General features: G+C 36.1%; 140 protein-coding genes, 1 tRNA gene, 1 other RNA gene and 1 pseudogene (1 of these 143 only partly in view). 57 read left to right on the top strand and 86 right to left on the bottom strand.

From position 1 onward, the window contains the following. The 6 genes from I5M32_RS01620 to I5M32_RS01645 all read right to left on the bottom strand — a co-directional run. Positions 1-329 carry the 5' end (the start) of a type I phosphomannose isomerase catalytic subunit gene (locus I5M32_RS01620; RefSeq protein WP_200584392.1) on the bottom strand. Its footprint begins 646 nt before the window's first position, so 329 of the gene's 975 nt are visible here — the first part of the coding sequence; the start codon lies at positions 327-329; its stop codon lies beyond the left edge, outside the window. Between the two features lie 46 nt (positions 330-375). Further along, positions 376-1,764, bottom strand: a complete 1,389-nt coding sequence (locus tag I5M32_RS01625) for an undecaprenyl-phosphate glucose phosphotransferase (protein WP_200584393.1) — start codon at positions 1,762-1,764, stop codon at positions 376-378. Between the two features lie 274 nt (positions 1,765-2,038). Next, complete coding sequence (locus I5M32_RS01630) at positions 2,039-2,518, bottom strand: glycosyltransferase (RefSeq protein WP_200584394.1); 480 nt, start codon at positions 2,516-2,518, stop codon at positions 2,039-2,041. Beyond that, positions 2,518-3,003, bottom strand: a complete 486-nt coding sequence (gene pssD, locus I5M32_RS01635) for a PssD/Cps14F family polysaccharide biosynthesis glycosyltransferase (protein ID WP_200584395.1) — start codon at positions 3,001-3,003, stop codon at positions 2,518-2,520. The genes I5M32_RS01630 and pssD overlap by 1 nt, the downstream gene beginning before the upstream one ends. 13 nt (positions 3,004-3,016) lie before the next feature. Next, positions 3,017-4,873 carry an asparagine synthase (glutamine-hydrolyzing) gene (gene asnB, locus I5M32_RS01640; protein ID WP_200584396.1) on the bottom strand — a complete coding sequence of 619 codons (1,857 nt, stop codon included), beginning with the start codon at positions 4,871-4,873 and terminating at the stop codon, positions 3,017-3,019. Between the two features lie 132 nt (positions 4,874-5,005). Then, entirely contained in the window at positions 5,006-5,974 is a 969-nt protein-coding gene (locus I5M32_RS01645; protein WP_200584397.1) for a glycosyltransferase family 4 protein, read from the bottom strand. 491 nt (positions 5,975-6,465) lie between these two features. Here I5M32_RS01645 and I5M32_RS01650 point away from each other — a divergent pair, with 491 nt between their 5' ends. Next, positions 6,466-8,226, top strand: coding sequence for a right-handed parallel beta-helix repeat-containing protein (locus I5M32_RS01650; protein WP_200584398.1), 1,761 nt, complete (start codon positions 6,466-6,468; stop codon positions 8,224-8,226). A 32-nt stretch (positions 8,227-8,258) separates the two neighbouring features. On the opposite strand, the gene I5M32_RS01655 is transcribed toward I5M32_RS01650, so the two are convergent. The 9 genes from I5M32_RS01655 to ung form a co-directional block, all read right to left on the bottom strand. After that, a complete protein-coding gene (locus I5M32_RS01655) occupies positions 8,259-9,152 on the bottom strand; it encodes a polysaccharide deacetylase family protein (RefSeq protein ID WP_200584399.1) in 894 nt (297 codons plus the stop codon). Continuing rightward, on the bottom strand, positions 9,152-10,204 hold the full coding sequence (locus I5M32_RS01660; RefSeq protein ID WP_200584400.1) for a glycosyltransferase: 1,053 nt from the start codon (positions 10,202-10,204) through the stop codon (positions 9,152-9,154). Before I5M32_RS01660 ends, I5M32_RS01655 begins: the two co-directional genes overlap by 1 nt. Further along, positions 10,185-11,420 carry a VpsF family polysaccharide biosynthesis protein gene (locus I5M32_RS01665; RefSeq protein ID WP_200584401.1) on the bottom strand — a complete coding sequence of 412 codons (1,236 nt, stop codon included), beginning with the start codon at positions 11,418-11,420 and terminating at the stop codon, positions 10,185-10,187. Before I5M32_RS01665 ends, I5M32_RS01660 begins: the two co-directional genes overlap by 20 nt. Continuing rightward, positions 11,421-12,776 (bottom strand): oligosaccharide flippase family protein, encoded by a 1,356-nt coding sequence (locus I5M32_RS01670; protein ID WP_200584403.1) that lies wholly within the window; start codon positions 12,774-12,776, stop codon positions 11,421-11,423. 232 nt (positions 12,777-13,008) lie between these two features. Continuing rightward, positions 13,009-15,384 (bottom strand): GumC family protein, encoded by a 2,376-nt coding sequence (locus I5M32_RS01675; protein ID WP_200584405.1) that lies wholly within the window; start codon positions 15,382-15,384, stop codon positions 13,009-13,011. A 9-nt stretch (positions 15,385-15,393) separates the two neighbouring features. Next, positions 15,394-16,173 (bottom strand): polysaccharide biosynthesis/export family protein, encoded by a 780-nt coding sequence (locus I5M32_RS01680; RefSeq protein WP_200584407.1) that lies wholly within the window; start codon positions 16,171-16,173, stop codon positions 15,394-15,396. Positions 16,174-16,400: 227 nt separating this feature from the next. After that, entirely contained in the window at positions 16,401-17,309 is a 909-nt protein-coding gene (locus tag I5M32_RS01685) for a cation diffusion facilitator family transporter (RefSeq protein WP_200584409.1), read from the bottom strand. A gap of 2 nt (positions 17,310-17,311) precedes the next feature. Further along, positions 17,312-17,767, bottom strand: coding sequence for an META domain-containing protein (locus I5M32_RS01690; protein WP_200584411.1), 456 nt, complete (start codon positions 17,765-17,767; stop codon positions 17,312-17,314). A 28-nt stretch (positions 17,768-17,795) separates the two neighbouring features. Further along, on the bottom strand, positions 17,796-18,473 hold the full coding sequence (gene ung / locus I5M32_RS01695; protein ID WP_200584413.1) for a uracil-DNA glycosylase: 678 nt from the start codon (positions 18,471-18,473) through the stop codon (positions 17,796-17,798). A gap of 82 nt (positions 18,474-18,555) precedes the next feature. Between ung and I5M32_RS01700 the strand changes: the two genes are divergently transcribed. Continuing rightward, positions 18,556-19,119: a tetratricopeptide repeat protein gene (locus tag I5M32_RS01700; protein WP_200584415.1), complete on the top strand. Its 564-nt coding sequence runs from the start codon at positions 18,556-18,558 to the stop codon at positions 19,117-19,119. Between the two features lie 196 nt (positions 19,120-19,315). Here the strand turns inward: I5M32_RS01700 and bcp are convergent, their stop codons facing one another. From bcp to I5M32_RS01720, 4 genes are all read right to left on the bottom strand, one after another. Further along, positions 19,316-19,777, bottom strand: a complete 462-nt coding sequence (bcp, locus tag I5M32_RS01705; protein WP_200584417.1) for a thioredoxin-dependent thiol peroxidase — start codon at positions 19,775-19,777, stop codon at positions 19,316-19,318. A 3-nt stretch (positions 19,778-19,780) separates the two neighbouring features. Continuing rightward, entirely contained in the window at positions 19,781-21,496 is a 1,716-nt protein-coding gene (locus I5M32_RS01710) for a M23 family metallopeptidase (RefSeq protein WP_200584419.1), read from the bottom strand. A gap of 14 nt (positions 21,497-21,510) precedes the next feature. Beyond that, positions 21,511-22,122: a fumarylacetoacetate hydrolase family protein gene (locus I5M32_RS01715; RefSeq protein WP_200584421.1), complete on the bottom strand. Its 612-nt coding sequence runs from the start codon at positions 22,120-22,122 to the stop codon at positions 21,511-21,513. 82 nt (positions 22,123-22,204) lie between these two features. Further along, positions 22,205-22,768, bottom strand: a complete 564-nt coding sequence (locus I5M32_RS01720; protein WP_200584422.1) for a T9SS type A sorting domain-containing protein — start codon at positions 22,766-22,768, stop codon at positions 22,205-22,207. A 183-nt stretch (positions 22,769-22,951) separates the two neighbouring features. On the opposite strand from I5M32_RS01720, the gene I5M32_RS01725 reads away from it, so the two are divergent. Both I5M32_RS01725 and I5M32_RS01730 read left to right on the top strand, forming a co-directional pair. Further along, positions 22,952-24,904: a KUP/HAK/KT family potassium transporter gene (locus I5M32_RS01725; RefSeq protein WP_200584424.1), complete on the top strand. Its 1,953-nt coding sequence runs from the start codon at positions 22,952-22,954 to the stop codon at positions 24,902-24,904. A gap of 143 nt (positions 24,905-25,047) precedes the next feature. After that, a complete protein-coding gene (locus tag I5M32_RS01730) occupies positions 25,048-25,632 on the top strand; it encodes a pentapeptide repeat-containing protein (RefSeq protein ID WP_200584426.1) in 585 nt (194 codons plus the stop codon). Between the two features lie 166 nt (positions 25,633-25,798). Here I5M32_RS01730 and I5M32_RS01735 read toward each other — a convergent pair whose 3' ends face one another. The 8 genes from I5M32_RS01735 to I5M32_RS01770 form a co-directional block, all read right to left on the bottom strand. Further along, on the bottom strand, positions 25,799-26,257 hold the full coding sequence (locus I5M32_RS01735) for an SRPBCC family protein (protein ID WP_200584428.1): 459 nt from the start codon (positions 26,255-26,257) through the stop codon (positions 25,799-25,801). 1 nt (position 26,258) lies between these two features. Then, entirely contained in the window at positions 26,259-26,618 is a 360-nt protein-coding gene (locus I5M32_RS01740) for a DUF1304 domain-containing protein (protein ID WP_200584430.1), read from the bottom strand. Positions 26,619-26,624: 6 nt separating this feature from the next. Beyond that, entirely contained in the window at positions 26,625-27,548 is a 924-nt protein-coding gene (locus I5M32_RS01745; protein ID WP_200584432.1) for an alpha/beta hydrolase, read from the bottom strand. Positions 27,549-27,625: 77 nt separating this feature from the next. After that, positions 27,626-28,333: a type 1 glutamine amidotransferase domain-containing protein gene (locus tag I5M32_RS01750; protein WP_200584434.1), complete on the bottom strand. Its 708-nt coding sequence runs from the start codon at positions 28,331-28,333 to the stop codon at positions 27,626-27,628. Positions 28,334-28,421: 88 nt separating this feature from the next. Further along, entirely contained in the window at positions 28,422-28,868 is a 447-nt protein-coding gene (locus I5M32_RS01755) for a luciferase domain-containing protein (RefSeq protein WP_200584436.1), read from the bottom strand. Between the two features lie 76 nt (positions 28,869-28,944). Next, positions 28,945-29,802, bottom strand: coding sequence for an AraC family transcriptional regulator (locus tag I5M32_RS01760; protein WP_200584438.1), 858 nt, complete (start codon positions 29,800-29,802; stop codon positions 28,945-28,947). Positions 29,803-29,944: 142 nt separating this feature from the next. Then, entirely contained in the window at positions 29,945-32,401 is a 2,457-nt protein-coding gene (locus I5M32_RS01765) for a helix-turn-helix domain-containing protein (RefSeq protein WP_200584440.1), read from the bottom strand. A gap of 137 nt (positions 32,402-32,538) precedes the next feature. After that, positions 32,539-33,207, bottom strand: a complete 669-nt coding sequence (locus I5M32_RS01770; RefSeq protein ID WP_200584442.1) for a ferredoxin reductase domain-containing protein — start codon at positions 33,205-33,207, stop codon at positions 32,539-32,541. A gap of 191 nt (positions 33,208-33,398) precedes the next feature. On the opposite strand from I5M32_RS01770, the gene I5M32_RS01775 reads away from it, so the two are divergent. From I5M32_RS01775 to I5M32_RS01785, 3 genes are all read left to right on the top strand, one after another. Then, positions 33,399-34,220: an SDR family oxidoreductase gene (locus I5M32_RS01775; RefSeq protein ID WP_200584444.1), complete on the top strand. Its 822-nt coding sequence runs from the start codon at positions 33,399-33,401 to the stop codon at positions 34,218-34,220. A gap of 12 nt (positions 34,221-34,232) precedes the next feature. Then, complete coding sequence (uxuA, locus tag I5M32_RS01780; RefSeq protein ID WP_200584446.1) at positions 34,233-35,405, top strand: mannonate dehydratase; 1,173 nt, start codon at positions 34,233-34,235, stop codon at positions 35,403-35,405. Positions 35,406-35,680: 275 nt separating this feature from the next. After that, a complete protein-coding gene (locus I5M32_RS01785) occupies positions 35,681-37,378 on the top strand; it encodes a sodium/sugar symporter (protein WP_200584448.1) in 1,698 nt (565 codons plus the stop codon). A 99-nt stretch (positions 37,379-37,477) separates the two neighbouring features. On the opposite strand, the gene I5M32_RS01790 is transcribed toward I5M32_RS01785, so the two are convergent. From I5M32_RS01790 to tgt, 7 genes are all read right to left on the bottom strand, one after another. Further along, the gene (locus I5M32_RS01790) at positions 37,478-38,557 is read right to left on the bottom strand and encodes an MBL fold metallo-hydrolase (RefSeq protein WP_200584449.1); all 1,080 of its coding nucleotides are present in this window, start codon (positions 38,555-38,557) and stop codon (positions 37,478-37,480) included. 2 nt (positions 38,558-38,559) lie between these two features. Continuing rightward, complete coding sequence (locus tag I5M32_RS01795) at positions 38,560-39,444, bottom strand: NAD(P)-dependent oxidoreductase (RefSeq protein WP_200584451.1); 885 nt, start codon at positions 39,442-39,444, stop codon at positions 38,560-38,562. 15 nt (positions 39,445-39,459) lie between these two features. After that, the gene (locus tag I5M32_RS01800; protein ID WP_200584453.1) at positions 39,460-39,771 is read right to left on the bottom strand and encodes a hypothetical protein; all 312 of its coding nucleotides are present in this window, start codon (positions 39,769-39,771) and stop codon (positions 39,460-39,462) included. 4 nt (positions 39,772-39,775) lie between these two features. Next, on the bottom strand, positions 39,776-42,625 hold the full coding sequence (locus tag I5M32_RS01805; RefSeq protein ID WP_200584455.1) for a TolB-like translocation protein: 2,850 nt from the start codon (positions 42,623-42,625) through the stop codon (positions 39,776-39,778). A gap of 563 nt (positions 42,626-43,188) precedes the next feature. After that, the gene (locus I5M32_RS01810; RefSeq protein WP_200584457.1) at positions 43,189-44,094 is read right to left on the bottom strand and encodes a DMT family transporter; all 906 of its coding nucleotides are present in this window, start codon (positions 44,092-44,094) and stop codon (positions 43,189-43,191) included. Position 44,095: 1 nt separating this feature from the next. Further along, positions 44,096-45,190 carry an LptF/LptG family permease gene (locus tag I5M32_RS01815; protein ID WP_200584459.1) on the bottom strand — a complete coding sequence of 365 codons (1,095 nt, stop codon included), beginning with the start codon at positions 45,188-45,190 and terminating at the stop codon, positions 44,096-44,098. A gap of 22 nt (positions 45,191-45,212) precedes the next feature. After that, the gene (gene tgt, locus I5M32_RS01820; protein ID WP_200584460.1) at positions 45,213-46,343 is read right to left on the bottom strand and encodes a tRNA guanosine(34) transglycosylase Tgt; all 1,131 of its coding nucleotides are present in this window, start codon (positions 46,341-46,343) and stop codon (positions 45,213-45,215) included. A gap of 387 nt (positions 46,344-46,730) precedes the next feature. Between tgt and ahcY the strand changes: the two genes are divergently transcribed. From ahcY to I5M32_RS01835, 3 genes are all read left to right on the top strand, one after another. Then, the gene (gene ahcY, locus I5M32_RS01825; RefSeq protein ID WP_200584462.1) at positions 46,731-48,047 is read left to right on the top strand and encodes an adenosylhomocysteinase; all 1,317 of its coding nucleotides are present in this window, start codon (positions 46,731-46,733) and stop codon (positions 48,045-48,047) included. A gap of 319 nt (positions 48,048-48,366) precedes the next feature. Next, entirely contained in the window at positions 48,367-49,560 is a 1,194-nt protein-coding gene (locus I5M32_RS01830; RefSeq protein WP_200584464.1) for an ATP-binding protein, read from the top strand. A gap of 101 nt (positions 49,561-49,661) precedes the next feature. Further along, on the top strand, positions 49,662-50,108 hold the full coding sequence (locus tag I5M32_RS01835) for a KTSC domain-containing protein (protein ID WP_200584466.1): 447 nt from the start codon (positions 49,662-49,664) through the stop codon (positions 50,106-50,108). 136 nt (positions 50,109-50,244) lie between these two features. On the opposite strand, the gene I5M32_RS01840 is transcribed toward I5M32_RS01835, so the two are convergent. Next, positions 50,245-51,057, bottom strand: coding sequence for an SDR family NAD(P)-dependent oxidoreductase (locus I5M32_RS01840; RefSeq protein WP_200584468.1), 813 nt, complete (start codon positions 51,055-51,057; stop codon positions 50,245-50,247). Positions 51,058-51,157: 100 nt separating this feature from the next. Here I5M32_RS01840 and I5M32_RS01845 point away from each other — a divergent pair, with 100 nt between their 5' ends. From I5M32_RS01845 to selD, 4 genes are all read left to right on the top strand, one after another. Continuing rightward, positions 51,158-51,880 (top strand): pyridoxine 5'-phosphate synthase, encoded by a 723-nt coding sequence (locus tag I5M32_RS01845; protein ID WP_200584470.1) that lies wholly within the window; start codon positions 51,158-51,160, stop codon positions 51,878-51,880. 244 nt (positions 51,881-52,124) lie between these two features. Next, entirely contained in the window at positions 52,125-53,165 is a 1,041-nt protein-coding gene (mnmH, locus tag I5M32_RS01850; RefSeq protein ID WP_200584471.1) for a tRNA 2-selenouridine(34) synthase MnmH, read from the top strand. After that, positions 53,149-54,015, top strand: a complete 867-nt coding sequence (locus I5M32_RS01855) for a hypothetical protein (RefSeq protein ID WP_200584473.1) — start codon at positions 53,149-53,151, stop codon at positions 54,013-54,015. Before mnmH ends, I5M32_RS01855 begins: the two co-directional genes overlap by 17 nt. Before the next feature lies 1 nt (position 54,016). Then, positions 54,017-55,060 carry a selenide, water dikinase SelD gene (selD, locus tag I5M32_RS01860; RefSeq protein WP_200584475.1) on the top strand — a complete coding sequence of 348 codons (1,044 nt, stop codon included), beginning with the start codon at positions 54,017-54,019 and terminating at the stop codon, positions 55,058-55,060. 105 nt (positions 55,061-55,165) lie between these two features. Here selD and I5M32_RS01865 read toward each other — a convergent pair whose 3' ends face one another. Then, on the bottom strand, positions 55,166-57,337 hold the full coding sequence (locus I5M32_RS01865; RefSeq protein WP_200584476.1) for a glutamine synthetase III family protein: 2,172 nt from the start codon (positions 57,335-57,337) through the stop codon (positions 55,166-55,168). Positions 57,338-57,977: 640 nt separating this feature from the next. On the opposite strand from I5M32_RS01865, the gene I5M32_RS01870 reads away from it, so the two are divergent. Continuing rightward, positions 57,978-59,003: an outer membrane beta-barrel protein gene (locus I5M32_RS01870; RefSeq protein ID WP_200584477.1), complete on the top strand. Its 1,026-nt coding sequence runs from the start codon at positions 57,978-57,980 to the stop codon at positions 59,001-59,003. A gap of 149 nt (positions 59,004-59,152) precedes the next feature. Here the strand turns inward: I5M32_RS01870 and I5M32_RS01875 are convergent, their stop codons facing one another. From I5M32_RS01875 to I5M32_RS01910, 8 genes are all read right to left on the bottom strand, one after another. Continuing rightward, complete coding sequence (locus I5M32_RS01875; protein ID WP_200584478.1) at positions 59,153-60,013, bottom strand: sigma-70 family RNA polymerase sigma factor; 861 nt, start codon at positions 60,011-60,013, stop codon at positions 59,153-59,155. A 190-nt stretch (positions 60,014-60,203) separates the two neighbouring features. Beyond that, positions 60,204-61,454 (bottom strand): nucleoside permease, encoded by a 1,251-nt coding sequence (locus I5M32_RS01880; RefSeq protein ID WP_200584479.1) that lies wholly within the window; start codon positions 61,452-61,454, stop codon positions 60,204-60,206. Positions 61,455-61,589: 135 nt separating this feature from the next. Beyond that, the gene (locus tag I5M32_RS01885; protein ID WP_200584480.1) at positions 61,590-63,041 is read right to left on the bottom strand and encodes a S41 family peptidase; all 1,452 of its coding nucleotides are present in this window, start codon (positions 63,039-63,041) and stop codon (positions 61,590-61,592) included. Positions 63,042-63,107: 66 nt separating this feature from the next. Continuing rightward, entirely contained in the window at positions 63,108-64,787 is a 1,680-nt protein-coding gene (ettA, locus tag I5M32_RS01890) for an energy-dependent translational throttle protein EttA (RefSeq protein WP_200584481.1), read from the bottom strand. Between the two features lie 77 nt (positions 64,788-64,864). Then, complete coding sequence (locus tag I5M32_RS01895) at positions 64,865-65,719, bottom strand: ChaN family lipoprotein (protein ID WP_200584482.1); 855 nt, start codon at positions 65,717-65,719, stop codon at positions 64,865-64,867. Then, positions 65,720-66,190 (bottom strand): YehS family protein, encoded by a 471-nt coding sequence (locus tag I5M32_RS01900; protein WP_200584483.1) that lies wholly within the window; start codon positions 66,188-66,190, stop codon positions 65,720-65,722. A 127-nt stretch (positions 66,191-66,317) separates the two neighbouring features. Continuing rightward, positions 66,318-67,223: a hypothetical protein gene (locus tag I5M32_RS01905; RefSeq protein WP_200584484.1), complete on the bottom strand. Its 906-nt coding sequence runs from the start codon at positions 67,221-67,223 to the stop codon at positions 66,318-66,320. Positions 67,224-67,231: 8 nt separating this feature from the next. Next, positions 67,232-68,410 carry an acetyl-CoA C-acyltransferase gene (locus tag I5M32_RS01910; RefSeq protein ID WP_200584485.1) on the bottom strand — a complete coding sequence of 393 codons (1,179 nt, stop codon included), beginning with the start codon at positions 68,408-68,410 and terminating at the stop codon, positions 67,232-67,234. A gap of 362 nt (positions 68,411-68,772) precedes the next feature. Here I5M32_RS01910 and I5M32_RS01915 point away from each other — a divergent pair, with 362 nt between their 5' ends. Together I5M32_RS01915 and I5M32_RS01920 are read left to right on the top strand one after the other, a co-directional pair. Then, positions 68,773-70,779, top strand: a complete 2,007-nt coding sequence (locus I5M32_RS01915; RefSeq protein ID WP_200584563.1) for an HD family phosphohydrolase — start codon at positions 68,773-68,775, stop codon at positions 70,777-70,779. A gap of 84 nt (positions 70,780-70,863) precedes the next feature. Beyond that, a tRNA-Ser gene (locus I5M32_RS01920) sits at positions 70,864-70,950 on the top strand. Between the two features lie 276 nt (positions 70,951-71,226). On the opposite strand, the gene I5M32_RS01925 is transcribed toward I5M32_RS01920, so the two are convergent. After that, complete coding sequence (locus tag I5M32_RS01925) at positions 71,227-72,207, bottom strand: helix-turn-helix domain-containing protein (protein WP_200584486.1); 981 nt, start codon at positions 72,205-72,207, stop codon at positions 71,227-71,229. Between the two features lie 138 nt (positions 72,208-72,345). Between I5M32_RS01925 and I5M32_RS01930 the strand changes: the two genes are divergently transcribed. Then, positions 72,346-75,390: a choice-of-anchor Q domain-containing protein gene (locus I5M32_RS01930; RefSeq protein WP_200584487.1), complete on the top strand. Its 3,045-nt coding sequence runs from the start codon at positions 72,346-72,348 to the stop codon at positions 75,388-75,390. A gap of 105 nt (positions 75,391-75,495) precedes the next feature. Here the strand turns inward: I5M32_RS01930 and I5M32_RS01935 are convergent, their stop codons facing one another. The 3 genes from I5M32_RS01935 to guaA form a co-directional block, all read right to left on the bottom strand. Continuing rightward, entirely contained in the window at positions 75,496-76,659 is a 1,164-nt protein-coding gene (locus I5M32_RS01935; protein WP_200584488.1) for an RsmB/NOP family class I SAM-dependent RNA methyltransferase, read from the bottom strand. Between the two features lie 2 nt (positions 76,660-76,661). Beyond that, a complete protein-coding gene (locus I5M32_RS01940) occupies positions 76,662-77,909 on the bottom strand; it encodes an ABC transporter substrate-binding protein (RefSeq protein WP_200584489.1) in 1,248 nt (415 codons plus the stop codon). Positions 77,910-78,099: 190 nt separating this feature from the next. Continuing rightward, positions 78,100-79,632 carry a glutamine-hydrolyzing GMP synthase gene (guaA, locus tag I5M32_RS01945; RefSeq protein ID WP_200584490.1) on the bottom strand — a complete coding sequence of 511 codons (1,533 nt, stop codon included), beginning with the start codon at positions 79,630-79,632 and terminating at the stop codon, positions 78,100-78,102. A gap of 548 nt (positions 79,633-80,180) precedes the next feature. Here guaA and I5M32_RS01950 point away from each other — a divergent pair. The 6 genes from I5M32_RS01950 (at position 80,181) to I5M32_RS01975 (ending at position 88,161) form a co-directional block, all read left to right on the top strand. Further along, a complete protein-coding gene (locus tag I5M32_RS01950; RefSeq protein WP_200584491.1) occupies positions 80,181-80,852 on the top strand; it encodes a C40 family peptidase in 672 nt (223 codons plus the stop codon). A 62-nt stretch (positions 80,853-80,914) separates the two neighbouring features. Then, positions 80,915-82,948, top strand: a complete 2,034-nt coding sequence (locus I5M32_RS01955; RefSeq protein WP_200584492.1) for a S9 family peptidase — start codon at positions 80,915-80,917, stop codon at positions 82,946-82,948. A 148-nt stretch (positions 82,949-83,096) separates the two neighbouring features. Beyond that, complete coding sequence (gene ileS, locus I5M32_RS01960; protein ID WP_200584493.1) at positions 83,097-86,534, top strand: isoleucine--tRNA ligase; 3,438 nt, start codon at positions 83,097-83,099, stop codon at positions 86,532-86,534. 2 nt (positions 86,535-86,536) lie between these two features. Next, positions 86,537-86,923 carry a TraR/DksA family transcriptional regulator gene (locus tag I5M32_RS01965; protein WP_200584494.1) on the top strand — a complete coding sequence of 129 codons (387 nt, stop codon included), beginning with the start codon at positions 86,537-86,539 and terminating at the stop codon, positions 86,921-86,923. Beyond that, positions 86,924-87,526, top strand: a complete 603-nt coding sequence (locus I5M32_RS01970; protein ID WP_200584495.1) for a lipoprotein signal peptidase — start codon at positions 86,924-86,926, stop codon at positions 87,524-87,526. It begins immediately after the preceding gene. 203 nt (positions 87,527-87,729) lie between these two features. Continuing rightward, positions 87,730-88,161: a DUF2147 domain-containing protein gene (locus I5M32_RS01975; protein ID WP_200584496.1), complete on the top strand. Its 432-nt coding sequence runs from the start codon at positions 87,730-87,732 to the stop codon at positions 88,159-88,161. A 69-nt stretch (positions 88,162-88,230) separates the two neighbouring features. On the opposite strand, the gene I5M32_RS01980 is transcribed toward I5M32_RS01975, so the two are convergent. The 3 genes from I5M32_RS01980 to I5M32_RS01990 are packed head-to-tail and all read right to left on the bottom strand — an operon-like array spanning position 88,231 to position 91,791. Beyond that, complete coding sequence (locus I5M32_RS01980; RefSeq protein WP_200584497.1) at positions 88,231-89,673, bottom strand: M20/M25/M40 family metallo-hydrolase; 1,443 nt, start codon at positions 89,671-89,673, stop codon at positions 88,231-88,233. A 35-nt stretch (positions 89,674-89,708) separates the two neighbouring features. Then, positions 89,709-90,878, bottom strand: a complete 1,170-nt coding sequence (locus I5M32_RS01985; protein WP_200584498.1) for a glycosyltransferase family 2 protein — start codon at positions 90,876-90,878, stop codon at positions 89,709-89,711. 1 nt (position 90,879) lies between these two features. After that, positions 90,880-91,791: a glycosyltransferase family 2 protein gene (locus I5M32_RS01990; RefSeq protein WP_200584499.1), complete on the bottom strand. Its 912-nt coding sequence runs from the start codon at positions 91,789-91,791 to the stop codon at positions 90,880-90,882. A gap of 60 nt (positions 91,792-91,851) precedes the next feature. Between I5M32_RS01990 and I5M32_RS01995 the strand changes: the two genes are divergently transcribed. From I5M32_RS01995 to I5M32_RS02040, 10 genes are all read left to right on the top strand, one after another. Beyond that, positions 91,852-92,361 carry a hypothetical protein gene (locus I5M32_RS01995; RefSeq protein WP_200584500.1) on the top strand — a complete coding sequence of 170 codons (510 nt, stop codon included), beginning with the start codon at positions 91,852-91,854 and terminating at the stop codon, positions 92,359-92,361. Positions 92,362-92,364: 3 nt separating this feature from the next. Beyond that, positions 92,365-93,489, top strand: coding sequence for a SpoIIE family protein phosphatase (locus I5M32_RS02000; protein WP_200584501.1), 1,125 nt, complete (start codon positions 92,365-92,367; stop codon positions 93,487-93,489). A 2-nt stretch (positions 93,490-93,491) separates the two neighbouring features. Then, entirely contained in the window at positions 93,492-93,830 is a 339-nt protein-coding gene (locus I5M32_RS02005; RefSeq protein WP_200584502.1) for an STAS domain-containing protein, read from the top strand. After that, entirely contained in the window at positions 93,830-94,378 is a 549-nt protein-coding gene (locus tag I5M32_RS02010; RefSeq protein WP_200584503.1) for a hypothetical protein, read from the top strand. Before I5M32_RS02005 ends, I5M32_RS02010 begins: the two co-directional genes overlap by 1 nt. Before the next feature lie 68 nt (positions 94,379-94,446). Next, positions 94,447-95,343 (top strand): glycosyltransferase family 8 protein, encoded by an 897-nt coding sequence (locus tag I5M32_RS02015; RefSeq protein WP_200584504.1) that lies wholly within the window; start codon positions 94,447-94,449, stop codon positions 95,341-95,343. A 41-nt stretch (positions 95,344-95,384) separates the two neighbouring features. Continuing rightward, the gene (locus tag I5M32_RS02020) at positions 95,385-96,164 is read left to right on the top strand and encodes a glycosyltransferase (protein ID WP_200584505.1); all 780 of its coding nucleotides are present in this window, start codon (positions 95,385-95,387) and stop codon (positions 96,162-96,164) included. A gap of 4 nt (positions 96,165-96,168) precedes the next feature. Next, entirely contained in the window at positions 96,169-97,056 is an 888-nt protein-coding gene (locus I5M32_RS02025) for a glycosyltransferase family 2 protein (protein WP_200584506.1), read from the top strand. Beyond that, a complete protein-coding gene (locus tag I5M32_RS02030) occupies positions 97,053-98,024 on the top strand; it encodes a hypothetical protein (protein WP_234461829.1) in 972 nt (323 codons plus the stop codon). The genes I5M32_RS02025 and I5M32_RS02030 overlap by 4 nt, the downstream gene beginning before the upstream one ends. Then, the gene (locus I5M32_RS02035; protein WP_200584507.1) at positions 98,024-99,379 is read left to right on the top strand and encodes a flippase; all 1,356 of its coding nucleotides are present in this window, start codon (positions 98,024-98,026) and stop codon (positions 99,377-99,379) included. Before I5M32_RS02030 ends, I5M32_RS02035 begins: the two co-directional genes overlap by 1 nt. Continuing rightward, a complete protein-coding gene (locus tag I5M32_RS02040) occupies positions 99,376-100,197 on the top strand; it encodes an alpha-1,2-fucosyltransferase (protein ID WP_200584508.1) in 822 nt (273 codons plus the stop codon). The genes I5M32_RS02035 and I5M32_RS02040 overlap by 4 nt, the downstream gene beginning before the upstream one ends. Here the strand turns inward: I5M32_RS02040 and I5M32_RS02045 are convergent. Further along, a complete protein-coding gene (locus tag I5M32_RS02045; protein WP_200584509.1) occupies positions 100,187-100,711 on the bottom strand; it encodes an iron-containing alcohol dehydrogenase in 525 nt (174 codons plus the stop codon). The genes I5M32_RS02040 and I5M32_RS02045 overlap by 11 nt on opposite strands. 326 nt (positions 100,712-101,037) lie before the next feature. Between I5M32_RS02045 and I5M32_RS02050 the strand changes: the two genes are divergently transcribed. The 5 genes from I5M32_RS02050 (at position 101,038) to I5M32_RS02070 (ending at position 106,045) form a co-directional block, all read left to right on the top strand. Further along, positions 101,038-101,643 carry a fasciclin domain-containing protein gene (locus I5M32_RS02050; protein WP_200584510.1) on the top strand — a complete coding sequence of 202 codons (606 nt, stop codon included), beginning with the start codon at positions 101,038-101,040 and terminating at the stop codon, positions 101,641-101,643. A 98-nt stretch (positions 101,644-101,741) separates the two neighbouring features. After that, positions 101,742-102,965 carry an MFS transporter gene (locus I5M32_RS02055; RefSeq protein ID WP_200584511.1) on the top strand — a complete coding sequence of 408 codons (1,224 nt, stop codon included), beginning with the start codon at positions 101,742-101,744 and terminating at the stop codon, positions 102,963-102,965. Continuing rightward, positions 102,955-104,751: a chloride channel protein gene (locus I5M32_RS02060; RefSeq protein WP_234461830.1), complete on the top strand. Its 1,797-nt coding sequence runs from the start codon at positions 102,955-102,957 to the stop codon at positions 104,749-104,751. Before I5M32_RS02055 ends, I5M32_RS02060 begins: the two co-directional genes overlap by 11 nt. Next, positions 104,751-105,656 (top strand): oxygen-dependent coproporphyrinogen oxidase, encoded by a 906-nt coding sequence (gene hemF / locus I5M32_RS02065; RefSeq protein WP_200584512.1) that lies wholly within the window; start codon positions 104,751-104,753, stop codon positions 105,654-105,656. The genes I5M32_RS02060 and hemF overlap by 1 nt, the downstream gene beginning before the upstream one ends. 53 nt (positions 105,657-105,709) lie before the next feature. Beyond that, entirely contained in the window at positions 105,710-106,045 is a 336-nt protein-coding gene (locus I5M32_RS02070) for an MmcQ/YjbR family DNA-binding protein (protein WP_200584513.1), read from the top strand. A gap of 34 nt (positions 106,046-106,079) precedes the next feature. Here the strand turns inward: I5M32_RS02070 and I5M32_RS02075 are convergent, their stop codons facing one another. The 9 genes from I5M32_RS02075 to I5M32_RS02115 form a co-directional block, all read right to left on the bottom strand. Beyond that, positions 106,080-107,195, bottom strand: a complete 1,116-nt coding sequence (locus I5M32_RS02075; protein WP_200584514.1) for an AI-2E family transporter — start codon at positions 107,193-107,195, stop codon at positions 106,080-106,082. Between the two features lie 75 nt (positions 107,196-107,270). After that, on the bottom strand, positions 107,271-107,624 hold the full coding sequence (locus tag I5M32_RS02080) for a tRNA-binding protein (protein WP_200584515.1): 354 nt from the start codon (positions 107,622-107,624) through the stop codon (positions 107,271-107,273). 163 nt (positions 107,625-107,787) lie between these two features. Next, positions 107,788-109,179 carry a sigma-54-dependent transcriptional regulator gene (locus tag I5M32_RS02085; RefSeq protein ID WP_200584516.1) on the bottom strand — a complete coding sequence of 464 codons (1,392 nt, stop codon included), beginning with the start codon at positions 109,177-109,179 and terminating at the stop codon, positions 107,788-107,790. Positions 109,180-109,269: 90 nt separating this feature from the next. Further along, an RNA gene (gene rnpB / locus I5M32_RS02090) (RNase P RNA component class A) lies at positions 109,270-109,666 on the bottom strand. Positions 109,667-109,919: 253 nt separating this feature from the next. Then, complete coding sequence (locus I5M32_RS02095; RefSeq protein WP_200584517.1) at positions 109,920-110,645, bottom strand: LytR/AlgR family response regulator transcription factor; 726 nt, start codon at positions 110,643-110,645, stop codon at positions 109,920-109,922. A 45-nt stretch (positions 110,646-110,690) separates the two neighbouring features. Continuing rightward, complete coding sequence (locus I5M32_RS02100) at positions 110,691-112,742, bottom strand: fibronectin type III domain-containing protein (protein ID WP_200584518.1); 2,052 nt, start codon at positions 112,740-112,742, stop codon at positions 110,691-110,693. A 4-nt stretch (positions 112,743-112,746) separates the two neighbouring features. Continuing rightward, positions 112,747-118,905 carry a hypothetical protein gene (locus I5M32_RS02105; protein ID WP_200584519.1) on the bottom strand — a complete coding sequence of 2,053 codons (6,159 nt, stop codon included), beginning with the start codon at positions 118,903-118,905 and terminating at the stop codon, positions 112,747-112,749. 2 nt (positions 118,906-118,907) lie between these two features. Further along, on the bottom strand, positions 118,908-120,692 hold the full coding sequence (locus I5M32_RS02110) for a TonB-dependent receptor (protein ID WP_200584520.1): 1,785 nt from the start codon (positions 120,690-120,692) through the stop codon (positions 118,908-118,910). Further along, positions 120,693-121,049: a hypothetical protein gene (locus I5M32_RS02115; protein ID WP_200584521.1), complete on the bottom strand. Its 357-nt coding sequence runs from the start codon at positions 121,047-121,049 to the stop codon at positions 120,693-120,695. It lies immediately after the preceding gene. 341 nt (positions 121,050-121,390) lie between these two features. Between I5M32_RS02115 and I5M32_RS02120 the strand changes: the two genes are divergently transcribed. After that, entirely contained in the window at positions 121,391-123,415 is a 2,025-nt protein-coding gene (locus tag I5M32_RS02120) for a tetratricopeptide repeat-containing sensor histidine kinase (protein ID WP_200584522.1), read from the top strand. Positions 123,416-123,509: 94 nt separating this feature from the next. Here the strand turns inward: I5M32_RS02120 and I5M32_RS02125 are convergent, their stop codons facing one another. The 4 genes from I5M32_RS02125 to I5M32_RS02140 form a co-directional block, all read right to left on the bottom strand. Next, entirely contained in the window at positions 123,510-125,945 is a 2,436-nt protein-coding gene (locus tag I5M32_RS02125) for a beta-propeller fold lactonase family protein (RefSeq protein ID WP_200584523.1), read from the bottom strand. A gap of 89 nt (positions 125,946-126,034) precedes the next feature. Continuing rightward, positions 126,035-127,018 carry a 23S rRNA (adenine(1618)-N(6))-methyltransferase RlmF gene (gene rlmF / locus I5M32_RS02130; protein ID WP_200584524.1) on the bottom strand — a complete coding sequence of 328 codons (984 nt, stop codon included), beginning with the start codon at positions 127,016-127,018 and terminating at the stop codon, positions 126,035-126,037. A gap of 195 nt (positions 127,019-127,213) precedes the next feature. Continuing rightward, a complete protein-coding gene (locus I5M32_RS02135; RefSeq protein WP_200584525.1) occupies positions 127,214-128,158 on the bottom strand; it encodes an MlaD family protein in 945 nt (314 codons plus the stop codon). Between the two features lie 31 nt (positions 128,159-128,189). Continuing rightward, complete coding sequence (locus I5M32_RS02140; protein ID WP_200584526.1) at positions 128,190-129,050, bottom strand: N-acetylmuramoyl-L-alanine amidase family protein; 861 nt, start codon at positions 129,048-129,050, stop codon at positions 128,190-128,192. A 57-nt stretch (positions 129,051-129,107) separates the two neighbouring features. On the opposite strand from I5M32_RS02140, the gene I5M32_RS02145 reads away from it, so the two are divergent. From I5M32_RS02145 to I5M32_RS02160, 4 genes are all read left to right on the top strand, one after another. Further along, positions 129,108-131,759 carry a putative LPS assembly protein LptD gene (locus tag I5M32_RS02145; protein WP_234461831.1) on the top strand — a complete coding sequence of 884 codons (2,652 nt, stop codon included), beginning with the start codon at positions 129,108-129,110 and terminating at the stop codon, positions 131,757-131,759. A 1-nt stretch (position 131,760) separates the two neighbouring features. After that, positions 131,761-133,011 carry a competence/damage-inducible protein A gene (locus tag I5M32_RS02150; protein WP_200584527.1) on the top strand — a complete coding sequence of 417 codons (1,251 nt, stop codon included), beginning with the start codon at positions 131,761-131,763 and terminating at the stop codon, positions 133,009-133,011. A gap of 277 nt (positions 133,012-133,288) precedes the next feature. Then, a complete protein-coding gene (locus tag I5M32_RS02155; RefSeq protein ID WP_200584528.1) occupies positions 133,289-134,647 on the top strand; it encodes a dihydrolipoamide acetyltransferase family protein in 1,359 nt (452 codons plus the stop codon). Between the two features lie 51 nt (positions 134,648-134,698). Then, complete coding sequence (locus I5M32_RS02160; protein WP_200584529.1) at positions 134,699-134,920, top strand: DUF4287 domain-containing protein; 222 nt, start codon at positions 134,699-134,701, stop codon at positions 134,918-134,920. Between the two features lie 71 nt (positions 134,921-134,991). On the opposite strand, the gene I5M32_RS02165 is transcribed toward I5M32_RS02160, so the two are convergent. From I5M32_RS02165 to I5M32_RS02180, 4 genes are all read right to left on the bottom strand, one after another. Further along, positions 134,992-140,586: an alpha-2-macroglobulin family protein gene (locus I5M32_RS02165; RefSeq protein WP_200584530.1), complete on the bottom strand. Its 5,595-nt coding sequence runs from the start codon at positions 140,584-140,586 to the stop codon at positions 134,992-134,994. A gap of 129 nt (positions 140,587-140,715) precedes the next feature. Then, positions 140,716-141,039, bottom strand: a complete 324-nt coding sequence (locus I5M32_RS02170) for a type II toxin-antitoxin system PemK/MazF family toxin (RefSeq protein ID WP_200584531.1) — start codon at positions 141,037-141,039, stop codon at positions 140,716-140,718. Next, the gene (locus I5M32_RS02175; protein WP_200584532.1) at positions 141,030-141,275 is read right to left on the bottom strand and encodes an AbrB/MazE/SpoVT family DNA-binding domain-containing protein; all 246 of its coding nucleotides are present in this window, start codon (positions 141,273-141,275) and stop codon (positions 141,030-141,032) included. The genes I5M32_RS02170 and I5M32_RS02175 overlap by 10 nt, the downstream gene beginning before the upstream one ends. Before the next feature lie 61 nt (positions 141,276-141,336). Continuing rightward, on the bottom strand, positions 141,337-141,888 hold the full coding sequence (locus I5M32_RS02180) for a C40 family peptidase (RefSeq protein WP_200584533.1): 552 nt from the start codon (positions 141,886-141,888) through the stop codon (positions 141,337-141,339). A 118-nt stretch (positions 141,889-142,006) separates the two neighbouring features. Between I5M32_RS02180 and I5M32_RS16630 the strand changes: the two genes are divergently transcribed. Beyond that, a complete protein-coding gene (locus I5M32_RS16630; protein WP_317193088.1) occupies positions 142,007-142,276 on the top strand; it encodes a DUF6364 family protein in 270 nt (89 codons plus the stop codon). Positions 142,277-142,342: 66 nt separating this feature from the next. Next, positions 142,343-143,071 carry a (Fe-S)-binding protein gene (locus I5M32_RS02185; protein WP_200584534.1) on the top strand — a complete coding sequence of 243 codons (729 nt, stop codon included), beginning with the start codon at positions 142,343-142,345 and terminating at the stop codon, positions 143,069-143,071. A gap of 65 nt (positions 143,072-143,136) precedes the next feature. Here I5M32_RS02185 and I5M32_RS02190 read toward each other — a convergent pair whose 3' ends face one another. The 3 genes from I5M32_RS02190 to I5M32_RS02200 all read right to left on the bottom strand — a co-directional run bounded on the left by I5M32_RS02190 (position 143,137) and on the right by I5M32_RS02200 (position 149,123). Further along, complete coding sequence (locus tag I5M32_RS02190; protein WP_200584535.1) at positions 143,137-145,797, bottom strand: CHAT domain-containing protein; 2,661 nt, start codon at positions 145,795-145,797, stop codon at positions 143,137-143,139. A 243-nt stretch (positions 145,798-146,040) separates the two neighbouring features. Continuing rightward, on the bottom strand, positions 146,041-148,029 hold the full coding sequence (locus tag I5M32_RS02195; RefSeq protein ID WP_200584536.1) for a PKD domain-containing protein: 1,989 nt from the start codon (positions 148,027-148,029) through the stop codon (positions 146,041-146,043). Positions 148,030-148,163: 134 nt separating this feature from the next. Continuing rightward, positions 148,164-149,123 carry a hypothetical protein gene (locus I5M32_RS02200; RefSeq protein WP_200584537.1) on the bottom strand — a complete coding sequence of 320 codons (960 nt, stop codon included), beginning with the start codon at positions 149,121-149,123 and terminating at the stop codon, positions 148,164-148,166. 873 nt (positions 149,124-149,996) lie between these two features. On the opposite strand from I5M32_RS02200, the gene pnp reads away from it, so the two are divergent. Then, positions 149,997-152,144, top strand: coding sequence for a polyribonucleotide nucleotidyltransferase (pnp, locus tag I5M32_RS02205; RefSeq protein ID WP_200584538.1), 2,148 nt, complete (start codon positions 149,997-149,999; stop codon positions 152,142-152,144). 139 nt (positions 152,145-152,283) lie between these two features. On the opposite strand, the gene I5M32_RS02210 is transcribed toward pnp, so the two are convergent. The 13 genes and pseudogenes from I5M32_RS02210 to I5M32_RS02270 form a co-directional block, all read right to left on the bottom strand. Next, positions 152,284-152,808 (bottom strand): DinB family protein, encoded by a 525-nt coding sequence (locus tag I5M32_RS02210; protein WP_200584567.1) that lies wholly within the window; start codon positions 152,806-152,808, stop codon positions 152,284-152,286. A gap of 96 nt (positions 152,809-152,904) precedes the next feature. After that, positions 152,905-153,378 (bottom strand): annotated as a pseudogene (locus I5M32_RS02215) (DUF1572 family protein); the annotation flags it as partial. Positions 153,379-153,406: 28 nt separating this feature from the next. Next, positions 153,407-153,688, bottom strand: coding sequence for an antibiotic biosynthesis monooxygenase (locus tag I5M32_RS02220; RefSeq protein ID WP_200584539.1), 282 nt, complete (start codon positions 153,686-153,688; stop codon positions 153,407-153,409). 66 nt (positions 153,689-153,754) lie between these two features. Then, positions 153,755-154,345: a TetR/AcrR family transcriptional regulator gene (locus I5M32_RS02225; protein ID WP_200584540.1), complete on the bottom strand. Its 591-nt coding sequence runs from the start codon at positions 154,343-154,345 to the stop codon at positions 153,755-153,757. Between the two features lie 84 nt (positions 154,346-154,429). Next, the gene (locus I5M32_RS02230) at positions 154,430-155,488 is read right to left on the bottom strand and encodes a nucleoid-associated protein (protein ID WP_200584541.1); all 1,059 of its coding nucleotides are present in this window, start codon (positions 155,486-155,488) and stop codon (positions 154,430-154,432) included. Positions 155,489-155,491: 3 nt separating this feature from the next. Further along, complete coding sequence (locus tag I5M32_RS02235; protein WP_200584542.1) at positions 155,492-156,394, bottom strand: histone deacetylase family protein; 903 nt, start codon at positions 156,392-156,394, stop codon at positions 155,492-155,494. Continuing rightward, positions 156,387-157,202 (bottom strand): hypothetical protein, encoded by an 816-nt coding sequence (locus I5M32_RS02240; RefSeq protein WP_200584543.1) that lies wholly within the window; start codon positions 157,200-157,202, stop codon positions 156,387-156,389. The genes I5M32_RS02235 and I5M32_RS02240 overlap by 8 nt, the downstream gene beginning before the upstream one ends. A 102-nt stretch (positions 157,203-157,304) precedes the next feature. Then, complete coding sequence (kynU, locus tag I5M32_RS02245) at positions 157,305-158,564, bottom strand: kynureninase (protein WP_200584544.1); 1,260 nt, start codon at positions 158,562-158,564, stop codon at positions 157,305-157,307. A gap of 296 nt (positions 158,565-158,860) precedes the next feature. After that, a complete protein-coding gene (locus tag I5M32_RS02250; protein ID WP_200584545.1) occupies positions 158,861-159,349 on the bottom strand; it encodes a pyridoxamine 5'-phosphate oxidase family protein in 489 nt (162 codons plus the stop codon). Between the two features lie 33 nt (positions 159,350-159,382). Next, the gene (locus I5M32_RS02255) at positions 159,383-159,889 is read right to left on the bottom strand and encodes a pyridoxamine 5'-phosphate oxidase family protein (protein WP_234461832.1); all 507 of its coding nucleotides are present in this window, start codon (positions 159,887-159,889) and stop codon (positions 159,383-159,385) included. A 230-nt stretch (positions 159,890-160,119) separates the two neighbouring features. Further along, positions 160,120-160,839 carry a ZIP family metal transporter gene (locus I5M32_RS02260; RefSeq protein ID WP_200584546.1) on the bottom strand — a complete coding sequence of 240 codons (720 nt, stop codon included), beginning with the start codon at positions 160,837-160,839 and terminating at the stop codon, positions 160,120-160,122. Continuing rightward, positions 160,840-161,412: a phosphatase PAP2 family protein gene (locus I5M32_RS02265; RefSeq protein WP_200584547.1), complete on the bottom strand. Its 573-nt coding sequence runs from the start codon at positions 161,410-161,412 to the stop codon at positions 160,840-160,842. Then, positions 161,412-162,143, bottom strand: a complete 732-nt coding sequence (locus I5M32_RS02270; RefSeq protein WP_200584548.1) for an SAM-dependent methyltransferase — start codon at positions 162,141-162,143, stop codon at positions 161,412-161,414. Before I5M32_RS02270 ends, I5M32_RS02265 begins: the two co-directional genes overlap by 1 nt. A gap of 112 nt (positions 162,144-162,255) precedes the next feature. Between I5M32_RS02270 and glmM the strand changes: the two genes are divergently transcribed. From glmM to I5M32_RS02295, 5 genes are all read left to right on the top strand, one after another. Beyond that, positions 162,256-163,638: a phosphoglucosamine mutase gene (gene glmM / locus I5M32_RS02275; RefSeq protein WP_200584569.1), complete on the top strand. Its 1,383-nt coding sequence runs from the start codon at positions 162,256-162,258 to the stop codon at positions 163,636-163,638. A 346-nt stretch (positions 163,639-163,984) separates the two neighbouring features. Then, on the top strand, positions 163,985-165,118 hold the full coding sequence (locus tag I5M32_RS02280; protein WP_200584549.1) for a cysteine desulfurase family protein: 1,134 nt from the start codon (positions 163,985-163,987) through the stop codon (positions 165,116-165,118). Between the two features lie 240 nt (positions 165,119-165,358). Then, complete coding sequence (locus I5M32_RS02285) at positions 165,359-165,568, top strand: hypothetical protein (RefSeq protein WP_200584550.1); 210 nt, start codon at positions 165,359-165,361, stop codon at positions 165,566-165,568. A 94-nt stretch (positions 165,569-165,662) separates the two neighbouring features. Then, on the top strand, positions 165,663-166,571 hold the full coding sequence (locus I5M32_RS02290; protein WP_200584551.1) for an MBL fold metallo-hydrolase: 909 nt from the start codon (positions 165,663-165,665) through the stop codon (positions 166,569-166,571). A gap of 35 nt (positions 166,572-166,606) precedes the next feature. Then, positions 166,607-167,035, top strand: a complete 429-nt coding sequence (locus tag I5M32_RS02295; RefSeq protein WP_200584552.1) for a GNAT family N-acetyltransferase — start codon at positions 166,607-166,609, stop codon at positions 167,033-167,035. A 50-nt stretch (positions 167,036-167,085) separates the two neighbouring features. Here the strand turns inward: I5M32_RS02295 and clpB are convergent, their stop codons facing one another. Then, on the bottom strand, positions 167,086-169,683 hold the full coding sequence (clpB, locus tag I5M32_RS02300; protein WP_200584553.1) for an ATP-dependent chaperone ClpB: 2,598 nt from the start codon (positions 169,681-169,683) through the stop codon (positions 167,086-167,088). Positions 169,684-169,944: 261 nt separating this feature from the next. Here clpB and I5M32_RS02305 point away from each other — a divergent pair, with 261 nt between their 5' ends. The 5 genes from I5M32_RS02305 (at position 169,945) to I5M32_RS02325 (ending at position 179,523) form a co-directional block, all read left to right on the top strand. Further along, positions 169,945-170,961, top strand: a complete 1,017-nt coding sequence (locus I5M32_RS02305; RefSeq protein WP_200584554.1) for a LacI family DNA-binding transcriptional regulator — start codon at positions 169,945-169,947, stop codon at positions 170,959-170,961. A 387-nt stretch (positions 170,962-171,348) separates the two neighbouring features. Beyond that, positions 171,349-174,330: a SusC/RagA family TonB-linked outer membrane protein gene (locus I5M32_RS02310; RefSeq protein WP_200584555.1), complete on the top strand. Its 2,982-nt coding sequence runs from the start codon at positions 171,349-171,351 to the stop codon at positions 174,328-174,330. Positions 174,331-174,372: 42 nt separating this feature from the next. Further along, positions 174,373-175,962: a RagB/SusD family nutrient uptake outer membrane protein gene (locus tag I5M32_RS02315; RefSeq protein ID WP_200584556.1), complete on the top strand. Its 1,590-nt coding sequence runs from the start codon at positions 174,373-174,375 to the stop codon at positions 175,960-175,962. A gap of 18 nt (positions 175,963-175,980) precedes the next feature. Then, the gene (locus I5M32_RS02320) at positions 175,981-177,006 is read left to right on the top strand and encodes a SusE domain-containing protein (RefSeq protein WP_200584557.1); all 1,026 of its coding nucleotides are present in this window, start codon (positions 175,981-175,983) and stop codon (positions 177,004-177,006) included. A gap of 72 nt (positions 177,007-177,078) precedes the next feature. After that, the gene (locus I5M32_RS02325) at positions 177,079-179,523 is read left to right on the top strand and encodes a glycoside hydrolase family 31 protein (RefSeq protein ID WP_200584558.1); all 2,445 of its coding nucleotides are present in this window, start codon (positions 177,079-177,081) and stop codon (positions 179,521-179,523) included. The last annotated feature ends 649 nt before the right edge of the window (positions 179,524-180,172 follow it).

The following is a 180,172-nucleotide window of genomic DNA, read 5'->3' on the forward strand; positions in this document are numbered from 1 at the left end:
TCTGCCAATTCATCATCTGGGTGTACTTGAATGGATAAATCGTCATTAGCATCAATAAACTTGATAAGGAGTGGAAACTCGTTCCCAAAACGTTCGTAATTTTTTTTCCCGATAAGTTTTCCTTTTTCTTTTGATAACAGATCGGCTAAAGAAACGCCTGCTAAAATGCCGTTCGCAACAACAGATACATCAGATTTTACACCAGAGATCTCCCAGGTTTCTCCACAATTTGGTAATGGGGAAAAGTCTTTATTTAAGATGGTCTTGATTTTTTGACCGCCCCAAATTTTATCTTTAAATATTGTTTTGAATTTTAATGGATATAACATTGGAGTAAAAGTTAAATGTGTGGATTTTAAGTATTGGCTAATCTAATTAAAAAGCGTTTTCATCGCCTTTAATGGTTACCACTATGGTTTTGATGATAATATTTAAGTCGAGCCAGATGCTCCAGTTTTCTATATACCAAACATCGTACTCAATTCTTTTGATCAATTGTTCTTCCTGTTTTATTTCTCCCCTAAAACCGTTCACTTGGGCGTAACCGGTAACGCCGGGTTTTTGGTAGTGGCGTATCATATATTTCATGATGATGTTAGAGTACTCTTCGGTATGCTTTAGCATGTGCGGCCTGGGGCCAACAACAGACATATCTCCTTTTAAAACATTGAAGAATTGTGGCAGCTCATCAATAGAAGATTTTCTTAAGAATTTGCCCAATTTTGTTATCCTATTATCGCCTTTGGTAACTTGTTTGGTATCTGATTCTTTATTGATCTTCAAACTTCTAAACTTGATACATTTAAAGGGTTGGTTGTTTTTGCCTGATCGCTCTTGCAAAAAGAACACCGGGCCTTTAGAATCTAGCTTGATCAATATGGCAATTATAGGCACTAGCCAACTCAATAAGAATATGGTAACTAAAATGCTAAAAACAATATCGAAAAGCCTTTTTTTTGCTTGTACCGCAAAATCTTCTAACGGTTCTGATCTTAAAGATAAAACCGGTATCTCGCCCACATGATCAAAGTAAACGCTCTTGTTCACAAATTCCCTAAAATCTGGCACAAACCTAAAACGCATACAAAGGTTTTCTGCAGATTGGGCAATTTCATATATCTCTGAGTAGATCTCTGGCGATAACGTTGAGTAAATTTCTGTAACATGGTTAGAAATGGCATATTTGATGCAATCTTCTACCTTCCCCAAATATTCAAAATCAAGCTTATTGATTTCTTCTCTTTTTTGCTCGGCAAAGCAGCCTAAAATATCTATTGTTTTATTTGTTTTTCTAAGTTTTACAACTAGATCATAGGCAAAGGTATTGTTGCCCAGTATAATTACTTTGTTTAATGCTCTTTTTTTCTTGCCGATGTAGGTCGCTATCTTTAAAAAGATTAACCTACTGATGATCAGATAAAATGCAAATATTGCGAAACTGATATACAGGTATTCTCTATTAAACCTAAACCTCGAAAAATAAAGGTAAATAAGCAAGAATATAACAAAAATAAAAAAGGCCCTAATGGTTCTACGGGCAAATTTTTTAAAGTTTAAGATCCTATCGTTAATGTAAACTTCTGTAAAGTAAGAGCTGATAAGCCAAAAAATAATAGTCATTATAAAATAGACTACATGGCTAATATTTGCGGAGTTGGTATCAAAATTATAATTTAAAAGCAAGATCAAATGCAACAAACAAAGAAAACCCAAGTCTGTGAATGCAAAAAATATCCTGAAAAAATTATCGAATCTACTATTCATATCATTTAACGGTATGAGCGTTTTATTATTTATTGTTTTTAATAATCTGTTTTATAATACGTTACCATAAAATTGGTACTATCATTCATTTAGCCTATAAATTTGCTCAAATTGTTGTAATCAATTCTCTATTATTAGTTCAAAGTTAATCCAATTTTTTAAGGTATTACCACATAGCTTTAAATATGAAGTTACCTCTAAACTTATACATCATCAATCCATACTTTTTTAATTGTTGCCCATTTTTTAGTTCTTAAACAATTGATCCCACGGTTTATAAACTATCAATATATTCGCTTAGATAATTCATGATAACAGGTTTGTTAGAAACAAACGGGATCGGGTTAAAATCTTTGATCATATTTAAGATATTTTCCAGCTCATCCTCTTCACGCCATGGCATAATGTAGCCCAACTCAACAAATTTCTCTAAAATTTCTATTTGATGATCATCCACATGTTCGCCAAATTTGAGTAATCGAGCTACGCCAATTATTTTTTTTTGGAACCCAACAGCTTTTATCAAAGAGCCTGTACCTGCATGGGTAATGATAAGCCGGGCATTTTTGTGCAGTTCGTCAAGTTCTTTTGGTGAAATAAATGGTTTTAAAACCAAATGATCGGTTTCTATAGCCGTGTGGCCGTTTTGTACAATTACTTCTTCGGTAATTATTCCTTTTTTGCAAAGGCTATCTAGCGCTAGCAAAGGTCTTTTAAACTCGGTAACAAAGGTTCCTAATAAAACAAGAATCATCAATATATCCCTCCTAAATAAATGCCTTTACTATAATTAAGCTTTTCATCGGGCCATTGTACAATAAATTTATCTGCAATTTTATACATTAGATCGGCAGATTTAGCCCTTGATGTAACCCTTGCATACGATAAAATAAAGACCACTTTAATGCCCAACACCTTTGCTAAAAAGCACATTGGTATTGCCGTATGGCTTCCGGTTGAGATAACGGCTTTTGGAAAATGGGTTAAAAGTATCTTAAAAGATAAAAATGCGTTGTAAAGTGCCACCAAATAAAAGGAAATCCCACGGCCTTGCCCCTTAGATCTAGCTGCGAGAAAAAAAGTGTGGTAATTTTCTTTCAGAGGTGCTGTGGCTGGCGTTTTTTCTGTAACCAATAGGTAGTTGTACTTTAAGAACATCTCTTTTAAATGTAAGGTTTGGGCTAAATGGCCTCCGTCAGAACAAATTAGTATGATCTTTTTTCTCTTATCTTTTCCCATTTTTGATTGAATACTAAAACTTTAAATAAAAATTCTGGTACCACAACTCTAATGAATAAATGGTGTAAATCTGTTTCCTATAATCTCTTTTGCCTTGTTTGTGGGTATTGATCATATTCATTAAAGCATCTTTATTAAAATACTGATCTGAAAGGCTGCTTTTTTGGCTGACCAGCGAAACCAGCTCATCATACAAACTGGTCTTAAACCAATCGCCCACCGGGGTTTCAAAGGCTCTTTTCTTCCTGTTCATCACTTCGCTCGGTAAGAAATTTTCGGCCGCCTTTCTTTCTACGTATTTATGTATTTTACCGTTCAACTTAAATTCTGAAGGCAGGGTTTCTACAAAGGCCACCAAATCCTTATCCAAAAAAGGCACTCTGTTCTCGATAGAATGCGCCATGGTTGTTTTATCGTTAAATAAAAGCAAATTATCTGGCAACATCGTTTTTGTATCAATATATAAAAGCCTGTTTAACGAGTCGGATTTGCCACGCACTTCTTCATAAAACTTGCTAAAAAATTTATCTTTTCTAATGGCGATGGTAGAAAGCAGATCGTTTTTATAGATCTTAGATTTTAGCTCGTCAGAAAACAGGGTATAAATTGCCATAAAGCGATCTTCCTCTTTTTTAAACTGGGCAGAATAAACACCTCGCTGAAAAGTTTCATTGGCTTTAAAAAACTGTTTAAGGATTTTATAGGGCATCAAATTTAAAATACCTGCATATTTAGACATTATCGCCTCCCCATAATAACGTTTGTAACCTGCCATCGGCTCATCGGCTCCTTGGCCGCTTAAAACCACTTTTACAGATTTTGAAGCCATTTTTGAAAGATGATAAAGTGCCGGAATGGTTGGCTCTGCAATGGGTTCTTCGGTATGGTAAAAAGATTGTCTAAAATAATCCAAGTACTGGTCTTGGCCCAAAAAATCGGCAGTATGATCGGAGCCCAACAAAGTTGCCGTTGTCTGTGCATCTTCCAGTTCGTTAAAATTCCCTTTTCCGGTAAAGCCAACAGTAAATGTTTTAATTGGATAACCGAGATTTTGGCTCATTACCTTACCGATAAAAGCCGAATCGAGGCCGCCGCTTAAAAACAAACCAACGGGTACATCGGCCAAAAGCTGTCTTTTTACCGCATTCTCAAACAACTTTGAATATTCTTCTACTGCTTCATCAAGCGAGATATTGTTATTAACAGCATAAGAATCGTTTCTATAATTCTCTATTTTGTGCTGATGATTTTTTAAATCATACTTTATGTAAGAAGCTGCGCTTAACTTGTAGATGTCTTTGAAAATTGTGGTGGGCGAGGGGTTGTATCTTAATGTTAAGATTGAATCTAACGATGACAGATCAATTTCCTTTTTTACCCCAGATTTCAATAAAACTTTCAGTTCTGATGAAAAAACCATCGTTTTACCATTGAAATTGTAATAAACAGGTTTTACGCCAAAATGGTCTCTCACTAAATAAAACTGCTCATTTTTTATATCGAGGAAAGCGAATGCAAAAATACCGTTAAAATCATCAACACTTTTTATCCCAAACTCTCTGATATAGTAAAGTATGGTTTCGGTATCAGAATGGCCTCTGAACGAAATATTAGCAAGTTTTTTTCTAAGTTCGAGATGGTTGTATATCTCACCGTTGAAAACAATCGCATAGTTTCCGCAATCTGTGATCATGGGTTGGCTACCTGCTTCCGTAAGATCAAGGATGGATAGCCTGGTGTGTCCTAAATATACCTTGTTATCGCCAACTTGTTTTTCGATTAAACCCTGAGAGTCTGGGCCACGATGTTTGATGTAATTAAGCACATCTATATTAAGAGCTACGTTGATGGATCCTGCTATTCCGCACATATAATGGTTAAGGTTGTTTGGTAAAACTAAGTTTTTGAAGCGATAATTGATGGCCCTGCCCGTTAAACCGATGATTTTTTAGGCTTATCAATAGCAATGGTCTCAATTTATTTGTCTTCAAATCAATGGATATTAGGTTGTTAAATAATTCTCAAATATTCTTTTACATACCGCTTTATTTTCATACCGCCCTTTTTTTAAAAAAGTTTCTCTGATAGGGGCACCTCTGTTCTCTAAAGCCTTGATGGTTAAGGCTGCAAGTTGGTTTGCATCATAACTATCGCTGATAAAACAGTTAGGTATATCTTGTATCACAATGCCAACATCGCCAACCGGCACAGATACCACAGGCAAATTACAGGCTAATGCTTCTTTAATTACCTGAGGAGACCCCTCGCTTATAGAAGTCATCAATAGGCAATCCGATTGGTTTAAGACTGCTCTAACTTCAGCCCTGCTCATGTTATGGATGCAATTGAAATTGATGTTGAACTGGCTTTTTGCTTTTAATATTTGTATAACTTCTTTAAAGAGGGGGTAATTTTTCACACTCCTTTCTGGATCGCCGGTAAACAAAACCAAACGCAAATTTTCTTCTTTTTTTTGGATACCTGGGTCAATATCGAAGAAATCTGCATTTACCCCGCATGGTAAAACCTCATAATTAACGTTTAATTTTTTCATGATTTCTTCCATCTCATCATTTAAGATAAAAACCTTATCTACTTTTTTTGCTATATATTTAGAGATGATGACTTGGATGTAACGCCCTTGTTTTTTTAATATATCAGACCCGTGGAAAGTAACGAATATCTTTTTCTTGGGCCTAAAAAACAGAAGAAACAATGCCGATAAGCCATAATGGATATGTATAATATCTATTTCTTCGTCTTTTTTCAAAATACGAAAAATCTTAAAAACAGATTTTAAATACACTAAATTTCCTTCTTCTTGTGCGTTTATGAAGTAAGTTTTAGCAATTATGCCAAAATTATCAACCAAGCAATCTATTTGTTCTTTAACAAATACCCCAAAATTTATTGATTTTGGGTAAGGGAACATATTGGTTATGAACAAGACTTTTGGTTTTTGAGAATCCATTAATTTATTGGTTGTATCAGCTTTTTTAATTTTATGATAAAGTGTATCGTTCAAATAAGCAATTACTTACGCTTTAAAATCCGCTTTTTAGAATATCCATTTTGCTTGTAAAACCTCGTTCTAAGATAATATTTTTTTCAATATTGGATTTTGTGCTGCTAAGACCAAATTTTAAAAGCAAGTATTTTTTGTTAATTGGCAAATTTTACGTTTTAGCTGTTGTAATGTTTCTTTTTATTCATATTAGTTGATTTGTGAGGTAAACAATAATCTAAGCAACCCTAAAAGAGGCTCTAAAGTATTTCTGCTTTTTAATAAAAAAAAGAGCAAAGAAAAAATCAACCTTCAAACTGATCATATTTATTGGGGAAATTTAAGGTAACCTTGCCCCAATTTTCTACGTAGAACAAGCATCGCCTCAAATAAGTCATCGTTAAAAATAACCTTAAAACAACATTTTGTTTGTTTTAGAAAAAATCATATCTGTGATCATGTTAAATAGTATTTTTGAAAGAAAACAACAAAAGATGACTTTTTCTGTGCTTCTATTAACTCTGTGTACATCTTTTTTAGGATGCAAAAAGGAAGAGGTTATTATTGATAAAAAGATATTATCAACTGCCGCTATTAGTCAATCAATGTTATTAAACAGCCCATATAAAGCGGGTTCTGATATTACCTCCCTTTTGCAAAGCGATGTAAACCAAGAAAATGAAATTCTGATCCCCGAAGGAACTTATTATATATCCAAACCGATCACAAAAACCAATGGCACAATAAACATTAAAAGCGATGGTGCAATTTTACAGATGGTTCCTTCGTTTCCATCGGGAAAGAAAAATTTGAGTGCGGGGTTTATTTTAACAGGTCTTAGCAATATATCTATCGATGGTTTAACGATAGATGGAAATAGGGATAATTTGTTAAATGCCGGTAAAAACTGGACCAATTATATAATGGGGATACAGATTTTGGCATCTTCTAATATTAGCATAAAAAATTGCGATATAATCAATGCGCCATCAATATCATTTAATATCCTGAACTCAAGTAATATAGAACTTGTTAACTGTTCTTCTGTTAATGGGATGTTTCATGGTATTGTATTCCAAAATTGTACAAACGCAATTGCAAGCAGATCAAAGGTAATAGGCATAGGCAACCAAGGTAATGATGTTAGAAAGGGCGGTATAGGTATGCTAGGGATCGGTGGGGACCATTTATCTTTTACGGATAATGATATAGAAAATACTTCGGATACCGGTACAAAAACCGAGGGTAGCAACTTTGTAACCTGGAGTGGCAACACCCTTAAAAACTGTGGGAAAGATGGTATTAAGTTTCAAAATTTGATAGCAGGTGAGAACCCCGGTGTAGAAGCAAACCTAGATTTTGTTACCGATGCCAAAATTATGAACAACACCATCGATCAAATTTACAATGGTAGAAACGATGGGAGTTCACTTATACAGGTTTGGAATGCGCACAACGTAGAAGTAACCGGGAACCTAATAACCGGCGGATCAAAAACCGGACAAGAGGATGGCATCTGTATATGGTCTGATACGGATATTAACGCCAAGTACATTACCGTTTCTGGCAATACGATCAAAAACACCAACAGGTTTATTTACCTAAGTAAGGTTAGTAACGCAACAATCACCGAAAATAATTGTGAGAATTTAGTTGCGCCTAAAACCAAGTATGATGGTTTTACTGCCGAGTATTCTGATAAAATATCAGTTACTAATAACCTATTTAGAAGGAGCGCCACAGGGGCGATAGATGGTTTTGCGGCCAAAATGTACGAGAGCGCAAACTTTGAGCTACAGAACAATAAGCTAGAAAATGCTTATAATGCTTTAGAGTTGAGTTTTGTATCGTCAGATTCATCTTCGGTTAGCAACAACCAAATGGACAATTTTTCTAGCTATGCTATTTCTGTTTATTCAACAACCACAGGTACGGTACTAAATTCGCTAAAACTGATGGGCAACACTCTTTCTAGAGCGGGCATGGCAACTGGTTATAGTGCTGTAATAAGGGTTGATCCAACTAATTTAAGTATAGATGATTTAGATCTTTCTAATACAAAAATTATTGGCAACGCAAGGTTTGGCGATGTTGGGCTTGAGGTTAAATCTGATTTAAAAAAGGTAAACACACTTAATTTAACAGGGTTTAGCGTTACCGGAAACGTGTTTTACCCTGCATCTGTAGATTTAACTGCTTGCAAAACCATACTAAAATAAGAAATTAGGATTTGTTTAAAATATTGGTAAAATTAAGATTTAAAAAACCTTTGCCATACACCAACCATTCTACAAATTGCCTCTAAGTTAGATACGTTTTCAAATACCCCAAACCTAGGAAGCTCATAAATTTGCGATAATGCCTCTTTTGTTAACGGTAACGGTTTTGTAGTATAAGCTATTTTATAATCTAGTTTTTTTAGGTATTCTATTTCCCTTGTACCATAATCTCCATTGGGGTAAGCAAAACTATTTATGCTATGCCCGATCCATTCTTCAATAATAATTTTAGAGGCCTTTAATTCTTCAAAAGATTGCTCATCATCACAATTGGGCAGTATTGGATGGGTAAGGGTATGCCCGCCAATGGTCAAAAATTCTGATTTGGAGATTGATTTTACCTGTTCGATGGTCATGGCTTCCCTTGGTAAAGAAACTGATTCTTTGATTTTTTTTAGTGCCAATTCTCGGGTTTTGTTAGGCACTGTTTTAAGGTGCTGAACAGTAAAATCCCCGATATTGTTTTTCTCGGCAAAATCTACATAAGGCCACCAATAATTACCATTTTGAACAGGTTCTGTAGTTATAAAAATAGTTACGGGCAATTTATATTTATTAGCAATTGCCACAATGTTTTCTTCATTGCTTTGCCACCCGTCATCAACGGTAATGATCACCCCGCCTTTTGGGAATTCTTTCTGATTTGTTGAGATGGCCAATAAATCTTGTTGCGTTAAAAAGCTGAAATTGTTTTTTAACAACCAGGTTACACAAAATTCAAAAAGCTTTTTGCTAGGGTTATGAAAGTAAATTGAGAGAATGTATTCGCCGTTTTGGGCCTTCTTTCTAGATCTTTTGATAAAGCCTAAAACGATAAAAGCTAAACTGATCAACCACGCTAAATAATTTCTGACCTTGTTTTTCATTATATGAGCTGTTTGTAGGCTTTTAAATAATTAATGGCGGTATCTTTTACCTTAAACTTACCTTCTGTAACCTTTAAACCCTGTAAACATTTTTTTTCTATTTCATTATCCTGATAATCAGAAACAACTTGCCTAATATCAGAAACTAAATCATTCACATTATTTATATCAAAAATATAAGCAGAATCTACATTTTGCAGCACCTCTAACGGCCCTTCAATATTAGATGAAATTACTGGTATGCCTGTGGCAATGGCTTCAATTACAGTTATGCCGAAACCTTCAAACCTAGAGGGTTGCACCAAAGCGTGGTAATTTATCAAAGATTCATAGATCCATGAACGGTCTTTAGGGCCTAAAAACGAGACCTGATCTTGAAGTTTTAGCTCTTCGCAGAGGTTTTTAAGATAACTTTCAGATGGGCCATCGCCAATAATATCTAAATGGATGTTTTTAATGCCAAGCTTATGCACTATGGTAAACATAGCTTCCAGTAATATATCTTGTCCCTTTTGTTCATGCAGAAGGCGGCTTATTTGTACAAGCTTAAATTGTTCATCAGGTTTAACCTTGTAATTTTTTTTGGTTTTAAAAAGAGTGAAATCTATCCCGTTATAGATCATTTCAGAAGTTAATCCTCCTCTATCCATTAAATCATGCTCAACTGCTTTAGATATAGAGAACAGTTTTTTGTAATTATGAAGATTTTCTGTAGCTACGCCTGTTGTATGTGCCGTATAAATACATCTCGATTTAAAAGGAAAGAGAATATCGATAATATTGGGCGTATGGCAATGTATTACCGAAGGATTTATACGATATAGCGTTAGCCAGAGCTTACTTAGATAATAAGGGTTTTTACTGCCTTCTGGCCTATTGATCAAGATGATCTTTACCTTATTTGAAATTCTATTTAAGATCTTTTTGTCGTAATGATCATTGATGACTATCAATGTAGTATCGATATGTTTTGATTGTTCTTCCAAGATATCAACCAGCATATTCTCTATACCACCTATCAAAAAAGAAAAACTAATATGGCAAACTTTCATATAAAATATTATCTGTTGGTACTTTCTTAACCTCTAAAACCTTAAAATCCAAAAATACATAATAAGCCATCACCAATATGGTAATCACATAAGTACTGGTTGCTAAAGAATTGTTTGAGGAAGAAACTGCAATAAGGGTAAATAGGATAGGGAGCTTAATATCTGCCCCAATGTTGTGCATCATACAGTAAAGAAACCTGATTAAACTCACTATGAGTATAACGGTAACGGCCAAACCAAAATTCAATAACCACTCGATATAAAAATTCTCGATAATTTCTACCCCTGATAGATACTGCAGCATATCAATTTTACTCAAACTAATACCGGTCCAAAATAAATCGTGTAAATCTACATATTGCAAAATATTAAGGGATCCAACTCTTGCTTCGGCACTTTCATCTACATGGGCCAACCCTGCAATACGATCACCTAAGCTTGTGAAACTTATTACTACTATCAGTATCAATGCAAAAGAAGCCAGGTACATTAAACCGCTCTTGATATTTCTGCTCGGTTCTTTGGTAAACCCCAATGCGTTTAATATGATATTTAACAGAATTGCCCCAAACACGCCCAATAAAGCACCCCTTGCCCCAAAACAAAAGATAGATAGCATACCGGCAAGTAATACGCCCATTTTTAAATAGGTTTCTTTTGTTGCCAAAAAAAGAATAATGGTTAAAACAGACATGATCAATGCGTTGTTTAACGGATGCCCAAACAGGGCGGTTGACCTAAAATAATCAAAATACCATGGCGATTCTTTCAAGAACAATAATCTGCTAGATACTTTTTCTATTACCGCTATACCGGCGTTAAGGAAAAAAAAGCAGTACATCCACTTTTTAAAATCGTTCAATATCTTTTTGTCGGTTATCCTCAAAAAAATCAAGATGATACACGGTATTACCAGCGAATCTAAAAACCACGACATAGGGTTAGAATTTTTTGTGAGCTGCCCGTATATTACGATACCGAAACAAATAGATAGATAGGTAAGTTCGTTTTTCATCCTAAATAACAGATCGGCCACTGTTATTTTACCTATGATAAAATAATAAACAAGCAGGCCTATTACGATATAAAAAAGGGGATAAACTCTATAGATAAATAAAGATGTAAAGTCGCGGTGGTGCCAACCAACAATCTCCAGTATATTGTCTCCAAGTATAAAAATGATGAATGAGATAACATAGAGCGTGATACGTTTCATCTAATTATTTTCCTTGTGCTGTTTATCTGTTTTTTTTAGCTTATCCCTAATCTTGTCTTTTACCATTAGCAGGTTAGCGCTAAGTACTTCAAAAGTAAAATATTCTGATTTAAATAAATGGATGTTACTTTTTGTTAAAATGGTAAACATGGCTACCGCACAATAGGTTTCTGTTAAAAACCAAGAAATGGCTGCTCCTGGCGATCCTAAATATTTAATCAAGCCTAAATTTAATATTATATTGATCAAAGCTGCCGATAAAGTAATCAAAAAGAATTTTTTATCCATTTTTAAATTAACCATAGCTTGTATGCCAAATAGCATGTTTAATGCTAACATCATGGGCATAAAAGCCAAAATCTTAAATATCAGTATGCTTTCTAAAAACTTATCCCCGTAAAAAATGCGCACCGTAAAGCCTCCTAAAATTAGGATGCCAAATGCAATAGCTAAGGTAGAAAAGATGATGATCGGGATCATCTTTTGAATTATGGCAATGCCATCTGCTTTGCTATTACCAAATGCTTGGCCAATAATTGGGAATAAAACCACGCCCAATGGAGAGATCAAAAGGGCTTGGATAAGGATGATCAATTTCCAACCGGCGGTATAAAACCCAACCTCTGCCAATGTGCTAAAATAGCCTAAAAATATAATGTTGATGGTGGTATAAACCGTATGTGCAAAAGAATGGAAGAAAAGTATCTTATCTTCCCAGATCATACGATAGATCGCTTTTAAGCCGGGGAATATAATTTTGAGGGTGTATAATCTTATTGCCCAATAAAAAGAACCAACCCCTACCACAATTTGTGAAATGCTGATGAGAAGGGGCTGTAAAATATAATCGTTTTTTTGCCTTATGAAATAAAGGAAAGATAAGTTTAATACCACTTTAGCGATTAGATTAAACAATGCAACTTGCTTAAGATCTTGTTTAGCGGTATAAAAATAATTGCAATCAAAAATAGAGGCAACGCAAACTAAATAAGTATAGATGGATAATAGCAGATCGTTTTTTAAATTCTCGGAATAAAATATCAACCCTGTAAAAATGATGGTTGATACGATAAATAAAAATATCTTGGTAAATAATACCTTGCTAAAGATGCGGTTTAATTTAGCTTGATTGCCCAGATTCATAGCTATGGACCTTGAAGCAGATAATTCAAAACTATAACCTATAAATAACACAAAATAGGCTACAATGGAGCTGATGTAATTTATCGATCCAAAATTAGACGGACCAATGATCCTGACTATAATGGGAATAGTAACTATGGGCAATAAATAATTTAATATTTGCACAATAACCAATGCGCCCATATTAGTTATTGCTTTTTTCTGTGTGCTCAACTGTTTTATTGTTTATTGTTTAGCTTTTACGTTGGTTTTGATAACAAGGTTGTTATAATAAATTAGCGTAATTTGGTTCTTGGTTTGTAATTAAGCCAATATTCATAATCCTTTAAATTTGTAGGCTAAAAAATCGGATGAAGACCCACCATTAAGAATATAGCTGAGAAATATTTACAATTAAACAAAGGATATTAACCGTCTGCATCAGATTTCAATCTTAGGCATCTAGCTAAAATCTTTTCCAAAAATCGCTAAAGATGTTTCTGCCTTCTTTTAATTTAGAATAGCTATTACCGTAATTATAACCATATCCATATTTGGTCCTTTGCACACCATTAAACACTATTTGAATATTATTGAGGTGTTTTTTGTTGTTTATCTCCCTTAAAAATTCTAATTCTTTGGTTTCTGTAAATCCTTGTTTAATGATGTATAAAGTAATATCCGTTAACCTAGAAAGAATGGTTGCATCAGGGAAAAGGTGTACAGGTGCGCTGTTAATGATAATATCATCAAAATTATTTTTGAGGGCATCTATCAAATATTTTAATTGGGGCTTTTCTAACAATTCGGCAGGGTTGTTCACTATCGCACCGCTTGCTATAAAGTACAAGTTCGGGTTAAGCTCTGTTTGATGGATGATATCTTCTAGTTTAGCCTTATCGTTTAAAAAATCAGTAATGCCGGGTTCTCTATCTTTTAGTTTAAAAGTTTCTTCTAGCTTAGGTTGCCGTAAGTTCATCTCTAGGATAATGGTTTTTCTAGAAACTTGTGCTAAGGTAATCCCTAAGTTACTACTTATAAAAGTTTTCCCTTCTTCGGGTAAACTTGATGTTACCAAAGTAACCCGCCCATTGGTTTTATCGCCATAAAGATAGTACAGGTTGGTGCGAAGGGTTCTTAGCTGTTCTCTAATGGTACTGGTGCCCGTGGTTTCAAAAGAGATCAAACTCTTATTTTTTTGGAACGCTACCTCCCCAATAATTGGGATCTCTAAAACATTCTCTATATCGCTTGCGTTTATTACGCTTTCATTAAGGTTGTTTCTTAAGTAAATGATGCCAATGGGTAACGAAAACCCTAAAATAAGTGCCAAAGCCAAAGCAATTTCTTTTTTGGATGCCATTGCTTTACTGATATAAGCTTGGTCAACTATCCTTACCGTTGATACTAGGGTAGCGTAATTGGCAGCTATTTCTTCTCTTTTTTGCAATAAGTAGGTATATAACCCTTCTTTTACTGCTTGCTGTCTTTTAATGCTTACCAGCTGACGTTCTTCTGTCGGGATTTTTTTTATTGAAGACTCTAATGCCGTATTAAACGATTGCAATTTTTCTTGTGTACTCAACAAAGATGATTTTATGCTTGCTATGTTTTCTCTGATTGCGGCCCTTGTAGTGGCAATCTGCCTGTTCAGAGGTTCAAAATCGGGGTTGGTTTCAGGCGATACTGCCAATAAACTGGATTTTTGCAACAACAACCTCGATAAGCTTTCTATCAGTGAATTTAGCGCAGGATCATTTATTTCTAAAGTGGCTGGTGGGCGTGTGGTTAGCGGGGAGTTCACATAATTTTCAATTTCGTTAATAACGCTTAGTTTTACTTTTACATTGTTTAAGAGCCTATCGTTATCCTGCAAATTCTCTAAATTTATTTTGGCTTCCGTACTAATATCGGTAAGGCCACGGCTACTTTTAAATCCTTCAATATCTAATTCAACAATATTAAGTTCAGAGGTTAAAGAATCTAAGCGATTGTCTAAGAAAGCTAGGGTTGCTTTTGCGTTAAGTTCGTTCTCTTGTTTGCCGTAGTCTTTATAATCAGAAATGAGGGTGTTTAAAATATCCTTTCCCCGCTGTGCAATTTCATCATCTAAGGTTAAAGAAACCGAGGTTGATAATTTGTTGGTTAAGGAAACATCTATGGCTTTTTGGTAGTCTAAAGCCAATTTTTCGCTATCTAAAAATGTTATCTGTATGGTTGCGCCTTTATATTCTGACAACAAATTTGTGGGCTCTAGCCTCCAAGTACCCCACGTATTGCTTAACAAGGTATTAAAATTACATTCTTTTAGCTGGTTGTCTGGCGCTTTTAAGAAAAAACTCTTTTTATCTTTTATAACAATGTAAACAACCTGCTTTTTATCAGAATTGGCGTTTTTTCTTTGATTTGGCAATACCGGGTTAAACTGGATTAATCTTACCGGAGACGATTTATATAGATTGCTAAAAATCAATCCTTCCTTTTTGCGAAAAACCGTTGCCAATTGTAGCTCTTTTATAACTTGGCTGATCAGCCTGTTAGATTTGATGATCTCCATCTCATTCTCAATCTGCTTAGAAGAGCTTAGTAGATCTATCTGGCTAAGTGCCGATTGTTGATCGGGTGATTTCTTGTTCTCATTAATGATTAAGGTGGCGGTTATCTGGTAAGAAGGCTTGGCAAAATGTATGTAAACTACAGCTGCCGATAAGGCAAGCAATAATATCAAAACAAATAAAGGCCAATGGTAAAGGTATTTAACAAGGATGCTCTTTATACTGAAAGGTTTTTTATTTTCTTCAGGAATAATAAGCGTTGTTATTTGAGGTCTTTGCTTGGCCATAAATTATATTTACAACTTAAAAGTTGTTAATGTGATAGCAACAATAGATAATGCCGATAATACTAGGGTTAGGGTGCGATAACCTATATCTACCGGGGCATATTTGGTGCGGCTAGGTTCTACATATATCTCGTCGTTGTTTTTAAGATAATAATAAGGAGATTCGAATATTTTTTTTGATGTTAAATCAATAGGTATGTATTTTCTAACGCCATCAATTTCCCTAACTAAAATCACATTTTTTCTTTTTGCCGTTATATTAAGATCGCCAGCCATGGCAAGTGCTTGGGTTACGGTGGCTCTTTCGTTCCTCAACGTAAAAACGTTTGGATTTTGTACGTCTCCGTAAACATAAATTTTGAAGTTTATTAGCCTTACATTTACGGTAGCATCCTTATAATAATTGAGTAAAAGCGGCCTCAATTTTTCTCTTACCTGTAAAGTAGTAAGGTCAGAAACTTTTAATATCCCAATTAAGGGCAGTTCAATCTCTCCTTTTTCATTAACCAAATAACCCGTTACGGGGTTTTCAGATGAGTAATCGAAATTGTTCCCGTTTACCCGGTTTAGATTATAATTAAATATAGCTGAAGATTCTGGATTTCTGCTGTTTACATTAACACCTAAAATATCTCCGGGCTGTATGGTTAGTGGCGAGTAGTTAGAAACTTGTTCTTCGGTAGCTTTATTGTGGTTAAGATCTTGGAAATAAGGGATATTTTTATAAGAACTGCATGAACTGATTAAGGTAGCGAACAGCAGTAAGAGAAAAATATATGTTTTATTCATATAATCGATGGAATTATCTTTTGGGGTTAAATATAATGAATTATGTGTAATAGGGAAAAATAAAACAGGTAATAGATTTTTCTAACTCCATAAAGTCAAAAAAAAATTAAAAGAGCATGGAAAGGTAATTTAGATTTGGGGTTTTTAGATGTGAAATTTTAAACCTCGTTAAATTTCTTTTTTATTTCTTAAAAGTATTTCATTTATAAATATTTAGACGTTAAATCTTAAGCTTTAAACACTTTAGCCTCAATAAAAATTTGTTTGATCATGGGTATCTGTGTTTTAATTTCTTTTTCTAAGCTGCAAATAATTTCTGCCAATTCTGTCCCTCGCAAATGATCTTTAAACTCTATATCTAAAGCTAACAGAACTTCGTTAGGGCTTAATTGCATGGTTAAGGGCGAAAGTAATTTGTGCACATTTTTATTTGCCTTAACTATGCGTGTTATTATTTGTATCTGCTCTTTATTGGCACTTTCACCAATCAATAAATTTCTACTTTCAACTACCAACAAAACGGCAACAATGGCCAATAAAACGCCAATAGAAATAGAGGCTGCCCCATCAATAATCGGGTTGTTTAAGTAATGACTTAAGAATACGCCAATGGCTGCTATCAATAAGCCTAGTAAAGCCGCACCATCTTCAAAAATCACAATAAACAAAGATGGATCTTTACTCCCCCTCAATTTTTTAAAAAATTTACCATTTCCTTCTAATTTTAAAAAGCCTTTAACGGCAATAACAAATGAGGTGCCTTCAAATGCAAAGGCTGTGGCCAAAACAATATAATTCCAAAAAGGATCTGTTAATTCTTCTGGGTTTTTAATGTGTAATATCCCTTCATAAACAGACATCCCGCCACCTAAGCCAAAAATTAAGACCGCTACTATCAAAGACCAAAAGTAAATTTCTTGTCCATGCCCAAACGGATGGTTTTCATCTGCCGGTTTTTTGCTTCTTTTGATTCCGATCAACAACAAAATTTGATTGCCAGAGTCAACTGCGCTATGTATGCCTTCAGAAAGCATGGAAGAACTTCCGGTAAAAGCGGCAGCAATAAATTTAATAATGGCTATGCCGATATTTGCCGCAAGGGCTGCATAGATGGAAACTTTAGAACTTGAGGTCATGGTTAAAAATATATCGCTTTAAAAACCGCTAAAGGAGCTTTCTTGTTGATGTTTAAAGCAAGGGTATCGTTTTTTATGGTATAATTATCTGCCAGTTTAAAAACTTCTAAAAATTCTTTCTCATTAAAAGTAACACCTTGGCAGGCTTTAAAGGTTGATATCATTTGAGAAAACGCAATTCTATTGCCATTTTGTAATTTGAATTTACCGCCAAAAGAATTGCAACCGGCAAACCCTTTTAATAGGCTGTCTTTAGATTTTAACATAAAATAAACCTCTCTTTCTTGCAATGCAGACATGCTTACTTTTTGTCCCTCAAAAGTTATCAGCTTCCAATATTTATCTGTGATCATATTATTTTCTATATGATCCGGCGCAGCGTTCTTCAGCTTATTACTACAGCCAAAAAAAACAATTGTACCCATTATCATCAATAATTTTAAGGATTGTGTTTTCATATTTCTTTTAGCTTTTGTTATTCTGCCTTTAAGATAATTTCCAATCAATTTCTGTTTTACCCATATCTTTTAATATTTGGTTGGTTTTACTAAACGGTTTAGAACCAAAAAAACCACTATATGCAGAAAACGGAGATGGGTGTGGAGATTTAATGATATGATGTTTTGTAACATCGATCAACTCTTCTTTGGCCTGGGCAAACTTGCCCCATAGAATAAAAACGATATTTGTTTTATTGTCTGATAAGGCCTTAATCACTTCATCTGTAAAAATCTCCCATCCTTGATCTTGGTGCGAGCCTGCCAAACCTGCACTAACCGTTAAGCTAGAGTTTAACAATAATACACCTTGTGTTGCCCAAGAGCTTAAATCCCCGTTTAGGGGAGCCTCAAAACCATTAATATCATCTTCTAACTCTTTAAAAATATTTTTTAGTGATGGTGGAAGCTTAATCCCTTTCTGCACAGAAAAGGATAGGCCGTGTGCTTGGTTGGCACCATGATAAGGGTCTTGGCCCAATATCACTACTTTTACATCATCAAAAGGAGTAAGGGCAAAGGCCTTAAAAATATCATCTCCTTTAGGATAAACTATTTTTCCGGCTTTTTTTTCGTCCGTTAGAAATTGTTTTAGAGATTTCATATAATCTTTCTCAAATTCTTGATCTAATACCTTTAACCAAGAAGATTCTAATTTAACCGACATATTTATTTGTATTTTATTGATTAAAAGCGCAAATAAATGGATATTTGCGATCAATAAAAATAACACAATAATTAAGCTAGATATGCCAAATTTTATAAGAATTATAGTTGCCGCTGTGATATTGGGGGCTGCCATTGCTTTGATCATCTTCTCTTCCTTTTGGGGATGGGGCATTTTATTGATATTTATGGCCCTATTGGTTTTTATTACCTATATATTTAATGAGCGTATGCTTTTGGCACAATGGTATCTAAGAAAAGAAAAAATGGACAAAGCTGAGGCCACCTTGTATGGAATAAAAGATTATCATAAAGAGTTATACAAAGGCCAGTATGGTTACTACCAATTGTTGATCGGCTTAATAGAATCGAGGAAATCACCTATGAAATCTGAAAAATACTTTAAGAAAGCTTTAAGTTATGGCCTAACAATGGATCATAACATTGCGTTAGCAAATTTAAGTTTAGCTGGCGTAGAAATGGGCAAACGTAACAAAAGGGAAGCCCAACGTTTATTAAAAGAAGCAGAAAAAGCCGATAAAAACAAACTGATGGCAGAACAAATTAAGATGATGAAAGGGCAAATGAACCTGTTGGATAAAACCCAACAAGTTCGTGGTGGAAAGGGTACTTATAGGCAGTATTAACAATAATATTGATTTTTGATGGAAATTTTAAAACCATTAATTTTAAGAGAATACGTAGTTGATAGGGATAATAGGATACATATCTCTATAAGATTAAAAAAACCAAGTTGTAAAAAAGAAGGATTTACAACATAGTAACATAAAAGCGAACTCTTAAAAGGCTAAAAAAGAACCGAGAAATGCCCTATTTCTAATCTTAAGCTAAAGCATCTAACACTTGCTGAGAAGAGTTTTTGGTGTCCACCTTTTCTATTACGGTAATGATTTTACCTTCTTCATCTATCAAAAAGGTTTTGCGGGCGGTACCCATGTATTTTTTGCCGTACATATTTTTTTCTACCCAAACGCCGTATTTTTCTACTATTTCTTTATCGGTATCGGCAATTAGCGTAAACGGAAGCTCAAACTTAGTTTCAAATTTTTTATGCGATTTCTCATCGTCTGTGCTTACGCCTACTACTTCAAATCCTTTACCCGTTAAAAATTGATAGTTATCCCTAAAATTACAAGCCTCTGCATTGCAACCGGGCGTATTATCTTTCGGATAGAAATACAAGACCACTTTTTTGCCCTTAAAATCGCTTAGAGAAACGTTATCTCCATTTTGGTTTTTTGCGGTAAAATTTGGGGCTACATCCCCTTTGCTAAACTCTAACATTTTTTATTTATTAAATTGAACGGAATATATGTTTTTATTGTCTTTGTTATCGCTAACAATCAATCCGAAGGTATGTTTACCGGGCTTTAAATTTTTATCAAATTCATGCCATAATCTACCTGTTTTGTAATCGTATTCCATTAAAACCCACTCGCCATCAATATATCCGTTAAAACTTTTAATGCCAGATAAATTATCGCTTATGCGTAAAACAACTTTGTTTTGTTGGCTAAGGTACGCACCTTGTTTAATGTTTAGTGGGATGATGGAAGGAGGGATGCTGTCATAACGTAAATAAAAATCGCCAAAAACTTTTGGGTTTGCAATAATGTAACCGTCTTTAAGTTCTCCGCCTTGATAGCCGTAAACGGTATTAAAAACAACCAATTTATCTAATTTTTTTAATGTGCTATCTGGCTTTATGGCCAACTCATAAAAATCGTGAACTGGGGTATATTTATCGGCGATCTTATAAATTTTAGAGACCGAATAGCTAGGTTTCGCAGCTTCGCTATAATTAAAGTTTAAATCGTTATAAAGAATACCTTTTGGTAAATTTAGTTTAATGTCTTCGTTATTATAATTATTTTCTTGGTTACATAGCATTTTAATTCCCGTATCTTTTGGTAAGGGTTTTAAAGCTAAATTAGGATCGTTCTTAACCTTAAGGGATAAGGTACTGGTATTACCGGCAATATCTTTTAAGATATATTCTAAAGTATGTAAATCATTATCATAAAATGAGATAAAACCATCGTTTACCAATTTGTTGTAAAATTTGATTTTTGGGTTTTGTGAGGCGAAACCTTTTTGGACCGTAATACCTGTTTTTAATTTATAAGCATAATCTATATAGGCATTTACCGCCCTGGTATTATCGAAAGAAAATTTGTTGATAACGGTTTGATAAATGATGTTCCCATCCAGTTTAATAGTAGTAGAAAACAAACCGTTCTTGTTGGCAGACCCGTCTTGCTGGTCATAAGCCATAATTCCCAATCCAAATTGCCCATTAACGGCGATCTCTTTGTTTTTACCCAAGTTGTAATTTCCATTGCTGCCATAAACTTGGTACGATTGTTTGGGTGTGAACTGATCAAACGGCCTTTCATTAATTTGATATAGGTAGAAACCACCGATAGTTGGTGGGATATGATCGGCAATTTCAATCCCTAAAGAAAGTGGATTGATGGTTTCCTCTGTTTGGGTGTTGCGCAGCTCGAAGTGTAAATGTGGCCCAGCAGCGCCTCCCGTACTTCCAGACCAAGCTATCACATCTCCTTTTTTCACGGGGATTTCTATGGGTGTAAGCATGAGGTCTTGCGTAAAAGAATGCTCCCTGTATTGATTGTTTTTTGCTACCTGCGCTATCAGTGGGTTAAACTTTTCAAGATGCCCGTAAACACTTGTAATCCCGTTTGGATGATTGATATAAAGTGCATTACCAAAACCTCCAATTTGTATCCTCAACCTAGAAATATAACCATCGGCAACAGCATAAACCGGGTAACCATCTCTTTGGTTGGTTTTTATATCTATGCCAGAGTGGAAATGATTTGGTCTTATTTCCCCAAAACTCCCTGCCAAGTACATTTTTATATCTAAAGGATTGATGAAATAATCTTTAGAAATAGCAGGTACAGAATTGATTTGCGCACTTAAATTTAGATGGAAAAATAAGATTGAAATAAGTATGAACGTTTTTTTAAGGTAGTGCATTTTTTTTTTTGATACTATTTAATTTCGAAGTTTAACAACTCGTGTTGATCTAAATTACCGATGAGTTTATCACCAATGTTTACTTTCCCAACCCCGGCAGGTGTGCCAGTAAAAATAATATCTCCTTTTTTCAGGGTAAAGAACCGTGAGGCATAGGCAATCAATAGATCAAAGCTGTTGAGCATTTCTGCGGTGTTTCCTTTCTGTTTTTCGATACCGTTCACGCTTAGGTTAAATTCTATGGAATTGGTGTCCCCAAAATCTGATTTTGGCAAAAACTCGCTTATTACGGCAGAGTTATCAAATGCTTTTGCAATTTCCCAAGGTAATCCCTTTGTTTTTTGTAACGATTGTAGATCGCGGGCGGTAAAATCTATCCCTAAACCAATTTCTTCATAGTATTTATGGGCAAACTTTTCGGCAATGTTTTTCCCTTCTTTACAGATTTTCAACAATACTTCTACCTCAAAATGAATATCCTCAGAAAAAGAAGGATGATAAAATGGTTTGTTATTTTTTAAAACTGCAGTATCAGGCTTTAAGAACAACACGGGCTTATCTGGTATTTGGTTGCCCAATTCTTTGGCATGTTCGCTGTAATTTCTCCCTACGGCTATTATTTTCATTTCAATTTTCTGTTTAAAGCCCTAAAATATAAAAGCCCCGATGATTTTTTTCATCAGGGCCGTAATATTTTTATAATATTATTTAAAGTACAGAAATTCTTTTGATGATAGAATCTGATCCTGCAACTATCCTTAAAAAGTAAAAACCACTATTAAGTTTAGATTCTATAAAAAATTTATTGCTTTGGTTGCCCGCTTCTACCTTTTGCGACATTAATACGGCCACTTCGTTTCCCAATACATCCATTATTTTAACGGTAACCACGCTGGGCTTATTTAAGCTGTAAGATAAATTTAATTGGTTAGAAACAGGGTTTGGGTATATCTTCACATTATCTATTGGTTTGGTTAATTCTAAACCTACGCTAGATACATTTTTGCTCTCTTGTTTCTGTTTGCTTTGCGCCTCGGTATTTTTTGATCCAATTTTTAATGAAGTCATTTGAAACATGAAGCTTTCAAAGTCTGAAGGGATATTTGTTTTAAAAACAGGGCGGTTTGGTCTGTTATCCTTAATCTTTACCGAGTTATTGATAATGGTATCTACCACCGGGTTAATACCTTTAGAAAGCGCAGGAAACACCATCGCAAAATTTGCGAAGATGAAAACAGTGGCTAACGTTATTTTAAGGTATTTATTTTTCATGTTAATTATAAATCAAAAGTATAATAAAAAATTCAAAATTTTTATTATTCTATTTTAAATTTTGCGGTTTAACAAATTTTAACACAAATCTTAATCCAGTTTTATCATATACGAAATTGTGTAGTAATAGGTTGTGATTTTTAATAATTGATTTACTTTTGTGGTCTCAAATAAAAAAAAATCGTGTCTAAACACAATAATTTAAACAAATTATCAGCTGCGGGCCTTTTAATAAGCCTAGGGATAATTTACGGCGATATTGGTACTTCTCCACTATATGTATTTAAGGCAATAATAGGAGAGCATATTATCAGTAAAGATTTAATACTGGGCGGCCTAAGTTGCGTTTTTTGGACCCTTACCCTGCAAACTACCATTAAGTATGTTTTGATAACCTTAAATGCCGATAATAAGGGTGAAGGAGGAATCTTTTCTTTATTTTCTTTGGTTAAAAGAAAGGCCAAATGGTTGGTTTTCCCCGCTATTGTTGGCGGTTGTGCTCTTTTGGCAGATGGGATTATCACGCCACCTATTACCATATCGGCAGCAATCGAAGGATTAGAGATCTTTAACCCAGGTTTACATACCATCCCCATAGTGATCATCATTATCACGGTTTTGTTTGTTATCCAACAGTTTGGTACTTCTTTGGTTGGTAAGGCTTTTGGGCCAATCATGTTTGTTTGGTTTAGCATGATGGGGGTTTTGGGCGTTAGTTATATCGTTAAATACCCGTTTATTTTAAAAGCTATAAACCCTTATTACGCTTTTGATCTTTTGGTAAATAAACCCGGTGCTTTAGCCATTTTAGGAGCGGTGTTTTTATGTACAACAGGGGCAGAGGCATTATACTCTGATCTTGGGCATTGCGGCAAGAAAAACATTAGGGTAAGTTGGGTTTATGTTAAAACCTGTTTGCTATTAAACTATTTTGGGCAAGGCGTTTACTTATGGCAAATACAAAATGAGCTTTTAGACGGTAGAAATCCTTTTTACAGGATGATGCCCGATTGGTTCTTGATCATCGGCATTTCAATAGCTACGGCTGCCGCAATAATTGCTAGCCAAGCTTTAATTTCTGGTTCTTTTACCTTAATTGCAGAAGCGGTAAGGTTAAATATTTGGCCAAAGGTTAAGATCAATTACCCATCAGAAGAAAAAGGGCAGCTATATGTGCCCAGTATGAACTGGTTGCTTTGGGCGGGTTGTTTGGTAGTGGTTTATTATTTTGAACGTTCAGAAAACATGGAGGCTGCTTACGGCTTATCCATTACTATTGCCATGCTGATGACTACCATCTTGGTGGCTGTTTTCTTAAAAAAGAAGAAATACCCAAATTACCTCATCGGGATATTTTTGTTGATATATTGCTCTATAGAATTGATTTTCCTTTCTGGCAACATCCTTAAGTTTTTACATGGTGGCTGGTTTACCGTTCTAATAGGTTTTATTCTGTTTAGCGTGATGTGGGCTTGGTACAATGCCAGAAAAATCAAAAACAGGTACATGAAATTTGTTGATATTGAGCAATATTATGAAATTATAAAAGCTTTAAGTATTGATGAAACAGTACCTAAATATGCCTCTCAGTTGGTTTATTTAACCAGTGCAAATTTCGCATCAGAAATAGAGTCGAAAATTATTTATTCTATTTTACAGAAAAAGCCAAAAAGGGCAGATGTTTATTGGTTGGTACATGTTGATGTAGTGGACGAGCCTTACCGTTGTGATTATAAAGTAGATCATTTGATAGATGGTAAGTTAATACGTATCGATTTTAAACTAGGCTTTAGGATAGAACAAAAAATAAGTGTTTTGTTTAGAAAAGTGGTAGAAGATTTAGTGGCCAATAATGAAGTTGATATCACCAGCCGCTTTGAGTCTTTGAACAAGCACAACGTAGTTGGCGATTTTAGATTTGTGGTTTTAGAAAAAGTGGTCTCAAGGTCTAATAAACTGTCTTTTTGGGAAAAACTGACCTTGGATTATTACTTTCTGTTAAAGCATTTAAGCCTATCAGAAGAAAAAGGTTTTGGTTTGGACCTGAGCTTTGTAACCTTAGAAAAAGTGCCTTTAATGGTTACCCAAAATGATAATTTTGAATTGCATAGGATGGATAATCCTAAGCCGATTTAGTCGAGTTTTAGTTTATTAGAGATTTGTTAATTAGTTCATTAGGCATTGGTTCATTAGTCATTAGGTTATTAGTAGATTTGCAATAACATAAGTTATTTGCTCTTTAGAAATTATTTTCAGTTTATAAAATCAGTATGTTTTAAATGGCAGCATTACAAAAAAGTTATTTTGAGGAGTTGCTTTTTGAGAAAAGGGATTTTGCCCAAGATCCTTTAGATAAAGGTGAGTATGAGCTGTGCGAATTTAAGGATTGTAACTTTGGCAATGCCGATTTATTTGAGATAGTTTTTACCGATAGCAAATTTATTGGTTGTAATTTTACCTTGGCAAACATCGCCCAAACTGCATTTAGAAAAGTGAAATTTAAAGATTGCAAGCTTTTAGGCCTTCATTTTGATCATTGTAACCCGTTTTTGTTAGAGGTTGGATTTGAAAATTGTAACCTTAATCTTTGTTCTTTCTATCAGTTAAAATTAAAATCTACCATTTTTATCAATTGCACTTTACATGAAGCCGATTTTTCTAATGCAGATTTAACTTCCGCAAAATTTGATGAATGTGATTTGCTTTATACCAAATTTGACCAAACTACCTTAGAAAAAGCCGATTTTTCTACCGCTTTTAATTATCAAATAAACCCTGAGGGCAATAGAATCAAAAAAGCCAAATTCAGTTTACATGGTTTGCCAGGCTTGTTGGCCAATTACGATATTTTAGTTGATGGATAAAACCCTGTTTTGCGATGCTTAAAGACATTATTATTGATCAGTTTTTCTTTTATTTTGATGCTCTGTTTTTAAGTATTAAAAAAAGCTAGATGGGTAAACAATTAAATAGGGATGCCTTTGCAAAGCATTTTAAAACACCGTTTTTCTTAATTTTAGAAATGGTTAATTAATCCCCATTCACATATTTCTCAAACTCATCAAAACTTTCTGGGAGCCTTTTCTCAAAACTTTTCACAATTGTATTTTTTAAAACTCTCCCAAAGCCCTTCGGTTCAAAAGAAACGATTTGGGTAAACGCTGTTTGCCCGTTTTTGCCCACCACTTTATAGGTATGATGAAACTCGCCAAGCTTAATAAAACCAAACATTTTCATTTTAGAATAATGTGTAAACTCTTGATTAGGTTTTACATTCTGGAATTCTACAATCGCTTTACCAGATCCTTTAAAGATGCCACTCATTATTGTTCCGTTTCTGATCTTACCTTTTGGTTGGGTGGTTGCTTCTAAATAGAGGCTGTTCCATTTTACTTGCTCGGTTGGCGTTATCAATTTTTGATAGGCTTCCTCTACCGATGTATTGATGATTCTGCTGCCCGAAATGGTAATTACTTTGCTGCTATCCATCTTATCTTGAGAAAAATATTAATATTATTGCGATAGCAGACGGTAACGCTTGAACAAAATAAATCTTCTTTGATATGGTTAAACCTCCATACAAGCCAGCTATAAGCACACAAATAAGAAAAAATAAGGCAATATTATAAGCCCATACCTTATCTTGGATAACAAGAGACCAAATAAGGCCTGCTGATAAAAACCCGTTGTAAAGCCCTTGGTTGGCCGCAATACTTTTTGTTGGTTTAAATAAATTTTCGGGCAAGGTGTTAAAGGTTCTTTTACCAATGGTTTCCCATTTGAACATTTCAAAATATAGTATGTAAAAGTGTTCTAATGCAATTAGCGCAATAAAAATTTTCGATATCATTTCTTATTAGTTTATTGAATGTAAAAAACTTGAAACCTCATCCACAGATCTTCCGATAATTATAGGATCATCATAAAATTGAAAATGGACAGTTTTGTTTATCCAGACCGATTTTTTGTTTTCTGCGGGTATTGAATTGAAAACCTGTTTGGCAAATTCATAACCCCCATCGCTCATCTCACCGTGAATAACCAAGGTAGGTTTGGTTATTTTTTTAGCAACAGCCAAAGCATCAAAAGTCAATGTCTCTGCCTCGCTCATTGCCGTAACTTTGTTTTGCCAACCACCCCGGTAGCCAAAATACGGAGCTTTGTTTTCCCAGGGATGATACCAGTCATAAATGGGCAAGGGCGGTAAAAGTTGTGAAGAGCCAATGCTATCTACAATTTTTATGTAATCAACCTTGCCTGTTTTTTCAAACCTTTCTTTTGCCAAATTTGCGTTATCCAAATGTTTTTTCCAAATGGTTTCATTACCCAACAAATGCACCATATTCTCTTTAATTAAATAATTTCCAGAAATTAAGGCCGTTGCTTTTACCCGATCATCTTCAATAGAAACCTGCATCATTTCGTTTGTGCCGTTGCAAATGCCAATAAGAGAAATTTTGTTTGTATCCACGTCTTTTCTTGAGATTAAATAATCAATTGCTGCTTTTACGTCTTGTTCTTTGTTTTTCAAGCTTTCAAATTGCCTTGGTTGTCCTTCACTTTCTCCATAACCTCTTGCGTCAAAACATAAGGCTACAAAACCTTTTTCGGCTAATCTTGTGGCGTATTGAACTGGCGATTGCTCTTTTACAGAACAAATCGGACCTAAAACAACTACTGCTGGTTTCTTCTCTTTCGTTTCATTATTGCATAAAAGTCCAACTACATTTTGGTTGTTACTCTTAAAATTTATTTTTTTGGTAGTGAAATTATTTGTCATTTTATTATTTTGATGATTACACGAAAAAATGGTTGTGGCGATAGCCACAACCATTGAATAGTTAAATAATATTTTCATTATTGTTTAGTTAAGAATTTAACTACCAATTCGGCTGTTTCTTTTCCGCTACTTCCTTGTTGCCCGCTTATTAAATTTGCGTCTGCTACGGCAAAAGATTTATAGGGTGATGTGCCTGTAACATATTTTGTATTCAGTTTTTTGGCTTCGTCTTCTATCCTAAACGGTTGCATTTTTTTACCTGCTCCTTTATCTACAATATCTTCTTCTGCGTTACAAAAGCCCGTCCATTTTTTACCTTCGGCTAATAATTTCCCATTGCTCAATTTTGTTTTTAATAAAATACAAGAACCGTGGCAAATGGTGGCCGATGCTTTTCCTGCTTCATAAAACTGTGCAAAGAGTTTTTGTAAATTTTCGTTATTATAAAAAGTTTGCATCGGTCCCAAACCACCTACAACAAATATCCCATCAAAATTTTGCGATTTAATTTCGTCCAATTTTATCGTGTTCTCCATTAAAGCAATGGTTTTAGGATGGTGCTTAAACCCTGTGCTTACCAAATCTAACTCTCTTGCGTTCATACTTTCAGGATCGCTCCATCCATCAAAAACAATTTTACCACCATTGGGCGAGGCAATTGTGATGTCATAACCTGCTTCTGTAAAAACTTGGTAAGGTTGTGCCAATTCTGATAGCCAAAAACCTATCGGGTAACCTGTTGTTTCTGATTTTACTTGATTGGATACTACAAATACGATTTTCATTGTTTTAGATTTTTTTGTTTGAGCATTTGTGAAATTGAACATTCCAAAAAATGCAAATGCTGTGATTAAAACCGATTTTTTCATTTTTTTAAATATTTATTAATCCTATCGTTGTTTTTTTTAAGTTGTTTATTTTAGAAATCAAGGTTTCTTTAGAAACGCCCATCAGTCTTTCATAATTTAATTGAAAAAGCCAAATAGCTTGCTTCGCATCGCTTTCGGTTGCAATTTTAAATAGCACCCAACCATCATACGCCCCGCCATAAAGAAATTTTTGTGAAAGGTTATTTTCAATCAATGGTATGCGCAATTCGTTTGTGGTAGCCAAATGCACCGAACCGTCTAAATGAATATGCCCCAATTCATTTTCGCCCACATAAAAATCTACGCCATCAACTCTAGTGTTATCGTACAAATCCCAATGCGTTGCAGAAATCACATTTTCCCATTGCTGAATGGCATTGCTTACCATTTGTGGGTAAGCCGTCATTAATGGTGGTGGGGTTATTGGTCCCTTTTCCTCAAGTGTCATCATTTCTTTGTTTAATGACGCAAAGATGAGGGCTTTGTAAAAGAAGGTGTTAGGACAATTCGTAAGATTGTGGGTACTTTTAGGGATTCTTTCTAAAATCTTGGGGCGAAAGCCCAACTTGCTTTTTGAAATAACGGGCAAAATAGCTGCTGTCTTCAAAACCCAATTGATCGGCTATTTGGCTTACCGTTAGTTCTGAAAAATGCAGCAATTGTTGGGCTTCTAAAATAATTCGTTCTTTAATAATTTCGGTAGTTGTTTTTGCGCTTGTGGCTTTTACAAAAGTATTTAATTGATGGGTCGAAATATTCAATCGCGAAGCATAATCAGAAACAGGAAGGTTTTTAGCGAAATTTAATTCTACTATTTTTTTAAATTGTTTAAAAACTATAATTTGATGTTTGCTGCTATGTTTTTGGTTTTGAAGTGTAAATAATTTTTGGACGTTCTTTAATAAAACAAATAACAAGGCCTGTATGCTTTCGGTATTATATTCGGTTTGCTTACATTCTTGGTAAAGCAAATCTATAATGGGTTGTATGTTTTTTTTGTCTCCAATTTTAAGCTTTAAAAAGGGGTTTTCGTACAAATTATCTAAATAGGAAAGCTCAAAAAGAATATTTTTATTTTGAAATATCTGTAGAAAAAACTGTTCTGTAAATAAAATCACAAAGCCCTCAATACCTTGCCATTCTTCAAATAAATGCAGTTGCCCTGGCGAGATAAAAAACAAGGTGTTTTCTGCAATTGAATAGTTCTTATAATCTATACTTTGTTTGCTTTTGCCTTTTTTTATCCATAAAATCTCATAGAAATTATGCTTGTGCGGGAACTCAATATTAACTGGCTCTACCATATCTTCAAATCTGTCCACCAAAAAATCAACCTGTTTGTTAGGTTGGTTTACAAGGTTAGCAATGGTTATGGTTTTGAACATTTCTAAAGCTTAATAAAGTCAAATATTTTTCTTTGGTATCATTTGTTACTTTCCGCATTAAAAAGGATGTAAAGTATTTTCTTTTAACACATTAAATTTTTTGGATAGCGTTTTTTTAAATCTTTAATTCATCTTCAACAATTTATTCTTTAATCTTCAAATAATTCATTACCGCTCTAATTTCATTATAAGAAATATCATCGGGCAAAGCAACCTTAACATCATTGGTGCCTTTTGGGTTGTTTTCTTCTATAAACTTGGCAATTAGATCAACTTTATCTGCATCCATAAAATCTTTTGGCACCAAATCTTGGGTTGTTATAAAATGCCCTAAATGCCCTTCAATAGTGCCAACTGTTAATGCCCTTATTTCTGCAATTTCTTTAATGCTTTTACCCTCTATAAATAAATTATAAGTTATGGTTTTGGTATCTGTTTTATCTTTTTTAACATCAATTAATTTTTGAAAAGGCGTTCTCGAAAGTTCCTTTTTATCGCAATAATCGCTAACCATAGTTAATATTTCATTACCATATTGTTTTATCTTTACCTTCCCGATCCCTTTAATGCTTTCCAATTCCTCAAAATTAGCGGGTATTTGGTTCACTATATCCGTTAAGGTTTTTTGTGGTAAGATCTGATAAACGGGCAATCCTGTTTCTGCGGCTAAATCGTCTCTCCAATTTTTAATGGTTTGATAAAGTTCGGGATGTAGAACGCCTCTTGGAGCGTTTACTTTGGTAGGCTTAGCTGCTTTTTGTTCTTTTTGGCTTTGTAGGAAATCAATTTCGGCATTGGCTTTATTCTTAAGATAGCTTAAAACTTTAAAGCCATTTTTACATAGATCCAATGATGATTTTTTAATAAAAATCTCTTTTTTCAATTGTTCTTGTGCCTCTGTTATCAACTTTTTTATCGATTTATTATCCGCATCAAAAGAAATTTCTTCCAACTGTTTTTCTAGTACCGATAAGTTATCGTTAAAATAAATACAACCTTTTTTAACCCGATCTTGCAAATCGGTATTTTCTTCTGGCAAACTTTGTTCTTGCAGTTGCGTGTTCATTTGCCTTTTAAACTTATCGGCAACAGCATAAATGCTATTTTCTGATTGTTCCCTAGCGGTATTGAGGTTATCTATAAACCCAAAGCTTATGGTATGATGGTTTTCTTCGGCCAATTTTTTTACATGGAATAAATCAGTTTTGATAGGATTAAAATCAAACAAATCGAACAGTAAACTTTGTTGGTAAGCAATTTTAGAAGCTGTTAAATGTTGCTCTGTCGGTTCGTTTTCTTTTGCCGATTTGGTATAAGTAGCAACCGTTCCGTCTGTTTTAACGCTCCCAAAAGAAATGGGGGAACTCAATACCATGCCCTCAAAACTTTTGCATCGGCTTAAAGCCACATAAACCTGCCCATGTGCAAAAGCCGCATTGGCATCAATAATGGCTTTCTCAAAAGTTAAACCTTGGCTTTTATGTATGGTTATTGCCCATGCTAATTTTAATGGATATTGCATAAAAGTACCTTGAATAATTTCTTCAATCGCTTTTGTATCAGTGTTCAATTCTGGTTTTATATTTTCCCAAACGGCTTTGCCCACGGCTATCTCTTGTAAATCATCTGGGCATTTTACAAAAATCAATTCATCTTTGATCCGAGTGATTTTCCCGATTTTCCCATTGTAAAACAATTTTTCCCTATTGCTATCGTTTTTCACAAACATCACTTGTGCGCCAACTTTTAAAATTAGCTCAAAAGCGTTTGGATAAGAATATTCTGGGAAATCGCCAGAGACCTCGGCTGTAAAAGTGTATTCTTTGGTAGATATTTCCTTTAATTTCCTTTCATTAATGGCATTTGCAGAATGGTTATGCGAACTCAGGGTAATGTAACCTTCATCTTCTGAAGGGTTAAAATTTGGAATATAACGCTGATTAAGTTTTTCTAGGGTTTCTTTATCAATGGTGTTTTCCCTAACTGCGTTCAAAATATCTATAAAATAGGTGTCTGATTGACGGTATATATGTTTTAGCTCGATGCCAACAGGGTTGCTTTCTTGTAAGGCTTTGCTATTAAAAAAATATAGGTTTGGATAATAATCTTTTAAAATTGCCCAATCATCATCTTTTACCACAGGAGAAAGCTGGTGCAAATCGCCGATCATCAATAATTGAACGCCACCGAAAGGTTTTGTGCGGTCTTTATATCTTCGTAAAACCTCGTCGATCCCGTCTAAAGTATCGGCCCTTACCATACTAATTTCATCTATAACCAAAAGATCTAAACCTTTGATCAGGTTCACTTTATCACGGTTCATTTTCCTTACGGGATTGTTTTTTGCAACTTCTTTGTTTACCGAAGCTGCTACATAAGGGCCAAATGGCATGTGGAAAAAAGAATGGATGGTACTTCCTTTTGCATTAATTGCCGCTACACCGGTTGGTGCAACAACTACTATTCTTTTTGGGCAATCTGTGCGTAAATGATGTAAAAAAGTGGTTTTTCCGGTACCTGCTTTACCCGTCAAAAAAATATTTCTATTGGTGTTTTGTACAAACTGATGTGCAAGCTGAAGTTGAGGATTGGTTTCCATAAAATGATAAATGCAAAGGATTGTGCTAAATCATAAAATTAGAAATATTTTTTGGGTTTAGGATTTGATCTAAAATTGAGGACAAAAAAAAGATGGAGAAATAAAATCCCTCCATCTAAAACTGATCAGTTTAAAAGTTATTTTTCAAACACTAAACCATCAGGCTTTGCGCCTAATTCTTTCAAAGCATTCAAAATATCTTTTGTAAATGGTTTTGGGCCACAAACGTAAAAATGTTGATCAAAATTAGAAATATGTTTTTTGAGATAGTCCTTGTCTATTCTTCCTTGCGGCAATTCTCCACCTTTTTGCTCTGTTATCACATTAGAGAATTTACCACCTAAAAGGCTTTTCAACTCTTCAAAGCAGATAATTTCATCTTCAAAATTATTAGAAAATATCAGTTTGTTGTTTCCTAATTGTCCTTTTTGGTTTAAATCTCTTAAAATCGACATAAATGGGGTAATCCCAGCCCCACCAGCAATAAAAGTGCCTTCTCCTTTGTACTCAATCGCTCCCCAAGCATCACCAATCTCAAACTCATCGCCCACGCCCACCGTCGCAATTCTTTTGGTAACGCCCTCATGTTCTGGATAGGTTTTGATGATAAATTCTAAATAATCATCTTTCGGGAGCGATGTAAAAGTAAACGGACGATCTTGATCTGCCCATTCTTCATATTGTAATTTTAGATCTGTAGCTTGGCCAGGTGTAAATTTATAATTCGCTGGTTTGTTTGTCTTAATTTTAAAGACCTTATTTACAATAGGACTGATCGCTGTTATTGTTAATTTGTAGTTTGCCATAGTATTTTTAGCTTAAAACGATACAAAAACCTTACCGCAGTTATTAACTAAACATAATCTTTTAGAGAAAAAAGGGCTAACTACTTTTTCTCTTGGGAAGGATTGCGTAATTATTTATGCCTATAAATTATAGGTTTATCTGTTTTTTATTCAATTTAACATCTCCAATTATATGTTAAAACAAATTTAAAATGAGTTTAGTAAATATTTTTAGCCTTACGGATAAAGTTGTTGTGGTAACTGGTGGCACAGGTATTTTAGGTGCTTCTTTTGTTAAGGCAATTTCTTTAGCGGGAGCAAAAGTGGCAATTTTAGGTAGAAACGCAGAGGTTGCAAATCAAAGGGCAAAAGAGATTAATGATAATGGCGGCCATGCATTGGCTGTAATTGCCGATGTATTGGATGAAAGATCTTTGATGGCCGCAAAAAATCAGATCTTAGAGAAGTATAAAAAAATTGATGGCTTGGTAAACGGTGCCGGGGGCAATATGCCCGGTGCCGTTGTTGATCCCGCTGCATCTATATTTTCTTTAGATATGGATAGCTTAAACAAGGTAATGAACCTAAACTTGTTCGGTACTGTTTTGCCAACCCAAATATTTGGGCAAGAGATAGCAAAAAATGGTAATGGAAGTATCGTAAATATATCTTCTATGGCATCGCAAAGGGCTATTACCAAAGTATTGGGTTACAGTTTGGCAAAAAGTGCCATTGATGGCTATACCAAATGGTTTTCTACCGAACTAGCCAACAGGTATGGCGATAAGATTAGGATGAACGCCATTGCACCGGGTTTTTTCTTAACAGAACAAAATCGTGATTTATTGACTAACCCTGATGGTACTTTTAAAGAAAGAGGGAATTTGGTGATCAAACAAACTCCGTTTAAACGTTTTGGCACAGCCGATGAATTAGAGGGTGCATTGGTTTGGCTATTGAGCGATGCCTCTAAATTTGTTACAGGAAGCATTATTAATGTAGATGGTGGTTTCTCTACCTTTTCTGGTGTTTAATATATTACTAACATGAATACTTTTAAGATGATCCCAACCATGCGTTGGTATGGGCCAAATGACCCGGTAAGGTTAAGCGATTTAAAACAAGCCGGATGCGTAGGCGTAGTTTCGGCTTTACACCATATCCCAAACGGAGAAGTTTGGACAATTGAAGAGATATACAAACGTAAAAAAGTGATAGAGCAAGCTGGTTTGATTTGGAATGTGGTAGAAAGTGTTCCCGTTTCAGAATCTATCAAAACCAAAACTGGCGATTATCAAAAACATTACGAAAATTATCGCCAGAGCATAAAAAACTTGGCCGAGTGCGGCATTTATACCGTTACTTATAATTTTATGCCCGTTTTAGATTGGACCCGCACCGATCTAAATTTTGAGGTTGCGGATGGTTCTAAAGCTTTAAAGTTTGAAAAAGCTGCTTTTATCGCTTTTGATTTATACATCCTTAAAAGAAAAAATGCAGGATCTGATTATAACAAAGAAGAAATTGCAAGGGCTAAAGATAGATTTGACCAAATGAGCGATGATGATAAGAAATTATTAGAAAGAAATATCATTGCTGGTTTACCGGGAAGCGAAGAGAGCTTTACCGTTCAAAAGTTTCAAGAGGCTTTAAATCCTTATGCAAATATTGATGCCAATCAATTAAGGGAAAATTTGGTGGATTTTCTTAAAGAGGTAATCCCAACAGCAGAAGAAAATAAAGTGAATATGGTCATCCATCCTGATGATCCCCCATATCCAATTTTAGGTTTGCCAAGGATAGTAAGTACACAAGCTGATATTCAATATTTAGTAGATAAAGTGCCTTCTACACATAATGGGTTATGTTTTTGTACAGGTTCTTTTGGTGTTAGGGCCGATAATAATCTGCCAGAAATGGTTAAGGCTTTCGCCGATAGGATCAACTTTTTACATTTAAGGAGTACCAAAAGAAATGAATTTGGTGATTTTTATGAGGATAACCATTTAGAAGGCGATGTTGATATGTACGCTGTTGTTAAAGAAGTGGTTAAGATGATGCAAAACCGTAAAACAGAAATACCTATGCGCCCAGATCACGGACATCAAATGTTAGATGATTTACAAAAGAAAACCAACCCAGGCTATTCTGGTATTGGAAGGTTAAGGGGTTTGGCAGAACTAAGGGGATTAGAATTGGGCGTTTCAAGATCTTTATAAATGGTAAATTATATTTTACAAAATAAATTTTAATCAAAATTTATTGGTCAATGAGTAAATCAACTATTTGAATTTCAATTAATTGATTTTTTATAGTACCTTATTTTTATTAAAGATGATAATGGAGGTTTATTTGCTTATTGTAAAAAATACACATTGTATTAAAAATTATTTTGCATATTAGCTTTTGCAAATCAAGTTAAGAACACAAAAACGCTTGTTTTTATTGATCTTGATAAGCTAAATATTATAGAACCTAACCCAATTAAAAATTAATGAAAACACTTTCAACAGCGGATTACATTGTATTCCTTGTCTATTTTGTTATAGTAGCTTCTTATGGTATCTGGATTTACCGGAAGAAAAAAAGTGCTAAAAACGATTCTAAAGATTACTTTCTGGCAGAGGGCTCGCTTACATGGTGGGCAATTGGAGCATCTTTAATAGCATCCAACATATCAGCAGAACAGTTTATCGGGATGAGCGGTTCTGGTTTTCAGATGGGATTGGCTATCTCTACTTATGAATGGATGGCATCGATTACCTTAGTTGTTGTTGCGGTATTTTTTATTCCGGTTTATTTAAAGAATAAGATTTTTACCATGCCGCAGTTCCTTCATCAAAGATATAACGGTACGGTAGCGATGATTATGGCTATATTTTGGCTGTTCTTATACATCGTAGTTAATTTATTATCTATCCTATATCTCGGAGCGGTTGCCGTAAGTGGTATCTCGGGCTTTAATATTTACGCTTGTATCATATTCTTGGCAGTTTTCGCCATCATTATTACTTTGGGCGGGATGAAAGTGATTGGTTATACAGATGTTATCCAAGTGTTTTTCCTTATTTTAGGAGGTTTGGTAGCAACTTATATAGGTTTGCAATATATCAGTGATTTATCTGGGCAAACTGGTATCACAAAAGGTTTCCACGTTTTATATACAGAAGCGAACGACCATTTTCACATGATCTTTGATAAGAGCAATCCTAATTATATGGATTTGCCAGGTTTAACCGTATTGCTAGGTGGTATGTGGATCACAAACTTAAATTATTGGGGATGTAATCAATATATTACTCAAAGGGCTTTGGGTGCAGATTTGCCAACCGCAAGAGCAGGTATTTTATTTGCCGCATTTTTAAAGCTGCTGATGCCTGTTATTGTTGTTTTACCCGGTATAGCAGCTTACTATCTTTATAAACAAGGTATGTTTCAACACGAAATGCTAGATTCTAAAGGTATTTTAGATGTGAATAAGGCTTATCCATCACTCCTAAATTTATTGCCAATTGGTATGAAAGGACTTTCGTTTGCCGCTTTAACGGCCGCAATTGTTGCTTCATTGGCAAGTAAGGCAAATAGTATAGCCACAATTTTCACTTTAGATATATATAAAAAATCCATTAACCCAGGTGCGAGCGAATCTAAATTGGTAGTTTATGGTAAAGGTACCGTAATAGTTGCAATGATCATCGGTGTTATTTTATCTTTGGTAATCGGAGAAAAGCTGATGGGCGAGGGTAAACAAGGTTTTCAATACATCCAAGAATATACCGGTTTTGTTTCCCCGGGTATTTTTGCCATGTTCATATTTGGTTTCTTCTGGAAAAAGGCCTCTTCTAATGCTGCAATGTTCGCAACTATTGGAGGGTTTATTCTTTCTATCATCTTAAAGTTTTTACCATATTATGCCAACTTAGAGTTCTTGGCATCAACTGGTTTTTCTAAAGGGGTAGCACAGCCCGGAGGAGGTTTTATTTACGAAATACCTTTTTTAGATAGGATGGGCTTTGTTTTCATATTATGTGCAATTGGTATGTACGTGATCAGTATGATAGATTATAAGAGAGGTATTACCACCCATGGTTTAGAAGTAGATAGCTCTATGTTTATTCCTAAAAAATCTTTTGCCATAGGATCGATCATCATTGTGGCAATTTTAACTGCATTATATACCATATTCTGGTAGTAAAAAGCAATTTATAAAACTTAAAAAGCTAGTTTGATTAATTTTAAACTAGCTTTTTGCTTAAAGAGCTTTTGGTATTTATGCTTATGAAGCAACGGTCTAAACTTCGGTCCACCACTTTTTAAAACTCTGGTTTTCTGTTAAACCGATAGGTTCTCCAATTTTTGGGGTCAATAAATTTACGTTTTGTTTTTCTGCCTCAGAAACGGCTCTTTCAATGGGTTCTAACCATGAATGTGTAGAGAGCGAAAACTTGCCCCAATGTACTGGTAACAGAACCTTTGCTTTCAATAATTTACTTGCTTTAATGGTTTCTTCTGGCAACATGTGTATATAAGGCCAATATTTACCATATTGCCCACACTCTAAAATGGCCAAATCAAAAGGCCCAAGTTCATTTCCGATTCTTTCAAAATGGGTATCAAAACCAGAATCACCACCTAAATATAAATTGTAGTTTTCTGTTTTTAAAGCAAAAGAACTCCATAAAGTAGTAGCCCTCTTAAATTTTCTTCCAGAAAAATGCCTTGCTGGCAAACAAGAAAACTTGAAATTTTCTACAGAAGCGGACTCGTTCCAGTTTAAACTGATTGTTTGTTCTTGAGTTGCTCCCCAAAGTTTTAAATGTGCATCTACGCCTTTAGAGGTAACTATCTTTTTTGTTTTTGCTAAAATTTTTTTAATAAACTCATAATCCAAATGGTCATAATGATCATGGGTAATTAATAAAATATCGATTTCTGGGAAATCTTCTACTTTATAATCATCGCTCATTTTAAACGGTTTCCCCATAATTGAAACGGGAGATGCCCTGTTAAAAACTGGATCGACCAATATTTTTTTTCCTTCGATATAAATCAAATAAGAGGAATGCCCAAACCAAATGATTTGTGGTTGCTCACCGGGGTTAAAATTTATTAAATCTGTTTTTATAATGGGGATGGTATTTTTTGGGACGTTATCCTTAGATCTATTTATCCATTCTTTTAAAATTTTGAAAAAAGAACCATCATCAGACATAACTTCTGTGACAGACTGATTATGGAAAACACCTTCGCTAAAATTCTGATATTCCTTAAAGTGCTTAAAATTTGGCTGCGCACCAAAAACCTCGGAATTTAAAAACGTTAAGAAAAAAAAAGCGACTATGGCTATCGCTAAACCTATGTAAATGACCATAATTAAATACCTGCATCATTAGAAACACCACCAGAAATTCCTTCTACCCAATCGTTATCGCCTTTTCCATTTGCCAAAGCACTCATCAATCTGTTATAGACCAAACTAAGCAATGGAGCCGGCATTTTTACGTCTAGGGCCATCTTTGTGGCTAAGCGGGCATCTTTAAATCCTAACTTGGCTTTAAAGCCAACTGGTTTATATTGTTTTTTTGCGATTAAAGAACCATAATTTTTATAGATAGGGGCATTAAAGACAGTCTCGCCAAAAAACTCAGCTACTTTTTCTCTATCCAAACCTTGCTTTTCTGCTAATGTAAAAGCTTCTGCCATGGTTTCCATTGAAGCCATGATCATAAAATTACCCGCTAGTTTTACAACGTTGGCAGCACCAGGCTCCTCGCCAAAATCATAAACGCCTTGGCTTAAAACTTCTAGGATAGGTTTAATTTTTTCTTTGATGAGTTTATTGCCAGAGGTGCAAATGAAAAGTTTTGCGGTTGCTGCCGCATTAGGCCTACCAAATACTGGGGCGGTTACATAATGTGTTTCTTTTTCATGGTGCAATTCGTACAATTCTCTGCTGGTTTCTGGCGAAATGGTACTCATACCAATATGTATGGCATCTTTTTTCATGATTTGTAAAAAGCCTGTTTTGCTGGTTGCCACTTCTTTTAAAGCATCATCATCAGACAGCATCGTAATAATAATATCTGCATCCTCAGTGGCTTCTATTACAGTTTGAAATTGCTCAAAATCTCCAGTGAGTTCTTGAGTTTTAGCAGCAGTTCTATTATAAACATTGATTTTATAACCTGCATTGATTAGGTTTTGGGCCATTCCTATACCCATATTCCCTAAGCCTATAAATGTTATTCTACTTTTCATAGTTTGCTTACGCCATTAATTTATATAATCATTATCCTCATCACTCAAACCTGTCGATTTTTTTGGGCTCAAATAATCTGCGTTAGCCCGATCTTCATCATCAAACGAGACTTCTTTATCAAACGAAAGCTCTTTTCTCTTTTTTCTGGGCCTGGCAACTATCACACCTATTATAAAACCGAAAAGGGTAACCACCAACATCATGATGAGTTTAGAAACATAGATTTCTTTCCATAAGAGCGTAAACATCACTTGATCGGTATTTTGCATAAAAATTACGGTAATCAGTACCGCTAATACAATGATGACAATGGTTTTGAAACTCATGGTTTTAAAGATTAAAATTTAAGATTAATTCAAATATTGGATTTTTTATGTTTTGTTGGTTGGGGATAATTACTTTTCCGCCAATATCAAAATTTGGCAAATAAAATCTTAACAAGTTCATATCCGCCCTTAACTCTGCCCCATAGGTTCTTAACCCATTTCCGTTTCCAATGTTTTCAAAATCTGTGAAAAAGCCACCTTTTATACGTTTAACGTAAGCTAAAGGGCCAATTTCCCAATCGGGATAAGCAATCGGGAAACGATAATCGATCAATAAAGTGTTAGATAGGTTTTCAATGCCGTTTAGGTTTGCATATCCGCTTGCCCTAGGTATATCGATATTGAATTGATAAGCACAAGAGTTTTCTTGCCAATTGAAACTTGCGCTCAAACTGTGGTTTGTAGCTATGCCAGGGAAATAAAATACAGACTTAAAGAATAGATTATCTCCATTTAAGGCTTTTTCAAAAGGCAGGTGTTCAAAGGTTAAGCTAAAGTTTTGCCCCCATTTTGGAGCTAAATCCCTTTCGCTGGTTCTGGTATTTAAACCCAAAGATAAACTGTATTTTAAAGGGAAATTGATGCTTTTTAAGAAACCGGGCGGAGAAAAGCTTAAATTATAACGGTTTGCGTAATAAGTTTCTATGGCTAAGGCCGAGTAAAAATTTTTGTTCAACCAGTTTGCAGAAACGGGTAAATTAACGTTTAATGCGGTATAATTCTCTCTAAAATCAAACGGCAAAATTGTTACAATTGGCCCAAAAAATTGCTTATAGTATGATAATCTAGCTCGGTTTTCATAATTGACGGTTATTTGCGGATAAAATTTCTGATAGGTTATGGATGCCCTAAATTCACTTTTATTTAAAGCATTATTGTAACGGTAACCAAATGAAGATGCCATAGTGTTTAGCTTATTGTTAGAAACCAAGTCTATACCATAATTATTGTCATTTGTGAAACCATTAGTTTCATTGATGAGTTTGGCACTATGAAAATAAAAAAGATGCCCGATTTCTTTATAGGGTTTGCTTTTAAAGGTGATATTTGGTATGCTATCAAAAACATTTGATTTGATTTCTTGAGCCAGAAGAGGTTCAAAATATTTTACGAAGGTGTTTTGCTGTTTAAATGCTTTAAACGCATCAGGGGCTTTTAAATCTACAGAGTTAATGTTGTAGCCTTTTGATTGATAATTGTTGAAAAGCAATAAACCAGAGTTTTCATTGATCGAAGGGTTATAAGCACCAAACGCTACATTGGTTAGCTCTTCTATCTCTTTTGTTTTTAAATCTAAGGCATATATGTTATCGATACCATTATAATGTGCCTTATAAACTATTTTATTCTGATAAAATATTGGCCTAGATATAATTTCTGTAGCTTGTGGGATTAGGATTTCTTGGAGGCCAGATTTGTACAAGATCAATGTTTTCCCCGCCTCATTTACCGCGGTTACAATAATCTCGTTTCCTGAAGGATCGTAACTTGGCGTTTGTAAGGTAAAGTTCTTAGGGTTTGGATAGGTTTTGATCACTTCTCCTGTCTCAGCATTTAGCTCAATTAAATTAAATATGTTTTCTGTGCTCACTTGCACCGCAACGATCTTTTTGCCATCTGATGATAGAGAAGGGGAGAAGAGCCTCGTTTTATGCGTAAGTTGCTTAAACTGATTTGTGGCAAGATCATAGGTGCAGATCACATTAAATGATCGCTGATCAAACCTAACGTCAGAACGATACTCGTCCCAGGTGATTTTATGATCGGCATAGCTTAAATTGGGTTCGGTTTGGTACCCAATTTTAATAATGTCTTTCTCTTGTTTTTCTTTGCTGATGCTGATGATTTTTGTGGTCTCGGCTTTAGAGCTTTTTATACAAATAATGTCGCCATTTTTTGCTTGGTACGGCAATAAGTAAGAAGTAGGTATTTTGCCGATTTCTCTATTGAGCAATGCGTATTTTTGAGGTTTTACCTTCTGGGTCTGTTGGCCCCAAAGGGAATCCATCTCATCCATAGTATTAAAATAAAGTTGGTGGGTACCAATGCCTCCAAATTTCTTTAAAGACGATGAAAAGTTATACGGCCTAATTGGGAGGTTTTTGATCCTTTCTAAGATTTTATCTAAAATTTGAGGTCCAAAATCCCTCCTTATTTTTGTTGTCATAAAATAACCTAATGGATAATATCCCGGAGTATAATCTTTAAAAGAACCAAAGTAATTTTTGGAATAACTATACCTTTTTTTAGATAGTTCATTTGCTCTTAAAACCAGTTCAAAATTCGGTTGTCTTCCACGGCCTGCATGGGTCAAGGCGGTTTCTATCCCAACGGCATCACCTTCAAAATACCAAGGTGGTAAATTGATGCCGAAGAGCGCTAATTTTAATTCTTCAAAAAGCGGGGCGTTAAAGTTTGGGGCTATTTTATCAAACTGTACAACATGCCTCAACTCATGAACCGCCAAACTGTTTAACCAATCTTGTGCGTCAAATTCTTGCCCAGGGATAGTGTAAAACTCAGACCTTCTCGGTGCCATCTGTACAAAGCCATTAGATGATACACCTTGGGTTTGCAATATCACAGAAATTGGCTTTGGCAGGCGCCCCAAACTTTTAGCCACATCTGGTATGATGGCGTTTAACACATTGGCCATTCTTTGGGCTTCGCTCTCAAATAGGGTAGGGTAGATGATTTGAAATTGCGGAGTATTGATTTGCTTAAATTTTACACTTGGTGGGTTTTGGGAAGCATCGAAAATCTGTGCAAAACCTTTTTGTGAAGTTATTATTGATATAAATAAGCATAATATGCTGCTTATTAATACTTTAAAATACTTTAAGCGCTTGCCCATTAATATATGCTAATATTTTTAGTTTTTTGATGATCAGAAATCATATTTTATCTTAACAAAAATTTTAAATAAAATACTTAAATAACTGATTTTAAATTATATGAATTAAATTTAAAATTTATGGTGCTTTTATTTATTTGTTGTTTTAATGTGCTAAATAACGCTATTTTTATATTTAAAGCCTACCTAGTTAAATAGCTCAATATAATATTATTTTTTAAATAAAAATGACACTAAGAGCCTGTATTTAAACAGATTTTTTAAACAAAATAAATTAGAATGTTTTTGATTTTTTTAAAGAAAATTGAGAATTATTGAGCTTGTATGTTTAGCTATAAGCTAAAAGAATAGTTAATATCTTGAGTTTCTTATAAACCAAAGAAAGCCTTTAAATAAAAAAAACAAAGTGTACATATTAAGATATAATTCTTTTTTTTAAATCAGCTTAGTGTATTTCTGTCACTTAAAATATATCTTCCGATAAGGATAATTCTGATTTGGAAACTTAATGAGATTTTTAAAAAACAAGATTCTGATTTGTAAAATCTGAACTATTTTTAATACTATACCAATGGTGGTATTTTCGCTATTTTTCTATTCTCGACTTTCTTTTTTATCACAGGGAAAAGAAAGATTGCGCATAAAATTATTAAGGCACCAACATAAAATCCTTGGGTCATTTTTTCATCTTTTCCAAAAATAAGGAGTGCCAAAACGATGGCGTAAACAGGCTCTAAATTAGTGATCAGGGCAACTCTAAAAGCGCTCAGTTCTTTCATCACAGAAACCCCGGCAACGTAAGCAACAGAGGTACAGATAATGCCCAAAATCAATAAATATATAATGTCCAAGGGTATCAATTTCATAGAAGAATTAAAGCCGCCAGAAATTAAAAGATAAAGACTTATCCAAAAAAAAGCACCTAAAAGTTCGTAAAAGCTAATGATCGGGGCTGCTCTATTTTTAACTTGTTTGGCATTGATGATAGAGAACAAGCTTGCGCAAAGCGCACTTGATAAACCCATAATGATCCCTAAGGTGTATTGGGTCTCGAACTTGAAAATAAGGTAAATACCAAAGATGATAAACAGGCCAACTATCACCTCTAATTTCGAGATTTTTGCTTTATTTAGTATGGGTTCTAATATAGCCGTAAATAAAGTAAGTGAGGATAAACAAACCATCGCTACAGAAACCGTAGAATGCTTTATTGCCCCGAAGAATAAAATCCAGTGCAAACCAACTATCGCTCCCGTAAAAAATAATTTTAAGAAGGTTTTTTTACTTACGTTGATGTCTTTTTTTTGCCATTTAAAATAAATGTAAAGTGAGGTAAAAGCTATCAACACCCTGTACCACACTAATAGGGTTTCATTGATCGTGATCAAGGCTCCTAAAATACCTGTAAAGCCCCACACAATTACCGTCAAGTGTAAAATGAGCAAGTTGCTCCGTAGATTTAATTTCATCTTACTTAGGGGCTTTTATGGCCAAAACTATGCCGAGGGTGCCAAATATCAGGTTCGGAATCAATACCGCTATTATGGGAGGTAAACCGCCCTTTAAAGCAAAAACATTAGAGAATTGTATCAATAGGATATACAGAAAGCTTAAACCGATACCAATCCCTAAGGGTAAACCAACCCCTCCTCTTACTTTTCTTGATGATAGTGCTACACCTATTAAAGTTAAAACGTAAGTGGAGAACGGATAAGACCAACGTTTATATTTTTCTAGTTCTAGATTTACCATGATCCCAGAACCTCTTATTTTTTCTTTTTCAATCTTTTGGTTTAACTCATGATAGTTCATGGCAGAATAAATGTTGTCCCTTAAATCAAAATCTATTGGCCTCATATCCAATGTGGTATCTTTCTCTGTTCCGTTTACCATTTTTTCTTTAAGGCCATTTACGTACCTAATGGTATAGTTATAGATTTTCCATTTTTTGGCTACAGAATCCCATGTGATCCTATCAGACATCAATTTCGACTTCAACTCATCTTTATCAAAATTTTCTAATGAAAAACGATAACCAGTATTAGATTTGTTCTCAAAAGATTCTATATATACATAGGTGGATTGGTCTAATTTAATATGCACATTGCTTCTGGTGGTGTTATTGTCTTTTAAGTAAGTATTCTCAAAATTTGTCATCAACCTATTGGTTTCGGGTATAATCAATTGGTTAAAAATTAGGCTAACAATAAAAATTAAGGTAGATGCTATAAAATAAGGCCTTAAAAACCTGTTAAAGCTGGCTTTTCCACACAATATGGGTACAATTTCGGTTTGATCGGCCATTTTTGCAGTAAAAAAAATAACGGCAATGAAATTGATCAAAGGCGATAAAAAGTTAAGGTAGAAAGGTATGAAACCCCCATAATATTCAAAGACGATCTGGCTTTCTGTGGCACTGCTTTTTAAAAAGTCGTCCAATTTTTCTGATATATCAAAAACAACAGAAATTACCGTAAAAATGGCCAAGGTAAACACAAATGTCCCAAGGTATTTTTTGATAATATACCAATCTATAATTTTTATATACTTATTTAGAAACTTCATTTTGCAAGCATTACCGCTAAAATTACAACTTAATGCCTAAAACCTTTACCATTTTATTTTTCCAATCGTAAAATTCTCCACTAATTATTTTCTCTCTTGCCTCGTTAACCAACCAAAGGTAAAAATGTAGGTTGTGTAATGATGCTATCTGTGCGCCCAAAATCTCTTTTGAATGTATCAAATGCCTCAAATAAGCTTTAGAATAATGTAGGTCAGAAAATAAATCGCTTTCTGCATCTATTGCCGAAAAATCGTTTTTCCATTTTTCGTTTTTGATGTTGATGATGCCGTTTCTTGTAAAAAGCATCCCGTTTCTGCCGTTGCGTGTTGGCATTACACAATCAAACATATCAATACCTAGGGCAATATTTTCTAAAAGATTTATCGGCGTACCAACGCCCATTAAATATCTAGGTTTTTCTACGGGCAAAATATTACAAACAACTTCCGTCATGGCGTACATTTCTTCGGCGGGCTCGCCAACAGAAAGCCCCCCAATGGCATTTCCTTCCCTGTTTTGTGCAGCTATAAATTCTGCCGATTTTATCCTTAGATCTTTATAAACAGATCCTTGCACAATTGGAAACAATGTTTGCGAATAATTATAATGAGGTACGGTTTCATCAAACCTATTGATACATCTTTTTAACCACCTGTGCGTCATATCAATTGATCGTCTAGCATAATGGTAATCGCATGGATAGGGCGTACATTCATCAAAGGCCATAATAATATCGGCACCAATTACCCTTTGTATATCCATCACGTTTTCTGGGGTAAAAAGATGTTTAGAACCATCTATATGTGATTTAAACGTTACGCCTTCTTCCTTGATTTTTCTCACCTCGGTTAAAGAATAAACCTGATAGCCACCGCTATCGGTTAAAATTGGTTTATCCCAACCATTAAATTTGTGTAATCCGCCAGCAAGTTTTAATGTTTCTAAACCTGGTCTTAAATATAGATGATAGGTATTTCCTAATATAATTTGGGCTTTAATATCTTCGGCCAATTCACGTTGGTGCACCCCTTTTACAGTTGCCGCTGTGCCTACGGGCATAAAAATTGGAGTTTGAATTTTCCCGTGATCTGTTATGATTTCTCCCGCCCTAGCTTTAGAATGTGGGTCTTTATTGGTTAACTTAAACTCCATTAAAAATAAAAATTTTATGAGGCTGCGAAATTAACAAAATTTGGGTTAAGAGTTGGTGGAGAATTAATTTGATTGTAAAGTTAAATAGTTAATAACAATTATTGTTTTCTGATGCTACCAATTATATTTTTTTGCGGTTAACGGTTGAAGCGGCATCCCCGCCTGTAATTCGAGCAGGCTTTTTTTGTCATCCTGATCGGAGTCGAAGGATAAGAAAAAAAGATATATCCGCCAGTTGGCGGAGTATTAAAACGCCCAAATAAATCCCTTTAACAACCCATCGATTAAATAATCTCTCAAACTGCAATTCTTAACATTCTCTTTACCATAACCGTTTGAAATACACAAGCCTATTCCTTACCTTTGCTGCTCACTAAATAATCAACTATGTCATCAGTAGAGACAACTTATGTGCCTTACAAAGTGAAGGACATTTCCCTAGCAGAATGGGGAAGAAAAGAAATTGAATTGGCAGAGGCAGAAATGCCCGGCTTAATGGCTCTAAGAGAAGAGTTTGGCGCAAGCAAACCGCTTAAAGGCGCTAGGATTGCAGGATGCTTACACATGACTATCCAAACGGCAGTTTTAATCGAAACTTTGGTAGCTCTTGGGGCCGATGTTACTTGGTCATCTTGCAACATTTTCTCTACACAAGACCATGCAGCGGCGGCAATTGCGGCTGCGGGAATCCCGGTTTATGCTTGGAAAGGCTTAAACGAACAAGAATTTGATTGGTGTATAGAGCAAACTTTATTTTTCGGTGAAAACCGTGAGCCATTGAACATGATTTTGGATGATGGAGGCGATCTTACCAATATGGTATTGGATAAATATCCTGAGTTAGCAGCTGGTATCAAAGGAATTTCTGAAGAAACCACTACAGGTGTGCTTCGTTTACACGATCGTGTTAAAAAAGGAACTTTACCTATGCCAGCGATCAACATCAACGATTCGGTAACCAAATCTAAATTCGATAACAAATATGGTTGTCGTGAGTCTTTAGTTGATGCGATCCGTAGGGCAACCGATGTGATGATGGCGGGTAAAGTAGCCGTTGTTTGTGGCTATGGCGATGTTGGCAAAGGTTCTGCAGAATCTTTAGCGAGGGCAGGCGTAAGGGTAATAGTTACAGAAATTGACCCAATTTGTGCCCTGCAAGCCGCAATGGAAGGTTACGAAGTTAAAAAACTGGCTACGGCTATCAAAGAAGCCGATATTGTGGTTACCGCAACCGGAAACAAAGACATCGTAAGGGGCGAGCATTTTGAAGCTTTAAAAGACAAAGCTATCGTTTGTAACATCGGTCATTTTGATAACGAGATTGATATGGCTTGGTTAAATAAAAACCATGGCGCATCTAAAATCGAAATTAAACCACAGGTCGATAAATATACCATCAACGGAAGTGATGTAATTGTTTTGGCAGAAGGCAGGTTGGTAAATTTGGGTTGCGCAACTGGCCACCCATCATTTGTAATGTCTAACTCATTCACCAACCAAACTTTAGCGCAAATGGAACTTTGGACAAATTCCGCTGCTTATGAAAATAAGGTTTATGTGTTACCAAAGACTTTGGATGAGAAAGTAGCCCGATTGCACTTGGCCAAAATTGGTGTAGAACTAGAAGAATTACGTAACGATCAAGCAGAATACATTGGCGTAACTGTAGAAGGTCCGTTTAAGTCTGATGCTTACAGATATTAAGTTACGAGATTTAAGTAACGAGTATCAATATTTCAAAACCGTTCTGATAATTTCAGGACGGTTTTTTTTGTTTTGGAAAAGTTAGGCTTGTGGTTTATTACTCCTGACAGTCCGGCTGTACGCACTCGCTTTTTAAAAGCTTTTTTCAAAAGCATTTAAAAGAGCTCAAACAAATGCTCCCATCCGGTTTATTTAACTTTCGTAATACTGTTAAAAAAAAATTAACCGTGAAATATTCAATTACCAATTGAATATTTCACGGTTAATAAAATATTTAACCATGAAATATTAATTTTTTATTTGAATATTTCACGGTTATATGATACATTTGGATATGTTTGGGCGTAAAGTATTAACAGATATTCTAGAACTGTTGGAAAATTTTCCATCGGTAATGCTTTATGGCCCGCGACAAATAGGGAAAACAACCATCGCAAAAAGCATAGCAGAAATATTCCCAAAAAAAACGCACTACTTCGATCTAGAAAAAGAAAGCGATGCCTTCCCTCTAAAAACCAATGCCCATGAGTTTTTGATGGCTTTGAAAGATGATCTGGTGATTTTAGACGAAGTACAACTTTATCCCCAGCTTTTATCTTTTTTACGATCTATAATCGATGAACATCGCATCCCGGGCAGGTTTATTCTACTTGGTTCCGCAGATCCGCAATTGGTAACTGGTGTATCAGAAAGTTTGGCTGGTAGGGTAATTTATAAAGAGATTAATCAAATTACATTTTTAGAGGCTACAGAACAAAATATATCCTTAGAGCAGCATTGGTTCAGGGGTGGTTTCCCCGAAGCTTTGCAACTGAAATCTGATAAAATGTGGACGGAGTGGACACAAAGTTTTATCCAAACCTATATTTATAGAGACATTAATCTATTGTTTGGTATAAATCTTAGCCCGCAAATTATCGCAAAAATGTGGAGTATGTTGGCGCATTTGAATAGTGATATAGAAAACATGCAGAATTTAGGCCGCTCTTTGGGGTTAACGGGTACAAGTGCGAAAAAATATTTAGATTATATGGAAGGTGCTTATTTGATAAGAAGATTAGCTCCGTGGCATCAAAACAATGGAAAGCGATTGGTAAAATCGCCTAAATTATATGTGCGCACTTGGGGTGTTCTACATCATTTGCTGCAAATTACATCTTACCATCAATTGCAAACCAATCCTGCTTTAGGCGCATCTTGGGAGGGTTACGTGGTAGAACAAATACATGCGGCAAAACCAAAAGAAATCGATTTGTATTATTATCGTACCCATCATGGTGCGGAAGTGGATTTGGTTTTAATTAAGGGCGTAAAGCCAATTGCTACCATAGAAATAAAATATTCTAATGCCCCGGTTTTAAGCCGTGGCTATTATGAAAGTTTGTCTGATCTAGAAACTAAAGATAATTTTGTGATTACCCCAAATTCACAAACTGTTACAACGAAAGAAGGCGTACAGGTTTTAGGTTTAGAGGCATTTTTAAAAGATGATCTTATCAACAAAATCAATTAAACAGATTTGTTTTCTTTCTGAAAATTAAAACCTTACCTTTGCGCTTTATTTTGAAAAACACTTAGAACGCACTTCGTTATTCAACAATAAAAATAATTATTATGAAGAAAATTGTTGATTATAGAAAGTTGTTAGATGTTTCAGAGAACGCTACGCTTGCAGAATTAAAATCGATATATAGAGGTTTAATGAAAACTTATCATCCAGATAAGTTCCCAGAAGGCGAGGAGAGAACAAATGCGGAAGAAACAAGTACAAAAATGATCGAAGCATATCATTTCTTGGTAAGCATCGCTCCAGAAACCCGTCAGCAATCCTTGGCGAACTATACAGAAACCATCACCAACTCTAACATCCAAGATTTTGAGTTTAAATCACAAGTTTTAACCGTAGAGTTTTTAGACGGTAATGTTTACGAATATTTTGATGTACCAAGGGCGGTTTACGTAAAATTAGTAAACGCGGATAGCAGGGGGAGATTTGCGAGAAGACATATTTTTAGTTCTTACGTTTATAGAAGCACCAGCAAATTGGTTGCAACTGCATAATTTTTTTTGCGTAAGGGATTGAAGTGAAAAGCCCGGATTATGGTTTGGAAAAACCATAAACGGACTTGTAACGCAAAGCCCGACCCCGATTTTTCTTCGGGGTTACGCCCAAAATATTTTCCACTAAAATATCTTACTATCCAAATGCAGATTCTACTGCGCCGCCATCTACCCTATAATTGCTCCCGTTAACATAACTAGCTAGATCAGAACATAAAAATGTTATAACGTTTGCTACTTCTGCAGGTGTTCCCCTTCTCTCTACAGCTATGTATGGTCTATCGGTTTTTAAGAAATAATCAACAGCTTCCTTAACCGATGTATTTCTTTTCTTAGCTAGCTCTTCCATCATCGCATCCGTCATTGGGGTTTCTATAAATGCTGGCGAAACACAATTAAATAGCAAATTATCTTTAGAATAAGCCCTTGATAAGCATTTTGTTAAATTGATGATTGCCGCTTTGCAAGCATTATAAGGGCTTTCCTCTATATAAGGTTGAAAAGCATTCTCAGAAGCAATGGTTACTACACGCCCCCATTTTCTTTCTAATAATTGTGGTAAAAAAGCTCTGCATAATCTTACCGCACCCATTAAATCAATGTCTATTGTTTTCATCCAATCGGCATCAGAAAGCGTCATGAAATCTCCAGCTGCACCTCTTGCACCCGCACAGTTAACTAAAATATCAATCCCTCCATATTCCTTTTTTACTTTTTCGGCAGCTTCATCAACTTTTACGGGATCGCTCAAATCTAATGGTAAAAGATAAACTTTGGCATCTGAAGAGGTTTTTAAAAGGTCTTTTTTGGCATTTTCCAAATCTTTCTCCTTGATGTCAGAAAGTATGATTTTTGCCCCTTCTGTGGCTAATTTTTTTGCGGTTTCTAAACCGATACCAGAATCGGCACCGGTAATTAAAGCTGTTTTGTTTTTTATTCCAAAATCCATAGTGTTGTTTTTTTATATACATCCATAAATAATGCCAGTTGAGGCCTATATTTATTATGGGGAAACAATAAGAAGATATTTTGCATTCTTATATTTGTATATGTCTAAAGCAAAACTTTCGGTAAATATTAATAAAATAGCCACTCTAAGAAATTCTAGGGGAGGTAATAATCCAGATTTGGTAAAAGTAGCATTAGATTGTGAGCGATTTGGTGCCCAAGGAATTACGGTTCACCCAAGGCCAGATGAAAGGCATATCCGTTATCAAGATGTTTATGATCTAAAAGAGAAAATTAAAACCGAATTCAATATTGAAGGTAATTGCCAAGAACATAAATTTGTTAAACTGGTTTTGGATAATTTACCGGCACAGGTAACTTTAGTGCCGGATGCCCTTGGACAGATTACTTCTAACCACGGTTGGGATACCATCAAAAATCAAAATTATCTACAAGATATCATCTCTAAATTTAAAGAAGCAAATATCAGGGTTTCGATATTTATTGACCCCAATGTAGAGATGGTAGAGGCAGCGAAAACCACCGGTACTGATAGGATTGAGCTTTATACCGAAGCTTATGCGAAGCAGTTTGAGAATAACATAGAAAAGGCAATTTTGCCTTACATTGCTGCAGCTCATAAAGCCAATGAATTGGGAATTGGGATTAACGCTGGGCATGATTTAGATCTGCATAACCTAAAATATTTTGCAGAGCATGTGCCAGGTTTATTAGAGGTAAGCATTGGTCATGCTTTAATTTCTGATGCTTTGTATCTAGGTTTAGAGAATACCATTCAACGTTATTTGTATCAATTGAAATAATTACATTTGATAAACCTGAAAAATTTGGTTTGGAATAGGAGTTCAAAGAAGAATTAAACACCAATTACAAACATATTTTAGAAAGCTCATTACACCATCATATTAAAAAGAAAAACCGATAGAATTGCTACTTAAGAAATTTCCTTTTATAATAACTTTTAGAATTGAAGAATCTATAAAATCGATTTATATCTTCCATGTTTTAAACAAAAAGAAATCCAAAACTTAAATAGGATTTTAAAAAATGGTAAAACAACTGTCCCTCCCAGAATTTTTAGAAAAAGCAAACACTACAATAATTGTTGATGTAAGAACACCCTCGGAATTTGCACATTCCCATATCCCTAATGCTGTAAATATCCCTATTTTTAGCAATGAAGAAAGAGTTTTGGTGGGTACAGCTTATAAGCAGCAAGGCCGACAAGCTGCTATTCTGCTAGGTTTTGAGTTGGTGGGTGGCAAATGGGCAGATTTTATTAAACAAGCAGAAATTCTGGCCCCTAATAAAAAAATATTGGTCCATTGCTGGCGTGGGGGAATGCGAAGCGGTGCAATGGCTTGGGCCTTTGATCTTTATGGATTTGAAGTAGCAACCTTAAAAGGGGGTTATAAATCTTTCCGTAAAAACTCGATCAAAGCTTTCGAGAAAACTTATCTTTTTAAAATTTTAAGCGGGAATACCGGCTCCGCAAAAACAGAAATCCTAAAAGAAATGAAACTTTTAGGGCAACAGGTTATTGATCTTGAGGATTTGGCACAGCACCAAGGTTCGTCTTTTGGGTCTATGGGAAAATTGGTACAACCTTCGCAAGAGCAATTTGAGAACCTTTTGGGCCAAGAACTACAAAAAATGGATTTGAGTAAAACCATTTGGCTAGAAGATGAAAGTGTAACCATTGGCAAACGGGTTATTCCAAAACCTATTTGGGAACAAATGCGAAAAGCAAACGTTATCAAAATAGAAGTCCCCAAAAAAGAAAGAATTGCATTTTTGAACCAACACTATGGTAAATTAGACCGAACATTTTTAAAAACCGCGGTATTGGGGATATCTAAACGGCTAGGGCCACTAGAAACCAAACTTACTTTGTGTGCCATAGAAGAAGGCAGAATGGAAGACTTTATTGACCAGGTTTTAGTTTATTATGATAAAACCTATTTCAAAGGATTGATAAAAAGAGAAAAAAGATCAATAAATGCGTTAAAAATCGATAAAATAAATTTTAAAGAAAACGCAAAATTTATTATTAATTTAAAAAAACTAAAGGATGAAAAAAGACGATGAACTTTTTAAAGATTTGCAAAATCTAATGGGTTCTCAAAACTTTAAGAATGAAAAGGACTTAGAAAAATTTTTTAATCAGTTTATGAGTAATGAATTAACCCAGATCAAAAACGGTAATACCATTAAGAACAATTTGGCCGAAGACATTGTACAAGAGGCTTACGGTTTAGATGAATTTGAGGCGAAGGAAGCTGCTGCTGAAGCACTTATGCTAGATGATAAATGTATTGCCGCATATGAACTACTAGCCACAATAGAAGGTAATCCTTTTATTTCCCTGGTTTTTTTAGAAAAAGCGATTGGTTTGGGAAAAGAAAAATTTGGGGGCAAATATTTAAAAGAAAACAAAGGATATTTTTGGGGATTACATGAAACACGCCCATATATGAGATGTCTGCAGGCCTATGCAGAATGTTTGTACCTAATAGGCAAAACAAAAGAAAGTATTGCGGTGCTAGAAGAAATGCTGGTTTTAAACCCTAATGACAACCAAGGGATTAGAGATTTTTTGTTACTATACTTAATTGAAGATGGGCAGCCCTTAAAATTTATTAAGTACGATAAAATGTTTGAGGAAGATACAATGGCATTTGCCAGTTTTAACAGAGCATTATTTGCGTTTAAAACTGAAGGAGACAACGAAAATTCAGTAAATAAGCTTAAACAAGCCATTAAAGAAAACAACCATATTGTTAAATTATTGTTGGCCAAAAAAGATGTTGAAGATGTGCCAAGTTCATATTCAATAGGAAGTAAAGATGAGGCCGATTTTTATACATTTTATGCTAAACCTGTTTGGCAGAATATTGAAGGGGCTTTAGATTGGTTAAGATCTAACAATAGGAAATAAAATGGAAGAAATTAAACTTACCAGGTATTCACATGGCGCAGGTTGTGGCTGCAAAATATCTCCGGCTGTTTTAGATAAAATATTACATAGCAAAATTAAGTGCGAAGCAGATAAAAACCTTTTGGTTGGTAACGGCACCCGTGATGATGCAGCTGTTTATGATCTGGGGAATGGAACGGCCTTAATATCTACAACAGATTTTTTTATGCCTATTGTGGACGATGCTTTCGATTTTGGGAGGATAGCCTCCGCAAACGCAATTTCTGATGTTTATGCAATGGGAGGGAAGCCTGTTTTGGCCATAGCGATATTGGGTTGGCCGATAGATAAATTACCTCCAGAAGTTGCACAAAATGTTTTGGAAGGCGCAAGGTCTATCTGTGCCGAGGCAGGGATAGCCCTTGCTGGCGGCCATAGCATTGATTGCCCGGAGCCGGTTTTTGGCTTGGCAGTAAATGGGATTGTGGATATTAAAAACCTAAAACAAAATTCTACGGCTGTTGCCAGATGCAAACTTTATCTAACCAAAAAACTGGGGGTAGGTATCTTAACAACCTCCCAAAAGAAAGGTATTTTGAAAACTGAACATACCGATATTGCCCCAAGATCAATGTCGAAGTTGAATAAAATTGGCGAATTGTTTGGGAAATTGGATTATGTAAAAGCCATGACAGATGTTACCGGTTTTGGGTTATTGGGGCATCTTTCAGAAATGTGCGAAGGAAGTAACTTGCAAGCAGAGATTGATTTTGATAAAGTACCGAAATTGAAAGTTATCGATCAATATTTAGCCCAAAAGGCAATCCCGGGAGGCACAAATAGAAATTGGGATAGTTACGGACATAAGATTGGTAAAATTACCGAAAGGCAAAAGCATATTTTGGCAGATCCACAAACTAGCGGTGGATTATTGGTGGCTATCGATTCAAATTTTTCTGAACAATTTGAATCTCTGCTTAGATTAAATAAAATTGATGATGATTGTTGTATTTCTTTTGGCAAACTTAAAGAAAGAGATAGGGATAAACTTATTGAAGTAATTTAACAGTTTTAAAAAGTTAAACCTAAAAGCATCGTTTTTGCAAATGCCAAATCATTAAAAAAGCCCTTCGATAAAAATCAAAGGGCTTTAATTTATCCAAATATTTAATTATTTAATAAACAATAATTCCCTAAACTTAGGTAATGGCCAAATGTTATCATCAACCATTAACTCTAATTTATCTACGTGGTAGCGAATAGGTTCAAAATATGACTTAACTTTCTCGTCGTAAGCGATTGCTTTTTCTCTCGAATCTTCAATTGCGTTGGCTATTTTTCTTTGCTCTACCATTTCATATACGTTTTCTTTGATAAAAGTAACGTGTTCTGATATTTGTTTGATCAACAACATTTGAGCAGAATAAGAATCTTCGCCCATGCCTATATCTTTTAAGCCTTTTACATTGTTTACCAAAATGGTTTGATAGCTCACAGCGGCTGGTATTACAACGTTTGTTACCAATTCTCCGATCACCCTAGCTTCAATCTGTAGTTTTTTATAATAATCTTCTAAAAGGATTTCATGCCTAGCGTGAGCTTCTCTTTCGCTAAACACATTTGTATCCTTAAATAATTTTAGAGATTTTTCTGCAATTAAAGCGTCTAAAGCCTTAGGCGTAGTTTTGATGTTTGATAATCCTCTTTTTTCTGCCTCTGTTGTCCACTCATCGCTGTAGCCATTACCTTCAAATCTAATATTTTTTGATTCTTTGATGTATTTTTTAAGAACGGTTAGAATGGCAACATCCTTTTTGTCGCCTTTTTTGATCAATTTATCAACATCGGTTTTAAACTTAACCAATTGTTCTGCCATGATCATGTTTAAAACAGTCATTGGGTTAGAAGAATTTGCAGCAGAACCAACGGCCCTTAGTTCAAATTTATTACCTGTAAAGGCAAATGGAGAAGTCCTGTTTCTATCAGTGTTATCTAACAATATGCTAGGGATTTTTGGGATACTGTGCCACATGGTATCCTCTTTAGCCTTTTTGCTAATTCTTGAAGTCTCAATTTCGTCTAAAACATCGCTTAATTGGCTACCCAAGAACATAGATATGATCGCAGGTGGGGCTTCGTTAGCACCAAGTCTGTGATCATTGCTAACAGATGCAATAGAAGCCCTTAGTAGATCAGAATGTTCATAAACCGCTTTGATCGTATTCACAAAGAAAGTTAAGAACATTAAGTTGTTTTTAGGGGTTTTACCCGGAGATAATAGGTTTTTACCAGTATCTGTAATTAACGACCAGTTATTATGTTTACCAGATCCGTTTATACCTGCATAAGGTTTTTCATGCAATAAAACCTTAAAATTGTGTCTTTTAGCAACTTTTTCCATCAAATCCATCAATAATTGATTATGATCGATAGCTAAATTGATTTCTTCGTACAAAGGAGCGCACTCAAACTGAGAAGGGGCAACTTCGTTATGGCGGGTTTTTAATGGGATTCCCAGTTTTAATGCCTCCATTTCAAAATCTTGCATAAAGGCAACCACTCTTTCTGGGATAGATCCAAAATAATGGTCGTCTAATTGCTGATTCTTGGCAGAAGAATGCCCAAATAAAGCCCTTCCGGTTAAAAGCATATCTGGCCTTGCGTTAAATAAGGCAAGATCTACCAGAAAATATTCTTGCTCTATACCCAAAGAAGCATTTACTTTACTAATGCTTTTATCAAAATAACCACAAACATCTACCGCAGCTTGATCTAAGCTGGCCAATGCTTTTAATAATGGCGCTTTATAATCTAAGGCCTCGCCGGTATAAGAAACAAATACGGTTGGGATACATAAAGTTTTACCGAATATAAATGCCGGAGAAGATGGGTCCCATGCAGTATATCCTCTAGCTTCAAAAGTACTTCTGATACCACCATTTGGGAAACTAGAAGCATCTGGTTCTTGCTGTACCAAAGAGCCCCCAGAAAAAACCTCTACTGGTGTGCCATCAGAAGCTGGTTCAAAAAATGAATCGTGTTTTTCTGCGGTGGTACCCGTTAAAGGCTGAAACCAGTGTGTATAATGCGTAACGCCCTTGCTAAGTGCCCATGATTTCATGGCAGATGCAATATGTTCTGCTATATCCCTTTCTATTGGAGTTCCTTTTTCTACGGCATTTGTGATTGCTTGAAAAGCTTCTTTAGACATATATGCCTTCATTTTCACTTTATCAAAAACATTGATGCCGTAATATTCGGAAATTTTTGATGATGGTGCTTTTACTTCGGGAATTGTTCTTCCCAAAACAGAATGTAATGCTTGAAATCTAATTGTTGACATTGTTTAGGTTGTTTTTATAAATGTTAAATAAATACTTTCTATTAGACGGTTAAAAATAAGATGAAATATTGGATAAATCATAAAATTTTTAAAAAAAATTGAAATAAGTAGCTTTTTTGTTGAAAAATCATTTAAAAAACTTCAATTAAATTAGTATTTCTTCTAAAAAACGCAGATTGAATTGTTAAAAAACAAAAAAATAGCATCATAGAGCTAAACAATAGCAAAACATAAGTAAATTTCTTTTGAAGATAATTAAAAATTATACCAAAATAATTAAAAATATACAAAAATGTTGTTTATAAATTTACTTTATATTAAAAATATGATAAAAATATTGTATTAATTGCAATTAATTTTGTTGTTTTTTTTTATTTATAGATTTTAGTGAAATAATAATTGGAGTTTTTGTATTTCTTATTAATAGAAATATATAATTTTAATTATATTAATTACAAATAAATATTGTTGTAATCAATTTTGTAAATTCTGTTATTAATTAAAGCATGGTTAAAATCAGTAAGGTCAGCAAAAGCAGATCGAGAGTAGAAATAAAAATTAACAATCCTTGTTCAAAAATTCCGATGGGTTATTTTTTGGATAATCAATAAACAATCAAATCCTAAACAATTAAAAAAAAATGAAAAAACAACTATTAACAATTGCAGCTGCTTTATTAGTAGCATTTGGTGCAAATGCACAAACAGACAGTACATCTACTCCCTTAGAGATTTCAGGATCGGTAGATGCTTATTACAAGTATGACTTTGCTAAGGTTGCGAACATACCAACAAGTTTTGCCTCTGACCAAAATTCGCTATCGCTAGGGATGGTAGATTTAGCTTTGAAGAAGACTACTGGTAAAGCTTCTTTTGTTGGAGAAGTTTCTTTTGGCCCAAGAAGTGATCAATCTTTGCCTGTCGCTGGTTTTCATATCCAAAATCTGTACGCTTCTTATGCGTTTACCGATAAATTTAGCATGACAGCTGGTTATATGGGTACTTTTGTTGGTTATGAAGTAATTTCACCAGTTGCAAACTTTAATTATTCAACATCCTATCTTTTTACAAACGGACCTTTCCAAAATGCAGGTATAAAAGCTAATTATGCCATTTCTGATAAGGTTGGTATTATGGTTGGTTTATTTAATACAACTGATGCTAGCTCTTTTTATTGGAATGGTTATACAGCAGATCCTAGTTTTGGATTATCAAATTTTGGGGCTCAATTATCTCTTAGCCCAGCTAAAGGATGGACAGCTTATCTGAATGTACTTACAGGTTACCCAGCAGGAACAGAATTTGATTTAACAACTAGTTATCAATTAACAGATAAATTTATGTTAGGATTAAACGCTGCTGATTATTCTGCACCTGGAAGTAATAATGGAGGATTTTCTGGAGTAGCCTTATATCCACAATATAGTATTACAGATGGTTTTGCCTTAGGATTAAGAGGTGAGTATTTTAAAATAAAAGATTCTGCTCCTGAAGAAGCTTTAACTGAATTTACGTTGACTGCAAACCTTAAGGCGGGTGGTTTAAGATTTATTCCGGAAGTAAGGCTAGATAATGCCAAAACTAATACTTTTGGTTTTGTGAAAGAAAATGGGACTCCAACCAAATCTGCTTCACAATTTTCATTGGCAGTGGTTTACGCTTTTTAATCTATCTTAAAAGCTTTTATTAAAAGCTATTCTATTTGTGTAGGATAGCTTTTTTTATTAATCAATTTTAAATTATAAATTGATAGGTAATAAAAAAATCCATCTTTTAGAGATGGATTTTAAATTAATGGCTTATTAGCAAAAAGAGGTTATCCTAAATAAGATTTCAAAATTTTACTTCTTGAGGTATGACGAAGCCTTTGCAAGGCTTTGTCCTTAATCTGCCTTACTCTTTCTCTTGTTAGATTAAACTTTTCTCCAATTTCTTCTAAAGACAAAGGATGGTTTGTGCTTAAGCCGAAGAAAAGCACTATTATTTCTCTCTCCCTTTCTGTTAGGGTTGAAAGAGAACGTTTGATCTCTTCTGATAAAGACTCATCAATTAAGCTACTATCTGTATTGGGATTATCGTTTTCTAAAACATCTAATAGGGTGTTCTCTTCTCCTTGCACAAAAGGAGCATCCATAGAAACATGGCGGCCAGAATTGCTTAACGTATCAGAGATTTTTTCTACCGTTGTTTCTAAAGTATCTGCCAATTCTTCTGGGGAAGGCTCCCTTTCATATTCTTGTTCTAATTTAGAAAAAGCTTTGCTGATCTTACTTAAAGAGCCAACTTGGTTTAAAGGTAAGCGCACAATGCGAGATTGCTCTGCTATGGCTTGTAAAATAGATTGGCGTATCCACCAAACGGCGTAAGAGATAAACTTAAAACCTTTGGTCTCATCAAATCTTTTAGCTGCTTTTATTAAACCCAAATTACCTTCGTTAATTAGATCACCTAAGGTAAGCCCTTGGTTTTGATATTGTTTTGCAACAGAAACCACAAAACGCAAATTTGTTTTTGTTAAACGTTCTAAAGCGGCTTGGTCGCCCTCTCTTATTTTTTGGGCCAGAATTACTTCTTCTTCGGCCGTGATTAGATCAACTTTACCAATTTCGTGTAGATATTTATCTAAGGATTGTGATTCACGGTTGGTAATGGATTGCGTAATCTTGAGTTGTCTCATTTATAAATATTAATATTCTAGATACTATTAAAAGCAAAAGTTTGCAAAGTTAAGAAACTTTACATTATTTAACGTTAAATGACAGAAAATGTTGGGGATTTTTATACAAAAATTATTTCATAAATTCATATGTCATTCCACAAAAATCAAGCCATTGAAATTTTGTCAGTCGATTATTTTGCTAAATATTTTAATGCCCAGCCTTTATAAGAATATCGTCTTTTTGATGTTTATATTTAAAAACCAGCGGAAATATGATAGCGAGAACAAGTGCATAGGCCGCAAAAGTTAACCATATATCTGGCCAGTTCCTTATTTCCCCAACGGTAAAATAATCAACAACCAAACCACTTAACCACCCACCCAAGTAAGCGCCAACACCATTTGTCATCACCATAAATAAACCCTGCGCACTTGCCCTAATCTTTGGTTCGGCTTCGCGTTCTACAAACAAGGAGCCAGATATATTGAAGAAATCGAAAGCCATACCGTAAATGATCATTGATAAAACCAATAACCATAAGCCTTGCCCCGGATCGCCAATTGCAAATAAACCAAACCTAAATACCCAAGCTAAGATACTGATGAGCATCACTATTTTAATCCCAAATCTTTTTAAGAAAAACGGGATGGCGAGTATAAAGAGGGTTTCAGAAATTTGAGAGATGGAGATCAAGATATTGGAGTGTTTTACCCCAAAAGAATCTCGGTAAGCTGCAATAGCTCCAAAATCATCTAAAAATGGTTTTCCGAAAGCATTGGTAATCTGCAAAGCAGCACCTAACAACATGGCGAAAAGAAAAAATATGGCCATTTTTTTTCTCTTGAAAAGCACAAAGGCATCCAGGCCAAAAGATTCTGACCAGGAAAGTTTTTGAGATTTTTTACCGGGTAGGCAAGGGGGCATAGAAAAGCTGTACATTGCTAGTAAAACCGCTGCCGTTGCTGCAACTAAAAACTGATTAGAATTTAATGTCCAACCAAAAATATCAACGATCCAAACTGCAACTATAAAACCTATGGTTCCCCAAACCCTAATTGGGGGAAATGTTTTTATGATATCGAAACCTTTGTTTTCTAAGGTGATATAAGAAACCGTATTGTTTAACGCTATTGTTGGCATAAAAAACATAGAATTTAATAGTATTACCCAATACATGGTTTCTGGGTTTTGAACTTTTGAAGCCCAGAACAATAAACCAGCGCCCATTAAATGGCAAAAACCTAAAACTTTTTCTGCATTTACCCAGCGATCTGCAATAACGCCCATCAAAGCAGGCATAAACAAAGAGGCCAGCCCCATTGTACCGTATGTTAAGCCTATTTGTGAGCCAGTTGCATGTAAAGAACTAAACATGTAACCCCCTAAAGAGATAAGCCAAGCTCCCCAAACAAAGAACTCTAAAAAATTCATCGTAATTAAACGAAACTTAATATTCATACATCAATAATTTAGATTGCAAACTTTGCCTAAGGTATATAATTACGATAATAAAAAAAACCTTTAATAAAAAGATAGCGGAGGTTTATGCAATTGTAATCATATTGTTTATTTCATGATGCTTTACAATCGGGTCTATTCGTTTATCCAACGTTTGGCTGCACCTAAAACATCATCGTTTACCTTTTTTAAATCCGCTACCAGTACATCGGGATCAATTCCTTTTAGATATTGCTTCTTATTTCTATCGGCTACTAAAGAGCAAGCCAATACCAATGCAGAACCATCAGATAATCTAAAACTAACGTTTCCGGTGGTATAACCGCCGCTATGCTGGCCAAAAAGTTTTACATTCTTTTTCCCGATAAAAGAAATAGCGGTCATTTCTCCGCTGCTACTCGTTTTTGCGCCGATTAAAACCGCTATCTTCTGCATCGGGTTTTTGATGAGATATGGATCATTCTTTTTTGTAAGATTTAAGTTTTTACCGGTTCCAGCAATACCATCTTCATAATACCATCTATTACTGATGGAAAGACCCTGATCATTTTTAATAAAATAACCCAAAGTGCCATTGCCAATTAGCGGCCCAAGCCCTGCGATCATAGGGTACATGTTGCCACCTTGGTTTTCCCTTAAATCTACGATCCAGCCTCTGATCTTATTTTGGATATCTATTTTTCTGATCAAATTTTGGATGGTATCTGTAAATAATTTGGAAACACTATCATTGGTAGAGGTAAAGCCGGGAACATAAATATAACCAATGCCGTTTTCTAATAATTTGGCCTTTGGCTTTAAAGGTGTAGAATTATCTTTAGTATAGTTTTCTGCAACGGTTTTAGTTTGCAAAAAAGAATGGTTATCGCCCGCTTTCCTCAATTGATCAATCATGTAACTTGTAAGCACCTTAGCTTCATCAATTGTTTTTAAACCGGCATACAAATCCTGTATGTTTTTGTTGATGCTTTCCCAATTTAAAGAATCTGAATAAATGCTATTTTTTTTGATGATGTCATTAAAGTCAGTAATGAATTTTTTTACTTCGGCAGAGGTAGTAGAATCTTTTTTATTTGCATATACAATTTGCAAATCATCAAACCAAGCTGTCCCATCTCCACTAACGTAACCGCCTAAAACCAGTTTTTTTACAGATGAGTCTGCTGTGATGGTTAAGGAATATTTTTGCCAATCTGTATTACCGTTTATGAACAGGTTTTGCATTTCGGAGTTTTGGAAGCCAATCATTTTGTTGTTTTTGTCCCAAACTTGGCACCACAAAGCAGCATTGCCTTTTAAGTTTTCTGTTTTAACGTAAGAAGAGATTTTAATGGTTTGTAAATGGTTTAAACTAATCAAAACTGGTTGCGAAAAAGGAATATAATCAGATGATTGAGTTTCTCTTCCATTTATTTTTAATGATTGATTACCAATATGTTTTTGAGAAGAATCAATAGAGAAATGGAAATGGTTTCTTTCCTTGATATTCCATTGAGAAAGATTATCCTCAAAGCTCGGGTTTAATATTTGCGAAAAACCCGTAAACGAGAAAAGCGAAAAAAGAATGAGGCAAAAGGCGTATTTCATCTTCATGGTTAAAAAAAATGAGGCTCATCAAGATAAAATAACCTTGATAAGCCTCAAAAATATCAATTAAGCCAATTTTCTGTACTTTATCCTTTTAGGAGCTACATCTCCCAAGCGTTTTTTACGATTTTCTTCATAATCAGAATAGTTCCCTTCAAAAAAGTAAACCTGAGAATCGCCCTCAAAGGCTAAAATATGGGTACAGATACGATCTAAAAACCATCTATCGTGAGAAATCACAACGGCGCAACCTCCAAAATCTTCTAATGCTTCTTCCAAGGCCCTTAGGGTATTTACGTCAATATCGTTGGTTGGCTCATCTAATAACAAAACGTTGCTACCTTCTTTTAAGGTAATGGCCAAATGCACACGGTTTCTTTCTCCGCCAGATAAAACGCCTACTTTTTTCTGTTGATCTGCACCATTAAAATTAAAACGGGAAACATAAGCCCTAGAGTTTACCACCCGGTTTCCTAAAGGGATGTTTTCTAAACCTCCGGTTACGTTTTCCCAAACAGATTTATTGGCATCCAGATCATCATGGCTTTGGTCAACATAACCCAGTTTTACAGTTTCTCCCACTTTAAAAGTCCCGTTATCTGGTTTGTCTTGTCCGGTAATCAATCGGAATAAAGTTGTTTTTCCTGCTCCGTTGGGGCCAATAATACCAACAATGCCTGCTGGTGGCAAAGAGAAATTCAAATTATCGAAAAGCACTTTATCTCCGAAAGCTTTGGTAACGTTTGTTGCCTCTATCACTACGTTTCCTAAACGAGGGCCCGGAGGGATAAACAGCTCTAACCTTTCTTCTCTTTCTTTAGTTTCCTCGGATGCTAGTTTTTCATAATTGGATAAACGGGCCTTTGATTTTGTATGGCGGGCTTTTGGGGCCATCTTGCTCCATTCCAATTCTCGTTCTAAAGTTTTTTGGCGTTTGGTCTCTGTTTTTTCTTCTTGGGCCAAGCGTTTAGCCTTTTGATCTAACCAACTGCTGTAGTTGCCTTTCCAAGGTAAACCTTCGCCACGATCTAACTCTAATATCCACCCGGCAACGTTATCCAAAAAATACCTATCGTGGGTTACTGCGATAACCGTTCCTTCGTATTGTTGCAAATGCTGCTCTAACCAATCAATAGATTCTGCATCTAAGTGGTTGGTTGGCTCATCCAACAATAAAACATCTGGTTTTTGTATCAATAAACGGCAAAGCGCAACCCTTCTTCGCTCTCCTCCAGATAGCGTAGCTATTTTTGTATCAGGTTCTGGGCAACGTAAAGCGTCCATCGCCCTTTCTAGTTTTAAATCTAACCCCCAGCCATCAACGGCATCAATCTGGTCTTGTAATTCCCCTTGGCGGGTCATCAATTTTTCCATTTTATCGCCGTCTTCATAATACTCTGGCAAACCAAATTTTTCATTGATGGCCTCGTACTCTGCCAAAATATCTGTTATGGCCTTTGCACCTTCCTCAACAATTTGTTTAACGGTTTTTGTAGGGTCTAATTCTGGCTCTTGCGCTAAATAACCAACCGTAAAACCTGGCGCAAAAACTACTTCGCCTTGGTATGCCTTATCTAAACCGGCAATTATTTTAAGTACCGATGATTTACCTGAACCGTTTAAACCTATAACCCCGATCTTAGCCCCATAAAAGAAAGAGAGATATATGTTTTTTAAAACCTGTTTTTGTGGTGGGTAAACTTTGTTTACGCCAGCCATAGAAAAGATTATTTTTTCGTCTGCCATGTTGTTTTTTTAGAATTACAAATATGATAAAATCGATAAAGATTGATAGTTTTATTGAAAGGATACTGAAATTATATTTAATAAGTAGTGGTCATCAAACCATCAACGCAAATAATAAAATCGGCTTTGTTTATATATTCTTTATTTAGTTTTTTGATGTTCTCTTGGGAGACCGTTGATATGGTATTGTACCTTAAGTCAGGTTTTTCTTGTTTCAGATACCATAATATCCCTTCAAAATCATCTGAATGGTAAGATCCGTTAAAGTGGAGAAATAGATTTGAAGGGTTGTAATTTGCCAAAATGAAATGGGCCATCGTTGCATCTTTTATAGCTTGTGCTTTTACTAAAAGTTCGCTACCATGGCCGCCCATCATTTTTAAAATGTTTTGATAGGCCGGTAAGTTTGGGTCAAATTTTATGGGTAATGGAGCGATCCAGCTTTTTTCTTCTAATGTTAAAGTGTCTAAAGCTGCAAAACCATTTTTAAAAACCAGACTAGCATATCTTCTAGGGGCGTTGGTTGCAACAAACTTGATGTTTTTCTCTTTTGCAAACTCTACCAATGGGCTATAATCTGTGCCATAGTTTGGCCAAAGCCGTGTTTCTTGTTGGAAAGTTTGATCATCGATATGGCCAGCTAAATAATTATCCAGAGGTTTTTGATTGTCGGCTTCGATCATTTCGGCACCTAAAATTAAAGAATCAGATTTTGATAAATCTTGGGTAAGGCTGATTTCTAACCAATGCGATATTGGATTATTATGGACCTCACCAAATAAAACGATATTTTGTTTAGCTAACGTTTTGATCATTTTACCATAACTTACTTTTTTACCCTCTTTATTGTAGATGATGTAAGCCGGTTTATCTTGTGAGAATACTTTAGAAAATATTGAAATTAATAACAAAAATATGATAGCCCTCTTCATTTATTCTTTTTCTTTAGGATGATATTTAATTTGCAAACCGTGGATGAAATTTCTAAGGATTTGATCCTTACATGGGCGATATTGGTTTTGATCGGGGTTTCTGAAAAATGCGCTCAGTTCTGTCTTAGAAATCCTGAAATTTACCAAATCCAATATTTCTAAAATATCTTCATCTCTTAAAGCAAGGGCTATTTTTAGTTTCTTAAATATGATATTATTATTGAGGTTTTTTTCTGGCTTAGGTTGCTCACCATCTTTTCTACCTCTTTTTGTATTGATTAACCCGTTTAAAAATGATGCAAAATAAATATCATGCATAGATTTGTAATCTGGGTCGTCATCCTTTTTTAACCAATTGCTTATTTCTGCCCTGCTCACTACTTTATCTGCTGCGGCAAAAATCGCGATCATCTTATCATCGTTAAATTCAAAAGTATAGCGTAATCGTCGTAAAATATCATTGTTGGTCATGATGCAAATATACCTATTTTAAAAAGTTGAGAGAAACAGGCATATCTCAAAATACCATGAACCAGATATTTTTATCGCAATTAGCCCATAAAGATTTCTTTGTTAAGGGTTGGTTAACCTAAGGCACTCAATTTTTGATCACAGGACTTGTGTTTTGGCTGTCTTTTGAAGGATCTATAAACAAATCATCACTTTCTTCTGGTAAATTCTTTAATTTCATGTTTTCTTGAAAAACCCATTTACCCGATTTGAACTTGTAACCATCATAAGAAAGATCCGGAGCGTATAGATCTGTCATTCCTTTTAATTTATCAGATGGCGCAACCAAATGATCAAAAACGATAATTTTATCGTTTTTTACATATTTAAGCATCATGTCTGCATCTTTGGTATAATTAAATACGATCCTAGAATGAAAATCATTGGGTTTTTGCCCATCTTCTAAAACTTGATCGCCAAAAACAGGTTTCCCCTTATCAAACGATAAAGTCTCTATTATTTTTGAATTAGACCTTAGATCCTTGCCCTTCCATCCAAACAGGATATAATAAGGGTTTTTAATGCCCAAAACAGGTAAAATATTGTAATATATTGCCCCATACCACTGGTTGGTTTGCAAGGTAGTATCGGCGAGATTATCGCTTATCTTTAGGTTTTGGGTATTATCAACTAATGGATAAAGCTCTAATTTATTGGGGTTATTTATCTGTATTGCCCCATAATAACGATAAGAACCATCATCTAATTGGGTAAACCATGTAAAAGTCCTAAACTTATCATCATCTGATTTTTTTATTGAGATAAAATTTGTGAGTTGAGAATAGGGGTAAGCAAAGGAGTTCTTTTCTTTTAAAGAAGAAACAAAAAGCCTGATAAAATCATAATTGGCCTTAATTCTATTAGATTCTAAAGAATCGCTGGTAAACTGCGTACCCAAAACCTTTAAAGAATCTTCTTGCAAAGAGATTTTACTTTGTGAATATCCACAAAGTGTTTCGGCCAATAAAATACAGGCTACTAAAAATTGCTTCATAAATTACATTAACGCATATTTTCTATTACAATTGCACTTGCTCCGCCGCCGCCGTTACAAATACCGGCAACACCTAATTTAGCATTATTTTGGGCTAAAACATTTATCAAAGTTACCATAATTCTTGCACCAGAAGCCCCTAGTGGATGCCCTAAAGAAACCGCTCCGCCATGTACGTTTACCTTATCGGCACTCAAATTTAAAGCTTTATTATTAGCTAAAGAAACTACCGAAAATGCTTCGTTTATCTCGTAAAAATCAATTTGCTTAGGTTTTAAACCGGCTTTGTTCAAAGCTAAAGGAATGGCTTTGGATGGCGCCGTAGTAAACCATTCTGGCGCTTGTTGGGCATCGGCGAAAGCCAAAATCTTGGCCAATGGTTTAATGCCTAATTCGTTTGCTTTTTCTTTGCTCATTAAAACCAAAGCTGCGGCACCATCGTTCAAACTAGATGCGTTTGCGGCAGTAACGGTTCCGTCTTTTTTAAATACTGGTCGCAAAGCGGCGATCTTATCAAATTTTACGTTTGCGGGCTCTTCATCTTGATCGATCATTGTTACGTTTCCTTTACGGTCTTTTAACTCTAATGGAATTATTTCTGTTTTAAATTTACCATCTGTAATCGCTTTTTGTGCCCGTTTATAAGAATCTATTGCATAGGCATCTTGTTCTTCCCTTGTTATGCGGCAATCTAAGGCGCAAAGTTCTGCCGCAGAACCCATGTGGTAATCATTGTAAACGTCCCAAAGGCCATCTTTGATTAAACCATCTGTCAATTGGCCATGGCCTAATTTATAACCCGTTCTAGCTTTATCCAAATAATATGGCACATTGCTCATGCTTTCCATACCGCCTGCAACGATAATATCCTTATCGCCCAAGGCAATACTTTGGGCAGCCAACATTACGGCTTTCATCCCGCTTGCGCAAACTTTGTTTATAGTGGTGCTTGGTACATCTGGCAAGCCTGCAAATTTTGCGGCTTGTGTTGCCGGTGCCTGCCCTAAATTGGCCGAGAGTACGTTCCCCATTAAAACTTCTTGTACAACTCCTGGTTTTATACCCGCTTTTTCTACGGCTGCTTTTATGGCAAAACCTCCTAATTGGGTTGCTGTAAATGACGATAAAATCCCTCCGAAACTACCGATGGGTGTTCTTAGGGCTGCAACAATATATACTTCTTTCATGAAATTATTTTTTAAAATGTTTACATCACTGGATTTGCAAAATAACCATTTTTGATAAACGATTGGTCAATGGAATGTTTTATAGTTTGGAAAAGATGAAAATAATTTGGGCAATAGCCGGGCTATCCGCTCATACGCCACAGGCATTAAGCACAGGCCGGTATCCGCTACTATCCCTATTGCTTAGTGCTAGTTCAAATATTGTACAAATAAACAAACCGATTACGTCCAAAGAACCTTGCTAAAAATCATTAAATAAATTGTTTTAAATTTGAGCAAAATATAACAGCTTGGCCAATATCAATAAAAACTCCCACAAAATTATTTACAGAAAATATACTTCTATCGTAAAGTATGTTTTGATGGCTTTAAGCATCATCATCATCACGGCAGTTTTGCCAAAGCAAGCAAAGTTTAAGTTTGAATTTGAAAAGGGAAACGTTTGGCTACACGATGACCTGGTTTCTCCGTACAATTTCCCCATTAGAAAAACTCCTGAAGAAATAAAAAACGATAAAGAAAGTATCATAAAATCTATTTTACCGGTTTATGAGTTAGATGAACAAGTTTTTCAAGATCAATCTGATCAATACCGATCAGATTTTGAAGCTAAATGGAAAAACGCCGGCTTAAAAGATGATAATAAGGAAATTAACTTTGATACAGGCTTTAAGATTTTACAAAACATTTATCAAAAGGGGGTAATAGGCCTCAATAAAAAATACCAAAGAGATGGGGACCAATACGTGATTTCCCTTTTAAAAAACAATATAGAAACGCAGGTAAGTACGGCAAGTTTATACACCCAAGCTTCGGCGGCTTTAGAGGCGGGTAAAGAACTTGTTGATCAAAAAAATATAGAGGCAGACATTATTTCTGGGATTATTAGGGATAGGATTTCACCAAATGTAATCTATAATGAGCGCTTGACCGATAAAATCGAAAAGCAGGCGATAGAAAACCTTTCTTCTACCAGAGGCATGGTGCAAAAGGGAGAATTGATCGTTGCCAAAAATAGCCGGATAGACGAAGATATTTATCAAAAATTAGAATCGTTAAGGCAATCTTATGAAGATTCTGTAACTTCTCCCAACGATCGGAAACTAACCTTGGTTGGGCAGTTTTTGTTGGTTTCTACCGTTGTTACCATGTTGATGTTTTTCTTGTTTTTGTTTAGGAAAGATATTTTTGCCGATAACCGCCAGATCTCTTTGATATTGATCGTATTTACCGGTATGTTGGTATTTTTGTCCCTATCTATAAAATTTAAACTTCCAAGCCTTTATTATATCCCTTACTGTATCGTTCCGATAATTATTAGGATACTATTTGATACCCGATTGGCCATGAACATCCATTTGTTGGTTGTGTTAATTGCCAGTTTCTTTTTACCAAACAGTTTTGAATTTGCTTTTTTACAGATCACCGCTGGTATGGTAGCTATTTATAGCATCAAAAATTTAGTGAGGAGAGAGCAGTTTTTGCTTTCGGCACTGTTGATCTTGTTAAACTATTTTATTGCCTACCTGGGTATTTCGTTAATTAGGGAAGGTACCCTAGATGCCATAGAATGGATGAAATTTTTACCGTTTGTGTTTAGCGTTTTGCTATCGCTTTTGGCATATCCTCTTATCTATCTGTTCGAGAAACTTTTTGGCATTACCTCTGATATCACCTTAATAGAACTAACAAATACCAATTCGCATTTACTTAGAGAATTGGCGTTTAAAGCACCGGGGACTTTCCAGCATTCTTTGCAGGTGGCCAACTTGGCAGAATCTGCGATTTTTAAGATCGGCGGCAACGGGCTATTGGTTAGGGCAGGGGCTTTGTACCATGATATTGGCAAAATGGATAACCCGCAGTTTTTTATCGAGAACCAGAATAAGGGCTTAAACCCACATGATAAGCTGCCGTATGAAGAAAGTGCGCAAATTATTATCAAGCATGTTTTAAACGGGATAGAAATGGCAAGGAGAAACAATTTGCCAGAGGTTATCATAGATTTTATCAGAACCCACCACGGAAACACGAGGGTTGATTATTTTTATCAATCTTTTTTAAAGAATTTTCCAGAAAAAATTGTTGATGAAAATACTTTTCGCTATCCCGGGCCAATCCCTTTTACCAAGGAAACCGCAGTATTAATGCTTGCAGATTCTGTGGAGGCGGCATCAAGAAGTTTAAAGGAACCCGATGCAGAAAGCATAAACACCTTGGTAGAGCGTATCATAACCTATAAATTAGAACAGCATCAGTTAAATGATAGCAATATTACACTTAAAGAAATTGAGACTATTAAGCTGATATTTAAGACAATGCTGATGGGTATTTACCACGTAAGGATAGATTACCTTAAACAGAATTGAAATTTCTTTTTGTAGATATAAGCGGATTGCTATATTTGCAACCTCTAAAAGACACGGACATTTAAAAAGCTGTTTTTAGAAATTGGAGAGGTGCCTGAGTGGCCGAAAGGAACAGTTTGCTAAACTGTCGTACTGGAAACGGTACCGCGGGTTCGAATCCCGCCCTCTCCGCATTAATTTCTTGAAAAAAATTGTTCTAGATTATCAACCTCACATCCCAAACAAGGTTGAGGTAATTTTTCAAAAGCTTTTTAACAGATTTATATTTTGCCAAAAACGAGAATGCCACGTTTGGCATATTTAACAAAATTTTATCAAAACCATTTTTTTAGATCATACCCACGGATTTTTAAAGTTCTGATAAACAAGTTCAGCCTGGTTTAAAAAGTTTTTCAGTAATAAAATTAAATGTTTATTTAAAGATCTTTTTACTCCTAATTTTAGTGTTTAAGCCACAATGGCGCTCGGCCTAATATCAAACTCTTTATAAAATGCTTTCGAAAACGATTGAGGTGTATTATAACCGTATTTTAATGCGGCCTCTGTAACTCCTAATTTATTTTCTTTAATATCTAAAAAGGCTCTTTGCAACACCTTTTTCCTGTAGAATTTTACCACTGATATATTGAACAAACTTTGGAAACCTGAGGTAAGTTTAAACCTATTTAAGCCATATTTTTTGCATAGATGGTCAATTGAAACATCTGTTACTTCCATAGAGCCGAGGTCTGTTTTTATTTGTTGTAATTTTTTAACGTCTTCGCTAGAAAAATGTATCTCATATTGGTTTGTACAAGAAATGGATTGGAAATAATGGGCAAGCAATTCATATACTTTACACTCTAGATAAACCCTTCTGAAGTTTTTTTTCAAACGGCACTTTAAGATCTGTTTGATGATGAGGTTCACATCGTTAGAGATATCAAATAATTTACCGGGCTTTTTACCAGAATAAATTGCTTTTAAACACGCGGCCTTTTCTTTTTTTTGGTCTTTATCAAAGAATTTATCCAAACAAGCCAGAAAAACCTCCTCATCAAAAATCAGAGATGCCATTTCAAAACGTTTTGCTTTTTGATACTCAACTAAAGACAATTTCCCATCTTCTTTAACAGCATACATAAACGATTGATTCTTATGGATATCCGCATCAATACTCTCTTGTAATTTATGCGTGGCGTTACCAGAAAGCATTAAACTGATCAGCACCTTGTTTTGGTAGTACTGGCTGTAGCGTAGCTGATAGGTTTTTTCTGGTTTACCCGCATAGTATGCTAATAATATCCCGGTTGTCATAGGGATTAAGGCTGTACTGCTTTCCCCCAAAACCGTTGCCTTAAACTTAAGCATATCATCTTCGCAATTCAATCTAGTTATATGATCAAAAGGATAATCTTTTAATTCTTCAATTAGTATCGGTGTTTCCATAAACTGGTTTCTTGTAGAGATTGTATCTGTAAATATAACCCTAAAAATTAAAAAATGCTTTTTGGATAAATAAAAATGCGTATTGGTTAAACAAGGATGGCAATTCTAACCCTATTTTTGATAAAAAACAGCCCGGATATGAAAAAAACTTTTACACTTTTATTTTTTTGTGCTTTATGTTACTTGGCCAACGGCCAAACCATAAGATACGTAAAACCAACCGCAGCAGGCTTGGCCGATGGGAGTAGTTGGGGAAACGCTTCTGCAGATCTGCAAGCCATCATTAACCTATCTAGCCAAAACGACGAAATATGGATAGCCGCTGGGACGTATAAACCAGCAACGCTTATTGCCCCACGAGACCCAAGTTATACAGGAAACCCTGCATCTACAAACCAGGACAAAACATTTTTAATTACCAAGAATATAAAGCTTTTTGGAGGTTTTTCAGGTACCGAGACCAGCATATCCCAAAGAAATTGGCTTACCAATGAAACTATTTTAAGTGGGAACATTGGAGATGTTAATAGTGATTATGACAACTGCTACCATGTTTTATCCATCGTTGTGCCAGTTGGGCAAACCCTTGATAATTCTTTGAGCGTTGATGGGCTTACGATAGCCGATGGGAATTCTAATTCTGGAAATGTTTATAACAGCCTTTACCCTCAATATTTTGGTGGTGGGATATTTATCGGTGCAGATGACATTAACCTTAACAACACGCCCAGTATTAAAAATTGTACTTTTAAGAATAATCTTTCTTTAGCGGGCGGTGGTGCAGTGGCATGGCTTGCGTTTAGATTGGGAGCTGATGCGCTAGAGATGCAGAATTGTAATTTCACAAGCAATGGTTGCAAATATCAGGGTGGTGCTATTTATCTTTTTGACGATGGTGTAAATACCGGACCATATAAAGCAAATATCAATGATTGCACATTTGATGCAAACTATGTGAACGATTCATTTCAGGGAGGTACAAACGGAGCATCTGGCGGTGCGATTTGTGCTTATAAATCAGGGGAGTTATCCATTAACCGCTGTGTTTTTAAAAATAATAAAACTTCTGTTGGGTTTGGCGCAACGGGTAACGGCAGTGCTGTGGCCTTACTTTTAGGCGCTTCTTCTGATATAGTGAACTCGGTTTTTTATGATAATGAAAAAGCTTCGGTTTATAACAAAGGATCGGACCTGAACCTTTTGAATACCACTTTGTATCATCCTAACAATGAACTTATAAGTCTTAATGCGGCAAAAAGCATTTATATTAATAATAGCATAATATGGACAGATAATGCCCTTCAGAATGCAGTAACCAGTACTGGTAGCCCCAGTATCATAGCGGTTTTAAATAATAGCGACTTAAATAGCATGAATCAGCTAACTTTTACAACACCGCCTGTTAATCTGATTACCACAAACCCTTATTTTTATGATGTAGCAACTAAAGATTTTACCCTAAAACCATTTAGCCTAGCCATAGATGCTGGTAACGATAATTTATATAGTGCCGCTTTATATGGTTCTAGCAACTTGGCCGGAACAATGCGTTTTTCGGGAAAAATTGATATGGGTGCATATGAGTACATACACAAAAAGACTTTTGTAAGCTTAGATGCTGCGGGCAATAACGATGGTACTTCTTGGGTAAACGGCTATAATGATCTGCAAATTGCTATCAATGCAGCTAGTTATGGCGATAGTATATTTGTTAAAAAGGGCGTTTACCAACCCGCTGTTAATACTAGTTTTCAAATGAAAGAGGGCGTTAAGATTTATGGGAGTTTCCAGGGAACAGAAAATTATCTAACACAAAGATTAATTGCATTACCTGCAGATAGCAGCATTTTAAAAGGAAATGGCGAAAATGTATTTGATAATGAGTTTTCTCAGCTTTTACCATTAACGGAGGCCTCTGTTTTAGATGGCTTTACACTAACAGGGGGTGCCGGAGTATCTAAAGACGGAGGCGCAATGAACAATCATTATGCTTCGCCAACCTTAAACAGGATCTGTTTTGTGGCCAATTATGCCGTCCATGCCGGTGCGATCCAAAACATTAATTCATCACCAATTATCACTAATTCTATTATTTCTGGTAACGATGGCGGTTTAGACGGCGGTGCAATGGTAAATGCGAACTCATCAGCCATATTAACCAATGTTCTCATTTCTGGTAATATTGCAGATCAAGGGGGCATAATGTATAATTCTCTTTCTAACCTCACTTTAACAAATGTTACCTTTGCTGGCAACGCAACCGGTGGAGACCTCATTATCAATTCAAATTCTAATTTTAAAATAAGAAACAGTATCATTTTGGGAAACACCGGAAACATGCCTAGCCTTGGGGTGGTGGCTTCCAATTCTTTGATCCAAGATTTTACGAACACAAGCGACGGTAACATCAATTCAACAAACATCGATGCTAACGATATTTTTGTATCGCCGGTGCTATCAACTAATTATACACCGGTTTTAGGCGGTAATTTTTCTCTGCTAAACAATGCAAACGTTATTGATAAGGGCAGCAACGTTTTTTATAATACTGGGCAAGTGCCAGATTTGAGTTTGGTAACAACCGATATTGTAGGGAACAACAGGTTTGAGAACATGAATGTAGATTTGGGTGCCTATGAATACCAAGGAACCTTGCCCATAACTTTATTGAGTTACGCTATCCATAAAAGATTGAACGATGCTTTGCTAAAATGGAAAACCTCTGATGAGAAAAACGCAAAGTATTATATTATTTATAGGTCTGCGGATGGTAAAACATTTACAGAGCTGGGTAAGCTTAACACTAAGAATGGTATTGAGAACACTTATAGTTATATAGACAACCTACCTTTTAAAGGTTTAAACTATTATAAACTTGAACAACAGGATTTGGATGGTACCTTAAATTTGCTGGGCATCAAATCTTTAAATTTCAATTTTTCTAATGATGGTTTACGGGTTTACCCCAACCCTACGTTAAACTATGTTAATTTGGGTTTTGAAAAAGGTAAATACCATAAATTAACTTTGTTAAACCAAAGCGGGCAAATCTTAAAAAGTGTTATTATAAGCCCCCTTCAAACCGAAATCCAACTTTCGTTGCTGGCCTATACCCCGGGTTTGTATTATTTAAATTTGGAAGGCACAGGCATTAATCTGCTTAATAAGGTAATTAAACGATGATCAATTAGATCTTTTTAAGCAAAACAGCCTTTATTTAATTCATAACAAAGGTCGGTATCCTGCTAAATTAGCAGGATACCGTTGTTTTAAGAAAGATCGTTTTGCTCATTTCTTGATCAGCCTTGCCAAAAAAAGCGTGTCTGCTTTGGCTTGATAACCTTTTATCAACAGCTGATATTCGATTTCTAAATTCAGTTTTTCACAAAGATTGGCAACTTGTTCTTCGTTTTCTTCTTTAAAAACCGAACAGGTAATGTAAATCAATGGTTTGCCAACTTTTAGATATTTGACCACATTGCTGGCAATTTTAAACTGCAATTCGCTATAAGATTTGATTTTATGTGGCGTAAAATGGGTAATCATTTCTGGTGTGCGCCCCCAAGTGCCAGAGCCAGTGCAAGGAGCGTCTAATATAATCCCATCAAACTCATAATGGTGCAGGGTTTGATCTTGGTTCTGGAGCAAATCCAAAACTTTCAATTGATAATTTGACACTCCTGCCAAGGCAAAACGATGTTTCAAATTCTCTAGAATAGATTCCCTGTTATCGCTCACCAATAATTTAATATCGGGTTGCTGATCTAGTAACATCAAGGCTTTACCTCCAGAGGCCGCACAGCAATCCCACCATTTGTCCCATTTATCGGGTTTAAAAGCTTCGCCAGTTTTCTGTGAAGAAATATCTTGGATCTCGTAATTTCCCTTATCGGGGATGATTTGCGCTAACTTTGTACCATTTGGGAAAGCGATCGCCTGTTCATCAATTACTTGATATTTTATATCGGCGGAAGCCAAACACTGCATGATATTTTTTTGTTTCCCCTTTTTTATCCTGATGTATAAATCGGGTTGGATAAAATGGGAAAGATAAAATTCTTCTGCATCAATTTCATTTGATAAATGATCTTGGAAAGGAAAAACATCGGTTAAATTAAAATTGGGATATTCTTCTTTAACGATTTCGATTTTATTTTTTAAAGTTAACTCTATTTTATTGTTCCATTGTGGTTTAAAATGTTCTAAAAAAGAATTGGCTTGTTGGTTGGCAAAAAACTCTGCGATGATCAATCTCTCTTCTAGTGTTAAATTAGAGAGTATGTTTCCCAATCTGTAAAAATTATAAACCAAGCGACTGGCAATTTTACGGTCGCGAGAGCCCATTTGCTTATTTTGCCTGTAATAAGTGGCTAAAAAGCGGTGCAAAGGTTCTTCTTTGTTATAGTTTAAAAGAATATTTTGAAAAGTATTTAACTGATGGATTGCTTTCATGTTTAATACACTTTTTGCAATTTCCCCGATTGATATTTCATAACCATTAAGCTGGTGTTGTAATAACCTGATTTTGGATTTCTTAAGAAATGGAAATCGTTATGGATGCCATCGAAAGTGTTTTTGGTAAGATGTTCCAAAAATTCTTTTCCTTTTTTATCCATTAGGCTCCCAAAATAATAGCCTACATCAAAACCCTTAAAAGCGTATTCGCTAGGCGATAAAGAAAATTTAGAACGATAGTATTTGATGAAATTTTCGCTCCTTAAAGAAGCCCTGTCTATTTGGTAAGAAGAAGTAATATAGGTGTTTAAGCGTTCTAGCAAGCCATTATCCAAGAAACTTGCTTTTTCCCAACTGGGGTGCCCAACAATGGCAATTTGGAAATTGCCAGTTAGTTTATCTAATTCGTTTAATAAAGTAATGAGAAAAACCCGATCGGTAGAAGGCAAAACTATTACGTTTAAACCAACGGGGCTTAAAGATTTGTACACATTTGCGTAGCCCACGGCTTTGATCCCAATTTCTGATACCTGTATTCCTTTAGCCAAACTATCCATCCTTTTTTTAAACGGGACCACATATTTATATTCATCGGCCTGGCCACTTCTGATGATCAATACCTTTTTTGGGTTCAGGCTTTTTTTTATAAAAGCGGCGGCGGTATATGCGTGTTGGTCTAAAGAATTGTTTACAGAGATTAAATATGGATTATTGAAAATTGCAGGGTCGCTTGCCGCTAAAGGTGAAACCATAGGTTTTTTCATGCTTTTGCTGTAAACAGAAAAGGCCTTGATGCCATTTGGGAAAACAGGGCCGATGATTAAATCAGAGTTTTTTATGGTGGTATTTGCTGCCAATGCACCTAATTCGGCAGGATTGTCTTTAGAATCGAACACTTGGATTTTGAAATCCATATTTCCATGGTTATTTGCCACAGAGTCTATCCCCATCTTAAAACCTTGGTAAAAATCAATAGCTATTTCTGCTTTTTTTAAATCGTTTAAATTGGCCGTTTTGTAATTGATACCGTATAGATCAAATGGTAAAATCATAGAGATAACCATTTCTGCTTTCTCTTTTACGCTAGACTTTGGGTTTTCTGCGTTTTTATTGGCCGTGGTTTTTTCTTCTTTTGGATTTTTTGCAGCGTTAGGCTCGGTAGGTTTTTTTTGGACAGGTGTTGTTTTTGGAGAACAAGCCCCTAAAAACAGCGCAACGCATACTATCGCAGTTATTTTAAATTTCATTTTTTAATCATTCTATTCTTACAAAATCTCATTAAATAGTTGTAAGTCTCAATTGCAACAATATTACCAAAGAATTAATTACAAATGTTTTTTTGCGTTAACGATTGAAGCGGCATCCTTTTTTTCTTTTTCAGAAAAAAAGATATAGCGCAAAGCGTGTTAAAACGCCCAAATTATCCAACACAAAAAACTATTCCCATTCTATGGTTGCTGGTGGTTTAGAACTAATATCATAAACAACTCTGTTAATTCCCTTTACATTATTGATGATCTCGTTAGATATTTTGGCCAATAGCTCATAGGGTAAATGACTCCAATCGGCCGTCATGCCATCTACAGAGCTTACCGCTCTTAGTGCCACCACGTTTTCATAGGTGCGTTCATCGCCCATTACGCCAACAGACTGTATGGGCAAATAAATGGTGCCTGCCTGCCAAACTTTATCGTACCAACCAGATTCTTTAAGATTTTTTACGTAGATGAAATCTGCATCTTGCAAAATCTGTACCTTTTCTTTGGTTACTTCACCTAAAATACGGATCCCCAAACCTGGGCCCGGGAAAGGGTGCCGACCTAAAATATCATCGGGTAAACCCAAAGCCTTGCCAACCCTGCGCACCTCGTCTTTAAACAGAGCTTTTAGCGGTTCCACAATTTTCAGCTTCATATAATCGGGCAAACCACCTACATTATGGTGCGATTTTATAGTTGCCGATGGGCCGCCATTTACCGAGACAGATTCTATCACATCAGGATAGATGGTGCCTTGCGCCAGCCATTTCACATCAGAAATCTGATGCGCTTCATCATCAAATACTTCTATAAAAACCCTTCCGATCGCTTTCCTTTTTTGTTCTGGATCGGTTAAACCCGCCAAAGCATCATAAAACCTTTGCTTGGCATCTACACCTTTAACGTTTAAGCCTAGATCTTTATAAGAACTTAAAACAGATGAAAACTCTTCTTTACGCAGCAGGCCATTATCCACAAAGATACAGTGCAGATTTTTGCCTATGGCTTGGTGCAAAAGTAAAGCTGCAACAGAAGAATCTACGCCCCCAGATAATCCTAAAACCACTTTATCATCTTTCAACTGCTCTTTTAAAGCATCAATAGATTCCTCGGCAAAAGCAAAGGGTGTCCAATCTTGGGAGCAACCGCAAATATCTATGAGGAAATTTTGCAGCAATTGCTTGCCATCTGTAGAATGGGTAACCTCTGGGTGAAATTGGATGCCAAAAGTTTGGGTATCTTTAATCTGATATGCGGCAACTTTAACGCTATCCGTACTGGCAATGATCTCGAAATTTTCTGGAATATCCTTAATGGTATCTCCATGAGACATCCAAACCTGCGAACGATTTGGCAAATCTTTCATCAGTGGGTTATTGGCATGGATATACTCTAGGTTTGCCCTGCCATATTCCCTAATTTCTGACGGTGCTACGTGGCCGCCAGAATGTTGTGCCATGTATTGCGCCCCGTAGCAAACGCCCAAAAGCGGCAATTTGCCATGGAATTGTTTAAAATCTATCTGTGGTGCGCCATCCATGCGTACAGAAGAAGGGCTGCCAGATAAAATTACGCCCTTGGTAAATTGATCTGTTTCTGGGACTTTGTTATAGGGGTGTATTTCACAATAAACATTTAGTTCGCGTACCCTTCTTGCAATCAATTGGGTATATTGCGAACCAAAATCGAGGATGAGGATTTTCTCTTGCATTTGCAAAGATAAAAATTAAACAAAGGGCGTGGGATAAATTTATAAATAGATTAAGGGGGGTGGTTTAATAGTTATTTTTACCATGAATGGATTAAGGGGAGCATGAAGTTTCTTGAGCCAAAATTAAAGTCTGCGTAAATCAGCGAAATCTGCGGGAGCTATTTTTTTAGGGTTATGATTTTAGAAGGTTATTAATCGATTTAAAAACATTATTTTTGGCGTTTTATCCGCCAGCTGGCGGATATATTTTTTGTTTTATTCTTCGACTCCCTCTTCGACTCCGCTCAGAATGACAATGCTCAGAATGACAAAAAAAGCTTGCCCGAATTACAGGCGGGGATGGTTCTGCTAATAAGATTCCGAAATAAATTCGGAATGACCGCAAAAGAAAAACTTTGTCATGCAGTCCGACAGCTGACGGATCAGCATCTTAGCAAAACGGGAGCTCAAGCAGGTTAAATAGCAGAAGGCTCTACTAATAAGAGTTTGATTAGCCAACTGGCCAACGGAATGACCTTAACAAATAAAAAATAGATATATTTATTTTGATGAAATTTTTTAAAATAAAACAACACATAACATTTACGCTGATCATCAGCGTTTTTATCTTTTTAGGCTGCAACCCAGCAGCTAATAGAAAGAATAAAATTGCGGCAAGCCAAAGCATCTTAGATACCGGGAGGCGATTTATCATCATCAAAAAAGATACTGCGGCCAAAATTAATTTAGATAGCGTAAAACTAGATTCTAGCAAAAGCATCCTCCAAAAAGATACTATCATAAAAAAAGATAGCATGGTACAAAAACCGGTAATTAAACCAAATGTTAACCAACAACAACTGGTAGATTTTGCCAAAACATTGTTTGGTAAGCCTTACTTTTATGGTGCTAAAGACCCCGAAAAGGGTTTTGATAATTCTGGTTTTGTAAACTATGTGTTCGGTAATTTTAATATTGAAGTGCCAAGATATACGGCTGGCTTTATGAATGTAGGTAAGCCTTTAGGTTTGCCCGATGCTGCCGAGGGCGATATCATACTTTTTTCTAAAACAGACAGCATAAAAACCCTTGTTAATTCTATCGGTATCGTTATTTCTAAAAAAGGGCAACCTATTGAGTTTATCCATGCGGCCTCTGGTAAAACAAATAGTGTTACCATTACCAAAATGAATGACTATTATCAAAAAAGATTGATCGGCTTAAGGCGAGTAATGAATTGATTTATTATTTCTATCTTTAAAAATTAGCATCAACTCAATTAATCCTGATTTTATATTTTAATATGAAAAAACTCATTTTATTAGGTCTCGTTATTTTATCTGCCCATACATTTGCCCAAAAAAGCTTAACGCCAGAAATGCTTTGGAAATTGGGCAGGGTAAGTGGAGAAAGCTTATCTGGAGATGAAAAATCTGTTATTTATGGCGTTTCCAATTATGATCTAGCTAGCAATACATCAGAAAGGAACCTTTATAGCATACCCTTAACAGGCGGAGCTGCAAAACAGATGACCACTTCTTTAGGGGGCGAATCTGTGGTAAAAGTAAATGCCCAAACAGGGAAGGTGATTTATACCTATAAAGGGCAACTTTGGCAAATGAATGCCGATGGAACCGCTACAAAACAAGTTACCAATTATGACGGGGGCTTAGAAAACATAAGAATATCGCCCAATGGCAAATATATTTTGTTTACCAAAGAGGTTTCCATCGTGAAGAATATAGCCAATGAAAAATATAAAGATTTGCCTAAAAGCGATGCTTACATCTATCAAGATTTAAGTTACAGGCACTGGGACACTTGGGAAGATGGTAAGTTTTCCCATGTATTTTTTGCCAGTTATGACGATGGAAAAATTGGCCCTGAGACGGATATTATGAAAGACGAACCTTATGATTGTCCGCAAAAACCTTTTGGTGGTTTAGAGGATGTGATTTGGTCGCCGGATAGTAAATCTATTTTATACGTTACCAAGAAAAAATATGGAAAAGATTATGCCCAAAGCACCAATACAGATATTTATAAATATGAAATAGGGCATAACCTAACCTTTAATTTAACCAGCGGAATGTTAGGTTATGATACGCAACCGGCGTATAATAAAGATGGTTCTCGTTTAGCCTGGGCCAGCATGAAAGAGGATGGGTATGAGACGGATAAGAACGACATTATGGTTTACGATTATAAGCTTAACCAATGTTATAACCTTACCGCAGATTGGGACGAGACCGTAAACAGTTTTGTTTGGAGCGAGGATAATTCCAAGATTTATTTTTTGGCTGTTAAAGATGGTACAGAGCAAATTTTCGTTATCGATCTAGGAAAGGATTTAGCTAAAGTAACGGGTAAAAATATCCAAATGTTAACCAAAGGGAGATGGGACATCAATGCAATTATTGGGCAAACAGGCAATACCATGGTGGTTTCAAGAACAGATATGAACCACTCGGCAGAACTTTTTAAAGTGGATTTAAAAACTGGCAATTTATCTGAATTAACCACCGTAAATAAAGCTGCTTACGCCGATATTGCCATGAGCGAAATTGAAGCAAAAACCATCAAAACCACAGATGGAAAAGATATGCTGACTTGGGTTATCTATCCTCCGGGATTTGACCCTGCAAAAAAATATCCAACGCTTTTATATTGCCAAGGCGGGCCGCAATCTGCGCTATCGCAATTTTATTCGGTAAGGTGGAATTTCCAATTGATGGCTGCAAACGGTTATATTGTGGTAGCGCCAAATAGGAGGGGAATGCCTGGGCATGGCGTAGAATGGAATAAAGAAATTAGTGGCGATTGGGGCGGCCAGGCCATGAAAGATTATCTTTCTGCCATAGATGCTATGGCAAAAGAACCTTATGTGGATAAAGACAGATTGGGTTGTGTTGGTGCAAGTTATGGAGGTTACTCTGTTTATATGCTGGCGGGAATACATCAAAACAGGTTTAAGACATTTATTGCCCATGATGGCTTGTTTGATTTAAGAAGTTGGTACGGCACTACCGAAGAATTGTTTTTTGCCAACCATGATATCGGCGGCAATTTCTGGCAAAAAAATCCACCAAAATCTTATCAAGAATTTAACCCCGTTAATTTTATCGATAGATGGAACACGCCAATCATGATCGTACAAGGTGGTAGGGATTATAGAGTACCCGTAGAGCAAGGTTTGGAAGCTTTCCAAGCTGCACAACTCAAAGGCATCAAGAGTAAATTGCTTTATCTGCCAGAAGAAAACCATTGGGTTTTATCGGGGCAAAACGGTATTGTTTGGCAAAGGGAATTTTTTAGCTGGCTGAAGGAGACTTTATAGTAATCACTTAAGAAGTATTTATTTTGGATGTTGTTAAATCGTTTTAAATAAATACCTTATTGAAGGCTATATAAAACCTAAGTTTTTCTCAAAACTTTAATTCCAAATCCGTAATTTTGCAACCTTAATTTTTGAGAGAGCAAAGCTGATGTACAAAGAATATAAGCAATTAAATTTATCGCAAATAGGTAAGGACGTTTTATCGGGATGGAAAAAAAAGCAGATTTTTGAAAAAAGCATCCAAAACCGTCCGTCTTCTAAGCCATATACATTTTTTGAAGGCCCTCCGTCTGCAAACGGGATGCCCGGGATACATCATGTGATGGCTAGGGCTATTAAAGATATTTTTTGTAGGTACAAAACCTTAAAAGGCTTTCAGGTTAAGCGTAAAGGCGGTTGGGATACCCATGGTTTGCCAATAGAATTGGCGGTAGAAAAATCTTTGGGCATCACAAAAGAAGACATTGGCAAAAAAATATCCGTTAAAGATTATAATGACGCTTGCCGAAAAGAGGTAATGCGTTATACCGATGTTTGGAACGATCTAACCGAAAAAATGGGTTATTGGGTTGATTTGGAAGACCCTTACATCACCTATAAAAACGAATACATCGAATCTCTTTGGTGGATTTTAAAGCAACTTTACGAAAAAGGATTTTTATACAAAGGCTATACCGTTCAACCTTATTCCCCTGCTGCGGGCACAGGATTAAGTTCTCACGAACTAAATCAGCCGGGTACTTATCGCGATGTGAAGGATACCTCTATAGTAGCGCAATTTAAGGTTGATCCTGCCCAATTGCACCCTATTATGCCTTTGCTTTTTGATACACCAGAAGAAAATACCAGTATCATCGCATGGACAACTACACCATGGACATTGCCTTCTAACTGTGCTTTGGCCGTTGGCGAAAATATCGACTATGTAAAAATAAAAACCTTTAACCAATACACTTATTTGCCTATTTCTGTGGTGCTGGCCAAAGTTCTGGTAGGCAAATATTTTAAAAAGGAAGCTCAAGACGCTTCTTTTCAAGATTATGTGGGTGGCGATAAATTAATCCCTTGGGAGATAACCGCAGAATTTAAAGGGACCGATCTGTTGGGCATACGTTACCAACAATTGATGCCTTACGTTACCAATGAAAACCTGCAAAAAAATGCTTTTAGGGTAATTGCTGGTGATTTTGTTACCACAGAAGACGGCACCGGTATTGTACATACGGCCTCAATTTTTGGTGCGGATGACTTTAGGGTTGCCCGTGAAGCAGGTGTGCCATCTGTGATGGTGCGAGATGAGAACGGGAACGAGCACCCTTTGGTAAATAAGCAGGGGAAATTTGTAGATGAGGTAACAGATTTTGCGGGTAAGTATGTAAAAGAAGAATATTATAGTGATGAAATAAGGGCCGATAAGGATTTTAAAGCCACCGATGTTTTGATCGCGATAAAATTGAAGGAAGATAATAAAGCCTTTGACGTTAAAAAATACGAACACAGCTATCCGCATTGTTGGCGTACTGATAAACCTATTTTATATTATCCTTTGGATAGTTGGTTTATCAAAACCACGGCCGTAAAAGAGAAACTAGTCGAGCTAAATAAATCTATTAATTGGAAGCCAGAAAGTACCGGAACTGGGCGTTTTGGCAACTGGTTAGAGAATTTGATAGATTGGAATCTATCCCGCTCACGCTATTGGGGCACTCCTTTGCCAATATGGAGAACAGAAGATGGGGCAGAAGAACAGTGTATTGGATCTATTGAAGAGCTGAACGAAAAAATGATAGAAAGCGTGGACAGCGGTAAATTGTCTGGAGATGAGCTTGCCAAGATGAATTTAATCATGCAATCCTTCGGCACTTCAGAATTGGATTTGCACCGTCCTTATGTGGATGATATTGTATTGATATCGCCGAAAGGCAAAAAGATGTATCGCGAGCAAGACCTGATCGATGTTTGGTTTGATAGCGGTGCCATGCCTTATGCACAATGGCATTATCCGTTTGAAAACAAAGAAGAATTTGAAAATGCCTATCCGGCAGATTTTATTGCAGAAGGTGTGGATCAAACCCGAGGTTGGTTTTTTACTTTACATGCCATTGCAACCATGTTGAGCCAAACTAGCGATGAGATCAAGGCAGTTAACGAGAAAAATCATAATAAAGGCGTTGCTTTTAAAAACGTGATCTCTAACGGTTTGGTGCTGGATAAAAACGGCAATAAAATGTCTAAACGCTTGGGCAATGCCGTAGATCCTTTTGCTACCATAGAGCAATACGGGGCAGATGCCACACGTTGGTATATGATCAGTAACGCTTCGCCTTGGGATAATCTAAAGTTTAATACCGATGGTTTAGATGAGGTACGTAGGAAGTTTTTCGGTACGCTTTATAACACTTATGCCTTTTTCACGCTTTATGCCAATATCGATAAGTTTAATTATCAAGAAGAAGATATTGATTTAGCCAAAAGGCCAGAAATTGATCAGTGGATCATTTCTCTGTTAAACACATTATCAAAAGAAGTTGATGGTTTTTATAATGATTTTGAGCCAACAAAAGCGGCAAGGGCCATCCAAAATTTTGTTGATGAGCATTTGAGCAACTGGTACGTGAGGTTATGCCGCCGTCGTTTTTGGAAAGGCGATTATACCGAAGATAAGATATCGGCCTACCAAACTCTATATACCTGTTTGGTTACCATCAGTAAATTGATGTCGCCAATTGCACCTTTCTTTTCTGATCGGTTGTTTACCGATTTAAACTCGGCAACAAAAAAAGAAGATTTTGAATCGGTTCACCTGTCAGATTTCCCAGAATACCACGCTAATTTGGTAAACCAAGGTTTAGAAGAGAGAATGGCCCTGGCACAAGATATTTCATCTATGGTACTTTCGTTGAGGAAAAAAGTGGGCATCAACGTTCGCCAGCCTTTGGCAAAAATATTATTGCCCGTTTTGGATAACTATTTTGAGGAGAAGATAGAGAAGGTAAAAGAATTGATCCTATCAGAGACCAATATAAAGGAGATAGAATACATAAAAGATACGGCAGGTATCATCAAAAAGAAAATAAAGCCCAACTTTAAATCATTAGGTAAAAAGCTGGGTAAAGACATGAAGGCCGTAGCCGATGTGATCAACGCTTTTAACGATAATGAGATTGCCGAGTTAGAACAAAATGGCAGTTATGCTATCCAAACAGACTATGCAACCTACGATATTGTTTTAGAAGATGTTGAGATTACCGCAGAAGATGTGGAAGGGTGGCAAGTAACCAACGTAGGTAAGCTTACCGTAGCGCTAGATGTAAATGTTTCTGAAGCATTAAGGGAAGAAGGGTTGGCCAGGGAGGTGGTTAACCGTATCCAAAACTTAAGAAAGGAATTAGGTTTTGAAGTAACCGATAAGATCAAGGTAAACTTAGAATATAACGATCTAATAGCAAAAGCGGTGGAAAATAATTTATCTTATATTTGCGCCGAAATATTGGCCAACTCTTTACAACAAGTAGAAATTGGCAATGCCGATAACGAAATCGAAATAGAAGGAACAAGATTAAAAATAACAATTATAAAAGATTAGAAATGGAAAGCACACCTACTAAAACCCGTTACTCTGATGTAGAACTTCAAGAGTTTAAAGAATTGATTACCGATAAACTAAATAGCGCCAAAGAAGAGCTGCAAGATTTAACAAGCTCTTTGAGCAACCCAAATAAAAACGGGACAGATGATACCGCAGGAACTTACAAAACCTTAGAGGATGGTTCTGCAACGTTAGAAAAAGAGCAAATCAACCAATTAGCGGCAAGGCAAAAGAAATTTATAGAAAACCTTGAGGCTGCCTTGGTGCGTATAGAAAATAAAACCTACGGTATTTGCAGGGAAACCGGTAAATTGATTCAAAAAGAGCGTTTAAAGGCAGTTCCTCATGCAACTTTAAGCATGGAAGCTAAGTTAAAGCAAAATTAAATGAAGGGTTACAATAAACCAATAATTGCTATTCTTGTTATTTTATTGTTAGATCAAGCCGTAAAAACTTGGGTAAAAACCAATATGTTTATAGGCCAAGAATTTCACTTATTAAAAGATATTGCTATCATTCATTTTACCGAAAACAACGGGATGGCCTTTGGGATGGAGTTTGGTGGAGAATTGGGGAAGCTGGCCTTGTCTCTTTTTAGGATTTTGGCGGTTGCGGGTATAGGTTATGGGTTAAATTACCTCATTAAGCATAAGTATCACAGAGGCTTGATCATGAATGTGGCCTTTATTTTTGCAGGTGCTTTGGGCAATATCATAGACTCTGTTTTTTACGGTAAAATTTATGATTATGCCGGTTATTTTCATGGCAGGGTAGTGGATATGTTCTATTTTCCGTTATTGCAGGGTCATTTTCCAACTTGGTTGCCTATTTGGGGCGGCGAGGAATACATATTTTTCAGGCCGGTTTTCAACGTAGCAGATTCTGCCATATCCATCGGTGTGATATGTATCTTGATTTATCAAAAACGATATTTTAAAGAAGAAATTAAAGAAAAACCCTCTATAAATAGCGAAGTGGTAGAAGAGTAAATCTTTTTAAACTATTTTAAAGGCGTTACGATTTTATTGCGTAACGCCTTTTTTATTACCAGAAATCTCCAAAAGATGGCCCTGAAACTTTTGTTCTTAAAGTTTTTTGTAATTCCCTTGATCGAAATTAAAAATTAAAACTTTCGTTATTACAGAATTAAGTTTTACTTTAGGATACCGATTATTTACACAAACAAAAAGATATGAAAAAGACATTTTTAATTATGGCGATGGTATTTGCCTCATCGGCAATTTTTGCACAATCTGCAGATGCAATTGTAGGTAAATGGCTAAATAAGGATGGCGATGCGCATATCCAGATCTACAAAAGCGGTAACACTTATGATGGTAAACTGGTTTGGTTAAAAAACCCAAAAGACGAGAGCGGAAAAGCAAAGCTTGATAGCAAAAACCCCGATGCCAACCTTAAAACCCGCCCAATTTTAGGCCTACAACTATTAAATAACTTTACCTATGATGATGGTACATGGGAAGACGGTACTATTTACGATCCAAAATCTGGGAAAACATATAGCTGTAAGATGACTTTGAACGGTAACGATAAACTGAATGTTAGAGGCTATATAGGTATTTCATTAATTGGAAGAACCGATGTTTGGACAAGGGTAAAGTAAGCATCCTAAAACCATTTAAAATTTTATTGCCAGCCCGGGTTTTGAAAACCTGGGCTTTTTATTGGGCAGTTATTTATAATCTTTAATTAACCTGTAATAAAAACCAATACCGTTCTTAAACTCAGAAATCTTGATCCTTTCGTTTACCCCATGAAAACCTTCGGGATCTGTAAAGGGCGTAAACCTAAAAATTTGGGGGGTGATCGAAGAAAAATAATGGCTATCGGTTGCTCCCAAAACCAGATATGGCGCAACAATGATCCCTTTCTTCATCTCACTAATTTTTTCTTGGATATATTTAAAACTTGGATCTTTCACATCAGCAACCTGTTTTGGAGAGTTTCCTTCCCCAGCGGGGGTTATCTTAATGTTCTCGTTATCAATAACCTGCCTTACATGATCAATAACATCTTGTTGGCTAACACCTGGCTGTGTCCTAAAATTAACGGTAGCTTCCGCCTCTCCGGGGATGATGTTTTCTTTAACCCCAGAATTAAAAATAGTGGTTGCGGTGGTTGTTCTAATAGTTGCGCTGCCAGCGGCAGATTTAGCATAAGAACTTTCTATTACGGGTGCAAATAACCATTGGTTTGCCATGGCCATTTTACTGATAAAGGGCATTTCTGGCCCTACATAAGACAAGAAATCTTGAACTATCGGTGTTAATTCTGCAGGGAATGGATTATCCTTTAACTTAACAACCGCCTTTGCCATTTCATCAATAGCGGTTTTTTCTTCGGGCATAGAAGAATGCCCGCCGGGGATATTGATCTTAAGTTTTAAAGTTTGATAGCCTTTTTCTGCAATGCCAACAACGGCGGCTGTTTTATTTAAGCCGGGAACTTTATATTCTGTAATAATTCCGCCTTCATCTAGGATAAAGGCAAGTTTGATTTTTCTGTCTGCAAATATTCTTGCGATGGTTTTGGCCCCTTTTAAACCGCTGATCTCTTCATCATGCCCAAAAACAAAATAAATATCAGATTGAGGAACAAATCCTTTTTTCAGTAATAATTCGGCACTTTCTAAAATGGCAATTAAGCTCCCTTTATCGTCAATTGCGCCCCTGCCGTAAATGAAACCGTTTTTGATCATTCCAGAAAATGGAGCAGCATCCCAGTTTTTTTCTGTTGCCTTTTCTATTGGTACAACATCTTGGTGTGCCATTAAAATAATAGGTTTGGCTTCCGCCGATTTTCCTTTCCAGTATAAAATCAGACTGAAATCATTTATTTTTTCTAAACTCAATTTAGAGAAAACCAAAGGATAAGTTGCTATCAAAAAGTTTTGAAACCCTCTAAACTGGCTGCTATCCATTTGATTGGCTGCGTCATAAGAAACGGTTTTAAATTGGATAGCTTTTTGAAGATGGATAGCGCAAGAATCGTTCGAGCTAAGTTTTGCAGCCAACGGAACTACCAACTGTTTACTCTTAAAAGTGAGTGTTCTAAAAAGAACAACCGCAATTAACAGCAATAATGCGATACCTATAGCTTTTAAAAAATTTTTCATGTTACCAACCAGTTTTAATAAAATAAACAGATAATCTACCTCCTCTTAGATTTTTCCCAAGCAGCAGATTGTTTTCCCCTAAAATAACGTATTGCGCCAGCCATGGCTGCATAATTCATCATGCTAAAATAAAACGGTACAAATAAAACCTTGATCTTTATTTTTTTGCCCTCTAAAATATAACCTAAAAAAGAAGCGATATAAAACAAAATTTGCCCTAGTAAAACCAACTGATAAACCAATAATGTTGGGTTCTGATAACAAATGATCACGTTTAAAACAAAAACCAAAAGCATTAGCCAAGGTGTAACTGCCCAACGTAAAACCCTATGGCTGATATATTGAAACGTTAAGACCGGAAAATGGAATGGGTTTGCAGATTTCTTCAATCTTAAAATAGACTGTATGCCGCCAGCAGCAATCCTTATTTTTCTTTTCAGTTCTTCTTTGCTATCTGCGGAAGCGGTTTCTAAAGCATAAGCATTTGGTTCGTAAGCAATTAAATAGCCTTTTTCTGCAATCCGCATGGCGATCATGTGATCATCGATAATGGTATCACTTTCTATGGGCTGGTAAAGGTTGGTACGGATACTAAAAAGTTCGCCCGCAGCACCCACGTTAGAATAAAGTTCATAGTCCCATTTTTTTAATGCCGATTCGTATTTCCAATAAAAACCTTCTCCAGAAGCGCTCGCATCTGCTGAAACATCAACCAAAATGCGTTTTTCGCCCGCAACAGCACCCACTTTTGTATTTTGGTAATGCTTTACCAATTCTATTATGGCTTGCGGATTTAAGAAGGTATTGGCATCCGTAAAAACGATGATATCTTCTTTAACCAATGGAATAACCCTTTTAATAGCCGCCATTTTTCCGTTTCTGGCATCATTATGCAGTAATTCTACCTCTTTATTTTCTGAGATAACTTTTGGTGTTTTATCTGATGAGCCATCGGTAACAAAAATGATCCTCAATTTTTCATTAGGGTAGTCTAAAGCTAAACAATCGTTAATTTTTTCTTGGATGATATTTTCTTCGTTATAAGCGGCAATGATCAAAGCTACAGAAGGGAGGGGGGGGTGATCATTAAACCGAAAAGGTTTTACAAAAACCCGCTTGATGCGGATAATGATGTACAGTAAAATCCCATAACCCAAAAAAGTGTAGAAGATGATAAACAGACAAATCCAAAAAATAATAATCATATCAATTTATCTTAAAGCCTAAAGATTTACTTTCTTTTTGGTGCGTAAAGTTCCAAACTAAACCTTTTAACACCCATTTTATTAAATCTTTGCGGCCTTTGTTCCTTAAACCCAAGATCATTTTAGGGCAAGCTATTAAAAGGTAGTAAATAGTAAAAAAAACAGTGTTTAAAACGGATGTGTTTTTGCGGATAAACAGCATCCTGTTGCGGGCCATAAAATAAATTTTTATGGCACTATCTTTCCCAACGGTAATAGATTCTTTATGGTAAATCTCTGTTTTGCCCGTAAAGTTGATGGTTTTTCCTATTCTTTTAAATTTTTCGCACCAATCTAATTCCTCATAATAAAGAAAATAATTCTCATCCATTAAACCCGCCCTATCTAAAAATTCTCTTCTGCATATCACGGCAGCCCCGTGGCAAAAAGCTGTTTTACCTGTAACCCCATCAAATTGGCCAAGGTTTTTTTGGTATTGCCCAATCTGCTTATTTCTTGCCGTAAGATAGTTTAAAGGCGTATAACCGGCATACTGAATTATGGTTCTATCATCATCATAAAGGATCAATGGCGATAACAACCCAATTTGAGCGTCTTCTATTAACTCGGCAACTAAGGTTTCTATACAGCCTTTTGGTATTTCGGTATCGTTATTCAAAAGAAATATAAAATCGCCCTTGGCAAAAGAAATACCTAAATTATTACCTCCAGCGAAACCTAAATTAACTTTTGAACGAATAAAGGTTAAATCAGGAATTATTTTTTTGAATTCGCTCTCATAATTTTCATCGCTTGCGTTATCCACAACAATAATTTCTACAGACTGATCATAATGTTTCTTTATGGATAAAAGCAGTTGGCAAGTTGCTTCTGGCTGATTAAAGTTGACCGTAATGATTGAGACCAAATCCATTTAATATTATTAAGTGGTAAAATAAAGTAAATAGTTTATATAATAAAAATAGCTAAGATCATGGAAAATAGTGCCGCCTTAAAAAAAGAAGAAAAATCTGTTGAAAGCAAACTGAACGAACTTATTTTTTTGCTGAATAACGGCGACCTAGGGAAGGAGATCAACACCATTCCGCATAAAATTCAGGAGGTGGTAGAGGCTAAACTTAGCGAACCAGAATTAATTGCCGAATTTAAAAAGGTTGACGATGATCATTTGAGCAGATTAGAGAAATTGGATAAAATCGATATGATCTTGCAAACAAACTATATAGATACCAAAATTGCCAAATCTATAGTGGTTAAAAGATATGCCGAATTCATTATTCAGGCTGTAATAGGTTTGGTGATGCTTACTTTGGGTTTCGCCATGATCATTTTACCCGCACCCGCTTATTTTGAGATGTTTACTATTTTCCACTTCACAACCAATGATGGCTTTACCTTAATGGATTTGATCTCTTTAATTGTGATATTGACAGGGGTTTTTCTTATTATTAAGGCATATTTTAAATTTGCTGAACAATCTTAAATTGTGAAAAAGAAAATACTGGTAGTTGATGATGAACTGATCCAGCTGGTACTGTTGCAAAAAGTATTGGAGAATGCTGGTTTTATGGTAAACAAGGCGCAATCTGTACTAGATGCCATGGATATTTTGAAAGATGATCTGCCAGATTTGATCATCTCTGATTTAGAGATGGATCAATTAGATGGTTTCGAGTTTAAAGAGATCCTTCTCAATAGCGATAAATACCATAACATCCCTTTTTTATTTTTAACCGCCCACAACAAAGAGGTTTTTATAGAAAAAGGCCTCTCTTTAAAGGCCATAGATTACATCCCGAAGGGGATCCCTAAAGAACAGCTGATCGCCAAAATCAATAATATTTTAGAGACCGTAAAGGATCAAAAAGAGCAATCGGTTAATGAGTTGAAAATGGTTGCAGATAGGCTTAATTTAAAGAATGTCCCTTCAAAAAACCTAAAATTCAAGAATTTTCAAATTGATATTTTCCATCAAACTTACCAAAACCACCCCGGCGGCGATTTTATAGATTTGATAAAAATAGACGAGCGTTATACTTTTTTGGTTTTGGGCGATGTAATGGGCAAAAAATGGGGAGCCTGGTTTTTCTCGTTCACATTTTTATCTTACATAAGATCCGCAATAAGGCTTTGTGTTTTTGATGGGAACCTTTCTGTTGCCAAAATTATGCAAAGGATCAACCAAGTTATCCATGCAGATGATTTTTTGGATGATATTTACTCTACCTTAAGTTTGGTTTTGATAGATGATGAAAAAGGAGAGTTAACCTATTCTGGCGCAAGTGATTTGCCATTGTTAAAATATAAAAATGAAGATAAAAAGATAAACCAATATAAATCTAAAGGGCTTTTATTGGGTTTTTTTGAAGTAGGCAACTTTAATGAACAAGTGATACAGTGCATACCTAAGGACCAGCTTTTTTTACTCTCTGATGGGGTAATTGATTATGAAGCCAACGGGGTAAAAAAGACAGATATTAACCTATTTATTTCTCAATTAGAGAATTTATTATCAGAAGAAAAAACATTTGATGAAATTACTTCCAACATATTTAACAAAGAAAAATATCAGGTAGATGATTGCAGTTTAATACAAATAAAAAGAATATAGAAATGAATTTTACAAAAGAAATTTCTGGTGATATTACCATCATAACCTTAGCCCTGGTTGAGGCAAGTTTAAACGAGTCTGAAGAGTTTAAGAATTTCATTTACGATAATTGTGGTAATGAAGCTCCAAAAATGGTTATAGACATGAGCAATGTGCTATATATGGATAGTTCTTTTATTGGGGCATTGGTTGCGGGCCTTAAAAAGGTGCTTTCTAAAAACGGAGAGATTGTTTTGGCAAACATCAGTAATGATGTAATGGCCCTTTTTGAACTTACCCGTTTGGATAAAGTTTTTAAAATTTACCACAATACAGACGAAGCCATTAACAGCCTAAAATAATGGTAGTCAAAACAGGCAATCTAACGTTAGAAATTCCCTTACAAATTACAAGCTATCGTTTTTTTATTGATCAATGCTTAGATTTTGCAAACAAAAATTCTGGCCTCGGGAAAGATTTCAAAAGAACCGCAAAATTTAAACTCGCTATTATGGAGCTGCTTACAAACGCCATGAAACATGGTAAAGTGGTATCATATCTCGATATTCAATGTTATCAAAACGAAGTAGTGATCAAAAAAATAGATAACGGCGAACGGTTTACGTTTAAAGATGTTGATACGGATAAGCACTATGATTTCCCTATTGATCCCTTTACCGGTCCTTCAAAAATAAATGCGATACTAGGTAACAACTACACCCTTCTGATCAACATAAAAGGAGAAAACGAAATAGAGTTTTTAGAACCTCCGGCATTAGATTACCTTTCTTTAGATCATGTGCCAGAAAATTTTGGTTTAATGATCATTAAACAATGTTGCGATACCTTTCATTATAGATACAATGAAGTTTTGGCCCAAAATATTTTTGAAGTTATCTTTAGGTTTTGAGGTAGATCGACAAATCAATTCTCATATTTATTCTTCGTTTCATAAACTGAAATTTATATTTGGTGTAAATGGCTGTTAAAAACAATAAAATACACATCGCATTAGCAAGTAATAACGGATATGTGGTTTTATTGGCAGCTTTGGTAAAATCCATAGATTGCAATCACCTAAGTGATGAAACCATCTTTTTTCATATCTTAAACGATAAGATTTCTTTAAAAAACCAAGAAAAAGTAAACCAGGCCGTAAAGGATTCTGAAAAAATACAATTACGTTGGATCGCCGCAGAAAACGTTTTTCCTAAAGATGTAAAGTTCCCGGCAGATAATTCTGCATTTCCTAAAACTGCCTATTTAAGGCTTTTTGCACCATATATTTTAGATAAGGAGGTTAAAAAACTCCTTTATTTTGATGTAGATATGATCGTGAAAAACGATGTTTCTGAGTTATGGAATATCGATTTGCAAGGCTATACCATGGCGGCTGTATTGGATGTGGGTAAAACTGTGGGATGCGCTTGGGGAGGCATCCCAAATTATAAAGAACTGGGCTTGCCGGCAGATGCAAAATACTTTAACTCTGGTTTAATGATCATCGATTGTGAAAAATGGCGGCAAGAAAATATCCCACAAAAGGTATTTAAGGCAATGGATGATTATATTGAACATGTAAATTATGCAGATCAATATGGTTTAAATGTGGTATTTGCGCAAAATTGGTTAGAGATATATCCTTTATGGAACTGGTTTGCAAATAATTATCACCCAAAACCAAAATGTATCCATTTTTTAGATATTAAACCGTTTTTCAAATCCTACCAGTCTGATCCAGAATTTAGGAAAGAGTTTTTTAAATATTTGGATATGACCCCATGGAGAGGGATGCCTTTAAAAAGCGATTTTTACCGATTGGTGCATAAAGCAATGATCAAACTTAAAAAAAGATTGACCAAAATTGGGTCTTAAGGATTATATTTAATTTGAAATAAATTTAGCTAGCTTCATTAATGTATAAATTTGATGATATTACTTTATTGGTTACCCATTATAACAGAAGTAAATCGTTAAGAAATTTATTGGAAACATTTTCTAAACTGAAGATAAGCTTTGGCAATATCATCGTTTCTGATGATGCCAGTAACCAAGTCCATCTTAAAAGCCTGAAGAAATTAAAAGAAGAATTTAATTTTGATTTACTTAACACCCCAACAAATAAAGGTTTGGGCAACAATATCAATAAAGGGCAAGATGCGGTTAAAACACCTTATACCTTATACATACAAGAAGATTTTATCCCAAAAGAAAAGTTTGGCGAAAAGCTTAATTTGGCATTTCAATTTATGCAAAAAAATGCCGATTTGGATCTTGTGAGGTTTTACGCCTATTTTAAATATCCCCATTTAAGAGATATTAAAGAAGGTTTTGGCGAGGTTATTTTTAAATTTTATAAAATTTGGCAGGGCTATCGTAAATTTTATGTTTACAGCGATCATCCACATTTAAGGAGGAGCAATTTTTTTGAAAGATTTGGAAGGTATGCCGAAGGAATAAAATCTGATCGTACAGAATATAAAATGATGATGCAGGTTTTGAGTAAAAAACCAAGGGTTTATTTTTATGAGCATATTACAGAATTGATAGACCAAGAAAATACTGTGGAAGAACCTAGCACCGTAAAACGTAATTTTTGGAGAAACAACAACAGTTTCCTTATTAATGGCTTAAGGGAAATTTACCGATACTTAAGGTTTAACACCGATTTATTGATTTATAAACTGAAAGGATAAAGATATGTATGTAGCCTTGTTCAGTTTGCCAAAATGGTTAAGAAAACATCAATATAAACAGAAGAAATTTGCAGATTTAACCTCTGAAGAGCTAAATTTAATCAAAGCAGGATTGGCGAAATTGGCATCCCCTGCCCCAGAAGTTTCTATCATTATCCCCGCTTGGAACGAAGAAGACAATATCTTTAGAACGCTTTCTTCTTTGGCCGCTAACCAAACCAAGCGAAAAGTAGAAATAGTGGTTATCAATAACAATTCTACAGATCAAACCCAAACGGTATTAGAGCAGTTGGGCGTTAAAAACTTTTTTCAGCCTGAGCAAGGGATAACTTTTGCTAGGCAAATGGGTTTAGAAAATGCTAAAGGAAAATATCATCTGTGTGCAGATTCCGATACCTTTTATCCCCCAAAATGGATTGATACCATGATAAAACCCCTAGAAAATTCTGACAAAATAGTAGGTGTTTACGCCAGGTACGCATTTATCCCCGAAAGGGAAGGAGAGCGTTTTTTCTTTTGGCTTTATGAGCGTTTTGCAGGGATTATTATCAGGCTAAGAAAAAAAAATAGAGAGCATATCAATTTTTTAGGGTTTAATATGGGTTTTAAAACCGCTGTTGGTTTAGCAAACGGAGGTTTTAAAGTAAAAAATGTACGTAAATTTGATAATGCCTTGGGTAGCGATGATTATGTAGATGAATCTGAGGATGGCAGAATGGCGGTAAACCTGATGAAATCTGGAAATCTGTTTTTGGTTACACAAAAAAACGCCCGTGTTTTTACCTCATCAAGAAGATTGATAGCCGAGGGTGGGATTTTAAAGGCTTTTAAACATAGATTTAAGCTGCACACCAAAAGATTATCAGAATATATCAACGGTAAAAAGATTTGAACCAACAACAACATATCCCAAATAATATAGTTACCAAGCTAATTAGCTTATATGTAAGATTGCGTTTCGGCAAATTACATCATGATATAAGATATTATTATCGAGATACTTACTATTGCCAATTTGTGCAATGGCAATATTTTTTTAAGGATTATATCCTCAAAAAAAAATATAAGACCATTTCTTTTAATGGCGAGTTTGCCCCCGAATTGGAATTTGTGATCCCATTTGCTTATTGGCACTATAAAAATGGCACTTTGCTTAATACAGAAGGCGCAAAATTCACTTCCGAGATGTACTTTTTTTCGCCAAACCACCAAGAAATTTATGAGGTAAGGACAAACGAGGGAAATTACAATTACGAAACACCAAGGATTTTGTACAGTCAGGATTATGACATGAAGAAATGGGAAATGGTGCCTTATAAAGCACATTTCAAAAACGATATTTATGTTTTTGATAAACCTATCCTAATGGTAGCAAATAGGTATAATACCGAATGGGATGGGCCACCCATCAGTTTTTTTAGTATTGAAACTTTAAAATATATCTTTGATCTGTTGGGAGACAAATATCAAATAGTTTATAATCGCCCAAAGGCAAAAAACATTACCTCTGATACCAGTGAAGTAAGCGATCTAAACGAATATGATTGGATCAAAGAAAATTATCCTTCGGTAGTTTTGATGGATGATCTATATACCGAGAATAAAATTAAGGCCCATAATTACAATCATTTCCAAATGTGTGTTTACGCTAATGCGGATAAGTTTATTTCTATACATGGCGGTACGGCTGCTTTGGCCAGTTGTTTTGAAGGCTCAAATATCATATTGTCTAAAAAAGGTCCGGAGCATCATTTTGGATGTTTTCAAAAGCTGTTCCCCAAACTTTCTGGAGCAAAAATATACCATGCAAAAACAGATGAAGAGTTAAGAAATTACGTTCACCAATATTTAAAAAATTAATGAGGGGCGAAGGTAATTATTGGATCAGATCTGGCTTTATCAATGTACTGCAAAATTTTGCAAGCGTTATTTTTGGTTTCGGTAGTTTTTTCTTTTTGGTAAGAGTTTTAAGCAAACATGATTTTGGCGAATGGACAGTTTACATGACCACCATTACCATTTTAAATATTTTTAGGGATGGGCTGATCAAAAATGCTTTGATCAAATTTCTTTCAGGAGCCAGCGAAGAAGACAAGCCAAAAATAATGACGGCCGCTTTTACCATCAATATGATCATTACAGTGGTTATTGTGGTTTTAAATCTGGCTTTGGGAAGTTTGTTGGCCAGGTTATTAAAATCACCTGATTTGGTAAACCTGTTTTACTTGTTCAATATAATTTATGTTTTAAATGGAGTTTTAACGCAATTCAATTGTATTGAGCAGGCAAATCTTAAATTTAAAGGCGTTTTTGTTTCCAATACGGTTTTTCAAGCCATTTACTTTTTTTATGTGTTGTATTGCTTTGTGTTTAACGTAGATATTCCGCTTTATCATTTAGTGGTGGTGCAAATTTTCGGCTCACTGGTAGCCATGGTCATTGCATATTTTTACACCAGATCTTATCTAAATTTCGCTTTTGGTTTTTTTAAAACTTGGATGATCAAACTTTTCAATTACGGAAAATATGCCTTTGGTACTTCTATGAGTTCTATTTTATCGGGGAGTGTAGATCAAATGATGCTTTCGGGGATTATTTCGCCAATAGCATCAGGAGTGTTTAATGTGGCGGTAAAAATCGTGAATTTGATTGATATACCAACTACGGCCGTGGCAAATATCGTTTTCCCGCAAAGTGCCAAAAGAATGGAAACAGAGGGGAAAGAATCTATCAAATATCTATATGAAAAATCTGTGGGGACCATTTTGGCAATCCTGATCCCGGGTTTGATCTTCATCTATATTTTCCCAGATTTTATTTTATACCTATTGGCCGGTAATAAATACACAAATGCGGGTTCTATTTTGCGGGTTACGTTACTTTATACTTTACTGATCCCCTTCGGGCGGCAATTTGGGACTATCCTAGATTCTATCGGCAAAACAAAAACCACTTTTTATATCGTGGTAGTAACTGCGGCAACTAACCTTATTTTAAATTATTTCTTCATTTTAAACATGGGGATAATAGGCGCAGCTTATGCCACATTAATTTCTAATATACTGGGTTTTACTATTGCCCAAATTATTTTGAGAAAAGAATTGGGCGTAAAATTTTACCATGCTTTTGTTTATGCGTATCGTTTTTATCCAGAATTTTATCAAAATTTTGTTAAACCACAGGTTATAAGATTTAAAAATAAGGGCAAATTATGATAGGCGTTAGGTTTGATGGCAGATTAGGAAACCAGCTTTTTCAGTATGTATTTTTAAAATACATGAAAGAAAAGGAAACAAAAAGAATGGTCTTTTTCTCCAATCCTCATCATGCTTATATCGAAAAATATTTTGATTTAGAAGGGAACGATAATTTCTTGCTCGGCTCTAAAGGCTATTCTGCCATTACCCGTGTTTTGCCAACATTGTTTAGCTTAAAAAATATTTTTATCCATAATTGGGTTATCCCCAAACCTTTTAAAATCAAGAATAATTCCCTTTACAGGGGATATTTTCAATCGGCCTACTATTATGAGCAATTAAAAAAGAAACCTCAATTTAAAATTAAGAAAGCTTTTGTAGATGATTTTCAAAATCAATATGGAGAATTGTTCGCAAACCATAAAATAGTGGTTGTGCATATAAGGAGAACAGATTATATGAGTTATGGCGAGCGCAGAAAGCGGGATATTTCTTTGCCGATGCCGTATTTTAAAGAACGTTTAAACGCAATTGAAAATTCGGAAAACTATAAAGTCATATTTGTAAGTGATGATATGGAGCATGTTAAAAAGGTTTTTCCCCCGCAACACAATTTTATTTTTTCCTCCAATAATGAAATTATAGATTTTCAGATTATCCAAAATGCAGATATTGCCATTATATCCAACAGTACATTTGCTTGGTGGGCTTGTTATTTAAGCCCTAAAAAGAATAAAGTTTATGCACCAAAGAATTGGTTTGGTTTTAAAATAGGCAGGGAACACCCCAGGGGCATCATGACGGATAGGTTTGAGTGGTGCGATGTTAATCCCTAACATAATCAAGATCTAAAAAAGAAACCTTTGGTATAAGGTACTTAGAAAATAATTTGTTTTCGTTTTTATCTTTAAAAAGAGAAATATGCTGGTTATCTATTTCTAATTCTCTTTCTGTAAGAATATTGTATATCGGGAGGGCATTGCTGGGAGAAACGGTATCATCCTTATAAAAATCACTTATTGGGCAGTTAGCGTAAAATCCGATAGCGGTAGCTTTAGCAACCTCTATGATGGCTTTACAACCAATGGCTATCACAAAATTTACTTCTTTGTTCTTGGCAATTTTTATGGCTTGTTCTGCATCAGAAAAGGCAGGCTTTTGTTGATCGCATTGAAAGGTAACATGCTCTAAACCGCAGATGTTTAACAATGATAAAACCCTTGCATACAAACCAATGTAAGGGTTCAAGTTTTTTTTGGTAACGATAATTGCTTTTTTGCCCACCCCTCCGCATTCTGCACAAAGCTGATCAAGCACATTTTTACCAATCAAAAATTTATTGTCGTCCATATTATTTCTAAAGTACGCTTATCTGTAAACCATAGTTTTTAGAAAATGTTTACCCCAGAAAATAAAATCTATGTAAGTGTAAGTTTAAATTTATGTTATTAAATCGTCTATCATTTGTTTTTTGGCTAAACAAGGCAAATTTTGTAGAAATGCCCGGTCTATCTTTAAAAATTTCCAAAAATGCCATCCAAACTTAGGCTATAAGCATAAAAAGCGTATTGGATAAATTTTAACCATACCCTAAAACTAAAATGATAAAAAACTGTTATCCTGTTTATAACGTACTTTAAATAATAAAACAAAAATTAAAAACTAAAAATTTAAAAATGAAAAAGTCAATCTTAAACTTTGTGATGGCAGCTGCTGTTGTTGCAACTTCTATTACAGCTTGTAATAGCAACAAAACAGCCGATTCTAATACAGATTCTATGGCTACCGATAGTTCTTCTATGGCAATGGATACCACAATGGCTAGTGAAGGTGTAATGGTTGGTGGTGCCATGATGGTTCCATCTAAAAATATTGTAGAAAACGCGGTAATGTCTAGCGATCATACAACTTTGGTTGCCGCCGTTAAAGCTGCAGGTTTAGTAGAAACTTTAAGCGGAACTGGCCCATTTACTGTTTTTGCCCCAACAAATGAAGCTTTTGCTGCCTTACCAGCAGGAACCGTTGATAACCTTTTAAAACCATCAATGAAAAGTGATCTGACAAAAGTTTTAACTTACCATGTTGTTGCGGGTGCTTACAAAGCCGCCGATTTGAAAGACGGAATGGAATTAACAACTGTTGAGGGAGAAAAATTAAAGGTTTCTGTTAAAGACGGAGTTGTTATGGTTGGAGATGCAAAGGTTACCATCCCTGATGTAATTTCAAGTAATGGGGTAACACACGTAATTGATGCGGTTCTGTTACCACCACCAACAAAATAATTCTTTTTGATTAATTTTGAAAGGCGTTCCGAATTTTCTCGGAACGCTTTTTTTGTTTAGAAGAAATCGTAATTTCATCCCACCTAAACAAACCTTTTATGAGCATTCAAAATACAAATAGAAACATAGTCTTACTTATTATCGTAGCCTCTTTGGGCTATTTTGTAGATATCTATGATCTTGTTTTATTCTCCGTTATCCGTGTACAAAGTTTAAAAGGCATAGGCGTTGCAGATACCGATTTACTTTCGGTAGGTGTTAAGCTCATCAATTCTCAAATGATAGGGATGTTGATAGGAGGGATAATATGGGGTGTTTTGGGTGATAAAATGGGAAGACTAAAAGTACTCTTCGGTTCTATCTTAATGTACTCTGTTGCCAATATTGCCAATGGTTTTGTAACAGATGTGAACACCTATGCCATTATAAGGTTTATTGCAGGCGTAGGATTGGCCGGCGAGCTGGGGGCGGGCATTACTTTGGTTGCAGAAACCATGAGTAAAGAAAAGCGTGGTTATGGAACCATGATAGTTGCCGCCGTAGGTTTAATGGGAGCAGTGGTAGCCGGTTTAGTGGGAGGGGAGTTTCAATGGCAAACCGCTTATTTTGTTGGAGGAGGAATGGGATTGGTGCTTTTGGTTTTGCGTTTAGGCGTAATGGAATCTTCACTTTATAAAAACATAGAAAACAATGCAGTGAGTAAAGGAAACTTTATGATGCTTTTTAACAATTGGGGCCGATTTAAAAAATACATCAATTGTACTTTGATTGCCCTGCCAACGTGGTTTGTAGTTGGGATATTGATCACCTTTGCACCAGAATTTGGAAAAGCGATGGGCGCAACAGAACCGTTAAGTGCCGGGAAAGGAATTTTATATACTTACATTGGCATTTCCTTAGGCGATCTATTAACAGGCTTTTTAAGTCAGGTTTTTAAAACTAGAAAGAAAATTGTAGTGATCTTTTTATTTGCCACACTTTTTAGTGTGTTAATATTTCTGTTCTCTAAAAGAATATCGGCCACAACTTACCATTGGATATGCGTTCTTTTAGGTATTTCTACTGGATTTTGGGTAATTTTTGTTACTATTGCAGCCGAGCAATTCGGAACAAATTTAAGATCTACTGTTACCACCACAGTACCAAACTTTATTAGGGGTTCGGTTGTTTTGGTAACATTAAGTTTTGAGTGGTTAAAATCTCCCTTCGGGATCATACACGCCGCGTTAATTGTTGGTATCTCTACTTTGGCAATAGCGTTTTTGGCAGTTTATAACCTCGAAGAAACCTATGGTAAAGATTTGAATTACATTGAAGAATAACAGATACATCCAAATTTTAAAGCAGCATACGCTGGTGCTTAAATATCTTCACGATCATTTAAACAGAAATCAATTTTTAATTCTAGCTGGTATTTTAGTTGGGCTAACAACAGGTATAGTTGCCGTTTTTCTAAAATCGGTTGTCCATAACCTACACGTGGCTATTGACGCACAATTAGAAGTTTTCAATTATCCTTACCTTAACCTATTTCTACCTTTAATGGGTATTTTACTTACGGTTTGGGTGGTTAAGGTATTTTTAAAAGGAAAAGACGGGAAAGGCATCTCTAACCTTTTGATAGATATTGCCCAACGCTCTGGCATTATGGCGCAATACAAAATGTATTCGCAAGTTGTGGCCAGTGCATTAACAGTAGGTTTTGGTGGTTCTGCAGGTTTAGAAGGGCCAATAGCGGTAACGGGCGGGGCAATAGGTTCTAATTTTGCCAGAATTTATAAGCTAAGTTACAGAGAGAGAATTTTATTGATCGGTTGTGGCGCAGCATCTGGTATAGCCGCGGCATTTAATGCACCCATTACCGGGATGATGTTTGCCATTGAAGTTATTTTAGTGGGCGCCGTTTTTTCTGATTTCATACCATTGATCATCTCTGCTGTTTGTGGTGCCCTAATTTCTAAAGTTATCCTTGATGATAGCATTTTACTAGAGTTTAAAAGCCTTAAAGAATTTGATTATCAAAATATTTTCTATTATATCCTACTGGGTATCTTTAGTGGTTTAGTATCTGTATATTACTCTAGATCAACCATGAAAATAGAACATTTTTTTAAGCACCAGTTCAAGTGGAGCGATTATTCAAAAGCTATTTTTGGCGGGTTGATCCTTGCCCTGCTATGCTTTCTTTTCCCACCTCTGTTTGGCGAGGGCTACTCTAGCGTAAAAATATTGGCCTCTGGTTCCGCAAATAGCTTATTAAACAAAAGCTTTTTCGATATCCCACAATTAGGCGATTGGGCATTGATCATTTTTGTTGGTTTCATCTTCATCTTTAAAAGCTTTGCCTATTCTTTTACGGTTTCTAGTGGCGGTAGCGGTGGTAACTTTGCCCCATCTTTGTTTGCCGGGGCATTTAGCGGTTACTTTTTTGCCGCCGTGAACAACAAATTAAATTACCATTCTTTACCGGTTGGCAATTTTACATTGGTAGGGATGTGCGGTGTAATAAGCGGGGTAATGTACGCCCCTTTAACAGGTATATTCTTAATTGCCGAAGTTACCGGTGGTTATGATCTAATTTTGCCTTTAATGCTGGTTTCTACCTCTGCCTATGCCATTGCCAGGATGTTTGAACCTTATTCTATGGAAAAGAAACACCTGATCGCAAAGAAGCAAATATTTACAGAAGATTACGACCAAAATTTACTAGGGCTTATCAGCCCAGAAGAGATTATAGATAATGAGTACGAAGTAATTTATGCCGATAGTTCTTTGATAGATTTATTAAAATTGATAAGGCAATCAACCCGTAATATCATAGTTTGTAAAAACCATAACGAGAAATTTGTGGGCTTTATATTGTTTGATAAGGTAAGGAAGTTTTTAATGGATCCCGAGCTACAAGAGAAGCTTACGGTAAAAGAACTGATTTCTAAAACAAAGTTTGAAGTAGATACTTCAGATTCTATCGTAGATATCATCAACAAATTTGAAGAAGCCGATCTATGGTACCTGCCCGCTTTTGAAAACGGAGAATTTAAGGGTTTTATCTCAAAAACCAGATTTTTATCGGCCTATAGAAATAAACTAAGGTTAACATTAAGCTGATGCTAATTAAAGAAAACATTTCTTCTGCCTACCAAGAAATACAATCAAACATTATCAAAGGTTTAACAATTTTAGATGGTGGTGCTTTATTTGAGGAAGAAAACTGGGAACGCCCTGGCGGCGGCGGCGGTAAAAGTAAAGTTATCCAAAACGGAGCCTTGATAGAAAAAGGGGGCGTTAATTTTTCTGCCGTTTATGGCAAGCTCCCAAATGCCATTAAAAAAGCATTTGATACCGATAAGGAGGATTTTTTTGCAACAGGCGTATCTATTGTTCTGCATCCCCATAATCCTTGGGTGCCCATTATACACATGAATATCCGTTACTTTGAGATGCAAACTAATGATGATACCATGCAATGGTTTGGTGGGGGGATAGATGTTACGCCCCATTACATAATAGAGAAAGACGCAAAGTTTTTTCATGAGTATCTAAAAAACACTTGCGATAAGTATTCGCCAAGCTTTTATCCAAAATTTAAAAAATGGGCCGATGATTATTTCTTTATCAAACATAGAAACGAAACACGTGGCATTGGCGGTATTTTTTATGATAGGCTTACGCCGATGAGCACCCAACTCTCTTGGGAGCAACTATTTGATTTTTCTGAGGCAATTGGCAACTCTTTTATCCCCATCTATAACCAATTGGTAAAGGAGAATAGGGAAAAGCATTTCACTCTTGAAGAAAAACAATGGCAATACCAACGCCGCAGCCGCTATGCAGAGTTTAATCTGGTGTATGATTCTGGTACTAAATTCGGTTTAGAAACCGATGGCAGGATAGAATCTATTTTGATGAGCATGCCACCAATGGCTTCTTGGGTTTATGATTATAAAGCACAGCCCGGTAGTTTAGAAGCCCATACGCTATCCCTACTAAAGAAAGATATTGATTGGTTATAAATTCTATTTTTGTAATAGCAATTATGGTTAAGGCATAAAACGATGATTATTGGATGGTTACATTTGATGAATTAAGGGAAATAGCCCTTTCGTTTCCAGAAACAACGGAAGAACCTCACTTTGATAAAATATCTTTCAGGGTAAAAAATAAGATCTTCGTAACCTATAACCCACCTAAAGAACAAGCTAACATCAAGCTATCATTAATAGATCAAGATGTTTTTGCGGCTGCCGATAAGAAAATCATTTATCCGGTAAATAATAAATGGGGTAAGCAAGGTTGGACAATTGTTGAACTTAACATGGTTAACCCAAATTTATTCTTTGATGCCTTAAAAACTGCTTATTGCGAGGTAGCACCCAAAAAACTGATAGATCTATTTGGTTAAACCGATTGTGAAACAACGAACATCTAATTTAATTTTAACCGCTTTTCCCTTTCTCGGTTTTTTTTGCCACGCTTTTGATCAAAATAGGATTTTTATCGGGTCTTTCATCCCCTAACAATACGCCCCATTTTTCAAAACCTTCTGCCCGATCAAATATGATTTTCAAAACAGCAATTATCGGCAAAGCCAAAAACATCCCAGAAACACCTGCCAGCGTACCCCCAATCAAAATGCCCACAATGGCGCTCATGCTGTTTATCTTTACTTTAGAGCCTACAATGCGGGGCATCAGTATGTTGTTATCTAAAAACTGAACTACTGCAATTACTATTAAAACGGTAAAAATTGGCCAAGTTTCTTGGGTAGAACTAATGGTTAATAAAACGCCCATAATGTTTCCGATCAATGCGCCTACATAGGGTATCAGGTTTAAGAGCGCAAACAAAACGCCAATTAGTAAAGCGTGTTTTATGCCAATGATCCAAAGTGTACCACCTAATAAAACGGTTATATAGGTTATCTGTATCAACAAACCCAAAAGATAGCTTTTGATAATATCTTCCATATCATTTAAACCGTCTTCAACTTTGGGGATCTGTGCTTTATCAAACCACATGATCACAAATTTTAATAACAAGTTTTTATAAAACAAAAGGAGATAAATATAGATGGGCAATAATCCAAAAAATATTAAAACACCAGAAACAGATCCGGCTATGCCAGATAATATACTTCCTGTATTGTTTAATAATTTATTGCTCTGGTCTTTTATAAGTTCTATTTGTTCTTTGGTAGAGTAATCTGTAAAGCCATTTATCCATTTGCTTAAAGAATTCAAATGCACATTAAGGTTCTGCTTTATTTGAGGGAAATCATCAATCAAAATTTGGATCTGTGCGGTAAAAAACCATAGCAGAAGTGCTATAAAAACCAAGAAGATAAGAATAGGTATAATGATTGCTAAAGGTTCTGGGAACTTCTTTTTTCGCAAAAACCTAAAAATGGGCAAAAGCATTATGCTTAAAAAAAATGCCATTAAAATTGGCATAATGATGCTGTTGCCTACATAAAATATATAGCCTATAAAAAATAACCCAATTAGTTCTATGGCTCTTTTTACGGTTGGTGGAAAATAGGTGGCTTGTTCCATACATTAGGTTTGTTGATTTTTAATCTTCAAATACCAATCTCATGCCAATAAAAAATAAAAGAAGAACAATCTTTATTACCCAATTTTTAATCCGTTTTTAACTGGTTTATCTGTACTTAATAGTGTGATGCAATTTTGCTCGCCAATACTTCCTAAGACTAAGCACTCGCTAATAAAGTTTGCAATTTGTTTTGGAGGGAAATTGACAACGGCGATCACTTGCTTGCCAATTAAATCTTTAGGTTTGTACAACTGCGTGATTTGTGCCGATGTTTTTTTTATTCCTATTTCATCAAAATCTACCCATAGTTTATAAGCTGGTTTAATTGCTTCTTTAAACATTTCTGCTTTAATGATGGTGCCAACCCTCATTTCTATCCTTAAAAAATCTTCAAAACTGATCGTGGCAGGGGCTTGGTTATTTTCCATTTTTAGCTGATAGATTGAGATTTACTAAAAAATTAAATAATTATAAAATGTTTTATTCGATTTCTATTGCAAATGATTTTTTAAACAATAAAAGCTCCGGCCTATTTTAAGAATTTCTTCTTTGATAAAAACCGAAGCTTTAAACCTATTAAGTTTTTGTCTATTAATCGTTTCGTTTTAACCCAAATTTTTCGATTTTACTATAAAGATGGCTGCGTTGTATATCTATATCCTCCGCTGTTTTAGAAACGTTCCAATTATTTTTCTCTAATTTATATTTTATAAATTCCATTTCGGCATTGTCTTTAAAATCTTGGAACTTAGAAAAATTATCAAAATCAAAACCTTTATTGGTGGTTTCTAAATGATTTGTTGGGTTGTAAATACTTCCGCTAGGGTTAGAGAATGCCCTTACATCGTCTTCGGTAATGGTTTTCTCGCTCAAGATGATCAAGCGCTCTATTACATTTCTCAATTCGCGGATATTACCCGTCCAAGGGAGTGTTTTTAAAGCTTCATGTGCACCAGGGGTTATTTTCTTTACTGGCATACCATAATCTGTGCAGATCTCGTCGCAAAAAGTTTCAGAAAGCATGGTAATGTCTTCTTTTCTTTCTATAAGTGGTGCTACGTGAATATGTATAACGTTTAGCCTGTGGTATAAATCCATCCTAAAATTACCTGCATCTATCTCTTTTAACAAATCTTTATTGGTAGCTGCAATTACCCTAACGTTCACTTCAATTTCTTTTTCGCCACCAACCCTGGTAATTTTGTTTTCTTGTAAGGCCCTTAATACTTTAGCTTGCGCCGATAAGCTCATATCGCCAATCTCATCTAAAAATATAGTACCACCGTTAGCTTGTTCAAATTTACCGATCCTTTGTTTTATGGCAGATGTAAATGATCCTTTTTCGTGTCCAAAAAGTTCCGATTCTATCAATTCTGATGGTATGGCGGCACAATTTACTTCTATTAGAGTTCCTTTTGCCCTGTTAGATTTTTCATGTAACCATCTGGCAACCAATTCTTTTCCGCTTCCGTTTGCGCCAGTGATCAAAACTCTGGCATCTGTTGGTGCAACCCTTTCTATGGTTTCTTTTACTTTAGAAATTGCAGGCGAATCTCCCAAGATCTCTCTGGTTTTAGATTTGCTTACTTTTTGCTTTAACTCTTTGGTTTCTGTGACCAAAGTTTTTCTTTCTAAAGCATTGCGTACCGTAATTAATAGTTTGTTAAGATCGGGTGGTTTAGAAATAAAATCAAAAGCCCCTTTTTTAGATGCTTCTACCGCCGTTTCTACCGTACCATGACCAGATATCATGATGAAAGGGACATCAGGATGGCTTTTTTGTGCCGAAGTTAATACTTCCATCCCATCCATCCTGTTCATTTTAATATCACACAGCACCAGATCGTACCCGATGTTTTTAATCATTTCTAAGCCATCAGTCCCATTATCAATATCGTCAACCTTATAATCTTCATATTCTAATATTTCACGTAAAGTATTTCTGATTGCTCGTTCGTCATCAATGATTAAAATTTTAGCCATAATTTAGTTTATCTTTTAAATGTGTATGCAAATATAGACAGTTTTGAAATAAAAAAGTCCTGCGATTAATCGCAGGACTTTTAAATGCTTTAAAAATGCAAATTTGTAAGCCGGGTTCTGTCATCCTGAATTAACCAGTATGTCTCTATCATTTATCTTGCCATAACATTGCTGTTATGATCTATCGGCCTACCCATCTCGATATTGAATGAACAATTGGAACGGGTAACTCCAAAATCGAGACTTATTTGGCCTTTCAACCCCTGAGGTTTACCACGATGTATGTCGCCATACAAAGTTGTGAGCTCTTACCTCACATTTTCACCTTTTCCGCCAATTCCTTGGAGGTAGTTTGTTTTCTGTAGCACTTTCTGTTCCCGATAGCAAATCGGGACCTTCCCGTTAGGAAGCAAGGTACCCTGTGTTGCCCGGACTTTCCTCTCCGCATCAAATTTATTTGATGCGCAGCGATAGAGCAATTTGCGCTACAAATGTATAGATAAATTTATTGTTTGTTGTAAATAATGTATTTAGAAGACCGGTTATAATCTAGCTTAGACCTTGCCCAAAGTTATTAAATTCTTGATCATTGAAACAATACCTTTCTTGTAGAGAATAAAACTTTGGTACCAAAAAAAGAACTTTTTACATCTAATGTCAATACGGACGAGTTATAGTTTTTAAAAATTTAATCATGTTTAAGGTTGATACAACAATTTGATTAGAATCACTAAGATTTTTTAAAACAGTTTAGCCAACAACTCTTCTTTTTTTTGAGCTGATACTTCAATTTCTTTTCCGTCAATCAACTCAAGAGTCCCACCGTCTCCTCTTTTATATTTTATAACATAATCTAGGTTAACGATGTTTGATCTATTGATCCTAATGAAAAAACTATCACTCAGTTTTTGCTCAAATTCTTTGAGGGTTTTAGAAATCACTATTTTTCTTCCACCAGAAAGATGGAAAATGCTATAATTGTTCATTGCCTCAACTAATACTATTTCTGCTTTCTTAACTAAATGTACACCTTCGGCGGTAGGCAGGGCAACCCTGATAAGTTTGTTTGCAGGCTCTGGGCTATCTTTTTTATTCGCCTCTCTTTCATTTGTTTTTTTTATAAGCCTAGATATGGCCAGTTCAAGCTCATCTTCATCTATGGGTTTCATCAGGTAATCCAATGCGTTTACCCGTAAGGCTTCTAAGGTATAAGAATGATAGGCGGTAACAAAAATTACCTCAAAATTAAATGCGCCCAAATGCTCCAAAAACTGAAAACCATTAAGGTTGGGCATCTCCACATCCAAAAAAAGGACATCTGGTTTCAATTCTTTGATTGCATCTAAAGCAACAATGGGGTCGTTAAAATTAGCAATAACCCTTATTGCGGAGCTAAATCTGCCCAGTTTATGTGCCAAAAGATTGCTGCCACGCAACTCATCATCTAAGATTATTGCTTTTATCATCGTTAAAAATAAATAATAAATTTTTAAAGAGCCAGTTTAAAAACCTTATTGCCCCAGAATTACTTCAGACTCTGTTTTATCTTTATAAACCACTTTTATACCAAAAGCTTTGGCCTGTTTTTTCACATTGGCTTCTACCATGGCGTTCTGATTGCCCGATATAGATTTATACATGCTTAAACCATCCCCATCATCTTTGTAAACGATAAAAAAATCAACTTCCTGATGTGGTTTTTCCCAAGTTAAAGACTCTTCTTTTTTAGCTTCATCATAATTTGATCTTAAATTTGGTTTGTAAGCTGTTTCTTTATATTGGGTTTTAAGGTACAGTGGAAAAGATAATGCGGATGCAAGATGGGAAGAGTCCACAGCGGTAATGGTATATAGATAAGCCAATCCGCCCAAGGCAGTTGTATCTTCAAATGAAGTGTCTTTGGTAGTGCCAATTATCTGGTACAGGCTATCAGTAGAGGCTTTTCTGTATAAATTAAAATGGGAGAAATCTTCTTCAATACCCCCAGTCCAGTATATTTTTACGCCATTGGCATTATTGGAATATTTTTGGATAACAGGTACGGATGGTGGCAGAATATCTGGCCTTTCAAGGATTAATGCCTGGCTCATTTTACTGCCATTGAAATTACCATCTATAGCAGTTATTTTAATAAATAGTTTTTTAGTTAACGTATTTAAAGTTGTTTTGAAAGAATATGTGGTATCTCCCATCATATCAGAAATCGGGATAAATTCATGATTTTCCTGATTGGCGGCATAGACTTTATATCCACGTAAGGCTTTACCACTTATATCTGGCTTCCATTTCAAAACCACCAATCCAGTTGTGTCTATCAATCCCTTTAAACCAGATGGGGGAAGGGGAGGTATGGTATCTGGAATGAAAACATATGCTGGGCTGCTGAAGCTTGCATTCCCTGCGGTATCAACAGCCATCAAACGGTAATAAGCAGATTTAAAGTCTTTGCTTAAAACAACTTTTTGAGAGATTTGAGAGGGTGGCATTATGGTTTTATTTATTATACTATCTTCCTGATTTAGGCCGCTGCCCCCCAAAAGATAATAACCTTTTAAATCTTTGTCCAAACTCTTGTTCCATGTAAATACAACCTCATTCCCTTTTTTGTCGAATTTCAAATCAGAAACCGATGGAGGTGTACGGTCAACCGCCATTCCTTGTGCAGTTTCTTCAAATTTTTGATGCTCGCCAAAGGCATTTACCCCTATCAAACGGTAATAATAAGGCTTATAGTTGGCTACAGAATCTACATAGTAATAAGATACATTTTTATCAGTGGTATCTGTAGCCGGTAAATAAATTTGTGTGTTCAAATTCTTAAAATTAATTTTATCTATAGACCGCTGGATATAATAACCCGTGAATGGGCTGTTTTCTTTTAGCCATTTCAGGGTTATGGTTTGCTCTCCATTTTTTGTTTGTAAACCAAAAAATTTTTCTTTCACGCCAGCATCATGCCCAATAACGTACACAAAACCAGTATCGATACTGTTGGCATAATGATAAGGCTTAGCTGCAGAAATGCGATATACATACTTCTTATTAAAATCTACCTTTAAGGTGTCATCAAAAGCCAAACCTGCATACTTGGCAGCAGAAGGACTTATTGCTGAATAAAGCGATGCGATAAGGTGCCTGTTTTGCCTTTCTTCATCCTGCATTTTCACCTGCGCTATCAGGCTCAAACCTTTAGGGTATTCACTTTTTCCATAAAGGGTCTGTGCCATGATAATCAAAGCTGTATCCTTTTCAAAGCCGGGATGCGTCATTTCCTGCAATGTGGCAGCTTTGATGGTATCCTTGCTGATGCGCACCCAGTCTTTAGATTCCGCTTTGTTATCTTTGCCTAAGATCAGCCGATCTATAAAAACCCCGTCCTTAACCATCTGATCAAATAACTGGTAATTACTAATATTCCATCTCAGGGATATTTTATCCGGATATGCCTTACCTTTTCCAACAATTTTGCCTCCGATGGTATAGGGCAGCTGTACGCTTTTTTTCTGTGCAAAAGTTTGTATGAAGCTTAGGCAAACGAATAAGGAGATACAAGTGATTTTCATGATTTCAATATTTTGATGATCCGAATATACCGGCTACAGTGCCAGGAAGTTGAGGTTTTGTTAAATTCCCATTGATGGCATTGGTGGTCATTTGCCCAATCGCTTCCCATGTAGCTACCTGATTAGCATTGCTAACAGGTGAACTTGCTTGGTTGGTTTGCGAATTGAAGCCCCAGTTTACCGCATAGTTTACCACCTTATCAATTTGCTTTTGTATGGGATTGGTAAATGTTACCGAACCCTGGTCTCCGCAAACCAAATTTTCAGCTTCCATTTTTGAAACCAAAATTGTTGATGATGAGGGTGATAAAGTGTTGATAGAATTTCCTGCATAATTTCCAAAGTTTATTGCAAAACCATTGGCAGTTTGTTGGGGAAGTTCAGTGGGAATAGCCTCTCCTATGGCACTAAAATTATCTAAAAGGTCATCAGATTGGCCTCCCGTTTTACTGCAATGAAACCAACCGTCTGTTTCCTTTCCGGCAGAAACATAGTCTATTTGAAAGTTGGTTGTGGATAGCCCGGTTCTGTTGGCTAAGAACTCCTTCAGTTTTTGATATTTATTTTGCTCTAAATTTGCAATAACCGGTGGAGGATTTTGTAAAGGAGCTTGCACATTCACATACTGATGCTGGATGATGATGTTATTTGTGGCCCCCCCTTTGCTGTAATCAGGTTGGAAAACATCATTTGAACGGACATCATCAATATCAGCTTTGCTGAAACGCTCTCCGCAGAGGTTCAACTCTATCCCTAAATTGCTGCCACGCCCAAAATGGATGTTATAAATCCCGTTAACGGGTTTTATCCAAGTTTGAAGGGTGTTTTTATTTTGGATATGGCTTTTTAAACTACTGATGTTTTGTTCCGGATGATCCAAATTGCTGATCTTTGAGATGGCTAAGGCATCAATCTTATTTTGATAAGTATCATAGGCACTGGTTTTAAAATTGAAACCTCCAATAATATGCTCATTGCCAGATAGTTTGTTGATAAGACCTATATTGGTAGTTCTTTGAAGATACGTTTGTGACACAAGCTCTCCGGCAACCATACCAGTTGTTGTTTTCTCTGTTGTGCTGAAAGTGCTTTGGTTTCCATTGCTATTAACCGGGGTTTTAGCAACAAAAACAATGGAATAGCTTGCATTTTTTTCTAATCCGGGATTGGCAATACTCCATTTAGAATGGCTATTGTTATAGCTGATACTCTGGCCGCTAGAATTGGTAGAAGGCCTGTAAATACCGTCGTTGAGGTAATTGTTAACCACCTCCATGGTCACCGGCATATCTGCCCCTTGTTTAACCCCGTTTTTATAAATCCTTCCTACATATTGCGTACCTTCCGGGTATGCAAAGTCTCTGCTCAAATCCAATATCTTTTTAGTTTCTAAATAAATAGATCCGGTATTTTTTGACTCCTTCACAGGTACATCTTTTTGGCTGTGCAAAGGAGAGGTAATTGCATATTCTGATGAGGGAATAGCTTCAAAACCATTATTGGTGGTAAAACTGATTTCTTTGGTTTCTTCTACCACTTTGCCATTTTCTTTTACAAACGTATAGTTGGCAGGCAGGCCGGCAAAACTATCGTCTTCTTTCATATGGGCAATTACCTTAAAAGTGTATTTGGTATTTTTTTCTAAATGGTTTTGGCTATCGTATGCCAAAGAATACTCATCTAATCTTTTTAGGCTATTGGTAACATCTGTTCCGTTTAACATTATTTTTAAGCAGGATCGATCAAAAAGGAATTTCCGCTTTGTGGGGCTTCCATCTTTATTAGGATGCTCATAATCCTCCCATTCCAGATAACCTCCTGTATAGCCTCCCGGTCCATAATCTCCGCCAGCTTTAATATTGAAAGCTGCAGCCGGCACTGCGGTTATATCCAGCTTATCATCAGATTGCACCGTAGGGCTCAACTCAGAGATAATAGTTAACCCACCTAAGGCATCTGTACCGGATACACATTTTTCGCCCACGCTAAACCTAAAATTAAAATTTCCTCCAATTGCGCCATCCAATATAGAGAAGTATCCGCCTACGTTTCCTTCTGCCCAACTAGGGTTAGGCAAACCAGCCCTCACAATGGCGGCCGCACCGGCATCGAATATATTGAAAGTGCCCTTTATCAATAAAAGGTTTACTTTGATCCCTATTTTGGCCTGAGCACCCATGTAGGCCTGTCCTTTGGCATACCAACCGCCCGGCCCGCCAGCGCCCAATACATTGTTGCAAGTTGTCTCAGGGTTGATGGAAAGATCAAAACCCATCAGGGCTTTTAGGGTGCCCACAAACATGAGGAATTGTTTATCATCAAAACCAAATTTGGTATAAGAACCTATGATCAGCCCTTTGTTGCTTCCCTCTGCATGGTAAGTTCTTGGAGCAGCAGGTTGCCTGTTGTTGAGGATGTCTTTTTGCATACCTGCCAGTTGCAACACTTCATCCGGGATGGCGGGCATGGGGTCAATCTGCATGGTGCCAACTTCCAAATAGGATGTACCCACAAACAGGCCGTTAAAAACATCTACCTTAGTTGGCCCTGGTGTGTTACCCAAAGGTCGCCCAATATGGATGAACCAACCTTCTGGCGAGGAATAAAATTCCGTACTTCCTGTTACATGCAACAGCCCATGGCTGTCAACATTGGGTACGCCTAACTCTGCGCCAATTTTTGCATCAAACACCTTATTTCCGAAATCGTATTCCACATTCAAATCGCCCGCACCTGTAGAAACGCCCCTTCTTTGATTTAAAGGTTTGCTCACATCGGTAAGAATCCTAGCGTTACCATTGATTTTTACAAAATCTACTCCTCCACCAGGTTTAAATCCCATAGAAAAGGTGGCATCTGCATCTAAAGTATTTCTGCTGGTCAGTCCAAATAAAATGGTGGCCTGTAAACCAAAACCTCCGCGTTGTGGGCTTAAGCTTAAACCCGCGGGGTTAAAATTCAACAAATCTTCAGGACTAGAATCGGGGTTTGGGTCCTTGTCGCTTTTATAGGATGCAGGAATCACATCAACATCCTGAGTTTTTGCTTGGGTAGGTATTGCTGCTGCATGCGGTACAGAAGAAGGGTCCAATGCCATATTATAATAAAAACCACCGCCAAAGCCATACAATGCTACTGGAATGGGAGGTGCAAAAGTGATCCCGGTTTGTCCAAAATCTGCCAAGGCGTTAAAATCAAAATAATTAAATGCGCCTTGGTTATCAGATTTTGAACCAAACCTTGCCCTCATGTTAACGGTAAGCATAGAGGCAATGTCTGTTTCTAAAGCTCCCACAAAACCTTCATCTATTTGGTTTCCGGCATTTTTATTAAAATATTTTATCGCACCTTTTAATTTAAAAGGGCCCAAATCAGTACCGCCGGCAAAAGTAATGTCCTCAATTTTTCCACCTATGCCTGTCCATACTATTCTGTTGTTTTCTTTTTTGATACCCGATGAAATAGAGAAGGTGGCATCTGCTTTGCAACTGATGGCAGAGCCCGCAAGGCTCAAATTTCCTTTAAATTGTAACGATGCTTTGGCTCCTAATCCATCAGGACTGGTACTCAATGCGGCAGTTTCTAAATTATAATCAAATCCTGCTAGGCTATGTTGAGGCGATGCCAAAGCAATCTTTAAATTGCCGGCTTCAATAAAATTACCGTAAGTCATCAATTTTAAACCTTCAAAATGGATTCCAGGCAAGCCTACTTTTCCTACTCCCGGGATTTTCATATTTGAAGTGTTAGCAATGCTCAAAACGCCGTTGAGGTTTGCGGTGGCCTTAATTTCCTGATTGCTTGTTCCTTCTACCACAATACTGCAGTTAGTCAAATCTACATTCATGAACAAGGCATTAAAATCAATATTTTTTTTGTTGCTTATCGCAAATTGATAGGCCAGATCATCACCATTGGATGCAGAACTTAGCGTTGCCGAATAATCTAACTGGTTTTTGGCATCGTTAAAATTGCCGCTTGCCGGCAAAACCAACTTGCCCCCCATACTGCTTGTTTTGAATGCCGATTTAAAAAAATCAATCTTAAATTGATTGATGGAAGCGTACCAACCTCCCATCGATCCATTGGCAAGAGACAGTAGGTTGCCAGCTTTTTGTACCGTACCTGTAAATCCGTTATCATCATAAATAAGATTAGATCCCTCAATGGAAACATCATCATTACTGGCCAAATTCTTAATGATCTCTGGAAGTTTCACATTAATTTTAGGGATAAATATACCTCGCCAAGTTTTTGCGCTGGTATTTATGGGCGAGCTGCCTTCTGAAACATATTGTACCGGTAAACCTGTTGGGTTCTCAAAATCTGAATGATCGTAATAGATTTTATTGGTATCCGCCTCAAATTTAATGCTGCGCATCCCATCCACATAAAATGTTGGCAGTGTCAATTCAGCAATCCAGTTTTGCCAACCTTTTTTGGTAATAGCTTTAATGCCTGCTACCAAAGGGGCGTTGGTTTGGGCATTTCTTAATGAGTTTGACGGGAAATCATATGCTGCATCGATAGCCAAAGATTGGAAACCATTTTTATCGAACGCAACAAAGGTGCCGCTTGGGTTATTACCGATGCTGCTTGTTTTATTTAATTTGATGTTGATGCGGGAAAGTTGTACATCATTGGACAAATAGAGCTTTCCGCTTTCGCACAGCTTATCTTGCGTTAGGCACATCCCCCTGCTGCTGAAAGCTATTGTTTTATTGGCTTCCGGAGCATCCATTGCGCTAGCGGCATCAAACCAGGCTTGCGTGGCGGTAAAATACATACGCCCTATACCAATTTTCATAACCCCTGCATCTAAGATCAAGGGCAATTCAAAACCTTGGCTATTGCCGCTGTTTTTAAGGTAAGAGAGCGAATTTTCTGTATGGTTAGACAGGAAGGCCTCCCAATTTTTGATGCCTTCATCATCAAAACGGATCACTTTGTCATCGGGGCTGCTGGCTTCGGGCACCAAATCGGCTATTTGAGGATTTACCAATCCTTTTACCATCCCGCTTTTCATTCTTAGTTCGGGGTTAACCGTTAAATTAAAGAAAGCAACATTTAATTTTGCGCCAGACAGGCCAGAATCTATAAAAGGTAGAATGATTTTACCTTTACCGTTTAAATACGATGAAGAGCGCTGTAAACCTGTAACCTCCATTTTAAACTCGCCAACACTAATTATGCTACCAATTTTCACTAAGTCGTTTTTAGTGTTCCCTTCGGCCAAAACTTGCTTGCAATTACAGCTTGGTGCAAAGCTTGGTTCGGTTGTATTAGGGCTTTTTTCTGTTGCGATAATTTCTGCGGGCTGGGAATAGGTAAACGAAATTACCTCACTTTGCCCATTATTTCTAAACGGGGTGTTGTTAAAAGGATCAAAAGCTTGTATAGATAATGCGTATTTTCTGCCGGCGGTCAGTTGTGGATCGGAAGGATTATAAATATAAGAGTTCCCTATAACCTCTTTCTCAAAAAAATAAGGCTGTGTTGCGCTCATCAAGGCATCATTTGGGTTTTTATCCCCAAACAGCTCTACCATACGGATCTTGTACCTTACCTGTGGTGCTGTACCTGGGGGCGTGTTCCAAATGATCGGGAAATTTTGCCCCGCAGAGGAATTGATTTCTTCATCTGCCAAGGGGCGGATAATCAATGGTGGCTCTAAACTGCTGATGCTAAATGTATTGCTGCACCCCAAGGGATTATCGGGGCTGATGGGTTGGTTATCATCATAATTAAAAGCCCTGATACAAAAACGGTAAGCGCCTTCTGGCAAACCATTTTTAGAAATGAACTCACTTTGTGTAATACCCGTATAGTTGATCTTGGTATAGTCAAAAAAGTAACTCAGGTCGTTTCCATTTAAGCTTATACTGCCTCCGGGGTTCAGTACAATGGGTTGTGGACTTTTATAGCTGTCGCTCACTTGTAAAATGATACCATTATCCCCATAAACAGTTCCTCTTAGCTGTATCCTTTGCACCTGAGTAGAAGTATTCAAAACATTTACCACCATCAATTGAGGGTTGGATGAATAATCTGTGATCTTAGTTGGATATGGGGGTAAAATCTGAACAGAAACATTCACTTGTGCAAATGCGTTTAATTGATATGCACCAATCAATAGCAGTAAAAAAATCCATTTTGTTTTCATGCTTAAAAGTTTAAGGAGTAACTCAATTCGCTTCTGGTCTCAGAAAAATTGGGGGTAATGGCGTTCAGGCTTTTCGCTTTATTATTGGTAAAATAAAAATTGAAACCTAAATTTTGACGCTTATCCACCTTATAGTTTAAATTGCCAGAGGCATTGATGATGAAAGACTTATTTTGGTTGGCATCGCTTTGCGTTAAGGTGTTGGTGATGCCGGCCTGTAATTTGTTTTTTATCAAAAAGGTGTTACCGCCCAATGTTGCCCCTAAAAATTTACTGTTTAGCCCCGCACCTTTAAGGTTTGTGTTGTTAAGGTTGATGAAAACACTCCAATTTTTTTGGGGGAAACCGAGGTTGTAGTTGATGAAAAACTGGGTGGTATTGATGTTTCTTGATGCGGCATCGTTACCAAAAAAATTATTGAAATCTCGCAGGGTATTGATGCTAGCAGATGCTGAAATGGCATGCGTGGCATTGGTAGATGTGATAAAATACCTCGGCATTAGGCCTATGGTTTGGGTGGTCTGCACAATTTTGATAGAGTCGGCATAAAGTACAGTCTTTGCCCTTTGGTTGTCAGAAAAATTACTGTAAACCACATCAAAGCCTAAACTTTTGTTGACCTCATAGCTCAGATTTGCCGACCCGATCACTCTGTTGTTTTGGGCCCTTTTTTGGTTCTTTAAATTATCATGCTGCAAACCCAAACTTCCAGATAACCTGGCTTTTCCTTTGAATAAGGTAGCCGATGGGCTGAGGATGTAATTCTCCAAATCGGAATTAAAATAATAAGCACCCATGGTCTTAAAATCTGGGTCTATGCGCTTATAGCCTAACTTTATCTGATAATTTTTGCCCTTATAAACTAATGCTGCTGATATTGCCGTATAAAACTCTGTGGTGGCATTTATAGAGAAGTATTTCTTTGCTTGATTTAGTACGGGGTTATCAAAAGAATCTAAAGAAAGCGAAGAGTTGTAATCTTTAGTGTATAAACTTGCTGCACCATCGCTCTCAAACAAAATATTTTTAAAAAGGGTAAACTTATAAGAATAGCCCAATACATTATTAGATGCAGGGTTCACTATATTTAATTGATTGGGCAAGTTATCGGGTATTTTATCATCATCTTTTGCGCTTAGGTAACTAAACTCAAAAAAGTTTTTATCGGATCCATAGCCCAACTTTGCAGCGTAAGCCTTCCTGCTAAAAGAAAAAGGCACTAAAGCCTGTGTAGTGGTGTCTATGGTGGTGGCCCTGTTTAACCGGCCATACATAAAACCCAGCCTCAATTTCCCGGGCTTCATCTCAAAACCAGCACCTAAAATGGTATGGCCGCCTAATGTATAAGGCGAGAAGTTGAGGTTACGGTAACCGCCATGAAGGGTAAGCCATTTATAGGTAGGGCTTATGCCAAACTGGTTAAAGGGCTGCCTAAAAGAACGATCGACCTCACTAAAGGTAAAAGATACCGGTATAGTGAAACCATAGAAGCTAAAAGTTGGGCTACCTACCAGATAATAACTCAAAGGTTTGCGCCGATCCGGGATCCCATTGGCATTATAGGAAATACCCCTAGCTTGTATGTTACCGCTAAAGTTAAACGGTTTTTCGTTTTTTAGGTTTGTAAAATCTTGTGCCTGCACAGGATTTATCATGAAGGCTAACCCAAAAGCACCTAATAAAATGCACTTTTTCATGTTTGTTTTTAACAGAGATGAAACGATCATGATGTAATGAACAAGCCCCAAGGGTTTTGGTAAAATCATGGTGGTTCCATGAGATGACATTTAGAAATCTGTTGAGATAACCTGTTCACTACATGAAGTAATATTTACCGTTTGGCTGATATGCTTATTTTGAATGGGAATTCCTGCATTATCAAATGCGAAAACATCTAATTTATAAGTTCCTGGGCTAAAATGTAGTGTGTCTTGGAATAATCCCTTATTTAAAGTTTTTCTCTTGTATTTTGGCACATAGGTATCTACCCCATGGGCGTTTGGAGAGTTAGAGGCGTATTTTAATGTGATGATTCCATAATTGTAGCGTTCACAATCTTTAATTTTGTTACCATCATTTTTGCTGCATCCCACAATGAAAACCGGGATGATTACAAGCAATAAGATTTGTGTTGATATTTTCATTTTTTTAGCGTATTAATTAAATATTTATAGATCAATTTTTGATTTTAAAACCTAAATCATAATTAAAATTAGCCTACTTTATAAAATAAAAATCGCTGATTGAGCAGAATACCAGTTTTAATGATCTAAAGCAGAAAAGCAATTAGGGAAACACCAAAGGTTTGAGGAAAAAAATCTGCAATTTGCTGGCTTATAATCCTTTTGAACATTTTATGGATTTTTATTTAGATTTATTGGATGATGAAATTGCTTAATTTCTTTAACCCTCTTAAGAATGATTTAACCAAATGGATAAGACAATTATAAAACAGCCCCAATCTATTATTACGTTTTCATTGATTATGAGAACGACGTTGGTTGTGATTTTGATCGGTAAAATAATGTTTGGGTTTGCACAAGAAAGCCAAAAAACAATTGATTCCCTAAAATATGCCATTGCCCATGCTAAACCTGATACCACTAAGGCAAAGGCTCTATATCGCTTAGCCGAATTTTATATCAATAGCCAACCCGATTCCTCCTATTATTATTCAAGTAAATGTTTAAAACTGGTAAAGGAAATTAATTGGGACAAAGGGATTGGTGCTGTTGAGAGTTGTTTTGGGAGGATTTACAGTAATAAGGGTGATAATAAGGAAGCGCTTAAACATTATGAGATCAGCCTTCAAAAAGCCATAAAAATAGATTTTAAACCGAATATCATTTCCTCTCTGATCAATATCGGATCTGCCTACCAGATGATGTCGGACTTGGTAAAAGCTACTGAATATATTGAAAAAGCACTTAAAATTGCTAAAGAAACCAACAATGCCAGATTAACAGCATTCTGTTACAGTAATCTATCAGATATTTTTTTTGCCCATCAGGATATAGAAAAATCTCTCAGTTACAATCAAATTGCCTTAGGATATGCTTTACAAAGTGATGACCTTAACGAAGTTGGATCTATTTACATGAAAATAGCCGGCGTATATTTATCTCAGAATAAATTACCTTTAGCAGAAAAGAATTATAAAAACGCACTTCGAATGTATCGAAAAACCAACAATAGGTTTGGTGAAGCGCAAGTGTTGTCTAATTATGCTTTAATATTTGAAAATGAAATAGGTAAACAAAAAAAACTCTATTACCTACTAAAGGCTAATGAGATTTATAATCAAGTCAATCCAAAATCCATAAATTCAATTACAAATATGGGCAATATTGGAGGTACTTACGCTGGTATCGCCATAATAGATCAGTCATTAAGTAAAACGAAAACGCTAATTACCGCAAATCAGAAAGATTCATTATTGAAAAAAGCGGTATCCTACTTAAATAAAGCAATTCTTTATAGCAAAGAGGTCAATGATATGGACGATTTAAGCTATTTCTCAGATAATTTGGCGCAGGTTCAAGAATATCAAGGAGATTATAAGAACGCATTAAAAAACTTCAAAATTTCTAAGAATATAGATGATTCTTTATACTCACAAAAAGCTAAAAATAAGATTGCCAAATTAGAGAGCCAAAAAGATCTAGATAAGAAAGATCTAGAGATTGCCGATAATAGATCCAAAATGAAACAGCTCTGGATATACGGATTGATAGCCATCATCATCATCGTTTTGATTGCCGGCCTTGTTGTTTTTAAATACCGGCTAAAACAGTTACGATTAAAAAATGAACTGGAAAAAAATGCGGCAGAAAACAGGGCAAAAGAACTGACACACAAAAACAAGCTGACAGAGATTGAACTTAAGGCCATCAGATCACAAATGAACCCACATTTTATATTCAATGTGCTCAATTCCATAGAATCTTACGTGATAGAAAATGATAGCAAAACAGCGAGCAGGCTTATTCAAAAATTTGCCTCATTAAGTAGGTTGATTTTAGAAAACTCTACCCAAAGCTTGGTATCGGCAGAAAAGGAATTTAAGGCTTTACAGCTTTATACAGAACTGGAGGCTATCAGATTTAATCATCATTTCAGTTATAATTTCGAGCTCAAAAATAGATCACCTCTAAAAGAAATCATGATGCCCCCAATGCTGATACAACCTTTGATTGAAAATTCCATCCATCACGGACTAAAAAACCAAAAAGATAAAAAAAACCATATTTTGATCAAAATAGAAGAAATAGATAAAGAATTGACATTTACCGTTAAAGATAACGGGATAGGCTTAAAGGAAGCAGCCAAATTAAAAAGCAACCACTTGTTTAAAGAACAATCATTTGGTTTAAAGGGAATTAAAGAAAGGCTGAAAATTATGGAGCATTTCAATAGATCGGGAAATATAGATATTTATGAAGAAGAAAATCTGCAAGGCACCATAGCAGTTTTAACACTGCCTTTGATATTAAAAAAAATCAATTTTTAATATCGGCTTTTTAGTAGATTAAGGTTTATAGTCAGGTAAGATTTGATTTTTTTACTTTCCGATTTAGTTTTTAGAAGCTAATTGGCATTTATTATCAATCATCATCATCTTTCTTTTTCTTTTCTAATATTACAAAAGCACTTCTTTTTGGGGCGGGCATTACAGAATCTTCTCCTTTAATATATTTCCAGATGGTTTCATTCAATTCTAGGTCTGGTACCGCATCTTCTTTAGCGAAGTTAAATGATGCTGATTTTTTTGAACTTTCATTTATAGCGTAATTTCTATCGTCTAGATTTACGTTCGCCTTTAAATGGGTAAATGGTTTTAGGTTGATCTTGGGGGTAAAACAATCATATAAAGGTAAGGCAGCGGCATCATACTGGCTCATAGCGGGTAAATTTAAAATTAATTCCATAGTGCGCAAGAAACCACTGGTAGAGTACATGGTAGAAATTACCTCGTTTCTTTTAGTGTAAGGGCTAATTACCAAGGCTGGCGAGCGGTGGGCATCCACATGGTCAGAACCGTTTTGGGCATCGTCTTCTAAAATAAAAATTACCGATTCTTTCCAGATAGGGCTATGTGATAGATAATCTACAAATAGCCCAACTGCTAAATCATTATCCGCTACGGCTGCAATTGGTGTGTATTTTCCTGTTCTTTGCCCGCTGGTATGATCGTTTGGAAATCTAATGGTATTAAATTGGGGTACTTCTCCTTTTGCTAATAATAGGTCAAAATCTTTTTTCCAAATGCTAAAACGGGTGGTGTCTTTTATGCTTAGATCAAACGATGGGTAACCAACACAAAAATGATTTTCCAATGCCGGTATATTAGCCATTTTCTGGTCGGCAAATTCTCCATAAGTTCTATAGCTTAAACCCGCTCTTTTACAATAGTCCCAAATAAAACCATCTCTAGGATAAGCAATTTTTCTCGATCCTTCATAATCATAAGTGCCGCCCCTATCGCCATAACTTATAGGCCAAGTTTTCTCTACATAATCAGTTCCGTAGGCTGCCATGCTCCAGTTATGCCCATCGGCACTTACTTCCGCATCTGTATAAAAATTATCTAGCAAAACATACTCATTTACCAATTTGTGGATATTGGGGGTTATTTTTTCGCCAAATAAACAAAGGGAACTATCACCGTTTCCTTTTTTAATATCGCCCAAAACTTGGTCGTAAGTTCGGTTCTCTTTGATGATATAAAACACATGTTTTATCGGGCTTTTTTCTCCTGCCTTTATGGGGATAGGATTATCCTTTATGGACCGAATATTAGATGAAACTTTTCTGGAAGGCACATTGGCATAAACTTGTGTGCTATATTTTTTTAATTGCTCTTTGCTTGGTATATCTATGATAGATAGCGTCCCTTTAAACAGGCCTCCGATATATTGTTCTTCGTTTTTTACAGTGGGGCTTTTTTGGTAACCGCTATCATCTGCTTTGCTAATTGGCTTTGGGCCATCAGGATTTGGTAAACTTGTAAAACCTTTACCGTTTGCTACAAAGATCTTATCATTAAAACTTTTTATGCTGGTGGGGTACCAGCCAGTTGGGATAAAACCCTCGCTTTTGCTTTTTCCGGGTTCAGAAACATCAAAAACCGCCAAACAATTGTTGTCTGCGTTGGCAACATATAAAGTTTTTTGATCGGTAGATAATGCTAATCCGTTGGTTGTAGAACCGGTTAGTTTGGTTGGCGTTAGCGTGGCAGAAATGGTTTCAATTACTTTATTTGTTGAGGTATTGATCACAGAAACAGAATTATCGTTGGCATTTGCAACATAAAGAATGGTTCCTTTTTTATTGAGCAATAGCTCATTTGGATGGTTTTCTGTGTTTATTTGATCAACTATTTTTTTGGTACTGGTATTAAACACCGTTACTTTATCTCCTCCCCATAAAGAAATATAAAGCAATTTTTTATTTGGCGATAATATGCAGGCATAAGCCTCTGCGCCCAAAGTAACTGTTTTTAAGATTTTTTTTGTTTTTAGATCAACAATATATAAACTATTGTTTTCTTTGGTAACGGTATATAATAACTGGGCTTTATCATCAATAGCGATCCCGGTTGGGCTAATTTTATTGGGCCATTTTTTACCAATTTTAATGGTATCGGCATCGGCTAGTTTTTTATTGATGATGGGGTAAACCAAAATGATGTTATCATTACCACCAGATACATATAACTTTTTTCCATCTGCGCTAAAAGTAAGGCCATACCAAGAAGCACCTATCGGTTTTTCATCTAAAATCACTTCAGACTTGGTATCGATCAGTTGGATGCTTTGCGTACTTTGCCCGTTATTGGTAACCGCTAATAATTTGTTTGAGGATGAAAGTTGGATGTTTAGCGGCAAATCTCCCAATTGTAGGGATCTACCGGCCGGTGTTAGGTACCACCCATTAGAAAGCAATATTTTATCTGCTTTGGCATTATTTGTAGGTGTTTGTGCGGTACCAACAAATGTGATCGCCATTAATATTATACTTAAAAATATATTAGATTTCATGTTAGAAGGTGTTTATTAACAAAACTAAGGAAATCTATTTATGTAAGCGTTTTATTGAAGAGAATTAACAATTTCTTTATAATAGGCTTCTATTTTTCTGTAACCTGTAAAGTACTCATCCATGCTTCTTGTTTTTCTTTGGTTTGAAAAGTCCATGCTAAAACCCTGCTTACTTTACTGCCTTGACCCATTGGTAAAATTTTAATGTCGAAAGCTCCCGCATAATCCAGTTGTTTGTAAGCGGCATCTAAATGCGCAATATTTGAAATCAAAGTTGTAAACCATAGGCATGAATTTGCATAAGTTTTGCTCTGCTCAATCATGGTGTTTACAAACTTCCCCTCACCACCGTAACACCAAACCTCTTTACTTTTTCCACCAAAATTAGCCACAACTTCTTCTGCTTTTTCTTTTCCCAAATTGCTCAATTTTTTAGCGGCTTTGGCCTGGGCTTCTGCCATTGATGCGTAAAACGGGGGATTACATATCGTTACATGAAAACGCTCTGTTAGTTCTAAAACACCAACAAAAACATTTTTATTATTGGGTTGATGCCTAAATTTTATTTTGCCATCTAATTGTGGGTTTGCGACAACAATTTTCTGTGAAGAAGCTATGGCGGTTTCATCAATATCGGCACCTACAAAACTCCATCCGTACTCGCTATTGCCTATCAAAGGGTAAACGCAATTTGCGCCAATACCAATATCCAAACATTTTACCTGTTTCCCTTTCGGGATGATGCCTTTATTACTTGTGGCCAGTAAATCGGCAATGTTATGGATGTAATCTGCTCTCCCTGGTATGGGCGGGCAAAGATAACCTTGAGGGATTTCCCAATTTTTAATGCCGTAATAATGGAGCAATAATGCTTTATTTAATGCCTTAACAGCTTCTGGATCTGCAAAATCTAATGTTTCTATTTCATGATCATTAACAAAAATAAACGACTTTAAATCTGGGTTTTTTATAGAAAGTTCTTGTAAATTATATCTTCCTTGGTGCTTGTTACGAGGGTGTAATTTTGCCTTGGTTTTTTTTTTAGCGTTTCTTTTTATACTTTTTGTTGGCATGAAAATGATTTTAAAAGCCGCAATTTATAGATTTTAATTTAGATATAAGATGTGAGACGCAAGGGTAAAGAAACAGGACTTTTAGTTTATACAATAATGAAGATGTCTCAAAATTTTTTGTCATGCTGTCCGCCAACTAGCGGACAGCATGACGGATTTTTTCTTATAAACTTTTTAATTTTTTGTTAAATCCAATTAATCTCTTTTTCCGCCAAATACAGAGAAGCTTACGTATCTTTTTGGGTTTGCTTTTACATCTACCATTAATTTATCCAAATCTGAGGCAGACTTATTAAGATTGTTATAAAGTTTATCGTCGTTTAATAATAACGCTATTGAACCGGTTCCGCTGTTCACTTTGCTTATTGCCAATTGCAACTCAGAAACCGCTTTATTTGCATTATCAATAGTTTGCTTAATATTTGTAGCAGCTAATTGGTTAGAAAACGAGTCGAAATTACTTACCATGGCATTAATCTTATCGTTGTTGTTTTTAAGGTTGTTAGAGATAGACTCGGCGTTGGCCAAAATAACATCTATTCTTTTTGCTTGTATGCCTACCGCACCATCAACGGTTTTAGAAGTTGATTCTAAGGTTTGTAAAGTATTGGCGATGCTAGCAAAACTTCTGTTTACATTTCTTTGAAAATCTGGATTTAAGATCATGTTTACGGATGTTAAAACAGAATCCATTTTAGAAACAATTTGCTGCGCCTTTTTTTGTACGGGTTCTACTTGCTCTAAAAGATTGGCCTGTACGTTTGCATTTAGGGTATCGCCATCAGAAGCATATTGTAAACTATTCCCCAGATCAAAAACCACGGCTTTGCTCCCCAATAAATCTGTGCTTTCTAATCTTGCTATGGTATTTTTAGGGATTTCATATTGTGGTTTTATCTTAAATTGAGCTAAAATTTGTCCGTTTTCTAATAAAGTTAACGCAGAAACCCGCCCAACTTGATAGCCATTTACCAAAACTGGTTTAGAAACCGCTAGTCCGTCAACCTTGTCATATTTTGCATAAAATTCGTTTTCGCTTACAAAAACATCATTTCCCTTTAAAAAGTTATAGCCAATAATTAATATAGCTATGGTAATTGCCGCTAAAATGCCGACTTTGGTTTCGTTAGAGATTTTCACAAATTCTTGGGTTTAGTTTTTAATGGTCTATTTAAGATTCTACTTGTTTTTTATAATTTACGATAGCGTTGACAATATTAGTTACAATTTCGGCTTGTCCATCATCAGAATTGATAAATTTTTCTTCTTCTGGGTTACTTATAAAACCAATTTCGGTTAATATTGCGGGCATCCCCGCTCTTGCCAAAACCGCTAAACTTTTTTCTTGAACGCCTCTATTTACCCTACCGCTTTTAACATATTCGTCTTGCACTAATGATGCCAATTTTATGCTTTGGTCCCTAAAGGCATTTTTCATCAAAGAAAAAATTATGTAGCTCTCTGGGTCATTAGGGTCAAAACCTTGGTAATTATCCTTATAATCTTTTTCTAAAAGGATAGAGGCATTTTCCCTTACTGCCGCATCTTGTTCATCTAACCGGCCAAAACCAGAAACAAAGGTTTCTGTACCTTTTGGCCTAGGATCTGGGATGCTTCTGTAATGTGCTTTACCTTTTACCACGTACCGTTGCCTTATATTGGGCATAGAGTTGCAATGGATAGATATGAAAAGATCTGCCTTTTCTTTATTGGCGATATTGATGCGCTCGTACAATTTCACAAATACATCGGTTTTTCGGGTATAGATTACCTTAACGTCGGGCAATCTATCTTCAATTGCTTTACCTAATTTTAAGGCAACCTCTAAAGCAACGTCTTTCTCTTTAGAGAATGCACCGTGGGTTGCACCATCCTCGCCACCATGGCCAGCATCAATTACGATCACTTTTATTTTATTCCCTGTGGATAAATAATTATTCCCATCTGTTATTTTTAAGGAACTAAAAAGAACAAAACTAAAACTTGTTAGTATTAAACAGTTAATAAACCTTTTGGATGTTGTAATTTTCATTAATTTTGGGCGTTTTTTGATAACCTTTGCGTACAAAAATATTATTCTTTATTAATTTTGAAATTTACCTATATATTTTTTACCTGCATCTTACTATTTCTGCACATTGGCGCTAAGGCCAATGGCTTTTATCAGTCTGATACTTTAAAAAACAAAGTAGGTATTGATACCATTAAGTCTCCTAAAATAGATTCTTTAAAAACGGATACTTTAAAGAAAAATTCTAAAAAGGGTGAAATAACAGATGTGATAAAAGCCGTAGCCTCAGATTCTTCTTTTTACGATACCAAAAATAATGTGATGTACCTGTATGGGAACGCCAGGATCACTTATGGGGAAAAGCAGGTTGATGCCGGTTTCATCAAAGTTGATTATAAAACCAATACCATTTTTGCAAAAGGTAAAACAGATACTTTGGGGAGGTTTTCTGGCTTGCCTATTTTTAAAGATCCACAGCAGGGAACCCTAACGGCAGATTCTGTTTATTATAACTTTAAAACTTCTAAAGGAAGGATCTATCAGGTTTATACCGAACAAGATGGCGGCTATATTACGGGCGGTAAAATTAAAAAGCAGGCAAATGATGAGGTGCATTTAAAAAACGTTGTCTATTCTACTTGTGATCTACCTTCGCCGCACCAACATTTTGGTATCGTAATTACAAAAGGTATTGCCACTAAAAACCAAATAGTTACCGGGCCGGCTTATATGGTTATAGAAGATGTTCCTATACCCTTGATCATACCTTTCGGGTTTTTTCCTAAACCCAATAAAAGGGCTTCTGGCATTATTTTACCACAGGTTGGCGAAGATGCCACGCTTGGTTTTTTTCTTAGGGATTTTGGCTACTATATTGGATTGAACGACTATTGGGACATGACCTTGAAGGGAGGTGTTTATTCTAAAGGTTCTTACGAGACCAACGTTGCCAGTAGATATACCAAACGTTATAAATATAGCGGCAACGTTTTTTTATCTTATTCTTCTCGTAAATTTGGGGTAGAGGGTACACCAGAGTATGAACACCCCACAAAAGATTTTAGGATACAATGGTCTCATTCGCAAAATGCAAACGCACACCCTGGATCCAATTTTAGTGCTTCTGTAAATGCCAGTACAAGCGGTGCTTTTAGAAACGTTCCGGGCAGTAGTTACCAACAAATAGTCCAAAACCAAATTGGATCAAGTATTTCTTACAGTAAAACATTTGCAAACACACCTTTTAGTTTAAGCACTGCTTTAAACCATAGTCAAGATTTATCATCGGGCAGGGTAAGTTTAGGTTTGCCGGCGCTTAATTTCAGCATGACAACCATCAACCCTTTTGATAGCAAGGATAGAATTGGCGAGCAAAAATGGTATCAGAGGATAGCTATTGGCTACAGTTTACAAGCTAACAACCAAATAAATACCGTAGATTCTTTACTTTTTAGGAAAAAAACGCTAAGTCAGGTTCAATCTGGTATCCAACATAATATCCCAATATCTTTATCGTCACAGATCTTAAAATATTTTCAATTTAGCCAAAGTTTAAATTATACCGAGCGTTGGTATTTTCAAACCATACGCAAAAATTATATTGCTAGGCCTACACCAACGGGTACAAGAGACTCATCAGCAATAGATACCATCCCTGGTTTTAGAAGGGCTGCAGATTACAGCTTAGGGGGCTCTTTATCAACCAAGATTTATGGCATCGTAAAATTTAAAAAAGGCAAAATAACGGCAATAAGGCATGTTTTAACCCCAAATATCGGTTTCTCTTACCGCCCAGATTTTGGAAAGCCAAGTTTTAACTACTATGATAGCGTACAAGTGGATCAAACGGGCAGAAGACAAGCATATTCTATTTTTGAACAAGGTTTATATGGCGGGCCGGGGAGCGGGAAAAGTGCAGCAATTACCTTTGGGGTAGATAATAATATAGAATTGAAGGTTAAATCTAGTAAAGACACAACCAATAATGGCATCAAAAAAATCCCGATTTTACAAGGCCTATCATTAAATGGTTCTTACAATTTTGTGGCTGATAGTTTAAAACTTTCTCAGTTGGGTTTTAGTGGGCGCACTTTTTTTACAGAAAAGCTGGGTGTTAGTTTTTCTGGAAATCTAGATCCTTATGAGTTTTTGGTGCAAAGGATCAACGGGCAGGATGTTGGAAGAACGATAAACAGGTACCGTTGGCAAGATGGGAAACTGCCAAGGCTTACAAATTTTAATTTTTCTTTTGATTATAGTTTAAACTCTAGCACTTTAGGGAAAAACAATAAAGCTAATAATCCGCCAAACCCAAATAGCGATTTGTTTAACAGGGTAAACGCCCAGCAAGCAGAGCAGTTGCAACAGATCAATAGAAATGCCAACGCTTTTGTTGATTTTAATATCCCTTGGAACCTGAGTTTCTACTATAATTTCAATTATTCAAATAATGGCTTAAGTAAATCAATTGTACAAACCTTAAATGCCAACGGCGATTTTAACCTCACGCCAAAATGGAAAGTGCAGTTTAATACAGGCTATGATTTTGCCAATAGCGCCATCAGTTTAACATCTTTTTCTATCTACAGAGATTTACATTGTTGGGATATGTCTATCAGATGGATCCCGTTTGGCCCCTACCAGAGTTACAGCGTAGATCTAAGGGTAAAAGCGTCTATTCTACAAGATTTAAAACTTAGCAAACGCAGAGAATATTACAATCAATTTTAAGATGCAGGCAGAGATAATTACCATAGGTGATGAGATTTTAATTGGGCAGATCGTTGATAGCAATTCGGCCTGGATGGCTACCCAATTAAACGCGATAGGCATAAAGGTAAAACAGATCACTTCTATTTCTGATGATGCAAACCATATTTTAAAGGCATTAAAAGCAGCAGAAAGCAGGGCAGATATTGTTTTGATAACCGGTGGCTTAGGGCCAACAAAAGACGATATCACCAAAAAAACGATGGCTCGATACCTCGGTTCTAAAAAAATGGTTTTGCATGGGCCAACTTTAGAGGTAGTAAAGAAAATATTTTCTAAGTACAAAGCCCCTATTTTACAGGTTAACATTGATCAAGCCAAAGTGCCGGATAATTGCGAAGTGCTTTTGAACGATCAAGGGACCGCACCTTGTATGCTCTTTAGAAAAAACGAGAAAGTTTTTATTTCTATGCCGGGGGTACCTTATGAAATGATGAATTTAATGAATACCAAAGTTATCCCCATTTTAAAAAAGGATTATGATTTACCGGCCATTTATCATCAAACCATTTTAACCGCTGGGGTTGGAGAATCTTTTTTAGCGGAAGAATTAAAAGACATTGAAGGTGCTTTGCCACCTCATATCAAGCTAGCTTATTTGCCAAAATTGGGTTCGGTAAGGTTAAGATTGAGTACCGTTACAAGTGCCAATGATGATGTAAGAGAAGAATTAGATACCTATATCAACCAGATTTTAGAAAAAATACCCAATTATTGGGTAGCAAAAGAAGATATCCCGATAGAAAAGGCGATCCTTAATTTAATGCAAGCAAAAAACCTTAGCCTTTCCGTTGCAGAAAGCTGTACGGGGGGCACCTTATCGCAGATGATTACGCAGCATGCCGGTTGTTCTGCCGTATTTGCCGGTGGTGGTATTGTTTACAGCTATGAGATGAAAACAAAGCTTTTGGGGGTTAAGCCCGATACTTTAGAAAAGTTTGGAGCTGTAAGCGAAGAAACCATTTTGGAGATGGCCAAAGGGGCAATTAAAAATTTTGATACCGATTATGCCATTGCGGTAAGCGGCATTGCCGGCCCAGATGGAGGAACAGAAGATAAGCCTGTGGGAACGGTTTGGATAGCAGTAGCCAATAAAGAAAACACGATTGCTAAAAAATTCACTTTCGGGAATAAAAGGCTTCAAAATATAGAAAGATCTGCAATGGCAGCCTTTAATATGCTTTTTAGAAAGTTGAAGGAAGATTTAGGTTAAACCGATCATCTTTAAAGTAGCGAAATGGCTTGAGTTTGTTGCGAGCGTTAACGATAGAAGCGGTATCCTTTTTTTCTTTTTCAGAAAAAAAGATTTAGCGAATAGCGTGTTAAAACGCCCGATCAAATATTTTTATTCTAAACAATATCAGATTTATTAGAACAGTTATTGCCCAACCTGGGTTTCTAAAATTTATTACCGATTCTAAATTTAATCTTTATTATCCTGTATAAAAGGGATATATTATTATTTTTGTTAAAACAGATATAACAATAACATGGCTCAATACGAACTTTTATTACCAAAAATGGGAGAGAGCGTTGCGGAAGCAACCATAATTAGGTGGGAGAAAAATCCTGGCGATAGCATTGATATTGATGATACCATTTTAGAAATAGCTACGGATAAGGTTGATTCTGAAGTTCCATCACCTGTTTTTGGGAAGATGGTAAAACATTTATTTAATGAAAACGACGTTGCCCAAGTAGGCGATGTAATTGCCATTATAGAGATTGAGGGCAATACCGAAGTTTCGGAAGAAATTAAAGGTGCCGAAATAGAAAGTGTAGAAAAGGAAGAAGAGATTCCTTTTGTGCCAGAAGAGGTGGAGCTTAAAGAAGATGCCGATGGTAATGAACAACCAACCGAACTTACCACGTTAAATCGTTTTTATTCGCCATTGGTAAAGAGCATAGCGCAAGAAGAGGGTATAAGCGAGGATCAATTGAATGATATAAAAGGAACCGGAAACGACGGAAGGGTTACCAAAGATGATCTTTTAGGTTACATCAACGGAAAAAATAATGAGCCGCAGCCCCACGGAGAAACAGTTTCTGAAAGTTTATCTGATAATGATCTACCAAAGAAAGAAAATAAGAGACAAGAAACAGAACTTTTGCAAAAAGTACAACCTGTTGCCAAAAGTGGCGAGGATGAGATTATTGAGATGGACAGGATGCGCAAGCTGATCGCAGACCACATGGTAAGCAGTAAGCAAACCTCGCCACACGTTACCTCGTTTATTGAAGTAGATGTAACCAATATGGTACTCTGGAGAAACAAGGTAAAGGCCAGTTTTGAGCAGCGAGAAGGGGAAAAAATTACTTTTACCCCAATTTTTGTTGAAGCGGTTGCAAAGGCACTTAAAGATTTGCCAATGGTTAATGTTTCGGTAAAGGGAACCCAAATCATCAAGAAAAAAGATATTAATATTGGCATGGCAACGGCATTGCCAAGCGGTAATTTAATTGTACCGGTAATAAAAAATGCAGATCAGTTAAATTTAGTGGGCCTAACAAAATCTGTTAATGATTTGGCCAGAAGATCAAGAGCCAATAAGTTACAACCCGATGAAGTACAGGGCGGTACGTTTACTTTAACCAATGTTGGCACTTTTGATAATACCATGGGCACCCCTATAATTAACCAGCCACAAGTTGCAATTTTAGCAGTTGGTGCCATAAAAAAGAAACCGGCGGTGTTAGAGACCGAGTTTGGTGACGTGATAGCGATTAGGCACTTAATGTATCTATCTATGTCTTACGATCATAGGGTTGTAGATGGCTCTTTAGGTGGAATGTTTATTAAAAAAGTTGCCGATAATTTGGAGCAATGGGATGTAAACAGGGAGATCTAAATTGTTAGTTAGATTCTAATTTTAAAATCAACACCACATAAATAATTTAAAATGGTTCAGTTAGATGTTTATTTCCAAAACATAAAAAAGAAGACAGGCAAAACAACTTCAGATTTTAAAGAACTGGCCATTGCAAAAGGTTATTTTGAAAATGGTATTTTAAAACCCTCTATTAAGGCTAAAGAAATTATAGCTTGGTTAAAGAAAGATTTTGATTTGGGGTATGGCCATTCATTGGCAATATTCCATGCCATAAAAGATGATCTGAAATAGAACTTTTACTGCTTATCTATTCTAATAATAACCAAAACAAGCTTACGATCTAAAATCGTAAGCTTGTTTTTTTATTTTACCACTTCTACCCATTTGCCACTGTTTACCGCAGAGATCTCATTATCATACATGGCCCCACAACTTACAGATGGCAGATAAAATCTGCCTAAATAAGCGGCATTCAGTAAAACCTGATAGGTTAAACTTTGCCTTGGATTAATGTTGAAATAGGTTAAAACCCGATCATCCCTAATATCGCGATAAGTATATGGCGAACTAGAATTATCGCCATCGTTATCATTTAAACGAGTATTGATGATTTCCCAACCCGATGGAAAGATTTGCGTAAGTGCCATCTGTTGGTAAACCCCTTTTTTGCCGGGATTGTTGATGGTTACTTCTGCCACAAAATCTGTCCCTTGCGATATTGTTGTTGGATCGATCAACCTACCGTTTAGGGTTTTATAAACTACATCCATACTTAAACTCTCTGGATTGTTGTTTTGGGGTGGGTTTTCTCCTTGTGGAGCTTGGCCTTCTCTAATTACCCTAACGTATAGCAAGTTATCTCCTTTATTTTGGATGCTGATATTGGCTTGCCCTGCTTTAAAATCCAAATTTATGCGTTCTAAGTAAGAATGGGTACTTAGGGTTTTAGCCACTCCGTTTATGGTATAAGAGAAATTTAGCTTAGAGCCATCTTTATTAACCCCACAATATTTTGCGATCGCAATTAAAGAATATGCCGTTGTTTGTGTACTGTACCAATTTTGTTGCGATAATTTAGCAGCGATAGATTTTACCAAACTTAAAGCTTGTGCTTTTCTGCCCATTTGGGTAAGGGTTTCTAAAATCATGGCCTCATCACGCAGATCAGAACCAAAGGTATAACCCATCTGGTTGTAGGGTTTAATTTCTGTACTTAAACCTTTGATCAATTGCGATGCAACCGTATTTTGCCCAATTAAGTGGTAGGCGGCGGCCAATCTCCATTTTGCAGCATCAGATAAATACTGGAACTCCCTTAACCTGTTCATAGCCCCGATCTCTGGAGATTTTGCCAAGGCCAAAAGATACAACCGATATGCTTGGGTTAAATCGCCACCGTAGAAATTGCTGCTATTTGGCGAGTATGAATTAGCTTTTCTGCTTTGGAAACGTTTCCAATTATCCAACATCCCAACGGGCAGTTGATAACCCTTTGTTTGCGCTTCTAACAAGAAATTCCCTGCATAATTTGTTCCCCAATCATCTGCATCTCTATAACCTGGCCAATAAGAAAAACCACCATCCATTGTTTGGAAAGTTCTGATCTTATTGATCCCCGCTTTGATATTGCGCTCTATTTGTGCTTTTTGAGAACCGGCTAGATCTGTAAGTTGGTTTAAAACCAATTGAGGGAAAACGCCAGAAGTAACCTGCTCTATACAGCCATGAGGGTATTGTATCAAATAATTTAAACGCTTGGTAAGGTTTATGGCGGGGATGCTAGAGATTTCTATCGCCCCAGAATTAGTGCCTCCCATCCCAATTGGTTGGTAAGCACCAGACCAATTTCCTTTGGCGCTTATTTCTGTGGAGGCCACATCGGTAATGAAAGGATTTGGATTTCTAATATCCATTTCCACATCATAATCTGCCCTTTCATTGCCGCTTCTAGCAATAATCTTAACCTTAGCGATCCCTATGGCGTTCTTAACGTTAATATCGGCGAAAGCCATTTTCTCCCCAATTTCGCTAAAGCTGATGGTTTGTTTACTGCTTGATGAACTTAACAAACTGCTGGTCTGTATTTCTAAACTCACATCCTTGATGTTTTTATCCATCGCAAAAACGGTAATCGGCAATTTAAAAGCCTCGCCGGGGCCGGCAACCCTTGGTAAAGTAGCCAAGATCATCAATGGTTTTTTAACCTGTACGCTTTTCTCGGCGAAGCCATACGCACCATCTTGCCCCGCAACCACCATTGCCCTAACGGCACCAATATATTGTGGTAGTTTAAACTGATGCGTAGCTTTTTGCCCTGCATTTAAGGTAAAAGGGCCTAAGTATTTAATTACCGGTTTAAACCTATTTGCTTTTGCGGGATCAACATTTCTATTGATGTTCCCATCGCCACCTATACTTAAAATACGCACCAGATCACTTCCCCAAGCGCCAATTACATCGTCAAACAGATCCCAAGTTTTAACGCCCAAAGCTTCGCGAGCGTAAAAACTGCTATGTGGGTCTGGGGTTTTAAATCGGGTAAGATCCAATAATCCTTCATCTACAATGGCAATGGTATAGGTCATTGGTTTTCCGTTGGTCTCGCTTACGATGATGTTGGTATTGGTTTCGGGCTTTATTACAGAAGCCATGCTAATTACCGGCTTTAAGATGGTTTCTGGATCTTCTACCAAAATCGGGATTATCCCATACATTCTAATAGGTAAATCATTAATGGTTTGAGAATGGGGCTGGAGCAGAGTAACGTTTACATAAACGTTTGGTGCCATGTTTTTCTCTACTTCAAAAGAGAATTTGGTTTGCCCTTGCGTGGTTTTAACCCAAAAAGTCTTTAAAACCTTGCTGCCGTTTTCTATACTTACCAAACCTCTGCCTCCCGCACTACTAGGTATGGTAAGGTTTACCTTTTCGCCCACTTTATAACTATCCTTATCTGCGGTAAAAGATAGCATCGCTGCATCTGTTGGGTTGTCTTTTTGTTCCCTTTGTTGCCAACCCGGCCAATCTACATAAACCGTTTTGCCCGTGGTATGGCCACTGCTTAAATCTTTTACCCTTATTAAGTAACGCCCCCAGTCTGGTTCGTTTATGCGTAATTTCCATTTCCCTTTGCCATTTACCAATTGTACCGTTTCTTTCTTTAAGAGTTGGTTGTACCTGTTTTGGGTAAAGTTAGAGAGAGAGCCTTCCTGCTCGTCCCACCACCAGCGCCATTGTATTTTGTATAATTCTAACTGTACCGCTTGCTTACCTTGTAATAAATCTCCTTTATTATCCACATTGGCTATATCAATAATATGATCTTGTCCGGTAACCAACATTCCAGAAAGTTTTTGCCCTTCAGGGGTTTGTATGCCTACATAGGTATCATAAACATGGTAAGGGATGGTAAAATTATCGATGCTGAAATTACCCCCCGGCTCAAAAACCTTGGTGGTAAAACTGGCTTTTAAAACACCGGGAGCACTTTCTGTTGCGCTTAAGTTTGCGTTGATGGTGGCTTGCCCATTTTGGTCTAGATTACCTTCAAAAACTGTTTTGCTTTCTGTTTGGAAAGCGGTTGTTGGGTCATCAAAGGTATAATTCTCTAAATTTTTGAAAGTGGTTTTTGATGGCGAAAGCGTTGCATCAACCTTGGCTTTTAAGTTTTTTGCGGTTGCGCCAAAAAGCCATTTCGCAGTTAGCGTCCCTTTATTATCCCGTCCTTTACCTAATTCTTTTGCGCCGTTAAAATCAAGATCGATCTTTAAGCGGTTGGGCATAATGGTCTCAATTTTTAAGGTTTTTGTAAACGATGCACCACCCACTTTAACCTTGGCCAGCCAGTTTCCGGTGGGTGCGCCATTATCTGTTTTAAACCTAAAATTGTAAAAACCATTTATGCCCTTTGCAGAAATCAGTTTTTTATTAAGCTGGTTTTGAGGGTTGTAAAGCTCAAAAATAACCGGCAAATCTTTGGGTAGGGTTTTTTGTTTATCCTCTAATATAAAACTCACATAAACAGAATCTCCAGGTCGCCAAACGCCACGCTCTCCATAAATAAAACCTTTGATGCCGTTTTGTACAACATCGCCACTTACATTAAACCTACTAAGTGGGAGGGAAGACCCATCATCTAGCTTTAAAAAGCCCCTTTCGTTATCTATTTTGGCCAATAATAAAAAAGGTTTGCGTTTGGTATCAAACTTTGCAACCCCATCGCCATCTGTTGTGGCGGTTTGTATAATTTGGTTTTGGTAATCTAACAGTTTGATCTCTACACCGCTCATTGGCTCGGTATCTAAAATGTTGGTTGCAAAAACCAATATAGAATTATCGTTGCCACGCTTGGTTATCAGCCCGATATTGGATGCAATAACATTACGTGAAACCCACCTGTCTTTGTTATAATAAGATGGGGTGCAAGGATCGTCTTTTTCATCCCAGTTGTAGCCACTTGGGTAATAGGTGTTGTACCTATCCCAAAACCCATCATCCTCATCAATACTTTGGCTGCCATAGTAATCTTCGTAATCATTACCATCGTTATTGTCATTTCCTTCTGCTTTTAATTTTTTATCGCATCCGTAAAGCGAATATTCTTTTCTAAAACCAATGGTAATTCTATAAATAGCGCCAGGTTCTGTCTTGATCAATTTATCAATATCTAAAGCAAAACGGTTTTTCTTTTTTAGATCAAGCGATTTATCATCATCTAAACGAATGGTTTTTTCTACAACTGGTTTTCCAACACGGCGTAAATCTTCTTCGCCGTTACGGGCATTGTTCTGTAAAAATTGTGGGATGTTGTTTTCATATATTTTGATGATGCTAACATCAACCGCTTTTAAATTGACGGCATCAAAAGGATAAGCGAGTTTGCCAGAATCTGGGATAATTGTCCCTTTACTAGGGATGGTAATATTGGGTTCTACGTTTTCGAAATTTACATTTGCGCTTACCGCTTGTTGTAATTTATTGCCCACAATATTCTCTATCCCTTGGTTGATCTTTACCGAGTAATTGCCCTCAAACTTTTCTGCCCCGTAAACCTTAACTTCGCTACCTTCTATGGTAAAACTGGTTTCAGAAATATTATTTATACTGATCAACCCGGCAAGGTCTTGTGCAACCATTACCGGGTTAGAAAACTGTACCAAAACATATTGTTCTGGCTCTTGCATTGCTTTAACATCTAGCACCTTAAAAACGCCTTTTGCCGGCAGCTCAAAGTTTTTATTTCCTTCAACTTGTGCATTTATGGCATCTCCCAACCAATTTAAGGTTAAATTTTGGTTGGTTTTACCCATGCTTAAACTATCTACCGTAAAGGTAGAAACTTGGGTTTCTGCATTGTGTACCCATTTTATTTTTATGTTTTGCCCCGCATATTTGGCATTCAAAAGCTTTTCTATGTTTTGGGGAAGTTCTTGATCAGATGTAGCTATTTGGCCGGTTAGTTTTAAATAATCTAAAGAAGAGCTATTGATAGATTTTAAGCCGTTAAATTCTACTTTAAATGATGGTTTAATTACCTGGAAGCTAAAATTGAACTCGGCCAGTTCTTTAGGGACATCCGTTAGTTTGTTCAAATTTAAAGTAGCGTCATATTTTTTGCCGGGCTCTAGATCTTCATCTGGCTTAAAGCCGATGGTTCTTTCATCTATCCAAACCGCTTTCCCTTTAATACTCGGGCTAAATTTTAAAACATCATCATTTACTGGCTCATTTACGCTGTGAACACCTTTAACCTCACCTGCTAATTGGATTTTTATGCTCGCTTTTTTAGATATGGTGCCAGAAGTATAGGCATCTATATATTTGGCAAATGCCGGATTGTTCTCGTTATTGGGTTCGGTTTTAAAACTGAAATAGAGGATAATGCCAATGGCGATAATTGCTATCGCTACCAGCGATCCTATAAATAATTGTTTTTTGGATCGGGAAGAAGCTTTCATGTTAAGGGTTTTGAATTTCTAATTTAGAAAAATCTTCCGATTAACAGCTCAAAAAGCTTTGATTATTGTAGGTGTTTTTGTTTGGTTATAGGCTGCAAATAATATTTAAAACCGCTTTGTCTTTTGAGATTAATCAACAAATGTTTCTTTGATTAATTCTTTGAGTTTTTTTATTTCCATTTCTTTCAATTTGCCTAAAACTTCAACAATTCTTTTTTTATCAATAGTTCTAATTTGGTCTATTGCGATCATACCTTTTTTGTTATTATGATAAACAGTAACTCTTGTAGGATATTGTTTCAGATTTGATGTCATCGGACATATTACCAATGTGTTGAGGTATTTATTCATTTCATTTGGAGAAACAATTACACAAGGTCTGGTTTTTTTTATCTCGCTCCCAATAGTTGGGTCTAGATTTACTAAAATGATATCATATTGAGTCAATTCCATTCTTCAAAATCTTCATCATCAAAAACATCATTCATTAACATTCTATCATCATCATTTTTATTCATCATTTCAAAAGCAGCTTCCCAGCCTAATCTTGGGACTTCAATTGGTCTAATAATAATTTGTTCATTATCCAATATGATTTGAACTTTATCTTTAATAGAATATTTTTCTAAAATAGTTTTACTTAGCCTTAGTCCTTTGGAATTACCTATTTTTATAATTGCAGCTTCCATAATTTTATTTTAATGTTATTACAAAGTAAATACAATTTTTTAATATTTCAAATTATTTTTTTTAATCTATAATCCTAATCACTTTAACAAATCTGCCTTGATAATATTTATTTAATGGAGTAATGGTTACGCTATAAGCCTTGCCAGATGTAGCATGGATAAAATTTAATTCATGATTGGTTTTAGTGATAATACCCATGTGGCCAACAATTCTTTTGGTGCTATCTGTCCCCGTAAATAAGATTAAATCGCCGGGTTCAACATCTTGCCATGCTATGTTTTTACCATAATTGGTAAAACCTACAGAGCTTCTTGGCACTCTAATATCGAAGTGATTATAAACTGCAGTAATAAATCCCGAACAATCTAAGCCAACATTAATATCTGTTGAGCCGTATTTATAAGGAACGCCAATCAATGTTTTTGCATAACTAATAATTTCTGAGGAAAGTGTTTTAGTTGTGGTATCTATTTTATTAACTGTTGTTGAAGTATCAATTGTAGAACTTATTTCAACAGGGTTTTCATCAGATTTCAATCTCACTTTTTCAGTATGGTTTCCGCTACAGTTTGAAAATAAGTAAATGAATAAAAGGAAGAGGACTTTAATCATGGTAAAACAAAGTTAGGGTTTTAGAGGAATTTGGTTATATGCGTTTTTAATTTTAAAACTTAAATTAAATGATGATCTTTATTAGATTACTTCACTTTTTGTCAATTATGAAAACTAGATAACTCTTAAATTAAAGGAATCTGCTTCAGAAAAGGCAAAACTTTATGTTAAGCAAAAAGGAATAAGTTTATCCGAAATAATCGAAAATTATGTAGAAGAAATTATCCAAAATAAAGTAGATGGTACTATATCTGCAAAATTAAATAATCTTACAGGTTCAATTAAACTTCCTGCTGATTTTGATGAAAAGAATGAATACGTAGCTATTTTGAAGAAAAGCATTTTTAATCTTTTAAAATATCTAATTAACAATCCACTATCATTTTAAACATTATACTTTTTTAAAGCTTCAAATCTCTATTTTTGGCATAATGCTAAAAAAAACTCCTAATTAATGAATGTAGAGCTTTTTATCCCATGTTTTGTTGATCAACTATATCCAACAACTGCTTCAAATACCGTTAAAGTTTTAGAAAAGGCGGGCTGTAAAGTGATTTACAATCCAGAACAAACTTGTTGTGGGCAGCCTGCCTATAATGCTGGTTTTTGGGATGAGGCAAAAGAAGTTGGGACTAAATTTTTAAATGATTTTTCTGAACAAAACTATATCGTTTCTCCTTCTGCCTCTTGTACCGGGATGGTAAAAAACGCTTATAACGATCTGTTCTTTAATACTTCTATCCATAATAAATGCAAAAGCATACAAGGTAATATCCACGAGCTTTCAGATTTTTTGATCAACATTGCCAAGAAAGATTATTTTGGTGCAGAATTATTGGGAAAAGCCGTTTATCACGATTCTTGTAGTGCTTTGCGAGAGTGTAAAATTAAGGAAGAACCTAGGTTGTTGTTGGAGAAAGTATTGGGTTTAGAGATAGTGACCATGAAAGACCAAGAAGTTTGCTGTGGTTTTGGCGGTACCTTTTCTGTAAAATTTAGCGGTATTTCTAGCGCCATGGCAGAACAAAAAGTAATGAATGCTTTAGAGGTTGGCGCAGAATACATTATTTCTACAGACGCTTCTTGCCTTTTACAATTACAAGCTTATATTGATAATAAAAACCTCCCGATCAAAACCATGCACATTGCCGATGTTTTGGCTACGGGTTGGGGAAATGTTTAGCTTATTTAGTAATTGAAAAATGCTTTGATCTTGTGAGATTTTATTTAGAAATAACATAATCGTTTTTACCTAAATTTAAGGGAACTTAAAAAACTAACCAAAACTATTATCACGCCACCAATCAACAAAAGGATAAAATTATCCTTAAAAAAATGATTGTTTTTAGCGAGTTTGATGTTTGGGTTTTGTCCTGCAAAAATCAAACTGTCCCAATAGTATGGAAGCGCATAAATTTTATTTTTCTGGTTATAGATCCAAGTTAATTTGGCGTTTCTTAATGATGTTTGTGGGTTTTGGGTTTTAAGCAGGTTTTCATAAAATAGTTTCATCAATTTACTGGCACTTTCGTCATTTACGTTCCACAAACCAGAGATTACGCCTTTTGTGCCTGCGGCTATAAACCCTCTGGTCATGCTCATTACACCTTCGCCCGCAACCAATTCACCATCTGATGTTTGGCAAGCACTCAAAACCACTAAACTAGGCAGATGGCCTTGGTTGGCCAGTTCAAATAAATAAAATTTGCTCTTATAAAGCTCTAAAACAGGGGTTTCATTATCTTTAACATAAGCATGACTGCTGATATGCAGCACATTAGAATTATTTAACGATTGTTTGAAATCTTTTAGGTTTGCCGCATCGTTTAATAAGAATTTTCCTTTCACTAAGTTTTTAACCTGGTGGTATTCTTTTTTTACGGCATTAATTTCTGTTTTACCAGAGCCGGTATTACTTAAGAATATGCCGGTAAAATTATTAAAGGGTTTTAAACCTTTCTGGTTTTGCTGTACCAAAGTTTGAAGTGAAAAACCATAAGAAATAGCCAATTTATTGATTAGGTAAGGCCAAGAAGCAATGTTAGGATTGTATTTTTGGTCTGTAATCAAGCTTTCAAAAGGTAAATAGTTTAAAACCCCGTCTTTAACTATTACCAGATTGCCTATGTTTTTCAAATTGATCTTAGAAAACAGGTCCTCAAATATCTGATTGGATCTTTGATAAAACAATTGGGGGTTATTGATCATTTTTGAAGGGCCGTTAAAGAAATAACCTTTCATGAAATCGTTTATTTCGGCTTTTATTTTCGTAGCATTTTCGGTTTTGGTTATTGTTAAAACCTTTCCTTTTTCGGCAATTAAACTATAGATTGTTTGCTCCCCAAAAAAGAAAATCAATACTTTTTTATCTTTATCAATCTTATTTAAGAGCTGATGTATAGCTATTTTTTCATCAAACCCTTTTACATTTAATTGCTTTTGTATTGCCGATAGTTGAAAGTTTAGATCGCTTATTTTCTTGCTTAGTTTAGGATCTGCCTTTTCTTGATATTGTTTTTGGTAATAATTAATAGATTGGGAAACCTTTATCTTTTGCTGGTACAGGTTGTTTTTGCCCGTTGCGGCAATTCTCCGTTCATTATCTCTAATGTCATCCATCAGCAATCTGGCTTTGCTCATTTCGCTCATCAACAAAATTTTATTGGCAAATTGTTGGTCTTTGGTTTCTTGGTACAATGCGTAGCATTTATCTATGATTTTCTCTGCAAGCTTTTTCCCCTCTTTTTGCAAAGTTTCTTTAGATCCAGAGTAGGTAAATTCTTTTCTCAATTTCTCAGAAACTTCAAAGGCCATCAAATCAGCATCTAAAGAGGCTTTATAAAGCTTTAAATTTTCTAAGGCATCGGCTTTGCCCAATAAAGCTTCCTCAATTCTATTCTCTGCGTATAAGTTTGTTTCTAAGGGCAATTCTTTTAAACCTTTGGGGGCAAATGATGGAACCATCAATTTAAGCGATTGATCAAAATAGTTTAAGGCGGTTTTAAATTGCTTTTGCTTCATCTTTATTTTGCCCAATTGATTAAAAATTTGAGCCTTTTCACGGTTTCTGCCTTCTTTAAATTTATCATCAATCAGTTTAATTGCCGCATTGTAAAAACTTTGGGCACTACTGTAATTATCCCTGTTAAATTGGATGTTACCGGCCAGGGTATAAGCACTCAATAACCAATAATCAGTTAATTCATTATTTTTTTGCGATTTTAAAAAAGAGATAGATTGGGAAATCAGTTTAAACGCTGCATCATACTTTTGCTGCTCGTTTTTTATATCGGCATAATTAGATAAGAGCAAACCGTAATTTGGTTGTTTTTTATCGGCGAAAGCCAAACCTTTGATAACCGCTTTTTCTGCTTTTTCAATTTGGTTTTGAGATTTGTATGATGTGGATAAATTGCTGTAAATAGATGCGGCCAAGCTTTTGTTTTTGTTTAAGATCGCCAATGCCAAGCTTTTGTTTTGGATATAAATGGCCCGGCCGTAATCTCCCAAACGGGTATAATTGTTTGATAAAGGTTTTAGGATATATTCTTCAACATCAGCAACCAATTTGTTCTTTTGTTGGTAATCATAAGCTTTCTCGTAACAATCTATCGATCCTAAAATATCGCCATTGTAAAGGCTGTAATAACCTTGGTTAATGTATAGGTAAAGCAAAGCCTCTTTCTCTTCGCTACTTTCTGCTTTTCTCCAGGCTTTTTTTTCTGTTGATAATAATAGGTCTAATCTTTCGGCAGGTTTTTCCGTTGCGTAATCAATACGGTAATCAATCCATGCAGCTAAGTTGTCATCTGCTTTAAAGCTGTTTAGTTTTGATTTTAAAAGTACTTCGTTTTGTGCATAGCCATTTAGGGCAGCAATTACAAACAAGAGGGATAAAATTTTCTTCAATTAGATTTAGATTTTATATCAATCAAATAAACATCAAAATACCAAATATTTTCAAATCTGCTTTAAACTTTAAACCTTCTGCCCTAAACCTTTTGCCTTAAACCTTTTACCTTAAACCCTTTGCCCTAAACCTTTTACCCTAAACCCTTTGCCCTAAACCTTTTGCCCTAAACCTTTTGCCCTACACCTTCTGCCCTAAACCTTTTGCCCTAAACCTTTTGCCCTACACCTTTCTATCTTAAATCATATCTTCCAACTTAAATAAGTGCTTAACCTTTGGTCTTTGATGGATAGCGATTGGATATATCTAAAACCTATCGCCGGCCCCTTACGTACCATCCCAAACTGCACATCAAAGAATATCGAGGTGTTAAAATCAGAGAAATTCTTTTTTAGTGCGTTTCCTTGTTTATCAATAGCTAACTGGCTGATAATTCCGTTCAAATTCTGTTGAAGATTTAATTGTTCTAACAATCTATCTTTCTGATTTAAGGTAAAGGAGAACATCCCACCACCGCCAATGCCAACATAATTATTTAGGTTGTAACGCAATTGAAGCGGAACTTCTAGATTTAACCTGTTGTTTTGATTAAAAGACCTTCGGTTTGTGATTACATAATTACCCCGGTTATTGATCGTAGTATCTTTTTTTGTTGCCGTACTGCTCAAAAACTGCTTAGATCCATTATAATAACTGATAAATAATTCGGCTTGCAGATACTTACGGTAAGGCGAAAAAGGGGATATGCTAAAGCCCAAAGCATAATTTTGTTTGCCCAATTCGTTGGTGTTTAAGTTTCCCAAGTTGTTTCCGTAATTTAAGATCAGGCCTGGGGAAATTCCGGGTTTAAATTTCCCTTCAGATCGGTTGGTGTAAATAGGTTCGTTTTTATCGAAAACAATTGCTGCACCGCTATCAAACGGTATTTTCTTGGGTTTTTTCTTAAAGTTGATGCTATACTCAACAAAACCTTTGGTAGAGTCTTGATCGTTTACATTATCTTGTTTTGTGCCCGCCAAATAAATATTCTTGAATATAAAATGGATAGAATCTTTTTTGGATAAGGTATCTAAATAGCTTCCGCTGATTTGATTTGAATCTTTTAAGCTGATAGATGGATTAGTTTTTAAAACCTTTATAGAAGATTTATCCAAATTCTCTGGGATTTTTACACCTACATCCACTTTCTTCGCTGGGCCTTTGCCAGTGTTTTGGAACCTTACCCTATAAACCAAATCATGTTTTTTACCAACAAAGCGATAGTTCATGCTTCTGTTCTTCAACATCATTTTATTAGGATCATGCGAGGCAACAATTTGAAGTTCAAGATCAGAAACGCTAACATCTAAAAGTGGGTCGTCTGGTATGATCATTGCAGAAAGCGTTACCATTGCATTGGTATCTTGCAGCATTTCTGGAGTTGTTTTCAAGCTCAAGAACATAAATCTTTCATGATCACCCAAATTTTTGTAAGTCCAAGCCTCTGCGTTGCGGTACTTATCCATCTTTTCTTTTAACGATGGGTTGTTGTTTTTTGCAACCTCATAATCAGGCTCGCTTAATGGTCCGTTTTTAGCGTAATAAGTTTGTGTAAGATGATAATTTGAAGCTGTTTTTAAAAGATCCTTAATTTCTGATTTTTGCTCATTGTGGTACAAACGGATGTCATCTAATTTAAAATTGTCTTGCTTAAACTCTTTATCGTTGTAAAAAAGAATGATTTTACCACTTTGAGGTAGGTTAGAGGCCAAAATATTTTTCTTATAGCCTAATATCAATACCATTTCCTCATCGGGCTTGGGCATAGTATTAGATTTTAAAGCCAAATTTTCTGTAGGCTTAAAAAAGTTGGTATTTACCGGTTCTATACTATTGGCCAAAGCCGATATTTTTACGGGTACTGGCCTTTTTGGTGGTGGTTTTCCATCGTCATAGTTATTGGTAGCGTATAATCTGGGGTAAAAAACACCAGAATCTGCATATATGTGCAATGGCTCTTTTTCAAAAGAAAAACCGCCATCTCCAAACTCCCAAAAGTAGCTATAAAAAGGTTCTGGTGCGCCGGCAATTTGGCGCAACTGGCGCAACTCCGAACTAAATTTTACGTTATTTTCGTTTTGTTGATAGCTTATTTTTGCAGCAACAGTATCTGTTGACAGGTTTTGTGTAAATCCATCTAAACAAAAAAGCCCTAAAATTAGGGTAAATAACGGTTTTAAAGGTTTTAACATAGCAACTCAATTTAGTGATTATTATTTAATTGCGTTCCTTAAAATTTTTATTTTATCGTTTTAAGAAAAAATATTTTAAATATAAAAAAACAGTGGCAAAACCACTGTTTTAAGGTTGATCAAATTGTTAGCTGTTAATTTAAGGCGTTAATTTCTGCCTGTACGGCAGCCTCGGTACTCTCTGTTAAACTTAAGGTCTCATTCAGGTTTGCCGTAATGGTGATCATTTTCTTTGCAAAATAATATTTACCATCTTTAATTGATAAGGAAAACAAAGTTCCCGTTGCACCAATTGGCATAGAATTATCATAACTTTTAACGCTGTTTGGGCCGTTCGGAGAATATAGCTGGGCAACCACGTTATCGCCATTGGCACAAAAATAAACATAGGTATCGCCTGTAAATCCTCTAAAACTTGCCATTTCGCCGGGGTTATTTAAAACAGTTACCCCAACTGTTGTTTTTGGATCTGTAAACCTGTAATAAGTATCGCAATTAATCCATCCTAGCTGTCCAAAATCAAAAACGAAATTATCATTTACAGCTTTAGTTTCTCTTTGGTTCTGCCCGTTTGGCCCAACTTTTGGCGCTTGCCAGGCCATTTGGTTAACATCGCCAACTTTTTCTACACCCGCCCAAATCTGGGTAAAATCTTTTCCTTTTGCAGGTATAGAAACGGTCATCGGGATAGCTAGGTCATCATCCACAGCCACGCCGTTTACCTTAACCTTAATATTTATAAAGCCTTGTGAAATAAGTGGTTGCCCAGATATATGGTTGGTATTTGTACCACTAAAAATAATTGAGCTTCTGTTTAGCATCTCATAAGATTCTACGGTTACCGCACCGCTTGCAGGGCTTCCGTTAACGGTAAAACAACCTGGCTTAAATGTTATCTTGGATCCGTTTGCCATGGTTATGGTTTTTGGCAGTTCTGAAGTATTTAAACTAAAGGATTGCTTTTGGGACCCAAAAGTGGCCGAGAACTCTTTTGCATTTTGCGCTTTGTTGTTGTTTGGTTTTTTATCTTTTTTACAAGAACTAAAAACTACGATCAAAATTAAGGTTGCTAGTGTTAAATTAAACTTTTTCATGATTTCTAAATTTAAAAATTGCGCATACTCTTTATGGCTTTTCTGCTTCCGCCTAATTGTTTTAAGTTTTAATAGAGAATTTGTATCATTAAGATGATGCTGAGTAACATGGCCAAATTAATGAGTAACGTAATGGTGTTGTCTGTTGCTGAGTTCATTTTTTCTGTATTTGATTATCTTATGTTGTAGCTATATAAATGGAGCTTTAATTTTGTTACCCCAATTTTTTGAACCTACCTAAGAGGCGTACATAGCTATATAAAATGAAGTGTTGCATTGTTACCCCCCTGATCAATAAAAAAAATAAATGGTTCTAAACTAGGGTGCCAATTTGATGGCGTTTAGCCTTGGAAATGGGGTTATTTATTTAAAGGATGTTTAAATTTATTTTGTTAAACCGTTGATAACAAACAGATCATCGCAGCGCCTTCTCACAAGCCAACGCTCCGGCTTTGTGATGAAGGGATGGGAGAGAGGACATTGCAAGTCAAAACCAAAATAGATCTCTAACAACCCCGTGTTTAATAAACTGGATTGCAGCGGATACCTGCCTCGTGGCTAAGGCCTGTGCAGTATGAGCGGAAAGGTACTGTCTTAAGTTAATAGCATTGCAGTACCTTTTCTAAAAATATATATCGTTTAAGTGTTTCTTTTAATCAAGCTGGTGCAAAAGAATACAGAGATTGCCAATTCACCACCCTTAAACTTCGCCATCCTTCGACTTCGCCACCCTTCGACTTCGCCACCCTTCGACTTCGCCACCCTTCGACTTCGCTCAGGATGGCAACTTTGTTCAAAAACAAACATTTTACTTTACACCGCTGAAATACAGAGATAAAAACCGTATTTTTGCCCTCGATAAAAAAATAATATATGAGTTTGAATGTTTTTAAACAGTCGATTGATTTAGGCGATGGCCGTATCATTGAGATCGAAACCGGAAAATTGGCCAAACAGGCTGATGGTGCGGTAGTAGTGAAACAAGGTGATACCATGCTATTGGCTACCGTTGTTAGTAACAAAGATGCAAAAGAAGGTGTCGACTTCCTTCCATTATCGGTTGATTACCAAGAGAAATATGCGGCAGCAGGCCGTATCCCGGGAGGTTTCTTAAGAAGAGAAGCCAGATTATCTGATTACGAAGTTTTAATTTCGAGAATCGTTGATAGGGCTTTACGTCCTTTATTCCCAGAAGATTACCATGCCGATACGCAGGTGATGATTTCTTTAATTTCGTCTGATAAAGACATTATGCCCGATGCTTTGGCAGGTTTGGCGGCTTCGGCGGCTATAGCTGTATCGGATATTCCGTTTAACGGACCAATATCTGAAGTACGTGTGGCTAAAATTGATGGTAAGTTGGTAATCAATCCACTTCGTTCTGAATTGGAAAGAGCAACCTTAGAATTTATTGTTGCCGGTAGCGCAAAAGACATAAACATGGTGGAAGGTGAAGCCGATGAAATTGCTGAAGCTGAACTTGTTGAAGCTATCCAGTTTGCTCATGAAGCCATTAAAAAACAAGTTGCTGCACAGGTAGAGTTAGGTAAATTGGTTGGTAAAACTGAAAAAAGAACTTACAGCCACGAAAGCAGCGATCTAGAATTAAAAGAAAAGATCACTAAAAACACTTACGATAAGGTTTACGCAGTAGCGAAATCTAACCAAGGTAAAGATGATCGTTCTGCTGCATTTAAAGCTATACAAACAGAAGTTTTAGAAGCTTTGGGCGAGGATGCCACTGAGAGTATTAAGTTTTTAGCTAAAAAATATTTCCACGATGTGCAGTACGATGCTGTACGTACTTTGTTGTTGGATGAAGGTATCCGTTTAGACGGTAGAAAAACTACAGAAATTCGCCCTATCTGGAGCGAGGTTGGTTATTTACCTTCTGCCCACGGTTCGGCAATTTTTACCCGTGGCGAAACACAATCTTTAACTACCGTTACATTGGGTGCAAAATCTGATGAGCAAATGATCGATGGTGCTTTCATCAATGGTTATAACAAATTTTTGTTGCATTATAATTTCCCTGCTTTTTCAACTGGGGAGGCTCGTCCTAATCGTGGTGTAGGCCGTAGGGAAGTTGGCCATGGTAATTTAGCCATGCGGGCGATTAAAAAAGTGTTACCTTCTGATGAGGAAAACCCCTACACCATCCGTGTGGTTTCTGATATTTTAGAATCTAACGGTTCATCATCTATGGCTACCGTTTGTGCGGGTACATTGGCCTTGATGGACGCTGGTGTGCAATTGAAAGCCCCGGTTTCTGGTATTGCAATGGGCTTAATTACCGATGAAGCTACCGGGAAATATGCTATCTTATCTGATATTTTAGGTGATGAGGATCATTTAGGAGATATGGATTTTAAGGTAACCGGTACCAGAAAAGGGATTACGGCTTGCCAAATGGATCTAAAGGTAAACGGTTTAAGCTACGAAGTTTTATCTAATGCTTTAGATCAAGCTAAAGAAGGCCGTTTACATATCTTGGGCGAGATCGAAAAAACCATGACCGCACCTAGGGAAGATTTTAAACCTCATGCGCCACGTATTGTTTCTATGGTTATCGATAAAGAATTTATTGGTGCAATCATTGGCCCGGGTGGTAAAATTATCCAAGAGATGCAACGTGAAACCGGTGCCACTATCTCTGTTGAGGAAAAAGATAACAAAGGGCACATCCAAATTTTTGCGGATAACAAAGATGCTATTGATCAAGCGACTACGCGTATCAAAAACATTGTTGCTAAACCAGAAGTAGGCGAAACTTACGAAGGTAAAGTGAAGTCGATTATGCCGTTTGGTGCCTTTGTTGAGATTATGCCCGGTAAAGATGGTTTGTTACACATCTCTGAAATTGACTGGAAACGTTACGAATCTATGGACGGTATTTTCCAAGTTGGTGACGAAGTAAAAGTGAAGTTATTGGATGTTGATAAGCAAGGCAAATTGAAACTTTCTCGTAAAGCTTTATTGCCTAGGCCACCAAAAGAAGAAGCCTCAAAAGCCGACGCATAGTTTAGAAAGTCCGAAGGCCAGAGGTCTTAGAAGTCTGGATATAGATTAAAAGCCTTGATTCATGTAAAATCAAGGCTTTTTTATGTTTGTATGGATTTAATCTATAAGTTGTTGTTTAGACTAATTATAGAGCTTTATCTTACTGACTTGCATCAGTATGATTTGCGATTGTTTTATGGTGATGCTGAACATGAAAAATTGTGAAATATAGTATTTCTCTGGCAGTGATTTTACCGAAAACAGGATGTGGACAATTGTATTTATCCAAATCTTCTTCGCCCCATTTTTCTAGATTAAAGATGCAATCTTTTAAAGAATTTTCTCCTTCGGTTATCAGCATACTAATTTTTATTTCCGAGTTTGCTTTCGGTATGAAAGCAGGAGGTGCTTTTATACCATTTCCCATAGCTTTATAATAGTTTTCGATCAACTCTTCATTGCTGATGGATGCTCTTAGTGATAAGCCGAAATTAGACTCTATAATTGATTTAGAAAGCGCCAAATAATTGCTAACCCTTGATAGAGATATATTAATGTGTTCAACATTTTGTGCAACTGACCATTTATCGTTTGCCGATTTATGTACATTAGGTAAATGTGATGCTGTTTTCCAAAATTGTGTATGCGCAATATGAATGTTTGCGATTATTTCATTTTTGTTCATGATTGTTTTTGATGTTAAAATTTCATCGGTAAAATGCTCGTTGCGTTTTTCTTTAGAAAATTTTTCTGTGTTATAGCTATTTGAATTCCCTTTCGGGATAGAAAGAGAAACCCAGTTTTCTCCACAGATCATTTTTCCGATAAAGACCATCTGTCCGATATGGTAGGGGTAGTGTGCAAGTTGCCTGTTAATGGCTTCGATAACAGAATGCCCCTGATTTCGAATATAAATTGTTTTTGAAAAATCATGCTCTTGCAATGAGTTTAAGGTGTTGAAAAGGCAATACCATCCTTTTGTCCATTTTTGCTCTAGCTCCATTTTTGTTTTGATATTATCCTCAAACTCTTCATCTCTGCGCCTCCATTCTTTTTCCCCATCCGAAGTCAAGAAGTTTGTCCAACGGGATAGCATATTGCCGCTTAAATGGTTTATTATGATAGCTATGCTGTTGATTTATTTATTTTTTTGCCAAAATAATTCGTTTTCTGATAGTTGACTGATGGTTTTATCACCTAACATTTTATAATACTCAAATTGCTTTTTAACACTTTCTAAATAATTTGTAATCATAATCGTTGATTTTGAGATTGTCAATTAACTATAATATTCCGGTTTCAAGCTGATCCAAATAAATAAATTCAGGCGATATAACTCCAGCTTCCGCTCTAATTTTGATGAGCTTTGGCGATTCGAAAAAAGCCTTTGCCTTCTCTAAAGATGACCAAACAGAAAAATGAACAATTCTGTTTATGTCGTTTTCGGCTTTCAAAACTTGATAAGAAATTTCTCCAGCTTCTTTCCTGATTCCCGATGCATTATCAAAAATTGTTTTCCAAGTGGCATAGTTTTCTATCTCGTGAATAATTAATACATATTTCATTTCTTACATAATTAATTTTTAATCAATAATTAATATACCAATCGGTATATATTATATTAAATTTTTTTATTGTGCTATGTCTCTAATCATTTTTTCTAGAAAATCCATGGTTATATTTAATACTGTTGAACTACCGGTAACTTTAGCTTGCATTACTGCCCCTTCAATGATAGACATTAGAATTATAGAGAACTCCAAAGCGTTTGTCTCCGCTTTTATTTCTTTCTTTTCTATACCTATTTGGATATGCTTTTCTAAAGATAATTGCCATGAGTTGAGGGCCTTTGTAGCTTTTTTTCTCAGCATGGGATGGGTATCATCAGCTTCTGTGGACGTATTCAATATGGGACAGCCTGATTTTAGAAATGGTATGTTAAGAAAATTTCGATATGTTTCAGGATATACCAATAGCTTATCAATTATTCTTGAATGGACAGCAATTTTTTCTCTTATATAACTTGCAATTTTTCCAAAGTTATGGTCAAAAGCCAACAATGCTACTTCATCTTTATTTTTGAAATTCCCATAGATACTCCCTTTGGTTAAACCCGTTGCACTCATAATATCATTTAAGGAGGTTCCTGCATATCCTTTAGTATTGAATATTGGAGAGGTTTTTTCAATTATAAATTGCCTTGTTTTTTCTGCTTTAGACATATATTATCTTAATTGATATGCAAGTATAAATAAAAAATACCAAAAGGTATATTTTATAGAGAAATCTTTTGAGGCGATAAAAAACTAAGTTTCTTTATTATAAAACAAAGTGATGTAATTCATCCCCTTAGCTTCATCAAATCCCTGTTCCAGTAATTGCCTATCGCCATGGATGTAAACGTGGAAGTTTTTATCCAATTTTAAAACCGATTTATAGCTGCTTTTTTGTTTCATCACGGCCTGGCCAGATATTTCAAAACCACTACTGATAGGGGAATCAAATTCTTGCTCATAGCTTTGCACCATCTCTTTAAATGATTTTGCAGCTACCTCATTGCCAATTACTTCGTCAGAAAATTCATCCATATCAAATTGCTCTTTTTCTTTAAAATACTTCATAGATTTATTGAGCAGATCAATTTTATCGGGATTAGAGATTTGAAAATCGTCATCGATCTTTTCTTTAACAAAGTTTTTATAAAGCCCTAAAACATTGGTGGTTTGGTTGAAACTGTCATTCCTGATTTTCAGTTTCAGAAAATCATCTTTCCAATAAACTGCAGCTTCTGGGGTTTTATTGGTTTGATCGATCACGGCAACTTTATAACCTTCTTCGTTTTCTGTATTGATGATCAAGCAGCCTTTATCCAATTTTTGGATATTGATGGCTTCCCGCTCGTAGTTGATGAAAAAACCGTCCCCATCTGGATAAACCTTTAGATAAGTCTCTTTGGTCTCGGATTTAAAAATACCTATTGCTTGGTGCAGTTCTCCCTCAATCTGCACTTGATCAAAGAATGCGATATAAACTTCGCCCGATTTTATTTTTGGATGCGTAGAAACATCAAACAAATGCCTGGTAATCTGCTGACTCATTTCATGAAAACTTTCGGGTTGCCCAAAGCATTTTTTAGCGAAATTATAAATCTCGTTGAGCGCTAAATCTTCGCTAGAATGCGTAAAGCGATAAATCTCATTTACTTTTTCAAAAGGCTTTAAAAAGTAGGTCATCAGCAAATTATTCAGCGTTTCATCTTTGATGGACAAAGGAGCATCAGAAAGCGTTAAATATTCGTCTTGGGATTTATTACCGGCCTTATGAACGGAAAGATTTTGTAAAGAAGTTTCGAAATATGTGATCATGAATTAAAAATATAGCTCGTTTGCCACTTTGTAGGTATTGCAATGCGCATCAACGATCACTTTAATATCAGCCGAATAACCACCTCCCATACTTACCTGTACCGGGATGTTCCTTTTTTTACAAGCCTCAAAAACTAAAGTATCACGCTGTTTGCAACCTTCAATAGTAAGTGCAAGTTTACCTAATTTATCGCTACCCAGCACATCCACACCAGAAAGAAAAAACACAAAATCTGGTTTTAAGGTATCAAAAAGCTTTGGTAAAGTTTCTGAAACAATTTTTAAATATTCATCATCTCCAATACCATCGGGCAAGCCGATATCCAAATCAGATTTTTCTTTACGGAAAGGGAAATTCTTTTCGCCATGGACAGAGAATGTAAAAACTTGGGCGTTATGCTCAAATATTTGTGCCGTTCCATTCCCTTGGTGCACATCTAAATCAATAATTAAAATAGACTTTGCTAAATTATTTTGGAGCAGGTAATTTGCTGCAATGGCTTGGTCGTTCAATAAACAAAAACCTTCGCCCCAATTACTGCCCGCGTGGTGGGTGCCTCCCGCTACATTAAAAGCAACACCAAAATCCATCGCAAAATGGCAGCAATCAATGGTTCCTTGGGCAATACGTAATTCTCTTTCTACCAATTGTGCCGATAGGGGAAAGCCGGTTCGTTTTTCTTCTTGATAGCTTAAGTTAAGGTTTTTGAGTTTTTCCCAATAAGCTTTTTCATGTGGCGGACAAATCCACTTTTCGTTTAAAATTTCTGGGGAGAAAAGATTTTGATCGTTAATGATGCCTTCATGTTTTAATTGAAGTGGGATCAACTCATATTTAAGCATCGGAAAACGATGCCCCTCTGGTAATGGATGCGCATAAATTGGGTCGAATGCGATTTTAAGCATTCTGGGAGATTTCCTTTTTCTTATAGATTATATTTTTTATAATCATGCTTATAACAATAATTGCAATAAAGCCCAATGCAAAATCGCAGACATTAATTACACTTGAGTATAGAACGTCATCTATTTGAACTCTTTTTATCCTAATCCCATAAACAGACCAAACAGCCACCAATCCAAAAAATACATTTCTTTTGAAAACCACTATAAAAAAGGATACTAAAGCAATCACTATAATCATAATTTGAGCCCATAAAGATTCTGGGATACCAAACCCGCTCCAACCGATCGACGTTAAATATAATGAGATATTAGCCACGTTTGCCACGCATAACCAAGCGAAATAAATGCTCAATGGAAATTGTGTAAACAGTTTATTATAAAATGATTTATCTATATCAAACAGATTCAATTTGATGAAAATCATCAAAAGAGTAATGAGTTGGATGATGATCAAAATCATGGACACCAACAGATATTCATAAGTAAAGGCAAATACCCAAAAAGTGGTAGCAATGTTATTGATGATGAACAGATTACCGATTTTTAATATGGCCTGACTAGCTTCTGAATGGACATTATCTTTATAAGCTTTTATCAAATGATAAATGGTAAACCCAAATAGCGATAAATAAATTAGGCCCCAAATGGCAAAGGTAATCCCTGCGGGTGTAAAAACAGTGGCATATTTATCAGAAATATCTGCATTGGTTACGCCTCCAAATATCTTAAGCTGACTTAAGTTAGAGACCGTAAATGCAATCACAAAGAAAACAAGATTTAAAATAGCTAGGCTTTTTACTTTTTTCATAATGATTATTTAGTTTGTTAAGTGGTTAGTACTTAATTTCCATATTATAAATTCTTGCTTCTTTTCTCTTGCTTCTCACATCTCACTTCTTTTCTCTAGCATCTAAACCAAAGCTTGCCCAAATTTATAAATTTCTTCAAAAGTATTATAAAGTGGTATAGGGCTAATCCTTATTACATTGGGTTCTCGCCAATCGCCAATAATATTTTTGGCTACTAAAGCATCAAAAGTTTGTTTCCCGTTTTCTTTACAGATGATAGAAAGTTGCGCACCCCTAGCTCCGGGATTTTTTGGGGTAATAATTTTGAAGGTTTCCTCGCCCTTTTCCTCGTTTACTTTATTGATGATGAACTCTAAATAAGCGGTTAACCCAATACTTTTTTGTCTTAAATTCTCAAAACCTGCATCATTCATTATCTTAAGGGCGGCTTTATGGGCGGCCATCAATAAAATAGGGCTTGTGCTCACTTGCCAACCTTCTGCACCAGTTTCTGGCACAAAACCCTTTTCCATTTTAAATCTTTTATCTAGTTGGTATCCCCACCAACCCGCTAATCGGTTAACATCGGTTTTAAAATGTTTCTCGTGAACAAATATCCCTGCAATGCCACCCGGGCCAGAGTTCATGTACTTATAAGAACACCAACAGGCAAAATCAACCCCCCAATCATGAAGTTTTAGCGGTACATTCCCTGCTGCATGAGCCAAATCTAAACCTACCATTGCCCCAATCTGATGCCCTGCCTCGGTAATGGCTGCCAGATCAAAAAACTGCCCGGTATAATAATTTAGCCCCCCAAAAAGAATTAAGGCAATTTCATCTTGGTTTTGCTCAATTTTTGAAAGTATATCTTCTGTTCTTAAAATGTCTTCTCCTTCTCTTGGATAGATTTCTATCACGGCATCTTCGTATTCATAACCCCTAGTTTTTACATGAGATTCTATGGCATATTGATCAGATGGGAAAGCGCCACCTTCCATTAAAATCTTTATTTTTTTGCCTTTCGGCTGATAAAAACTTGTGAGCAGTAAATGGAGGTTTATTGTTAAACTGTTCATGCAGGTTACTTCAGTGGGTTTTGCACCTACAATGGGGGCCAAAAGTTCCTTAATTTCATGATGATAGTTTAACCAATTTTGTTCCCCTCTAAACCAACCTTCTACTGCATGGTTTTGCCAAATTGCTAATTGTTTTGAAATTTCTGTAGCCGCAGATCTGGGTTGTAAACCCAAAGAATTCCCGCAAAAATAGATGAGTTGCTCTCCATTTCTTTCCGGAATCAAAAACTCGTTCCTAAAAGGAGCAATTTTATCTTCTTTGTCTTGTACTTGAGCAAATGCCAAAGAGTTTTCTAATTGCATATTTTATTAATCACAGGGGCTTATGATTTATACCACAAAATACATAAAGGTTTTGTTTGTTGTTAGGGGTAAAATTTTTAACCGCTGAGTACACAAGGTTAAGTATCTAAAATAATTTTAGTTTTAAAATCCTGTTATCCTAAAATCGTTTAAATACCGATTCTGAAAATGTTAATAACAGAGGATGCAAAGCTAACAGGGTTGAAGGTCTTAAAATTGGCCTAAAGTCTCTTTATTCCTTAATGTTCAAAAATACGCTCTTTTAACTCTGAGATTTTTTCCGTGTTTTAAAGAACTCATAGCTCCAAATTCCCATGCTCACCTTCATCGTAAGGCTCTCCGGTAATCAAAGATTTTGCGGCATTGAATAAGAAAACCATTTTACTGGAAGTGCTATCCCAATATTCGGCGCTTTTTATATCCGCTTTTATTAAGGAGAGTTTTGGGTCTTCCAGGCCTTCTGGAAACCAAACTTTTATCATGGGGTTAAACAGTTCCTCCATTTTTACCCTGTCTTTAGAAAGACTGGCATCTGCTTTTAATACCACATAATTATTTTTATCGGTATTGGAAAAACTGATGTTAATCTCATTGTTTTCTGATATTTCGTCAATTTTAGAAGAATACTCATTGGTAAAAAAATAGATGGTCCCGTCATCTTCCATCTCTTGGTAGGCCATTGGCCTGGTGTGTATTCCCTTACCTTTGTTATAAGTACTCATCATACATATTCTAGAACCTTTTAATAAGTCTTTCAGTTTTTTTAGATGCTCTTGATTTTTCATAATCGTATTTGTTTTTAAGTGATGTTTAAATAATCAATCAACAAAGTTGATTGCTTGATGCTCGCCTTGATCATAAGTTTTGCCTTTAACAATGGCTTTTAGCATATTAAAAAGAACTACCATATCACTTTCTGCGGTATCCCAATATTCTGCTTTTAAAACCTCAACTTTGATCAACTTTAAATTAGGGTCGGTTTTACCTTCCGGAAACCAAGCTTTACAGGCGGGTACCCAAAGCTGGTTTATTTTGTTTTGGTCTTCTATTAAATACAACCTGCCATTTAAGCTGATATAGGTGTTATTTTCTGGGTTGGTATAGGTAACAGAAACCCTATTGTTTACTTTTATATCATGTGCATCTGGCGTATGCTCGTCAGAAAAGAAAAACAGATTTCCTTCGTCGTCATATTCCATGGTGTTCATGGGGCGGCTATAAAAATCACCACTGGCCCTTAAGGTGGTGATCATGGCTACATTTACCATGTCTATCAATTTTCTAAGCTTTTCTATGCTAGCTTTCTTATCGTTTACGGTCATCATCTGTTTATAAAACTTTGATTAATGCTTTATGTTTGTACAGTTGCAAGTTTATTGCCAAAACGATCATATCCATTTATAAAATTTGTTAAATGGGTTATGGATAGTAAAGAACTTGTTTTTTATTCTTTTGATACTGAAGAATTATAAAAGAGATGGTTTCTTAACGATAGGATTATTAGGGAAGCAGGTATCGACTAGATTTTTTATCATTCGGTTTTTGTTATCATAAACTAATGCGCCTCTAAGAAATAACCAACCAATGCAATAGAAATCCCGATAAAAACGGCAATGGTTTTTTTTATGCTAAATTTATGATCTACGCTAGATTCGAATAAAATAGTGGTAGAAATGTGTAAGAAGATACCTATTACCACTCCCATAATATAAGGATAGTAATTCCCCATGCTTTGGATGTTGCCGTTGCTTAAACTATAGCTTAGGATGTAGCCCAACGGAGACATTGCCGCAAATACAACCAATAAAGCAATTACCGTATTTTTTTTAATATGGTTTCCTATCAGAACGCTGCCCAATGCAAAAGCGGCCGGAATATGGTGTATCGCAATGCCATAAACCAATTCTTGGTTATTTTTTACGGTTAAAGGCATTCCTTCTAAAAAAGCATGAAAGCACAAACTAAGCATGATGCCCCAAGGGAAGCTTTGTTGATGATTATGAGCGTGGATATGGCCATGTTCTATACCTTGGGAAAACTGTTCTAACAATATTTGAAGAATAAACCCTCCCAATATAAACAAGCCAACCAAATGTTTTTCATCTCCGGCATAAACATCTGGCAATAAATGCAGTATGGTAATGGCAAAAAGGTAGGCACCGCTAAAAGAAAGTATCAACTTAAGGTTGTTATTGTTGTTGTTTTTAACAACAAACACGGCTAAACCGCCCAATAAGGCACAGCCCGCTAAAAGCGTGATAAAAAAAATACTCATTTATTGATGATCAAAAATAGGTAATACTTTAACGCATAATTTCCCCATCAGAAACCCGATTAGGGAACCTATGAGCATCCCGATAAAAACATCTATAGGGAAATGTACCCCAACATAAACTTGGGCAAAAGAAATTGCGCCCGCCCATAAAATGCCGGTATAAATTATCCATCGCCATCTTTTATAGAAAACCGTAATCATAAAAATTGCCATTGCAAAATGATCTGTTGCGTGTGATGATGGAAAGCTTTTGCCTGTGCCACAACCCACTCTTAAAACTACTTCTTGCTTATAGGATGCTTCTTGGCATGGCCTATCCCTGTTTACCAACGGTTTAATGATGCCAGCGCTCAAAAAATCGGCAAGGCCAACCGCCGCCGCAAAAAACAGAATGAAATAAAATCCCTTTAGCCGATAGTTGTAAATAAAATAGATCAATATAAAGGCATACAAGGGGGTCCAATTTTTTTTCTCCCTGATCAAAGGCATCAACCAATCAAAAAAAGCATTGCCCATCCCATAATTTATGGTATGAAAGATATGGTGGTCTAATTTTAAAAGTGCCTCTAACATTACAATTTCTTACAAATAAAAATCAAACGGTCTGATTGATTGACATCGAATTTATTCAAGTGATAATCGCCAAAAGTATCTAAAACCTCAAAGCCCGCGGCAGTAAATAAAAGAGTAAAATCTGCCTGTTTAAAATCTTTTACTTTCTCATTGAAAGAAAAATGCTTGTTCTTATGTTCAAAATTGATGGTCTTTATGATTTTTCCATCTACAACGGTCCTGCTAATATGAAACGCTATGCCATCAACCTCTTTAACTTCACGGGTTACCAAATGGTTGATTATTTTTTGGCTGTTCATATAATCAAAAACTAATTTACCATCTTTTTTTAAAGATTTTCTAAAAGTTTTAAGTGCGTTTATGTGGTCTTTGTCTGTCTCAAAATATCCAAAACTGGTAAAAAGGTTAAAAGCAAAATCGAAATAATTGATGTAAAAGAGGTAACGCATATCATGCACAAAAAAATGAAGTTTTTTGTTTTCAAATTGCTGGGCAAATTTAATGCTCCCCAAAGAAAGATCAATCCCGGTAACATCATACTCTTTTTTATTGAGGTAAATGGCGTGTCTGCCGCGTCCACAAGCAATATCAAGCATCTTAGCATCTGCGCCAGGTTTTAAATGGGCGCAAAGGTTATCAATAAAAAGTTCGGCTTCTTCATCATCACGTTTTTTATAAAGGATGTGGTAGTAAGGAGAATTGAACCAGTTTTGAAACCATTTCTTGGGCATAGCAAATTTTTTGATCTACAAATATAGAGTTTTCGCATTTGTGGGGATGTTTAAAATAACATCTATCATAAATGATATTATTTTTACTTTTGAAAATCTAAAATATATCAAATTGACACTCATAAAATCAATCTCCGGGATAAGGGGAACAATAGGAGGGCAAGCAGGCAACGCTTTGACCCCGACAGATATCGTAAAATTTACCACCGCTTTTGGTAACTGGGTTATAGAAAAAACCGGGAAGAAAAAAATTGTTGTAGGTAGGGATGCCCGTATTTCTGGCGAGATGGTAAGGAATTTAGTAGTTGGTACGCTACAAGGAATTGGTATCGATGTAGTTGATCTAGGTTTATCTACCACGCCAACCGTAGAGATTGCCGTACCTGATGAGAATGCCGGCGGTGGCATCATCATTACCGCAAGCCATAACCCCAAACAATGGAATGCGCTAAAACTTCTTAATCACGAAGGAGAATTTATCAATGATGTTGAGGGAAAAAAAGTGTTGGAAATTGCAGAAAATTTAGATACCGATTTTGCCCAGGTTGATGATCTAGGGAAAGTAACCTTTGATGATTCTTATCTTCAAAAGCATATCGATAAAATATTGGCCTTGCCTTTGGTTGATGCTGATGCCATAAAAGCAGCAAAATTTAAAATCGCTATAGATTGCGTAAACTCTAGCGGTGGGATATTTGTACCTTCTTTACTAAAGGCATTGGGCGTAGAAACGGTTTTTGAATTATACTGTGAGCCTGATGGGCATTTTCCGCACAACCCAGAGCCTTTGCCAGAAAATATCACCGCTTTGTGCAATGAGGTTACAAAAAACAATGCCCATTTAGGTATAGTTGTGGATCCAGATGTAGATCGTTTATGTTTTATATGTGAAGACGGAACCCCGTTTGGCGAAGAATATACTTTGGTTGCTGTTGCAGATTATATCCTAAAAAACAATAAGGGAAATACGGTTTCTAATCTTTCTTCTACCAGGGCGTTAAGAGACGTTACCGAGAATGCTGGTGGAGAGTATAAAGCATCTGCAGTTGGCGAAGTAAACGTGGTTACTTTAATGAAAGAATGTAATGCGGTAATCGGGGGCGAAGGGAATGGCGGTGTAATTTATCCAGAGTTACATTATGGCAGGGATGCTTTGGTTGGCATCGCTTTGTTTCTAACGCACTTGGCCAAATATGGCAAAGCTATTTCTGTTTTAAGGGCTAGCTATCCATCTTATTTTATATCTAAAAACAAGATCACGTTAACCCCAGAAATGGATATCGATAAATTGTTGTTATCCGTTGAAGAGAAATACAAATCACAACCGCATTCTACCATTGATGGCTTAAAGATAGAGTTTGATAAACAATGGGTACACCTCAGAAAATCGAATACAGAACCGATCATCCGCATTTACTCAGAATCAACATCTGAAACAGCAGCAGAAGGTTTGGCCAATAAAATTATTGAGGATATAAAGTTGTTTTTGAAGTAGGGTAAAATAATGATCTAAGGATAGATTGAAATAATTAATGGTAAAAAGGGTGGAACGAAGAAATGAGTAATTGAAACTGAAGGAGCAAGGATTATTAAGCGGCAAATTTTTTTGATGGAAATCTTGATCGAAGCCGGAATAATCTTCTTAAACCAAATAAAGTCTTTAATTAAAGAAGGCACAGAGATCTTAAAAGTTGTAGCATCAGCCAGGAAGAAAGTTTCAAGTTTAAAAATTTGTAGGTTTTAACCTAAAGATCGTAAGTTTGTAGGTTATAATTAAGGCTATTCTTTCAAAATTCAATCATTCTCTCATTTATCAATTCAATCATTCAAAATTAATCACCATGCGAGTATATTTAGATAATGCGGCCACAACACCTTTAGATAAAGAAGTAATGCAAACGATGGTGGGCGTTATGGAAAACCATTATGGCAACCCATCATCTATCCATGCGCATGGTAGGGAAGTGCGTACCTTGGTAGAAAAAGCGAGGAAAACCGTGGCAAACCTACTAAATACGGCCCCTGCAAATATATTTTTTACTTCTGGCGGTACCGAAGCCGATAATACCGCTATAAAATGCGCTATTGAAGATTTTGGGATCACACATGCCATCACTTCCAAAATTGAGCATCATGCCGTTGGGCATACTTTAGAATTATTAGAAAAACAAGGGAAGATAAAATTGAGCTATGTTGATCTAGATCAAAAAGGAAATATAGATTATATCCATTTAGAGAAACTGCTCCAAAACAATGGGCGTTCTTTGGTTTCTTTAATGCAGGCGAATAACGAATTAGGGAATTTAACTGATATAGAAAGGGTCGGGGAGTTATGTGAGAAATACAACGCTATTTTCCATTCTGATACGGTGCAAACCATGGGGCATTATAAACATGATCTAAGCAAATTAAAAGCTCATTTTATTGTTGGTGCTGCACATAAATTACATGGGCCAAAAGGAGTTGGCTTTTTATATGTAAATCCATCTATCAAAATAAAACCGATGATCAACGGAGGGGCGCAAGAAAGAAATATGCGTGGCGGTACAGAGAATGTTTACGGCATTGTGGGTTTTGCAAAAGCTTTAGAAATGGCTTACGCCGATATGGAGCAGCATAAAAACCATATCCAGGCTTTAAAATCTTATATGATAGAACAGCTGAAAAAAACCATTCCAGATATACATATCAACGGAGAAACCGAGGCTGATAAAAGTTTATATACGGTTTTAAATGTTTGCTTCCCAAAAATGGAAATGGCAGATATGCTCCTTTTTAATTTGGATATCAACGGTATATCAGCATCAGGCGGTAGTGCTTGTTCCTCGGGATCAAACATCGGTTCCCATGTTTTAACCGCCATAAACGCAGATCCAGAAAGGCCTTCTGTTAGGTTCTCTTTTTCTAAACTGAATACAAAAGAAGAAATTGATTATACGGTGGAAAAGTTGAAAGAAGCATTTGGTGAAAAGTAAAAAGTATTTAATAATCTTTACAAGTCATGCTGAATTTATTTCAGCATCGCATTTACAGATTCTTAAACTGTAACCGTGTAAAAACTCATTCTGATAATATTCCGATTGGCGAGCTGGCTAACTGAATGACATCAATTTTTGAGTCAACATATTTCTTTTTAAATCTTTTATACACTCTTGGCAAGTTATTTGTTTCCTTATCAATAACGATCTATTTTTTAAAAATTAAAAAAAGAAACCATGTCACAAAGTCCAGTAGAGAAACTAAACAAGATAAAAGAAGAAGAGTTAAGGTTAAAAGAACAAAAAATCGCTAATGGCGAAACCGTAGAAAACTCTGATAACAGTTTGGTAAACGAGAAAAAAGGCTCTTACAGTGTTACCCCTGGTGATAAGAGCAGGACCCATAAAGGCTCCATAGGCATAGATAGGGATGTTACAGGGATTTAACAAAAATTTTATCTTTAAAAAAAGCGTTCTATAAAACAGATCGCTTTTTTTGTTGTTTCAGATTATACTTGTTTAAACATATAATTTTTAAAAAATGGAAAGAAGAAAATTTTTAATGGGTTCTGGCTTAACCATAGCAGCTTTAGCCTTAAACAAATTTACATCATTTGCATCTATGAAAGACTTTGCCGCCGCATACAACATCAAGATGATCAACGATAAAATGGGCGTTTTTACAGAGCAGGGTGGCACTATTTTGTTTTTATTATCAGATAAAGGTTTGATCGTTGTAGATTCGCAGTACCCAGATCCTGCAAAACACCTGGTTGCAGAATTGAAGAAAAAATCTGACAAACCCTTCGATTTATTGATCAATACCCATCATCATGGTGATCATACCAGTGGCAATATTGTTTTTAAAGGTTTGGTTAACGAGGTTGTGGCACATAAAAATTCTTTAAAAAACCAAAAAAAGGTTGCTGCAGATGCGGCTGCTGCAGGTAAAACTATTGTAGAGCAATATTACCCAACATCAACTTTTGAAAAAGATTGGAATTATAAAATTGGTAAAGACAGCATTAAAGCATACTATTTTGGAGCCGGGCATACCGATGGAGATGCCATGATTCATTTCCCAGAACATAAAGTGGTGCACATGGGCGATTTAGTTTTTAACCGCCGCTTTCCTTACATTGATAAAACCGCCGGTGCAGATATACATAGTTGGATAAAAGTGTTGGACAAGGCTATGGCAACTTTCGGGAAGGACACTACTTACGTATTTGGCCATGCTTTAGACCCAGAAGAAATTGTGGGTAATATCGACGATCTAAAAGCTTACCAAAATTATCTCCAAAAATTATTGGTTTTTGTAGCTTCTGAAATGAAAGCCGGGAAATCTAAAGAAGAAATTATGAAAGCCACTTTTATACCCGGGGCAGAAGAATGGAAAGGCGAAGGGATTTCTAGGAGTTTGGATGCCGCCTACCAAGAATTGAGTTAAATGTTTTGTACTAAATTTGATAATTATTTTTGTGGATGGATGATATTAAAGTTTTTAAGGTTAGCTCTGATGATGATTTAAAAAAGGTTTATCAAATAAGAACAACCGTTTTTGTAGAAGAACAAAACTGCCCACCAGAGTTAGAATGGGAAAACGAAGATGTTTCCACACATTTTTTAGCAACTTATGATCAACAACCTGCAGCTGCTTGCCGTTGGAGAGAGACAGAAAAAGGTTTCAAACTAGAAAGGTTTGCAGTTTTGCCACAATTTAGGGGAAAAGGCATAGCCACAGAAATGATCAAGACCGTAATTTCTGATTTGCCCAAAAAAGCCGGTTACATTTATCTTCATGCCCAAGTTACCGCTATGCCGTTATATCAAAAATCGGGGTTTAAAGCAGTTGGCGATATGTTTGAAGAAGCAGGGATACAACATTTTAAAATGGTTTTAAGCAAAAATTAAAATCCCTGATCGTAATTTGCGATCAGGGATCTGTTTTACAGAAACCAATATTATTTACCCTCGTTCATAAAAACAAAGTTATGGTCAAACATATCTAGTTTTATTTTGCTATCCTTGTCTACTGTTCCCGCCAAAATCTGTTTAGATAGTTCGTTCAATATTCTTTTTTGGATAACCCTTTTTAAGGGCCTTGCACCAAACTGAGGGTCATAACCTAGTTCTGCCAGCCAATCTAACGCTTCTTCAGAAGCATCAATGGTAATTCCCATTTCTGCCAAAGATTTTTGCACACCAACAAATTGCAGCTTTACGATATCCCTGATCTCATTTCTATTTAAAGGGGTAAACATGATGATTTCATCGATCCTGTTTAAAAACTCTGGACGGATAGATTTCTTCAACAGTTCAAAAACCTCGTTTTTGGTTTTTGCTACCACTTCGTCCCTGTTTTCATCAACTAAAAGACTAAAATTCTCTTGTATTAAATGAGAACCGATATTAGATGTCATGATGATGATGGTATTCTTGAAGTTTACCACCCTTCCTTTATTATCAGTTAAATGGCCATCATCCAACACTTGTAACAAAATGTTAAAAACATCGGGATGCGCTTTTTCAATCTCATCAAACAAAATAACAGAATAAGGTTTTCTTCTAACGGCTTCTGTCAACTGTCCGCCCTCATCATAACCCACATATCCCGGAGGTGCACCAATTAATCTGCTAACGGCATGGCGTTCTTGATATTCGCTCATATCGATCCTTACCATGCTATGTTCATCGTTAAAAAGAAATTCTGCCAATGCTTTGGCCAACTCTGTTTTACCAACACCCGTTGTTCCCAAGAAAATAAAAGAGCCGATCGGTTTCTTTTGGTCGCTTAAACCAGCCCTAGATCTACGGATTGCATCGGCTATGGCCTCAATTGCCTCAGACTGCCCCGCAACCCTCTTATGCAGCTCATCTTCTAAATGCAACAATTTCTCACGTTCACTGGCTATCAATTTATTTACGGGAATGCCTGTCCACCGGGCAACAACCCCCGCAACATCTTCAGAAGTTACCTCTTCTTTTAACATTCTGTTATCAGAAGTTTTGCTTTCTAACTCGGCTTTAAGTTTATCAACCTCCTCTTGTGTTTCTTTTATCCTTCCGTAGCGTATTTCGGCAACTTTGCCATAATCGCCGGCTCTTTCGGCTTGTTCTGCTTCTAATTTTAGATCTTCAATAGACTCTATTTTTGTATTTACGGCATCCACCAAATCTTTTTCGCCCTGCCATTTAGCTTTTAATTCGTCCCTTTCAGAAGATAGATCTGCAATTTCTTTAGAAAGATCGCTTACTTTTCTTTCGTCTTTTTCTCTTTTTATCGCTTCACGCTCTATTTCTAACTGCATGATCTTCCTATCCAATTCATCAACCGCTTCCGGTACAGAATCCATTTCCATACGCAATTTAGAAGCCGCTTCGTCCATTAGATCAATGGCCTTATCTGGTAAAAAACGATCAGAAATATAACGTTGAGAAAGTTCAACGGCAGAAATAATGGCCTCATCTTTTATCCTTACCTTATGGTGGGTTTCGTAGCGTTCCTTTAATCCACGTAAAATGGAAACCGCATCTGCAGTATCTGGTTCTTCAACCATTACCTTTTGAAAACGACGCTCTAAGGCCTTGTCTTTCTCTAAATATTTTTGATATTCGTTTAAGGTTGTTGCCCCAATGGCTCTTAATTCGCCCCTGGCTAATGCTGGTTTTAAAATGTTTGCAGCATCCATTGCTCCTTCGCCACCACCAGCGCCCACCAAAGTATGTATCTCATCAATAAATAAAATAGTTTCCCCGTCGCTGTCGCTCACTTCTTTGATCACGGCTTTTAAGCGTTCTTCAAACTCGCCTTTATATTTTGCTCCTGCTATTAAAGCGCCCATATCTAAAGAATAAACCACTTTAGATTTTAAGTTTTCGGGTACATCGCCTTTGATGATCCTGAAAGCGATACCTTCTGCAATTGCGGTTTTACCAACACCGGGCTCGCCAATTAAGATCGGGTTGTTCTTGGTTCTACGGGATAAAATCTGTATCACACGGCGTATTTCCTCATCACGCCCGATAACTGGATCCAACTTCCCTGATTCTGCATATTCGTTTAGGTTGCGGGCATATTTATTTAAAGCCTGATAAGTAGCTTCGGCATTTTGATCGGTAACTTTTGCGTCGCCACGCAAGGCGGTAATGGCCTTTTTCAAGTCTTTTTCGTTAACGCCTTGGTCTTTTAGAAGCGAAGCGGTTTTATCGCCAGCGTTTAAAATCCCTAAGAGAAGATGCTCTACAGACACAAACTCATCCTTAAATTCTTTTAGGCAAGATTGTGCCTTTTGTAAGGTGGAATTTGCGGCATTTGAAAGGTAAACATTGCTTCCGCTAACTTTTGGGTAAGTAGAAATAAGATCATCTAAAGATTGATTGAGATGATTGATATTGACATTCAGTTTCTTTAGTATATAACCTACCACGTTTTCATCAACAGAAAGCAAGGCCTTTAAAATATGGGCATTTTCTATAGATTGTTGTTGAAAACCGGTGGTAATCTCTGAAGCCTTTTGAACGGCCTCTTGTGCTTTTATAGTGAAATTATTAAAGTTCATAGTTTTTTTCCTCAAAACGTTAGCATCAAAAATAAAACCACTTTGATCAATAAGCAACAAACTGAAATTTTGACATAACTAATTGATTTTAAATGACTTTTTGACGGTTTATTAATAAACAAAAGGTAATTTTATCATGTTTTGAGATGTCATTTTTTCTTAGATACCATTTAATGTTAAAGACATTTAGGGTAGGCAAATCAAAATCGGAAAATTATCTTTTATATTTGGGGCTAATAAATAAATCCTACATTTAATTTTATGGATGGTATCAATATAAAGCAACTCGCAGAAGCTTTAAATCTTTCTACTTCTACAATTTCTAGGGCTTTTAGAAATAGCAGCGGTATTAAGCAGCATACCAAAGATTTGATCTTATCAAAAGCCAAAGAGTTAAATTACCAGCCAAACCATTATGCAAGCAACCTTAGGGACCAAAAAAGCAAAACAATTGCGGTTATTGTACCAGAGTTGGCAAACAATTATTTCTCGCAGGCCATACATGGTATAGAGCAAGTTGCAAGGGCAAATGGATACAATATCTTAATTTATTCTACAGATGATGATCTGGAAAAAGAGATGGACTTTATAAAACATTTGCACAACGGTAGGGTAGAAGGAATCATCATGTCGGTTTCTGGCGAGGCAGAGAACCATAATTATTTGAACGATTTTGGGGCAAGGAGATTGCCCATGGTGCAGTTTGATAGGGTTTATGACGATATTGATACCCCAAAAATAATCACGGATGATTATGAGAGCAGCTTTATAGCAACAGAACATTTGATAGAGCAAGGCTGTAAGAGGATAGGGTATTTGGTGGTAAAGAAAGATCTTTCCATAGGTAAAACCCGCGAGATGGGGTATATAGACGCATTAAAAAAACACCATATCAATTATAAAGAAGAATTGATCATAGATTGCTCTAATAGTTATACAGAGAACGACCCAATTATTAAAAAAGCTTTGAAAGACCTGAAATTGGACGGCATATTTGCATCTGTAGAAAGGTTGGCCTTTGCAACCTACTATGCCAGTTATGATCTAAATATTAAAATACCCCATGATCTAAAAGTGATCAGCTTTTCTAGTTTAGAAATTGCACCATTATTAAACCCATCGCTTACCACAATTACGCAACCAGCGGTAGAGATAGGTAACTTATCGGCTAAATTATTGTTCGATATTTTGCAAGATAAAAAAGAGATAAGCTTTGCAAAAGAAAAGGTGGTTTTAAACTCAAAAATCATCTTTAGAAACTCCACAAAATCGGCTTAAAAAACCAAAAAAATAAGTCGGAAAAAAAATCAAAAACTATCGGCACTTAGTGTTATTTAGGCAGAATTTTTGAATATTTTCGGGAACGTTCCCTAAAAATGACACTCAGATTAAGGGAACGTTCCCTTTTTTGGGTAAGATTTTAACAGGTGTATATTAAACACTATCTTATATAAAATTTATGGTTTAAATATTTGTTTTACAGCTATTTATAAATTAATTGATTTATAATTTTTAACCAAAATATATAACCTAAAATCAATGGGTTTTAGCGTAAAAAAAAATAATTCAGAAAAATTTTTATTTATGAAATGCAATTGTACATTGGCAATGTGTAAAAATTAAAAATTTTACCCCCAATTATAAACGATAAAAAATCTAAAAAAAATGAGAAAAAGTTACATGCTAAAACATGGTCTTTTTTTGCTGATGTTTTTGTTAGCAATTAAGGTGTTTGGCCAAAGCGGATCTATTACCGGTAAGGTTGTAGATGAAAACAATCTTCCGTTGCCGGGTGCGTCTGTAAAAATTAGCCAAACTAAGGCAACCTCTACAGATGTAAACGGTAATTACCGTTTTACTGATGTTAACGGACAGGTAACGGTAACCGTAAGTTTTATTGGCTACCAAGATCTTAGCCAACAGGTACTTGTTAACGGAAGTACTGTTTTAAACTTCAAATTGAAACCGAGTTCTACTTTGTTAAATGAGCTGGTGGTAATTGGTTATGGTACCACAGAACGTAAAAATGTTACGGGGTCTGTTGCAACGGTTAATGCAAAAGATTTTAGAAAAGGTACCATATCTAGTCCAGAGCAACTGATACAAGGTAAGGTAGCCGGTGTTGCCATTACACAAAACAGCGGGCAACCGGGTGGTGCTAGTACCATCAGGATCAGGGGCGGTGCATCTTTAAATGCCAGCAACGATCCCTTAATCGTAGTTGATGGTGTGCCATTGAGCGGTAATTCTATCGGGAATGCCCCAGGACCACTATCGCTCATCAATCCTAACGATATTGAAACCTTTACCATTTTAAAGGATGCCAACGCAACGGCAATTTATGGTTCTAGAGCTTCTAACGGCGTAATTTTAATTACCACCAAAAAAGGTTCTTCTGGCAAGCCGATGGTTAACGTAAGTACAAACAATTCTGTTGCTACGGCAAATAATACCATCAATGTATTATCTCCCTCCCAAATTAGGGATTATGTAAATGCCAACCCAACAGCAACTTACGGGAAAGACAATAATGGTAAAGATTTACTTTTTACAGATTTGGTAGGTAATGCCAATACAGATTGGCAAAATGTAATTTATAGAACAGCCCTTACCACAGATAATAACGTGAGCATATCCGGAACAACCAAAAAAGTGCCTTACCGTGTGTCTGTTGGATATTTAGATCAGCAAGGCCTATTGCAAACAGATAAATTTAATAGAACATCTGCCGCCATAGGGCTTTCTCCAAAGTTTTTTGATAACCATTTAAAGGTTGATCTAAACTTAAAAGGGGCTTTAACAAAATCTCACTTTGCAAACGCCGATGGAATACAAACTGCGATTCAGTTTGATCCAACCCAACCTGTACGCACCACTAATGATTTTGGTAATTATTACGAATGGCTAAGATCTGATGGCACCGTGAACCCGAACGCCCCTCGTAATCCACTTGGTTTAATAGATTTAAAAGATAACAATGGTAAGGCAAACAGAAGCTTCGGTAACCTTGCTTTAGACTACTCTTTACCTTTTTTACCAGAACTTCATGCTAACCTTAATGTAGGCTATGATGTTTCTAAAGGAACCGGAAATATATTTGTCCCAACTTTTGCGGCTCAAAGTATTGGCACACAAGGTTCAATCTCTCAATCTAAAAACACAGAGAACAATAAATTCTCTGAGTTTTATTTAAGTTACAACAAAGATTTAAAATCTATCAATAGCAATATTAACGCTACGGCAGGTTATGGTTATTATGATAACTCTAAAACCACCGATTTCTATACCAGTTTTAAAGGTACGGGCGAGGTGTTGACAGAACCTAAATTCCCGTTCTCTACGGATAGGGACAAACTACTGTCTTATTATGGAAGGGTGGTTTATACCTTAGATAATAAATATATCGTATCCGGTACCATGAGGGCAGATGCTTCTTCTAAATTCTCACCTAATAACCGTTGGGGATACTTCCCTTCTGTAGGTTTTACTTGGAGGGCCATTAACGAAAGTTTTTTGAAAAACAGCAAAACACTATCTGATCTAAAGTTGAGGTTAAGTTACGGCCAAACCGGTAATAAAGATGGCATAGGTTATACAGATTATCTTTCTAAGTATTATGCCAATAGCAATACCGGACAGTACAATGTAGGCGGTACATATTATGATTATTATAGCCCTGCCGGTTATGATCCAGATCTAAGATGGGAAACTACCACAACTTATAATACAGGTTTAGATTATGGTTTCTTAAAAGGTAGGTTATATGGAAGTGTTGATGCCTATTATAAAAAAACCAAAGATTTGTTAAGTACCGTAAACATCCCGGTAGGTACAAACTTTAGCAATTTGTTAACCACCAATGTGGGTAATATGGATGTTAGAGGTTTAGAAACTAGTATTAACTTTAAAGCTATCGCAAAAGAAAAGCAAAATTGGGATCTGGGTTTAAACTTTGCATTTAACAAAAGAAAGGTTACTAACTTAACGCTTAACCCAGATCCTGGATCTAAGGTTAGCGCAGGTGATATAGCGGGTGGTACGGGTATAACTTTAAAGTATAATGCCGTAAACCAAATACCCGGGTCTTTCTTTGTTTACAAACAAGTTTACGATAGCGCAGGTAAACCAGTAGAGGGTTTATATGCAGATTTAAACAAAGATGGTGTAATCAACACAAATGACCAGTATTTTTATAAATCACCAGACCCAACTTTTACGCTTGGTTTTAATACTGCCTATACCTATAACAAGTGGACAATTAGTACCTCTTTAAGAACTTATCTAGGCAACTATATTTATGATAACGTTTCTTCTAACTTTGGGGTGCGTTCTAATATTTTAAGTCCTGCTGGTGTTATTAACAATGCCAGTGTAGATTTCTTAAAAACCAATTTTAAAACCAATCAATACTTAAGTGATTATTATATCAAGAACGCCTCGTTCTTAAAAATGGATAACCTTGGTTTAAGTTATGATTTTGGCAATTTAGGAAAGAATACAGGTAACTTTAGGGTCAGTGCAAATTGCCAAAATGTATTCACGGTTTCTAAATACAAAGGTTTAGATCCAGAAAACAATACAGGTATCGATTATAATTTATATCCAAGGCCTAGAACTTTCACATTAGGTTTAAACCTCGGATTTTAATCAATATTAATTAAGGATATGAAATTATTAAATTATAAAAACATGAAATCATCGTACAAAAGTATTATTGCTTTAAGTTTTGTTGCTTTAGCTTTAGATGCTTGTAAAAAAGAAGATTTGAATACGTTTCCAACTAATGATGTAACCTCAGAAAAGGTGTATGCCACGCCAGCAGGTTATAAGCAAGAGATGGTAAAACTATATGCGGCCTATGCTTTAACAAGCCCTAGCGGAGCAGATAACAGCGAAATTGGGGGTTTAAATTCGGGTTTTGCAGATTTTTTGCGTTTGTTTTGGACTTCCCAAGAATTAACAACAGATGAGGCCATTTGTGCCTGGGGCGATACTGGCATCCCAGATCTAGATCAGTCTCTTTGGACAGCCGATAACCAGTTTTTAAGAGGTTTGTACTCTAGAAGTTTGTTACAGATCACTTTTTGTAATGAATTTTTAAGAGAGAGTACTCCAGAAAAATTGGCCAGTAGAGGAATTAGCGGTGCCGATGCGGATAACGTAAAAACATATAGGGCAGAGGCAAGGTTTTTAAGGGCTTATCAATATTGGGTATTGATGGATGCGTATGGTAATCCTCCATTTGTTACTGAGAACGATAATATTGGTAAAATTGCCCCAAAACAGATCACCAGGGCTAAATTGTTTGATTACGTAGAATCTGAATTGAAAGCTATTGAGCCAGATTTGAAAGACGCAAAAACAAATGAGTACGGAAGAGCAGATAAAGGTGCAGATTGGGCATTGTTGGCAAGATTATATTTAAACGCACAGGTTTATACCGGGGTAGCTAAAAACACAGAGGCCATTACCTACGCAAGCAAAGTGATCAATGCGGGTTATTCTTTAAAATCAAATTACAAGGATCTATTTTTAGAAGATAATGATAAGAATAACGATGAAACTATTTTAAGCATCAATTATGATGGCGTAAAAGGAACTAATTACGGCGGTACTACCTTTTTGATCAATGCTGGCATCAATGCAGATATGAACCCGGCCTCATTTGGTGTTCCTTCTGGTGGGTGGGGAGGTAATAGAACCCGCCAAAATTTACCTGCGCTTTTCCCAGATCCAAATGGTACGCAAGATAAGAGAGGTGCTTTCTTTGGGTCTAAAAATAACGTGGAAGATGTTGCCGTTTTTACCGATGGGTTAAGGGTTACCAAATTCAAAAACGTAACTTCTACGGGGCAGCCTGGGCCATCATTAAACGGAACTTTTAGTTCTTTGGATTTCCCATTATTCCGCTTGGCAGAACAATATTTAATTTATGGGGAAGCGGTGGCAAGAGGCGGCACCGGCGGTACCTTAGCAAATGCTTTAATTTATGTTAATAAATTAAGGGACAGGGCTTATGGAAATACCAGCGGAGATGTTTCAGCTACTGATTTAACTGTTGATTTTTTTCTTAATGAAAGAGGTAGGGAATTATATTGGGAAGGTTTTAGAAGAACAGATTTAGTGCGTTATGGTAAATTTACCAGTGGCAGTTATTTGTGGCCTTTTAAAGGTGGTACAAAAGCCGGGACAGCCTTACCTGCCTATAGAGATTTGTACCCACTCCCAACTGCAGATATCATCGCAAATTCTAATTTAACCCAAAACACAGGTTATTAATCAATAAAAATTAAGAACATGAAAAAGATATTTCATAAAATTTTGCCACTTGGCTTTATGATGTTGGCTTTTGTTGCTTGTAAAAAAGACGAGGTAAAGACAATAGTTAACCCGGGCGAAGGAAGTACGTTAAGTGTTTCTGCCAATAATGTAGTGCTAGATAAAAGTATGTTAGATAAAAATGTAGTAACATTTAATTTAACAGCAGCAAATTTTGGTTACAATGCAGCGGTTACCAATGTTTTACAATTAGCGGCAAAAGGGAGTAATTTTGCATCGCCAAAAGAAGCCATTTTACCGGCCGAAGCATTATCAAAATCTTACAATGGTTTAGATTTTAACAACCTTTTATTGAGTTTAAATTTGCCAACCGCGGTAAGTTCAGACGTAGAGGTAAGGATTAAATCTACCGTTTCTAGCAATGTAGAACCAATTTATAGTAATGTTATCAGCATGAAAGCAACGCCTTTCGCTTTAACATCTTGGATTTACGTTCCAGGAGCTTATCAGGGTTGGAACCCGGCTACTGCCGACAGTTTGATTTCTGCAACAGGGAACGGGGTTTATGTTGGTGTTATCCCGTTTGATGGGGGTAACTTTAAAATTACGCCATTAAAGAAATGGGATGTGGCCTATGGAGATGCAGGCAATGGTAAAATCAGTACATCTGGTGGCGATATCAGCTCTGGCAGTGCAGGAGCAAAACAATTAACGGTTGATTTGAATGCAAACACTATCAAGATAGACCCATTAGTTTGGGCTGTTGTAGGTAGCGGAACCGCATCGGGTTGGCCGCCAGCCTCTGGCCCATACAACGAGTTGGATATGAAATATATAAACGATGGTAAAGGTCAGTGGAAAATAACCATTCCTTTAAGTGCGGGTGGAGAGATAAAATTTAGAAAAAACCACGATTGGGGAACAAATTTTGGTGGTGATGCAAATGGAAATTTAACAGGAGATAATATCGCCGTTCCATCTGCCGGCACCTATACCATTACCTTGGATATTCCAAACAATAAATATACTTTAGTTAAAAACTAAATTATCAAAAATAATCTCGTTAAAGCCATTTATTTGGCTTTAACGAGACATTTTAATTTCTACTCTTTTGCTATGCGTTTTAAAACTCTTTTATTTTTCTTTATCCTGTTTGCCCCTTTGTTTTTAAAGGCCCAAACCAATCCTGTTTTATCGGCAGGGAACCTAACCAGTGTAAAAATTGATGGCCAAAAAATTGATTTTAAAACAGATCATGCTTTTGGGGAAATCATCGTTTACAGCCCAACTATCATTAGGGTTAGGCTCGATAAAAAAGAACTTCAAAAAGATTTTTCTTATGCAGTAATCGCAAAGCCTCTACAAACAAAAACCAATATCGCTCAAGATAATGGATCTATTACCATCCTTACAGATTCCGTAAAAGCCGTTATTAGTAAAAAGCCATATTCTGTTGCGTTTTATACGTTAGATGGTAAAATCATCAATCAAGATGAGAAAGGTTTACAAAGCAGTTGGGTTGATGATGAGGTTACCGCTTACAAGCACCTACAAAATGGAGAACGTTTTATTGGCTTGGGCGAAAAAACGGGTAATTTGGATAGGAGAGGCGAAGGTTACACCAATTGGAATACAGATGCTTTTGGTTATGCAACAAATCGCGATCCCATTTATAGCACCATTCCTTTTTACATCGGCATACACGATAATTTGAATTACGGCATTTTCTTAGACAATACCTACCAATCAGATTTCAATTTTGGGGCAAGTAATAATCGTTTTTCTTCTTTTGCCGCCCAAGGCGGAGAGTTGAACTACTATTTTATTTACCATACACATTTAGCGGATATTATTTCTTCTTACACGGCTTTAACCGGAAGGATGAAGATGCCACCGCTTTGGAGTTTGGGCTATCAGCAAAATAGGTACAGTTATTACCCCGATACCGAAGTTTTGCGAATTGCGAGAACGCTTCGCGAGAAAAAGATCCCAGCAGATGGCATTACTTTAGATATCCATTACATGGATAAATATAAATTGTTCACTTGGGATAAAGAGCGTTTTTCAGACTCAGAAGCCATGAATGATAAATTACATGACATGGGCTTTAAAACCACGGTTATTGTTGATCCCGGTATAAAAGTAGAAAAGGGTTATGATGCTTACGAAGATGGTTTTAAGAAAGACATCTTCATTAAATACCCAGACGGCAGCAATTATACAGGCCAGGTTTGGCCGGGTTGGTGCAATTTCCCCGATTTTACCAATGAAAAAGCAAGAGCTTGGTGGCGAGAAAAAGTAAAGTTTTTTGCCAATACGGGCGTTTCTGGTATTTGGAACGATATGAACGAAATTGCCACTTGGGGGCAAAAAATGCCATCCAATATCATCTTCAATTACGATGGAAAATTGGCGAGTAACAAACAAACCCATAATGTTTATGGAATGCAAATGGCCCGTTCTAGTTTTGAGGGGATGGTTGCTGCAACCAATAAACGCCCTTTTGTATTAACAAGGGCAGGTTATGCGGGTTTGCAACGTTATACCGCCATCTGGACAGGCGATAACCGCTCGGAAGATGACCATATGTTGTTAGGCGTAAGGTTATTGAGCAGTTTAGGATTGAGTGGCGTTTCTTTTACAGGGATGGATATTGGCGGTTTTACTGGCGGCCCATCGGTTGGTTTATATGCTAAATGGATTCAATTAGGAGCTTTTAATCCTTATTTCCGTAACCATACGGCAGTCAATACAAAATCTTCGGAACCATGGACTTATGGCGAAGAGGTAACGGAGATTTCTAGAAACTACATCAGCTTACGCTATAAATTGTTGCCTTACTTATATTCTACTTTTAATAAATCGGTTACCACAGGATTGCCGGTAGTGCGTAGTTTGGCCATTGATAACACCTTTGATCCTAAAATTTACGATACGCAATTCCAAAACGAATTTTTGTTTGGTCAAGCTTTTTTGGTTGCGCCATTTGAGAGTACAAAAGATTTTGGAAACATCTATTTCCCTAAAGGAGATTGGTATAACCTATATACTGGCGAATTGCAAAAAGGAAATACCGAAAAAATTGTTAGGTTAAGTTTACAGAAAATGCCTGTTTATGTGAAAGAAAGCAGTATTGTGCCTATGCAATCTTTAGTACAGAGTACTGCAGAACAACCAACCGATACGCTAACCATCAACATTTTTAAAGGAAAGATCAATAACAGTTTTGTTTATTATGAAGATGATGGAGAAAGCTACAATTACGAAAAGGGAGATTTTTACAAGCGTAAAATCAATTACGATGCGGCTAATAAAACCATTGTTTTTGATAATGTGGAAGGGAGTTTTAAATCCAAGTTCAAATACATTAAACTCATGTTCCACGGTTTTGATGCTAACGATAAAATTGAAACAGGCAAAACTTTAAAAGCAGATTTCGCTTCATTTTTAACACCAATTTCAAAGTTTGATCCACAAGGTTCTGCAAATGCGGTAGAAGGTTACAAAACGCAAAGCGTGGTTTTGGATAACGATTCAAAACGGTTTGAGATAAAATATTAGAAGAGTTTAAATCAAAATTAGGTTAAGATGTGCTATTGAGCGGAGTGTAAGGGATGTCACCCTGAGCGGAGTGTAGGGATTGTCACCCTGAGCGGAGTTTAGGGATTGTCACCCTGAGCGAAGTCGAAGGGGCGTTGGGCTTTATGCTTCGACTTCGCTCAGCATGACTACGGCTCTGTTCAGCATGTCAATCTGAGCGGAGTTTAGAGGATGTCACCCTGAGCGGAGTCGAAGGGGCGTTGGGCTTTATGCTTCGACTCCGCCCAGCATAACTACGGCTCTGTTCAGCATGACTTTCGGCTCCGCTCAGCATATCAATCTGAGCGGAGTTTAGGGGATGTCACCCTGAGCGAAGTCGAAGGGGCGTTGGGCTTTATGCTTCGACTCCGCTCAGCATAACTACGGCTCCGCTCAGCATATTACCCTGAGTGGAGTGGAAGGGATCTTACCCTAAGCGGAGTTTAGGGGATGTCACCCTGAGCGAAGTCGAAGGGGCGTTGGGCTTTATGCTTCGACTTCGCTCAGCATGACTTACGGCTTCGCTCAGCATGTCAATCTGAGCGGAGTGGAAGGGATCTTACCCTAAGCGGAGTTTAGGGGATGTCACCCTGAGCGAAGTCGAAGGGGCGTTGGGCTTTATGCTTCGACT

Source organism: Pedobacter segetis (assembly GCF_016623585.1).
GTDB classification, from domain to species: Bacteria; Bacteroidota; Bacteroidia; order Sphingobacteriales; family Sphingobacteriaceae; genus Pseudopedobacter; species Pseudopedobacter segetis.

Coding starts and splice junctions, on each gene's coding strand:
- I5M32_RS01715 (WP_200584421.1), bottom strand. CDS start 22,122: ATGAAAATAATAGCCGTAGGGAGAAATTACAGCGAACATGCCAAAGAA.
- I5M32_RS01700 (WP_200584415.1), top strand. CDS start 18,556: ATGCCAAATTTTATAAGAATTATAGTTGCCGCTGTGATATTGGGGGCT.
- I5M32_RS02170 (WP_200584531.1), bottom strand. CDS start 141,039: ATGGAATTGACTCAATATGATATCATTTTAGTAAATCTAGACCCAACT.
- I5M32_RS01885 (WP_200584480.1), bottom strand. CDS start 63,041: ATGAAATACGCCTTTTGCCTCATTCTTTTTTCGCTTTTCTCGTTTACG.
- pnp (WP_200584538.1), top strand. CDS start 149,997: ATGAGTTTGAATGTTTTTAAACAGTCGATTGATTTAGGCGATGGCCGT.
- I5M32_RS02220 (WP_200584539.1), bottom strand. CDS start 153,688: ATGAAATATGTATTAATTATTCACGAGATAGAAAACTATGCCACTTGG.
- I5M32_RS02260 (WP_200584546.1), bottom strand. CDS start 160,839: ATGAGTATTTTTTTTATCACGCTTTTAGCGGGCTGTGCCTTATTGGGC.
- I5M32_RS01810 (WP_200584457.1), bottom strand. CDS start 44,094: ATGAAATTAAATCTACGGAGCAACTTGCTCATTTTACACTTGACGGTA.
- I5M32_RS01995 (WP_200584500.1), top strand. CDS start 91,852: ATGGAAAATAGTGCCGCCTTAAAAAAAGAAGAAAAATCTGTTGAAAGC.
- rlmF (WP_200584524.1), bottom strand. CDS start 127,018: ATGCCAACAAAAAGTATAAAAAGAAACGCTAAAAAAAAAACCAAGGCA.
- I5M32_RS02035 (WP_200584507.1), top strand. CDS start 98,024: ATGAGGGGCGAAGGTAATTATTGGATCAGATCTGGCTTTATCAATGTA.
- I5M32_RS01865 (WP_200584476.1), bottom strand. CDS start 57,337: ATGTCAACAATTAGATTTCAAGCATTACATTCTGTTTTGGGAAGAACA.
- I5M32_RS01750 (WP_200584434.1), bottom strand. CDS start 28,333: ATGAAAATCGTATTTGTAGTATCCAATCAAGTAAAATCAGAAACAACA.
- I5M32_RS02095 (WP_200584517.1), bottom strand. CDS start 110,645: ATGATAAAAGCAATAATCTTAGATGATGAGTTGCGTGGCAGCAATCTT.
- I5M32_RS01955 (WP_200584492.1), top strand. CDS start 80,915: ATGAAAAAACTCATTTTATTAGGTCTCGTTATTTTATCTGCCCATACA.
- I5M32_RS02005 (WP_200584502.1), top strand. CDS start 93,492: ATGAATTTTACAAAAGAAATTTCTGGTGATATTACCATCATAACCTTA.
- I5M32_RS01770 (WP_200584442.1), bottom strand. CDS start 33,207: ATGGCAAACTACAAATTAACAATAACAGCGATCAGTCCTATTGTAAAT.
- I5M32_RS02310 (WP_200584555.1), top strand. CDS start 171,349: ATGAGAAAAAGTTACATGCTAAAACATGGTCTTTTTTTGCTGATGTTT.
- I5M32_RS01650 (WP_200584398.1), top strand. CDS start 6,466: ATGTTAAATAGTATTTTTGAAAGAAAACAACAAAAGATGACTTTTTCT.
- I5M32_RS01915 (WP_200584563.1), top strand. CDS start 68,773: ATGGCTTTAAGCATCATCATCATCACGGCAGTTTTGCCAAAGCAAGCA.
- I5M32_RS01790 (WP_200584449.1), bottom strand. CDS start 38,557: ATGGTCATTTACATAGGTTTAGCGATAGCCATAGTCGCTTTTTTTTTC.
- I5M32_RS01755 (WP_200584436.1), bottom strand. CDS start 28,868: ATGATGACACTTGAGGAAAAGGGACCAATAACCCCACCACCATTAATG.
- I5M32_RS01930 (WP_200584487.1), top strand. CDS start 72,346: ATGAAAAAAACTTTTACACTTTTATTTTTTTGTGCTTTATGTTACTTG.
- ung (WP_200584413.1), bottom strand. CDS start 18,473: ATGTCGGTTAAATTAGAATCTTCTTGGTTAAAGGTATTAGATCAAGAA.
- I5M32_RS01710 (WP_200584419.1), bottom strand. CDS start 21,496: ATGCACTACCTTAAAAAAACGTTCATACTTATTTCAATCTTATTTTTC.
- I5M32_RS01815 (WP_200584459.1), bottom strand. CDS start 45,190: ATGAAGTTTCTAAATAAGTATATAAAAATTATAGATTGGTATATTATC.
- I5M32_RS01665 (WP_200584401.1), bottom strand. CDS start 11,420: ATGAAACGTATCACGCTCTATGTTATCTCATTCATCATTTTTATACTT.
- tgt (WP_200584460.1), bottom strand. CDS start 46,343: ATGGAGTTTAAGTTAACCAATAAAGACCCACATTCTAAAGCTAGGGCG.
- I5M32_RS01900 (WP_200584483.1), bottom strand. CDS start 66,190: ATGACCAACAATGATATTTTACGACGATTACGCTATACTTTTGAATTT.
- I5M32_RS01630 (WP_200584394.1), bottom strand. CDS start 2,518: ATGATTCTTGTTTTATTAGGAACCTTTGTTACCGAGTTTAAAAGACCT.
- I5M32_RS01775 (WP_200584444.1), top strand. CDS start 33,399: ATGAGTTTAGTAAATATTTTTAGCCTTACGGATAAAGTTGTTGTGGTA.
- I5M32_RS02085 (WP_200584516.1), bottom strand. CDS start 109,179: ATGGCTAAAATTTTAATCATTGATGACGAACGAGCAATCAGAAATACT.
- I5M32_RS02080 (WP_200584515.1), bottom strand. CDS start 107,624: ATGGAAAATAACCAAGCCCCTGCCACGATCAGTTTTGAAGATTTTTTA.
- I5M32_RS01660 (WP_200584400.1), bottom strand. CDS start 10,204: ATGAAAGTTTGCCATATTAGTTTTTCTTTTTTGATAGGTGGTATAGAG.
- I5M32_RS01765 (WP_200584440.1), bottom strand. CDS start 32,401: ATGGAAACCAATCCTCAACTTCAGCTTGCACATCAGTTTGTACAAAAC.
- I5M32_RS02180 (WP_200584533.1), bottom strand. CDS start 141,888: ATGATTAAAGTCCTCTTCCTTTTATTCATTTACTTATTTTCAAACTGT.
- I5M32_RS01680 (WP_200584407.1), bottom strand. CDS start 16,173: ATGAATAAAACATATATTTTTCTCTTACTGCTGTTCGCTACCTTAATC.
- I5M32_RS02110 (WP_200584520.1), bottom strand. CDS start 120,692: ATGTCATCTCATGGAACCACCATGATTTTACCAAAACCCTTGGGGCTT.
- I5M32_RS01910 (WP_200584485.1), bottom strand. CDS start 68,410: ATGAAAGAAGTATATATTGTTGCAGCCCTAAGAACACCCATCGGTAGT.
- I5M32_RS02125 (WP_200584523.1), bottom strand. CDS start 125,945: ATGAAATCTAATATATTTTTAAGTATAATATTAATGGCGATCACATTT.
- I5M32_RS02200 (WP_200584537.1), bottom strand. CDS start 149,123: ATGAAAAAGTTTAATTTAACACTAGCAACCTTAATTTTGATCGTAGTT.
- I5M32_RS01880 (WP_200584479.1), bottom strand. CDS start 61,454: ATGAATATTAAGTTTCGTTTAATTACGATGAATTTTTTAGAGTTCTTT.
- I5M32_RS01690 (WP_200584411.1), bottom strand. CDS start 17,767: ATGAAAACACAATCCTTAAAATTATTGATGATAATGGGTACAATTGTT.
- hemF (WP_200584512.1), top strand. CDS start 104,751: ATGCTAATTAAAGAAAACATTTCTTCTGCCTACCAAGAAATACAATCA.
- ileS (WP_200584493.1), top strand. CDS start 83,097: ATGTACAAAGAATATAAGCAATTAAATTTATCGCAAATAGGTAAGGAC.
- kynU (WP_200584544.1), bottom strand. CDS start 158,564: ATGCAATTAGAAAACTCTTTGGCATTTGCTCAAGTACAAGACAAAGAA.
- I5M32_RS02235 (WP_200584542.1), bottom strand. CDS start 156,394: ATGCTTAAAATCGCATTCGACCCAATTTATGCGCATCCATTACCAGAG.
- I5M32_RS02015 (WP_200584504.1), top strand. CDS start 94,447: ATGGCTGTTAAAAACAATAAAATACACATCGCATTAGCAAGTAATAAC.
- I5M32_RS01675 (WP_200584405.1), bottom strand. CDS start 15,384: ATGGCCAAGCAAAGACCTCAAATAACAACGCTTATTATTCCTGAAGAA.
- pssD (WP_200584395.1), bottom strand. CDS start 3,003: ATGGGAAAAGATAAGAGAAAAAAGATCATACTAATTTGTTCTGACGGA.
- I5M32_RS01740 (WP_200584430.1), bottom strand. CDS start 26,618: ATGATATCGAAAATTTTTATTGCGCTAATTGCATTAGAACACTTTTAC.
- I5M32_RS02195 (WP_200584536.1), bottom strand. CDS start 148,029: ATGTTAAAACCTTTAAAACCGTTATTTACCCTAATTTTAGGGCTTTTT.
- I5M32_RS02120 (WP_200584522.1), top strand. CDS start 121,391: ATGAGAACGACGTTGGTTGTGATTTTGATCGGTAAAATAATGTTTGGG.
- I5M32_RS02270 (WP_200584548.1), bottom strand. CDS start 162,143: ATGCCCAAGAAATGGTTTCAAAACTGGTTCAATTCTCCTTACTACCAC.
- I5M32_RS01840 (WP_200584468.1), bottom strand. CDS start 51,057: ATGGATTTTGGAATAAAAAACAAAACAGCTTTAATTACCGGTGCCGAT.
- I5M32_RS02055 (WP_200584511.1), top strand. CDS start 101,742: ATGAGCATTCAAAATACAAATAGAAACATAGTCTTACTTATTATCGTA.
- I5M32_RS01965 (WP_200584494.1), top strand. CDS start 86,537: ATGGAAAGCACACCTACTAAAACCCGTTACTCTGATGTAGAACTTCAA.
- I5M32_RS02225 (WP_200584540.1), bottom strand. CDS start 154,345: ATGTCTAAAGCAGAAAAAACAAGGCAATTTATAATTGAAAAAACCTCT.
- I5M32_RS02320 (WP_200584557.1), top strand. CDS start 175,981: ATGAAAAAGATATTTCATAAAATTTTGCCACTTGGCTTTATGATGTTG.
- I5M32_RS02250 (WP_200584545.1), bottom strand. CDS start 159,349: ATGAAAAATCAAGAGCATCTAAAAAAACTGAAAGACTTATTAAAAGGT.
- I5M32_RS02025 (WP_200584506.1), top strand. CDS start 96,169: ATGTATGTAGCCTTGTTCAGTTTGCCAAAATGGTTAAGAAAACATCAA.
- I5M32_RS01855 (WP_200584473.1), top strand. CDS start 53,149: ATGAAAAAAGACGATGAACTTTTTAAAGATTTGCAAAATCTAATGGGT.
- I5M32_RS02230 (WP_200584541.1), bottom strand. CDS start 155,488: ATGATCACATATTTCGAAACTTCTTTACAAAATCTTTCCGTTCATAAG.
- I5M32_RS01835 (WP_200584466.1), top strand. CDS start 49,662: ATGAAGAAAATTGTTGATTATAGAAAGTTGTTAGATGTTTCAGAGAAC.
- I5M32_RS02020 (WP_200584505.1), top strand. CDS start 95,385: ATGTATAAATTTGATGATATTACTTTATTGGTTACCCATTATAACAGA.
- I5M32_RS02265 (WP_200584547.1), bottom strand. CDS start 161,412: ATGTTAGAGGCACTTTTAAAATTAGACCACCATATCTTTCATACCATA.
- I5M32_RS01935 (WP_200584488.1), bottom strand. CDS start 76,659: ATGAAAGCAATCCATCAGTTAAATACTTTTCAAAATATTCTTTTAAAC.
- I5M32_RS02240 (WP_200584543.1), bottom strand. CDS start 157,202: ATGAAAAAAGTAAAAAGCCTAGCTATTTTAAATCTTGTTTTCTTTGTG.
- I5M32_RS01730 (WP_200584426.1), top strand. CDS start 25,048: ATGGCAGCATTACAAAAAAGTTATTTTGAGGAGTTGCTTTTTGAGAAA.
- I5M32_RS01800 (WP_200584453.1), bottom strand. CDS start 39,771: ATGAGTTTCAAAACCATTGTCATCATTGTATTAGCGGTACTGATTACC.
- I5M32_RS01940 (WP_200584489.1), bottom strand. CDS start 77,909: ATGAAATTTAAAATAACTGCGATAGTATGCGTTGCGCTGTTTTTAGGG.
- I5M32_RS01985 (WP_200584498.1), bottom strand. CDS start 90,878: ATGATTATTATTTTTTGGATTTGTCTGTTTATCATCTTCTACACTTTT.
- I5M32_RS01845 (WP_200584470.1), top strand. CDS start 51,158: ATGTCTAAAGCAAAACTTTCGGTAAATATTAATAAAATAGCCACTCTA.
- I5M32_RS01950 (WP_200584491.1), top strand. CDS start 80,181: ATGAAATTTTTTAAAATAAAACAACACATAACATTTACGCTGATCATC.
- I5M32_RS02010 (WP_200584503.1), top strand. CDS start 93,830: ATGGTAGTCAAAACAGGCAATCTAACGTTAGAAATTCCCTTACAAATT.
- I5M32_RS01975 (WP_200584496.1), top strand. CDS start 87,730: ATGAAAAAGACATTTTTAATTATGGCGATGGTATTTGCCTCATCGGCA.
- I5M32_RS02150 (WP_200584527.1), top strand. CDS start 131,761: ATGCAGGCAGAGATAATTACCATAGGTGATGAGATTTTAATTGGGCAG.
- I5M32_RS02210 (WP_200584567.1), bottom strand. CDS start 152,808: ATGAACAAAAATGAAATAATCGCAAACATTCATATTGCGCATACACAA.
- I5M32_RS02140 (WP_200584526.1), bottom strand. CDS start 129,050: ATGAAAATTACAACATCCAAAAGGTTTATTAACTGTTTAATACTAACA.
- I5M32_RS01895 (WP_200584482.1), bottom strand. CDS start 65,719: ATGAAGAGGGCTATCATATTTTTGTTATTAATTTCAATATTTTCTAAA.
- mnmH (WP_200584471.1), top strand. CDS start 52,125: ATGGTAAAACAACTGTCCCTCCCAGAATTTTTAGAAAAAGCAAACACT.
- I5M32_RS02175 (WP_200584532.1), bottom strand. CDS start 141,275: ATGGAAGCTGCAATTATAAAAATAGGTAATTCCAAAGGACTAAGGCTA.
- I5M32_RS02075 (WP_200584514.1), bottom strand. CDS start 107,195: ATGGAACAAGCCACCTATTTTCCACCAACCGTAAAAAGAGCCATAGAA.
- I5M32_RS02290 (WP_200584551.1), top strand. CDS start 165,663: ATGGAAAGAAGAAAATTTTTAATGGGTTCTGGCTTAACCATAGCAGCT.
- I5M32_RS02315 (WP_200584556.1), top strand. CDS start 174,373: ATGAAATCATCGTACAAAAGTATTATTGCTTTAAGTTTTGTTGCTTTA.
- I5M32_RS02160 (WP_200584529.1), top strand. CDS start 134,699: ATGGTTCAGTTAGATGTTTATTTCCAAAACATAAAAAAGAAGACAGGC.
- I5M32_RS01870 (WP_200584477.1), top strand. CDS start 57,978: ATGAAAAAACAACTATTAACAATTGCAGCTGCTTTATTAGTAGCATTT.
- I5M32_RS01970 (WP_200584495.1), top strand. CDS start 86,924: ATGAAGGGTTACAATAAACCAATAATTGCTATTCTTGTTATTTTATTG.
- I5M32_RS02280 (WP_200584549.1), top strand. CDS start 163,985: ATGCGAGTATATTTAGATAATGCGGCCACAACACCTTTAGATAAAGAA.
- ettA (WP_200584481.1), bottom strand. CDS start 64,787: ATGGCAGACGAAAAAATAATCTTTTCTATGGCTGGCGTAAACAAAGTT.
- guaA (WP_200584490.1), bottom strand. CDS start 79,632: ATGCAAGAGAAAATCCTCATCCTCGATTTTGGTTCGCAATATACCCAA.
- I5M32_RS01645 (WP_200584397.1), bottom strand. CDS start 5,974: ATGGATTCTCAAAAACCAAAAGTCTTGTTCATAACCAATATGTTCCCT.
- I5M32_RS01990 (WP_200584499.1), bottom strand. CDS start 91,791: ATGGATTTGGTCTCAATCATTACGGTCAACTTTAATCAGCCAGAAGCA.
- I5M32_RS01685 (WP_200584409.1), bottom strand. CDS start 17,309: ATGACCTCAAGTTCTAAAGTTTCCATCTATGCAGCCCTTGCGGCAAAT.
- I5M32_RS02285 (WP_200584550.1), top strand. CDS start 165,359: ATGTCACAAAGTCCAGTAGAGAAACTAAACAAGATAAAAGAAGAAGAG.
- I5M32_RS01785 (WP_200584448.1), top strand. CDS start 35,681: ATGAAAACACTTTCAACAGCGGATTACATTGTATTCCTTGTCTATTTT.
- I5M32_RS02325 (WP_200584558.1), top strand. CDS start 177,079: ATGCGTTTTAAAACTCTTTTATTTTTCTTTATCCTGTTTGCCCCTTTG.
- I5M32_RS01805 (WP_200584455.1), bottom strand. CDS start 42,625: ATGGGCAAGCGCTTAAAGTATTTTAAAGTATTAATAAGCAGCATATTA.
- I5M32_RS02050 (WP_200584510.1), top strand. CDS start 101,038: ATGAAAAAGTCAATCTTAAACTTTGTGATGGCAGCTGCTGTTGTTGCA.
- I5M32_RS01625 (WP_200584393.1), bottom strand. CDS start 1,764: ATGAATAGTAGATTCGATAATTTTTTCAGGATATTTTTTGCATTCACA.
- I5M32_RS01735 (WP_200584428.1), bottom strand. CDS start 26,257: ATGGATAGCAGCAAAGTAATTACCATTTCGGGCAGCAGAATCATCAAT.
- I5M32_RS02165 (WP_200584530.1), bottom strand. CDS start 140,586: ATGAAAGCTTCTTCCCGATCCAAAAAACAATTATTTATAGGATCGCTG.
- I5M32_RS01745 (WP_200584432.1), bottom strand. CDS start 27,548: ATGACAAATAATTTCACTACCAAAAAAATAAATTTTAAGAGTAACAAC.
- bcp (WP_200584417.1), bottom strand. CDS start 19,777: ATGTTAGAGTTTAGCAAAGGGGATGTAGCCCCAAATTTTACCGCAAAA.
- I5M32_RS02070 (WP_200584513.1), top strand. CDS start 105,710: ATGGTTACATTTGATGAATTAAGGGAAATAGCCCTTTCGTTTCCAGAA.
- I5M32_RS01905 (WP_200584484.1), bottom strand. CDS start 67,223: ATGAAGCAATTTTTAGTAGCCTGTATTTTATTGGCCGAAACACTTTGT.
- I5M32_RS02045 (WP_200584509.1), bottom strand. CDS start 100,711: ATGGACGACAATAAATTTTTGATTGGTAAAAATGTGCTTGATCAGCTT.
- I5M32_RS02185 (WP_200584534.1), top strand. CDS start 142,343: ATGAATGTAGAGCTTTTTATCCCATGTTTTGTTGATCAACTATATCCA.
- I5M32_RS01980 (WP_200584497.1), bottom strand. CDS start 89,673: ATGAAAAATTTTTTAAAAGCTATAGGTATCGCATTATTGCTGTTAATT.
- I5M32_RS02040 (WP_200584508.1), top strand. CDS start 99,376: ATGATAGGCGTTAGGTTTGATGGCAGATTAGGAAACCAGCTTTTTCAG.
- I5M32_RS02295 (WP_200584552.1), top strand. CDS start 166,607: ATGGATGATATTAAAGTTTTTAAGGTTAGCTCTGATGATGATTTAAAA.
- I5M32_RS02255 (WP_234461832.1), bottom strand. CDS start 159,889: ATGATGACCGTAAACGATAAGAAAGCTAGCATAGAAAAGCTTAGAAAA.
- I5M32_RS01925 (WP_200584486.1), bottom strand. CDS start 72,207: ATGGAAACACCGATACTAATTGAAGAATTAAAAGATTATCCTTTTGAT.
- I5M32_RS02155 (WP_200584528.1), top strand. CDS start 133,289: ATGGCTCAATACGAACTTTTATTACCAAAAATGGGAGAGAGCGTTGCG.
- I5M32_RS01720 (WP_200584422.1), bottom strand. CDS start 22,768: ATGAAAAATAAATACCTTAAAATAACGTTAGCCACTGTTTTCATCTTC.
- I5M32_RS01795 (WP_200584451.1), bottom strand. CDS start 39,444: ATGAAAAGTAGAATAACATTTATAGGCTTAGGGAATATGGGTATAGGA.
- I5M32_RS01875 (WP_200584478.1), bottom strand. CDS start 60,013: ATGAGACAACTCAAGATTACGCAATCCATTACCAACCGTGAATCACAA.
- I5M32_RS02305 (WP_200584554.1), top strand. CDS start 169,945: ATGGATGGTATCAATATAAAGCAACTCGCAGAAGCTTTAAATCTTTCT.
- I5M32_RS01760 (WP_200584438.1), bottom strand. CDS start 29,802: ATGTTCAAAACCATAACCATTGCTAACCTTGTAAACCAACCTAACAAA.
- I5M32_RS02105 (WP_200584519.1), bottom strand. CDS start 118,905: ATGAAAACAAAATGGATTTTTTTACTGCTATTGATTGGTGCATATCAA.
- I5M32_RS02115 (WP_200584521.1), bottom strand. CDS start 121,049: ATGAAAATATCAACACAAATCTTATTGCTTGTAATCATCCCGGTTTTC.
- I5M32_RS02100 (WP_200584518.1), bottom strand. CDS start 112,742: ATGAAAATCACTTGTATCTCCTTATTCGTTTGCCTAAGCTTCATACAA.
- clpB (WP_200584553.1), bottom strand. CDS start 169,683: ATGAACTTTAATAATTTCACTATAAAAGCACAAGAGGCCGTTCAAAAG.
- I5M32_RS01830 (WP_200584464.1), top strand. CDS start 48,367: ATGATACATTTGGATATGTTTGGGCGTAAAGTATTAACAGATATTCTA.
- uxuA (WP_200584446.1), top strand. CDS start 34,233: ATGAATACTTTTAAGATGATCCCAACCATGCGTTGGTATGGGCCAAAT.
- ahcY (WP_200584462.1), top strand. CDS start 46,731: ATGTCATCAGTAGAGACAACTTATGTGCCTTACAAAGTGAAGGACATT.
- I5M32_RS01655 (WP_200584399.1), bottom strand. CDS start 9,152: ATGAAAAACAAGGTCAGAAATTATTTAGCGTGGTTGATCAGTTTAGCT.
- asnB (WP_200584396.1), bottom strand. CDS start 4,873: ATGTGCGGAATAGCAGGATCCATCAACGTAGCTCTTAATATAGATGTG.
- selD (WP_200584475.1), top strand. CDS start 54,017: ATGGAAGAAATTAAACTTACCAGGTATTCACATGGCGCAGGTTGTGGC.